A 229,866-nucleotide genomic window follows, 5' to 3' on the forward strand; every position below is an offset into this window, starting at 1 on the left:
GATGGCCGGCCTCTCTTCATCGCCGTCCCCTTCGCAACCTGATCGGCGGCGCGTCCCGAGCGCGTCAAGCGCCAGCCGGCCTCGATCGCGACCTTGCATCATCGTAAGGTCGCGATCGAACGACCGAGCGACACACGGCTTGATTGAGCCGATTCCGCGCTATCCTAATCTCTGCTGGCGGCTGGCGGCTGGCGGCTGGCGGCTGGCGGCTGGCGGCTGGCGGCTGGCGGCTGGCGGCTGGCGGCTGGTCGCCGAGCACCGGACCCCGACCACATCACCCACTCCTGTGCGAGCGACCCATGCGAGTCCTCCTGATCGAAGACGATCGCCAAACCGCCGACTATCTTCTGAAGGGCCTCGCCGAAACAGGCGCGGTCACCGACCATGTCGCCGACGGCCGCGCCGGTTTGCTGCAGGCCGCCGGCGGCGAGTACGACGCCCTGATCGTCGACCGTATGTTGCCCGGACTCGACGGCGTGGGCATCGTGCGGACACTGCGCGCCTCCGGCAACCGCACGCCCGTGCTCTTTCTCAGCGCCTTGGGCGAGGTCGACGACAGAGTGGAAGGTCTGCGCGCGGGCGGCGACGATTATCTTGTCAAACCCTTCGCCTTCTCCGAGCTGCACGCCCGTCTCGAGGCGCTGCTGCGTCGCGGCAAGTCCGATACACCGGAGACGTGCCTGCGGGTCGCCGATCTCGAGATGGATCTGCTCAAGCGCGAGGTGACCCGCGCCGGGCGCGAGATCCGGCTTCAGCCGCGCGAGTTTCGGCTGCTCGAGTATCTGGTGCGGCACGCCGGCCAGGTCGTCACGCGCACCATGCTGCTCGAGCAGGTCTGGGACTATCACTTCGACCCCCAAACGAACGTCATCGACGTCCACATCAGCCGCCTACGCGGCAAGATCGACAAGGACTTCGATCCGCCCCTGTTGCAGACGATGCGCGGTGTCGGCTACATGATTCGCGGCGCATGAGCGAGGCCTGGCATCCGCCGTCGGCCCTGCGTGTGCGCGCCGCCAATACTCTGCGCAGCTCGACCTTCCGCCTGGCCGTTCTCTACATGCTGCTGCTCGGCGTGTCGGTCGGCATCCTCATGGCCTTCCTCTACTGGTCGACCGCCGGCTACATGGATCGCCAGACCGCAGCGACCATCGAGGCGGAAATCCGCGGGTTGGCCGAGCAGTATCGGCGCCGCGGGCTTCCCGGTCTGTCCTCGGTGATCAGCGAGCGCGTTGCGCGCGATCCGGTCGGCTCGAACGTCTATCTCTTGGTCGACGACAACCTCGAGCGGCTTGCCGGCAACCTCGATCGCTGGCCCAACGAGTTTCCCGACTCGGAGGGCTGGATCCGTTTCCGCTTGCGCGAGCGTGGACCCGACCGCGCCGAAGAGCATGCGGCGCGCGGACAGGTCTTTCTGCTGCGCGGTGGTCTACGGCTCTTGGTCGGGCGAGACGTGCGTGATCTCGAGGCCACGCGTGCCCTGATCTTGGATGCACTCGCTTGGGGGCTGGCGATCACCGCGGCTTTGGCCTTGCTGGGCGGATGGCTCATGAGTGCCGGTGTGATGCGGCGCCTGGAGACCATCAACCAAACCGCCGGCGAGATCATGGCCGGGGACCTCTCCCGGCGCATCCCGCTCGACGGCAGCGGGGACGACTTCGACGAGCTGGCCGCGAATCTCAACCGGATGCTGGAGCGTATCGAGCAGTTGATGGTGGGCGTGCGTCAGGTCTCGGACAATATCGCCCATGATCTGCGCACGCCTCTGACCCGGGTGAGGACCAAGCTCGAGCTGCTCTGCACCGAGCTCGACGGCTGCGAGAGCGCCCGCTCGCTCGCCGCCGAGACGATCGCCGATGCCGAGGAGATGCTCGCCACCTTCAACGCCTTGTTGCGGATCGCTCGAATCGAGTCCGGCGCCCGACGGGCCGCCTTCGCCTGCGTGGATCTCCGGCCCTTGACGGAGGATCTGGCCGAGCTCTACGAGCCACTCGCGGCCGAGAAGGGCCAGAGCCTAACGCTTCGGGTCGAGGGGCCGGCCCGGGTGATGGGTGACCGCGACCTTCTCTTTCAGGCCCTGGCCAATCTGGTGGACAACGCCATCAAATACACGTCGCCGGGCGGAGCCATCGCGCTGGCCGTAGCCTCGCAGGAGGATGGCGTGATGGTGACGATTCGCGATTCCGGACCCGGTATCCCCCCGCACGCGCGCGAGCGGGTCCTCGATCGTTTCGTTCGGCTCGACGACAGTCGATCGACGCCGGGCAGCGGACTCGGATTGAGCCTCGTGAAGGCCGTGCTCGATCTGCATCAGGCATCGATCGCGCTCGGCGGCGAGGCGGACGGGCTTCTCGTGACGGTCCGCTTCCGCGACGCGCGTCAGCCCGCCGCGTAGCCCGGAATCGCTGCTCTCCGATCCCCGCTAATAGAGTCGCACCTCCGCCATCGACTCAGCCCACTGCGCTTCGTCCGTGCGCAGGCGCTGCTCGAGGTCGCCCGGGCGGGCCTCCGAATCGTCGACCCAGTCGCGCAGGAAGCTACCGCCCGTGAGCAGGTCGATGGCGAGCCGTTCGGTCTCGTATTCGTAGGGAAAATCACGCCAGATCGGATAGTCCGGGTATTCCGATCGAATCGCCTTCAACAGAAGCGCAACCAGTCGGTACGGCTTAAAGCGGTCGTGACGGTAGCCGTCATAGTCCGTGTGGAGCTGCAGGCCCGAGCAGAGCCGGCCGGCATGCTTGTGGAACGTCGGCTCGAACCAGCAGGGGCGGATCAAAGCGCCCTCCGTCCAATCCGCGCATTCGGCGCGCATGCGTGCGAGCACACGCTCGAAGTTCACATCCGGCGCACCGACCACCTCCAGCGATACCGTCGTGCCGCGACCCTCGGAGAGTGTTGTTCCTTCCAACAAGACGGTGCCGGGGAAGCACCGTGCCATGTTGAGACTCGCCGCGTTGGGGCTCGGATTGATCCAGGGGCGCTCCATGATCGGCCAGCCGAATCCCGGGCCGACCTCGGGGCGATAGCCGTCCATCGGGATCACCTCGAGATCGATCGCGTGACCCCGGTACGCGACAAACCAGCGCGCCAGCTCCCCGAGGGTCAGTCCGTGGCGCATGATGAGCGGACCCGCGCCGACGAAGCTCTCCCAGCCGGGCTCGAGGATGCTGCCTTCGATCGGGCGACCGGCGGGGTTGGGTCGATCCAGCACCCGGATCGCCTTCTCCGCAGCGGCGCAGGCGTCGATCAGATAGGCCAGCGTCGTGACGTAGGTATAGATACGAGTGCCGATGTCTTGTAGATCCACCAGCAGGACATCGAAGCGATCGAGCATCGCGTCCGTCGGATAGCGCACCTTACCGTAAAGGCTGAAGACCGGGATCCCGTGACGCGGGTCCAGCGCGTCTTCGGTCTCGATCATGTTGTCCTGCTTGTCGCCGCGCATCCCGTGCTGAGGGCCGAAGGCCGCCGTGACGCTCAGCGCGCCCTGCGAGATCAGCGCATCCAGGCTGTGTTGTCCTGTCGAGGTCAAAGATGCCGGGTGGCCGAGCAACGCCACTCGGCGACCTCGGAGCGGTCCATGGAGGGCGGGGTCTTCCAATAGTCGATCGATGCCGAGTCTCACGATATCCAGGCGGGTGTCATTGGGATCCAGCCGTGAAGGATAACCGAAGACGATCGGGCTTCGGGTGCTATGATGCCCGCCCGTTCGCCGACCGCCCGCTTCGAGACCTTCGTCGAAGACCGTTTGAAATCCGTTTTTTGTTTATTCGCGTCATGCGCCTTCGTGATTTTCACTACGACCTGCCCTCCGATTTGATCGCCCAGCGTCCGCTGCCCGATCGCGGCGCCTCGCGCTTGCTTGCGCTCGACCCCGCAGGCGACGGGCGTCGCGACCTCTGTTTTCGCGATTTGCCGAGCTTGCTCAGGCCGGGCGACCTATTGGTCTTCAACAACACGCGGGTGATGCGGGCCCGGCTGTTCGGATGCAAGGACACCGGGGGGCGAGTCGAGATCCTGATCGAGCGTGTCCTGGAGGCGGGCGAGGCTTTGGCCCAAATCCGGGCGAGCAAGTCCCTTAAGCCGGGGCGCTGGATCGATCTCGACGGGGGGAGTCGGCTTGTCGTGCGGCAGCGCGAAGGTGATCTGTATCGGCTTGGGCTGATCGAAGGCAGCTTTCCCGAGCTCATGTCGAAGCAGGGTCATATCCCCTTGCCGCCCTATATTCAGCGTCCGGACGACGCCTCCGACGATGCGCGCTATCAAACCGTTTACGCGCGTCACAGCGGGGCCGTCGCCGCTCCGACGGCCGGTCTGCACTTCGACGAGGCCATGTTGGTCCATCTGCGGGAAATGGGCGTCGGGTTCGCGGAGGTGACGCTGCATGTCGGCGCAGGGACGTTCCAGCCCGTTCGGGTCGATGACCTCGACCGACATGAAATGCACGCGGAATGGATCGACGTGAATGACGACGTCTGCCGTCGAGTCCATTCGGCGCGCGCGGCGGGCGGACGCATCGTAGCGGTCGGCACGACGAGCGTTCGAAGCCTCGAGAGTGCCGCAGCCGAAGGCGAGCTGGTCCCTTTTCGAGGCGATAGTCGTCTTTTTATTCGGCCCGGCTATCGGTTTCGGGTGGTGGACGCGTTGATCACCAACTTCCACTTGCCCGAATCGACACTGCTCATGCTGGTTTCAGCCTTCGCGGGGCATCGCCCCGTGATGGATGCCTACCGCCATGCCGTGGATGCTCGGTATCGGTTCTTCAGCTACGGCGATGCAATGTTTCTGAGTCGCAATGAGGATGGCTCGCCGGACGACTCATCGAGCCGATGAGCTTCGTGTTCCGGCGAATCGGGATCGACAGCGAATTGTTCAATCAGCGTGTGCGAGCGCGTCGAGCGTTGGCGTCAAATCGTGCGCACTGATCCTTCATTTAAGTTGTCGGATGGATCAAACCCGGCACCTCATCCGATCGCGATTTACTGTTTCTACTTGACATCCATTGCAAATCGCATAAATTATAGAGATCGAGCCGCAAGACGGCTCGTTTTGATTTTTAGGGCATCACATTTCACCCGTCTTGGAGGTATATCACGTGGAGTACGCTAACCTTAGCGTCGACGAAATTCAGCAGCAGCTTGCCGAAATCGAAAGCAGCAAGGCTGAGCTGAAGCGCGCGCTGGAAGTGCGCCGTCAAGAAGCGAAATCGGAAGTCGCTCAACAGATCAAGGGCTTGATCGCCCAATACGGCTACGAATTGGAAGAAATCCTGCCTCTGGTGGAATCCAAGCGTCGACGTGTGGGCGGATCGGCCAGGCGCTCCGTCGCCGGGGGGCGGCAGTATACGCGATACATCGATCCGGAGAATACCGACAACGTCTACGTGCGTGGTGTCCTTCCCGGCTGGATGAAGCAGAAGATGGCCGAGCAGGGTTACGACCCTTCGTCCAAGGTGGATCGCGAAGCCTTCAAAACGAACTATCTCCAGGCGGTCGACGCCTGAGCCGCGATTGATCCGGCGATTGGCCGGGTACCATCTCGGCATCCATTTCGGTATCGAGCGGTCATAGGTCGGCCGCAAGAGCCGTTTGCAGCGTTGGATGTCGAGATGGAATGTCGGGGCGATTGCAGATCCGGAAACCCGGACATTTCAGCGGACTCCTTAAGGTCCAGATGCGAAAAAGCGCTCGGAGCAAAGAGGTCGTCGACGGCGCTGGCTTTCATTGAGCGCATCGCGTAGACTGCGATTCTCGCATCATCCGGTCGATGCGTCGTCTCGCGGCTGACCCCACCTTTTTCCAAGGCTTCATCCTCGAACGCCTCTTTTCTGCCTAGGCCGGTCCCGTCTTCGCACGGTTTTAGGCCGGTTTCAGGAGTTTTCATGTCATTCGATTCACTCGGCCTTCAGGCCGACTTGCTGCGTGCCGTGGCAACGCAGCGTTATGCCCGCCCGACCCCCATTCAACTGCAGGCAATACCCGAGATTTTGGCCGGTCATGACCTGCTTGCCGGCGCTCAAACCGGGACGGGCAAGACCGCGGCCTTCGTGCTGCCGCTCTTGCAGCGTCTCTCCGAGAAGGGTCATCCGCAACGTCATCCGCGTGCACTGATCTTGACGCCGACGCGCGAGCTGGCGGCTCAGGTCGGCGAGCGCGTGCACGCCTACGGCCTGCACCTGCCTTTACGCTCGGCGATCGTCTTCGGCGGGGTCGGCATGCAGCCGCAGGTCAACCAGCTGCAGCGCGGTGTCGATGTTTTGATCGCGACCCCGGGGCGCCTGCTCGATCATGCCGGCCGACGCACCGTCGATCTGTCGCGCGTCGAGATCCTCGTCCTGGACGAGGCCGATCGTATGTTGGACATGGGTTTTATCCACGACATCCGGCGCATCATTCAGCTGCTTCCCGAGCGGCGCCAGAACCTCCTGTTCTCCGCAACCTACTCCGACGACATCCGCAGGCTGGCGGACGGGCTTCTGAAGCGCCCGAAGCTGATCGAGGTTGCGCGGCGCAATACGGCCGCCGAGACGGTCGTTCAGGCGGCGCATCCGGTGGACAAGGCCCGCAAGCGCGATCTGCTCGCCCACCTCTTCCGTCGCGAAGGTTGGCATCAGGTCTTGGTCTTTACGCGTACCAAGGCGGGTGCCAATCGGCTGGTGGAGCATCTCGGGCGAGAAGGTATCACGGCCGCCGCCATCCACGGCAACAAGAGTCAATCGGCCCGAACGCGCGCCTTGGACGATTTCAAACGCGGCAGCGTCCGCGCATTGGTGGCGACCGATATCGCCGCGCGGGGATTGGATATCGTCGATCTGCCCCAAGTGGTGAACTTCGAGCTGCCGAATGTCGCCGAGGACTATGTCCATCGTATCGGGCGCACCGGTCGAGCGGGCGCCGGCGGTAAGGCGCTGTCTCTTGTCAGCCATGACGAACGGGGTTTGCTGCAGGGAATTCAGCGCCTCCTGCGTCGAGAGATTGCGTTGGATCCCGTAGTCGGTTTCGAACCGTCATTGGTCCCTCCGGAATCCGAGCCCGATCGAAGCCTCGGCGGTCGCCGCGACTCGCGCGGACCGAGCCGACCGGCGCGCAAGCCGGCCGCCGCCGCTGCTTCGCCGGCGGGGAAGCGTCCCTGGCGTGGCGGCGACAGGCGCGGGCGCGGCGCGACGCCATAGTTTCCGATGACCATTGCGCGGCGGGGCTTGCGTATCCGGTCCCGCCATTGCTTCGTCTCCAACGGTTGGAGACAAAGACTGTCGAATCAGTTGCGTATTGATTTTTCGACCGTTCTCTCTTTCTCTTCAATGCGCTCTCACGGAACTCTTGAATAATGAATATTTACGTTGGCAACCTGGCCTACGGCGTGACCCAAGACGAGCTGAAGACCGCATTCTCCGCTTACGGCGAGATTTCGAGCGTGAACTTGATCACCGACAAGTTCACCGGTGAGTCCAAAGGCTTCGGCTTCGTCGAGATGCCGAACAACTCCGAGGCCGATGCCGCCATCAAGGGGCTGAACGAGACGCCGCTGAAGGGCCGTAACTTGAAGGTCAACCAAGCCAAGCCGCGCGGCGAGCGCCCCTCGCGCGGGCCCCGCTGGTAGGCGTACTTCGGCTTCGGGGCGTTGCCCCGAGGTCGTGTTCGAGCGCGGCCTCGAGCACCTCGATAGAATTGACCACTCTCCTTCACTGCTCCCCGCGTACCCCCGATGTCGCCCCACCTGGTCTATCGCGTTCGTCCCGCAGCACCGCAAGCACATCTGTTTCACGTCGAGATCGAAATCCCGGGCTCGGGCGCCGACCTCGTCGAGCTGTCTCTGCCCGCGTGGATTCCGGGCAGCTATATGATCAGGGACTTCGCGAGGAATATCCTGAAGCTCGTCGCCGAATCAACCGACGCGATGCCGCTCAAGTGCCGAAAGCGCGACAAACAGACCTGGGTCTGCCGGACGGGGGGCAGTGCGATCAGGGTGCGTTATCAGGTCTATGCGTGGGATCTCTCTGTTCGCGGGGCGCACCTCGATACGACGCACGCCTACTTCAACGGGGCAGCTCTCCTGATGCGGGTTCACGGCATGGATGGCCGACCCTGTTCGGTCGATCTAATTCCGCCCGATGGAGACGTCGATGCTGAATGGGCGGTCGCGACCAGCCTCGCGCCGGAGCAGATCGACGGGCGTGGTTTCGGATCTTATCGTGCCGAGAATTACGACGACCTGATCGATCATCCCGTCGAGATGGGGTGTTTCGAGCAGGTCGGTTTCGATCTCGCGGGTGTGCCGCATCGTCTGGCGATTACGGGCCGCCAGTATGCCGACAAGCCCCGACTCGAGAGCGATCTCTTGCGCATTTGCGGCGAGCACGCGGCCCTGTTCGGCGAATTGCCGATCGACCGCTACCTCTTTCTCGTGACGGCCGTGGGCGAGGGCTACGGCGGATTGGAGCATCGGTTCTCGACAAGCTTGCTCTGTTCACGCAACGATTTGCCTCATCCGACCGACGCGAAGCGCACCGATGCATACGTCCGCTTCTTGGGGCTTTGCAGCCACGAATACTTCCATCTCTGGCATGTGAAGCGCATTCGGCCATCTGCGCTGATGGATGGCAGGCTGGATCGGGAGCTGCACACGCGAACGCTGTGGGCCTTCGAAGGCATCACATCCTACTACGACGAGCTCGCCTTGGTGCGCAGCGGTTGTATCGATCCCCGGGCCTATCTCGGCCTGCTTGCCGCGACGATGACCCGCCTGGTACGAACCCCGGGACGCAGAGTGCAGACCTTGGCCGAGTCGAGCTTCGATGCCTGGACCAAGTTCTACAAACAAGACGAAAATGCACCCAATGCGATCGTGAGTTATTACGTCAAGGGCGCCCTGGTCGCCCTAGCGTTGGACTTGACCATTCGCGCGGGGACGCAGTGCAGGACCGCGCTCGATGACGTCATGCGAGCACTCTGGAGCCGCTATGGCTGCACCGGGGTTGGCGTTCCGGAGCGCGGGATCGAGGCCATCGCGTCCGAGGTGTCGGGGCTCGATCTCGACGCCTTCTTTGCGACCGCGCTGGACGGGACCACGGAGCTCGATCTCGAGCCCCTCTTGAGCACGGTCGGGGTCGGTATGCGGCTGCGTCCCTCGGATGGCCCGAAGGACCAGGGCGGGTGTCCGGAGTCTTTCGATCATCGAGAGGCGCGTCCGACGCTCGATCTGCGCCTGCGTCCGGGTGCCTCCGAGGCGATCGTCCAGAACGTGATCCGCGACGGGCCGGGCGAGCGCGCGGGCATCGCACCCGGAGATGTCGTGGTCGCGGTCGACGGCCTGCGTGCCACCGCGGAGAATTTGGAGTCCTTGGTCGCGCGCGCTGTGGCCCCGGTGAGGGTCCACCTGTTTCGGCGCGACGAGTTGATCGAGGTGCTCGCCGTTCCCGCGCCGGCCCGTCCCGACACCTGTGACTTGATGCTCTTGGATGCGGTGCCGCCGCAGGTGCTCGAGGCGCGCACGCGTTGGCTCGCCAGCGTCGCCGGCGATCGCCGGGATTGCGCTCCGTGATTCCCGGCTCAGGGGGTCATGGCTCGGGCGCGCCCCCCGATCCTCTGGACGCGGAACGAATCCTGGCGGCACTGTCCCCCGGTGCTCGCAAAGCAATCGCGCGTCTGGAGATCCACACCGAGATCGACTCGACCAACCGCGCCCTGATGCGCGATGCGGCGACGGGCGCGCCCTGCGGAACGCTGTATCTCGCCGAGAGCCAAAGCGCCGGACGGGGGCGTCTCGGGCGCCTCTGGGTATCGCCTTTCGGGGCCAATCTCTATCTCTCCATGCTCTGGCGATACAGCGCGCCGCCGGCGACGCTGGGCGGCTTCAGCTTGGTTGCGGGGGCCGTCGTTGCGGACGTGCTGCGCCGGATCGGTGCAGAGGGTCTCGCGCTGAAATGGCCGAACGATCTGCTCTGGGATCGGCGCAAGCTCGGCGGGATGCTCGTCGAGGTCGCCGGCGGGCTCCGAGGCCCCTCGGCCTTGGTGGCGGGGATCGGAATCAATGTGCGGATGACGCCCGATCACGGACGGGCCATCGACCAGCCTTGGGTCGATCTTGCGCAAGTGCTCGGAGAATCGGGGGTGGATCGCAACACCTTGGCGGCACTGGTCGTCGAAGCCCTGATCGATGCCTTCGAGCGCTTCGGTCGGGAGGGTCTGCCCCCGTTTCTTGCGCTCTGGAACGCATTCGATCTCTTTCGCGGCGAGCAGGTGCGCCTCCTGCTTGCGGACCATGAGATCCGGGGCCGGGTGCTCGGGATCGCGTCGGACGGCTCCTTGCGGCTCGAGACCGCCGACGGCGAGCGATGTTTCCATGCAGGAGAAGTCAGTTTGAGACACGAGGTCGAAGACGCGCAATGATGCTGCTGCTTGATATCGGAAATACCAACCTGCGCTGGGCACTCTCCGACGGCGGCCCTCCCGGCGAGGTTCGGGTCGTGCGCCACGGCGGGGCAGTGCCGATCGACCTTCTGGCCGACTGGGAGCTGCTGGATGCGCCCGAGCGTGTGGTTGCGAGCAACGTCGGCGGTGCATCGGTCGCCGCGGCGATCGGTCGTGCGACCCGGGCTTATTGGGGGCTGGACCTCGACCTCGTGCAGACCCGAGCCCGCTTCGGTGCGCTGAGCATCGCGTATCCCGAGCCGGGGCGTTTCGGTGTCGACCGCTGGCTCGCCTTGGTTGCCGCCCATCGCCTGGTTCCCGAAGCGGTGCTGGTCGTGGATGCCGGAACCGCGGCCACCTTCGATCTCCTGCTTGCCGACGGACGTCATCTCGGCGGCTTGATTCTCCCCGGGGTCGAGATGATGCGTGCGAGCCTTTTGGCCGGAACCCTGATCCCGCGGATCGCCTCCGAGCCGACCGACGAGCCTTGGGCGGCCGATACGGGACCGGCCGTCGCGGCCGGCAGCCTTCAGGCAATCGGGGCCCTGGCGACGCGGCTCTACGATCGGCTCGAGCGGGAGACGCAGACACCCCCCGCATTGATCCTGACCGGCGGCGACGCCGAACGCCTGATCCCGGCGATGGATCGGCCGGCTCGGGTCGTACCCGATCTGGTCTTGCGCGGACTCTTCGAGGTCGTCTCGGGCGAAGCCTCGGACATCGGTTGAGTGTCCGCTTTTTCGGGCGGCCCCGATCGAGCGCTTAGGCGTGCGGGCTGTACGGACGGTCGAAGGCAGGTCGGTATTTGGCGCCCTCGACAGGATTTGAACCTGTGACCTACCGCTTAGGAGGCGATCGCTCTATCCAACTGAGCTACGAGGGCGTGCTGTGGTATGTCGGGGACTTTAGTGTACCCCGGGGAATAACCGCAGGCACCGGTCAAGATCCCGATTCAGGCCGATATCGGTTGAAGTCCATCCGCAAAGCGGTGATTATTGAAGCGTCATCAAGTCGATACGTCCATCTCCATGACCAATCTGGCCCAGCCCGACGTCACCATCTTCCTCGATCACGCCGGCGTGATTCGGCGGGCGGCGCTGTCGCCTGCGTTCCGCGGCGAGGCGCTGGATGCCTGGGTCGGGCGTCCTTGGGCCGAGACGGTCGACTCTTTCGGAAGCGAGAGCCTGCGGAGCCTCGTCGACGACGCGCGGGACTCGGGTGTCTCGGCCTTCAGGCAGGTCAACCAGATCTTTCCATCCGGATTGCGTCTTCCGATCGAGTATACCGCGGTGCGTTTGGGAGGCGATGCCGGGCTGGTTGCTATCGGCCGCAGTCTCCAGGCCGTGACCGAGCTGCAGACGCGCCTTGTGGAGGCGCAGCAGACGATGGAGCGCGACTATTGGAAGCTGCGCGAGGTCGAGACCCGGTATCGGCTCTTGTTCGGATCCTCGAGCGATGCGGTGATTCTGTTGCGAGTCACGGGGCTGGCGATCCAGGACATCAACCCGGCCGCGTCGCGCGCCCTCGGCGGCTCCACCGTAGCGCGTCGGCCTCTGGTCGGCAAAGACTTTTCCGGCGAGTTGGTCGATGGCGAGCGTGACCTCTTTCACGCGATGCTCCGACGACTCGACGAGCAAGGCAGCGCCCCGGGGATACTGCTGCACCTCGGCGTGGAGCGAGCGGCTTGGATGGTGCGAGCGTCGCGGCTCGCGTCCGAGGCCGGTTCACTGTACCTTCTTCAATTGACCGCCACCGAGGCCGCATCGACGTCTCGGCAGTCTGCCGAAGGCGAGTTCGCCGACGTCCTGATCGAGCGCTTGCCCGACGGATTCGTCGTGACCGATCGAGACGGCTTGATCCACTGGGTCAACCCGGCCTTCCTCGACCTCGTTCAAATGCCGACCGCGGGCGGGGTGCTGCAACAAAGCCTGGGGCTTTGGCTCGATCGACCGGGCGCGGATATGAGCGTGTTGTTGACGACGATCGCCCGACTGGGCGTCGTTCGTCCGTTCTCGACCAGGCTCCGCGGCGAGCTCGGCGGCGAGACGGAGGTGGAGATCTCGGCGGCCGGCGATTTGGACACCGAGCCGTCGTCGATCGGAATCTTGTTCCGGGATGTCGGCAGGCGCCTGCCGCGACACGACAACGACCAGCGTCTCGGCGGACGCTTGAACGCCCTGAGCGGTCGGATCGGCAAAGGTCCCTTGCGTGCGCTGGTGGACGAGGCGATCAGCGTGATGGAGCAGCACTATATCGAGGAGGCGTTGGAACTCACGCGCGGTAATCGTACCGCAACCGCCGACCTGCTCGGGTTGAGTCGTCAGAGTCTCTACGTCAAGCTCAAGCGGTACGGTATGGATCAGGACACGGTTACGGATCCGGGAAGTCGAACCTAGACCGCGTCCACAGCGAAATGCTCGTTTTCGAGTGAGTTCGACGTTTGGTGCATCCACAACCCTTAGCGGGGATGCGGTTTAAGATCGTATAATTTTCAAACCGCGCCGACTCCAACGGTCGTCAAGTCTGCCGGGGCCGCCGACCCCATCCAAGAACATCGCATACCGCGCTGGGCGCGGTTTAAGCATCGGAGCGCAGCCCAATTGACCCTCGATCTTTCCTCCTCGCCGGCGTTCGGGCAAGCCGATCTTTCCAATTGCGAGCGCGAGCAGATTCAGCTCGCGGCATCCATCCAACCGCACGGCGCCATGATCGTTCTGTCGGAGCCGGATCTCATCGTGATCCAGGCCAGCGAAAATGCGCGCTCCCTGTTGCGGCTCGACCGGGATCCGATCGGGGCCCGTCTCGACGAGCTGGTACCGATCCTGGCAGCGAGGGTTCGTCCGAGACTCAAAGATGATCTGGCGCAGGTCCCGCTGGTGTTGCGAACGCCGGTGGGGGCGAACTCGGCGCGGGATTTCGATGCCATCGTGCATCGTCCACCGGCGGGTGGATTGGTCGTCGAGCTCGAGCCGTGGGGGGCCGCGGTCGACCTATCGGCTCGGATCAATGCCGCGCTGCAGACGATCATCGCATCGGCTTCGTTGCGGTCCTTGTGCGATGAGGCCGCGAGCATCTTCAAGTCGATTGTCGGCTACGATCGGGTCATGGTCTATCGGTTCGATGACGAGGGCCACGGCGAGATCTTTTCCGAGCAGCGCGAGCCCGAGCTCGAGGCCTACCTCGGAAACCGTTATCCGGATTCCGATATCCCTCAAATCGCGCGTCGGCTCTACGAGCGCAACCGGATACGCCTCTTGGTCGATGTCGACTACGAACCGGTACGCATCCATCCCCGGACCTCGCCCGTCACGGGGGAGGATCTGGACATGTCGCTGTGCAGCCTGCGCAGCATGTCGCCGATCCACATCCAATATTTGAAGAACATGGGCGTCGGGGCGACTCTGGTCGCTTCGCTCTTGGTCGGAGGCAGGCTGTGGGGGCTGATCGCGTGTCATCATTGCGGGCCGCGCTTCGTGCAGTACGAGATTCGCGCCGTCTGCGAGCTGCTGGCCGAGGCCGTAGCGACACGCATCGCTGCCTTGGAGAGCTTTGTCCAGGCTCAAGCGGAGTTGTCGGTTCGACGCCTCGAGCAGCGGATGGTGGAGGCGATCTCGCGCGAGGGTGACTGGACATCCGCCCTCTTCGACGACCCCCGAACCTTGCTTCAGACCGTCGATGCAGCGGGAGCGGCCTTGATCTGCGACGGCAGAATTCTGACCGCCGGAGAGGTTCCCGGAACCCGTGACCTGCGCGAGATCGGTGCCTGGCTCGATACGCAGCCGCGGCGCGCAGTGATGGCGACCGCCTCGCTGCGGCGCGACGAGCAGCGCCTCGCGGATCTGACCCCGGTGGCGAGCGGCATCCTCGCGGCGCCCGTGTCGAGCTGCACGGGCGAATACCTCATCTGGTGTCGTCCCGAGCGGGTACGGACAGTGACTTGGGGTGGCAATCCCTTCAAGCCAGTCTTCAGCGGAGACGATCCCTCGCAGCTTTCGCCGCGGCGTTCTTTCGCCCAATGGCATCAGGTCGTGGAGGGCACGTCCGACCCCTGGACCACCGCAAATCTGGCGACGGCCAGATTGATCGGCGAATCCGTGGCGGATGTCATCCAGCAGTTTCGCTCGGTCCGTGTGCTGATCGCCCAAGCGCAGCTCGCCCAGGTTCGCTCGCAGGTCGGAGCCTCCGAGCAGCCGATCCTCATCGCCGATGCGGACGGCGTTTTTTTGCTGACGACGCAGTCCTTCGAGCGACTCCTGCATCCGGACCAATCCCGTCCGCGATGCCTGGATGATCTACTGGACTTGTTCTCGGAGGCGACGCAGGCGGAGGCACGCCGCCGTCTTGATGAGTTGGTGACGCATCGTCGGGCTTGGCGCGGAGAAGTGGAGTTGAACGCCGGGGACATCGGCCTTCGTCCGTTTCTGGTACGCGCCGATCCAGTCTTTTCTTCGCCGGAGCTGGTCTTGGGCTTTGTCCTCTTGCTGACCGACCTGAGCGAGCGCAAACGGGCCGAGGATGCCCGGCATCGGGTTCAGGCCGGTCTGCTCGAGCAGCAGAAGGTCATGCGCCAGCAGTTGCAATGGAGTGCCAACCCCATGTACCGCGAGCTACTCTCGGCCATTGTCGCTAATGCGCAGCTTGCCGCGCTCGAGGTGACTGACAGCGTCGATTTGGGCCGGGTGCCCGCATTGGTGGACGCCGTTCAGTCATCGGTCCAGCGGACCACCCAGCTCCTCGAGCACCTCGCCTGGTATTCGGCGCAGTACACAAATTGCGATCCGCCTGCCGGTAACTGACTGACGCGGATGGGTCAAGGTCGCCAGCGCAGGGCTAGATCGGCGAGATGTGCGATCAGGGCCAAGGCCAGCCAGAGTCCGATCCAGACCCACTCGGCGCCGGTCAGGGCAAAACGTACCGCAACCAGCAGGAACGCGCCCGCGAGCAGTAGTCCGACCAGATCGCGCGGAGCGATACCTTTCCCCGTCACGCGGTGCATGACAGTCAGTGCGATCGCCTCCACCACGACCAAGCCGAGGATCAGATCGATCAAGCGCCCGTTTGCGAAGAGCTCGGCCACGATGTTGCCTCCCGGAGTGCTCGCGGCGCTCGCGTCCCGTCAGCGTGCCGAGACGAAGCCCAAGAGGTGCGCCATGTCCTTGAAGAAGACCCGCAGATGGGCCGCCGGCTTGGCGCGGACCAAGCGCTTGTTCATGTAGGCATCCCAGGTCAGGGATTGCACGTCCGGGTCTTTGCACATGCTCACGAAACGCTCGCGCCGCTTGTCGCTGGAGTACCAAAAGTACTGCATCATCCCCAGCACCCAGAAGACCTTGCCGTGGGCCTTCATGAAGTGTGCCCGTGCGCTCTTGAGTGCGCGTGCATCGCCGGTGGCGAGAAAGGTGTCGACCGCGTCCCCGGCCAGCCGTCCGCCGACCAAGGCGTAATAGATGCCCTCGCCCGAGGCGGGAGCCACCACCCCGGCCGCATCGCCGGCCAGCACCAGGTCGCGTCCGTTGTCCCAGCGCTTGAGGGGTTTTAACGGGATGGGAGCGCCCTCGCGACGCAGGGTCTCGGCATGCTCCAGCCCGGCGCGGCGACGCAGCTCGGTGGTCGCGCTCTTGAGCGAGAAGCCCTCGACCGCGGTGCCCACGCCGACGCTGGTCGTGTCCCCGTGCGGGAAGACCCAGCCGTAGAAGTCCGGCGAGATGTCGCCTTGGTAATAGACATCGCAGCGCGTGCCGTCGAAATCGGCCGGACCGCCGTTGTCCGGGGTGCGCACGATCTCGTGATAGGCGGCGACGTACTTGATCTTGTCGGCGCCCGGGACGCACTGCTTGCCGACTGCGGAGTGTGCCCCGTCGGCGCCGATCACGGCGCGGGCGCGGACCCGCTCGGATTCGTTGCCGCTGCGCCCGGCGCCCGGTCGATAGCGGATGAGCGCCGTACCGTCGGTATCGCGCTCGACCGCCTCGAAGGTGCCGGTGCGTCTCTCGGCCCCGGCCTGCGCGGCACGTTCGCGCAGCCACTCGTCGAAATGCTCGCGATCCACCATGCCGACATAGCCGCCGTTGATGGGCATGTCCACCCGCTGATCGGACGGTGAGACCATGCGCGCCGAGTTGACCTGGTTCGCCAGCATGGATTCGGGAATCTCGAACTCACGCATCGCTTGCGGCGGAATGGCGCCGCCGCACGGCTTGATGCGCCCGCCGCGGTCGAGCAGCAGGACACGACGGCCGCGCTTGGCCAGATCGGTCGCAGCGGTTGCACCGGCGGGCCCGCCGCCGACGATTACAACGTCGAATGTTTCAAGGTTTGTCATCGATTGCTGGCCCTGATGTTGGGGAAAACCGCGATATTCGGAAGACCGCCGCAGGTGTCGCGTCGACGCGATGAAGCGTCTTGCCGGTTTATGCGCGGTCGGGTTTGGATCAAGCGAGCAACCCGCGTAGAGCGAAAGCGCTGATCATCATGCCGGTGACGTAGACACTGACGCCGAGACCACTGAACCAGGTCGCCCGCTCGCGCGGACTCTGGAGGAAACGAACCATGAGCAGCAGCTGGATCAGCAGGACCACGCCGACGGCGATCCCGTGCGCCGGCTTGTCCCAGGCGAACAAGAGTGCGATCACGACCGCCTGAGGCACCGCCATCACGATGCTGGCCAGGCGCGCGGCCCCGTCGACACCGAGTTGAACGGGCAGCGAGCGCACGTTCATCTGCTTGTCGCCCTCGATTGCCTTGAAGTCGTTGAGCGTCATGATGCCGTGTGCGCCGATGCTGTAGAGCACGGCGAGTGCGAGGATCCGCCAGTCCGGCATGGCACCGCCGAGCATGACGGCGGCCCCGGTCACCCAGGCCAATCCCTCGTAAGAGAACCCGACGGCGAGGTTGCCCCACCAGCCGTTGCCCTTGAGTCGGAGCGGCGGTGCGCTGTAGGCCCACGCCAGAGTCATGCCGATCAGCGATGCCCCGAAGACCCACGGCCCGAGCGCCCAAGCCAGAAGCAGCGAGACCGTGGTCCAGATGAGCGCGAGATAAAGGCCCCAGCGCCCGGGGATCCGCCCCGAAGGGATCGGGCGGTTCGGCTCGTTGATGGCGTCCACATGACGGTCGTACCAGTCGTTGACGACCTGACTCGTTCCGCACATCAGGGGGCCGGCCAGCAGCACCCCGGCGAGCAGGAGCCACCACTGCTGCAGGACGGGCGCGCCGGAGGACACGACCCCGCACGCGAAGGCCCACATCGGCGGGAACCAGGTGATGGGGTGCGACACTTCCAGGATCGCGGGCATGGACGGATAGGCGGACGCTGCCACGGGTAACGCGCTTCGATTCATGCCGCTCACTTGTCGGATGGCGCCGAGGGCTCGGCTGCTTGGTCGGAAATGCCGTAGCGATCGATTTTGACGTATAGACTTTGGCGGCTCAAGCCCAGCAGCTCGGCGGCCGAGGCGCGGTTGTCGCCGGTCAGCTTCAGTGCCGCCTCGATGCAGAGCCGCTCGATGGTGTCGGTCGACTCGCGCACCAGCTCTTTAAGCGGGACCCGCCCGACCCGTTCGGTGAGCTGATCGAGCCAGCGGGGCTGCTCCGGACTCGTCGGTTGCTCGGCATGCAGCCGGCGACCGACATCTCGGATGAAGAATCCGAAATAGGGTCGCTCCCCGTTGCGCACCGCCGCGGCCGAGATCTCGATATCGGTCGTGGAGCCATACTCGCCGCGCAAGGTGGTCGCGAAGAGGCGGACCGTGTCGTGTTGGCGCAGGTTGGCCATCAGCACGTTCAGGTCGACCCCCGGGCGTCCGAGCCAACGGTCGAGCGATTCGCCTCGCGCCTGTTGCTCCGCGGCGATCTCGGTCAAGGCCAGGAAGGTGTTGTTGGCGCTCAAGACCCGTCCGTCCGCATCGGTGATGACGATACAGTCCGGTGCGTTTTCGAGGACGCGAAGATAGCGCGCCCGGTTTTCCGGCAGGGTGAAGGTGGCGCTCTCGACGATGATCGGCGACAGCCGCACGAGGAGGAAAGAGAGGTTTTCCTGGCGCAGCAGGGAGGCCGAGACCAAGAACTCCTGCATGCCGTCGGCGAGCTTGGCCCGCACGTCGTCAGCCCGCCCGGCGGCGCGGACGCCGGCCAGAAGGCCGTTGATCGACTGTGTGCCTTCGGTGTCGAACCCTTCCGGGAAGGGCCGTCCGATCACGCGGGTGGGCGATTCGCCGAGGAGCTGTCCGGCGGCCGGATTCGCCTCGACGACCCGTTGGGTCGGCGCATCGATGATGAGGATGGCCTCCGAAACCATACGGAACAGCAATCGATACCGGGTCTCGACCTGGCGGAAGCGCCAATAGTCGCGCTCGAGGGCTTGTTGGGCGTCGACGAGCTGTTGTTGCAGGGCGGCCATGCCCTGAAGATTGCGACCCAATGCCACGACGCTCGTCCCGAGACGCAAGGCTCGGTACTGGATCGGGATATCGGTCCCGCGCACGGAGGGGTGGTTGACCTGTCGCCAACGGGTGACGTGGGAGTTGGATGCCTCGCTGAGCAAGGCTTCCAGGTTTGCGCGGCTCTCCGGCAGCACGGTGGTCAGCCAGGGTTGCCCGATCCAATCCCTGCTGAGCTCGCTCGAAAGATCCTCGCTGCCGAACGAGATATCGCAGACGATGCCCGCCTGGTCGACCACGACCGCGATGTCGGTTGCGCCTTCGACCAATGCGGCAGCCGTGTCGGCATCGAGGGTGCCGAACGCTTCCTTCGGGGCTCTGAACGGACTCACGACGACCAGACCCTCCAATGCCTCGGGGTGCGCCCGCGCAACCCGTTTTCGGTGCCGATAGCGGCCGGCTCGCCGGAGCGCTCCTGATCGGGCGGGATGCCCATGGGCATCCGGCGCATGCGCCGTTGCACCCGGCGGACTCGAGCGCATCGCTCGAAGCGGCTTCCGGCTTCAGCCGGATCCTGTCTCGTATCGATGATCACAAGAGACCGCTTGCGCTGCTCGGGGACGTCAGTCGTCAACGAAAAAAACACGCCGAGGCGCGAGGTGCGTGCCGCTGCGTCGATCCATTCCGGATCGTCCGAGCGCCGCCGTTGTGCGGAGTCCGAGTCGGGGGCCTGTACCGCAGTCGGTCAGGTTTTACTGCGGGGCGCAGCTGCTGCCGATGGCAACGCAGGAACGCCGGATCACCACTGTCGGGCTCGCTACCCTATTGTGGTGCCTGGTGCGGGGTTGTCAAGTCAGGTTTACGTAAAGTTTGGTTGACGCATCCCTGAAAGCGGACTAGATTCGTCATATGTAGAACGCGACGACGGATCATACCCTAGTTCGCCAACTGATGAATCATTCTGGAATGCAACCGCAGCAACGCAGACCTCTCTATACCCCGGAGGAGCGCCTCCGCCGCGACGAGTCCCCGTGGACGCTGGTCCAGGGCATTCTTGCGCCCTTGCAGTTTCTGGTCTTTCTGGTCAGCCTCTATCTAGTGCTGCGTTATTTGGCGACTGGCGAGGGCGCGGTCGCCGCGACCGTCTCGATCGTCGTCAAGACGCTGGTGCTCTACGCCATCATGATCACGGGGGCCATCTGGGAGCGCGTCGTCTTCGGTCGCTATCTCTTCGCGCCGGCGTTCTTCTGGGAAGACGTCTTCAGCATGCTGGTGCTGGCCCTGCATACGGCTTACTTGGTCGCGCTGGCCACCGGTGCACTCGACACGCAAGGGCTCATGTGGCTGGCGCTGGCCGCCTATGCGACCTATGTCATCAACGCCGGGCAGTTCCTGATCAAGCTGCGTGCCGCCAGGCTCGACCAGGCCCGCGATCAGGCCAAGGATCGCGAGACCCTCGCCGAGGCGGTCGAATGAGCGGGCTGCAGACGCAGGATCGGGGGTCCGCCGTCGGCGATGGGCTCCCCGTCGTGACGCGCGAGCGCGGCCAGCGTCAGGTGTTCTGCGGTCTGGCCGGGATCGTCTGGCTGCACCGCAAGATCCAGGACGCCTTCTTTCTGGTGATCGGCTCGCGCACCTGCGCGCATCTGCTTCAGTCCGCTGCGGGTGTCATGATCTTTGCCGAGCCGCGCTTTGCGACGGCGATCCTGCACGAGCGCGACCTCGCCGGCTTGGCCGACTGCAACGCCGAGCTGGATCGCGTGGTTGCGGAGGTCCTGGAGCGGCGTCCGGACATCGGCACCCTGTTCCTGGTCGGCTCCTGCCCGTCGGAGGTCATCAAGCTCGATCTGGCGAAGGCCGCCGAGCGTTTGGCCGCTGTCTATCAGGGGCGGGTGCGGATCCTCGACTATTCGGCGAGCGGTCTGGAGACCACCTTCACGCAAGGCGAGGACGCCTGTCTGAAGGCGCTGGTGCCGGAGTTGCCGCAGCTGCCGAGCGGCGATCGCTCGCTCTTGGTCCTCGGGACCTTGCCCGACGTGGTCGAAGATCAATTCGCCCGGCTGTTTGCCGAGCTGGGGATCGGTCCCGTGCACTTCTTGCCGCCGCGTCGGACCACCGCGTTTCCTCCCCTGGGCAGCGGGACCAAGGTCTTGCTGGCCCAGCCCTTTTTGGGAGAGACAGCGCGGGCTTGCGAGGCGCGTGGGGCAGAGCTGCTGTCCGCGCCTTATCCTTTTGGGATCGAAGGCACGCTCGGTTGGCTGCGCGCTGCGACCGAGGCATGGGGCGTGACGGGCGAGGTGCTCGACGCCGTGACGGCGCCGGCGATCGCGCGGGCGCAACGTGGCCTTGCGCATCATCGCGAGTCCCTCGAAGGCAAGCGCATCAGCTTCCTCCCGGATTCGCAGCTCGAGATCCCGCTTGCGCGCTTCCTGCAGCGCGAATGCGGCATGGACCTGGTCGAGGTCGGTACGCCCTTTCTCGATCGTCGGCTCATGGCCGAGGAGATGGGCCTCTTGCCGGAAGGCGTGCGCCTGACCGAGGGGCAGGATCTCGAACGGCAGCTCGATCGGCTGCGCGAGGATCGCCCCGATCTCACGGTCTGCGGTCTGGGGCTTGCCAATCCGCTGGAGTCCGAGGGTCTTCGGACCAAGTGGTCGATCGAGCTGGTGTTCACGCCGGTTCACGGATTCGATCAGGCCGCCGATCTTGCCGAGCTCTTCGCGCGGCCGCTGCGCCGCGCAGCCTTGTTGCGGGTCTGACGCCATGCAGCTGACACTCTGGTCATACGAAGGACCACCCCACATCGGCGCGATGCGTGTCGTCGCATCCATGGACGGCGTGCATCTGGTTCTGCATGCGCCCCAGGGCGACACCTACGCCGATCTGCTCTTCACCATGATCGAGCGGCGCGGTACACGCCCGCCCGTGACTTACACGACCTTTCAGGCGCGCGAGCTCGGAGGGGATACCGCGGAGCTGGTCAAGACCAGTGTCGGCGAGGCCTTCGAGCGCTTCAAACCGCGTGTGCTCCTGGTGGGCGAGGCCTGCACCGCCGAGCTGATCCAGGACCAGCCCGGTGCCTTGGCCCGCGGGATGGGTCTGCCGGTACCGGTTCTGTCGCTCGAGCTGCCGGCCTATGCGCGTAAGGAATGCTGGGGCGCGAACGAGACCTTCTACCAACTCGTCCGCGGTCTGCTCAAGCCGCGCGTCCCGGAGGCTGGGCGTCATCCCGAGCCGAGACCGGCCGATCGGCGCCCGCGCGCCAATCTGCTCGGCCCGACGACGCTGGGTTTCCGCTGCCGCGACGACGTCGAAGAGGTCACGCGGCTCCTCGCCTCCGTCGGCGTCGATGTCCACGTCGTCGCGCCCTTGGGGGCCACCCCCGAGGACCTGCTCCGGATACCGGAGGCGGATTTCAACGTCTGCCTCTATCCCGAGACGGCCGATCAGACCTGTCTGTGGCTGGAGCGCATGTTCGGTCAGCCGACGGTGAAGACGGTGCCCATCGGGATCGGCGCGACCCGTGATTTTCTCGACGAGGTCGGGCGTATCGCCGGGATCGAGGTGGCGGATGCCAAGTCCCCGATTTCGTCTAGAATGCCCTGGTACTCGCGGTCCGTCGATTCGACCTACCTGACCGGCAAGCGTGTCTTCATCTTCGCCGACGCAACCCATGCGGTTGCCGCGGCGCGGATGTGCGCCGAAGAGTTGGGCTTCACGGTCGTCGGCATCGGGACCTATGCCCGCGAGTTTGCCCGCGACGTCCGCGAGTGTGCGAAGCGCTACGGCGTCGAGCCGCTGATCACGGACGACTATCTCGAGGTCGAGAAACGGGCCGCCGAGCTTCAGCCCGAGCTGATGTTGGGCACTCAGATGGAGCGCCACATCGCCAAGCGGTTGGGCATCCCCTGTGCGGTCATCTCGGCGCCCGTGCATGTGCAGGACTTTCCGGCGCGGTATGCGCCGCAGATGGGTTTCGAAGGTGCGAACGTGATCTTCGACACCTGGGTCCACCCTTTGATGATGGGGCTCGAAGAGCATCTCATCACCATGTTTCGGGAGGACTTCGAATTTCACGATGCGGCGACACCGTCGCATCTCGGATCGCGGGTCGGCACGCGTCGGCCGGCCGAGGCCGGGTCCCAAGCCGCGGTCGAATCGGCGGATTCGCCGATGCAGGCCGATGCTTCCACCATCACTTGGGCAGCGGAAGCCGAGCAGGAGCTGAAAAAGATCCCTTTCTTCGTGCGCGGCAAGGCGCGTCGGAATACCGAGCGATTCGCGGAGGAACAGGGCATCCAGACCATCACTGTGGAGACGCTCTACGATGCCAAAGCGCACTTCGGCCGCTGACAAGCGCGCCACGACCCCGGACATTACCCCCGTCCGTGTGGTCATCGTGAATCTCGACGGGCACCTCGCCGGTACGACCGAGCGGGCGCGTCCGTCATTGCAGCGTGAATTGCCCGGCCTGCAGTTGAGCCTGCACGCCGCGACCGAATGGGCCGATTCACCTGAGACGCTCGAGCGTTGTCTTGAGGACATCGCGCGGGGCGACATCATCATGATCACCATGTTGGTCATGGAAGAGCACTTCAAACCCATCCTGCCCGCGTTGGCGGCCCGCCGGGATGATTGCGACGCCATGATCGTGTGCATGTCGGCCGGCGAGCTGATGAAGATGACGCGGCTCGGCGGCTTCAAGATGGACGGATCCCCGGGCGGCCCCATGGCGCTGCTCAAGCGTCTGCGCGGCGGCAAGGAGAAGAAGCAGAGTGCGGGCGCCCAGCAGATGTCGATGCTGCGACGTATCCCCAAGCTGCTGCGTTTCATTCCGGGCACCGCCCAAGACGTGCGCGCCTACTTCCTGACGCTTCAGTATTGGCTGGCCGGCTCGGACGAGAATCTGGGCAACATGATCCGCTTCCTGGTCGATCGCTATGCCGACGGCCCGAGGCGCCATCTGCGCGGGACCATCAAGGCGGCACCGCCGGTCGAGTATCCGGACGTCGGTCTCTACCATCCGAAGATGAAGGGCCGGATCTCCGATCAGCTCGCGAGCCTGCCGCCCGTCAACGGCCGCTCCAACGGTCGCGTCGGTCTGCTGCTGATGCGCTCTTACGTGTTGGCGGGCAACGCCGCCCATTACAATGGCGTGATCGAGGCGCTGGAGTCGCGTGGTCTGCAGGTCATCCCGGCCTTCGCAAGCGGTCTGGATGCGCGCCCGGCGATCGAGCGGTTCTTCTTGAAGGACGGCAAGGCGACGGTGGATGCGGTCATCTCGCTGACCGGCTTTTCGCTGGTCGGCGGACCGGCCTACAACGACTCCAAGGCGGCAGAAGAGATCCTGACGAAGCTGGATGTCCCCTATCTGTCGACCCTGGCGGTCGAGTTCCAGCATGTGGACCAGTGGGAGGCGTCGAGCCAAGGCCTGCTCGCGGTCGAGGCAACCATGATGGTCGCCATCCCCGAGCTCGATGGTGCGACCGGCTCCATGGTTTACGGCGGTCGCAGCGGCGGCGGTTCGGGCGAAGGCGCGCGCGACATGCAGTCGCACGGCGAGCGGGCGCAGCGCCTGGCCTCGCGTGTCGAGCGTCTGGTGCGTCTGCGCCGCGCCAAGCGCGCCGAGCGCAAGGTCGCCATCGTCCTCTTCAACTTCCCGCCGAACGCAGGCAATACGGGCACGGCCGCTTATCTGTCCGTCTTCGCCTCGCTCTATCACACCCTGAAGACGATGCACGCGGAAGGCTACAAGGTCGATGTGCCCAAGGATGTCGACGCGCTGCGCGAGCAGATCGTCAACGGCAACTCGGGGCGTTTCGGCTCCCATGCGAACGTCCATGTCCGCATCCCGGTCGACGACCACGTCCGGCGCGAGCCTTACCTGGCCGAGATCGAGGCCCAGTGGGGCTCGGCCCCCGGCAAACAGCAGACCGACGGCGGCTCGCTGTTCGTACTCGGCGCCCAGTTCGGCAACGTCTTTGTCGGTATCCAGCCGGCCTTCGGATACGAGGGCGACCCCATGCGGTTGCTCTTCGAGAAGGGCTTCACTCCGACCCACGCCTTCTCGGCCTTCTATCGCTGGATCCGCGACGACTTCGGCGCCCATGCGGTGCTGCACTTCGGAACGCACGGGGCACTCGAGTTCATGCCCGGCAAGCAGGCCGGTCTCTCGGGCGCCTGCTGGCCCGATCGTCTCATCACGGATCTGCCCAACGTCTATCTCTACGCATCCAACAACCCGTCCGAGGGCACCATCGCCAAGCGGCGTGCCGCGGCGACCCTGATCAGCTACATCACGCCGCCGATCGCGCATGCCGGGCTCTATAAGGGGCTGATCGATCTGAAGGGTTCGATGGAGCGGCGGCGCGGTCTCCCGCCGGAGGAGCAGGACGAGCGCAAAGAGTTGGCCGAGCTGATTCAGGCCGAGGCCGCCGAGCTTGAGCTGGCCGAGCTGGAGCCGGCTTGGGGCGAGGACGTCGAGGAGCGGATCGCCGCGTTGCACGATAAGGTGCTGGAGCTCGAGTACACCTTGATCCCGCATGGACTGCATGTCGTCGGCGAGGCGCCGACCGAGGAGGAGCGGCTCGACCTGTTGCTCGCGGTTGCCGAGGCATCCAAGGACATGCACCCGACACGCGCGGCCGTCGAGGCGTTGGTCGCCGGCAAGACGCCGGAAAAGGCGCTCAAGGCCGGCGGCATGGCCGCCTCCCACGAGAACGTCGAGCTGTTCCGCGAGCTGGCCGAGACCGACCGGCTCTTGGTTCAGGACACCGAAACCCCTGCGATCCTGCATGCCCTCGACGGCGGCTTCATCCGCCCCGCGCCGGGTGGTGATCTATTGCGCACCCCGGCGATCCTCCCGACCGGGCGCAACCTGCACGGCTTCGATCCCTTCCGTCTGCCGAGCGCCTACGCAGTCAAGGACGGTGCGCGCCAGGCCCAGCGGCTGATCGAGCGTCATCTGTCGGAGGAGGGCAACAGCTTCCCCGAGACGATCGCGCTTGTGCTCTGGGGAACCGACAATCTCAAGACCGAGGGCGGGCCCATCGGGCAGGCCCTGTCGCTGATCGGTGCGCTGCCGCGTTTCGACAACTACGGCCGTCTGGCCGGCGCGACCCTGATCCCGCTCGAAGAGCTGGGGCGTCCGCGTGTCGACGTGGTCATGACGCTCTCCGGCATCTTCCGCGACCTGCTGCCCCTGCAGACCCGCCTGCTGGCCGAGGCCGCCTTCCTCGCCGCCCAAGCCGACGAGCCGCTCGAGCAGAACTTCGTGCGTAAGCATGCGCTGGCCTATCAAGAGGCGCAGGGCTGCGACCTGGAGACCGCCTCGCTGCGGGTCTTCAGCAACGCCGACGGGGCTTACGGCGCCAACGTCAACTACCTGGTCGACAGCAGCAGCTGGGACGCCGAGGACGAGCTGGCCGAGACCTACACGCGTCGTAAATGCTTCGCCTACGGGCGTTCCGGTCAGCCGGTCCGTCAGGCCGAGCTGCTCAAGAGCGTGCTCTCCACCGTACAGCTGGCTTACCAGAACCTCGACTCGGTCGAGCTGGGCGTGACCACGGTCGACCATTACTTCGACACCCTCGGCGGGATCACCCGTGCGGTCGGCCGTTTCAAGGGCGACGAGGTACCGGTCTATATCGGTGACCAGACCCGCGGCGACGGCGTGGTCCGCACCCTGGCCGAGCAGGTGGCGCTCGAGACGCGCACCCGCATGCTCAATCCCAAGTGGTACGAGGGCATGCTCAAGCACGGCTACGAAGGCGTGCGCCAGATCGAGGTGCACGTGACCAACACCATGGGCTGGTCGGCCACCACCGGACAGGTCGCGCCCTGGGTCTACCAGCAGCTCACCGAGACCTACGTGCTGGACGAGGAGATGCGCAATCGTCTCGCGCAGCTCAACCCGACGGCATCGGCAAAGGTCGCGAACCGGCTGATCGAGGCCCACGAGCGCAACTACTGGTCGCCCGATGCGGCAACCCTCGAAGCGCTGCGTCAAGCCGGCGAGGAGCTCGAGGACCGGCTTGAAGGGATTGTCGAGGAGGCCGCCGCGTGACGATCCAAGAGATCCCGGCCGGCATGATCGGCGACTTTTCCGGCCACCCGGACGGCGAGGGCAGTGTTCAGGTCCAGCTCGATCCGGATATCCGCATCGATACGGCCAAGGTCTTTGCCGTCTACGGCAAGGGCGGCATCGGCAAGAGCACGACCTCGTCGAACCTGTCGGTCGCCTTTTCCAAGCTCGGCAAGCGGGTGCTGCAGATCGGCTGCGACCCCAAGCACGACTCGACCTTTACCCTGACCAAGTGTCTGGTGCCGACGGTCATCGACATCCTCGAATCGGTGGATTTCCACGCCGAGGAGCTGCGCCCGAGCGACTACGTCTACGAGGGCTACAACGGCGTGATGTGCGTGGAGGCGGGCGGACCGCCGGCCGGCACCGGTTGCGGCGGCTACGTGGTCGGTCAGACCGTGAAGCTTCTGAAGCAGCATCACCTGCTCGAAGACACCGATGTCGTGGTCTTCGACGTGCTCGGCGATGTGGTCTGCGGCGGGTTTGCCGCGCCGCTGCAACACGCCGAGCGTGCGCTGATCGTCACGGCCAACGACTTCGACTCGATCTTCGCGATGAACCGCATCGCGGCTGCGATCCAAGCGAAGGCTAAACATTACGGCGTGCGTATCGGCGGCGTCATCGCCAACCGCAGTGTGAACACCGACGAGATCGACCGTTTCAACGACGCGGTGGGTCTGAAGCGGCTTGCGCATCTGCCGGACCTCGACGTGATTCGGCGCAGTCGCCTGAAGAAGTCGACCCTGTTCGAGATGGACGAGGCGCCCGGGCTCGAGCATGCCAGGTCCGAATATCTGCGTCTCGCCCAAATGCTTTGGGACGGGGTCGAGCCATTGGACGCGCAGCCCATGCGCGACCGCGATATCTTTGATTTTCTGGGGTTCGATTGATGGCCAACGGCTCGTATCAAGAGCGCCGCGAAGAGATCGAAACTTACTTCGATCGCACCGCTGCCGATGCCTGGCGCAAGCTGACATCCGATGTGAAGGTCAGCCGTATCCGGGCCACCGTGCGCGCGGGTCGCGACGACATGCGGGCGACCCTGTTGGACTGGCTGCCCGCCGATCTGACGGGCAAACGGCTGCTCGACGCAGGCTGCGGGACGGGGGCATTGGCCTTCGAGGCGGCGCGGCGCGGCGCGGATGTCGTTGCCATCGACGTCGCACCGACGCTGATTCAGATCGCGCAGGAGCGTACCCCGAAGGATCTCGGCCCCGGGTCGGTCCATTTCGAGGCCGGCGACATGCTGGATCCGGCGCACGGCCGATTCGATCACGTCGTCGCTATGGACTCGCTGATCCACTACGTGCCGGCGGACGTGGTGAAGGTGCTCGCGGGGCTGGCCGGCCGGACCTGCGGCTCGATCCTCTTCACCTTCGCGCCCAAGACGCCCGCGCTGGCCCTCATGCACGCCGTCGGGCAGCTCTTTCCGCGCGGCAACCGCTCGCCCGCGATCGTGCCGGTCGGGCCGGATCGCCTGCGCGCTCTCTTGACGGAAGAGCCCGCCCTTGCGGGCTGGCGTGCGCAGCGCACCAAGCGGATCGCCGTCGGGTTTTATACGTCGCAGGCACTGGAGTTGGTGCCTGCATGAGCAGTCGAGTGCGGTGTTTCGAGACTGCCGTTCGTGCGCCCATGCGCGTGGCTCCGCGGCCGGTTGCGGCGCGGCGCTCGGGCGTCGTCTCGGTCCGGCGTGCGCCGGTCCTTTCACTGGCTAGGGGGCGTCTATTACATCGAGATCCAGAGCATCGTTCGCCGCGTTGACCGCCATTGATCCGCTCGTCGCTCCCCCGAACGAACCCGGTCATCGGCATTCATCGCGCTTCGGCCTAACCGATTTCAGCGGTTAGTCTTTCGTCCTACGGAGGTCACATCATGTCAGCAGCCATCACCAGCTATATCGACGTCGCTCAGCTCGTCCTCTATGTCTTTTGGTTCTTCTTCGCCGGGCTTATCTTTTATTTGCATCGCGAGAACAAGCGCGAAGGCTACCCGCTCGAGTCCACGCGTGGCGGTAAGATCAAGATCGAAGGTTTCCCGTCCATGCCGGAGCCGAAGACCTATCTGCTTCCGCACAACGGCGGAACCGTCTCCGTGCCGCGTGTCGAGGCCGCAGAGAAGATCAATGCCACGCCGGCTCAGCCGTATCCGGGATCGCCGCTCATCCCGAACGGCGATCCGATGCTGTCCGGCTTCGGTCCGTCCGCATCCCCGGACCGCGCGAAGCACCCGGATCTGACCTTCGAGGGTGCGCCCAAGATCGTCCCGCTGCGCGTCGCCACCGATTTCTCGATCGCCGAGAAGGATCCGGATCCGCGCGGTATGACGGTTGTCGGATTCGACGGCGAAGTCGGCGGAACCGTTACAGACGTCTGGGTCGACCGCTCCGAGCCGCAGATCCGGTATCTGGAGGTCAAGGTCGCGAAGGGCGGCAAGCAAGTCCTGTTGCCGATCAATTTCACGCGCTTCGACAAGAAGAACCGCCAGGTCAACGTCAAGTCGATCGCCGGCAAGCACTTTGCGAACGTGCCGGGTCTGGCCAAGCCCGATCAGGTTACCCTCTACGAAGAGGACAAGGTCTGCGCCTACTATGCCGGTGGCCAATTCTACGCAACTGCGGATCGGTCTGAGCCTCTCCTGTGAGAGAGTATGAGTTCGAGCCCATTCGGGGCTTGCCCGAGCATCTTCCTCCAGGCGAGGAGATGCTTTGGCAGGGCGCGCCGCGCTGGAGCGCTCTGGCGCGGCGCGCCTTCCATGTTCGGAAGGTCGCCGTCTATTTCGCCGTCATCCTCGCCTGGCGGATCTTCGCGGATCTTGCCGCGGGGGAGACCTCGGTCGAGGTCATGGTCGGTGCGCTTTGGATCCTGGCCCTCGGCGTCGTCTCGATCGGGGGCCTTTTGCTGCTTGCCTGGGCGATGGCGAGGTCAACCGTCTACACCATCACGACGCGTCGTTTGGTGATGCGATTCGGTGTGGCGCTGCCGATGATCGTGAATTTCCCGTTTGCTCAGATCCATTCCGCGCAGATGAAGCGCTATCGCGACGATACGGGCGACATCCCCATCATTCTGGTCGCGTCGACGCGGACGTCTTACACGGTCTTGTGGCCGCATGTTCGGCCCTGGCATTTCTTCAAACCGCAGCCGATGCTCCGGGCAATTCCAGACGTGGCTCGGGTGGCCGAGATCCTTTCGGATGCACTCAACCGCTATCTGGCCCAAACCGAAAAGGGTGCCGAGCATGCCGAGGCCGACACCGACGACCGCGCGGGCCCCGATGCTGTTTCGACATCCTGAAGAAGAGGTTGCATCTTGACTGAATTGCATGATCGTCCGTTTCCGCGGGTCATGTTGATCGCGGTTGCCTCGCTGATCGGGTTTACGATCCTCGCCGTCGCTGTCGCAAGACTGACCGGCTTCGACCCAAGCCAGGCGCCCGTTTCGCCTGAGGTTGCGGTTCGCGATCTGAGTTTCGTGGAAGTCGGCCAAGGTGAGCTGGCGGTCTACGATTCCGACTCCGGGGTGTTGTTGGAGACGCTCCCGCAGGGTGAAGACGGATTCATCCGGGGGGTGCTTCGGACCTTGGAGCGCGAGCGTCGGATGCACAGCGTGGCCTTGGATGGACCCTATCGTCTAAGCCTTCGCGAGAACGGTCGTTTTACGCTGGAGGATCAGACGACCGACTTCTTCATCGACCTCAGGGCATTCGGCCCGACGAACGAAGCCGCCGTCGGACGATTCCTATCGGCGCAGCCGTCGGCTCAGTGAGGGCGTGGCCGGGTATCGGGGCGAGCGACGCCCTCTGCCCGGCCACCGTCGCGACGAAGCGGACCCTGCTCGCACGATGTCTCGCCTGGTATCATCAGGCTCCCCGACCTCGACATACCGCGTCTGCGAAATCGGTTTGAACCGAGCGCGACACGCCGGTCGATACTCGATCAGTGGCCGTCGAGGTCCGTCGCTGCAGGGCAGGGGTGATCCGGGACGCGGAGGCATTCCGATCGCCATCGGCCAGAGAATAGGGCGCATTTCATGCTCGAATATGGTTACCCCGTTCTTTTTGCGCTCGGGCTCTGGTGGTTCAGCACGGGTCTGGTGCTCTATCTGGATAATCTGCCGGGTCGCACCTTCGGGTGGACCATGCTCGGCGGGACCGCGGTGCTGGCGTTTGCCGTCTTTGCGCTCGTCGTCAGCAGCACTTCGACCTCTCTGAGCGCGGCCTACGTCGCCTTTACCTCCGGGGTGATCGTTTGGGGCGTCCTGGAAATGAGTTATTTCACCGGACTCTTGACCGGGCCGCGAAAGACCCCGTGCCCGCCGGGTTGTCCAGCCTGGAAGCGCTTCGGTCTCGCGATCTTGACCAGCCTCTATCATGAGTTTGCCGTTCTCTCGGCGGTGACCATCCTCGTCTTGATCTCGTGGGGGGAGCCCAATCAGGTCGGAACCTGGACCTTCGTCGTGCTCTGGCTGATGCGCTGGAGTGCGAAGCTCAATCTATTCTTGGGTGTTCCCAATCTGAACGACTGGCTGCCCGAGCATCTCGCCTATCTGAAATCCTACATGCCCAAGCGGAGCATGAACCTCTTGTTTCCGATCTCGGTGACGGTGCCCACCCTGATCGTGGTGTTGATGGTGTCCCGCGCGCTCGGTCCGGGGGCAAGCGAGTTTGAGATCGTCAGCCTGATCTTGGTGGCGAGCCTCTTGGCGCTGGGCATCCTCGAACACTGGTTCCTCGTGCTTCCCTTGCCGGACGAGGCGCTCTGGGCGTGGGCTCTGCCCTCTCGGGATGCCGACGGGAAACCGAGTGGTGAACCAAATATCCAACGCGGACGCGGCGAGACACGTGCCGATGGGCCGAAGCGTACAATGATGCCGTCCCGAAAGGTGTTGCCGCCGCAAGCGACCTCGCCGTCCCCCGACTGCTGCGCGGGAAACGGCTGAATGGCTCCGATCATCAAGTCTTCGTGAACCTAAACCGCGCCCGGCACGGTATGCGATCTTTTTGGACGGGAGCAGTCGCGGCAGACTGAACGGGCTTTGGGGCGGTGCGGTTTAGGCGTCGGGGGCAGGAACCCTCCGTATTGCGGGCTTTGATCCGAGCCGGAGACTCGGCTACGCTTGCTCGCATATCGCTCGAGGCCGTGTCGGGAAGACGATGTCGCGGCGCCCGGCGCGGTTGACGCGAATCATATCGAGCTGCTCGGGAATCAGCTAAGGTATGGAGCAATGCGCGCCCGGACGGCGCGAGACGAAACAACCCGATTCGGAAACGTTCGAGTTCTAGGCCAGCGCATCGCGGAGGCATCGCGTCCCGGTGTCCTCGCGTCTCGGTGTAACGCCGGTTTCGCTGGCTCGACGTGCTCGGCAATGTCCGAGATCGGACTGATGCGGTCAGGCTCGAATGGCCGTTTGCCGTTCGACCCGTTCCTGAGGAATTCTCATGCGTATATTGATGATCCAGCCGAACTATCACTGTGGTGGTGCGGAAATCGCAGGAAACTGGCCACCCGGTTGGGTCGCCTATATCGGGGGTGCGCTCAAGCACGCGGGCATGACGAACATCCGGTTCATCGATGCCATGACCTACGATATTCCGGACGAGAAACTGCGCGAGATCATCCGGGTCAATCAGCCCGACGTCGTTCTGGCGACCGCCATCACGCCGCAGATCTACAAGGCGCAGACCACGCTCCAGATCGCCAAAGAGGTGCTCCCGAACTGCGTCACCGTGCTCGGCGGTATCCATCCGACCTTCATGTATACCCAGGTCTTCAGCGAGGCGCCCTGGATCGACTACATCGTGCGCGGCGAGGGCGAGGAGATCGCGGTCGCGCTCCTGCAGTCGATCGAGGCGGGCACGCATCGAAAGGATCGCAAGCGTATCTGGGGCATTGCCTATATCGACGACGACGGTCAGGTCGTTGCGACCCCGGCACGTCCTGTCATCGAGGACCTGGATACCTTGACGCCGGACTGGTCCCTGCTCGACTGGGACAAGTACATCTATACCCCGCTCAACTGTCGAGTCGCCGTACCGAACTTTGCGCGCGGCTGCCCCTTTACCTGCCGTTTTTGCTCGCAGTGGAAGTTCTGGCGCAAGTATCGTCATCGCGATCCGAAGAAATTCGTCGACGAGATCGAGACCCTGGTTCGAGACTACAACGTCGGCTTCATGATCCTCGCCGACGAGGAGCCGACGATCTTCCAGAAGAAGTTCGTCGCACTCTGCGAGGAGCTGATCAAGCGCGACCTGCCGCTGCACTGGGGCATCAACACGCGCGTGACCGATATCATGCGCGATCGTGACCTGTTGCCCTTGTACCGCAAGGCCGGTTTGGTCCATGTCTCGCTCGGCACCGAGGCGGTCTCGCAGCTGAACCTCGACACCTTCCGCAAGCAGACCACGGTCGAGCAGAACAAGCTCGCGGTGAAGCTCCTGCAGCAGGCCGGAATCGTCGCGGAGGTCCAGTTCATCATGGGCCTCGAGAACGAGACGCCCGAGACCATCGAGGAGACCTACAAGCTCGCCCAGGATTGGAAGCCCGATATGGCGAACTGGAACATGTATACGCCGTGGCCGTTCGCGGAGCTGTTCGAGGAGTTGGGCGACCGGGTGGAGGTTCGCGACTACTCGAAGTACAATTTCGTCACTCCGATCATGAAGCCCGAGGCGATGACCCGCGAGCAGGTGCTCAAGGGCGTCCTGAAGAATTATGCGCGCTTCTATATGCGCAAGAGCTTCTTGGAGTATCCTTGGATCAAGGACAAGTTCCGCAGACGTTACATGCTCGGCTGCCTCAAGGCCTTCGCGAAGACCACGGCGTCGAAAAAGTTCTACGACCTCGAGCGCCTCAAGATGAAGGGGATGTCGACCGAGGTGGACCTGGGCTTCGATGCGTCCAAGGTTCTCACTGCAGACGAGATCGCTCAGTTGAAGCGGGATCGTCCCGAGCTGTCCGCGGACATGAACTTCAAAGGGACACCCGTCAAGGTCGTGGCATGCGGCGCTCCGGACGATCTGCAGGTTTCGGAATCGGACCTGCCGGTCAAGGCAGCCGTTTCCAAGCCGAAGATGACGGCAGTCCAACCTGACTAACCGGGTTCAAGACATGGCGCCTCCACTCCCTTCAGGCCTGCCGCTCGAGCTTCTCGAGCGGTTCGGACACTTGCCGCCGGGGTGTACCTTGGCGACATCGCAAATGGGCGGCGACGCGGCTTTCTCGGATTCGAACTACAAAGAGGCGCTCGCGGGGCTGCGTGACAGCCCCGATGAGCATGTGTCCGTGTACGTGCACGTCCCCTTCTGTCACGTGCGCTGTCTCTACTGTGCGTGCAACACGACCATCACGCACAGCGAGGAGAGGGTCGATCAATATCTCGATGCCCTCGACCTCGAGATGGGGCTCGTCACCGACATCATCGGCCGCGGTCGGGTCACCGATCAGCTTCACGTCGGAGGCGGCACGCCCAACCATCTCAACGAGCCCCAACTAGCGCGCTTGATGGAGATCGTCGAGCGCCACTTCCGCATTTCCGATCAAGCCTGTACCTCGATCGAATGCAATCCGCGCCGCACCTCGGCCGGGCAGCTCGACCTCCTCTACGGGCTTGGATTCAAGCGCATCAGCTTCGGTGTTCAGGACCTCAATTCCGACGTCCAGCGTGCCATCGGCCGTGTCCAGTCGCTCGATATGGTGCGCGATGTCTTTCTGACCGCGCGCGACACCGGGTTCGAGAGCATTAATCTCGACCTGATTTACGGCTTGCCCTTCCAGACGCGGGACGGGTTCCAAGCAACCCTCGACCAGATCGTCGCACTCGGTCCGGATCGGGTCGCCTGCTTCAGTTATGCTCACGATCCCGTCAGCAGGCCCCATCAACACGCCATCAGTGCGGATCAACTTCCGACGGTCGCCGAGAAGCTGGCCCTGTTTCATCAGGCCGTACAGTCCTTTTCTGCGGCTGGTTATCGCTGGGTCGGTCTGGATGTCTTCGCGCGCGAATCCGACGAGTTGACCAGTGCGCAAGATGAACGCCGACTCTATCGGAACGCGATCGGCTACACCCCGATGCCCGCCAAGCATGTGCTTGCCTTCGGTCCAAGCGGCATCGGCGAGGTCGGGGGTGCGCTTGTTCAAAACGCGCCCGACCTGAAAACCTGGCAGTCTTGCGTGTCTTCCGGTCTGCTTCCCGTGTCCTGGGGGCGCCATCTGAGCGACCAGGACCGGCGCCGCCGCGAGGCCATCCTCTATCTGATGTGTAACCTCGAGCTTCCCGCGGCATCCGCGAAGGGTTTGGAGCGCGAGTACGAGAGTCTTTGCCGCAATGGCGGGCGTGGCCTACTCGAGGTGACGGATGACGGGATTCGCGTCACCGAGGAGGGTCGGTACTTGCTGCATGGACTCTGCGTCGAACAGGACGCGTCTGTCGACTGGGGCAGCACCCAGTGGCGCGCGACGGCCGGGCCTTGAACGCGCCCGCTGAGCTCGGCGCGATAGCGAGGGTCGGACCCAACGCCGTCATCCGCGTCGCAGAGGCGTTGGAAGAGGCGCGCGGCCCGGATGCCGTCGCTCGGGTCTTCCGAACCGCCGGCCTAGAGCACTATCTGAAGACCCTCCCGAGCGAGATGGTCGACGAGCGCGAGGTCACTCGGCTCCAGGCGGCGCTGCGCGAGCAATTGGGTCTCGATGTCGCTCGACCCGTTTCGCACGATGCGGGATTGCGCACGGGCGATTATCTGCTCGCCAATCGCATCCCGCGTCCGGTCCAGCGCCTCCTCGTCATCCTGCCGGCCCGCCTCGCGAGCCGTGTGCTGATCTCGGCCATTCGTCGTAACGCCTGGACCTTCGTCGGCAGCGGCGTCTTCGACGGGAAGCCCGGTCGCCCGACCAGGCTGACCGTGACGGATGGTCCGATCTGTCGAGGCGCTTCGGCCGACGAACCTCTCTGCGATTTCTACGCCGGGAGCTTCGAGCGCCTGTTCTCCAGGCTCGTCCACCCGAACGCGCGTGTCACCGAGGTTGCCTGCCAGGCCAGCGGTGACGAATCCTGCGTGTTCGAGGTGCGATGGTAGCGCGTCTTTCGTGAGTGCCGGTCCAGATCCGATGGACATTCTCGATCTCCGGCTCCCATCCCAACCGGATTCGGCCTATCGCGCCGTTCTCGTCGGCGGCGAGCGATGGGACGGTTCGATGCTCGACGCGCGCATACGGCAACGGGCCTCGTTTCTCCAGGCTCGGGGTCTTGAGCCCGGCCACGTCGTCCTCTGTCCCGACGGCCCCGTCCTTGATGTGCTCTTGATGAGCAGCGCCGCAGCGCGGCTCGGTGTTGCCGTGTTTCCCTTTCGTGCCGGCCTCGGACGCGCGGAATTGGATGTACTGGCTGTCGCAACGGGGACCGAGTGGCGATGGCAGCCCGAGTCCGGTGACCTTGTGAGCACGGGTGTCCTTTCCGCGGCGATGATCCCGCAAGAAACGCCGGTTGCTCGATTGGTCAAAACGAGCGGCAGCAGCGGCCAACCTAAGGTCGTCATGCTGAGCGCGAAAAATCTCCAGGTCTCGGCCGCCGCCGTCAATCGACAGCTCGGGTTCGGCGTCGACGATGTCTGGCTCTGTTGTCTTCGATTGAGCCATGTCGGCGGGTCGGCGATTCTTGATCGCACTGCGCTTGCGGGGGCGAGTCTTGTTCTGCACGAACGCTTCGACGCGCAAACGCTGGCCGAGGATCTGCGCCGGCATGCCGTGACCCATATCTCCCTGGTGCCGCCGATGCTGGACCGTCTCTTGGATGTCGGCGCGACCCCGCCCAAGAGCCTTCGCGTCCTCTTGGTGGGCGGCCAGGTACTAAGCCCGGCGCTCGCCGAGCGCGCGCTGGCCGCGGGATGGCCGCTCTATCTCACCTATGGAATGACCGAGACTGCATCCCAGATCGCGACCTCGGCCCGTGCACTGGAGCGCGTTTGCGTTGATGGCAGCATCGGCCCGCTCCTTTCCGGCGTCGAGATCGCCTCCGGCCCGCCTGCGACCAGTCCGGCTCGCTTGAGAGTCCGCGGTCCGATGGTCATGATCGGCTATGCAAATCCGCAGCGCCTGCCGGGGCGGGGCCTCGATGACGGCTGGTTCGAGACCTCGGACCTCGGCGGCGTCGGCGTCGACGGTGAGCTGCGGGTTGGCGGGCGAGCCGACGAGGTTTTGGTCATCGGCGGCACCAATGTCTCGCTTTCCCGGGTCGAAGCCGTGCTGTGTCAGGCTCCGGGTGTTGCCGAGGTGGTGGTTGTCGCACTCGATGATCCGGTTTGGGGCCACCGCATGGTTGCGATCTATCGCGGCAAACCGGACGAGCCGGCTCTTTGTTCCTGGTGCGAGCAAGCCTTGTCGGGCGCCGAGCGCCCTCGCGAGTTTAGGCGAGTCGCCGAGCTTCCGCTCCTTGATTCCGGAAAATATGACCGGAGCCTGATCCGCGCCATGGCGCAAACCGCCTCGAAGGCTTGAATCCAGAAGACTTGTGTTATCCCCCGCCGCTCCTCGGCATCCCAATCACAGAGTCGGCTGACCACAAGAATTAGATGTAAATCAGCCTTGACACATGCGACTGTCAGGTTAAACTAACACTCGTGGATCGCACCTCGCATCCGGGTTTCCCGGACTCGACGGCAAGCAGGCAGCGCCTTCCACACGTCGGAGTGTCCTGTCCGGGATCGCCGGGCGGCACTCGCACCAATCCCTCAGCCGGAGGTTATTTCGATGGCCGAAATGAAGAACCTGTCGGGTCTCACCGACGAGCAAGCGAAGGAGTTCCACGAGCATTGGAAGCATGGCGTGTGGAGCTGGGTCATGATCGCGACTCTGGTCCACGTGATGACGTGGGTCTACCAACCCTGGTTCTGAGCTCTGAGCGACAAGGAGAATATTTATGCAAGTCCCGTATTTGATGGCCGACCCCTCCATTGCCAAACCCGATCATCCAGAAGAAGACTGGAAGATCTGGACCGTGATCAACCCGGCCACCTGGATGGTCCCGTTCTTCTTCATCCTGTTCATCCAGATGTGGTTGGTCCACTCCTACGCGTTGAGTCTGCCGGGCTACGGCTTCAAAGACAGCGTGCGCGTCGCCGAGCCCGCTGCGATTGCCGCCCCGGCTCCGGCCGCTCCGGCCGCTCCGGCTGCCCAGTAAGCGGCGCCATCGGCTGAGTCCTCAGCCGATTCCTCGCGGCCTGGGAGGCTGTCCGACTTCGGTGCGCAACGCGCTCGTACGCGAGTTTCCGCGGTTTCGAGCATGTCGAAGCCGCCGAAATTTGCGTAGTGCATCGGTTTTGATCATTACGTGACCGGTTTTCGGCGATGACCAGGCCGAGATCCGACAAGTCGGACAGACTCCTGGCGGCGGTCCTTCGGACCTGAGCCCAGGTCACCGGCGGCGCATCCCCGCCTGTGCACCGGCTGAAAAAGCCCGACGACGGCCGGAGTTGTCGCTCCGGCCGCGGGCGAGGGCGTCGTCTAAGCGCTGGTCTTCGCAATACCGGAATACAGCTAGACCAAGGCCGACGACGTGAAGCTCGCGCAGACGACTGCGGCAGCGCCGACACAAACAGCACAGTGAATCAGTGCTTGGTCGTTGACCTGGATGCTTAAGCGGCCGGGGCCGCGACGAACCACCGCCGGTCAGAATTGATCATGCACCTGCATCCCGCAACCGACCCCGTGACACCGCCCGACCAGGTCGTCGCCAAACCGCCGACCTTATCGGGCTTTGCGTCCCTGCCCCCCCTGTTCCGGCGGGATCTCCTGACCTTGTTTGCGCGGGCCTCGCAGACGCCGTTCGTTCGTCTCGACTATCTCGGCTTTCGGCTGTTTCAGCTCAACGATCCGGCACTGATTCGGGAGGTGTTGCTCGACAAGGAGCGTCGCTATCGTAAAGGCCGCCTGATGCGTCGGCTCAGCGCCGTGACTGGCGAGGGTTTGCTGATCAACGACGGCGAGCGCTGGAAGAAGCATCGCCGTCTCGCCAATCCGTCCATGTCCGGTCGTCGCCTCGACGGCTATGCGCCGGCGATGGCCGAATCAGCTCGACTCCTGGTCGAACGCTGGCGTGCCCTTCCGGCGGGACAGTCGGTGGATTTGATCGCGGAGATCTCCCGCACGACACTCATCGCCTTGCTGCGGACGCTCTTCGGCATCGACTACGACGCGCGCTACGCGGATGTCAGTGAGGTCATTCACCGCCTGCTTGATGCTCTCGTTCAACGCGGAAGCAGCCTCCTCGCACCGCCGCTGAGCTGGCCGACGCCTGCCAACCTACGTTTTCGGCGCAAGATCACCGAGGCGGAAGCGATCCTGGCGCGCATCATCGACACCCGTCGCCGCCATCTAAACGACGACCGGGACCCGAGCGATCTGCTCGGCCAATGGCTTCGCCAGCGCGAGCAAGACCCAGAGCATTTCACCCCGGACGAGATGCGCGACGAGCTCATGACCATGCTCATCGCCGGCCATCATTCGCTCGCGATCGCGCTGAGCTGGGCCCTCTGGGAGATCGCCGGCGACCCGGGCCTGCAGCAGCATCTGCGCGCCGAGGTGGACCCGCTGGAGAAGGCGCCAACCGATGCCGCCGCGGTGCAGGCCCTGCCGTTGACCCAGGGCGCCTTCCTGGAGGCGCTCCGTCTCTACCCGCAGCCGCCGATCCTGCTCCGCGATGCCGTCAGCGACCATGTTCTTGGCAATTACCGCATCCGTGCCGGCGATCAGCTCATCATCAACATCCTCGCCATCCACCACGACCCGCGGCTCTGGCCGGAGCCTTATCGCTTCCGGGCGGATCGCTACCCAAACATCAATCCGGACCATCTGATGCAGGCGCATCATCTGGGCTTCGGGGGTGGACCGCGCAGTTGTATCGGGCGTCGCTTCGCCCTGATCGAAGGCACCCTGCTGTTGGCCCATCTCGTGCGCGGACTGCAGCTTGATCGTGCTACCGCGGGTCCGATCGAGCCTCGCTTCGCCGGCATGATGGTGCCCTCGGCACCGCTGCTGCTGCATGTGACCCCGCGTTGAGCGAATCATCCAACGCCGATACTCCGAGCACTGGCGGCGCTGCGCCGGTCGCGCCGACGCTCGACGGCGTCAGCCGCACCCTACTGATCCCGTTGCTTGCCCGCGCCGAGGCCCAGTCGCTGTGGCCCGGGGTCGCATTCGACGATGCCGCAGCGCGCGACCTGGCGGCAAGGCTTGCTGTCGATCGCGCCGAGGTGGGAACGGACCCTTTCCCGATGCGGCTCTGCATCAGCCGCTCACTGGCGATCGAGGAAGCGCTCGGTACATTACTGAGCGAGCCGATTGAGCGCACCCTGGTGCTGCTCGCCTGCGGTCTCGATACCCTTCCTGTGCGGCTTGATGCAACCCTCGCACCCGCACGGCGGGCGCGCGTGCGCCGCTGGGTCTGCGCCGACCTGCCGCCGGTCGTGGCGCTACGCGACCAGCTCCTGCCGGCGTCGGAGCGGATTCGGCACGTCCGCGCCGCGCTGCCCGATCAGCTCGATGAGATCGCCGCAGCACTCGACGAGACGCGGCCGGTGTTTATCCTGGAAGGGGTTCTGCCCTACCTCGATGCTGCGCAGGTTGCAGACTGTCTCGCCGCCCTTGGCAGGCTGGCGCCCGCCGGGGCCGATCTCCTGGTCGATGGCTACCATCCGGCCTTGCTCGCCTTCTCGAGGCTTGGCAACACCTTTCGGCGGATGCGCACCCGCTTCCGCTTTGGCATCGCGGACCCGCGCGATTACGCCGGGATGGCCCCGCGCATCCACTTTCACGCGCAGCAGAATCTGTTGCGTCCCCTGCCCTGGCATCACCGCAAGCGTGCCTGGCTGCCGTCGCTCGCCGCTGGCGGCAAGCCGCTGGCCACGCTGGCGCAGCTCGAACTCACGCCGAGTGCCGAGGGCGTCAACTCGTTACGGAGCGTCCGCCATGACTGATACCGAGCCTTCGGCCCCGCCACAGTATCCGCTCCTCGACTTGATCGATGATCCAACCGATCTGCGTGCCCTCCCGAGCAGTGCCCTGAGGCCGCTGGCGAGCGAGCTGCGCGCCTTCTTGATCGACAGCGTCTCGCGCACCGGTGGCCATCTCGCCGCTGGACTCGGTGTGGTCGAGCTCACTATCGCCCTGCATCGCGTCTTTGACACGCCGCACGATCGCATCGTCTGGGATGTTGGCCATCAGGCCTATCCGCACAAGATCCTCACTGGACGCCGCCAACGCATGGGAGGCTTGCGCCAGAAAGGCGGGATCTCGGGCTTCCCGAAACGCTCCGAAAGCGTCTACGACACCTTCGGTGTCGGCCATTCGAGCACGTCGCTGAGCGCGGCACTCGGAATGTCCATCGCCGCGCGGCTCAAGGGCGAGTCGCGGCAGGTCGTCGCCGTGATCGGCGACGGCTCCTTGGGCGCCGGCATGGCCTTCGAGGCATTGAATCACGGCGGTCCACTCGACCCGGACCTGCTCGTGATCCTGAACGACAACGAGATGTCGATCAGCCCGCCGGTGGGCGCCCTCAGCAAGCACCTCGCCAGTCTTCTGAGCGGGCGCACCTATACCAACGTGCGCGAAGGCAGCAAACAGGCGCTTGCGAGTCTGCCCGAGCTGCGCCAGTTCGTCGGCCGTTGGGAAGAACATCTGAAGGGGATGTTCATGCCGAGCACCTTATTCGAGGAGCTCGGCTTCAACTACATCGGGCCGATCGATGGTCACGACCTCGACGCCGTCATCGCCACACTGACCAACATGAAGCAGATGCCGGGACCACGCCTGCTGCATCTGATCACCCAGAAAGGGCGCGGCTACGCCCCGGCTGAGCAGTCTCCTACCCGCTACCATGGGGTAACCCCGTTCGATCGCGCGACCGGCAGGATGCACAACAAGCGCGGCACCGGGCCGACCTATACAGAGGTCTTCGGTGAATGGATCAGCGACGCCGCGGCGCGTGATGCCCGGCTGATCGGAATCACACCAGCTATGCGCGAGGGCTCCGGGCTCGTGCAATTCTCCGAGCGTTTTCCGGATCGCTACTTCGATGTCGGCATCGCCGAGCAGCACGCCGTCACCCTTGCCGCGGGCATGGCCTGCGAGGGACTGAAGCCAGTGGTCGCGATCTATTCATCCTTCCTCCAGCGCGCCTATGATCAGCTCGTGCACGACGTCTGTCTGCAGGGTCTCGATGTCACCCTCGCGGTCGATCGCGCCGGGCTCGTTGGCGCCGATGGCGCGACCCATGCCGGCAGCTTCGACCTCAGCTTCGCTCGCACCCAGCCCAATCTCGTCATCGCCGCCCCGGCCGACGAGAACGAATGCTGGCAGCTGCTCGAAACCGCCTATCAGCATCCGGGTCCGGCCCTGGTGCGCTACCCGCGCGGCACCGGCCCCGGCGTCGCCCTCAAGCGCGGAGCCGAGACATTACCCATCGGTCGTGGAGAAATCAGGCGCATGGGACGCGATATCGCGCTGCTCGCCTTCGGTAGTCGCGTCCCCCCCGCCGAAGAAGCGGGGCGGATACTGGAGGCTACCGTCGCCAACATGCGCTTCGTCAAGCCCTTGGATGAGGCACTCATCCTCGAACTCGCCGATCGCCATCGGCTGCTGGTCACGGTCGAGGAGAATGCGATCGCAGGCGGTGCCGGCTCTGCCGTTTCCGAGGTGCTCGCCGCGCATGGCCTGAATGTCTACTGCCTGCACCTCGGGCTGCCCGATCTCTGCCTAGAGCAAGCCGGGCATGAGGAACAGCTACGCGTCTGCGGCCTCGATGCCGCCGGCATCGTGTATAGCGTCAGGATGGAGATGGAGCACATCGATCTCTGCGCCGAGGCCCCAAGGCTCGATCAGCGCGCAGCCTGAGGCGACGGATAACGGATAGTCAACACACCGCGCCCGGTGCGGTATGCGAAATTTGCCGAGTGGCTTGGCCGCGCCAGCTCCGACGACTGTCGGCGCTGGCCCGGTTTAAGGCGCCTGCCGACAACGCTCATCCAGAAATTGCCGCATCTGCTCCAGGAGCGAAGCATGGAAGCCTCGCAACGTCTCTAATCTTGCCACGTTCTCGAACTGATCGCCCTTGGCACGATTGTCCAGTAGCTCCCGAGCCGACTCATGCAGTTGCCGATGGATCCGCGCGATTGACTGAAAGATCGGTTGAGCGCCATAGCGTGCATTGCCATCCAGCGCGATCCATTGCGCGAGATGACAGTGGTTGAAATCCAACGGCGGTGTGTTCGGACCATCCTCCCGCCAGTGATTTTCGAACGCGTGCATCCAGGCGCGGTGCTCCACGATTGCGAACAAAAGAGGGATCTCCTCGCGGCGCAGCGGCGGCTGACGGGTCCAGCGTCGATCAGGCCGCCAGGCGCGCACCCACGGCGGGATAGACTCGCCCGGCATGGGTCTGGCGATGACATACCCTTGGGCCAGCTCACAGCCGAGTTGCAGCAGGATCTCGCCATGTTCCAGGCTCTCGACCCCTTCGGCGAGCACCTCGTGGTGAAAGGCGGCGGCCAGGCCCAGGACGCTCTCGACGATCGCCAGGTCTCCCGGATCGTCGAGCATGTCGCGCACGAAGCCCTGGTCGACCTTGAGCAGACTGACCGCCAGGCGTTTCAGGCAGGTCAGCGAGGAATACCCGGTGCCGAAATCATCCATGGCACAGTGGACGCCGATCTCCCGGCAGGCATCGATCACCTTGGAGACGCTGACCAGATCGTCCTGCGCGCTGGTCTCCAGCAATTCCAGCTCAAGGCCGTTCGGGGCGCGATCCGGATGGGCGAGCAGGCGCGCGTTCAGACACGCGGCAAAGTCGGCCTGCCGCAACTGGCGGGCGCCGATGTTGACGCTGATGGGGAGTTCCAGACCACCCGTGAGCCAGTCGTCCATCTGGGTGAGCGCCGTTTCGATGACCCATTCGCCGACCTCGACCGCCAGCGGGTGATTCTCGATCGCCGGAAGAAACAGCGCCGGGGCCAGTAGGCCGCGTTCCGGATGCTGCCAGCGAATCAGCGCCTCCACGCCGATGACCGCGCCGGTCCGCATGTTGACCTTCGGCTGGTAATGGAGGACAAATTCGTGTTCCGCCAACGCCTGACTGAGACGTTCCAGGTTGGCATGGTGGCCGCGGATACTCTGTTCCTCGGCGGCGTCGAAAACGGAATAGCGATTTTTACCGGATAGCTTCGCCCGATACATGGCCTGGTCGGCCTGGCGCAGCAGTTGGTCCGCGTCGACCTCGGCGGACTGCGGATAGAAGGTGACGCCGATGCTGGCCGAGACCTGTAGGGAAAGACCATCCACGGGCACGGGCTGGGACGCGGCCATGAGCAAGCGGGTGAGCATCGGCACGCTCCCCGCATCATCCCCCAGATCCACCAGCACGGCGACGAATTCGTCCCCGCCCAGACGGGCCAGGGTGTCGCCCTCGCGCAGACACTGCTTCATGCGCCCCGCCACGATCATCAGCAATTGGTCGCCGGTTTCGTGACCGTGGGTATCATTGATGGCCTTGAAACCGTCCAGATCGAGATAGGCCACCGCCAGGCGCTGTGCGCGCCGCTTGGTCTGCGCCATGGCCTGCAGCAGACGGAATGAGAGCAGCACGCGGTTGGGTAGCGAGGTCAGCGCATCATAATGGGCAATATGCTCGAGCTGACGTTGATGCTCCTTGAGCGCGGTAATGTCCGAGAATAGGGCGACGTAGTGCTGGGGGCTGCCCAGCGCATCGCGCACGGCGCTGATGGTTTGCATCTCGGCGTACACTTCGCCGTTCTTGCGACGATTCCAGATCTCGCCGCTCCAGCGGCCATTCTCGATCAGTGTCCGCCACATCGACGCGTAGAACTCGCGTCCCTGACGCCCCGAGCTGAGCAGGCGCGGATTGCGACCCAGCACGTCTTCGCGGGCGTAACTGGTGATGCGGGTAAAGGCGTCATTGACATCGATGATGGTGCCTTCGGCGGTAGTGATCATGATGCCTTCGCTGGCGTGGGTGAACACGCTGGCGGCCAATCGCAGGCGGGATTCAGCCTGTTTGCGATCGGTGATATCGACATTAAAGCCTTGAAAGTGAAAAAATTCTCCGTTGCGGTGAAAAATCGGGACCGCATGGCACCAAAAATCGCGGTACTCCCCCCTTGTGTTGCGGAGCCGAAAGTAGTTGTCGTGTTCGGCCTTGGCCGCGTAAGCGGCTTGCCAGACAGCACCCGCGCTGGCCAGGTCGTCGGGATGGACGTAGTTAGCCCAGGTTTCTAACGTCAGTTCTTGGCCCTTCCGGATGCCGGTGAAATCGTAGAAGGCCTTGTTGAGGTAACTGTACCGGATCCCGTTAAATGCCCAAATGTGAATACTGGCATTGTCGAGCACATCGGCAAGCGCCTGACGGCTTTCTTCCAACAACTGCTCGCGACGCTGGAGCCTGTCGGCCAGGTTGTGGGCGATGCGGATACTGGCGCGCGTGTTCACGACCGACAGCATCAGGCCGAACAGCAGGCCGCTGAGCACCAGTCCGCCGCTCAGGGTGGCCCAGACCCAGGCATCGCGAATCCCGGACGTTCGTGAGGTTTGCTCGAAGACCAGCAGCCAGCGATGACCGTTGAAATCGAGATGCCGTACCTGCTGGCGCCGCGCGGGAGAGGCGTGTGCCTCTCGCCCTCCCAGGCTGTCGAACAGCAGCGTCTCGGGGGTCGCCAGGGCACCGTCGTGAATACGCAGATTGATCGACTGACCTTCGTGATGCGTCCAATCGCCCAAAATCCCGATCATGAGATCGTTCATCCGGTAGGGGCTGTACGACCAGCCGAAGATGGCCGCCCGTCGCTGCTCGAGGTTCTCCAGGGGCCAGCCGTTGCGATAGACGGGGACATACATGAGGGTTCCCGCCTGCACCTCGGCGGCGGTCTCCTGCACCAGCTTGACCTTGCCGGACAAGGCCGCCTCGCCGGTATCGCGCGCCTGTTCCATGGCGGTCCGTCGCACCGGCTCGGAAAACATGTCATAGCCGAATGCGCGCAGATTGCGGTCGCGAAAGGGCTCCAAATAAATGATGGCGGTGTAGCTGGCGCGTTCGCCCGGTGGCGACAGGCGATAGTCGGGAAAGCCTTCCGCGCGGATGCGGGCGAGATGGCCGGCGAGCTGATCCGGCGCGATCACTTGCGCAAAACCGACCCCCTGCACGCCGGGCAGGCTGTCCTGCGCCCGCAGGGTTTCAACATAGAGCCGCCACTCTTGACGGTCGACCGTCCCCGATGCCGCAAACAGTGCCGCGCCGCCGCGCAGAATCAGCGCATAGGCGCCCAGACGCTCGCGGATCTTCAGGGTCACCTGGTCGCAGTCGAAGGCGAACTGACGCACGGCGTCCGCCTCGATCCCCTGCTTGACCTGAGCGCCGACAAAGAGCGTCGCCAAGAGTCCGCAACCAAGCACCACCCAGGCGAGCCAGAATTCTTTAGACGTGATCTGCATTAAACCGCGTCCAGAGCGAGAGACTGAATTTCGATCATGACATCACCTCGCTTGTCCGAGATGGCCGTATAAGTCGCTCAACCGCGCCTCACCGATCATCGCGGTCGACTGATCCCGTGCCCGCACCCACGCCTTCAGTCCATCCACCAAGCTGTCCATCAGGTCATGGAGCTCTCCCAGTCTGGCCAGCGCCTCCGGATGTCGACCGCGCGCCCGCAGCTCCAGCAGCTCGTCCACCACCCCATGCACCTGCCGGTGCAAGGCATCGATGCGCTGGAAATCGGGCTCCGCGCCATCACCCGACGCGACTTCGGCCCGTAACCAGGCCGCAAAACGGCATTGGCGTCGATCCAGCGGCGGGAGCGGCGGTACGCCCTGCTCGCTCCGAAGATGAGCTTCGATGGCGGCAACCCAGGCGCGGTGTTCGACGCTGGCATAGAGCAAGGGTAGATGCTCGCGGCGCGCGGCCGGCAGCTCGGCCCAACAGGCAGGGGTCTGCCAGGCGGCCAGCCAACCGGGCATCTCATGGGCCGGCATGGGACGCGCGATGCCGAAGCCCTGAGCCAGGTCGCAGCCGAAACGCAGCAGCATCTCCCCGTGCTCCAGGGTCTCGACCCCCTCGGCGATGACCTGACGATTGAAGGTACCCGCCAGGCTCAAGATGCTCTCGACGATCGCCAGATCCTCCGGGTCGTTCAGCATCCCGGACACAAAGCTTTTATCGATTTTGAGTTGGGTGACCGCCAGACGTTTCAGATAGGTCAGCGAGGAATACCCGGTGCCGAAATCATCCAGCGCGACACTCACCCCGAGCTCGCGGCAGGCATCGATCACCAGGGAGGTCCCGACCAGATCATCGATCGCGCTGGTTTCGAGGATCTCCAGACAGAGACAGGACGGCGCGACCCCTGGATGCTCCCCCAGCATGGCGCGCAGGCGTGCGACGAAATCCACCTGCTGTAACTGACGGGCGCCGACATTGACGCTCACCGGAAGCGCCAGGCCGAGCGCCCGCCAGACGTCGGTCTGGGCGAGGGCGGTCTTGATGACCCACTCGCCGATCTCGACCGCCAGCGGGTGGTTCTCGGTCGTCGGCAGGAAGAGCGCCGGGGCCAGCAGACCGCGTTGCGGGTGCCGCCAGCGGATCAGGGCCTCGGCGCCGATGACCGTCCCGGTGCGCAGATTGACCTTGGGCTGGTAATAGAGCACGAACTCGCGCGCGGCCAAGGCGTGGCGGGTCTGCTCCAGGTGTTCGTGATGGCTACGGATGCGCTGTTCCAGCTGCGTGTCGAAGAGGAAAAAGTGATTTTTGCCGGACTGCTTGGCCTGATACATGGCCTGATCGGCCTGACGCAGCAGGAGATCCCCATCGACCACGCCCGCCTGCGGATAGAAGGTGACGCCGAGGCTGGCCGAGACCAGCACCAGGAGATCACCGAACCGCACCGGCTCGGCGGCGGCGGCGAGCAGGCGCTCGAGCAGTGGCGCACTGACGTCGGGGTCGGCGAGATCGATCAGCACCATGGCGAACTCGTCTCCACCCAGCCGGGCGAGCGTGTCGCCCTCGCGCAGCACCGCCTGCATCCGCTCCGCCACGGCGACCAGCACCCCGTCACCTACCTCGTGTCCATGACGGTCGTTGATGGTCTTGAAGTCGTCGAGGTCGAGATAGCCCACTGCCAGCCGTTGTCCCCGCCGTTGGGTCTGCGCCATCGCCTGATTCAGGCGGTCGGCCAGCAGTCTGCGGTTGGGCAGCGCGGTCAGCGTGTCGAACAGGGCAAGATGTTCAAGCCGGCGTTCTTGCTCCTTGAGCGCGGTGATGTCGCTGATCACCACCCGGCAGACCGACGCGCCGTCGTCCGCCTGGGCGGCGGTCGCCGCCAGATGCACCCAGACGCGTGCGCCATCCGCCTTGACCTGCCGCAGGTCGCATTCCTGGGGTTCGCCCGTCTCGAAGAGACGTTTCCGATGCAGGTAGTACAGGTCCTGATCGTCCTTGACGATGAAGCGGGAGAGCGGCTGTTTGATCAACGCACTTTTCGGCGTCGCCAACAGAGACGCCGCGGTTAGGTTGGCCTCCAGGATCAGTCCCGTCTCGGAGAGCGTGCAATAGCCCACCGGCGCCAGGTCGTAGAGGTCGAAATAGCGCGCCCGCACGGCGTCGATCTCCGCCTGCACCCGACGCAGTTCCTCGTTCTGCATCGTCAGCTCGATTTGATGCACCTGCAGTTCGTGGAGCGTGCGCCGGATCGCCTCGGGCGTAAGCGCGGCGAGGTCCGTCGACGAGGGCGTTGCGTCGCTCCCGATGCGCGCCTCGGCCTCCTGGCGCAGCGCACGCGCCGCGTCCGACTCCGGGGGTTCGTGCTCCGGTCGATCATCCTGGCTCGTCATGTCTCGCTCCCGGATCGGTTCGCCCGTTCGGTGGTGGCGATGGCGTACATCTGCCCGCTCTCGTTCATCAAGGCGGTCGCGGTCAGCCAGACCTCCAGGAGCGCGCCGTCTTTCGTCATCCGTTGGGTCTGAAGGGGCTCCAGAATTTCCGCCTGACTCAGCCGATGGATCCTGGCCAGGGCGTCCTCGCGCAACCCCTCGGGGATGCGGTCGCGGACGTTCATCCGCAGCGCCTCGGCCTCGCTCCAGCCAAACAGCCGCTCCGCGCCGGGGTTCCAGGCCAGGATACGGCCGTCCAGATCCTGCATGGTGATGGCGTCGCGCGCGTCGCGCACCACCACGGCGAGGCGCCGCATGGCCTCGGATTGCCGCAGCGCCGTGCGCGCCTGCATGATCTCGGTGAGATCGACGAAGGTGAGCACCGCGCCCTCGATCACGTTGTCGAGCGTGCGGTAGGGGTGGATCCGCATCCGGTACCAGACGCCCGCCGTGGTCTGGACATCCAACTCCTTGGGGATCAGGGTATCCAGCACCGCCTGGGTGTCCGCCACCAGACGATCGTAGTCCACCAGGTTGGAGAGGATGTGGCCCACCGGCCGACCGACATCGCTCAGAATCAGGTTGATGATCTGGGTCGCGGCGGGGGTGAAGCGCAGGATGCGCAGTCGATGGTCGACAAAGACGGTGCCGATACCGGTGCCGGCCAGCAGGTTGTTCATGTCGTTGTTGGTCCGCGACAGGTCGGTCACCTTGGTTTGCAGCTCTGCGTTGACCGTGGCGAGTTCCTCGTTGACCGATTGCAGCTCCTCCTTGGAGGTCTCCAACTCCTCGTTGGTGGACTGCAATTCCTCGTTGACCGACTGCATTTCCTCGTTCGAGGATTTCAGCTCCTCGTTGATGGTCTCCAACTCCTCGTTGGAGCTCTGAAGGTATTCCTCCTTGGCGCGCAGCTCCTCCTTGAGTGCGGCAATGCGCGCGTCGGTGTCGGTGCCGGAAGCGGCCACCCCGTCGCCGTCTTCGGCGCGTGCCGGCCGAGTCGGTTCGCCCTCGCCGGGTCGCGATGGCTCCAGGATTACCAGATAAAGAGGCGCCTCGGACGTCGCGGCGGGGCCTGGCATCACCGGGCGGACCAGCAAGTCGACGCGGGTGAAGTCGCCGTTGGTTTTCACGCGCAGCCCCGGACGACGGACGCTTTCACGGGTCGCCGCCGCCCGGTGCAGGGCGGTGGTCAGGTCGGGCCGAAGCCCTTCGCGGGCCATCTTGAGGAGATTGCTGACGCCGGTCTCGCCGGGGGGCGGTTCCAGATAGAGACCGGTGCGACCGTGCAGGTAGAGAAGGTCGCCCCGCGCGGTGACCAGCGCGGCGGACGGGACGACTTCTTGCAGCAGGCTCTGTTCGGTCAGTTCGCGCAGCGGCAGTTTCATCGAGTAGACCGCGGTGCCAGCCGCCCGAGCGAGCGCCGGCTCGCTGGTGGTTAGGGGCGGCACAACGCGCTCCAGGGGCAGGCGCTTCGCGGCGTACCCGTCGTCCTTGCGGCGATAGAACTTCAGCTTGCGGTCCAGCACCTCGAACAGATCGGGAGACTCGCCCACCGTCTCGGAGGTGCCCAAAAACAGAAAACCGCCGGGATTCAGGGCGTAGTGAAAGAGTGGTATCAGCCTTTTCTGCATCTCCCCGCCGAGATAGATGAGCAGGTTGCGACAACTGATGAGGTCGAGCTTGGAGAACGGCGGGTCCTTGATCAGGCTGTGTTCGGAAAAGACCAGCAGGTCGCGGATACCCTTGTGGATGCGATAGGCGTCGCCGCCGGGCTCGGCGGTGAAAAAGCGCGCGAGGCGCTCTGCGGAGAAGTCGGCGGCGATGCTGGCCGGATAGAGCCCGGCGCGGGCGGTGGCAATCGCCCGGGGGTCGATGTCGGTGGCAAAGACCTGCACCTTGAAGCGCTGCCGCAGCGCCTCCTGACGTTCGGCCAGCAGGATCGCCAGCGAATAGGCCTCCTCGCCGGTGGAGCAACCCACCGACCAGACGCGGATCGCGACCTCCGCCGACTTGCCGGCGAAGAGCTTGGGGATCACCTCGTGCTCCAGCACTGCGAAGGCGTCGGGGTCACGGAAAAAACTGGTGACGCCGATCAGCAGATCGCGAAAGAGCGCGTCCGACTCGGCGGGCATCTGCCGCAGATACTGGACATAGTCATCGAGGGTGGCGATCTGATGGACGGCCATGCGCCGCTCGATGCGGCGCTGGATGGTGCTCGGTTTGTACTGGGAAAAGTCGTGGCCGGTCTGGTTGCGCAGCAGAACGAAGACCTTGCGAAGACCCGTGTCGCTCCGGGATGGCGGGACCGCGCCCGGCCGGGGCGGGCGACCGAAGGCGTGGACTGCGTAGGCGATGAGCTGGGCGGGCATCTCGGCCGGCGGTAGCTCATAGTCCACCAGTCCGGTCGCGATGGCGCTGCGCGGCATCCCGTCGTACTCGGTGGACTCGGGGGTTTGGGCCATGACCATGCCGCCTTCGCCCTTGATCGCCCGCACGCCCAGGGTGCCGTCGCTGCCTGTGCCCGAGAGGACGATCCCGATGGCGCGAGCGTGCTGGTCCTGGGCGAGCGAGCGAAAAAAGAAATCGATCGGCAGGCGCTGGCCCCGCGGGGCGGCGGGCTCCAGGAGTTGCAGCGCGCCGTTGAGAAAAGCCATATCGCGATTGGGCGGGATGATGTAGGCGCAGTTGGGCTGCACCTGCATCCCGTCCTCGACCTCGAACACCCGCATCCGGGTCGAACGCTGGATGAGATCGGTGAGGATGCTCTTATGGTCCGGTGCCAGATGCTGCACCAGCACGAAGGCCATGTCCGGATCGGTGTCGGCGGGCATCCCGGAGAAGAAGGCTTCAAAGGCCCCCAGCCCCCCGGCCGAGGCGCCGATGCCGACGATGGGGAAGCGCCCTGGGGGCGCTTCGGCCGTCTCCGACGCCACGCCAAGACCGCCCTCGCGCGGTGCGAGCGCGATCTCCTGATTGTTTGTCGCCATGGGTGCATTGCCCCCTCGTCGCCATCCACAGAGCTTGGCTCGTGGGTCGACCCCAGCCGCCGGTGTTTGCGAGCAGGAGCCGAGGCGTGCCAACCGCGAGGGCCTGAGCCGGTCAGTGACAATCCGTCGTCGCCTGTACGTACTTGATGCGGCTGTCTGCCGCAGACCCTCATAGAGAAGCAGAGTAGCAGCAAATAAGGCGGTTTGCGGTGCGTCCTGATGCCAGGACGCGCTGTGAAGGCGACCGAAGACGTGATGCCTCGCCGCCCGGCCCCGGCGACGCGGACCCAGACCGCTCCGCTTAGCGTCGGGGCATCCGATAGGGCAGCAGGTGCTGGACCCAAGCCGAGCGGAAGCGATCCAGCGATAGGCTTTCATGAACCGCCTCGATGGGACGGCCCTGCAGGTGTGAAGCAATCACCGAGCGTGAATAAAAGGGCGTGTCCTCCAAGGTCTTGACGACCCGTGGCGGATGCTTGGCATCGGCTTGGCTGGAGCGCGGCATGCGCCAAATCGGGGTGCGCGCGAGCCGATGATCCGGCGGCGCATCGAAGTGACTCAAGCCACCGTCGGCACCGAAGTGCAGCCCGAGCGACAGCCTTCCTCCCTCGCGCCGATCGGCATGATAGAGGATCAGACTCTCATCGCCACCAAGACTGGCACGCGACCAATCCCAATACCGGAACGCATCCTCCAGCGGCTCGTCGCCCCAGTTACGGTCAAAATAGGCATGCCCAGTCCAATTCAGCGCCGGCCGCTCGAAGCTCACCTCAACCTTGGCGCTCGGTGCAATCGGCCGCCAACGATGCCGACCGGCCTGATCGAGCGTGAAGACCTGCTCGTTGATAAAGGCCGGAGCGAGCTTGACCAGCCCTCGCACACGCTGCGGGATCGGGGTGCCGATCTCGTCCAGCTCCACCGTCAGGCCACCATCGGCATCCCACTGAAGCGCGCTTGGCCCGATCTGCAGGCGCGAAGCGGTTTGCGCGAGCGCGTGCCGACGCCGCTCGGTCATGGTCCAGCGCCGCTCTTTGCCGTAGAGACAGACGTTCAACGAGCAGTAATCGCTCGGCTCATCGCGTCCACGACGCCTGCCCTTGAAGTAGTATGGCGAGAAGACGCTGCCGATGAAGGCGATCAGGGTCAGCCCATGGCGGCCGTCATCACTGAGCGCGTCCACGTACCACCAGGCATACCCGCGCGGCGGGACCTGTACGCTCAGGTCAGGTCCTTGAGGATCGCCTCCGCCGCTAGGCGCCCGGAGATTGCCGCCATCGGGACCCCCGGCCCCGGATGCACGCTGCCCCCCGCCAGATACAGCCCCGCCAGACGCGAGCGAGCCGCCGAGCGGCTGAACGGCCCCCGCCATCCATGCGAGGTGCGGCCATAGAGCGCGCCCCCGGTGGCCGGAAACATGCGCTCGAACTCCGTCGGCGTGGTGATCACCCGACGCTCCGGACTGATGTCGGCCCTGAGGCCACAGCGGCGCAACAGGTTGAAGGTCTGCTCTTCGCATTGCTCGATCTCTTCGCTCGTGAATGGTTTGATGTCGCCCCGCGCGGGTGCGTTGACGAGGCACAACAGCCGTTCCGGCCCCTGGACCTCCGAGTCGTCATTGCGATCCTGTGCGCAGACATAGACCGTCGGCTCTCTTGGCAGCTCGCCACGCCCGAAGATGGCATTGAACTCCTCGGCATAGTCACGGCAGAAGAACACGTTGTGCCGCACCAGCGGGAAGCCATGGGTCTTGGCATTGACACAGAAGGTCACCGCCGATAATGAGCGCGCGGAGCGTGGATGCGCCGAGACCGCGCGGCGCGCTGCCGCCCCGAAGGACCCAGCGGACAGAGCCGCGACATCGGCGTTGCAAAGAACGGCATCCGCCTGGATATGCTCGCCGGTCTCAAGCTGCACGCCAACGACGCGCTTGCGCTCGACGAGGATCTCCCGGACGCCGGAGTGGTAGCACAGCTTGACGCCTCGTTCCTTTGCGAGCGCTGCACAGGCCTTAGGCAACTGATGGATACCGCCATCGACTGACCAGACCCCAGCCTGCTCCACATGCGCAACGATCCCGAGCGTTGGCGGCGCGCGGAACGGCGAGGAGCCGACATAGGTGGCATAGCGACCGAAGAGCTGGCGCAGCCGAGGATCCGGGAAGAAGCGGCCCAAGTCCTGCCAGAGCGTCGAGTAGGGCTTCAGGCGCGCAACCGGAATCAAGCCGGAATCGAGCACGAGCGAGAGGGGGGTCGGCTCCGCAAGCTGGATGAAGGCATGCTCCAAGGTGCGGTACATGTCGCTGGCGCGCGCGCAGAAGGCACGAAACAGACGCGCCTGCTCGGCACCGGCAAAGTCCCCGATTGCCTCTGCCGAGCGATCGATGTCGGTGTAGAGGTCGAGCCGCTCGTCCTCACTCCAGGCATGGCGCGCCAAGACCTCGACCGGACGCAAGCTGAGGTAATCATCCAGCCTGGCTCCAGCCGCGGCGAAGAGATCGTCGAACACCCAGCGCATGGTCACCACGGTCGGCCCGGAATCGATCTGCGCACCGGCGACTTGGACCTCACGCATCTTGCCGCCCGGATAGCCCGAGCGCTCCAACAACGTGACTCGGATCCCCTGGGCGGCAACCCTGATCGCGGCGGCCAGACCGCCGATCCCGGCGCCGATTACGACGACGTGCGGCTCAGCCATCGGCTAACCGCGACTTTGCGCGAGAGTGACCAAAAGTTGAGAGGAACGCGGCTTGGGCAGCGCAACGCAGAACGGAACAGCGGCTGGCGCGATTGCGGGAATGATTCAACAGTGTCTCGATCAAAGGCTTTTCAGGACCATATCGGCCGCCAGACGTCCGGAAATCGATGCCATCGGGATTCCCGGGCCTGGGTGCGCACTGCCGCCGGCGGTGAAGAGCCGCTCGATCTTGGTCACCGCGCCAGGACGATCGAACGAGCCCCACCAGCCATGATTGACGCGACCGAATACCGCCCCGCCAGAGGCAGGATAGGCACGCTCGAAATGCATTGGGGTTGTGACGGCAATGTCTTCACGCTCGGCGAGCGTCAACCCGCAGTGCCGGAGCAAGGCGGTCACCTGCTCACCGCAGCGGCGGATCTCCTCCTCGGGGATGACCTGGGAATCACCGCGCGACGGCGCATTGACCACGATCAGCATCCGCTCGCGCTCGGTTGGCTCCGGCGCCGAGGGATCGCCGCGATCCTGCGCACAGAGGTAGACGGTCGGATGCGCCGGGAGTCGTAGGTCGTCAAAGACCGCCTTGAACTCGTCCGCATAGTCACGCGGGAAGAAGACATTGTGATACTGCATCGGAAAACCGGCCGGGCGCGCGAGCAGATTCCAGGTTACCACCGAATGGGAGCGATTCTTGGGCGGAATCGGCGGCACCGCACGCTTGGCTTGCTCGCCGAACAGACCGGCACCGAGCGCGGCCGCATCCGCGTTGCAAATCACCGCATCGGCTTCGATCCGCTCGCCGTTTTCCAAGCGCACGCCGCGAGCGCGTCCACCTTCGATCAGGATCTCTGCCACGCCCGCGCCATAGGTCAGCTCCACGCCCTTCTCCGCGGCAAGATCCGCCAGTGCCTCGGGCAAGCGATGAATGCCTCCTTCCACCGCATGCACGCCGCGGCTTTCGACATCGGCAACCAGCATCAGGGTGGCCGGGGCATGATAAGGAGAGGCACCGACGTAAGTGGCGTAACGGCCAAAGAGTTGCCGCAGGCGCGGGTCCTTGAAATAACTGCCGAGCGCTTGCCACAGCGTGAACACGGCCTTGATCCGCATCAGCTCGCCGAGCCCGTTCCAGCCGAAGCGCGCGAAGATGGTCACCGGCGTGGGCTGTTGCGACTGGATGAAAGGGACATCCAAGGCCGCATAGACCCGCTTGGCGTGGGCTGCGAAGCGGCGAAAACCGTCCGCCTCTTTGGCTCCGGCAAACGCGGCGATGGCCTGCGCGGAACGCTCGTGATCACCGAACAGATCCAAGCGCTCGGTCTCGCTCCAGGCATGGCGGGCAAGCACATCTGCCTGATGCAGCTTAACCCGCTCGCCCAGGTTTGCACCGGCCTCGCGAAAGATCTCCTCGAAGACCCACGGCATCGTGAGCACCGTAGGTCCGGTGTAGAAGGATTGACCGTCAACCTGTTGCTCGCGCAGCTTGCCACCCGGGTGATGACCGCGCTCGAACACCCTGACATCGAGCCCGTTTAAAGCGAGTTTCAAAGCGGCGGTCAAGCCGCCCATCCCGGCTCCGATCACAATGACCTGTTTTCTGCGCGTCGGCATAGGCTGAGGTACGTCGAATTAGCGAAGTTGGTGCGGGCGTATGCTAAACTAGACACCCGCGGATGTCTAGGTTACTTGACAGATGGCAGATCGGGAAACGACGCCGTTAAGCTCGCGCAGCGAGTGCTGATCGGGCAACCGATGAAACCCAACCGGCCCCCCTCCAGCACCTCATTATCGTAACGAGGAGTCGCAGACAAAATGAAGTATACCGCTAGATGTACTTGGCCTGAAAAATCGAAATCATGGGAGTACCTGGGCGAGTCCGAAAGCCTTGAAGAGTTCGCCCTGGCCTTTGCAACCGACAAGGCGCTCGCGGTCGACACCGAGTTCGTCGTCATCGAAAAGGCCGGCGCGGAATCCGAGATCGAGTTCTTCAAGGTCACGCGAGCCTCGCCATATGGATTGGTGACGGCTGCCCCACGGGTCGAGAGCGAGAGTGGCCCGGGCAAGGCCGCGCCGCAGGACGCCCCAACCGCCGCGGTGGGCGGGGACGACAACTTCGGCGGGGTCGAGGCAATTGCCGGCGCCTGGCGCGGTGTCATCGCCAACGTCTTGATGTTTGTCAAGGCCGGCGCGGCCGCCTTGCTCTTCTTCTTGGCCGCGATCTTTCTCGCCAAATGGCTCTTCAACGCCTGGTAGTCCCCGCGCGGCCGACATGAGCCCTAGCCTCGGCCGCGGTTCGGAAAATTTTGTAATCCACACTTGACACGGCAAAGTGTCATGTTAAACTGACACTCAGTTAGAACGCAGTTGGCTCAGGGGAGATCTTCCAATCTTCCACGGCCCCTGTACCTGCTGCGGTTACCTGGAGGCGCTTGTCCAGCGACGAGTGCCGGAGCTCTTACCCCGATCAGAGGAAAATGGCAATGGCCGAAGCAGCAAAATCATCTAACCTGTCCGGACTGACCGACGCGCAAGCGAAAGAGTTTCATGAGCATTGGAAGCACGGCGTGTTTAGTTGGGTCGCAATCGCCACCGTCGTTCATGTGGTGACATGGGTCTATCAGCCCTGGTTCTAAGCCCGCGGTCGTTCATTGAAAGCATTTGCACTCCGCATCGTTGCACTGTCTAACGTCTAATTAGGAGAGATACCATGCAAGTTCCTTATCTGATGGCCGACCCATCCATTGCGAAGCCTGATCATCCAGAAGAAGACTGGAAAATTTGGACCGTGATCAACCCGGCCACCTGGATGGTCCCGTTCTTTTTCATCCTTTTCATTCAGATGTGGATGGTCCATTCCTATGCGCTGAGCCTGCCAGGCTACGGCTTCAAGGATTCCGCGCAAGCAGCGTTGGACGCTCGCACCGCTGTCGTGGTGGAGCAGGTCCAAGGTCAGCAGGTTGCACAGGTCCAGTAAGATCCTGCTTGATGCGGAGCGTTTCACGTCAAACTGAACCGCTCGCTGGACGAGATCTTGGCTCGTCTGCTTTGGCGCCAAGCCACGGATCATGACGCAGGGACGTGGTAAACAGCGCCCGTAACGGGCGCTGTTTTGTTTCGGGCAGGTTGCGGTGAGGCTATTGCTGCTTGGCGTCAGCGTGTCGCAATGCACCGAGGAGGCATCGCTGCTGTCGCCTGATGGTCCGGTGCGCAAGTGGCTGTACAATCTCTGCCATGTGATCATTCACCTGAATGTCTTCGGCGGCGGCGACCTGAGCCGGGACTAAGGCACGATCGACCGCCTGCTTGCGGAGCTGCGCCGAGGCCATCGGCAAGCAGGGCGAGCGCCGGCCTTCTTTCGCTTTCGTTAGGGTTATGTTAAAACCCCGCCGCTAACGGGGCGAGTCCAGCAGTGTCGCCCGTCCATCCCAGCCCTGTACGCTTCTTTTCTATCGCCAGGTTCAACTCGCGAAGGTATCCAGTTGCAACTTCCATTTATCGAGCGTTGGCGCGTTTGGCGCGATCGCAAGCTCGCTAGCCCGAGCTTTCAGCGCTGGGCAGCGGATTTCCCGTTGACCAGGCACGAGGCATCAAAGCGTGCCCGCGCACTGTTTGATATCACCGCCGGCTTCGTCTATTCCCAGATCCTCTCCGGATGTGTCGAGCTGGGGCTCTTTGACGAGCTGGCCGATGGTCCGCGGAGCGCCGATGATCTAGCCGGTAAGATGGGTATGACGCCTGCGGCTGCAGACCGCTTCTTGCGCTCGGCGGTCGCGATCGATCTCCTGGAGCGGCGCGGCAATGGCCGTTACGGGCTCGGCAAGCTGGGGATTGCAATGCCGGGCAATCCGGGGATCGCGGCCATGGTGCGTCATCATCGCATGCTGTATCACGATCTCGATGACCCGCTCGCGCTGTTTCGCGGCGAGCGCAGCGAGACCGAGCTTGGGCGCTACTGGTCTTACGCTGGCTCCGCAGACCCCGCAGCCGATGGTGACGAGCGGGTGGCTGAATACAGTTTGTTGATGTCGGCGTCGAGCGGCTTCGTCGCCGAGGACACGCTCGATGCATTCCCTCTGAGCGACTATCGTTGCTTGATGGATGTCGGTGGTGGCGAGGGTCGGTTCTTGTTGCAGGCGGCCCAGCGCTGGCCGCACCTGCAGTTGCGTCTGTTCGATCTGCCCGCGGTCGTCGAGCGGGCCCGTGAGCGCTTCCGCGATGCCGGAATTGAAGGCCGTGCCGAGGTCTTCGGCGGTAACGTCAAGGTCGATTCGCTACCGCGGGGGGCGGATATCATTTCTTTGGTGCGCGTGATCCTGGACCATAACGACGACGGTGCGATGGCTATTTTGCGTGCCGTGAGGGCCGCACTCGAGCCTGGTGGTACCCTGATCATTACCGAGCCGATGTCGGAGACGCCGGGGGCCGAGCCAGTCGGTGACGCCTATTTCGGCCTCTATCTGCTGGCGATGGGCAGCGGGCGCACACGTCCGCCGCGCGAGCATCGTGCCATGCTGCAAGCCGCAGGATTCGACCAGATTCGCTTCGTCCGCACGCGCCGGCCACTGCAAACTCGGCTCGTCGTCGCCAAGGCGGCTTGAGCGCAGGGCTGGCCATTGCGGGGATGTCGGCAAGGCGCTGGTCCGCCTTGTGCCCCATCCTCGCAGCCTTCCGTCTTCGGCAATCGGGCAGGTTTGTTGCCTGTGCCGGGCATCGATCATGCGGATGATGCACGCAATAAGCCTGCCTTGGAGTGAGCTATGAATCGCCTGACCAAGTATCTCGTGACCCTTCCCTTTGCCGATGCCGGGACGACCGAGCTGCCGCTGCGGCGTATCTTGCGTCTGTCGCTGTTTCAGATCTCGGTTGGCATGGCGATGGTGCTGCTGTTTGGCACCTTGAACCGCGTCATGGTGGTCGAGCTTGGGGTGTCGGTCTGGTTCGTCTCGCTGATGGTGGCCTTGCCGCTGGTCTTCGCGCCGTTGCGTGCGTTGATCGGGCATCGATCGGATTACCATCATTCGGCGTTCGGATGGCGTCGCGTGCCCTATATCGCGGTCGGCAGCATGCTGCAGTACGGCGGCTTCGCGATCATGCCGTACGCGATCCTCATCCTCTCCGATGAAACCAATAATCTGGTCTTCGTCGGACAGTTCTTTGCCGGAATCTCGTTCCTGATGGTCGGGGCAGGGCTGCACATCGTGCAGACCGCTGGACTGGCCTTGGCGACTGACCTGGCGCCGCGTGAGAAACGGCCGCGGGTGGTTGCGCTACTCTATTCGATGCTGTTGCTCGGGATGGTGGGTAGTGCGCTGCTGTTCGGTCATTTGCTCGAGGACTTCTCGCACGAGAAGCTGGTCAGGGTGGTCCATGCCGCGGCCTTGGCCACCATCATCATGAATCTGATCGCGGCTTGGAAGCAGGAATCGATCGATCTGAAACGGGCGGTGGCCAATATTCCGCGACCACCTTTCCGTGAGACCTGGAACGAGTTTCTGCGCGGTGGTTATGCGAGTCGACTTCTGATTGTTGTTGGCTTAGGCACCGCCGGTTTCAGCATGCAGGAGATCCTGCTCGAGCCTTACGGTGCGCAGGTGCTGGGGTTGACGGTTGCGCAAACCACCTCGCTGACCGCGATCCTTGCCGGTGGCGCCTTCATCGCCTTTGCCTTGTCGGGCTATGTCCTGAGCCGCGGTGGAAACGCTTATCAGCTGGCCAGCATAGGCGCCTTGGTTGGTGTCTTCGCCTTCCTCCTTGTGATCCTTGCGGCAACCGTGGAGTCGGCCTTGGTGTTCCGGGTCGGCACCGCGCTGATCGGCTTCGGGACCGGTTTGTTTGCGGTCGGCACCCTGACCGCGGCGATGGAGCTTGCCGAGCGCGGCCACGTTGGACTGGCGCTCGGTGCCTGGGGAGCGGTTCAGGCAACAGCGCAAGGTGTGGCGATTGCTCTGGGCGGCGCGCTGCGTGATCTGGTCTCGGCAATGGCTGTCGCTGGAACCTTTGGGCACGGCGGGGCAAGCTCGTCATTCGGCTATCGTGTCGTCTACGGTATCGAGATCCTATTGCTGCTTGCCGCGTTGGTCGTCTTGATTCCGCTGCTGTTGCGTCGACGTCGGGATGGAGCGAGCAGTGCCCCCTCGCAATTCGGCTTGGATCAGATGCCGTAGGTGATTTCCGGAACAGGATCTACCGGTAGAGCCGGAGCCAGGAAAAGTGGTCGAAGGCTCTATTCGTTGTCGTTGTCGTTGTCGTAATCGGATTCCGGCCAACCACGAACACGACAACGACAACGACAACGACAACGATAATTTCTGCGACGGTTTGCTCAAGACTGAGGGCTAAGGGGGCTCGATGCCATCCAGGTATGCGCAGTCGGGATGACTATTCTCGGCCTTTGACCTTCAACTGGGTGGAGCGCGGTGGTTTGGATCTGGTAAAGGAAGCGAGGGTCGATGTGAATCTGAGTGAATCGTAAGAGGGTTGCGAACGAGGAAGGCCGTGAGGGGCGGAAAAGTCAGGAGGGAGGTGCGATCGTTTAACCTAAACCCGGCATTTGGAAACGCAAAGACGCAGAGGACGCTAAGGATAACAAGAAATTGCAATGCGAACGACGCTCACCCTTTGGGTGTATGGCCTCATTGAAGCAAGGCACTGAACACCTTTGCGTTCTTTGCGCCTTTGCGTTTTAACTGCTCTTTTTAGGTTTAAAGCCACTAACCGCGGCGCCCTCGTTGCGAGGGCTGGACCGCGGTCAGCAATGCGTCTGGTGCTTATTCGGCCTGCGGTGCAGGCGCGACGACCGCGACTGGCGCAGCAACTCGCACGGAATCCTTGAAGCCGTAGCCCGGCAGGCTCAGCGCATAGGAGTGGACCATCCACATCTGAATGAACAGGATGAAGAAGAACGGGACCATCCAAACGGCCGGGTTGATTACGGTCCAGATCTTCCAGTCTTCTTCTGGATGATCAGGCTTCGCAATGGATGGGTCGGCCATCAAGTAAGGAACTTGCATGCAGTATCTCCTTGTCGAGTTTGGGCTAGCGAGTTAGAACCAGGGCTGATAGACCCAAGTCACCACATGAACGACGGTGGCGATAGAGACCCAACTCCATACGCCATGCTTCCAGTGCTCATGAAACTCTTTTGCTTGCTCGTCGCTCAGGCCCGAGAGATTCTTGGCTTCGGCCATCGGAAACGCTCCTGTATAAGGTCGTGGTTCAGGTGCTGTCCGGCACATCTCTGCGCCGTGTTTCATGTGTGGAAGAGTCGATGCCCGCCCCGATACAGTTGCTGGTGTTTCCTCAATCCACGGTTGTCATTCTAACCTGACATCTCTGTGTGTCAAGGTCGATTTACATAAGTTTTTAGTGGTTTTCGTCAACTCAACTTGACTGGAAGCGCCGGCCCGCGGTTTACGGCCGCGAGCCAGGCGATGACCTAGAGCGCGAGTGGTCCTTTGGGGTCGACGGTCGGGATCGGATTCTCGCGCAGCCCTTCGGCGACGAGAACCTGATTGGCTGCCATACGGCCGGTCATGGTCGCCGCCTCCATCAGGTTGGCCGGCACCTCGAGCCGCAGGTAGTCGCCGGCGAGGAACAGATTGTCGATGGGTGTCTGCACGCCTGGGCGCCCTGCATAGTCGCCAGGCGCCCAGCGCGGGAAGTTCTCCTGCATCGTGTAGATGTCGTAGACGATCTTGGCGTCCTTGAGGGCCGGGATCAGCTCGTCGAGCTCAGCGCGCATGATGCGCTTGATCTCGGCCTCGTCGATGACGTTCTCCGGCTCGACCGCATAGGCATGCAGCTCGATGATCGAACCCGTATGACGACGCGCCCAGTCTTCCGATTCGGGCTGCATTTGAGAGTAGATCGCGATCGAGTCGGTGTAGCGCCAGCCGCTGACGGTATAGAAGGGAACCGCCATCGGCGGGCATTCGCCGTCAAGCCAGAGTCGCCAGACGATGTAGGGATCGGCGACGCCGAGGCGCTCAACGCTGCTCACCAGCTCGGGGCTTGAGAGCTCGGACTGGGCGATGATGGCTTTGACACCGGGCACATCGCAGGCCAGCACCACATAGTCCGCCGCCAGCTCGATGTTCGATTGCTCGGGGCGAGCGCTGAGCTTGACCTGCCCGTCGGGCATGGGAGTGGCGTCGAGCTCGACCAGCGGGACGATGGTTGGCCCAGTGGTGGGAACGCCGTTGCTGTCGTACTTGGCGCCATGGCATGGGCAGGCGAAGCCGCCCGTGGCGGCATCGAGGCCGACCGGGCAGCCCATGTGGGTGCAACGCCCGGAGACCCCCTGGATCTCGCCCTGCGGGTCGCGCTTGGCATAGTAGAGATCGGGGCCGTTCCAGAACGGGGTCCATTCCGTGCCGATGGCGGCGGCATTGATGCTGTGCTCAGCGCCGAGGATGGCACCGGGACGCTTGAGGATGATCTTGCTGATGCGTCCATCATGCGCGACCAAGCGATCGACCTCCGCCCCGGTGGTGACGCGGACACCAAGCTCGGTGAGGGCGTTGGTCAATGGGGTGATCACCGAGGTCATGGCATCGTCGATGGTTTGGTCGTAGCCCATGCCATCGGGATTGCCGAGGAAGAAGAAATGGAAAAACTTGATGCCCTCGGCGGTCGAGTAGCGATGAAACTGGTTGAAGGAGGTGTGCGCGAAGGGCTCGATGATGGTGTCGACCATCGGCTTGTTGACGCGTTCGCAGAAGGTCTTGAAGTCGAGGTCATCGAGGCGCGCGAAGGTCTTCTCCGGATCGTAGCGCATCACCTCGTAGAGCCGGCCGGTTGGGTTATTGAAGTCGAGCAGTGAGACCGACTTGGCTTGATCGACGACGGCGAAGAGGTTGAATGGGAACAGGGTCGTCGTGTTGGTGAAGCTCTCGGTGCCTTTGGCCGGGTCTTTGAAAATCACCGGGTAATCCAAGACCGGCTTGAAGTTGTCGCGCAGGCCGTTCTCGGCGAGTAGCCCATTGAGGTTGTAGTACTGATTGAAGAAGCCATGAAAGCCGTGCTCCGTGGCCATGGTCTCGCCGTTCACGTCGACATCCCAGCCCGTGAGCCGCCCACCAAGGTTGCTGGAGCGCTCGACCAGGGTGACGTCGAAGCCGCGCTTGGCGAGCTCATAGCTCGCGGCAATGCCGGCGAGTCCGCCGCCGACCACCACCACCCGCTTGCGTGTGCTCGGGCTCAGTGGGAGCGCTGCATTATCGTCGGAGGCAAAGGGCAGGGTAGAGCGCCGCGGCTGGATGGCGTACAAGCCAGCGGTGCCGAGCGCGGTGCCGGCGACGGTGATGAGCCCTACATTTCGAATGAAGTGGCGACGGTGCATGGTGTTCTCCGGAACGATGAAGCGGTATGCGGGATAGGGTCTCGATGCCGCTGCCGCCATGCGCCGCAGGCAGGCATGATCCGAACCCGGCCAGGATGAGAGGGGTGTGAGGAGGATTGCATCGAAGGCTATCGAAAGCTCAAGCAGGGGTCGCAGACGGTCATCAAGCAACCATCGGCGCAGGCTTGCGGGCGCTACGAGTCTGTTGCGAAGGTGATAGTATACGCCCCCCTGAGCACTGAGCCCAGTACGGACTGAGCTAGCGACCTGTGTCCCCCGTTCCCTCCGCCCTAGAACCCTGAGATCATAGCCATGACCACCCAGGAACAACCGTGGGCCGACGCCGATTATCTGCTTGTCGGCGGTGGCCTTCAGAATGCACTCATCTTGATGGCTCTCGCCCGGCGGCGGCCAGATGCATCGATCATCTTGCTCGAGCGCGAAGCCGAAATCGGCGGCAACCATATCTGGTCCTTCCAAGCCCGCGATCTGCCGGAGTCGGCCTTCGATTGGGCCGCTCCCCTGATCGAGTATGAGTGGCCGGGCTATCAGCTTTTCTTCAAGGAGTCCTCGCGGTGGGTCAAGGGGGCTTATCGATCGCTGACCTCCGATCATCTCGATCGGGTCGTGCGTGCTGTCGCAGACACGTCATCGCGGATTGAGCTGCGGTTTGAAGTCGAGGTGCGCCGGGTGCAGGCCGAGGCGGTCGAGCTTGCCGATGGCTCGCGGTTACGCGGGCGAGTGGTGATCGATGCGCGTGGGCCGGAGCAAGGCGGTCACAGCCCGGGCGGGGGTTATCAGAAGTTCGTTGGTCTCGAATGTCGCCTCAGCCGTCCCGCGCCGACGGCGGTGCCGATCTTGATGGACTCGCGCTGTCGGCAGCGCGATGGCTTTCGCTTCTTCTATATCCTGCCCTTCGCTGCGGATCGGGTGCTGATCGAGGATACTTATTTCTCCAATTGCCCGGATCTGGATGTCGATGCCATCAAAGCGTCCATTTTGGCCGAAGCGCCTGATTTAGGCTTAGAGGTCGACGCGGTCTTGCGCACCGAGGTCGGCGTCTTGCCGATGCCGGCACTCAGCACCTTGCATCCTAAGTCCCGCGGGCCGATCGTGGCGGGCTATGCCGGGGGTTGGTATAATCCGAGCACGGGCTATTCATTGGCGGCGGCCTCGCGCTTAGCCGAGCATCTGTCGAAAACGCCCTTCGACGACCTCTTTGGTCGTGATTGGCGTCGCTTGACGCGCGACCTGCGCTTCCAGTCGATCTTCCTTGCCGCGCTGAATCTGCTGATGTTCCGCTGGTTCCATGACGATAAGCGGCGGCGCTTGATGGAGCGCTTCTATTTGCTGCCAGACGCGGTTATCCACCGGTTCTTCGCGATGGAAACGACCTTGGTCGATTGGTGGCGGATCATGTACGTCGGTGCCCCTTGGACACCGAAGGGCTGGGGGCGCCGTGCGCGGACCCCGGAACAGCCCTAATCATTCCTCTAAACCGCGCCAGCTCCGACAGTCGTCGGAGCTGGCGCGGCCGATCCACTCCAACAAATGACGCATACCGCACCGGGCGCGGTTTAGTAAGTGTTTACTGCACGACTGCGCGCAGCAGTTGTTGTGCGGTCCTACAACCATCACGAGAGAGTGTCTGTCATGCCAGAATCCGCGGCCGATTGTCGGCCCATTCCATTCGTCTTGGTCTTCGTCATTGCCGCACTGGCGATCTTGCTCGGCGTCTACGCGGTGCCCGAGTCCTTCAGCCTGGCCGTTTTTGACGCTCAAGCGATCACCAAGGCGGCCATCTATCTGGGCGCGACCATGCTGATGATGTGCTATGTCGATGCCTTTCGCTCGCGGTGTTTGCGTGGCTTCGTCACCATCGCCTTGGTTTTGCTTGCGCTTGGCTGCGCGATCCCTTTCTTCGGCAGCGAGCGCGCGCTATGGGGACCTCTCCAGCATGGGGCCATCAACAGCCTCTATCTACTTGTGGGGCTGCTGGCGTTCCTGCATTTTTCTCTGCATACCATGCCCCGTGCCTGGCGGCAGAGCCTGACGCCAAGGCGCTCCGACTGGATCGGCGCAGCGCTCGTGCTTGGTGTTGCCTTGTATCGCGATTATGACCCGAGCTTAAGGGTGGCAGAGAACCTCATCGGACTCGGGGCGACTGGGATCGCCATTTTGGTGGGGGCGTTGTTGTGTACCCTGTTGATGCGCCATCGTGCACGGGGGCTCGCGCTGGCCTAGTGCTGCAGAGTGGAAATCCGGCCTCGATCATCCCTTCGCCCACATCGGCCACCAAATGCGTCGTCAGGCCATCCTGGCCTGACAGAATCAGAGCTGGAAGCCCTGACTACGCAGGGACCGCAAGCAGTTGGACCGGACGATGATCAAGGCCGGAAATCCTGATACCGTTTATGCCGTTTGCGCGGTAACATGATGTCCATGCTCGCCATCCGTTGTGTCGGCCTGTTCGTCGTGGCCCACTGTGTTGCTGCGCCCATTGACCTGACCAACAAACCCCGCCGCCGTCTCGAAGCCATCGTGCGCCAGCACGCGCGCCGCAGAGCCTCGTGGCGCGGGCCCGGATCATTCTGCTCGGCGCTGCCGGCGCGGGTGTGCGGGAAACCGCCGAGCAGCTCGGCCTCGGGCGTGCCGCCGTCCAGCGTTGGCGGGCACGCTGGAGGGCCACCGCGTGGCTGATCCATCACAAGCTGATGCAGGCGACCATCCTTCGCGCCGGCGAAATCGCCAATCGCCTCGCTGATACGCTCCTCGTCGGCGTAGAGGTCGAAGCGCTCATGCTCGCTCCAAGCGTGGCGTGCTAAGATCTCGAACGGTTCGAGCGTCAGGATGATGGCCTCTATTCGGATTTGCATTTGACGCCGTTGGCGTCCGTGTCTATTGTACGTGACACTGCGAAGTGTCAACTAAAATTTACAGATCGGCGGCGACCGGGGGAGCGGCGATGGATCCAACCACGCGAATCGAGCAAGCATTGGCAGCGGCCTTGGAGTCGGTGACGACGTCGTCCTGTCCGCCCCGGCTTGCAGAGGCGGTTCGCCATGCCGTTTTCCCGGGCGGTGCGCGCGTGCGACCGAGGCTCTGCTTGGCCGTCGCTGCGGCGTGCGGCAGCCGCGATGTCGAGGCGGCGGATGCGGCGGGCGCCTCCATCGAGCTGCTGCACTGCGCGTCTCTGGTCCATGACGATCTGCCCTGTTTCGACGACTCCCCATTGCGCAGGGGTTTGCCCTCGGTCCATCGGGCCTACGGCGAGCCGCTGGCCGTGCTGGCCGGCGATGCGCTCATTGTCCTCGCCTTCGAAAATTTGGCCCGCGTCCTCGGCAACAACCCCGAGCGTTTGGCGCCCCTTCTGATGACCGTCAGCCGGGCCGTCGGGATGCCGACCGGCATCGTCGCCGGGCAGGCCTGGGAGTGCGAGCCCAAGGTGTCAGTTGCAGATTATCACCGGGCGAAGACAGGCGCGCTCTTTGCCGCTGCAACCGCCGCCGGCGCACAAGTGGCCGGCGCCGATGCCGATGCCTGGCGGGTGGTCGGCGACAAGATCGGCGAAGCCTATCAGGTCGCCGATGATCTGCGCGACGTTGCCGCCAGCGCGCAAGAGGTCGGCAAGCCGGTCGGGCGCGATGCAGTGCTGAATCGCCCGAGCGCTGCCGGCGAGCTCGGCGTGGACGGTGCGGTTGCGCTGCTTCGCGGTCTGGTCAAGGGCGCCATCGATGCGATCCCGCCATGTCCGGGGTCCGCGCAGCTTGCCGAGGTCCTGATGTCCGAGTCGCGCCACATCATGCCGAAGGGTCTTGCCGATCGCGCTTAAACCGCGCCCAGTGCGATATGCGTAGTGTGTTGGTTTGGCTTGGCCGCGCCGGCTTCGACGACTGCCGGAGCTGGCGCGGTTTAAACGAATCAAAAGATTATAATTGAAATCGCGTCTCACCGAGATCGAGGATATCCCCAAAGCCAAACACAAAGTGAAAATGACCCCATTTCGCTCGATTTGCCTGCTGCGCGCAGCGGTCAGTTTGCGTCTGGTCGCCATGGGCGGCGGGCGTCCGCGTACCCCCTTGGAGATCGAGAACATGCTGAGGCTCAACGTCTTCGATCCGGTGCGTATAGTGCCGACCGCGCGGCCGAGTCTGACGCGTCTGTTGGCCGCGACACGGATGGCGTGAGGTTCGTTCGATGGAAAAGTCCGGCAGCTTCTGCCTGACGCAGTTGAGTTGGGTTAAACTCGAACGCCTTTGATTGCCATTGTCAGGGTCGAACATTGAACCTCGATACCCTCGCCGTCGTTCTCGATCAGCCTGAATCCCTCGCGCTCAAACCGCTGACGCTCACCCCGCCTGGCGACGCGGATGTCATGGTCGCGATTGAATGGAGCGGAATCAGCACGGGCACCGAGCGTCTGCTCTGGTCCGGGCGCATGCCGAGCTTTCCCGGCATGGGCTATCCCTTGGTGCCCGGCTACGAGTCGGTCGGTCGCGTGACCTGGGCCGGCGATCGGTCGGGTCTCGAGGTCGGCCAGCGCGTCTTCGTGCCCGGCGCGCGTTGCTACAACGAGGCGCGCGGTCTGTTCGGCGGAGCGGCCTCTCGGATCGTGCTCCCCGGCGCGCGTGCCGTGCCGGTCAGCGATGCGCTCGGGGAGGAGGCCGTGCTGCTCGCGCTCGCGGCGACCGCCTACCACGCGATCGGTGGGCTCGGTGCAGGCCCCGTCGACCTCGTCATCGGCCATGGTGTGCTGGGGCGGCTGGTAGCGCGGATCGCTGCACTCATCGAAGGCGCTCGCCCCACGGTCTGGGAAACCAATCCGGAACGTGCGCGAGGCGCCGAAGGTCACGGCTACCAGGTCGTCGCGCCGGATCAAGACCACCGCACCGACTATCGGCGCATCTGCGACGTCAGCGGCGACTCGGGGATCCTCGACACCCTCATCGCTCGGATGGCCCCGGGAGGCGAGGTCATCCTGGCTGGGTTCTACAGTCAACCCCTGTCCTTCTCGTTCCCGCCGGCCTTCATGCGCGAGACGCGCATCCAGGTGGCCGCCGAATGGCGTCCGCCGGATATCGTCGCGGTCAAACAGCTCGTCGATTCGGGACGTCTGTCGCTCGACGGGCTGATCACCCATCGCGAGCCCGCAAGCCGAGCCGATGCGGCCTATCGCACCGCCTTCGGCGACCCCAACTGTCTGAAAATGATCCTGGATTGGAGATCGATCTCGTGAGTGTACCCGTTAACAGTCCCGCATTGGCGCCCGGGCGCCAATCGACCAAGGAACCGGTTGCCGCACCCTCGATCGCCACGCCCTCCATCAAGGAGACCCAGATCATCGCGATCTACGGCAAGGGCGGCATCGGCAAGAGCTTCACGCTGGCCAACCTCTCCTACATGATGGCGCAGCAGGGCAAGAAGGTTCTGCTGATCGGCTGCGACCCCAAAAGCGACACCACGACCCTGCTGTTCGGCGGGCGCGCCTGTCCCACCATCCTGGGGACCTCGGGCGAGAAGAAGCGGGCCGGCGACAAGGTCAGCATCGGCGATGTCTGCTTCAAGCGCGACGGTGTCTTTGCGATGGAGCTGGGCGGTCCGGACGTGGGCCGGGGCTGCGGCGGTCGCGGCATCATCCACGGCTTCGAGCTGCTCGAAGGCATGGGTTTCCATGAGTGGGACTTCGACTATGTCCTGCTCGACTTCCTCGGCGACGTGGTCTGCGGCGGCTTCGGTCTGCCGATCGCACGCGACCTCTGCCAGAAGGTGATCGTGGTCGGATCAAACGACCTGCAGTCGCTGTATGTCGCCAACAACGTCTGCTCGGCGGTCGAGTATTTCCGTGGGCTGGGCGGCAACGTCGGTGTGGCGGGCATGGTGATCAACAAGGACGACGGTACCGGCGAGGCACAGGCCTTTGCCAAGGCTGTCGAGATCCCGATCCTGGCCACCATTCCGGCGCACGACGAGATCCGGCGCAAGAGTGCCAATTACGAGATCATCGGACGCCCCGGCGATCGCTGGGGTCCGCTGTTCGAAGAGCTGGCGACCAATGTCGCGCTGGCCCCGCCGATCCACCCCAAGCCGCTCGATCAAGACGGGCTCCTGGGGCTCTTCACGGGCGACGTGGTCGGCCGGCATGTGGTGCTCGAGCCGGCGCGGCCCGAGGACATGTGCAGTGCCGAGACCTTCAAGAAACCTTCGCTCGAGGTGATCTACGACGATGTCTGAGCCATCCGAGCGCGAAGGGCCGATCGGGGATCGCTCGGCCGGAGCGGGGGAGGGCGGCGGCTGTCACGGCGGCGCCGAGACCTTGCACGCCGCCGCGGCCGCAGCGGGAAACCGCGAGCTCTTGGAGCGCTACGCGGCGGATTATCCGAAGGGTCCGCACGATCAACCCCAGACCATGTGCCCCGCGTTCGGTGCCCTGCGGGTCGGGCTGCGCATGCGGCGCACGGCCATGGTGCTCGCCGGCTCGGGCTGTTGTGTCTACGGTCTGACCTTTACCTCGCATTTCTACGGCGCGCGTCGCTCGGTCGGCTATGTGCCCTTCGACTCGGAGACCCTGGTCTCGGGCGCGCTTTTCGAGGACGTGCGCGAGGCGGTGCTCAAGCTCGCCGACCCGGATCACTACGACACCGTGGTGGTGATCAACCTCTGCGTGCCGACCGCCTCCGGCGTGCCGCTGCGCCTCTTGCCCAAAGAGCTCAACGGTGTGCGCATCCTCGGGATCGACGTGCCCGGGTTCGGGGTGCCGACCCATGCGGAGGCGAAGGATGTGCTCGCCGGTGCCATGCTGCAGTATGCGCGTACCGAGGCCGAGCAAGGCCCGGTGCAGGCACCGCGCGGCGGGCGCAGCGAGCGACCGACCGTCACCCTGCTCGGGGAGATGTTTCCGGCCGATCCGGTCGGGATCGGGATGATGCTCGAGCCCATGGGGCTGGCGCCCGGTCCGGTGGTGCCGACCCGCGAGTGGCGCGAGCTCTACGGGGCACTCGATTGTCGGGTCGCCGCGGCCATCCATCCGCAATATGCGGCGAGCGCGCGCGAGCTCGGTCTGGCGGGTCGTCCGGTCGTGGGCTCCGCGCCGGTCGGGTGCGAGGGGACTGCGAGCTGGCTCGATGCGATCGGAGCGGCCTGCGGAATCGCGCAGGACAAGGTCGATCTCGCCAAGAACAAGATCCTGCCGGCCATTGCCGGTGCCCTGTCGGGCAGCCCGATCAAGGGCCGGGTGACGGTCTCCGGTTACGAGGGCTCCGAGCTGCTGGTCGCGCGTCTGCTGATCGAATCCGGCGCGGACGTGCCCTATGTCGGTACGGCCTGCGGGCGCACGCCCTGGTCCGAAACGGATCTCGCCTGGCTGGAGTCGCGCGGTGTGCCGGTTCAGTTCCGAGCGTCTCTGGAGCAGGATCTCGCGGCGGTGAAGGCGCTGGAGCCGGATCTCGCGATCGGGACCACGCCGGTCGTGCAGGCGGCGAAGGAGATGAGTATCCCCGCGCTCTATTTCACGAATCTCATCTCGGCGCGTCCGCTGATGGGGCCCGCGGGTGCCGGCTCTCTGGCGCAGGTCATCAATACGGCGCTGGCCAATCGGCATCGTTTCACGGCCATGCGCGGTTTCTTCGAGGGCGTCGGCGCGGGCGAGACCTGCGGAATCTGGGATCAGCCGCCCGTGTCGGTCGCCGCGCCCACCCCATCCCCAGTCGTCAAGCCACTTTGAGTCCGGTTACGAGGACGTCTTACCCATGTTGATCAACGACCTCGATCGCGCCGGCGGTTACTGGGGCTCCGTCTACGTCTTCGCGGCCATCAAGGGTCTGCAGGTCATTATCGACGGGCCGGTCGGCTGCGAGAACCTTCCGGTGACCGCCGTGCTGCACTATACGGACGGATTGCCGCCGCATGAGCTTCCGGTCGTCGTGACCGGTCTGGGCGAGGAAGAGCTGGGCCAGAAGGGGACCGAGGAGGCGATGCGTCGCGCCTATGCCACCCTGGATCCGAAGCGTCCCGCCGTCGTGGTCACCGGCTCGATCGCCGAGATGATCGGCGGCGGCGTGACGCCCGAAGGGACCAATATCCATCGTTTCCTGCCGCGCACCATCGACGAAGATCAGTGGCAGAGTGCGAATCGCGCCATGTACTGGCTGTGGAGTCAGTACGGCCTGAAGAAGGGCGGGATGCCGAAGGCCAAGCCGCGCAAGCCCGGCGAGCCCCCGCGCGTCAACATCATCGGACCCATGTACGGGACCTTCAACACCCCGTCTGATCTCGCCGAGATCAGACGGTTGGTGGAAGGCATCGGGGCGACGGTCAATCAGGTCTTCCCGCTCGGGAGTCATCTGGATCGGGTGCCGGAGCTGGTGAATGCAGAGGTCAACATCTGCATGTATCGCGAGTTCGGGCGCAGCCTCTGCGAGGCGCTCGAGCGGCCCTTTCTCCAAGCCCCGATCGGCCTGCACAGCACGACCAAGTTCCTGCGGACCCTCGGCGAGCTGCTCGAGCTGGATCCCGAACCCTTCATCGAGCAGGAAAAACACACGACCATCAAGCCGATCTGGGATCTCTGGCGATCCGTGACACAGGATTTCTTCGGCACGGCCAGTTTCGGCGTCGTGGCCACGGACACCTATGCGCGCGGCCTGCGCCATTTCCTCGAAGACGAGCTTGGTCTGCCGTGTCATTTCACCTTCTCACGCAAGGCCGGCATCAAGCCGGACAATGACGCCGTGCGCGAGGCGGTGCATAAGAAGACGCCTCTGATCGTCTTCGGCAGCTACAACGAGCGGATGTATTTGTCCGAGATCGGTGCCCGCGCGACCTATATCCCGGCGTCGTTCCCGGGGACCGTGATTCGTCGGCACACGGGGACGCCCTTTATGGGCTACTCGGGGGCGACCTACATCGTCCAAGAGGTGTGCAACGCACTCTTCGATGCCCTCTTCAACATCATTCCGCTCGGAACCGATCTCGACAAGGTCGATGCCACGCCGGCCCGGCTGCATCGCGAGCTGCCTTGGGACGAGGACGCACTCGCCGCGTTCGACCGGATTGTCGAGGCCCAGCCAGTCTTGGTGCGGATTTCGGCCGCCAAACGCCTGCGCGATGCCGCCGAGCGGGCCTCGCGCAATGCGGCCGACGACCGCGTGGGTCTCGAGCGCGTGCTCGAGGCGCAGCGCTCGGTCTAGTCGCCGACCCTCCAAGTCGGCTCAAGCCGCCGTGCCCGCATTCGAGCGGGCAGGTAGCGGTGCGTTCACCCGATTCCCTTCACCGCTCGTGGGATCGGCAGGCGCCAGCCTGCCGACCTTTCCGCCTGGGTTCTCCACGCGGTTCCTACGTCGAACGTGCGACCAGGGGACCGGTCCTGTCCGGCGAGTTGTCCGCGCGCAGCTGGGATGAAAAGAGGTGTAAATGTAGATTGACATCTACGTCAGTCAAGCTAGACTGACACCTAAATCCAGCCACCCCGCAAGGCTTTCGTGCCGCACCCGTGAGACCCGACCTAAACAATCCGCGATTCGACGCATCGAACGTTACGCCGTTTGCGTCGCTCAGAACATCCTTTGAGGTCGAGGTCCACGGGCAAGGTGCGCTGCGGGGCGAAGCCGGGTCTTTTTCGTCGGTCGGGGGCTTCGCCTCGCTCGGCATAGGTTGTCCGTCCCCGATTGAGGGGCGGTGGAATCGAGAGCCTGCCCGGACAATCCGGTTGGCTTCTCCGTCGCGGTCCGTTGCTCCGCGACGAAACCCCCGCCGCACGGGGTCGGTGCGGCGTCACTTAGGTTCATCTCCTACTGGAGGATCGATCAATGGCTGAAAACACCAGCATGTCCGGCGTGACCGAAGAAGAAGCGAAAGAGTTCCACGGGATCTTCGTGCAGAGCATGACCACCTTCTTCGGAATCGTGATCGTTGCGCACATCCTGGCATGGCTGTGGCGCCCCTGGCTGTAACGGCAACCCATTCAGCGCTGGCGCCCGAGGGTGCCGGTCGCAAGATGATCTAACTCGTACTGATTCGAGGAGAAATGAATATGATCTCGACCGAAAGCTTGTGGAAAATCTGGCTGATCATGAATCCACGTCCCATCCTGATCGCCCTGTTTGGGTTCCTGCTCGTCTTGGCCCTAGGCATTCACCTGGTCCTGCTCAGCACTGCAGACTTCAATTGGCTCGAAGACGGCATCCCGGCCAAGTCGGCGGTCAGCCAGATGCAAGTGACGCCGGTTGTGCCGCAAAGGCAATAGCGTCCTTTTCGGGGGTGGCAGGGGAGGCGTGGCTCATTAGCCAGACCCCACCTACCGCCGACAGTGCTAAGAGGAGGCAGCCGGATCGGATGCCTCCCCAGCAGAGGATTTTACGATGGCCATGCTCAGTTTTGAGAAAAAATACCGCGTCCGTGGCGGGACGCTGATAGGGGGCGACCTATTCGACTTCTGGGTGGGGCCGTTTTACGTCGGCTTCTTCGGGGTCGCTACGCTCTTCTTCGCCATTTTAGGTACGCTCTTGATCGTCTGGGGCGCCACCCTGGGTCCAAATCCCGAGCTTCAGACATTCAACATCTGGCAGATCAACATCGCTCCGCCCGATCTCAGCTATGGGCTCGGAATGGCCCCGCTCGATCAAGGCGGGCTCTGGCAGTTCATTACAGTCTGCGCGATCGGGGCCTTTGTCTCTTGGGCGCTTCGCGAAGTGGAAATCGCTCGTAAGCTCGGTATCGGCTTCCACGTCCCCTTCGCATTCGCCTTCGCCATTGGTGCCTACATCACCTTGGTCGTGATTCGCCCGATCCTGATGGGCGCATGGGGTCATGGTTTCCCCTACGGGATTCTGAGCCATTTAGACTGGGTTTCGAATGTCGGGTACCAGTACCTGCACTTCCATTACAACCCAGCCCATATGCTCGCAATCACTTTCTTCTTCACCACGACTCTGGCGTTGGCGATGCACGGATCGCTCATCCTGTCGGTGACGAATCCCGCGAAAAGCGAGCCCGTCAAGACCGGCGAGCATGAGAACACCTTCTTTCGCGATCTGATCGGTTACTCCGTCGGCGCACTCGGCATCCATCGCTTGGGCCTCTTCTTGGCGCTCGCGGCGGTGTTTTTCAGCGCTGTTTGTATCGTGATCAGCGGACCCTTCTGGACGCGCGGCTGGCCGGAATGGTGGAGCTGGTGGCTTGAGCTTCCGCTCTGGTAGGGTCTAGGAGACAACAATGGCTGAATATCAGAACATTTTTACAAGCGTGCAGGTGCGCTCTCCGGCTTACCCCGGAACGCCCATGCCGAAAGGCAATCTGCCGCGTATCGGCACGCCGATCTTTTCCTACTGGGCGGGCAAGATCGGCGACGCTCAGATCGGTCCCATCTACCTCGGATTCACCGGTGTTGCATCCTTGCTCTTTGGCTTTATCGCCATTGAGATCATCGGCTTCAACATGGCAGCTTCCGTGAACTGGAGCCCGATCGAGTTCGTCAAGAACTTCTTCTGGTTGGCGCTCGAGCCGCCGCCACCCTCGTACGGCCTCAGTATCCCTCCTTTGGGTGATGGTGGCTGGTGGTTGATCGCCGGGTTCTTTCTGACCACGTCGATCATCCTTTGGTGGATCCGGACCTATAAGCGTGCTGCGGATCTGGGTTTGAGTCAGTGGCTGTCGTGGGCGTTTGCAGCGGCGATCTTCTTCTATCTGAGCTTGGGCTTCATTCGCCCGGTGTTGATGGGAAGCTGGGCCGAGGCGGTGCCTTTCGGTATCTTCCCTCACCTTGATTGGACGGCGGCCTTCTCGATTCGGTACGGGAACCTCTATTACAACCCGTTCCACATGCTCTCGATCGCCTTCCTGTATGGCTCGGCCCTGCTGTTTGCCATGCACGGTGCGACCATCCTCGCCGTCAGCCGGTTCGGTGGCGACCGCGAGATCGACCAGATCACCGATCGCGGTACGGCGGCGGAGCGCGCAGCACTCTTCTGGCGCTGGACGATGGGCTTCAACGCAACGATGGAATCCATTCATCGCTGGGCCTGGTGGTTCGCGGTCTTGACCGTCATTACAGCGGGCATCGGGATTCTCCTGACCGGCACCGTCGTCGACAACTGGTATCTGTGGGCAGTGAAGCATGGTGTCGCTCCAGTCTATCCGCTTGACGGCGCTGTGGATCCGACGTTGTTGCAGGGGGTTTCGCAATGAAGATGACTCATTACACGTCGATCCCGCTGGCTGCTGTTGTTGCTTCGGTTTTCGTGTCCGGCTGTGAAGCGCCGCCTCCCGAAACCGTGCAGCTGGGTTACCGCGGTCTTGCGATGGAGCATGTCCAAAACCCGGGCGATCTGGCACGCAACTATAAGGCGAACCAGCCTCCCGAGGTGATTCCGGCGGCACCGCCTGGCGGACCGAAGGTCTCCGAGGTCTATGAGAACGTCCAGGTCCTGAGTGACCTCACGGTTGCGGATTTCACGCGTTTGATGGTAGCCGTAACCACGTGGGTCGCTCCGGAGCAGGGTTGCAACTATTGCCATGTGCCCGGCAACTGGGCGTCGGACGACATCTATACGAAGGTCGTATCGCGTAAGATGTTCCAGATGACGCAGCAGGCCAATTCGGCATGGAAGGACCATGTCGCGGATACGGGCGTGACCTGCTACACCTGCCATCGCGGCAAGCCGGTCCCCGAGTATGTCTGGACGACCGATCCGGGTCCGGATCTGCCCTCCGGCGTGTCCCCGACGGGCCAGAACATCGCCTCGTCGACGGTCGCCTATGCGTCGTTGCCGTTCGATCCCTTCACCCCGTTCCTCGATCAGGCCAACGAGATCCGCGTGATCGGCGATTCTGCTCTGCCGAGCGGCAACTTGACTTCGATCAAGCAAGCGGAGTGGACCTATGGGTTGATGATGCAGATGTCCGACGCGCTCGGCGTGAACTGCACCTTCTGCCACAACAGTCGGTCCTTCTTTGCCTGGGACCAGAGCACCCCGCAGCGCACGACCGCTTGGTACGCGATCCGGCATGTGCGTGAGATCAACCAGGAATACATCTGGCCGTTGAACGAGGTATTGCCCGAGACGCGGAAGGGTCCGCTGGGCGACCCCTACCGGGTGAGCTGCGTGACCTGCCATCAGGGCGCGTACAAGCCGCTTTACGGTGCTCAGATGCTCAAGGACTACCCCGCACTTGCAGGTCCGACCCTGATTGCGGCACCCGAGGAAGCGGCTCCGGTCGAGCCCGCGGCAGAAGCAGCGCCCGCGGAGGGGCCGAAGCAGTTGTGAGCAAGTCGGCCGGCTCGGCTGGCCGGAAAGGCAAGGAGGCCAAGAGGCAGCGCCTGATTCCGGTCCGGCGCATAGCGGGTGAGATGATTCAGCAGGCCGCACCCTTATCCTGCCGCTCGCAACCGTCAGGTTGCTCAGGCTAGGGTATAACACCTGATAGGGAAAGGGTCCCGGTCACAAGGCGAGGAGCTATCGATGACCAACCGGAACGTCACGACATCGGGTCTGACAGAAAACGAGGCGAAAGAGTTTCATGGCATCTTCGTGTCGAGTTTTGTCACCTTCACATCGATCGTGGTCGTTGCGCACATCCTGGTTTGGTTGTGGCGTCCTTGGCTTTAACCGAGGCGGCGGGCGTCGAATGATGACCCACCGGGCGTTTGCTGATACAGCAAGTCCCATCTTTTAGACACTGGAGTTTGAAAATGCACAAAGTTTGGCAGATTTTCGATCCGCGTAGAGCACTCTCAGGCTTGCTTGGATTCCTGCTCGTCCTGGCGTTGTTGATCCACTTTATCCTGCTCAGCAGTCCTGCCTTTAACTGGCTCGGCGGCGTTTAGTCTGGTGTTCGCATCGGGATCGTCCGCATTGGCCTTCGAGACCTATGGGCGATCCGATCCAATGTGGTTCCCGCCGCGGGAAAGTCGCGGTAACGGCCAACTGGCCAAAACATGACAAGTGAGGGTAGTTCCATGGCTGAAGAGAAAAGCATGTCCGGGCTGACCGAAGAAGAGGCGAAGGAGTTTCACGGCATCTTCGTGCAGAGCATGTCCGGGTTCGTCGGGGTTGTTGTCTTTGCTCACATCCTTGCCTGGTTCTGGCGCCCCTGGCTGTAGTTGAGCGCCTTAGACTCGCGATGGATTCCGACGGGAGGAGCGCAGCGAACTGCGCCGTCCCGGTCTATGTCTTTAGGAGATTAACTCATGCATAAGATTTGGCAGATCTTCGATCCGCGCAGAACACTGGTTGCTTTGTTCGGTTTCCTGTTGGTGCTCGGGCTGTTGATCCACTTTATCCTGCTCAGCACGGCCGACTTCAACTGGCTGTCCGACGGCGCGCCGGCTGCGGGTAGCGCTGCCGCTGTGACGCCTGCGACACAGATGGCTCCCCTGCCTGCCGGCCGTTAGATCAGGCCGCGAGTTGCGATCTCGGGCGGCGGTGCGCAAGGCCGGCTCCGCCCGAGAACGCAACGCCCGAAGCACTCCGCCCGCAGCACTCCGCCCGCAGCACTCCGACCGAAGCGCTCTGCATGTTCCTCCCCTGCGAATCGATCGTCCTACGCACGGCCGCGCCGATCGAGATCATCGATATCACGGCACGCGTTCAGGAACGCTTCCAACGAATCGGAATTATTCAAGGTCAGGTGACCTTGTTCTCGCCCCATACGACCGCATTCGTGTGCTTGAATGAAAAAGAGCAGATGTTGCAGCGCGACATGCTCGACTTCCTTCACCGACTCGTTCCCGCCGATACGGATTTTCGTCACAACCGCAATCCGATCGACGGTCGTCTGAACGCACATTCCCACCTGCTCGGGCTTCTGATGACCGCATCGCAGACCATTCCCGTTGCCGACGGTGCTCTGCTTCTCGGCGGATGGCAATCGATCTTTTTCATCGAATTGGATGGCCCGCGCGACGAGCGTCATCTTCTGATGCAGGTCAACGGAGAGCGTTAGCGAATGACGGGTGCCGATCTCGAAGGGTTTTTTGCGGATGCGGATACGTTGGATCCGGACGCCTATCTGCGTCTCGACTATTACATGGAGTGTCGGGGGGATCCGCGGTTGGCCGTGGCGCACTTCTGCTCGGAGCAGTCGACCGCACAGTGGCACCGTGTGGGCTCGGGGGAGGACCTGCGCGGCGAGTTCGGCGCCAAGGTCGTTCACCTCGCCGTCGATGCGACACTCCCGGATTTCAGCTACGGTTTGACGGCGCCGGGCGAGGGTAAGATTCACGCCTGTCGCGTCCGCATCGCTCAACCGCATCGCAACTTCGGTCCCCGAATCCCGAATCTCCTGAGCGCGGTGTGCGGCGAAGGCACCTTCTTCTCGCCCGGCGCCCCGGTCGTGAAATTGCTCGACATTCATTTTCCCGATGCCTATCTGAGCAGATTCGACGGTCCGCGCTACGGGGTCGAGGGTTTCCGTGACCTCCTCGGGGTTTACGATCGCCCGATCTTTTTCGGCGTCATCAAGCCGAACATCGGACTGCCACCCGAGGATATGGCGGAGCTCGGCCTACAGGGCTGGCTCGGTGGGCTGGATGTCGCCAAAGACGACGAGATGCTTTGCGACACCGATTGGTGTAGCCTCGAGCGTCGTTCCGCGCTCTTGGGTTCGGCGCGTCGGCGGGCGGAAGCGGAGACGGGCAGCGCAAAGGTCTACTTGGCCAACGTCACCGACGAGGTGGATCGATTGACCGATCTGCACGATATGGCTGTCGCAAATGGAGCGAACGCCCTTCTCGTCAACGCCTTGCCGGTCGGATTGAGCGCTGTTCGAATGCTTGCTCGGCAGACCCGCGTGCCCTTGGTCGCGCATTTCCCGATGATTGCCGCCTTAAGTCGATTGGAGCGTTTCGGCATCGGCTCGGTGGTGATGACCAAGCTTCAGCGGCTTGCCGGATTCGACGTCATCATCATGCCCGGCTTCGGCGGTCGAATGTTCATGTCTGATACCGAGGTTCGTCGCAACGCCGCGGCATGCCTGGAGCCGATGGGGCATCTGCGCCCGAGCCTGCCGGTGCCCGGCGGAAGCGATTGGGCCGGGACGCTCGAGCGGGTCCACGATGCGCTCGGAACGCGCGATTTCGGCTTCGTTCCGGGGCGTGGTGTCTTCGGGCACCCGATGGGCCCTCGTGGCGGTGCCGCAAGCATCCGTCAAGCGTGGGATGCCATTGCTGGCGGGATCCCGATCGAGGATTACGCCATTCATCATGCGGAGTTGAGCGCCGCGATCGACGCCTTCGGTTGCCGTGCTGCCTGAGCCGCAATGTATCGACGTCGCTCCGAGACGTTTTGTTGGAGGTCATGATTGAGTGCTCGAATCGTACCGCCGCTTGTGGGCGACGCCTTGGAGCTTGCATCGCAACGTGACGCCCGCGAGCAAGTCATCCTGGTCGATGACCGCGATCTCGTCCTTGGCTGCGCCGGGAAGATCGACGCGCATCGCGACGGTCAACTGCACCGAGCCTTCTCGATCCTGGTCTTCGATGCGGACGACCGCCTTCTTCTGCAGCGGCGCGCCGATGTCAAATATCATTTCGCGACGCGTTGGTCCAACACCTGTTGCGGGCATCCCCGGCCCGATGAGGCGACGACGCAGGCCGCCGGCCGACGCCTGAAGGAAGAATTCGGAATCCGGGTACCGCTCACCGAGCGCACGCAGCTCGTCTATCGCGCCGAGGACCGGGCGTCGGGTCTGATCGAGCACGAGTATCTTCATGTCTTCTTCGGCGTTTACGCCGGCGATCCGCGCCCCGATCCGTCGGAGATCGGGGCCTGGCGATGGATGTCCGTCCCGGCCATCCATCGTGCACTCCGGCGACGGCCCGAGTGGTTTACGCCCTGGTTCGGTTTGCTGATGAATCGCCTGTTCCCGCGCTGAAACAGCCTCCGACGGGTGCGTTCGCGAAACGTGAAACCCGCACGCAAGGGGGCCCTGATCGAGGCCGGACTGGTGATCGGCCGAGCATGTCCCAAACCTCTCTAGACGAAACGCAGCGACTCTCGTAAAGCAGCACGGCAAATGTGCCGAGACGCTTCGTTGTCTTTGTCGTCATCGCGGTTTTGGTCGTATCGATGGCCGATGACGACAACGACAACGAGCATGATCTCGGACGGTCCAGAGATTTCCGGACTGCACCCCTCGGCGGGTCCGATTCCGATTGCTTACTCCCACCTTGCGCGATATCAGCCATGTCTTTTGAACAACCGCTTGACGCACCTTCTCGGACGACACCCGAAACCCATCAGCGCGGGCACGACAAGGTTTCGCGCATCCCCGTCAAGGTCGAGCCCACGACGGAGATCCTGCGCAAACCGGCATGGATTCGTGCCAAGGCGCCCGTAGGAGCGGGAGTCAGCCGGATCAAGAACCTGCTGCGCGAGGGCAAGCTGGCGACCGTCTGCGAGGAGGCGATGTGCCCGAACCTGGGCGAGTGCTTCAATCACGGGACCGCGACCTTCATGATCCTGGGCGACATCTGCACGCGTCGCTGCCCCTTCTGCGATGTGGCGCACGGGCGTCCGCAGCCCCTCGATCCGCTCGAGCCGCGACATCTGGCGGAGTCGATCGCAGCCATGGGCCTGCGGTATGTCGTGATCACATCGGTCGACCGCGACGATCTTCGCGACGGTGGAGCCGCGCATTTCGCGGCCTGTCTTGCCGCGGTTCGCGAACGCAGTCCGGCAATCAAGCTCGAGGTCTTGGTCCCGGATTTCCGCGGACGCGAGGCGGTTGCGCTCGAGCAGTTCGTCGGGGCCGGCGTGCCGGACGTCTTCAACCATAATCTCGAGACGGTTCCGCGACTCTACCGGGAGGCGCGCCCCGGTGCTGACTATGCGGGCTCGCTGCGGCTGCTCGCCGCGTTCAAGGCGGCGCACCCCGGCGTTCCGACCAAATCCGGTTTGATGCTCGGGCTCGGGGAGACGCGCGAGGAGGTCGACGAGACTCTGCGGGATCTGCGCGCGCATGGTTGCGACATGCTCACCTTGGGCCAATACCTCCAGCCCAGCCGCGATCACCTGCCCGTGAAGCGCTACTGGACACCCGACGAGTTCGACGATCTGCGGCTCTTCGCCGAGTCGATCGGCTTTTCCAACGTGGCGAGCGCGCCGATGGTGCGCTCGTCGTACCACGCCGATCGGCAGGCGAGCGAGGTGCTCGACGGCGGGACGTCGGCAGAGGTCTGAGGGATGAAAACGACGCGCTTCGCTCTCTGGACGCGGTTTAGCCTTCGTGCGGCAGATGGTCGCTGTAGCGTTCCATCAGATAACAGAGACAGTCCTGGCGAATGACGACCTGATTAGTCGTCAGCATCGAGGGCATCACGGGCTGACGCAGACGGAGCTCGTGATCCTCGACATGAAAATAACGCTCGCCGACATCCCTGCCGTGCTCGTCGCGGACGTCCAGACCGATTCCGAGACCCTGGCGGATGCGCGCGAAGGCCATGCCCCGCGGCAGCTCGCAGAAGTTGAGGTGCTCGATCGTCGGATTGAGCTGTAGGTCGGTCTCCTCCGGAGCGAAACCGAATGCTACGTCCTCGCGGACCTTCACCTGGGCAACCGTGTGGAACAGATCGATATCCTGCGACGCCACCGGATGGGGCGAGATGCGCGCGAGATGCAGCGCGGCATTGATGAAACCGCGGGCATGCTCGATCCCCTGCTGCTCGCCGACCCTGCCGCATTCCACCGTGACGGACGGGCACAGCTCGGCCATGGCGAGTGATTGTACGCCGGTCGGCCGGGTGAAATAGACGACGATGCGTCCGAACAGATTCGCAAGGTTCAGGAATCGATTGTCGAGCCGATTCACGCAGGCGTAGTGCGGATTGGAGCCGGTGTTGTTGTGCAGATCCAGGCTGGCGAACAGCCCGCGGTCGGCCATGATGCGCACGACCTCGGCCATGAGATCGTGCTCGGGGGTATGCGCTCGCTCGGTGCCGGGCCAGACACGATTGTAGTCCGGCTGTCCGGGCAGATGGCGCACCCCGGATGCCGCTGCACTGACGTTGCCGATGAACAGGCTCAGCGCGCGCGGCAGGCGCAGCTCGCCGAAGCGTTCGAGCCGTTCGCGCAGGACGGCGCGGATCGCCTCCCAACCGACGGTCTCGTTGCCGTGCATGAGCACCGACACGAAGAGCGCGGGCTCGCGGGCGCCGGACAGATGGATCAAGGTCGGCGCACCGAGCACCCGATTCAGCTCATGGCTTTCGGCCTCGAGGATGCCTTCCGGAAGGTGATCGAGCTCTTGAAGCATGGCGTCTTGGTCGTCGATTCGGGGGTGAGTTTAAACCGCGCCCGGCGCGGTATGCGATGTTTTCGAATGGGACGGCCCCGGCAGACTTGACGGCCGTTGGCGCCGGTGCGGTTTAGGTCTCCGGTCGAGCCCGTGGTGGTCGATGCGAGGGATCCGTAGCTTCGGCTCGATCCGATCAGCCGAGCAGGGTCCACGCGTGTACCGGCCGCCCCGTCCCTTGCTGTTCCAGATAGGCTGCGGTCAGGCCGGCCATGTCGGGGCCATGGCGCGCGACCCAGGCACGCTGCCAGCGGGCTCCCGTTCGGCCCGTCTCGAGCCGTCGCGCGATGATGCCGAGCCAATGCGCGATCTCCGGCGGGTCGATGCCTGCTGAGAGCAGCCCACGCCGTGCTCGGGGCAAGAGATCCTCCCGCAGGATCCGGGCGACGGGCGAGATCGCGCCGTCGAGCCACTGGATCTCGGCATCGAGTCCTTCGCGCGCGCAGGTATAAAAGGCTGCGCGGGTCTGCAGGAAGGGCATTCGCGACTCCGGCGGCTCGAGTTGTCCGGCTAGATCACGCACGGCACCTAGGTACAAAGCCGCATTCGCGAACATGTCCGCCACGGTCGGGCCGGCCGGAACGACACGGTGCTCGATGCGCAGATGCGGCCGCCCTGCCGCATCGAAGCCGAGCAGCGGGCGATTCCAACGCCAGATGGTACCATTGTGAAGACGCAGATGTGCCAGCGCCTGCGGCTCCTCGACCATGAGGTGCGGGAGCAGAACCGGATAGCGGTCGAGGTTTGCGCGAAAGGTCTCCATGATCGAACGCTCGGCATAGCGGAAACCGAAATTCACCCGTTCCTGCAGGATGGGGCCGCCGAGCGAGACTGCCTGCTCGAAGAGCGGGATCCGTGTCTCGTCCCAAAGATCGTGGCCGAAGAGATAGGGTGAGTTGGCCGAGATGGCGACCATGGGCCCGCTGATGAGCTTGGATGCGTTGTAGACGCGCGCCGCTTCCCTCGGGGTGACCTTAAGGTGGATCTGAAACGAGGTCGCGGCGGCCTCCAGCATCACGTCGTGCCACTCCAACGCGAGGCGGTCGCGACCCGCGATGTCGAGCTTCAAAGGCCGGTCGTGCCGCAGGGCGAAGATCTGGTCGTTGAGGGCCCGGTAACGCTGTCGCGGTGTCATGGCGCCGAGGCTGAGATGTTGCGGGCGCACGGTCGGCAGGATGCCGATCGTCAGGAGACGGGTCCCCAGTGTCTGCGCCACGCGGTCGCAGCGTTGCAGCGTCGCCGTGAGCTCGGTCGCGAGCCGGGACAGACAGTCGCCCGTCAACGGCCTCGGTGAACCGTTGATCTCCGCGTTGAAGGTTGCGAGCTCCGCGACCACCAAGGGGTCGTTCAGACCCGCAAGGAGCGACTCGACCTCGGGTGCCGGATCCAGCCGAGGATCCACGAGCCAAGCCTCCAGCTCGAATCCCGCGGTCGGATCGGATGTCTCGAAGCGATCGGAGTCCAGCCAGTGCTCCAGGAGCGTCGTCTCCTCGCGCAGCCGGTCGGCAAATTCGACGAAGTCCTGCTCGGTGAAATGCGCCTCTGCAATCTCCTGGCCCATCCCTTGTCCCCCGTCACGGTTGACTTAGGCTCCATTATGGTCGGATCTCGGGCCACTCGATAGGCGGCGCGCCGCGATTACTCCCGAAGGAGGCGATCCAGCTCGGAGAGACGCTCGGGCGTGCCGATGTCGAGCCAGTGTCCGCGGTGATGCCCTCCGCCGACCCGGCCCTGTGCCATTGCGTCTCGAAGCAGAGGTGCGAGCGCAAAGGCCCCCGGGCGACACCCCGCGAATAGGCCGGGGCTGTAGATGCCGACCCCGCTGAAGGTCAGACGCCTGCTGGCGTCGATGCGGCCGGCCTCGGCTTGGTCTCCGTCGGCTTGGACCCGGCCGTTCCGCAAGACGAAATCGCCGCTCGGATGGTGCGGCGGGTTGTCGACCAGCACCAGGTGGGCGAGGTCGTTTCCTGAGAGGTGCAGGCCGACAAGATCAATGTCGGACCAGATGTCGCCGTTGATCACGAGGAAGGGGTCCGGCCCGAGGAGCGGCAGGGCTTTGAAGATGCCGCCACCGGTCTCGAGGGCCGTTTGCTCGGGGGAATATCGGATGTGAACGCCGAAGTGATGGCCGTCACCGAGTGCCGCCTCGATCTGCTCGCCGAGATGGGCGTGGTTGATCACGATGTCGTGCATCCCGGCCGCAGCTAGACGCTCCAGATGGTATTGAATCAACGGGCGGCCGCCTACCTCGAGCAAGGGCTTGGGGACCCGATCGGTCAGGGGGCGCATTCGATTGCCGCGGCCGGCGGCGAGGATCATCGCCTTCATAAAAGCGGGTGAGGTCGTTTGAGGGTAGCCCAAGATACACCAACGCGCCGCGGCGGGGTTGCCGGCTCGATCCGCGTCGGGTCATCCGCGAGCTTGGGGCATGTCCACGGCGGGTTTGGACGCGTGTCGTTGCCGTGGTAGCCTTTTCGCCCATTGTCGGCCAACCAGGTGACCGAGCGTCGTCGTCGTGTTCAAGATCATATCCTTCAATATCAACGGGATTCGTGCGCGACCCCATCAGCTCGAAGCGATCAAGGCCGCCCATGATCCGGACGTCTTGGGTCTGCAGGAGTGCAAGGTTGCCGACGATGCCTTTCCGGTCGACCTGGTGCGGGGGCTTGGGTTTGCGACCCATTTCCACGGTCAGAAGTCGCACTACGGTGTCGCGCTCTTGAGCAAGGCCGAACCGCTCGCAGTTGCCAAAGGCTTTCCGGGGGATGCCGAGGACGCTCAGCGTCGCGCCATCATCGGGTGCTATCCCTTACCCGGCGGAGGCGAAATCACGGTCATCAACGGCTACTTTCCGCAGGGCGAGAGCCGTGACCATCCGATCAAGTTCCCGAACAAGCGCAAGTTCTATGCGGATCTCACCGCCTACCTGCGGGAATTCTGCACACCCGATCAGAACCTCGTCGTGTTGGGCGATATGAATGTGGCACCCCTTGACCTGGATATCGGCATCGGGGCCGACAACGCCAAGCGCTGGCTGCGCACGGGCAAATGCAGCTTCCTCCCGGAGGAGCGCGAATGGCTGAAAACCTTGACCGATTGGGGTCTGGTCGACGCCTATCGCGTGGTGCACCCGGAGGTCGACGACCGCTTCAGCTGGTTCGATTATCGCTCGCGCGGCTTCGAGCGTGATCCCAAGCACGGTCTGCGGATCGATCATCTGTTGGTGACCGCGCCCCTGCGCGAGCGTCTGCTGGATGCCGATATCGACTATGCCATTCGCGGAATGGAGAAGCCCTCGGATCATTGTCCCGTCTGGGCGCGGTTCGATCTGTGAGTCCCTCCGAGATCGAGCGCCGATTCGGATCCGGACTAAACCGCGTCCGGAGTGACATGCGTCCTTTTCATCAACACGGCGATCCTGATGCCTCATATCATGTCCCGAAAACAGACTTCGGCAAGAGCGCTCGATCGATGACGTCGCATCAGCCGATCGGCGTCTTCGACTCGGGTGTCGGCGGTCTCTCGGTCCTGCGCGAGATCCGGCGTGAGCTGCCGGACGAAGACCTGCTCTATGTCGCCGACTCGGCCTATGCGCCCTACGGCGATCAGTCTGCCGATGCGATCGAGTTGCGCGCGGTCGCCGTCACCGAGCTGCTGCTCGCACGCGGGGCGAAGGCGATTGTCGTGGCCTGCAATACGGCCACCGGTGCGGCGGCCCGGGTCCTTCGGAACCGGTATTCGGTGCCGGTGATCGCCATGGAGCCGGCGGTCAAGCCGGCCATCGAGCAGACCCGCTCGGGCGTGATCGGTGTTCTCGCGACGCGCCAGACCTTGGCCAGCGACACCTTCAAGCAGCTGCTTGCGCGCTTGGGCGAGGGGCCGGAGATTCTCCTCCAGGCCTGTCCGGGTCTGGTCGAGCGCGTCGAGGCCGGCGACCTGGAGGGCGAAGGCACGCGCGCCCTGTTGGCTGCCTACCTCGAGCCGCTCTTGGCCCGACGCGCGGATACCCTGGTTTTGGGCTGCACCCATTATCCGCATCTGGGCGGGCTGGTCGGCGAGATCGTCGGGCCGCGCGTCAGGGTGTTGGACTCGGGTGCTGCGGTTGCCCGGCAGGTTCACCGCCGTCTGGCCGAGGCCGGATTGCTGGCGCCGCCCGGCCGTGCGGGAACCGAGCGTTTCTGGACAAGCGGCGAGCCGATCAAGGTCGCTCCGGTGATGGAACGCCTCTGGGGCGCACCTTTGGAGCTCCATCCGCTGCCCCGGGAGGCCGCGACACCGCTTTTCGGCGAGGGTGCGGCCCTCGTCGTTCAAGGCGCCGGGTGCGGCCGATGATGCACCGTGACCTTCAACCGCGTTGCGGAGGCATCATGCGCGGGACAAGGGGGATCCGAATCGCCGCGATCTTCACCCTTCTCCTGGCGGCCTTCGCCTCGTCGGGTGCCTTCGCGAACGAGCCGTGCCTCAAGATGGTGTTCGGGCATTACTGCCTGGGCGGCGATGTCGGCCCGCTATTGCAGAGCGTTCCGCCCCCGCTTGTGCGCCAAGAACAGGACACGAGCTTGGCCCTGGTGTTCGTCGATGGCCCGGATCGCCTCTATGTGCTCGCCTTCAACGGCAAGATCTACAAGGTCGTGCGGGCCTTCGGCGTTTCGACGCAACTGCGCTACGAGGAGACCTATGCGGCCTTGCGCGACATCTACGGGCCCGGCGAAGACCGCAGCCGCTTCTCCCCCGATGCGACCACGCCCGGGCGCCGTCTGGTCGCGATTCGTCGCGGCGAGGGCGTTGCCATGCATGTCTGGACGCCGTCGCCGGCGTGGCGAATCGAGCTGTCCTGGACGCGCGAGATGGGCCTCGCGCTTGCGTATGTTGCCACGGAGCTCAGTGCCGCTCGCGCTGCGCAGATCGACCGGGGCCTCTGAGCCCGGTTCCGCGTGCCTCAGTCCCGGCTGTCCGCGCGCCGATCCTTTGGCTGCCCGACCAGCGCGAGTTTTCCTTCGTCCAAGCCGGACAGCACGACCCTGACGAGCTCATTGCCGTCGATCGCGGTCCCGTGCGCCGCGACCTGGACCGGCAGATAGTTGGGGGTGTACCCGAATCGGGTCTCCCGGCGCTCGCCGTCGGGGTTGCCCTCGCAGAGGATCTCGACGGCCTTGCCGATCTGCTCGCGCAAGACCGCCGTGCGCATGTGCGTCGCGAGGTCCTTCAGGGCGTTCAATCGCCGATGCTTGGTTTGGCGATCGACCTGGCTCGGCATCTCGGCCGCGCGGGTTCCTGCCCGCGGCGAGTAGGCAAAGGCATGGATGTATCCGAACCGCACGGACTCGGCGAAGGCGAGCGTGTCGTTCCAGTCCTCGTCGCTCTCGCCGGGGAAACCGACGATGATGTCGGTCGTGATGTTGAGGTCCGGTACATGCGCGCGACCTTGCTCGACCAGACCCGCGAACTCGGCCGTCTTGCAGCGTCGCGCCATGCGTCGCAGAACAGGGTCCGAGCCGCTTTGCAGCGGCAGGTGCAGATGCGGCATCAGGCGTGGATCCTCGAAGTTTCGCCAGAAGGCATCGCCGAGGTCCCAAGGCTCCAGCGAGCCGAGGCGCAGACGGGGAATCCCGGTCTCGCCGAGGATGCGCGCGATCAGGTCCGATAGCGTATCGCCCGAGTCGCTGCCGTATCCGCCGAGATGAACGCCGGTCAGCACCACCTCGCGGATGCCCTGTGCGACCAGTCGTTCGATCGCGGCGATGATCTCGGCTTGGGAGCGGCTGCGCTCCGCCCCCCGCGCGACGGTGGTGATGCAGAAGGTACAGCTGTAGCGACAGCCGTCTTGGATCTTGATGAAGGCACGCTGACGGCCGCGCGCGAAGAGTGCTCCGGCGGCATCGTTTGCAGCCGTCTCGGGCATGGCCGGAAGGTTCAGCGTTTCGAGCGCAATCTCCACCAAACGGTCTTTGTCCCGATTGGCGACGATCAGATCGACACCGGACTCCGCTGAAACCGCGCTGTCTCCGAGCGTGGCGAGACAGCCGCTGACGATCAGTCGCGCCTCCGGATTGGCGCGTTGGCTGCGCCGCAGGACTCCGCGCGATTTGCGCACAGCCTCCTGCGTGACGGCGCAGGTGTTGACGACGACCAGGTCAGCGGGGGCGCTCGCGTCGACCACGCGAAAACCCGCGTCCCGAAAGCGTTCGGCCCACTCTTCGGATTCGGCCTCGTTGAGCCGGCAGCCGAGCGTCGTGAGATGGACGCGACGACCGAGGCTTAAGGCGAGGCCATCTTGATCGGTTTCGATCTTAAGCCCCCGGCGCACTCGGCGCCTGCGGCGTCGGGGAGTTCTGATGGATCAGCAGGCGCCAGCCATCGGTCCCTTTCCTGAAGACGTTGGTGCCGTAGATCGCCGGACCCGGCTGGCCCGGCGCCCCGCCTTGCATCCGTTCTTCGATCAGATGGATCGCGGTCTCTCCGGCCTCGATCCAGGCAAGGTGACGCACCTGGATGTCGAAGGCGCCGGCCTGCTCGAAGATGGACCGCCAAAGTTGCATGACCTCCGGCCCCATCACCAGCGGCGTCATCGGCAGGAGACAGGCGATACTTTCCGAGTCCTCCCACACCTCTTTCATGGCGGCGGGGTCGCCCGCCTCCAGCGCATCGTAGAAGGCGTCCTCGGCGTCCTGAGGTGTGTCGAAGGGCATTGGCTTGGGTTCCTGGCTGATGGGCTGCTTTCCGGCTGTAGGCAACCGTTCGATAACAATTGATCGCTAAACCGCGTCCAGAGCGACATGCGTCATTTTCACTTGGTGTCGGGATTAGGGATTTTTCCGAACCTCGTGGAGACGCGGTTTAATCGATGACTGCTCACTCCGGTGCAGCTGCACTCCGGCCTGAGTCCGCGTTCCGCTCCGGCACCGGTGGATTCAACCAAGGCGCCGATCGGCGCAGATCTACACGCGGGATGCGCAGCTGGATCCCGTCCGAGGTCACCTCGCGCGACATGGCGGCTATGTCGGCGTCCGGCGGTAAGGCCAGACGCTGACTCGCCGACCCGCTCATGACGCTGTAGCTCCGACCGGAGTCCGCGCCGAACCTGTCTTCACGATACTCTTCGGCCCGTGTCCGGTACGCAATCCTCAATCCGTGCCCTCGTGAAATGACCTGAACCTGCTCGGGATCGATGTTCGCGAGCCGGATCTCGACAAGATAGGCATCGGGGGTCGCCCGCCGCGAGATCGACAGACGCCTCGCCTGCCGACTCGATGCCTCGGGCTGCGCGGACGGTGCGTCCGATTGTGCGGCGAACGGGTTGCTCGGCGGCACAGGTAATCCCGGCGGCTCCATGAGCGGCGGTGGTCCGAAAGATCGCGGCCCGTGCGGGTTGCCCGGATCCACGAAGAAACCGGGGTTGTTCCATCCGCCGGCCCATGGGGCTGCGGGAGGGTAAGGTCCGGGCGGTGGCGGTCCGTAAGGGCCCCACGCAAAGGTCGGGGCGGAAGCGACGATGATCAAAACCGCGACGGTCAGGTGAGCGATACGCATCGGTGACTCCTACTTCTGCGGGGATCCGATACCTCAAGTATAGGGCGGTCGAGGACATTGGCGTACCCGCCACGTCGGGCGATCCGCCGAATCGACGAGGCCATGCGCCAAGAGCCAGAGTCGAGCATCCTCGGCATCCTCCTCGAACCAACGCTTGGTCGAGCCCAGCCGGAAGCTATAGCCCCAGGCATCCATGTCGGCGAAGAGGCGCTCGCGCCCGAGACCCGGGACGGCGTCCGCCAGCAAGACCTGGAGATAACAGACCGCGTTCTCTTCCGGGTCGTCGCCGCCGGCATCCGTATGCAGTCGCGCGCGCCGATCCGGGTCCATGCAGATCCAATGCCCCGCCTCGTGCAGAACCGAGTGCAGAGGCGTCTCGGGTGTGGCATGCAGGACGTCGCCGACCAGGCCGGCTTCCGATTCACCCCAATAGGAGCCGGGAATCGGCTGACCTGCGTCGTGAAGGCTGAACCCCAGGCCGAAACGCCCGAGCAAGGACACGACCTGCGTGATCTGCGCACCCATGGCGCCGAGCGTCTGGACGGGTAGAGGGCTTGCGGGGGGCGCGTGATCGTCGAACATGCTGTCGCTGCGGGCTTTCAGGGATCGGTCGCAGGGTTTCGGTCTGCGGTGGGGTGATGCGCGAGAGCACAAGCGTACCGCGGGTTACGAATGCAAACGGGGCCTCGCTCGCAAGACCCAAGACCTGCCACCCAAAACATCATTCGCTCGTGACACCCGCTCTGCGGTGTCACGCATGCCCCCTGGCCCTCTGCGCCACGTTCCACGATGGTACCGGACTGACGAGCAAGGCCGGCATACGGCCCTCCATGCCGCGTTGATGAGCACCGTATCCGAAGCACACGTTCGCCGCAATGCGTGTGTCGGCAAGGGGCGCCTGCCCATCACCGCCTATCATGACACCGTCGATTCCCCGTTTCGGACGCGCATCCTCTCCAAAGCTCGGACAAGCATACGATCCTTGCCATCAAGCAGGAAGCGAACAGCGCACGTAAAATGAACAAGCACTGGGAGCCAGGGCGATCCCGGGACGGTTTGCTTGATTCGCTGGACGAAATGCGGCGGATCGATCGGAGCACGAAGTGACCTTTCCGTGACGAGGGATTGACCGACCGATGGCGAGATTTCCAAGAGTGGTTGCCCGGGGCCGTGGTCGAGCGCCTATGCCCATCCGTCGGAGCGGACGAGGAGCTTGTCGGCGAACGTCCGCTGTTGGAGCTGATATCCGATCGGCCACGGCTCACCGGCGGCGGACCGGAGCCTTTCCGGGGGATGCGGCCGAGACAAAGCACCAGCGCGGTCGCTGCCGACCCGTTGGCCACCCCATTGTCGGCATCATTGCAACACTGGAGTTCTGCATCATGAAACGCGCGTGTCGAATCCTGCTTCTGCTCTTGCCCATGTTGACCCTGTCAAGCGGTTGGGCGGCCGAACCGGCCACCACCGCGCCGGCTCAGTCCGTTCCCCCCGTCGCCGCTGCGGCGCAGATCAAGACCATCGGCGTCATCGGCGGTATCAGCTGGGTCTCGTCGGCGGAGTATTACCGGCAGCTCAACGAAGGGATCGCCGCACGCTTGGGTGGTCTGCACTCGGCGCCGGTGCTGATGTACTCCATCGCGTTCGGACCGTTCGCCGAACAGGAACGCCTCGCACTGGATGGCGACTGGGCGCCGTTGCGCGCGACGATGCTGGACGCCGGTCGGCGGCTGAAGCGCGGCGGCGCGGACTTCATCATCATCGCGTCCAACACCATGAACTCCACTGCGGATCTGATAACCCGCGAGGTGGATATCCCGGTGCTGCATATCGCCGACGCCGTCGGTGCCCGCGTCAAAGCCGCCGGTGTCCGCACCGTCGCGCTCCTCGGGACCAAGTACACGATGGAAGCGGATTTCTACCGCGATCACTTGCGCGAGGGGTTCGGGCTGAACGTCGTCGTGCCCAGCGCCGAGGAGCAGGACGAGATCAACAGCATCATCTTCGATGAGCTCTGTGCCAACCGCTTTACCGACGAGGCCCGGAAGCGTTTTGTCGCGATCATCGAACGGCTGGTGCGCGAGGAGGGGGCCGAGGGCGTGATCCTGGGGTGTACGGAGATCCCTCTCCTGATCGGCCAGCAGGACGTGAGCGTCCCAGTGTTCGACAGTATGGCGATCCATACCGAGGCAGCGGTTGAGTACGCACTCGGTGCGCCGGACGCTCGCTGAAGCCACTGTTCGTGTCGTGCTTTTCCGCGACTCCGATCCCGACACCGACGCGTTCGGACCACGACGAGGATGCCCATGCTCCACAGCCATTGCGTGACTCGCTCTACGCCGAGAGGATGCCGGCTGTCGATCCCGCTTCTGCTCGCCGGGCTGCTGTGCGGTCCTTGCGCCGCGATCCGGGCGGAGGTCCCTGCGCCCCCGCCCGTCGATGCCTGCGCGCTGCTGACCGAGGCGGATGTCGAGGCGGTGTATGGCTCGATTGTCGGCGAGCCCAACGGCAAGGAGCTCGGTAGCGGGCCGTTTTGGGTGTCGATGTGCAACTACGACAACGCCCATACCGACGCGCCGATGCTCAGCGTGGGGCTCTTGGTCAAGGCGCATGGTGCGGCCGATACCGCGCAAGCCTACGCCGATTATTTGGACGAGTTGCGTCGCGAGCTCGGCGACGTGGCTGTTCTCGTACCGGTCGACGGCCTTGCCGGACCCGCCGGCTGGGATGCGGATACCGGTCAGCTCACGGTGTTCGCGGGCCCGTACCAGATCATCCTGACATCCGCCGGCCGGTTTGCCGGAGATCGGCTGAGCTTCGGGAAGCTAATCGCGGAGCGCGTGTCGGGTCGCTTGCCCAAGCCGTAGCAGACGGACGCGTCGACATGTGAACCACATCCGATGCCCGTCACGATGCCCTCTGATCCTTGGGGTAAGGATCGCGCGCTTCGGCCCGGAGTCGTATCTCGCCATCGACGACTCTGATCTTGTAGTCGCAGATCAACCGGTCGTCCGCCGCGAAGCGGCGTGATCGCATGCGCTCGACCAACGCCTTGACGAGGATCACCGAGGCAAGGCTTGAGCGCGCCGGCTCCGACAGTCGTCGGAGCCGGCGCGGCCAAGCCACTCCAACGCATGACGCATACCGTACCGGGCGCGGTTTAGCATGCCTAATCGCCCCGCTGCTCTGTCGTGAGACGACCTGCCATCAGCCAAGATCGCGGAGGCGGTATGTGTTTGAGAGGAGGGTCGCCGAAGCGCCATCCCAGTGGTCAGGCGACGGTCGACGGGTCTGGGCAGGTGCGCCGTGCTTGTCCGTCTCCTAAGGCGTCAATGGCTTGCATCTCGTCGTTGTTGAGGGTGAAGTCATAGATGTCGCGGTTCTCGACCATCCGCACGGCCTTCGTGGTTTTTGGCAGCGCCGTGCGTCCGCTCTGCACATGCCAGCGCAGTACCACCTGGCCCGGGGTCTTTCCGTGGCGCTCGGCGATGGTGGCCAGCACGGGATCGCGCAGCATGCCGAACGCGCCGCTGGCGAAGGGCGCGTAGGCGGTGACGACGATGCCCTGGTCGCGGCAGAAAGACTCCAGCTCCGGGTCCCGGCAGTACGGATGCATCTCCAACTGGTTCACGGTGGGGCGGTACTCCGGTTCCGGTACGTCCTCCATCAGCTGGCGCAGGTGGGCGATGGTGAAATTGGACACTCCGATGGCGCGCGCCGCGCCCTTGTCCGCCAGCCCGCAGAAGGCGCGCCAGATGGCGGCGCGGGCCTTGCGCGGGAAGTCGGGGTCGCTGCTCGTGTGCTCTCCGAAGCCGCCGGGCCAGTGCATCAACAGCAGGTCGACGTAGCCGAGGCCCAGGTCGTCCAGGGTGTCGACCATATCGTCGCGGACCTTCTGCGCAATGTCGTCGACCTTGTCGGCATCCCAGGTGCGCCGGTGCGAGATATTGATGTGCGGCGGCGCCGCTGGGTGCGCGAGTTTGGTGGTGATGAACAGCTCCTCGCGGGTCAGCTCTCCGCTGGCGAAGCGCTGGCCGAGCAGCGTGCCGACGATGCGCTCGGTGCCGTAGGCGCGGGCACCGTCGAATGCACGGTAGCCGTTGTCGAGGGCCAGCGAGACGGCGCGCCACGCCTGTTCGGGCAGAAAACCCTGGAACTCGGTGGCACCCACCCAGTCGCCGAAGGCACAGCCAAAGGCGATGGTGGGCATGACCACCCCGTTGTGCAGGGTGACCTCCTGTGCGCTTGGGGCGTTGTCGGTCATGGCGTGCGATCCTGTTGGTGGTGATTGTGAAACAAAGGCGCTGGGTTTCGGAGGGCACGCGATTTGTCGCCAAAAAACGTGACGCATCCGAAACCATTTAGTGCCATCGGGCAATCGGTATGTCGGCACCGCTCGACTGCTCGGTCCGGATTGCGGCAGCTGCATTCGTTCGCCCACACTAGGCCGCGTCAGTCAGGTTCGGTTCTTCCCGCATCCCGGGCGCGCGTTGCACCCTGTTCGGCTGGATCGCGGTCCAATCCTTGCCCGCTAGGTCTCGGCAGCGGTCCCTGGTCGTCAACGGTGCGACCAGGATCGTGCGAGGGAGAGTGGGGTCTTGTAGTCATGCAATGGCTGACGATAAGAACGGATCTGACGCGGTAACGGGCGGATTAACGTGCTGGGGTCCAGCGACAGCGCGGGCACCTCGAACGCGTCATCTGTCGGGTCCGCCCCGATTTCCCATGCCGGATACCGATGCCATGTTCGTGACGCTCGTGCCCTTGCGCGCCGGCTCAAGACGCGCTCGGAATCCGCGGCAGAGGCGAACCCTCCGGGCAGTAGGTCACGGTATAGCCGCGCTGGCCGCCGCTCGAACAGGCGCATTGCTTCGGATCGAGGGGATATTGGTAAGCATCTTCGCAACTCACTGTTGTACAAATCAACTGACTGCGGTTTCCAAGGCTGTCGCATGCACAGTCTCCGCCGGCCATGTCCACGTGGATCGGCACGTTGAAGAAGATATTGGCGCTCGCAGTGACACAGTTGTTCGGGTCGACCCCGGGACCGCAAAGCAAGGGAGGCATGGCGTTGGTGCTGAGGTTCACGAAGTCCTGCCCCTGGAAGTCCGGCGTCAATTCCAAATGGGTTCCGAACGTCTTGTCGTAGTTCATGTTCGGACCGCAGCATGGCGTCTCGGCGGGATCGCTCGAGCATTGTGCGGCAGCTGCATTGGTCGGCTGACAGTAGGCCGCGTAAGTCAGGTTCGGGTCTTCCCACATCCCGGGCTCGCGTTGCACCCTGTTCGGCTGCACCGCGGTCCAATCCTCGCACGCCAGGTCTCCGCATTGGTCCCTGGTCGTCACCGGTGCGACCAAGATCGTGTTCGGGCTCCCCGCGTGAAGCTCGCCGATCGGGAAGGTCTCTTGCTCCCCCGCCTGCAGGACATTGCCGTCGATCGCGGCATTGGTGTCCGACATCAGCTTCAAGGGCAGGGCGCAGTTGTTGAATAGAATGACCTTTCCGGCGACCGGCGTGATCGATCGACCGGAGACAAGCAGTGCCACCTGATCGACCGCGCCCAAGGCGCCCTGGTGCAACTGCCGGAGGTGCTTGAAGAGGCCATCGAAGGATTCCTCGGCGCCGGGACAGGATGCGGGATCCTGCAGGACCGTCTCGACGTAACGTTGCAGATGCTCGCGATCGCAGTCCTCGAGACCGACTGCCATCCGTGCCGGGTCCTGTGCCTCCCCGTGCAGGTTATCGGCGTGGGCTTCCAACAAACACGCGATGTAATCGCCTGCGATGACGCCGACCTCGGCCTCGCATGATCCGCCGACCGCCGGATCGGCCGAAACCTGCGAGGCGAGCAGCAATGCGCCGCAGGCGCAGGCGCGAAACGGGCGCACGACGACAGAAGGGTTATTGTTCATCGATCGATCCTCGCGAATCCTCATGGATCGGGCCGGGGTTCGCCGTCAATGGGAGTTGGAGTTCCGAGAACAGTGTACTCAATTCCCTCGGCAAGATGCCTGATCGGGTGGAGCGCGAAGAGAGTCTTCAGCTCCGGTGACAATTCGCACAAGTACGGCGGGCCCGACGCTGATCCAAGTACGCCGACTCCGGAACCCGACTAGGCGGCTGAAGGCGGCTCGGCATGCCGAAATCCCAGACCCGGATTTGCCTACCGAAGCCCTGGCCAGCGCCTGTTTTCTCCGAGGGAGAGTCCGCCGTTGCGATCCCCATGTGCCTGGGCTAAGCTAAGTAAGTCCGGTTGATTGGAGAGACACGATGATGGCGGTGAACATGCACGACGCGAAGACCAACCTGTCCCGCCTGGTCGAGCAGGCTGCCCGCGGCGAGCCCTTCGTTATCGCCCGCGCCGGCAAACCGCTCGTCAAGGTGGTCCCGCTGGATACGCCGGAGCCGAAGCAATGCCGGAGGCTCGGCTTCCTGCGCGGGGAGATCGAGGTCCCCGACGACTTCGATCGGATGCGCGTTGACGAGATCGCAGCGCTGTTCAGCGGCGGCGACGCATGAAACTGCTGCTCGACACCCATCTGCTGCTCTGGGCCGCCGGTTGGCCTGAGCGCTTGCCCGACATCGCGCGCGCCATGCTCGACAACGACGAGCACACGCCGATGTTCAGCCCCGCGAGCCTATGGGAGGTTGCAATCAAGCGCGGTTTGGGACGGCCGGATTTCCGCGTCGATCCGGGACTGTTGCGCCGAGGGCTAGTGGACAATGGCTGGTTGGAGCTGCCGATCGACGGCCGGCACGCAGTTGCCGTCGCCGGACTGGAGCCGATCCATAAGGACCCCTTTGACCGGATCTTGGTGGCTCAGGCGTTGGTCGAGGGGATTTTGCTGTTGACGTCCGATCCCGTCGTCGGGCGCTATACGGGACCGATCCGAGTGGTCTGATCCGAAAGGAAAGCGATCAGGCTCAAGGACTTCTATTCTTTCCGACCGGCGCCGAGGTTCGCGCGAAGACCGAAAAATGGTCTAACACCGCCACGGTTGGGCACATTCAGGAGCATCGGGCAGCGCCCAAAAAATCTGAATTGTCACGGCCGGTTGAAAATCAATGTGGCGGAGAGGGTGGGATTCGAACCCACGGAAGGCTTGCGCCTTCTCTTGATTTCGAGTCAAGCCCGTTCGGCCACTCCGGCACCTCTCCGAGATTGTCTGTCGTGCGAATTGCTCGCTTTCGACAAGCTGGTAAGTGTAAGTCGCGGAACCTTACTTGTCTATCGTCGGGATCGTCTGTCGGCGGCGCCTGGCACGGAAGAAGCCACGTAGCGCCTCGCCGCACGCATCGGCGAGGATGCTGCCGCGACATCCGGTGCGATGATTGAAGCGTCCGTCCGACGGCAGGATGTCGAAGAGGCTCCCGCAGGCGCCCGCCTTCGGATCCGCCGCTCCGAAGACCACCTCGCCGACACGGGCGTGGATGATGGCGCCCGCGCACATGACGCAGGGCTCGAGGGTGACGTAGAGGGTCGTGCCGGGGAGGCGGTAGTTGCCTAGGCGTTGCCCGGCATCGCGCAGGGCCTGGATCTCGGCATGGGCGGTCGCGTCGTGGGTCCCGATCGGCCGGTTCCAGCCCTCGCCGATGACCGCGTCGTTCAGGACCAGGACCGCGCCGACCGGGACCTCGCCCTCCGCCGCGGCGCGGTCGGCGAGGGTCAGGGCCAATTGCATCCAGTGCTCGTCGGTGTCGTTTGAAGGGTCCATCAATAAGCTGAGTCGCGCGGTTTCCGGAGTATTCGGCCGCGCTCGCGTGCTCCGCCGGCAAGGCGCGCGCCTCGGCGGAGGCTTGCGCTTGATCCATGACATTGCGATCGCAGACCTGGTTTGGGAATGCGGCCGAATCGGCACGTGGCGCGGAGCGCCAAGGGCATGCGTGACACCGCGGAGCGGTTGTCACGAGTCCCCCACAAGTGGGTGGTTTAAGGTGCGACGCGCTAAGCGGGCCAATCTTGTTCGGCTACGGCCTTTCGCGCCGCGCGGTTACTCCCACTCGATCGTCCCCGGCGGTTTGCCGGTGATGTCGTAGACGACACGGGAGACGCCGGGCACCTCGTTGACGATACGCCGGCACACCAGATCCAGGAAATCGTAGGGGATGTGGGCCCAGCGCGCGGTCATGAAGTCGAGTGTCTCCACCGCACGCAACGCGATGACGTGCGCGTACTGGCGGTTGTCGCCGACGACGCCGACGGAGCGCACCGGCAGGAAGACGGCGAAGGCCTGTGAGACCTGATCGTAGAGGTCGGCGCGGCGCAGCTCTTCGATGAAGATTTGGTCGGCCTGGCGCAGTGTAACGGCGTCGTCCTTTTGGACCTCGCCCAGGATGCGTACGCCGAGGCCGGGCCCGGGGAAGGGGTGACGATAGACCATCTCGGAGGGCAGGCCGAGCTCGATGCCGATCTTGCGGACCTCGTCCTTGAAGAGCTCGCGCAGGGGCTCGACCAGCTTGAGGTTCATCTCCTCGGGCAGGCCACCCACGTTGTGGTGTGACTTGATGACGGTGGCCTTGCCCGACTTGGCCCCGGCGGATTCGATCACGTCCGGGTAGATGGTGCCCTGTGCGAGCCACTGGACGTTGTCGAGCTTGCTCGCTTCGTCGTCGAACACCTCGATGAAGGTGTTGCCGATGATCTTGCGCTTCTGCTCCGGATCGGTCACGCCCTTGAGACGACCGAGGAAACGGTCTTCGGCATCGACCCGGATCACCCGCACGCCCATGTGGCGCGCGAAGGTGCTCATGACCTGATCGCCCTCGCCGAGGCGCAGCAGTCCGTTGTCGACGAAGACGCAGGTCAGCTGGCTGCCGATCGCGCGATGCAGCAGTGCGGCGACGACGCTGGAGTCTACGCCGCCCGAGAGTCCGAGCAGGACGGCATCGCTGCCGACCTGATCGCGGACCTTGGCGATGCTGTCATCGATGATGTTGCCGGGGGTCCAGAGACGCCCGCAGCCGCAGATCTCGTGGATGAATCGCCCGATGATCCGTTGGCCTTGGCGGGTGTGTGTGACCTCCGGATGGAACTGCACGCCGTAGAAGCGGCGCTCCTCGTCGGCGATGCCGGCCAGCGGTGCATTGGCGGTTTCGGCGATGACCTGGAAGCCCGCCGGCAGGGCCTCGACCCGGTCGCCGTGGCTCATCCAGACATCCAGCAGGCCGTAACCTTCCGGGCTGGTGTGATCCTCGATATCGCGCAGCAGGCGCGAGTGCCCACGCGCGCGCACCTGCGCATAGCCGTACTCGCGATGTGCCGCCGGCGCGACGCTGCCCCCGAGCTGTGCGGCCATCGTCTGCATGCCGTAACAGATGCCCAGGACGGGCACGCCCAGATCGAACACCAGCGGATCCGCGCGAGGCGTCTCGTCCTCATGGACGGACTGGTGACCGCCGGACAGGATCACGCCGCTCGGTGCGAACTCCCGGATCGCCGACGCACCCATGTCATGCGGGTGCAGCTCGCAGTAAACCCCCGCCTCGCGCACCCGCCGCGCGATCAGTTGTGTGTACTGAGACCCGAAGTCGAGGATCAGGATGCGGTCGGCGTGGATATTGGTCATGGCGTGATGATGGTTCCGGGCGACGAGCGGGGGAAGAAGGCGGGAAAAACAGCGATCCGCGCAACGGCAGAACGCCAGGAAAGCAGAAAAACTTTAATTAACTAAGCATCTTGATTTCTTGCGCCGGATTGTGCCCCAAGCACAATCCGGCGCAAGACATCAATTGTCGATCCGGTAGTTCGGCGCTTCTTTCGTAATCTGCACATCATGGACATGCGACTCGCGCATTCCGGCTGCGCTCACGCGCACGAACTGCGGCTTGGTGCGCATCTCCTCGATCGTCGCGCAGCCGGTGTAGCCCATGCTCGACCCCAAGCCGCCGACCAACTGATGGATGACGTTCAGCACACTGCCCTTGTAGGGCACGCGGCCCTCGATGCCCTCCGGGACCAGCTTTTCCTTCTCGGTGTCTTCCTGGAAATAGCGATCGCTCGAGCCTTCCGACGAGCCCATGGCACCGAGCGAGCCCATCCCGCGGTAGGACTTGTAGGAGCGTCCCTGGTAGATCTCGACATCTCCCGGTGCCTCGTCGGTGCCGGCGAAAAGTCCGCCGATCATGACGCTGTTGGCGCCGGCGGCGATGACCTTGGCGACGTCTCCGGAGAAGCGCAGACCGCCGTCGGCGATGAGCGGGACACCCGTTCCCTCCAGTGCCTCGGTGACGTTCGCGACCGCCGTGATCTGGGGGACGCCGACGCCGGCCACGATGCGGGTGGTGCAGATGGAGCCGGGCCCGATCCCGACCTTCACCGCATCGGCGCCTGCGTCGACCAGCGCGCGGGCTGCATCCGCGGTGGCGATGTTGCCGCCGATGACCTGGACCTCGGGGTAGCGGACCTTGACCCACTCGACGCGATCCAGCACGCCTTGCGAGTGCCCGTGTGCCGTATCGACCACGATCACGTCCACCCCGGCCTCGACCAGGGCAGCGACGCGCTCGTCCGTTCCCTTGCCGACGCTGACGGCCGCACCGCAGCGCAACCGCTCCTGGGCGTCGCGCGAGGCCTTCGGGAAGTCCTTCGCCTTCTGAATGTCCTTGACCGTGATGAGGCCGCGCAGCTCGAACCGATCGTTGATCACCAGCACCTTCTCGATGCGGTGCTCGTGAAGGAGTCGCACGACATCCTCGCGGCTTGCCCCTTCGCGCACCGTCACCAGGCGTTCCTGCGGGGTCATGATGGTCGAGACCGGCTCGGACATGCGGGTCTCGAAACGCAGATCCCGTCCGGTGACGATGCCGACGAGCAGGCCGTTCTCCGTCACCGGCACGCCCGAGATCTTGTGCGAGTGGGTGAGCTGCAGCACCTCGCCGATGCTGGTCTGCGGCCCGACCGTAATCGGATTGCGGATGATGCCGCTCTCGTAGCGCTTGACCGCCATGACCTCGCGGGCCTGGCGCTCGGCGTTCATGTTCTTGTGGATGATGCCGATGCCGCCTTCCAGCGCCATCGCGATCGCCAGACGGGCCTCCGTGACCGTGTCCATCGCGGCCGAGACAAGGGGAATCTTCAACGCGATGCCGCGGGTCAGCCGGGTCTGAAAATCGACCTCGTTCGGGAGCACCCGCGAGTGCGCCGGGACAAGCAGGACGTCGTCGAAGGTGAGTGCTTCCTGGATCAGGCGCATGGGAGACTCCGCAATCAGTGACCAGAACAGGAAAGTAACCCGAAAGTATAGAATTTCAACGGGCGCAGGTAAACTCCGTGTCCGTCCTCGGTCTCTTGAAGCCTTTGCTTGCGAATCTTGCCCATGCCGCTCGAACGACCTGTCCGTGCCCTCGACGACGACCGCGACATCTACAGCGTGTCCCGACTGGCGAGCGAGGTGCGCGCCGTGCTCGACGGGAGCTTCCCGGTGCTCTGGGTACAGGGCGAGATCTCGAATTTGGCCCAGCCGGCATCCGGGCACATCTATTTCACGCTCAAGGACGCGGGGGCGCAGGTTCGATGTGCCATGTTTCGGCCCAAGCGGGTGCTCTTGAATTTTCGCCCGACCAACGGTCAAGAGGTGCTGGTCCGCGGTCGCGCGACGCTCTTCGAGCCGCGCGGCGACTTCCAGTTGATCATCGACCACATGGAGCCTGGCGGCGAGGGTGCGCTCCGGCTCGAGTTCGAGCGCCTGAAGCGCAAGCTGGCCGCTGAAGGTCTCTTCGACGAGGCCGCCAAGCGGCCGATTCCGGGCTTTCCGCGACAGGTCGGTCTGATCACCTCGCCCAGCGGTGCTGCCGTGCGTGATCTGTTGGCCGTCCTGAAACGGCGGTTCGCGGCCTTGCCGGTGGTGATCTATCCGGCTCAGGTTCAAGGCGAGGCAGCCCCGGCGTCGCTCCGCGCCGCGTTGGCGGCGGCCAACGCCCGTGCCGAGTGCGATGTGCTCATCCTGGCTCGTGGCGGGGGCTCGCTCGAAGACCTGCATGCCTTCAACGACGAGGGCCTGGCGCGGGCGATTCGCGCCTCGGCCATCCCGGTCGTCACCGGGGTCGGGCACGAGAGCGACGTCAGCATCGCCGATCTGGTCGCCGACCGACGCGGGGCGACCCCCTCGGCGGCAGCCGAGCTTGTGGCGCCCTCGGGCGATCATCTGCGCCATCGTCTCGTCGCCTTGAGCCGGCGGCTGGACGCGGCCCACGCGCGTCATCGCCTCGCCGCCCGCCAGCGACTGAACGCCGTGGCGCGTCACCTGGCGTTGCTCCATCCCTCCGCGCGACTGCAACAGCGCGCTCAGCGGCTCGACCAGCTCGAGCAGCGTCTGGTCTCGCTGCTGTCGAATCGGTTGGCGCAGGCGCAGTCGCGGCTGCGTCCGGCGGCGGCGCGCCTGATTTTCGCATCGCCGGGGCGACAATTGGCGGGGCTCGGAGTCAGGGTCGCTGCGCTCGCCGAGCGCCTCGCTCGCGCCCGCGTCCGGCTCGCCGAGACCCGGCGCGAGCGGTTGATGCGCGCGGTCGCCGGCCTGGAGGCCCGCAGCCCCTTGGCCACGCTCGCCCGCGGCTACGCCATCGTGACGCGCCTGCCCGATGGCGCGATCGTTCGCACGCCGGAGCAGGCGCCGGAGGGCACGCGGATCGAGGCACGGCTCGCGCGGGGACGCTTGATCGCGGTCGTCGAGTCCGACAGCAGCACTTGATCGAGGCGCCCGACTGCGTTGCAACGCGTTGTCGTAGAACCACTACGACGCCTCGTCGCGCCTTGCCGGACACCACGCGGGACGCACTCCAGGGGCCGTTCAACTGCCGGATCTAGGCTAAGGGATTCGAAGAGCCTAAACCGCGCCCGGCGCGGTGTGCGATGTTTTTGGATGGAAACCTCGGAGCGCCGTTCGCTTCCTCGCCAACGAACCCCTTCAGGCCGTACTCTTGTCGGTGGAGACGATTGGACTTCCTACTCGTCGGACGTGCCGATAGCGAGAGAAGGGCCGCGATGACCATTCAGAGCACCCACGAGCATCCCCCCGGCAATCGAATGCGTGCTCGGACACCCCGAACCCCCGAGCCTCAAGCCGAGTCGATAAACCAAGCAGAGAGGATAGGTCGTCAGCTCGTTCAACTCCTGTCTCTTTCGACCGTCGGCTTGGGCCTGGTCGCCGGGGTGTCATGGTGGTTCGATGGTTGGCACGTCCTGGCGTTCGGCGCAAGCAATGTCCCGATGGCGCCGTCGACGGCATTTCTGTTCGTCCTGTTGGGGATGTTGCTCTTCACCTCCAGTCGCTGGCCGTTTTCACGGGTCGTTCGCCTTTTCAACATCGGCGGTCTGGCGATCGTCGCTGTTCTCAGCTTGCTCTCGGCCTCGCAGATCATCGGCGGCCATACCCTCTTCGAGCAGTGGATCGTCGGAGACATCTCGACGTCCACCGGGATCCCGGTCGGGCGGATGTCCCCCCTGACGGCTGTGGCGTTTCTGTTTGCGAGCGTCGCACTCTTCTGCCGGTGGTCGACGTTCAACCGCCATCCGGTTTGCCTCTTCACCTCGGCGGTACTGTCCTGGGGCATTTTCGTGATCAGCGAGGTGACGCTCACCGGATACGTCTCGGGTCTGCCACCGGTCTTGGGCAATTCGACGATTCCCCCGGCGGCGTTGACGGCGTTGGCCTTCATGCTGGCGAGCGTGGCCATTTTGCTGCCGTCCTTGACGCAGATGAGGCTGTTCCAACCGCCTGCCGATACGCAGGCCCGCGAGACGGTCCGGCGGGTCGTCTTGATTGCGGTGATCGGCGTTGTGTTTGCCGCCGCTCTGCGTCTGGCCATCGTCGGCGAAGATGGGGGAGACGTCCTTCCATACGTCACCTTTTACCCGGCGGTCCTGATCATCGCGCTGTCCACCGGGCTCTCGGGTGGTTTGCTGGCAACCCTGCTCGCAGGCATCTATGTCCAGGCCTGGCTGCACGGCGGCGAGCTGACTGCAACCGAATGGCTCGCCCTGACGGTCTTTTTGATCGGCAGCACACTGACGAGCTTGATCTGCGAAGCGATGCGCCAGAGTCGGGCGGGCGCGAGACGAGCCGGAATCGAGCTCGAACGTGCGCTCCTCGCGTCGCAGCAGGCCGCAAACGCATTACAGGAGAGCGAGCGGAGGTTTCGATCTGTTTTCGAGCAAGCGGCCGTGGGGATGGCTCGACTTGCACCGGACGGGACCTGGCTGGACGTCAATGACAAGCTCTGCAGCATCGTTGGTTATACACGAGAGGAGCTCTTGTCGAAATCGTTCCAAGACACCACTCATCCGGATGACCTGCAGGCCGATCTAGACTACGTCGATCAGCTGCTTCAGGGTAGGATCCGCGCCTATGCAATGGAAAAGCGCTATTACAAAAAGAGTGGCGATGTCGTCTGGATCAATCTTGCCGTCAGTCTCGAGCGAGACCATAACGGGAACCCCGCCTATTTGATCTCGGTTATCGAAGATATCACCGAGCGCGTGGAGCTGCATAACCGCATCGAGAAGATCGCGGCGCATGTCCCCGGCATGATCTATCAGTTTCAACAGTGGCCGGACGGGCACGCTGTCTTCCCCTATGCCAGCATCGGTATCAGAGACATCTATGGCGTGGAGCCGGACGAGGCCGCGGCTGACGCGACCCCCGTCTTCGACGTGCTGCATCCCGACGACCGGCCAAGGGTCGAGGCCAAGGTTGCCGAGTCGATGCGTGAGTTGACCACCTGGCGTGACAGCTACCGGATCACCCGTCCCGACGGACGCCTGATCTGGGTCGAGGGCGAAGCATCGCCCGAGCCGCAGCCGGACGGCAGTGTCTTGTGGCACGGCTCGATTCGGGATGTCACCGACCGCAAGCAGGCTGAAGAGAAATTGCGCCTCGCCGCCAGCGTCTTTCAGCACAGCTTCGAGGCGATTCTGATCACGGATGCCGAAAACCGGATCGTCGACACCAATCCGGCGTTCAGCGCCATCACGGGCTACGAACAGAGCAGTGTTCTTGGCCAGGATCCCAAGATCCTCGCCTCCGGACGGCACGATGAGGCGTTCTTCCGTCAGATGTGGGATGCGATCACACAGAAGGGGTCTTGGCAGGGCGAGATCTGGAATCGACGCAAGGATGGTGAGCTCTACGCCGAGCTCTTGTCGATCTCGGCGGTCCGCCGTGCCGACCGCTCGGTCGCAAACTACATTGGGATGTTTTCCGATATCAGCGAGCTCAAGGCCCATGAGGCGGAATTGGATCGTATCGCCAATTACGACCAACTCACCGGGCTGCCGAACCGGCGGCTCTTGTTCGATCGAATCGAGCAGGCGAGCGCTCGAGCCCAACGTTCAGGCAGACTCATGGCCGTCTGCTATCTCGACCTCGATGACTTCAAGCCCATCAACGATCAGTATGGACACGGCGTCGGCGATCAGGTGTTGATCGGCATTGCAGGTCAGCTGCGCAAGGTGCTGCGGGCGCAGGACACGGTGGCCCGACTCGGCGGTGACGAGTTCGTGATGCTCCTGAATGACCTGACGCGTCTGGAAGACATGCTTGTTCTGCTGGAACGGGTGTTGGCTGCATGCGGCAGGCCCATCGTCTTGGATGGAGTCACCCACCGTGTCTCCGCCAGCATCGGGGTGACGCTGAGTCCGCCTGATGGTTTGCCCGATGTCGACAGCGCCGACATCTTGCTGCGCCATGCCGATCAGGCCATGTACCGCGCCAAAGAAGCGGGCAGGAATCGCTATCACTTGTACGACGCCAAACAGGACCGGCAGCTCCAGGATCGTCGGCTGAAGCTGCAACGTATCAAAGAGGCGCTGGCCGGCGATGAGCTCGTACTCTTCTACCAGCCCAAGGTCGACATGGTCAGCCGCGAGGTCATCGGCGTCGAGGCGCTGATCCGTTGGCGGCATCCGCAAGAGGGTCTGCTGTTGCCGGGCGCCTTCCTGCCCGTGATCGAAGGCAGCGACCTGGAGATCGCCATCGGCGAGTGGGTCATCGCGGCGGCACTGAACCAAGTCGCCATCTGGAAGCGCGGCGGCCTCGATTTGCCGATCAGCGTCAATATCAGCGCGGGGCATTTGTCGGCGCCGAGCTTCGCTCGGCGTTTGGGGGAGTTGCTTGCCGCGCATCCCGAGTGTGATCCCGGCTGCCTTGAAATGGAGATCCTGGAGACGTCGGCCTTGAGCGATATCGTGCAAGCCGGCCAAACCCTGAAGACTTGCCGTGCACTGGGGGTGCGTTTCGCGCTGGATGACTTCGGCACGGGCTACTCATCGCTCGCCTATTTCCGCCGATTGCCGATCGACGTGCTGAAGGTCGACCAGAGTTTCGTGCGCGATATGCTCGACGATCCGGAGGATATGGATATCGTCGAGAGTGTCGTCAGACTGGCGCGCGCCTTCAAGCGGGTGGTCATTGCCGAGGGCGTCGAGACACCCGAGCATGGGGCCTTGTTGATCCTGCTTGGTTGCCCCCTGGGCCAGGGCTTCGGCATTGCCCGTCCGATGCCCGCGGATGCGGTTCCCGCGTGGGTCTCGACTTGGCCCGAGCAGGGCGAGGGCATGGTCGTCGAGCAGGGCATCGGCAAGGATGACATTCCGCTGATGATGGCCATGCAGAACCACCGACGTTGGGTCGAGACCTTTGTCGAGGCGCTCGAGGACGCGGACATCTCGAGACTCGCCGAGATCGAGAGAGAGCCTTGTCGGTTCGGACGCTGGTACCAAGGCAGCGGATCAGCCCACTACGGGACACTCGAGCAGTTCGATGCGGTCGGTCGCAGTCACGTCGCGGCGCATGAGGTGGCGAGCGCCATCATGGCGATCGCCGAACAGGGCGAGATGGATGCGGCGCGGGCGCAGTTGCCGAGTCTCTTCAAGGCTCGCGACGAACTGATCGGTCATCTCGAGGGATTCATCGGGAGGCTGAAGACGGCGGGCGACTGACCGCTGGCGAGACGACGCGCAGGGCGAGCCTTGTTGTCGGTCACTGTGTTCCACGAGAATGCCTCAGGGCCATCCGCGCTGACCCTACCGGATCGTCCACCGCTTTTGCGGCTGCCTGCGGTCCAGCTGGTTTTGGTGGGTTCAGGCGACCCTAGCGGCAGCAACCGACCCATTGCAGCTCCTGGGTATCCGACGGCATGAGTCCGCATTGGAATCGACACCGGACACTCGCAACGTCCACGAGTTACAGATACTGTCTCCAGGGCTCCGCACCCTCAACATCGACGCCGTCCGCTGCGCTTACCAAACCCGATCATGGGGTAGTCGCTCTGAGTCAATCACGGCGTCGGCTCGTGAGACGCGGCCCCGGAACCGCGTTGCGTCCCGACAGTGACGAGCAGGTCGGTCACCACGTCCACCGTTCTTGCGCTCGGGTCGGGTTCTGCGAAATCACTCTCTGTCTGGAAGATCCTCAATCCGAATATGGGAATCAGCGACAGCAAGTGGTCGAAGATCGTCGCCTGGATGCCCTCGTAAAACGCCCATCGGGTGTCGGTGGTGAAGCAATACAGCTCCAACGGGATGCCGGTCTCGGTCGGCTGCAGCTGCCGCACGAGGAGGGTCATTGCGTCATGGTGGATCTTCGGATGTTGTTGCAGGTAGACAAGGCAGTACTGGCGGAAGAGGCCGCTGTTGGTGACGAGCAGGCCGTTGGCGCATTCAGGATTATCAGCCACGGCCTCCCTTTCCAATGCCAGCGCCTGATCCACGAGAGGAAGCTTGGCAAGTTGATCCAGCTCTTTCTCAGACAACGTCCTGAACGTCCGCTGATCCAGAAACAGCGAGCGCTTGATGCGCCTTCCCCCAGCGTCAAACATTCCCCGCCAGTTGGTGAACGAATTCTGGACCAAGGTGTAGGTCGGAAGGCTGGTCACGGTCTTGTCGAAGTTCTGCACCTTGAGCACGTTCAAAGAGAGTTCCGTCACATAGCCGTTTGCATCGGTGCCGCTCACTGCGATCCAGTCTCCCACACGGACCAGGTCTCCAGTGGTGACGATGACGTTGGCAAACATGGACAAGAGCGTGTCCCGAAAGACGATGAGGAGAACCGCGGACATTGCACCCAGGCCGGTGAGGAAGTAGGCCGGAGATTTACCCATCAATGTGGCAAGGATTAGGATCACCGCCACGCCGTATACAAGGAAAGACCCCACCGTGACGTACCCGCGAAAGGCTCCTTCCCGGTTGACCGAGGACAGGCTTGAGTAGTACGCGTCGACAAACCGAAAAGCCCGCACGATCACCTGGACAATGACAAGGATTAGCAAGGCCGTAATGACCCGGTCGGTCAGATCTTGGAACTGCTGGTTGAGGTTGGGTAGCAGGTCGAGCACGATATCGATCACGATGAGTCCGACAGCCGTGGCTAGACTACCCAGTACACGGCTCTTCAGGACCTGGTTGAACCTCGCGCTTTTTGCAGCAAAGGTGCTCCTCGCAATCGGCTTGAAGATGAGGAACTTGAAGATCAGGTAGGTCAGCCAAAACAGGAAGATCAGGCCGGCAACGACAATGACTGGATACAGGATTCTGTCCGATGTCAGGCCGCCGAGGGTGTCACCCAGCCATTGCGTGATCGAATTCGCCTTGACAAAATCCGGTAGAGCAATGAGCCCTTTGTCCTCTGACACGTTGTCTCCTTCTTGCATATAGCTGCGACGGGATTGGGGTCTGGTCTTTCCTTTTGCCCGCCAGAAGCGATGAGAGCCACAACGTAGGCTGATCTAGACATCATGTCTAGCTGCAAGGGCCGCTCGCTTGTGCAGGAGCACCGACAACTCCAGGCCGAAGGCCGCCTCTGACCCTTAAGCGGGGCCGTGTCCGCCGTCTGCCACGCAAAGATTCCGGGCGCGGCAAGTTAGTGGCGGATAGGAGCGTTTACTGGACGCTCCCCGCGGACAACCAAGTGAGGGGAATTTGCCGGCAACGACCTTTCGGCGCCGCAAGTCTGAGCGACCGCGACTGACTGCTCCTGGGGCGGAACGACAAGTCCGTGCCCCAAGTCGGGCGACTGAACGACGCACATTGCCGACACTGACAGACGGCCGAGAACGGTGATAAGGTTTTTGCCGTCATCAACGTTGTCAACGCCCAAGGTTGTTGTCATGGTTACAACATGCCAGCTGCCCTGCTCCTGAGATCGCGCGTCAAGCTGAGCGACAACCGCGTTGCAGGTATTGTGATCCGGCAGCTCCCCGAACCCGCGCCAGGCAGTCGACATTCCTTCAAGTACCGTTTGGCCTGAGTGATCGATGAGGTCTGCGTACTGCGCTACGACAACGAGAGCGGCAAGGGAGACCACAAGCACATGGGCGCTCGTGATGTCTCGTATGCCTTCACGACACTCGATCAATTGGTCGATGATTTCTGGGCCGATGTCGCCCGACTGTGAGGCACCCCATGACCACTGTGACGATCGAAGTCGCCGACATCGAAGCCACCAAGCGGCGCACCAAAGGTGCTTTTCACGGCGAGGCGCAAGGCTGTTTCATCACGTTTCCGAGCTACGAGGATCTCTGGGCGACGTTGACAGGCAACCGTTGGGGGATTCTCAAAGTGATGACGGGGGCCGGACCGCTCGGGGTGCGCGAGCTCGCGCGGCGCGTCGGGCGCGATGTCAAAGGCGTGCATACCGATGCTCAGGCACTGGTGGCCTGTGGTGTGCTCGACAAGACCGATGACGGCAAACTGGTGTTTCCTTATTACGAGGTGCGCATGGAGATCGTGCTGAAAGCGGCGTAGGACGCGCCGGCTGGTTGCAACGGTTGCTGCGGCAGAGGCCTCAGCGGTGCCCTGCTTTGAACTGGAATCCCGCATGCCGAAGAAACCCAGCAAGACCAAGCCCGGACGACCACAACCCGAAGCCGCCCAACGGAAGGCGATCGAGCGCCTGATCGAAGCAGGCGAGTACACCAAAGCGGTCCAGCAGCTCAAACCGCCGGTTCACCGATGTCCTGATCATGGCGGACTCAGACGCCTTCTGGTCGAGGCATTGGAGCGCAGCAAGGGGATCCGTGCGGCCGGGCTTGCCGCGTTCGAATGGGCCGAGCGTCGACCCAACAGTGTCCAGGCCCAGGGGCGCAGGGACTGACGATTCCCTTGGCGGGGGCAACCGCTAGGCGTCTGGACGACGCCCTGCTCCAGCGCGATGCCGGTCGGGGCCCGATTGCTGCGCCGTTCGGGATCAAAGGCTGTCCGGCCGTTGCGCATACCCCGTCATCTCCAGATAGCCGCGTCCGACCTCCCGATCCGCCTCGTAAACCCTGACGGCACCCTCCCAGTAGACGATGCCGGTGGAGCGGCGGCCGTCGAGCTCCTGATCGTCCATCAAGGGCTCGAGGCGCAATGTCCTGCCCGCGACCTCCAAGGTCCACTCGACCGGATACCGGGTCCCGGTGCGGGGCGACTGCCAGAGGCGACCGGGCTGGAAGCGCACCTCGTCCGGGACGAGTGTTCGAGCGGGCGCGGCGCCGTCTCGGAGCGTTCCGGAGGTCCAGAGGGCCGAGCCGTCGCGCCCGCGCATCCGGAACGCCATCAGCGAGCCGCCGTCGTGCAGGTTGATGCCGATCCAATCCCAGCCTTGGGCCTCCTCGGGCATGATCTCGCTGGACCATTCGTGGTCGAGCCAGGCATGGCCCGTCACGTGACGATCCGTGCCGTCGAGCCGAATGCGGCCCTCGACGGCGAGTTGGGGTCGGCTGTAGTAGTAGCTGGCGTTGCTCGGGTCGGGGGTCTTTTGGCTGAATCCGCCGCGGCCGTTCGGCAGGGGCGGACCGGTCGTGACCAGCTCGAGATCAAGCGCGAAGTCGTCCGCCTCGATTCGAGTCCGATATCGCTCGGGCCCGTCCGTGGCATCCGACGCGAGCTCCCAGTCCGCGATCCATGCTCGGGTTTGCCCCATGGCCGCACCGGCCAGGGGCTCGAGTGCGCGCTCGATCCGCTCGGCATGGATCAGCGACCCGACCGACGGATCGGCGATCGCCGCATGGGCCAGGATGAGCTGGCGCGGTGCGAAGCGGCTTGGGTTGTCCGCGCCGATGCCGGTGCCGACCCGGAAGAAGGTGACCTGAAAGCCCCGCTCGATACCTGTCTCGTCGGTCAGCCAGCCGGTGATGTACCACCACTCGGTGCGGTAGTCCGGATGCGCGCCCGTGTCCGCGGGAAAGGCCAGGGGGCGGCCTTCGATCACCGGCGCAAAGTCGCTCGCCGCGGCAAACGCGATCGGCCAGCAGAGTGCGAGTGTCAGTGCGAGCCAAACCGGCATCACCAATCCTCCCGCACCGCAAGCACCGCATCCTGGCGCATCGCCTGCCGACCCGCGAGTCGGGCGGCGAGCGCGGCGAGGAGGATCATCGCCGAGCCGAAAACGAGCAGCGTGGCGAGCGGAAGCTGCATGTCCATGCTCCAATGAAAACTCTGGGGATTGATGACCCGGATCAGCACCAGCGCGATCGCCGCGCCTGCGGCCAGTCCGACGCCCACGCCGACCGCGGCGGTCAGCGCCGCCTCCAGGGCCAGAAGTGTCCCGATCCGGCGTCTCGGCAGCCCCAGATGACGCAGGATCCCGAACTCCTTTTGGCGGCTGCTCGCGAGCGCGGCGAAGGTGGTCCCGATGCCGAACAGGCCGATCGTCACCGCGACAGCCAGCATGAGATAGGTTGCCAGGAAGGTGCGGTCGAAGACCTGCAGGATCATGCTGCGCAGCTCCCCGGGCAGGATCATCTCGCTGACCCGATCGCCGAGAGTGGCGCGGATAGCGCTCATCACCTCGACGGGATCCGTTCCGGGCGCAAGGCTGAGGCCCAAATCATTAGTGCGGCGATCGCCCGTCAGTGCGCGGAAGGTCTCCAGCTCGATGACCGCCGCGCCCTGTTGGCGTGCATAGTCGCGCCAGATCCCGACGATGCGAAAGGTCTGAATTTGCTCGCCGAGGGGCAGGGCGAGCGGATCATCGACCCCGAGATCCAGCCGATCGGCCAGGGCCTCCGAGATCCAGGTCGGCGGATCCGTTCCCGGCCCGGCGGGCGGGTCGAGCGTGCCGGCGACGAGCGGAAGCCCGGAGGTGTCCTGCACCGGTCGGGCGATGAGTGCGATCGCCTCGCGGACCTCGCCGATGCGCAGGTTCTCGAAGCGCACCGGTCGCACGCCCGCCACGCCCGGCAGCGCGGCGACGCGCGCCACGGCATCCGGATCCAGATAGCCGCTTGCGCCCGAGTCGGATGCGCGCAGATAGAGATCCGCCGGGAGCATCCGGGTCAGCCAGGCGTCGAGCGAATCGCGGAACGAGTCGACCATGATGGCCATGGAGACCGCCAAGGCGACGCTGGCCACGACCCCGACACCGGCCACGACCGCCTGCCCCGGGGCGGCGGCCAGTCGTGCCCGCGCCAATCGGGTCACGAGCGAGCCCCGCACCGGCAAGAGACGCATGGCGCCGACCGTGGCGCCCGGGATGGCGAGAACGGCGGCGACCAGGATGAGCGCGACGGCCAGATAACCGGACACAGGCACCCCGCCGATCGGCGGGAGCAGACAGAGCAGTGCGGCGACGGACAGCGCGATCAGTGCCGCACCCCGGCGCGGACGCGCCTGATAGACCTCGGCCTCGTCGCCCGCCCGCAGACCGCGAGCGGGCACCATCCGTGCGGCCTCGCGTGCCGGCAGCCAGGCGCCGGCCACACCCGCGAGCACGCCGAGCCCGAGATAGGCCAGCGTCAGGACCGGCTCGACGCGCAGCTGCGGGGCGACGCCTCGAAAAAAGCCGGCGCCCAGATCGCCGCCGATCAGACGAAAGGCGAGTGCCGTCAGCAGATAGGCCAGGAGCACGCCGGCGATGCCGCCGATCAGGCCGAGCAGGGCGCCCTCCGTGAGCAACCCGCGCTCGAGGCTGTTGCGGTCCAGGCCGAGCGCGCGCAGGAAGGCGAATTCGCGGCGTCGGCGCACGACCGCAAGCCACTGCGTCGAGAAGACCAGGAAGCCGCCGGTCAGCAGCGCGATCGCCGCCAGCATGGTCAGATTGACCCGATAGGCACGCGACACGCCCGTGACCTCGGAGGCCGTCTCCTCCGGGGTCAGAAGCGTGACGCCCGGCGGCAACAGGTCGCGCAGCAGCTCCTGCGCCGGCCCGCGCTCGATCCCCGGGGCGAGCCGCAGATCGATCCGGGTCAGACGACCGATCCGATCGAAGGTCTGCTGAGCACCGGCAATGTCCATCACTGCCAGTACCTGCCCGACGCCGGCGCTCGGCACGGAGCCCGCAACCCGCAAACGCGCCTCGCCGATCCCGACCTGGACCACGACCGCATCCCCGGCATCGAGCTCGAGTCGCGTGCTCGCGGCAGGGCTCAGGAAGAGGGCGTCGGGCTGGAGTGCAGCCAGTCGATCGGGGCGATCCGCGTCGGAGCCTTCGGGGTCCTCGCCGTCCGCCGCCGCCGTCTCGACGATGGGCAACAACGAGGGCGTCACCTGCGCAACGCGGAAGAGATCGATCCCGAACACCCGCAAGGTTTCGTCGCGACCCGGCAGCCGGGCTTGAATCTCCAGGAGCGGGCTCGCCGCGGCCACCGTCGGATGCAGGGCGATCCGCGCATAGACCGCGTCGTCGAAGCCGCTGCGCGGGCCGACCACCTGAAGATCGGCTTCCCCGCTCAGCAGGCGCATCCCGCGATCGAGCTCGTCGAGCGCGGCGGTATGGATGAGCTGCACCGCCAGCCCGAGCGCCACGCCGAGCGCGATCGCGAGCAGAGACAGCGCGGTGGCGAGGCGCCGCCGCCGAAGACTGGCGAGAAAGACATGCCGCAGTGCAGCGCTGTTGCCGGATCCGAGGATGCCCATCGTCCTATCCCACATCCGCGACCAGGCCGCTCGCGGTTAGGCGCAGGATGCGGTCGGCATGGGCGGCGGCCGCGCGCGAATGCGTGACCAGGATCCCGATTGCACCGGCGTTGTGGATGCCCTCGAACAGTAGCTCGAGCACACCCTGCGCGCGTTCTGGGTCGAGGTTCCCGGTTGGCTCGTCGCAGAGCACGACCGCCGGCGCATGCACCAGCGCGCGGGCGATGGCGACGCGTTGCAGCTCGCCGCCGGAGAGATGACGCGGCCAGTCGTCGCCGCGCCGACCCAGTCCCACGCGCTCGAGCATGGCGCGGGCGCGCCGGTCGGCGACGGCCTCCTGCTCGTCGAGCAGCCACAGCGGCAGGGCGACGTTCTGAGCCAAGGTCAGGTGCGGCAGGACATGGAACGCCTGGAATACGAACCCCAGCTCGCGCCGACGCATCCGGGAGCAGGCGTCCTCGTCGAGCGAGGTCACCTCGGTGTCGCGCAACCGGATACGGCCGCCGTCGACCGGCTCCAGACCCGCGATGCAGTTCAGAAAGGTCGACTTGCCCACGCCGGACTCGCCCATCACGGCGACCGACTCGCCCGGCGAGAGGTGCAAGGACACCTGCTCGAAGAGTGGATGATCGAGGGAGGTGTCGAAACGCTTCGAGAGGTTTTCGATAGACAGCATCGGTGACCGATAGTGGTGAGTGGTGAGTGGCTGGAAACGAAAGCGTGAACAGTGGCTTAGTAACCGGAAAGCCGAGAGGCCGGCGCCTGTCGGGTCTACATCCGGCCATGGGCCCGGACCATTCTATATCGAGGCGGCCCCCGAAAACCCTTTGCGTCCTTCGCGCCTTTGCGGTTCAAATTAACCGACCTCGGCCGGCTGCCGACATCCAGGCGGGCCTCGACCGACATGACCATCTGCCGAAGAGGCCATCCATGAGGGTTCAGGTCCTGCAGCACGTCCCGTTCGAGGACATCGGCTCGATGGCGTCGTGGTTGGCGGAGCGCGGCATCACCCCGAGCTACACGCGCTTTTACGACGATGGTGGGCTTCCGCCGATCGATGGCCTCGACCTCGTCATCGTCATGGGCGGTCCGATGAGCGTCAACGACGAGGCGCAGCTGCCATGGCTGCGCGCCGAGAAGCGGTTCTTGCGCGAGGCGATCGCGCACGGGGTTCGGGTGCTCGGGGTCTGTCTGGGCGCACAACTGATTGCCGACGCACTCGGTGCCCATGTCTATCCCAATGCGGAGAAGGAGATCGGCTGGTTCCCGATTCACGGGATCCGCGAGGGCGCCGATACGGCTGAAGACTGTTGCCGCTTTCCGGTCGACAGCCTGGTCTTCCACTGGCACGGCGAGACCTTCGAGCTTCCGTCCGGCGCCGTGCGTTTGGCGCGCAGCATGGCCTGCGAGAACCAGGCGTTCCGGATCGGCCGGCAGGTGGTCGGACTCCAGTTTCACCTGGAGACCACGGCGCAGAGTGCGGCGGCGATCCTCGATCACTGCCGGGACGAGCTGGTACCGGGGCCCTGGATCCAGACCGAGGCGGCGATTCGCGCGGTCGACGCGGGGGTTTACGCCGAGGCCAATCGGCTCATGAGTCGAATCCTGGACGATCTCGTCGGACCAGCGAGGCCCTGATTCGGCCAAACGACGGATCAAAACGTAGCTACGGCGCCGCGTCTTAGGCGGCGGTGGGTGGTCTGGGTGGGCGAGCGGGAGCGAAGTCCACCGGACCCCGTGCCGACGCTGGTGGGCTGCGCTGCGCTTTGCCCAACCCGTTCATCTTTGATCTTGCATCGTTTCGAAGTTGCCTCGAGCCCCGGCGAATCCCACGAATCGAGGCCGCATCCCGAGTTTCAACCAGACCAGCAAAGGTGATAGACCGATGGAGATCCCGAGCGTCCTCGTCCAGTGGCCGTTGCAGGCCGTTCTTGCGATCGTTGCGGGCCTGATCATCCTGATGGTTCCACGGGTTCTCAACTATGCCGTGGCAACCTATCTGCTCGGGGTCGGTGCACTCGGTCTTCTTCTGGTCTACCAGGGGCAGGCCGTGAAGGCGCAAACGATCATCGCCCTGGTGGCCGGTGTGCTGATCCTGGTCAAGCCCAACATCCTCAACTACGTCATCGGGATTTACCTGATTCTCGTGGGCCTGCTCGAGTCCGGCGTCATCCGCATCTAAACCGCGTCCGGAGCGGCATGCGTCGTTCTTGGATGGGAGCTGCCACCGTCGGATCCTTGAACGTCCCAGCTGACGCGGTTTAGGATTCTGAAAAACAGAAACTTTAACCTGCGTGCCGGCCGAGTTTCAGGCGTGCGCTCACCGTAGGACTCACCCGGAGTTCAGCAACTCGCTCCGGACTCGGCTTAAGCGCTCATCCGGTGCGGATCGATCGCCAGGGTGCGCGCATCCTCAGCCTTGCGCGCTGATGCGCCGCGTGCCGGCAACCCAAAGATCCTCGACGGCGGCTTGAACTCGCGGGACGGCAATGCCAGACTCCCGCAGCTTCCAACGAGGATCCTGTGGTTATGGACCTGAACTTTCTCGACTTCGAACAGCCCATCGCAGAGCTCGAGGCCAAGATCGAAGAGCTGCGTCTTGTCGGCTTCGACAACGAGCTGAACATCCAAGAAGAGATCGAGCGGCTTCATACCAAGTGTGTCGCGCTCACCGAATCCATCTTCTCCGCGCTCACCCCTTGGCAGATCTCGCAGCTCTCGCGGCATCCGCAGCGGCCTTACCTGCTTGACTACGTGCGGCGGATCTTCGACGAGTTCCACGAGCTGCACGGCGACCGTGCCTTTGCGGACGACCGCGCCATCGTGGGCGGGATGGCGCGCATCGAGGGTCGGCCGGTCATGGTGATCGGCCATCAGAAGGGCCGCGACACCAAGGAGAAGATCCTGCGCAACTTCGGGATGCCGCGTCCCGAAGGCTATCGCAAGGCGCTGCGTTTGATGGAGATGGCGGAGCGCTTCAGTCTGCCGATCCTGACCTTCATCGACACACCCGGGGCCTATCCGGGCGTGGGTGCCGAGGAGCGCGGCCAGAGCGAGGCGATCGCGCGCAATCTGCGCGAGATGTCCAGGCTCCGCACCCCGATCCTTTGTACGGTCGTCGGCGAGGGTGGCTCCGGCGGTGCACTCGCGATCGGCGTCGGCGACTGGCTGGGCATGCTGCAGTTCAGCACCTACTCGGTGATCTCGCCCGAGGGCTGCGCCTCGATCCTCTGGAAGAGCGCGGATAAGGCCCAGCTCGCCGCCGAGGCGATGGCCATCACCTCGGACAAGCTCCTCGAGCAGGGCCTGATCGATCAGATCATCAAAGAGCCGCTCGGCGGCGCGCACCGCAACCCGGAGGCGACCGCGGCGTCGATCAAGGCCGCTCTCGTGAGCCGTCTCGACGAGCTGTGCGGGACCGATCCGGATGTGCTGATCGCCGGGCGCTACAAGCGCTTGATGGGCTACGGCAAGTTCAAGGACGAACGCTCCGCGCCGCGGTGAGTCCGTGACCGGGTACGTCCCCGAGCACCTGGCCGAGGCGCTCCGCCGACTCGGCCCGTTCGGTGACTGCTGGATCGCCTTCAGCGGCGGCACGGATTCGACGGCTCTGCTTCACGCGGCCGCCGCCGGAGCCGATCAAAGGCTCGGCGTGCTGCGTGCCATCCACATCGACCACGGTCTCCACCCGGACTCGCCGCTCTGGGCCGATCACTGTCGCCGCATCTGCGACAGCCTCGGCGTGCCCCTCGTGGTGCGCTGTCTGAATCTCGCACCCATCCCCGGAGAGAGCCTCGAGGCGACGGCGCGCGAGGCGCGCTACCGCACGCTCGCCGAGGTGCTGCGCCCCCGCGATCTCATGCTGACGGCGCACAATCAGGACGATCAGGCCGAGACGCTGTTGCTCGCGCTCTTGCGCGGGAGCGGGGTTCACGGGTTGGCGGCGATGCCGTGCGAGGCCGTGCTCGGGCGTGGCCGCCTGGTGCGGCCGCTGCTCGATGTTCCGAGGGCGATGCTCGAGCAGTACGTCCGTGATCTCGGGCTATCGTGGATCGAGGACCCGAGCAACGCGTCGGTCCGGATGGACCGCAACTATCTGCGCAGCAGCGTCGTCCCGTTGCTGCGCTCGCGTTGGCCGGCACTCTCCTCGACCATCTCTCGCAGTGCGGGGCATTGTGCAGAGGCGGCCCGACTGGTCGACGGCCTGGCCGATGAGCGGATGGAGGCGTGCACCGGCGCGCATCCCGGTACGCTTGCCATCCCGGCGCTCGCAGGTTTGGAGCGCGCGCGTCGCAAGGCCGTGCTGCGATTGTGGCTGCGCCGCCGCGGCTTCGCGCTACCCGACGTGCGTCATCTCGAGCGCATCCTCGACGAGGTCTTGACTGCTCGCTCCGAAGCCGACCCGTTGGTCGCCTGGTCGGGTTGCGAGGTGCGCCGCTATCGGGACGACCTTTTTGCACTGGATCCCTTGCCGCCGTCGCCCGGCCCATTGACGATCCGTCGAGCGCCGAGCGGGATGCCGCCGGTGCTCGAGCTTCCGGCCGGACTCGGGTGGCTGCAATGGGAGGATACGAGCGACGGCTCGGAGCTGGCTCCGACGGTGCGCTTCGGCTCGACCGGGCTGACCTGTCGGCCGAGCCCGACGTCCCGCCGGCGCACCCTCAAGAACCTCTTTCAGGAAGCAGGCATCCCGCGCTGGCTGCGTCCCTACGTCCCCTTGGTGTTTTCGGGCGACATCCTGATTGCCGTTGCCGGTGTGTGCGGATGCCGCGGCGCGTCCCGGGACCCGGCCACGCATGAGGTACCGCAATGGCTCGGCCATCCCTGGGAAGAGCTCGGCCTCTTTTGCGATCAGGCCGACTGATCCCCCGCACCCGCCGCCATTGCAGGCGATTTCCGTGAAGAGGCATCCTGAATGCATATGCACGGGAGACCTGTAGGGCATGTCAGGACGAATGAATTCGCCCCTACATGCAGGCCGATCTTTATCCCTGAAACGACCAAAACCGGAGTCTAGCGTTGTTCATGAAGCTCGGCCGGTAGGGTGGATGAGCGAGAGCGACGTCCACCGAGCCCCGCACCGACGCAGGTGGACTGCGCTACACTTGTCCACCCTACGGCACTTGTCCACCCGGCCGCTGTGATCGGCGACGTGGCCGGGTTTGCGGGCGGGGCTGGGGTTTAAGGCGATCGCTCGGTAGGCGACTCAAGACTCAGTAGAGTGCATTCATCATCTTGGCGCGATACCCGGCGACCAGGTCGCCGCCGCCGAGCAGATCGAAGATCGCCAGCATCCCTTTGCGCGCTGCGTCCTCTTGAAATGTGCGGTCGCGTTTCATGAGGGTCAGAAGATTCTCAAGCGCGGACGCATAATCACCGCGCACGACCTGGTGTGCGGCGAGCTGGTAGCGGGCCAGGCTGTCCTTGGGATCTTCGGAGAGCCGCGCGATCAGATCCGACTCCGGCGGCGCGTCTTCGAGTGCCGTCGCGAACCGCAGCTGTCCGCGCAGCGCCAAGACCTCGGGTTCGCCTGCAAGCTCGATCGGGAGCTTGTCGATCGCCTCCTGAGCCTCGGCGATCTCGCCACGAGCCGCCATCAGCTGCAACTCGGCGAGCGCCAGGCGGGCGTTCTCCGGATCGGCCTCCCGCGCCTTGTCGATCAGGGCTCGGGCACCGGCGAGATCACCTCCGGCCAACAGGCCCTGCGCCTGGGCCAGGAGTCCGTCGGAGGCGCGCGGGATGTGCCGGTCGAGAAACTCGCGGATCTGGCCCTCGGGAAGGGCGCCCATGAACTGATCCACGGGTTGCCCGGACTTGAACAGCTGCACCGTGGGGAGGCTGCGGATACCGAACTCGGCGGCCAACGCCTGTTGCTCTTCGGTATTGACCTTCGCCAGAATGAATCGCCCGCGGTACTCGGCGGCCAGATTGGCGAGAATGGGCATCAGCATGCGACAGGGCGCGCACCAGTCGGCCCAGAAGTCGACCAGGATGGGACGGTCGAACGAGCCTTCCAGGACAACCGCCTGAAAATTCTCCGTCGTAACGGTCACAATATTCGGTGAATCGGCCATGATCGGGACACTCCTGCAGACGGGTCGGATAGGGTGGATCTAAATCGCGTCCAGAGCGACATGCGTCGTTGTCGTGTTCCGTCGGGCTCGGGGGTATGTCCGACCTTTCTGGAGGCGCGGTTTGAAAGTTAACATTTTTGAGTACCTTAAGCGGCGCCAGCCCCGGCAGTCGTCGGAGCCGGCACGGTCGAGCCCATCCAGCAAACGACGCATACCGCATCGGGCGCGGTTTAACGGTCGAACATAACTGTCGGATCAGGTCGATTCAAGCCGATCGAGCCGGGTATCCGGATACAACCGCAAGGAGTCATCGCCATGTCCGAATCGCTTCACGTTGTCTGCCCCGCCTGCGACGCGGTCAACCGGGTCCCTCGGGAGCGTCTCGGTGCCGCAGCGAAATGCGGCAAGTGTCACGGTCCGCTGTTTCTCGGCCGGCCGCTGGCGCTGGATGAGTCCCGCTTTGCGCGTCATCTCTCGCGCAGCGACCTGCCGCTCTTGGTGGATTTTTGGGCGCCTTGGTGCGGGCCTTGCCGGATGATGGCCCCGGCCTTCGAGGCCGCCGCAGGCCGGCTCGAGCCGAACCTGCGTCTCGTGAAGGTCAACACCGAAGAGGCGCAAGCCCTGGGTGCGCGTTTCGGTATTCGGAGCATCCCGACTTTGGCGCTGTTTCGCGGGGGAGCCGAGGTTGCGCGCACGGCCGGGGCGATGGACACGAACGGAATCGTCGCTTGGGCGCGGCAGGCGCTCTAAACCGCGTCTGAAGCGAGATGCTGATTTTCGAGTGAACTCGACGTTTGGTGCATCCACAACCCTTAGCGGGACGCGCTTTAGAATAATATATTTTTTAATATCTTAAGCCGCGCCGGCTCAAACGGTCGTCAATTCTGCCGGGATCGGTTGCTCTTAGCCGAAAACATCTCATACCGCGCCGGGCGCGGTTTAATACTGAATCCGGTACCGCGTCCGAGACGCAGGCCTCGTTTCGGGTGTTGCGCACGGCATAACTTGAGGGTTTCGCCGCGCCCTGTGGTGTCGCACCCCTGCGCTCGGAGACGTTCGGCCTCGCGGTGCACATGGACACCCGCGCGCGGCTTCTTTAGAATTCCCGCGGGTCAGGGCGTCGCCCGTGAGCCCGCCCAGGCGTCCATGCGCCGCCACCTGCGTTTGCGTCGCGGCCGCTGCACGCCCCCGCCCGGATCGGAGAAACCCTTGAGCAAACCCGCGGTACTCGTGCTGGAGGACGGCTCCGTCTTCCGGGGAATGTCGATCGGCGCCGATGGATCGAGCGTCGGCGAGGTGGTGTTCAACACCGCCATGTCTGGATATCAAGAGATCCTGACCGATCCCTCGTATCTGCGACAGCTCGTCACCCTAACCTATCCGCATATCGGCAACGTCGGCACCAACCCGGAGGACGAGGAGTCCGACCGCGTTCAGGCCGCCGGCCTCATCATCCGCGACCTGCCGCTCCTGCCCAGCAACTTTCGCATGACCGAGCGTCTCGACGCCTATCTGCGGCGACAGGGCATCGTCGGCATCGCCGATATCGACACTCGGCGTCTGACCCGCCTGCTGCGCGAGAAGGGCGCGCAGAACGGCTGTCTTCAGGCCGGCGACGGGATCGACGAGGCGGCGGCACTGCGCGCCGCACAGGGCTTTCCGGGCCTCAAGGGCATGGATCTGGCGCAAGAGGCATCGACGTCGGAAACCTATTCCTGGACCCAAGGCGTTTGGGTCTTGGGCGAAGGCCATCCCGAGTCCATCCATCCGGTCGGCGATCGACTGCCCTTCCACGTGGTCGCCTACGACTACGGTATCAAGCGCAACATCCTGCGGATGTTGGCCTCGCGCGGCTGTCATGTCACGGTCGTGCCCGCGCACATGCCGGCGACGACGGTGCTGGGCCTGAAGCCGGACGGGGTGTTTCTCTCCAACGGTCCGGGCGATCCGGAGCCCTGCGATTACGCCATCGCGGCGATCCGCGAGCTGCTCGACACCGACATGCCGCTCTTCGGCATCTGTCTCGGGCACCAGCTGCTGGGTCTTGCCAGCGGAGCGCGCACGCTGAAGATGAAGTTCGGCCATCACGGCGCGAATCATCCGGTGCAGGATCTCGCCACGGGCGAGGTCATGATCAGCAGCCAAAACCACGGCTTCGCGGTCGACGAGGAGACTCTGCCCCCGACGGTCGAGGCCACGCATCGCTCCTTGTTCGACGGCAGCTTGCAAGGCATCCGGCATCGGGATCGCCCGGCGTTCGGATTCCAGGGTCACCCCGAGGCGAGTCCGGGCCCCCATGATCTCGCGCCGCTCTTCGATCGTTTCATCGAGCTCATGCGCGCGCGCAAGGCCTAAAGCGCTCGTCGAGTCTTCCGGAGCCGATCCCATTCAAAAACATCGCATACCGCGCTGGGCGCGGCTTAACCGGCGAATGAACCCCCATGCCTAAGCGTACCGACATCTCCAGCATCCTGATCATCGGCTCCGGGCCGATCGTGATCGGCCAGGCGTGCGAGTTCGATTACTCCGGCGCGCAAGCCTGCAAGGCGCTGCGCGAGGAGGGTTACCGGGTCATCCTGGTGAACTCGAACCCCGCCACCATCATGACCGACCCGGAGATGGCGGACGCGACCTACATCGAGCCGGTCACCTGGCGCGCGGTCTCGGCCATCATCGAGCGCGAGCGCCCGGATGCACTCTTGCCCACCATGGGCGGGCAGACCGCGCTCAACTGTGCGCTCGATCTGGTGCGCGAGGGTGTCCTCGAGCGCTTTGGCGTGGAGCTGATCGGTGCCTCGCGCGAGGCGATCGACAAGGCCGAGGATCGGGATCTGTTTCGCAAGGCCATGCGCAAGATCGGGCTGGACATGCCCCGCTCCGCGATCGCCCATAGCCTGGAGGAGGCGATCCAGGTCCAGGCATCGATCGGCTTTCCGACCATCATTCGCCCCTCCTTCACGATGGGCGGAAGCGGCGGCGGCATCGCCTACAACCAGGAGGAGTTCGAGGAGATCTGCCGGCGCGGGCTGGACCTTTCTCCCACCAAGGAGCTCTTGATCGAGGAGTCGGCGCTGGGCTGGAAGGAGTTCGAGATGGAGGTGGTCCGCGACCGTGCGGACAACTGCATCATCATCTGCTCGATCGAGAACTTCGACCCGATGGGCGTGCACACGGGCGACTCCATCACGGTTGCGCCGGCGCAGACCCTGACGGACAAGGAATACCAGATCATGCGCAACGCCTCGATTGCGGTGTTGCGCGAGATCGGGGTCGATACCGGTGGATCGAACGTACAGTTCGCGATCAATCCGGCCGACGGTCGCATGATCATCATCGAGATGAACCCGCGGGTGTCGCGCTCCTCGGCGCTGGCCTCCAAGGCGACCGGGTTTCCGATCGCCAAGGTCGCGGCCAAGCTGGCGGTGGGCTACACGCTCGACGAGCTGCGCAACGAGATCACGGGCGGGGCGACCCCTGCGTCATTCGAGCCCAGCATCGACTATGTCGTCACCAAGATCCCGCGCTTCGCCTTCGAGAAGTTCCCGCAGGCCGACGCGCGTCTCACGACCCAGATGAAGTCGGTCGGGGAGGTGATGGCGATCGGCCGCACCTTCCAAGAGTCGCTTCAGAAGGCGGTTCGCGGGTTGGAGATCGATCGCGACGGTCTGGAGCCCCGGGTCGATCCGGACGATCCCGAGGCGCTGCGCACGATTCGTCATGAGCTGCGCCAGACCGGCGCCGAGCGAATCTTCTATCTGGCCGATGCCTTCCGATTCGGCATGAGCCTTGAAGAGGTTCATGAGCTGTCCCGGATCGACCCCTGGTTCCTGGCTCAGATCCACGATCTGGTGCGCGCCGCGCGCGAGGTTGCGGCCGGCGGTTTGAACGGGCTGAGCCCGACAATACTGCGCGCGCTCAAGCGCCAGGGGTTCTCCGACCGCCGGCTGGCCCGCCTGACCGGCACCACCGAGAAGGCGATCCGCGAGCTGCGATGGTCCCGAGGCATCCGGCCGGTTTATAAGCGGGTCGATACCTGTGCTGCCGAGTTCGCCTCCAGCACCGCCTACATGTATTCCACGTACGAGGAAGAGTGCGAGGCCGACCCCACCGATCGGAAAAAAATCATGGTCCTCGGCGGCGGCCCGAACCGCATCGGCCAAGGCATCGAGTTCGACTATTGCTGTGTCCACGCCGCCTTCGCACTGCGCGACGACGGTTACGAGACAATCATGGTCAACTGCAATCCCGAGACCGTCTCGACCGACTACGACACCTCCGACCGCCTCTATTTCGAGCCGCTGACACTGGAGGACGTGCTCGAGATCGTCGCCAAGGAGAAGCCGCTCGGCGTCATCGTGCAGTATGGCGGTCAGACGCCGCTGAAGCTCGCGCGCGATCTGGAGGCCGCCGGCGTGCCCATCATCGGCACCAGCCCGGACAGCATCGACTTGGCCGAGGATCGCGAGCGTTTCCAGCAGATGATCCAGGAGCTGGGGATTCGTCAACCGCCGAACGCGACCGCCCGCAGCGAGGCGGAGGCGGTCGAGCGGGCGGCCCGGATCGGCTATCCACTGGTGGTGCGGCCGTCTTATGTTCTGGGTGGCCGAGCGATGGAGATCGTCTATGACGAGTCCGAGCTGAATCGTTACATGCGCGAGGCGGTGCGGGTGTCCAACGAATCCCCGGTCTTGCTCGATCGCTTTCTCGACGATGCGATCGAGGTCGATATCGACGCCATCTGCGACGGTAAGGACGTGCTGATCGGCGGCATCATGGAGCACATCGAGCAGGCCGGCGTGCACTCGGGCGACTCGGCCTGCTCTCTGCCGCCCTACACCCTGTCGCCGTCGATCCAAGACCGCATGCGCGAGCAGATGGTCCAGATGGCGCATGCCCTCAAGGTCGTCGGTCTGATGAACGCGCAGTTCGCCGTCAAGGGCGAGGACGTCTACATCCTCGAGGTCAATCCGCGCGCCTCGCGGACCGTCCCCTTCGTCTCCAAGGCGATCGGTCTGCCGCTCGCGAAGGTCGCCGCGCGCTGCATGGCCGGTACGACACTCGCCGAGCAGGGCATTCGCCGCGAGCGGATGCCCAAGCACTATTTCGTCAAGGAGGCGGTCTTCCCCTTCATCAAGTTCCCGGGTGTGGACACCCAGCTCGGTCCCGAGATGAAGTCCACCGGCGAGGTGATGGGGGTCGGCGAGTCGTTCGGGGAGGCCTATGCCAAGGCGCAAGAAGGGGCGGGGACACTCCTGCCGCGACTCGGCGGCACGGCGCTGTTGAGCGTTCGCTTGGCTGATCGGGCGCGCCTCATTCGCGTCGCTCGCGACCTGGTCGGCTTCGGCTTCACCCTCTACGGCACCCACGGCACGGCACAATCGCTGCGCGACGCCGGTCTCGACTGTATCGGCGTCAACAAGGTTGCCGAGGGGCGCCCGCACGTCGTCGACATGATCAAGAACAACGACGTCGATTTCATCGTCAACACGACCGAAGGCTCTCAGGCCATTGCCGATTCGGCGGCGATCCGCCGTTCCGCGCTCCAGCATAAGGTCAGCTATACCACGACCATCTCGGGCGCCGAGGCAACCTGTCTGGCACTGAAACAACTGGACATTCTGAGCGTCAATCGGTTACAAGATCTGTCCTGATCGATCTCGCGGGCGCCTTTTGGCGCCCGCGATCTTTTCTATTCGACACCCCGAGTATCCGAACCGCCGCGCGCCATGCGCTCGACCCGCGGACCGGATGAAGGCGGTGCATCCGAGCGAGGAAGTCACCCATGAACCAGGTCCCTCTGACCGTCAGAGGCGCTGAGCAATTGCGCGAAGAGCTCGAGCGTCTCAAGCGCATCGAGCGTCCACGAATCATCGAGGCGATCGCCGAGGCGCGGGCGCACGGCGATCTCAAGGAGAACGCCGAGTACCATGCCGCGCGCGAGCAGCAGGGTTTCGTCGAAGGGCGCATCCAGGAAATCGAGGGCAAACTCGCGAACGCCCAGATCATCGACGTGACGCAGCTCGCCGCCAACGGTCGGGTTGTCTTCGGCGCGACCGTGCAGGTCTTGGAGCTGGATAAGGATGTCGAGCACAGCTTCCAGATCGTCGGCGAGGACGAGGCCGATCTCAAGCAGGGAAAGATCTCGGTCGGTTCACCCATCGCACGCTGCCTGATCGGCAAGAGCGAGGGCGATGTCACCTCGGTGCAGGTGCCGGGGGGGGTGCGGGAGTTCGAGATTCTGGAAGTGCGTTACGTTTAAACCGCGTCCGGCTGTATCTGCGACGGCAGTTGGTGGGGCTTGCCTTGGCTGATCTCCGATGCGTCGGCTGGACGCGGTTTAAACGGATGTTTTTTGTTTACGGGTTCGATGGAACCGAGAAACCTGGTCGTAGACCCCGTTCGTTGTCGTTGTCGTTGTCGTTGTCGTTGTCGTTGTCGTTGTCGTAATCGTAATCGTAATCGGATTTCCGACGACAACGACAACGAAACATTCTTCGGCGTTTGCGTATGTTATCCGGCACCGCCGCGCGAGATGCGCGCGATGACCCAATCCAGCGCGCTGTCGGGCAGGATCCGGGTGAGCACGCCGAAGAGGTGAGTGGGGAAGGTGACCGCATAGCGAATGCGCGGGCGTGGACTTTCCAGGGCATGGATAAGCGTCTTCAGCACCGCCTCGGGCGGGAGCGTGAAGGGCTGTGCGGCGCCGGTCTTGGTGAGTCGCTGCTGCGCACGCGCGTAGGCCGCGTGGTGGACACTGTGCTCGGTGTCGATGTTCGCCTTCAAGGCGGCGTAGGCGTTCTCGCGAAAGCGACTCAGGATCGGGCCCGGCTCGATCAGGGAGACCGAGATCCCGCTGCCGCGCAACTCCAGACGCAGGGTATCCGTGAGCCCTTCCAGCGCGTATTTGCTCGCGACATAGGCGCCGCGAAAGGGGAGCGGGATGAAGCCGAGGATGGAGCTGTTCTGCACGATGCGCCCATGGCCTTGCTTGCGCATGATGGGGATCACCCGGCAGGTCAGATCGTGCCAGCCCAGCAGATTGGTCTCCAGTTGGGCGCGCAGCACGTCTCGGCCCAGATCCTCGACTGCACCCGGCTGTCCGTAGGCGCCGTTGTTGAAAAGTGCGTCGAGTCTGCCGCCCGTGATATCGAGGGTTTGCGCGAGTGCGTTCGCGATACTCTCGGGGTCGTCCAGGTCGAGCTGAACCGCCGTGAGGCCCTGCTCCTTCAGGCGGGATACGTCGTCCGCCTTGCGCGCGGATGCGATAACCAGCCAGTCGCGTTGAGCCAGCCCCAGCGCGCAGGCAAGTCCGATGCCGCTCGAGCAGCCGGTGACAAGGATGGTTCGTTTGATCGAGGATGTCATCGGTGTTTTGAATCGGCGCTCAACATGGTCGGGGATTGTCGTTCTCGGAGGTCTTGAAGGGATTCCACACCCGCATGGATCCGATCTTCCATCCGTCCTGAAGGTCTTCCGTGATCAGCAGGTGGGCCTTTTCGGCCAGTGCGGTCTCCACGATCAGGCCGTCCCAAAAGGAGATCCGCGAGTCAATGCTGCGGCTGATGCCCCGAGTGACCAGGTCCGGGGTGATCACCGCGACAGGATAGGTCTTGAGGTGTTGCACGGCGGCCAAGCCTTGTCGGGGCGACATCGGACGCCCCAGTTTGCGGGTGACCGTGACAAAAAATTCCGCAAGCACCTGGGTGCTGAGCCGAATCCCGGAATCGTCGCGTAAGATCCGCTCGGCAATGGCCTGTTTCGTCGGCGCATCGTCATCGAAGAGATAGACGAGTACGTTGGTGTCGAGAAAGCGGATCTCACCGCTCATGCAGATCCTCTCGCGTCCAGGTTTGTCCGGCGCGGCCGCAACCGCACTGCTGCGCCAACGCAAGGAGGGCGTCGAGTGCTTCTTGGCGGCGCTGTCGCGCCTCGTCGGCGCGCGCGTAGTCTTGCAGGTAGCGCCCGAGTATGGCGTTGACTGAGCTGTTCTCTTCCAGTGCACGCATTCGCGCCTGCTTGAGAACCTCGTCGTCGACTGTGATTGTCAGATTGGCCATGAAGGTCTCCGCACGAGTACACTGGATCAGTGTAGCACGAGGCCGGCTAAGGGGCTGTTCTCGCTGCCCCGGCCGGTTGCGTCCTGCGGTATCCATTCTCTCTGAAACGCCTGATAATTGGCGCCAGCTTGCTTTTGTTTGAGGAACGAACGATGCCGATCTACGAGTACCGCTGCGAGGCCTGCGGTCATGCGCTTGAGCAGATTCAGAAGATCAGCGACCCGCCGCTGGTCGACTGCCCCGCGTGCGGTCAGCCGACGCTGCGCAAGCAGATCTCCGCTGCCGCCTTCAGGTTGAAGGGCGGCGGTTGGTACGAGACCGACTTCAAGAAGTCGAATCAGAAGAACTTGCACGACAGCGGCAAGAAGAAAGAGACCAAGTCGGGCGACAGCGCGGCTTCCGGGTCCAAGTCCGGCTCCGGCTCGGGCGACAAAGGCAGCAGCGCGACGGCGAAGCCAGATGCGAGCGCCGCCCCGAAGCCGAAGCCGGTCGAAAAAAAGCCCGCGGCTTGAGCCGGACGCGGCGACCGACCTTTCCCCACCCCCATCACGCAATACACCTCATCGAGCGACGCGCTGTTGCGTCGCTCGATGCGAAGACACGAGGCGAGACGACGATGCGCACGCATTACTGTGGAGAATTGAACAGCAGCCATGAGGGCCAGGAGGTCGTGTTGTGCGGCTGGGTGCATCGGCGTCGGGATCATGGCGGGGTGATCTTCATCGATCTGCGCGACCGCGACGGGCTGGTCCAAGTCGTGCTCGATCCGGATCGCGCCGAGGTCTTCGCGCGTGCCGAGCAGGCGCGCAGCGAATACGTCCTCAAGATCACCGGTCGGGTGCGCCCGCGCCCGGCAGGCACCGTCAACCCGGATCTGCCGACCGGCGAGATCGAGGTGTTGGGCCTGGATCTGGAGATCCTCAACGCCTCCGAGACCCCGCCGATCCAGCTCGACGAGCACGGCGCCGACGCCTCCGAGGAGCTGCGTCTGCGCTATCGCTATCTGGACCTGCGTCGTCCCGAGATGCAGTCGCGTCTGCGCACGCGCAGCCGCGTGACACAGGCGATGCGCTCCTTCCTCGACGCACAGGGCTTTCTCGACATCGAGACCCCGATCCTGACCAAATCCACGCCCGAGGGCGCACGCGACTATCTGGTGCCCAGTCGCACCCATCCGGGCGAGTTCTTTGCGCTGCCCCAGTCGCCGCAGCTCTTCAAGCAGCTGCTGATGATGTCCGGCATGGATCGCTATTATCAGATCGCCCGCTGCTTCCGAGACGAGGATCTGCGCGCTGACCGCCAGCCCGAGTTCACTCAGCTCGACATCGAGGTCTCCTTCATGACCGAGGACGAGCTGATGGCGATCATGGAGACCATGATCCGCACGCTCTTCCGCGATGTGCAGGGTGTCGAGCTGCCCGATCCCTTTCCGCGCCTGACCTATGCCGAGTCGATGCGCCGCTTCGGCTCGGATCGTCCGGATCTGCGCGTGCCCTTGGAGCTGATCGACGTCGGCGATCTCATGGCCGGGGTCGACTTCAAGGTCTTCGCCGAGCCGGCGCAAGACCCGGAGGGTCGCGTCGTGGCCCTGCGTCTGCCGCGCGGCGGCGAGCTCTCGCGCAAGGAGATCGACGGCTACACCCAGTTCGTCGGCATCTATGGCGCGAAGGGCCTGGCCTACATCAAGGTCAACGCCTGGGCGGAGAAGGGGCGCGAGGGCCTGCAGTCGCCGATCCTCAAGTTCCTGCCCGACAGTGCGGTGGACGCCATCATGACCCGCACCGAGGCCGTCGACGGCGATCTCATCTTCTTCGGCGCCGACAAGACGACGGTGGTCAACGAGTCGATGGGCGCGCTGCGGGTGCGGCTCGGTCAGGATCGCGGGCTGCTCGCCGAGGGCTGGCACCCGGTGTGGGTGGTGGACTTCCCGATGTTCGAGCGCGATGCGGTCAATCAGCGTTGGGTGGCCCTGCATCATCCCTTTACCGCGCCGAAGGAAGAGCAGCTGGACCTGCTCGAGAGCGATCCGGGTGCCTGTCTCTCGCGTGCCTACGACATGGTGCTGAACGGCACCGAGATCGGCGGCGGCTCCATCCGTATCCATCGCGATGCGGTTCAGCGGCAGGTCTTCAAGCTCTTGGCCATCAGCGACGAGCAGGCCGAGGATCGCTTCGGCTTCCTGCTCAAGGCGCTGCGCTTCGGTTGTCCGCCGCACGGCGGCATCGCGTTCGGTCTGGATCGTCTGGTGATGCTGATGACCGGTGCGAGCTCGATCCGCGACGTCATGGCCTTCCCCAAGACCCAGAGCGCGGCCTGCCTGCTGACCGACGCGCCCTCGGCCGTGGACGAGAACCAGCTCAAGGAGCTCGCCCTGCGCATCAGGCTAAGGGCCTGAGCCGGGGATGCCTGTCGATGGGGCGGGGATGATGCCGGGGCCGGCCGTCGATGATTCCGCGCGGCCGGTTCGACCGCGCGAGGAGACGCCGAGCATTGCGCTCGGCGTTCAAGCCGATGACCAGACCTTGGAGCCGGCACCCATGTCGGACGAGACCCGCAAGCGCGCTCAATCGGTGCTGGTCGTCATCTGCACCCGCGGAGGCGAGTTTCTGCTGCTGAAACGGACCCGCCCTGCCGGCTTCTGGCAGTCGGTCACCGGCAGCCTGGCGCTCGGCGAGTCGCCGCGACACGCGGCGGCACGCGAGGTCTTCGAAGAGACCGGCTTGCGGGTCGGCGGCGCCCTGATCGATCTGCGGCACTCCAACCTCTTTCCCATCATCCAAGCCTGGCGGAAACGCTACGCCCCCAACGTCTGCTTCAATCGCGAATATTGGTTCGCCCTGGTGTTGGAGACGCGACGCTTCATCCGGCTCGATCCACGCGAGCACACCGAGTACCGATGGCTGTCGGCCCACCCGGCGTTGGCCTTGGCGACGTCCCGCACCAATCGGGATGCCATTCGCGGGCTGGCCGGTATTCCTTGGTAGAGGCATCGCTCGGGTGTACCCGTCGGAATGTCGCGGCACGAGCTGCCCCGCCGTACCGGCGAGGCCCACCTCTACCGTCTCAATCACCCGCTTGCCGAGGCCCTCGGCGCCAGGGCCAAGGGCCGCGACCTTCCACCCGCCGAGATCCGTTTCGACTACGCCAAACATCCCGGTAAGATCAGCCGTGTCGAGCCGCTGATCGGTCGTTCCGGCGGGCTCACACTCTGTACCTTCAGCGTGGAATCCTTGGGCCAATCAGAGGATCATCTGATCTTCGCTGCCGCGACGGATGAGGGCGAGCCGCTTGATCCTGAGACTGCCGCCCGCTTGATGACCTTACCCGGCGAGGTCTCGCGCCTCGCACCCGACGATGAGCCGGACGCGCGCCAAGGCCAGCTTGCCGTGCAGATTTCCGAGCAACGTGACACTATTGAACACGGCATTTCCGAGCGCAACGCGCGGATCGATGGACGACACGAATGAGATATGAGCCTGTCACCGGCGTGCAGCCGGAGATTTTTCGTTGGGCGAGGGTCTCGGTCGGCCTGAGCGTGACCGACGTGGCGGCCATGCTCAAACGCGACCCCGAAGACGTTGCGGCGTGGGAGGCCGGCACCAAGGCACCGACCTACCCGCAACTGGAGACGTTGGCGTATCAGGTTTACAAACGTCCGCTGGCGGTCTTCTTTCTTCCGAGCCCGCCGGAGGAGCAGCTACCACAGCGCGAATTCCGAACCCTCCCGGACGCGGACATGCAGACCCTCGCGCGGGATACTGACCTCCATATCCGGCGCGCTCATACCTATCAGCTTGCCTTTAGGGATCTTTCAAAATCGACTTTCGATGACCTAATCGCAGACCAAAGGATTTGGTGGGGAAAGACAGGCCGAACCTTCCCGTTCCGGAAGCGGTTCCGTTCGGAACTTGGAGAACTCGTACCAACGACAGTCTGGATTGCACCCAATCCCGGGGACCTGGTTCTGGACTCCTTCGCCGGCTCCGGCACCACCGGCGCAGTCGCCCACAAGATGGGCCGTCGCTGGATCATCGTGGAGCTGGGCGAGCAGTGTCACACCCATATCATCCCGCGTCTGAGGAAAGTTATCGACGGCAAGGATCCCGGCGGCATCACCAAGGCGGTCGACTGGAAAGGCGGCGGCGGTTTCCGCTACTACCGCCTCGCGCCCTCGCTGCTGGAGAAGGACACCTGGGGCAACTGGGTGATCAACCGCGACTACAACGCCGCCATGCTCGCCGAGGCACTGTGCAAGCTGGAGGGCTTCATCTACGCTCCGTCGGACACCCTCTACTGGCAGCACGGCTACTCCACCGAGAGCGACTTCATCTATATCACCACCGCCAACCTGAGCCATGAGCAGCTTGAGCAACTGAACGACGAGGTCGGACCCGAGCGTAGCCTCCTGGTGCTCTGCACCGCCTTTCGTGCCCGAGCCGACCTCTACTCCAATCTCACGATCAAAAAGATTCCCCGACAGATCCTCTCGCGCTGCGAGTGGGGCCGCGACGATTACTCGCTTCGGGTGGAGAATCTTCCGAGCGCGCCGCCACAGCCGGGGCAGCATGGGTTTGATTTCGGTCAAGAGGATTCCTGATGAACAGAGAACAGGCCTTATCGGTTCTGAACGGGCATCGCGATGAGATTCGGCAACGGTTCGGCGTGAAGCATCTTGCTCTGTTCGGATCCGCTGCCCGCGATGAACTTCGGGACGGCAGTGATATCGATCTCCTGGTGGAATTCGAAGGCCCGCCGACCTTCGACGGCTATATGGATCTTAAGGATTACCTGGAGGCACTGTTCGGCACCAAGGTCGACCTTGCAACGGATGCGATGATCAAACCCCGGTTGCGCAGACATATCGAAAAGGATCTGCTCCGTGTCGCGTGACTGGACGCTACTGCTCGAAGACATCCTGGACGCCTGCCGCTTGGTAGAGCAATTCACGGCCGGGATCTCGAAAAAGGCGTTTGGACGTGACGTCCTGGTTTTTCACGCAAACGTTCGCAATCTGGACATCATCGGAGAGGCGACGAAGCAGCCCCCGGATGACGTCAAGACGAGGATGCCGGAGGTCGACTGGAGAGGCGCGGCCCGGTTTCGGGACGTCATCGCGCATCGCTACTTTGCACTCGATCCCGAAGTCGTTTGGGATATCGTCAAGACGAAGATTCCGGGGCTTAAGCAGGCAACGGCACGGCTACTGGCCGAAATGGATCAAAACGACTTTCAAGGAGGTGGTTCGTGACTGTCCGCCATGTGAACGCCATCGCCGGCCGCCTGAGCCTGCGCCCGCCCCAGCGCCGATCGCTGGAGATCCTGCATCGGATCATGGACATCACGCCGCCCGGCAAGGCGCCCGACGTCGCCGCTGTGCTGGACATCATCCGCGGGGAGTTCCCTTCGGTCTCGGATTTCGAGCGGGACTTCCCTTCGCTGTGTTTCGCGCTCGCGACCGGCGTGGGCAAGATCCGACTCATGGGCGCCTTCATCAGCTATCTGCATCAGGCCCACGGCATCGACAACTTCTTCGTGCTGGCGCCCAACCTGACCATCTACAACAAGCTGATCACGGACTTCACGCCGAACACGACAAAGTATGTCTTCCGGGGTATCGCCGAATTCGCGACCAACCCGCCCATGGTCATCACGGGCGACACCTATCGAACAACAGAATGTCACCGGGGGCGGCCTGTTCGGGATGGTGCGGATCAACATCTTCAACATCTCCAAGATCAACTCGGAGGTGCGCGGCGGCAAGGCCCCACGCATCAAGCGGCTGTCCGAGTACATCGGCACCAGCTACTTCGACGATCTGGCCGGACTGCCGGATCTGGTGCTCCTGATGGACGAGTCGCACCGCTACCGCGCGAGTGCGGGGATTCGGGCGATCAACGAGCTTCGTCCGATCCTCGGGCTCGAGCTGACGGCCACGCCCTATGTCGAGACCAGCCGGGGCGCCGTCGCCTTCAAGAACGTGATCCACGTGAACATGCTCAAGGAGGGCTGGGACGTCACCAACCTCTACACCATCGTGCCCCTGCGCGCGGCCAATGCGCGCGTCCTGATCGAGCAATCCATCGGGCGGGGTTTGCGCCTGCCTTACGGCGTTCGAACCGGTGTGACTACCGTGGACCGCCTGAACATCGTCGCACATGACTGGCGACCTTGCGATACGCGCCGGTCTCCGACGAGTTATGGGTCCAGCACCTGCGCACCGGGCAACGCGACGGCGCCGACCATCGCGAATACCAGCCCGACTTCGTCGCGGAAACGGACGCAGCCGTCTACATGCTGGAGCCGAAGATGCGTAAAGAGATGGCGGATACGGTGGTTCTCGCCAAGAAAGCCGCACCGCTGCGCTGGTGTGCCAACGCCACCGTTCATGCACTCGCCCACGGCGGCAAACCCTGGCAGTACCTGCTGATCCCTCACGACGCGATTGCGGAGAACATGACCCTGAGCGGCCTTGCCAGCCAGTTCGGAGACTAGGGTTACCGGTTCAATCGCCGCTTCGACCCCGCGGCCATGCTGCCGCGCCTCGGCGTTGCGGCCGCGCGGACCCCGCCCATGCCCTAGCGCATGCTCATATTGGCCGAGGCTCATTGGTAGTCAGGTAAGAGAATGCCCGCGCACCTGTTGGTTGCGAGCTGTGCCGGGACGCCCGTCGTGGCTGCGGGTTGCGCAAGGGGCGCCTGTTACAGCGCCGTCTTGTTCTTCTCGCGCACCCGTAGATACAGCTCCTCCATCAGTCCGACAAACGAGGCATCCTTGTCCCAGAACGGGGGATAGTCGCCGCCTTTTCGGATCAGGATGGCAGGCACCTCGGCCGGGCGCAGGGCCGGCAGCTCGCGCGGCAGGCGCTTGGTGCCGTGCCAGAACGCGTGGTAGTCGGGCGATGCGCTCGCGGGCTCGGGCCGCGTGAAGTAGCTCTCGGTGGCGACCGGCTCCGGTTTGGTGGTGTCGGTGAGGCCGTGCAGCGCGTGGCCGAGCGGGGTTTTGCTCAGGGCCGCGCGCAGCTGCTCGCGGCCGAGACCGCGCAGCTCGAACAGCAGGAAAGGATCCTGGTCGAGTTGGTTGGCCAGGCGGTAATAGACTCCGGCGATGTGCTTGCAGGGGTTGGCGTAGTCGGGGCAGGAGCAGTCGGTGAGCTTGAAATCCTGGCGATTGCGTGGCAGCAGGGAGTGGGATTGACCCTGTCCGGTGCCGGCAAAGGCGGACTCGATATTGTCCGGCATCTCGCTCATCAAGAGGCGCGCGACGAGGTCGGCGCGGCTGCCGATCCGGGCGATGGCGCGGGCCCAGTCGGCCTTCGCCAGCGGGGTCATTTGGATGCGGGTCTTGTACTTTGGTTCCTTGTAGACGCCGTAGTAGGGGTTGACGTTGCCGCGCACGGTGGCGGTGACGATGCCGTCGACGATGGCGAACTCAAGGATGCGATTGTCGCTGCTGTAGGCGCGTCCGCGCTGCAGGCGGCCGCTGTCGGTGAAGCCTTCCAGTGCCGCGAGGAAGCGGTTCCCCCACCAGGTTCTGCCCGGGTTGCTCATGGTTGTCGTCGCCTATCGCCGCGTCAGCCCATCACCGCCTGGCGATTGAGGCGGATCAAGTCCTTGAAGCGGTCGTTGTCGAGTTGCGTCAGCCAGGACTCGTCGCTGCCGACGATGGCCCCGGCCAGCGCCTTTTTGTCCTGGATCATGGCGTCGATGCGCTCTTCCAGCGTGCCGATCGTGACGAACTTGTGCACGAACACGGTCTTTTGCTGGCCGATGCGGTAGGCGCGATCGCTCGCTTGGTCCTCCACCGCCGGGTTCCACCAGCGGTCGAAGTGGAATACATGGTTGGCGCGGGTCAAGGTGATGCCGACGCCGCCGGCCTTCAGCGAGAGCACGAACACCGACGGCTCGCCGTCCGGGTCTTGGAAGGCGTCGATCATCTGCTCGCGCCGGGCGCGCGAGGTGCCGCCGTGCAGATAGTAGGTGTTGTAATGGCTGTCGCGCCGCAGCGTGCGTTCGAGCTGCTCGCCGATCTCGGTGAACTGCGAGAAGATCAGCACGCTGTCGCCCTCGGCCATGGCCTCTTCGAGCATCGCGTGCAGGCGTTCGAGCTTGTGCGAGCGCGCGGCGGTGAAGGCGCTGCCGTCTTGCAGGAACTGTGCAGGATGGTTGCAGATCTGCTTCAGGCGCGTCAGCGTGGAGAGCATCAGGCCCTGACGTTCGATGCCGGTCTTCTCTTCGAGCTGCTGCTCGACGTCGCGCACCACCGATTCGTACAGCGCCGCTTGCTCGCGGCTGAGATTGCAGTAGGCGATGGCCTCGAGCTTGTCCGGTAGGTCGGCGATGATGGACTTGTCTGTCTTCACGCGGCGCAGGATGAAAGGCTCCACCAGGCGCTTGAGGGTCGCGGTCTGCACCGGATCGTTGTCGCGCTGCACGGGCAGCTCGAAGCGTTTGCGAAAGCGTGGCTGGGTGTCGAGATAGCCGGGATTGACGAAGTTGAAGATCGACCAGAGGTCGGTGAGCCGGTTCTCGACCGGGGTGCCGGTCAGGGCGAGCCGATGCCGGGCTTGGAGCTTGCACACGGCGCGGGTCTGGTCGGCCTTCGGGTTTTTGATGTTCTGCGCCTCGTCGAGCACCAGGCGGTGCCAGTCCACACCGGCGAGCAGCTTTTGGTCGCGCCTCACCAGGGCGTAAGAGGTGATGATGAGGTCGTGCTTAGCGGCCTGGGCTTGGAACGCCTTGGTGTCCTGCTCGCGTTTCGCGCCGTGATGAATCCAGGTGCTTAAGCCCGGCGCGAAGCGCTCGACCTCTTTCTGCCAGTTGCCGATGACCGAGGTCGGCGCGACCAACAGGGTCGGCGCGATCCGGTCCGCTCCGGCCCGTTCCTGCACCAGTCGTGCGATGACCTGCATGGTCTTGCCCAGACCCATGTCGTCGGCCAGGCAGCCGTTCAGCCCCAGCTCCTCCAGGAACCCGATCCAGGCCAGGCCGCGTTTTTGGTAGTCGCGCAGGTCGGCGTGCAGACCCGCCGGGTTATCGACCGGCTGCAGCCGACTCTGGTCGCGCAATCGCTCCAGCATCGCGGCCAGGGCGTGCTCCGGGTCGACCTCGAAGGCGTCGTCCTCGGCGGTGCGTTGCAGGATCTCCTGCAGGCTCATGCTCGGCATCTCGCCGCCGTGCTCGCGCCAGAAGGCGAGCATCTCCTGCATCTTCTCGCGGTCCAGCTCGACCCATTGGCCGCGGAAGCGCACCAGCGGTGTTTTGGCCTCGACCAGTTGTTGCCATTCCTCGGAGGTCAGGGTCTGATCACCGATGGCCAGCTCGTAGCGGTACTGGATCAGGTTGGACAGGTTGACGTGGCCCGCGCCGGGGCTGCTGCCTGTGCTTGCGCCTGCCTTGCCTGTGGACGGGCGCAGCCGCAGCTTGACGCGCTGGCGGCCTTTGGGTGTCCACCAGGCCGGCACGATGATGCTGTAGCCGGCGTCTTCCAGCACCCAGGCGGCCTCCTTCAGGAAGCTGAAGGCGCTGTCCAGGTCCAACGCCACGGACTGCGGCTCGGCGTTGTCGAGCCCGCCCCAAAGCATCGGCACCATCCGCGCGGCAAGGCCGAGATTCAGCAGCAGGACCTGCTCGAAGTCGGCGCCGAAGCGGGATCGGTGCGCGGCCCGTTGTGATGGCGATGCGGCCCAGTAGTCCGCCAGCGCCAAACGGTGCGACGGATCGTCTGTGGCGATGGCGACGAAGTGCAGGTGCCACGTGTCTTCATCGCCGCTCTGATGGCCGATGTGGTCGCTGTCTCGGTCGCCGGCATCGTCCGTCGACGGTTCCGCGAGCTGAAAGCCCAAGCGGAAGGCCGCGTTGCGTTCGCTGCCGAGGATGCGCTCTCGCCACGCCAGCCACTGGCGCAGCATCTCCGGTCCGGCCGCCGGGTTCTGCGCGGACGGTGTCCAGCGGGCAGCGGCCGGCGTGGGCGCCAGGCAGGGCGCGATGAGGGTCTCATCGACGCGCTTGTGGAACGCAGCGGGCCACTTGGTCTGTCGAATCAGTTGGTCGAGGAGGACGTCGGCGCAGTGCCGTAGAAGACTGGTGGATTCGAACCACTGTTGGCCGTGCCCATGCGGACCCGTATCCCGGCCGGAGCCGAGCCGGGCATCGAGGCCGGCGCCGCAGGCCGCGGGCATGCGCTGGGCCGCCGACGCGATCAGCGGGTCCTCATGGCCCGCTGCCCACTGCCAAGCACCGAAGAGCTCGGGCGCAGGCGCTTTGCGTTTGCCTTTCGGCGTCGGCGGTTGACGATAACGCAACGCCGGCAGGTATTGATCGCGCAGCAGCCGTTGCTTCAATTCCTGCGTGAACCAGTACCAGAAGAGGACGTCGCTGCCGGGCTCCAGGTCGTCGAACCCGAAGGCGGCCAGGTAGTGAATGTCGCCGAGCTGCTTGATGGGCCGCTCGAGCGGGATCGTATCCACCTCCCAGGTCCGCAGCGTCGCGCCGGCAACGTCCACCGGTTCCGGTAGGGCTCTGGCGAGCTCGGGGCAAGGCAATGGCCTCGCGCCTTGGCTCGGCAAACGCACCAAGCTCGGGGTCGGGTTGAGGACCGTCGTTCCGCTCGCGAGCCCGAGACCCTCGAGCAGTGCCGGCCAGTCCGATCGCGGCAATTGGCTGGGGTGCCGGACCGATGTCGGTTCCGGGTCGTCCGGATCGGCCGGGTCGGTTTCGCACCACAGGCGCAAGGTTCCCGACTGAACAAAGTCGGGGTTTGTCTCCGGAAGCCAGAACGCGTGCAGGATCCTCATGCCCGCTATTGCAGCTTTCGCCGTCCTTCAAGTCAATCGACGCGAGCGTCCCGATCGAGGACACTGTCCAAGCCAATGACAGCGGCGAGGAGAAGGGTTCGGCGTCGGCCACTTGGACGCGGGCCAGCGGCGACAACCCGACCGGCTTGCCGAACCGGCGCGCGCATCGATTCGGCCGCGGGTTTCGAGGTCCGGATATCAGCCGCTGCTGATATAGTGCTCGAGCTGCTCGATGATGAATTTGTGCTCCGATACGATGGACTTGATCAGATCGCCGATCGAGATGAGGCCGATGACCTTGCCGTCGGCGATGACCGGGAGATGGCGTACACGCTTCTCCGTCATCAGGGCCATCGCCTCTTCAAGGGTCTGCTCCGGTTGGGTGCAGACCACGCGCTCGGTCATGACGTCGCTTACCAGCGTCTCTTTGGACGTCCGTCCCCTCAAGATCACGCTGCGCGCGTAGTCGCGCTCCGAGATCAGACCGATCATTGCGCCGTCGTCCATGACCAAAAGTGCGCCGATCTGCTTCTCGGCCATGAGCACGAGTGCGTCGTAGACGCTTGCATCGGGGCCGATCGACCAAACCTGCGAGCCTTTGTCGCCGAGCAGTTGTTGGATCGTCTTCATCGTCTCTTCGAGCTCCCTTGGTGGTGGGGAATCGACTCCTGCTGTGTTGTCGGCGTTCCCTGCCCGGGCCCGATCACGGTCGCCGACCGCGACTCGGTTCCCCCGAGGTTAGCAGAGGGTTAACCGATGGTCCTAGTCGGAATCGGAGGGCGGGGCCGAGCCGAGCGTTCCGGTCGGGCCCGTCGGGGCGCCGAATCCTTTGACATCGAGCGGAGAACCCCGCTGTCGTCCCAACGAGATCAGACCTATGCGAGAGCAAGCCGTCACCCCCAACGATCGTCCCGGTACCCGTAACCTTGGAGCCTTGCGGCGGCTCCTTGGTTTCACCCGGCCCTATGGCTGGCAGCTCGCGGGGGCGCTTGTGGCACTCTTCGTCGGTGCCGGTTCGGTGCTCGCCTTCGGACAGGTGATTCGCACCCTGGTGGATTCGGGCCTGACCAGCGGCTCGACGCAGGCGTTGAATCAGGCGTTGATGCTGTTTCTCACCGTCGTTCTCGCGACCGGCATCGCCGTGGGTCTGCGCAGCTATCTGCTTAATTGGATCGGCGAGCGGGTGGTCGCGGATATCCGCAAGAGTGTCTTCGATCGGGTGTTGTCGCTCGATGTCGGCTTCTTCGAGACGACGCGGGTCGGCGAGGTGATCTCGCGTCTGACCAGCGACACGGCCTTGCTGCAGGTCGTGGTCGGCTCGACCCTGGCGATGGTGCTGCGCACCGGCCTGTTGATGATCGGCGGCATCGTCATGCTCGCGATCACCAGCCCGGCCCTGACCGGTTTGGTCCTGCTCGGGGTGCCCTTCGTGATCCTCCCGGCCTGGCTCTTGGGGTATCGGGTGCGACGTCTCTCGCGCGCCAGCCAGGACCGGATCGCCGACGTCGGGGCCTATGTCGACGAGGTGATCCACGGGATTCGCACGGTGCAGGCCTGCTGTCACGAGCCGATCGATCGCGAGCGCTACGGCACGCAGGTGGAATCCGCCTTCGAGGTCGCGGCGCGGCGCTCCCAAACCAGCGCCTTGCTGGCCGCGGTGTCGACCCTGCTGACCTTCGGCGCCATCGGAGTGGTGCTCTGGGTCGGCGGCCGGCAGGTCTTGGCCGGCGCCATCAGCGGGGGGGAGCTCTCGGCCTTTCTCTTCTACGCCGTGGTGGTCGCCGGGTCCGTCGGCTCCTTGAGCGAGCTGATGGGTCAGTTGCTGCGCGGCGCGGGTGCGAGCGAGCGCCTGATGGAGTTGTTGGAGTCCGAGCCGAGTATTCGCACACCGCCCGATCCGCAGGCGTTGCCGGAGCCGGCACGCGGGCGCGTCGAGTTCGATGCGGTCCGCTTTGTTTATCCGGCCCGCCCGGATACCCCGGCACTCGATCGTCTCGATCTGGTCATCGAGCCCGGCGAGCGGGTGGCGCTGGTCGGTCCCTCCGGCGCCGGTAAATCCACGCTCTTTCAACTGCTGCTGCGCTTCTACGATCCGGTCGCCGGCGCGGTGCGGTTCGACGGGGTGGATCTGCGCGATCTCGCGCCCGCCGAGCTGCGTCGCCACATGTCGCTCGTCCCGCAGGATCCGGTCATCTTCGGGGCGAATGCGTGGGAGAACATCCGTTACGGTCTTGTCGATGCGAGCGACGCGGATGTCCGCCGTGCCGCCGAGGCCGCCCACGCGGCCGAGTTTCTAGACCGGTTACCGCAGGGTTTCGACACCTTCCTGGGCGAGCGCGGGGTCAGGCTCTCGGGCGGCGAGCGTCAGCGCATCGCCATTGCACGCACGGTGCTGCGCAATCCGGTCCTGCTGTTGCTCGACGAGGCGACCAGTGCCCTGGATGCCGAGAGCGAGCGGCTGGTGCAGGAGGCGTTGGAGCATCTCATGCAGGGTCGCACCAGTATCGTCATCGCCCATCGGCTGGCGACCGTACGCACGGCCGACCGCATCCTGGTCCTGGATCAGGGTCGCATCGTTGCGAGCGGGCGCCACGAGGAGTTGATGGCCGAGGATGGGCTCTATGCGCGGCTGGCGTCGTTGCAGTTCCAGGATGCGGGGGCTGTTCCGGCCCAGGCACCGCCTGCATTGCGTCTTGCGCTGCCTTGACGGGGCGGTCGCGCGTTTGGGATCCGTAATCAGGCGAGACGCAACCGCTCGCGTCAAGAGACATTCTCATCCTCGTCGGTCTCGACCGTCTTGGCCATCCGTTTGGCGAAGTAGTAGATCCGCTTGAGCTTCTCGATGATGTCGATCTCGATCGTGTAGGCGGGGATGCGATTCGGCTCTTCAGCGACGAGGCGTTGTGCTTGGTGGATGGCCGCGGAGTCGGCGATATGTTGGATCTCCTGTTTCATGGAGGTCACGGTGCGTGCGGCCATCTCGTTGTTCTGCGCGACGGCCTGGACCGCGGCGGCGACCGAGCGTGTCACGATGCGGTGAAAGCCCATGAGGATCTGGCGGGTCGGCGCGCTGATGGAGACACCCGCATCGATGCGCTCGCGTCCGAGCACGATCAGGTTGGTTTCCACGACGTCGCCGATGTTCTCCAGGTCGTTGACCGCAGCCATCAACCGCATCAGGGTTCCGGTTTGCTTCTCGGTGAGCGACAGACGGCTGATCTTGCCCAAATAGGTGATGATCTGGGCGTGCAGGGTGTCGACGTCGTTGTCCATCAGCTCGATCTCGCGCAGCGTACGGCGATTGCCGCTGAGGATCGCCGGCATGATGCGCGCCATCATCTTGTCCACGCACTCGCCCATGTGCAGGACCTCCAGGCGCACGCGGTCGAGCGCCAATGATGGCGTGGAGATCAACTCGTCGTCCAAGTACTTTGCGCGCACCGCAAGAGGTTCCGCGCTCGGGGGCTTATCCGGAACCAGCCACTGCACGAGGCGCGCAAACTGCGTGGTCAGGCCGATGAAGAGAAGTGTATTGGCGACATTGAACAAGGTATGCGCATTGGCGATCTGCCGGGGGACCTCGGCGGCGAGTCGCGCGGTTCCCGACAAACCGGAATGGGACGGCGAGATCAGCTGAGTGAAGGCCGACAGCTGCCCGATGAAGCCGACCCAAATCAAGACGCCGCAGACGTTGAAGATGACGTGCACCAAGGCGGCGCGCAGCGCGTCGCGCGGTTTCCCGATGGCCGCCAGCAGCGCGGTGACGCAGGTGCCGATATTGGCCCCGAGGGCGAGCGCGATCCCGGTGGGGAGATTGATCAGCCCCTGGCTCGCCATGACGATCGCGATGCCCATGGTGGCGGCGGAGGATTGGATCACCCCGGTGAAGACGGCGGCGACGAGGATGCCGATCGCCGGATTCTCGAGCCGCCGGACAAAGTCCAGGAAGGGCTCGTAGGTCCGCAACGGCCCCATCGCGTCGCTCATGATGCTCATGCCGAAGAAGACCAGGCCCAAGCCCATGAGGATGCCGCCGTATTGGCGAATCGCCTCCTGCGCGGAGATGAATTGCATCATGAAGCCGATGCCGATCATCAGGAGCGCCGCCTCCGTGATCTGAAAGGCGATCAGCTGTGCAGTCACCGTGGAGCCGATGTTGGCGCCCATGATGACGCCGACGGATTGACTCAGGGTCATGAGTCCGGCACTGATGAAACCCACCACCAGGACCGTCGTGACCGAAGAGGAGTTAATCACGGCCGTCACGAAGGCGCCGGTGATGGCGCCCATGAAGCGGTTGGCGGTCAGCTTGGCCAGGATGTCCTTCATCCGCTCTCCGGCGACCGCCTTGAGCGCCTCGGCCATCTGGTCCATGCCGTAGAGAAAGAGTGCGAGACCGCCGAAGAGGCTCATCGCCATCGCCCACCAGTGGATCGCCGGGGTCATCGCCTGGGCGACCTCGGGGGTCATCGCGGCACCTCGTGCGGAGCGTCTTTCGGCTGAGTCGGGGTCGGGTCAACGGGGCTCGTGAGCTGTCGATTCGGTGGCAATCCGTCACCTGCCGTGCGGGCCAGCCGGTTGTAGACCTCCAAAAGGGGCTCGGCCGGGTAGCGAAGCGGGAGCAACCGCTTATGGGCGCGCGTGAGGGTGCCGACCCAGTGCGGATCGGCACTGAATACCCGCCGAAGCTGCTCGATCTCCTCGCTGTCCCGCGCGCGATGCTCGGCCGAATGCGGCGGGCGACCCCCGAGCACGCACACGGCGTTTTCTCCCAGGCCGAGGCGTCGGAGCATGCGGTTCAGATCGCGCCGTCCGTAGGTGCCGCTCGGGGTGGGCTCCGAGGGATGCCGGACCCGAGCGAGGCGATCGGCCAGCTCCGGATGGCGGTCGATATCCACGAGCGTCTGCCATCCCTCCGCATCGATCGGCGGTGCCGCGTGCGCGGCGAGATAACGCGAGGTGACGGCCACCAAGGGCAGGCGGGCATAGAATCGCTGCATGGCATCCCGATAGCCCGGTCCCCGTGTTTGGTGCAGTGCATCCTCCCAAAGCGACCCTTGCGGCAATCCGGCATGGCTGATTGCCTCGGAAAAGCTGTCGTGATGGCCCCGCAGATAGAAGACCCGCTCGGGAAATCGCAGCTTGAGCCGAAAGATCAGATCCATCATCAGGACGGAGCTGTCCATCTCGGCCGCGTGCTCGGGTCGATCCGGATGTACGGCACTTCCCAGGATGATCAGGATGGCGCTGCCCTCTTCGAGTGCCTGAAGAAAGGCGTTCTGAGTCAAGATGACGAGCAGGTTGTCGATGCGCGCGCGCAGATCGCCGACGAAGACGGGGGTCGCGCGATCGGGCAGGATCAAAAGGCCGCCGGGCTGACCGAGATGATTGAGCGCGCGGTAGGGCTCCTGATCCATCACCGCGATCACCTGCTCGATCAGGTCCAGGGCGGGCGCGCGTGCCAAAGGCTCGATCGGTCCGCCGAGCACCCGGACCAGACGGGCAAGGTTGAGGCTGCGCCAACGCGACATGCGTTCAATGAGATCGGTCGCGGTCAGCGGGGCGATGCAGACACCGGCCGACGTGGATTTGTTCTTGATGGCCAGTGCGTCGCTCGAGAGCTTGAGCCGAAGATGCCGCGGCTCGACCGCGCGCGGGTAGCGCAGCAGCAGTCGTTGCGTCGGGTCGTCGCGTCCCAGGGTCAGGGTATCGCCCTCGCTCAGTCGGATGAATCCGCTGATGTCGGAAAAATAGGTCATGGGGTCGATCAGGAGATAACTGCCGCGGTGCTCGAAGCGGCCTTCGGCATCGAGCACCGGTTCAGGATACAGGTGGAGCCGATAACCCTGCTCGCCGCCGAGGAGGATCTGCAGGGGCAGCGCAGGAGGCGGGAGCTTGAGCGTCGACCTGCCCAAACGCAGCGAGCCTCGCAGGTCGAGGTCGGCGCACGGATCGGCCCGGTGGACCAGACCGCGAAAGTGTCTGAGAAAGCCTTTACGCTTGGCGTGGCCGGGATCCGACATGGGCTGTTTCGTTGATCCTCCGGGCTTGATTGAGGGCGGCGGTTCGCTCGATGCCGCAAGCGTCGCATTCCGGCCGATGGGCTTCAACCTCGATCCGGCAGCGTGCTCGATGGTCGGCAGGTGTGGCCGATTACGGTAAGCTGGCGGTCTCTCGGTTGAGAGACGAGTGGATCGGCCGGCCGTATCAGGCACGGGAGGCAGGGTGAGCAGGCTCGCGAGCAGATTGCGTATCGGTGAGAAGATCGGGCTGGGATTCGGGCTGGTGATCCTGATCTTTCTCGGGGTCATCGTCCATGAACAGCTGGAATTGGCGCGCCTGAGCGCGGACTACGAGCGTCTCCACGCGCTCTACGGCGCGCGTCAGTCTTACGCTTTCGGCATCGAGCGACGCCTCGGCGCCATGCGCGCAGCTCAGTCCGAGTTTCTCGTGACCCGAAATCTCGATGCGGTTGCGCAAGTGGCGCGCGCAGCGGTTGCCTTGGATGCCGAAGCCGCCGGGCTCGCGCGTCTCGACGCGCCCTCGCAGCATGCCGCGACCGAGATCCGCACGCTGATTGCTGATTATCTCGGGAGCTTCGAAGCGGTCGTCGAGGCCTGGCGGATCAACGGACTCGACGAGAAAAGCGGACTGCAGGGCGCGTTTCGCCGGACCGCACACGAGCTGGAGGCGTTGGCCGGATCCTCGGCGGGATCGGGCGAGGAGGTGACGGGCCTCGAGATCGCAATTCTCCAGCTGCGGCGGCGCGAGAAGGATTATCTGCTGCGCGGCGATGCGAGCTATGTCGCGATCGTGAACGACATCCTGACCGAGACCGCCGAGCGCGTTGCAAGGGCTCCGATCGGCGAACCCGAGCGCGAGGCGTTGACCGAGCGCCTCGCGGCATACCGGCGCGATTTTAATGCCCTGGTCGAGCAGGATCGCCGCATCGAGGGGCTCGAAGAGGCCATGGGCATTGCCGCCGGGCGGATCACGCCGCTGGTCGAGGAGAACCTTGAGGAAGCCAGTCGGCTGATGACGTCGATGACCGATGCGATCGCGGAGCAGGCGGCTGCGCGGGCGCGGATCAACCTGTTGATCGCGTTCGGGGCAACCCTGCTCGGCGCGGCCTTTGCCGTCATGATCACCTCGAGGATCGTCCGCCCGGTGCGCAAGATCGCCGGGCTGCTCGACCGCATGATCACCGAAACGCCGCGCGAGCGCATCCCGACGGTGCCCGGTGCGCGCGACGAGATCGACGCCATGGCTGCTTCGCTCAATGTGTTGGCCGATCACAAATCGACCTTCGTGAACTGGTGGCGCAGTGCGATGCGCGAGGCGGTGGCCCTGCGAGATCTGCATGCCGCCGGCGAGACGAGCGATCGGTCACCCGCGTTGGCGGAGCTGCGCATGGCAGTCGACGCGCGACTCGAGTGCATCCTGGCCGTTTGCGCCGGGCTCGAGCGCAACAGCGCCATCGTCCAAGACCTTGTCGCGTCCCTTCCGCAATCCGGAGCCACCCTGTCCTCGGGTGACGTGAAGCGGCTCAAGGAGGCTGCGGCCGGCGTGTCGGTCGTTTCGCAGATCCTTCAAGCCGAGTCCGGCCATTCGGCGGATCGCCGAGAGGATGCCGCACCGGGCGCGGTGTAGATCCGGCGGTCGCGGCCGTCACCCGCGAGTGCGGTGCCGGATGACCGAGATCGTCAACCGAGTCAGACCCTTGCCGGCGGCACGAAGCGGTCGACCGCCGGCTTTGGGTTCGAGGGTCGCCGCGAGCCGGATGCGGCGCGGCGCCTCACGGAAGTGCTTCGATGGCCTGCATCTTTTCGTCGTAGAGTGCCCGAAGCTCTGCGGGGAGCTCCGAGTCCTTCACACCGGCACACCCGCCGTTGGCGTTGAGCACCGCCAAGAATTCACGCTGGAGTCGTTCTTGGACCTTTCGATAATTGCGCTCCGGAAACACGTCGTCCTGGACCCTGAGCACGGTCATGCGCATGCGGCTCGCGAGCAGCTTGTTGAGGTTCTCGGTGCGACGGTTGGAGCCGTCACGACGGCAGCGGGCGTGATAGAGATCCAATGCGTAGGCGGCCTCGACCGCTTCGATCAACAGTGTCTCGGTCGCTTCGTCCAATTCCGCGGCGACGGCGCTTTGGATGCCGAGGCCCGTCACGAGGCATATCGTCAATGCCCAGCGGCGCAGCGGGCGCCTTCGGCCATTCGGTCCTCTCGCTCCGTTGCCCGGTCGGCCGTGGCGGATCCTGCTTTGTCCTGTCGGTTGAAGAGACACGGCTTGTCTTAACTCCGACCGTAGACGGGTACCGCTGCACCGGTTACGCAGCGTGCCGCATCCGAGGCCAAAAAGAGGATGACGTCGGCGAGAGCATCCAAAGGAACCCATGCGTCGTGCTCCGCGTCGGGCATCGCCGAGCGGTTTTCCGGGGTGTCGAGGGTTCCGGGCAGAATACAGTTGACGGTGATCCCGCGATCTTTGAGCTCCTCGGAGAGGCTCTCGGTCAGGGTGATAACGGCGGCCTTGGAGGCGCAGTAGGGGGCCATGTGCCCGGCACCCCGAACGGCCGCTCTGGCTGAAATGTTCACGATGCGACCGCCGGCCCTGTCCGGGATCTCGGGTATCGCCGCCCGGCAGCAGTTGAAGACCGTGCGTAGGTTCAAGTCCATCAGAGAGTTCCACTGCTCGTCGGTCGTCTCGTGCAGGGCCGGACCCATGGCGAAGCCGCCGGCGATATTGGCAAGGACATGAATGGCGCCGAAGCGCTTCTTGACGGCGGCGATCGTGTCCGCCACCGCGGCGGGATCCAAGAGGTCGGCTGCGAAGACGGCGGAATCGCAGCCCTCGGGCAGCGCATTGCGCGCCGACTGCAGGGCGTCGGGGTTCAGGTCGATCAGGGCGAGTCGTGCGCCTCGGCGGGCGAAGGCGCGTGCCGTTGCGCGGCCCAGATTCCCCGCGGCGCCGGTGACGACAACGGTTTTCCCGGTGAATTCCTGCACGCTCGTGACTCCTGGTGGTTGTGCCGACTGTTCGGGGCGCCCGCCGGCTTCGCGCTCCTACCCGGAGGTTGGGGCCGGCAACGGGATGCCCAACCCGGGTGCGCTTGACCGATCGCCCGTCGGCTCGGCGCGGGGAAGCTCGGCTTCCTCATGCGGGGCGGGCGGGTTGCCTGTATCATCCCGGGTGTGAGCAGTCTACCCGAACCAGCATATCAAAGCGGTCGCCGTTGCGTCCTCGGCGGCAAGCTGCCTGTCCTGCCGCGTTGTCGGTGGCGCCGGTGATCGAGCTGTTGTTTCTACTTCTGCCCGTGGCTGCGGCCTCCGGGTGGTGGGTCGCGCGCCGCGGCATGCCGGCACGACGCATTCGGCGGTCGCCACCCCACCCCGCGTTTCTGCGGGGCCTGAATTATCTCGTCGAAGAGCAGCCGGATAAGGCCATCGACATGTTCCTCGAGCTTGTCGAGGTCGACGGGGAGACTGTCGAGACCCATCTCGCGCTCGGCAGTCTCTTCCGGCGTCGCGGCGAGGTCGACCGGGCGATTCGCATTCACCAGAATCTGATCGCGCGCAAGAATCTCGCGGCCGAGCAACGCGGGGATGCCCTCTTCGAGCTCGGTCAGGACTACATGCGCGCAGGCTTGTTGGACCGCGCCGAATGTCTCTTTCAGGAGCTGGTCGGGCTTGGTCTGCACCGCCGGCGCGCGCTCCAGAGTCTGCGCGAGCTCTACGAGCAGGAGCGCGACTGGGCGCGCTGCCTGGAGGTCGCCGAGATGCTCGAGCCGGCGAGCGACCCGTCCATCAAGGTTGCGATCGGCCAGTACCACTGCGAGCTTGCCGAGGATGCCCGGCGCTGCGGCGACGCGGCGCGTGCGACGGTCCAGCTGAGCCTGGCTCGCGAGGCCGATCCGGAGTGTGTCCGAGCCACGATACTGGAGGGTCGGGCCGCATTGGAGGACGGCGCACCGCAGCGCGCCCTTGCGCACTTCATGCATGTGGCGGAGCAGCGCGCATCCTATGCCCCGGAGATCCTGCCCGAGCTGATCGACGCCTTGCGCCGGCTCGGGCGCGATGATGTGCCGGCGGTTCTCGAGGATCTGGCGCAGCGGCATTCCAGCTCGGCACTGACGCTCGGCCTCTGCGATGTCGTCGCCCAAAGCCGCGGGACGGAGGCCGCCATGGATCTACTGACCCATTATCTCTCCCGGCATGCGGATTTGGCGGCGCTGGAGCGTCTCTTCGAGCTTCAGGTCGCGGAGCCGTCGCAGGGGCAGGGTTTGAGCGTCGAGCGGATGCGTGTCGCCTTGGATGTGACGCGGCATTTGCTCGCGCGGCAGGCGGCCTATCGCTGCGAGCACTGCGGGTTCGAGGCGCGCTCGCTGCATTGGCAGTGTCCGAGCTGCCGATCCTGGGGGAGTGTCGTTCCCGTTCAGCCCGAGCCGATCGTCGGAGAGGAGGTCTTGCATGAACGACGACTCGCCTGACCCCGTCGTGGTCGGGCACGCATCCAAACCGGCCATCCTGGTCTCGGCGCGCGCGCTCTGCGCCTCTCGCGTCGGCCGCGGCTGTTTGAACGACGCGCTGCCGTCGGCTCGGGGAAACAACCGCGGCCGAAACATTGACGATGCACACGAGGACCGGGCGTGATACCAGCCAAACGCATTATCGTCGCGCTCGATTTCGCGACCGAGTCCCAAGCCCTTGCGTTGGTCGAGCGCCTCGATCCGACGCGCTGCCGGCTGAAGGTCGGCAAGGAGCTGTTCACGCGATGCGGCCCGGCCTTCGTCGAGGTGTTGCAGTCTCGGGGATTCGAGGTCTTTCTCGATTTGAAATTTCACGATATTCCCAATACGGTTGCCGGGGCGTGTGCCGCGGCGGCGGATCTCGGGGTCTGGATGGTGAACCTGCACATCTCGGGCGGGGCCCGGATGATCGAGGCTGCGCGCACGCGACTGGATGCCGTGTCGACTCCGCCCTTGCTGATCGGCGTGACCCTGCTCACCAGCCTGAGCCGGGAGGATCTGGGCGCGGTCGGGTGTCCAGGCGAGCCGAGCGAGCGGGTGCTCGCACTCGCCGCGCTCGGGCACGCGGCGGGTCTCGACGGCGTGGTCTGCTCGCCCTTGGAGGCGGCCGCGGTCCGCGCGGCGCAGGGCCCTGATTTTCGTCTGGTCACGCCGGGTGTTAGGCCGGCCGGCGCCGCGCTCGGTGATCAGGTGCGTGTCATGACGCCGCGGGATGCCCTCGCAGCCGGTGCCGATGACCTGGTCATCGGGCGTCCGATCACCGCGGCGAGCGATCCCTTGGCTGCCTTGCGGGCCATCGAGGATTCGCTTATGGCCTGATGTGCTCCCGATCCCGGCATGACCTTTCTCAACCGCGCATCTCGGCGCTCGTCCGAGGTGCTCGCTTACATTGATCGATCCCGAAGGAGAAGATGCGATGGCGAAGATTCGAAAGGCAGTGTTTCCCGTTGCCGGACTCGGGACCCGGTTCCTTCCGGCCACCAAGGCGAGCCCCAAGGAGATGATGTCGATCGTCGACAAGCCGCTGATCCAGTATGCGGCGGAGGAAGCGGAGGACGCCGGTGCCACTCAACTGGTCTTTATTACCGGGCGCAACAAGCGCTCGATCGAAGATCATTTCGACAAGGCCTACGAGCTCGAGGCCGAGCTCAAGAGCGCGGGCAAGCTGCAACTCCTGGACATCGTTCAGAACGTCATGCCGCCGAGCGTGACCTGTATCTACGTGCGCCAAGCCGAGGCGCTCGGTCTCGGGCACGCCGTCCTTTGCGCCAAGTCCGTCGTGGGGGATGAGCCCTTTGCCGTCTTGCTGGCCGACGACCTGATCCGCTCGCAAGGCAAGGGTGTGGTCGAGCAGATGGCCGAGGTTTACGAGCGTTTCGGTTGCAGCGTGCTGAGTGTTCAGGAGGTCCCGCGCGAGGAGACCAACAAATACGGCATCGTGAAGGTCGAGCCCGGCCCGGACGGAGAGCTGCGGGTCGTGGGGATCGTGGAGAAGCCGGCACCGGCCGATGCGCCATCGAATCTCGCGGTCGTCGGGCGCTATTTGCTGACGCCCAAGATCTTCGAGAAGCTCGAGCAGACCCGGGAAGGTGCGGGCGGGGAGATCCAGTTGACCGACGCCATCGCCGCCCTCCTCGAGGACGAGCCGGTGATCGCCTACCCCTTCCAGGGCAAGCGTTACGATTGCGGCAGCAAGCTCGGCTATCTCCAGGCCAACGTCGAGTTCGGTTTGGCGCACCCGGAGGTCGGGGAGCGCTTCTCGGCCTATCTGCGGGCCTTCGGGCAAGAGTAGGATCGCGACGGGCCGGCAGCCGGGCTGTCGGCTCCGAGCTGCCGAGGCCGATCCCATCCGAAAACACCGTATAGCGCGCCGGGCGCGGTTTCGTTCAGACCTGGCGCAGACGCGGAATCAGGCCGACCGTCTCCCGCCCATTGCCGATCCAAACCTCGCCCCCGTCGATGGTGCACTGCAGATCCATCGAGCGCTCCGCCAAGCGGCTTAGGGCCTGGCTCTCGTCGCTGCTCAAATCGATAATTCGAAGGTTGCGAAGGCGCTCCAGCGCGGCGCTGTTGTGCTGCCACCAAAGATCCGCCGCGCGTCCGGCGTAGGTGATCACCGTCACTTCGCGCGCGCGACCGCTCGCTTTGCGCAGACGCCGCTCGTCGGGTTGGCCCACCTCGATCCAGCGCTCGATCTCCCCGCCGAGGCTGCGTTGCCACAGGTCCGGCTCGTCGTCCGCGCTCAGCCCCTTGGTGAAGGTCAGCTGCGGGTCGGCATGCAGGGCGAAGGCGAGTAGCCTCACCATCATCCGCTCATCGGTTTCCGAGGGATGCCGGGCCAGCGTCAGGGTATGGCTCTCGTAATAATGCCGGTCCATGTCGCTGATCTGGACCTGCGCTCTGAAGACGGTCGCTTTGAGGGCCATTGGAGGGTCTCGGGGTGAAGGTGTGCGCCGAGGGCTCGCGAGCCCGCGGCGATGAGCCGTTCGGGCATACGACCGCAGTCTTGGACGGGACGCGCGCGATCCGCCATTCGGGGATGGCCCACGACCAGAAGGCATCGAGGTGGAGATCCGCGGGCGCCGGGATTTGTCCCAACAAGGCCCAAGCCGCGCGCAAGGCCGGCAGCGGGTCGCGTGCGTCGACCGGTGCGGCCGCCAGTGATTTGCTGAGCTTCCGGCCGTTCGCGTCCAAGACCAGGGGGACATGCGCGTAGCCGGGTCGGCTGAATCCCAACGCGCGTTGCAGCAGGATCTGGCGGGGCGTCGAGAGCAGCAGGTCCGCGCCGCGGACCACCCGAGTGATGCCTTGAAGGGCATCGTCGACAACAACGGCGAGTTGGTAGGCGTGGATGCCGTCGGCGCGCCGCAAAACGAAGTCTCCGACCGCGTCGTCGACCCTTTGCTCCTGTTGCCCCTGGATTCCGTCTTCGAAGACGATCGCGCCTGCAGGGGTGCGGAAGCGCTCGGTACGTGCGCTCCGACCGAGCGCGAGACCGGCGCGGCAGGTGCCGGGGTAAACCGGTCCCTCGAGTCCGGATCGGCCGGCTCGGGCAACCTCGGCGCGGCTGCACCCGCACGGATAGGTCAGACCCCGAGCCTGAAGGGTGTCGAGAGCATCTCGGTAGGCATCTGTTCGGCGGCTTTGGTAGGCCACGCCTTCGTCCCACTCGAACCCGAGCGCGCTCAGGGTGCGAAGGATCAGGTCTGCCGCCCCGGGGACCTCGCGCGTGCGGTCGAGGTCTTCCATGCGGAGCAGCCAGATGCCTCGGTTGGCGCGGGCGTCCGCATAGCTGGCCATGGCCGCGAGGAGCGAGCCGAAATGGAGCGGACCCGTCGGGGACGGCGCGAAACGGCCTCGATAAGCAGAGTGCCCGGGAACGCCGTTCGGACCCGGGTCAGAGCGGTCGCGCATCGCTCTCACGCGCGAGGGTCGGGTCCCGTGCAATCGCTCATCCGCGCTGCCGTTCGCGGATCTCGTCAAGCGTCTTGCAGTCGATGCAGAGCGTGGCGGTCGGCCGCGCCTCGAGACGGCGGATGCCGATCTCCACCCCGCATGCCTCGCAGAAGCCGTATTCGTGATCGTCGATCCGACCGAGCGCCTCGTCGATCTTCTTGATCAGCTTGCGCTCGCGATCGCGGGTGCGCAGCTCCAGGCTGAACTCGGACTCCTGCGTAGCACGATCGTTGGGGTCGGGGAAGTTGGTGGCCTCGTCCTGCATGTGGTGTACGGTACGGTCGACCTCTTCCATGAGCGACGTCCTCCAGGCGAGGAGGATCTCGCGAAAATGCGCCTCCTGCTCCGGACTCATGTAGTCCTCGTCCTTGCCCTGGTGGTAGGGCTCGAATTCGGCGGTGCTGGCTTGAGTGGCGTTCGCTTCGGCCATGAATGTACTCCCGAAGGCTCTTGTCGTGGATGGCATGCGCCCGATACGGTCGGCCGGGCCTGCCGCGAAAAACACGCTTAAGTACCAGAACATCGGTCGCCGGGCAACTCAATCGGCGGCGGCGGGCGTGACTTCGCGCGTCCAACCGCGTTACCACGTCGGGATGCTGCCGGGTGGAGGAGGCGGCGGAGGCGGCGGAAGCAGCCCGCCGTCGGCGATCCACACCGCGGCGAAGGCAATGGCCAAGGCCGCGAGGAAGGCGATCCAGCCGCCTCCGGTCGCCGGTTGCGCCGCCGTGTTCGAGACGCGCTTGCGGCCATGGATCATGGGACGGATGAGATCGTCCTTGCGCAGCAGCGTGTAAAAGAGAACCGCACAGACGTGGAGTGCGACGAGCCCGCCGATCAACCAGATGTTCTGGCGATGCAGCCCGGTCAGCCAGTTGCTGGTCGCTTTGGAGACCAGGTCGTAGAGGGGGCCCGTGAAGGCGATATCGTCGTTGGTCATGAGGCCGCTGATCGACTGAAACAGCAGCAGGCCGATCAATGCGAGCACGGAAAGGGCCGCCAAAGGGCTGTGCCCGAGCCCTTGCCAGCGACCGCGCAGATAGTCGATGACCTCGCCCGGTCCACGCACGAAGTGCCCGAATCGCGCATAGGTCGATCCCAGGACGCCCCAGGCGAGGCGAAAAGCCAGCAGGCCCAGGATCACAAGCCCGATACGCCCGTGCCAAACCATCAGATTCCCGCCTTGCAGGCCGGTCACGAACGCCGCCGTGACGAGCAACACAAGGAACCAATGAAAGAGGCGGGTCGGTAGGTCCCAGATCAGGATCGCTCGCTCGTTCAAGGTCAGGTCTCCTTTCTCTTCGAGTCGATTTGGTGTCGGCCGAGTATCTTGAGGCCCGCGATGGTTCAGGGCAACTCGATCGGCATCGGCATCGACGCCTCGCTCGGTTTGCCGGGCACGACGCGACCCGGTTCGAGGGAGGAGTCGATCACGGAGCAAACAACAGCTTGACGCTGAGCCGTCTTTCGATTAAAGAGCGGCGAAGATTCCTTTGCGATTGTGTGACCCGAGGTAGCGGAGATGATGGACAACGAAAGCAGTTACGGCGAGGAGGCCAACGAGCGTGTGCCGTCGATGACCGGCCCGGATTCACGCGCCCCTGCGGCGAATCTGGCGGTGCGTCGTCGCATCGAGCACATGCGTGAGATCAAACGGCTTCGCGAGCTTCTCGACGACCCCGAGTTCGACGAGCTGGGCTGAGCCGGTGGCCCGCCGCGAGGCGGGCTGATCAGGCCTAAACCGCGTCCAGAGCGACATGCGTCATGTTCACGTTGTGTCGGGACTAGGGATTTTTCCGAACCTCGTGGAGACGCGGTTTAATCGCCTTGGGAAACCTGCTCCGCGGCCCGAAACGCGTCGCGAACCGCGGGATCCAAACGAATATCCAAGGGCGCGCGCATCGACAGATGGACATCGCGTTGCGGAAAGGCCATCCCGATTCCTGCCTCTTTGAAGCGATCGTAAATCGCTTGGTGCAGCTCGGTGGCGACGCCGATCCGACCGTCGAGCGAGTTGAGATAACATCGCAGGACGATGGTCAGGGCGTTGTCGCCGAATCCCTCGAAGCTGATCAAGGGGGCGGGGTCGTCGAGGACCCGCTCATGCTGTTCGGCAATCTTCGCCAGGATGCCGAGTGCCTTGCGCGTATCGCTTCCGTATTCGATGCCGATCGGGATCGTGATGCGGTTCTGTTGATCGGTCAGACTCCAGTTCAGTAGCCGTCCGGTGATGAACTCCTTGTTCGGCACCAGGAGCTCCTGCCTGTCCCAGTTACGGATGGTGGTTGCGCGGATCTGGATGTTGGTGACCACGCCGGTCGTATCGCCGATGGTGACGATGTCGCCGACCCTCACCGGGCGTTCGAACAGGATGATGATGCCGCTGATGAAGTTCGCAACGATCTCCTGAAGGCCGAAGCCGATACCGACGCCGAGCGCGGCGACGAGCCATTGCACCTGTCCCCAGTTCAACCCGAGCGTGCTGAAGGCGAGCAGGAAGGCGGCGACCGTGATGCCGTAGCTCACCAGGGTCTTGATCGCATAACGCCCGCCCGCCGAGACGGATTCGGTCTGAAGCAGCAGGATCTCGAGCAGGGCCGGGAGATTCTTGGCGGCAGCGGTCGCAACGAAGAGGATCACCAGCACCAGGCCGAGGTCGGCCGCCGTCACCGGGATCGGCTGGGCGACGCCGTCGACCATCCCCTCGTAGTGCCACAGCGGGATGCGCTCGAGCATGGACAGGGCCGGCAAGACATCCGACCAGGTCAGCCACACCCCGAGCACTGCGGTGAAGAACACCGCGGCGTTGATGAGGCGGCGGGTCTGCTCGTCGAGCGCGGCGAGATCCGGCTCGGGCTCATCGACCTGCAGCTCCGAGGCGGCCGGGGCGGTCACTTTGCGTTCGGCCTCGCTTTGCGCACGGCGCGCGCTGGCACGCTCTACGGCCGCCGTCAGGGCCAAACGTCGCCGGGTGACGATCAACCAACGTACGATCAGCTGGTGCAGCAGGATCAGGGCGAGGGCGAGCCAGGTCTGCTGCACCAGCGACTCGAACAGGACTCCGGCCGTGTAGACATAGCCCAGCAGCGCAAGCACAGCCAGCCCCAGCGGCGCGCCGACGATCACCGGAAACCAGACGTGACGCAAGCGGTTGAGCCAACCGTTCGGGGACGCCGCGAGGGCTTCTCTCAGGACGCCCGTCGCGGGGCTCAACAGGCGCGCGAAGAAGACGGAGAACGCCACCATGGTCGCGATCATCGCCAGGCGTCCGAGGCTGCCGCTGAAGGCGGGGTCGCTGTCGTTGAAGAGCACCATCGCCGTCAAGGCGATCGGGACGATCACGATGCTGAACCAATCAAACTCGCGTCTGATCCGCTGAAGGGTGTCTTGCCTCCAGCGAAAGTGTCGGTCGGCGACCCCGCCCGTGATGCAGAGTGTTCGGAACGCACGCAGATAGTAGAGGCCGACGGAGGTGGCGATCAGGGCCGACCCCAGCGCACGCGTGAAGCCGGTGGCCTCGGTGGATGTCGACAGTTGCAGTCCGATCAGCCAGAGCAGGAGTGGTACGGGGAGTGCCGCCAAAAGGCTAAGGCCGATGGCCTTGCCGGTATGGCGCAGGCGATCCGTCCGGATCCTGCGCAGCGGCTCGGCCGTGGCGCGGATCGCGCGTCGGAGAGCAGAGAGCTTCCAGAACAGGGCAGCGACAACGAGCGATAGGCCCCAGAGCAGCGGCGAGTGCACTCCCGCGTGCGTCAGTACCTTTGCGACCTCGACCCAATGCTCCTGCGCGACGAGCCAGCCGATGGCCGAGGGAAGCGTGACGAGGGTCTCGATGCCGACCGGGAGGGTGCTGCGAACCCACAGCAACCGCTCGGCGAGATAGTCGTCGAAACGCTCGGCGGTTTGAATGAGCTGGTCGGCGGCATAGTTCAGCTCGCCGAGCTGGCGGATGTAGTCATCCTCGACGCTTAGCGCCTGTGTGATCAACCGGCGTCTTTGCTCGAGTGTCGCCTCGAGTTGCTCGCGGACCTCCGGGGGCTGCGTGGTCGGATCACGCGCGGTGAGCTCGTCGAGATAGGCGTCGAGATCGCGCAGCTGACGTTGCTCCTCGCGATAGAGGATCTGTCTCAGCGTGGCCTCGGCGATTTCGTCGTCGCGATCGTCGATCTCCCCGCGCAGCCGCCGCAGATCGGGAATCTCGTCGCGCCGCTCGACTAGAACCTGACCGAGCGCCTTGCTGAGCCCGGCGGCCTCGATGCGTTCCTGCGCCGCCCTGAAATTCTGCTCCACCCGTTTACGTTCCGCCTCGAGGTTCTCGATCTCGAGGGCGACGGCATCGAGATCGCCAGCCAGATCGCCCATGGACGTCGTGATCTCGGTGTTCTCCCGGGTAGCCTCCTGCACCAAGGCATGTTTGTCCGCGGCCGCGATCCGAGCGCGTTCGGATTCACGCTGCGCCGCCTCCGCCTCGTCGCGACGTCGCTGGTTCTGCAGCTCCTCGAGCTGGCGCTGCCGGGCTCGGAGGGTCTCCCACTCCAAGACGGCTTCCTCGCGCTTCGCGCGGTGCAATGCTTCGCGCGCCGACTGACTCAGCAAGTCCTGCTCGAGCATGCGCGTCTCGGCCCAGAGCGACGCTCGGCGGGTCTCGAGCGCCCATCGACGCGCTTCGAGCGACGCGGGGTCCGCGTCGGCGCTGGTGGGTTGGTTCAGCTCGGTATCGATCTCGCCGAGCGCCGTCTTCACATCCGTCAGGCGTGCGCGGATGGCGGCGGGGCGGCCCGTGCTGCGTTCGATCGCCTTGTCGAGCTCGCCGATACGCGTCTCCTGTGCGGTCGCGTCGGCCAGTACGATGCTCAGGCGCCGCGCGATCTCTTCCTTCGGGAGATCTTTCGGAATCTCGTCGGGCTCGCTCGCCCCCTGGTCGCGTTGCGCCAGTTGTTCCCGGATCGCCGTGGTTTCCGCGGGTGCCGTTGTCAGCGCCGCGGCAAAATCGTTGGCCTGTTTCTCGAAGGTCCGAGTTGCCTCGAGGTTTGCCAGTGTCCGCCGATACTGCTCAGTCAAGGCCGCCTTGCCGGCCTCGTCGAGTGCGGTATCGGCCGCCACCTCGGCGATCATGGCCTCGACTTGGTCGACCGACGGGAGGCGGTTACCGCTGCTCGCCGGTGCGGCCGGGATCGACCCGGCAGGCGTCGGATCGGTCGCGCGCGCGTCGCCCGCGAGCAGCACCGAGAAGACCAGGAGGAACGCAAGCAAGCCAAAGGGCTGCAAAAACCACCGTTTGTCCGAGTGGCCGGGGATTCTTGCTGGTGTGGGCATCATCGGGATCGGGATCGACATCGTCATGATCGGGTCAGAAAAGAACGGCTCGGCCATCGCCTGATCAGGTGACGGCTCCGCGGATGAAGTCGGGAAAATTCAATATCCATCGCATTCGCTCGAGCGCATCGAGACGCGCTCGACGCCGAGCCGATACCGAGCCCGTGCGCGTGCTGGTGGATGCGATCTAAAGCGCCTTGATGTAGACCTGCGAGCTGCGCTGGAAGTTGTACAGGGCTTGCCGCTCCATCGGCAAGGCGCCGAGCGAGCCAGGTTCGAACCCGCGTTCTCGGAACCAATGTGCGGTTTGTGTCGTGAGGACGAACAGGCGCGCGATGCCGCCGGCGCGCGCGAGGTCTTCCATGTGGGCAAGCAGCCGATCGCCGCGTCCGCTCGCGCGATAATCCGGATGCACGGCGACGCAGGCCAACTCCGCCATCCCCGCGCTCGGGTAAGGGTAGAGTGCCGCGCAGGCTGTAATCAAGCCATCGCGCTCGGTCAGGAAGAACCGGTCGATCTCGGTCTCCAAGCGCTCCCGCGAGCGCCGGACCAGCACGCCGCGCTCTTCCAGCGGACGGAGCAGCTCGAGGATCCCCGTCACGTCGTCGATCCGTGCCGGTCGAAGCTCCTCGTAGGGTTCCGCGGAGATCAAGGTGCCGCTCCCGTCCGGCGTGAAGAGCTCGCGCAGCAGTGCTCCACCGTGCCTGCGCCTCACCAAGTGCACGCGCCGGATACCGTTGCGACAGGCCTCGGCACCGGCGCGCAGGCACTGGGCGACGTCCTCGGGGATCGCGCTCGAGGCGGCGAGCAGGCCGTCGATATCGCGGGCGAGGAGGTTGGATCCCAGCAGATCCGCGGATGGATCCCGAGCGTCGTGGTCCGCCGACGCATCCCGGGGAGGGTCTTCGGTGAGAAAGATCAGCTTGTCGGCACCGAGCGCGACCGCCGCGCCGCGCGCCACGTCGGCCGAGCTGAGATTGAAGACCTCGCCGGTCGGCGAATACCCGAGCGGCGGCATCAAGGCGACCGCGCCCTGATCGAGGACCGCCCGCAACGTCTGGCGGTCGATCCGCCTGACCGCCCCGGTGTGGGCATAGTCGACCCCGTCGATGACGCCCAAAGGGCGCGCCGTGACGAAGTTGCCCGAAACGACGGGGATGCGCACGCCCGCCATCGGCGAGTTGGCGAGCCCGAGCGAGAGCAGTGCCTCGATCTCCACGCGGACCACTCCGGCGGCCTCCTTCACGCAGGCCAGCGCGGTCTGATCCGTGATCCGCAGCCCGTTGACGTAGCGCAGCTGTGCACCCCGACCGGCGAGTCGTGCCTCGATCTGGGGTCGCGCGCCGTGGACCAGGACAACACGGATACCGAGCCCGTGCAGCAGGGCGATATCGTGAACCAGATCGGGGAAACGGGGATCCGCGACCGCCTCGCCGCCGAAGACCACCACGAAGGTGCGCCCGCGGTGCGCGTGGATATAGGGTGTGGCCTGGCGCACCCAGTCGACGAACGGATCGCGGGGTGGATGGGGGTCGTTCGGGTCGGAAGTCGATGGTGTCATGTTCGGTGCGCGCGCGGCATGCGATCGGCTACTCGATGCCGAGTTTGGCGAGACGATAACGCAGCGATCTCAGGGTCATCCCCAGTTTTTTCGCCGCGGCGGTGCGGTTCCAGCGTGTTTCGTCGAGGGCATCGAGGATCGCCTTCTTCTCGATCTCGCCGAGATAGTCCTCGAGCGGAACGCTCTCGTCGAGCTGGACCGGTGCGGCGAGCGCCGGGCCGTCGGCCTGAGGCAGGTAGAGATCCCCGACCGCGATGACCGACCCTTCGCAGAGTGCCGTGGCGCGCTCGAGGATGTTCTCGAGCTCGCGCACGTTGCCCGGAAAGCCGTAGTCCATCAAGGCACTCAAGGCGTCGGGCGACAGGGTCATGGCGGGCTGACCCTTATGATGCCGGGCGATACGCAGCAGCATCCGTTCCGCCAAGGCGGGGATGTCGCGGGGACGCTCGCGCAGCGCCGGCATGCGCAGCTCGATGACGTTGATGCGATAAAAGAGGTCCTGCCTGAAGTGTCCCTTGTCGACCTCCAGGTTGAGATCGCGATGGCTGGCGCTGATGATTCGCGCATCCACGGCGACCTCCTGTTGGGCGCCGACCGGACGCACGCTCTTTTCCTGCACGGCCCGCAAGAGCTTCACCTGCGCCGGTAGCGGGAGATCCGCGACCTCGTCGAGAAACAGGGTGCCGCCCGAGGCGGCTTGAAAGAGCCCCTCCTTGTCGCTGACGGCGCCGGTGAAGCTGCCTTTCTTGTGGCCGAACAACTCGCTTTCGACCAGATCCTGCGGAATTGCGCCGCAGTTGACGGCGACGAAGGGTCCCGCGGCACGAGGACCTTGGCCGTGGATGAGTCGAGCCGCGAGCTCTTTGCCCGTGCCGCTCTCGCCGGTGATGAAGACCGGGGCTTGATTGCGCGCGAGCTTGGCGATCATTTGGCGGATCTGCTCCATCGCGCGCGAGTCCCCGATCAGGTTGGCGCCGCCGGCGCTGCGGGCGTCCCCCCCGGCCGCAGCGGTCTCGCGCAGCCGCAGCGCCGAGCCGACCAACCGGCGCAGAAGCTGAAGATCCACCGGTTTGGGGACAAAGTCGAAGGCCCCGGCCTTCATGGCGGCGACGGCGGATTCCATGTTGCCGTGGGCCGTGATCATGGCGACCGGGAGGTCGGGATAGTGCTCGGAGATATGACGGATCAGGTCGATGCCGTTCCCGTCCGGGAGGCTCATGTCCGTCAAGCACAGGTCGAAATGGTTGCGTTCGAGCTGGTGCTTGGCGTCGATGACCGTCATGGCGGTCAATGCCCGAATATCCATTCGCCCGAGGGTGATCTTCAAGAGATCCAGGATATCGGACTCGTCGTCGACGACCAGCGCTTGAGCCTTCGTCATTCGGCCAGCTCCCTCGGTGTGGTCTAGGATGATTGGGTTCGGGGCGTGCTGCCGCGAGGCGTTCCATGCGTGCTTAAACCGCGCCCGGTGCGGTATGCGTCGTGTGTTGAATCGGTTTGGCCGCGCCAGCTCCGACGATTGTCGGAGCTGGCGTGGTTTAAGACAGCGTTATCTCGGTTTTTCGCGCACCGCGTCTGCTCCCCAAGCATAGCGCGTGGCCGCGTCCGACAGAAGCCGTGTGCCCCGGCGGTCGGGGCTGCCCGCTACCGGGCGAAATGGAGTCTGAATCGGCTGCCGTGCGGCTCGGCGGCCTCGTAGGTGAGATGGATGCCGTTGGTCTCGGCCAATTCTCGGGCGATGTAGAGGCCGAGCCCCGTACCGCTGGTCTTCGTGGTGAAGAACGGGTTGAAGATGTCTCGCGCGGTCTTGGCGTCGATTCCGGGCCCCTCGTCGGCAATCTCGATCACGGGGCGATCGGCGGCCTCGCCGCCGGGCAGGAGGCGGATCTCGATGTGCGCCGGCTTGTCCCCGTAGCCGCCGTGGATCAGGGCGTTTTCGCACAGGTTGGAGACGATCTGATGCAGATGGCGCGGATCCACCTCGACCGGATCGGGCGAAAAGGTGATCTCGAGCGTGAGGCGTTCCGGCGCGAGTCGGTGGGTCTCGCGAAACTCCTCGGCGAAATCCTCGATCCAGAGTGCCGCATCGAGCGACACCGGATCCATCCGGTCGCGACGCGAAAGCTGGAGCACGCTGCGCACCGTCTCGTCGATACGCGCACTGTTGCGCTGGATGATGTCGAGCAGGTGGCGATCGTCCTCCGGCAGGTCCTTGCCATCGGAGAAGAGTTGGCTCGCATGGGTGATCGCGCTCAAGGGGTTGCGGATGTTGTGGGCGATGCTGGCGGTGAGGGTGCCGAGTGCGGCGAGCTTGAGTTGTTGGGCCTCGCGGGTGAGCTCTTGGTTGTCGCGCAGATAGATCAAGGCGCCGGAGGCCCGATAATCGCCGAGCAGCTTCAGGGTCGCACGCAGCTCGCGCTCGCCGACGCGCATGATGGTGCCCTCGGGCGCCGGGTCTTGGACCTGAGTCTCGAGCCACTGCGCGACCTCCGGCGAGAACTCGCCGAGGGCGCTGCCGGGCTTGACTGCATCGACGTCGAGAAGCTCCAGCGCGGCCCTGTTCGTCAGGCGTAGATGACGCTCGCCGTCGACGGCGAGGACGCCGGTCTCGAGGTTGGCGATGATAAAGGCGTTGAGCTTGGTCAGATTGGCGATATCGACCGTGCGTCGCGCAGCCATCGCCTCGGCCTCGCGCACCCTGCGATAGAGCACATGCGCCAGCAATGCGACCGTGAAGAAGATGCTGCCGAGGAGGCCGGCCTGGGTGTAGCTCGTGGTCGCGATGCTCCCGGAAAGGTCCGAATAGACCTGTTCGGTGAGCACGGCCAGGGCGGCCAAGGACGCGAAGAGAAGCGCGAGGCGTCCCTCCATCAGAAGTGCTCCGGCCGCCACGGCGACGCCGATCAAGATCCCGATACCGCTTGCCGCGCCGCCGGCGGCATGCATCAAGAAGGTGAAGGCGATGATGTCGATATAGGTGGCGAGGTGGACCTGGCTCCCGCGGCTCGGGCGACGCGCGTAGAGGGCCAGGCCGCTCAGCAGGACCAGGATGGCGTAAAAGATCAGGACGTTCCAAGCCAGCACGGCGTTGGCGGGCGTGATGAGCGGATCCATCGCGGTAGGCGAGAACAACAGGATGAGTCCGATCAGCACCACGAGCCGAAACAGAAACAGCCAGCGCAGCGCAAGCCAGGTCGGATGCGGATGGCCGGGCTGCCCGGGTTGGCTCTTGCCCTCGCGGTGCGTTGCAGGGCTCGGTGGGCCCGCTGCGATGTCGGGGTGATTCGTCATTGCTGGTCTCGTGCTCGGACACGCCGTCGGGCGGTGCCGAGCGTGCGGAGGATGAAAGCGCCTTTGCCAATCTGCCGCGGATTAGACCAGAATGGAGATAGCGCGGCCACGCGGCCGCAGCGCTTCGGGATTCGGCACACCGCGACGGCGACCACACCATGAATTTACACGAATACCAGGCGAAACGGCTGTTCAACGAGCACCGGATCCGCATCCCGGACGGCGTGACGGCGACTTCCGTCGACGAGGCCCTTGGGGCCTGCACTGCGCTCGGCGGCGAGCGCTGGGTCGTGAAGGCGCAGGTCCATGCGGGCGGGCGCGGCAAGGCCGGGGGCGTGGTCATGGCCGAGAGTCCGTCCGCCGTCGAGAGTGCCGCACGGCGTCTGCTCGGATCGCGTCTGGTGACGGGGCAGAGTGCACCGGACGGCTTGCCGGTCGATACGCTCCTGATCGAGCGGCCGATGGCGATCGCCCGCGAGCTCTATCTCGGGCTGCTGCTCGAGCGCGAGTCCGAGCGCGTCCTCTTCGTCGCCTCGGAGGCCGGCGGAATGGACATCGAGCGCGTCGCGGCCGAGACGCCGGAGCGCTTGCTGCGGGTGCGGGTGCATCCGGCGGTCGGCCTGCAACCCTATCAGGTGCGCCGCTTGGGATTCGGGCTGGGGCTGGAGGCGAGTCAGATCAAGTCGCTCGGGCAGCTGATGGACGGGCTCTATCGCCTCTTCGTCGAGAAGGACGCGAGTCTGGTCGAGGTCAATCCGCTGGTGGTGGACGATCAAGGGGAGCTGATCGCGTTGGACGCCAAGATCAACCTCGACGACAACGCACTCTATCGACATCCGGATCTGGAGGCGCTTCGCGACCCGGGCCAAGAGGACCCGCGCGAGCTGGCCGCGAAGCGCCATGAGCTGAGCTATATCAGCCTCAGCGGCAACATCGGCTGCATGGTCAACGGGGCCGGGCTCGCCATGGCAACCATGGACCTGGTGCAGCTGCACGGCGGCGCGCCGGCCAATTTTCTCGATGTCGGGGGCGGCGCCACCGCGGCGCGCGTGGCCGAGGCGTTCAAGCTGATCCTCTCCGACGCCAACGTCCGCGCGGTGCTGGTGAACATCTTCGGCGGCATCGTGCGCTGCGACCTGATCGCCGAGGGCATCATCGCGGCGGTGCGGGAGGTTGCGGTCTCGGTCCCGGTGGTGGTGCGTTTGGAGGGCACCAACGCGGCGCAGGGTCTCGAGATGCTCGCACGCAGCGGGCTGGCGGTCGAGACGATGGCCGGTCTCGGCGAGGCGGCCCGGCGGGTCGTGGATGCGGCCGCCGGTCGTCCGGCGGTCTCCGGAGGGGTCTGAGATGAGCGTTCTCGTCGACAACAATACACGTGTCATCTGTCAGGGCTTCACGGGGAAGCAGGGCACCTTTCACAGCGAGCAGGCGATTGCCTACGGCACCAACCTCGTCGGCGGCGTGACCCCCGGCAAGGGCGGGCAGCGCCATCTCGATCGGCCGGTCTTCGATACCGTGCATCAAGCGGTTCGCGACACGGGCGCGGATGCAACCATGATCTACGTGCCCGCCGCCTATGCCGCGGATGCGATCCTGGAGGCCGCGGATGCGGGGATTCGCGTGATCGTCTGTATCACCGAGGGGATTCCGGTTTTGGACATGGTGCGGGTGAAGGCCGCACTTGCGGGTAGCCCGGCCGTCCTGATCGGTCCCAACTGTCCCGGCATCATCACGCCGGGTGCCTGCAAGATCGGCATCATGCCGGGCAATATCCATGCGGCCGGTCGGGTCGGTATCGTGTCGCGCTCGGGCACCTTGACCTACGAGGCGGTGTGGCAGACGACCCAAGCGGGTTTGGGGCAGAGTACCTGCATCGGGATCGGCGGGGATCCGATCCAGGGTCTCGATTTTGTCGCCTGTCTGGATCTGTTCGAGCACGACCCGCAGACCGAGGCGATCATCATGGTCGGCGAGATCGGCGGCAGCGGCGAGGAGGAGGCCGCCGAGGTGATCCGCGAGCGGATCTCAAAGCCGCTGGTCGCCTACATCGCCGGTGTGACGGCGCCTGCCGGCAAGCGCATGGGGCATGCGGGTGCAATCGTGACCGGCGGGCGCGGGACGGCCGAAGGCAAGTACGCGGCCCTCGAGCAGGCCGGCGCCGTCACCGTGCGCTCGCCCGCGGAGATGGGGAGTCGCCTGGCGGAGCTTCTCGGCGGGTGACGAGGTGGCGATGGTAGCCGCCAGCGATCAGCCTTTGCCCCTTCATCTTGCACCTTTCACCTTTCGCCTTTCGACTTTCGCGTAGAGGCGGCGGCCGGCGATAGCCGTCTCAAACAAGCTGCCTATCACATCAAGAGGATCCCGCAGTGGGGTGTCGTATCCGGATTGCGCAGTTGAATCTCGTCGTCGGGGATGTCCTCGGCAACGCCGATCGGGTGATCGCCGAGGGGCTCTCAGCGCGCGCCGACGGGGTCGATCTGTTAGTCTTTCCCGAGTTGACCCTCACGGGTTATCCGCCGGAGGATCTCTTGTTGCGTCCCGAGCTCCTGCAGCGCGTCGAGTCGGCCTTGGATCGGATCCGCGAAGAGTGTCGAGGGATCACCCTGGTGTTGGGCTATCCGCTTCGGACCGTCGGGGGTCTGTTCAATGTGGCGGGCGTGGTGCGCGATGGCGAGGTGATCGGCGAGTACGCGAAACAGCATTTGCCCAACTACAGTGTCTTCGACGAGAAGCGTTACTTCCAGGCAGGCTCGACCCCTTTGGTGCTCGAGCATTTGGGCTTGAGGATCGGCTTGAGCGTTTGCGAGGACATCTGGCAGGAAGATCCGACACGGCAGGCGGTCGAGGCCGGGGCGCAGATCCTGATCAACATCAACGCCTCGCCCTTTCATGTCGGCAAGCGTGCGGAGCGCGAGGCGCTGGTCGCGCGTCGGTCAGGCGAGCACGCCATCCCGATCGTCTATGCAAACCTGGTCGGCGGGCAGGATGAATTGGTCTTCGACGGTGCCTCGTTTGTCGCGGATGGCGCGGGTCGGATCCTGCATCGCGCGGCGGTCTTCGAGGAGGACCGGCCGACGTTCGAGCTCGACGACGAGGGCCGCCCTCTCGTCGGCTCGACATCCGGGCGCAGCGCCTCCGTGTTCGACGGCGATGCGATGGAGGAGGAGGCGAGCGTCTACGGCGCCTTGGTGCTGGGTGTGCGCGACTATGTCCGCAAGAACGGTTTCAGCGGTGCGGTGCTGGGTCTCTCGGGCGGTGTCGATTCGGCGTTGACGCTCGCCGTGGCGGTGGATGCGCTCGGCGCCGACGCGGTCGAGGGCGTCTTGATGCCGTCGCGTTATACCTCGCAGATGAGCAATGCGGATGCCTTCGAGGAGGCCGAGTCACTTGGCGTGAAGGCTCAGCTGATCTCGATCGAGCCGGCCTTCCGGTCGTTCCTGTCGATGCTCGAGCCGGCCTTCGAGGGGCTGGCGCCGGACGTGACCGAAGAGAACATCCAGGCGCGCTGCCGCGGTATCATCCTGATGGCGATCAGCAACAAGACCGGGCGGATCCTGCTCACCACCGGAAACAAGAGCGAGATGGCGGTGGGCTACGCCACCCTCTACGGCGACATGGCCGGAGGGTTTGCACCCATCAAGGACGTGCCCAAGCTCTTGGTCTACCGGCTGGCGCGTTATCGCAACCTCTGCTCGCCGGTGATTCCGGAGCGGGTGCTGACGAGGGCTCCCTCCGCGGAGCTGAGACCCGATCAGACCGATCAGGATAGTCTTCCTCCTTACGAGGTTTTGGATCCGATCCTGCGTCTCTATATCGAAGAGGACGAAGGTGTCGATGCAATCGTGGCGCGCGGTTATCCGGCCGAGATCGTGCGTCGGATCACCCGACTCGTCGATCGCAATGAATACAAGCGACGCCAAGCACCGCCTGGCGTGCGAATATCCACCCGGGCGTTCGGTCGGGACCGCCGCTATCCGATCACGAGCGGCTTTTGAACCCTGTTGCGGGGCGAGGACGTGTGTCGGGACCAGGGCCGGGACATCCGGTCGATCGCCGTCTCGGCCGCCGCTCGACCCGTTCGCTGTTCAACGGCATGCACGGAACTTATACTTACCGGCTTCGGTAGCCGGATCCCACAACGGAGTGCGTCATGAAGAAGGTTGAAGCCATCATTAAGCCATTCAAGCTGGATGACGTCCGCGAGGCGCTCTCCGCCGCGGGCATCACCGGGATGACCGCCATCGAGGTGAAGGGTTTCGGGCGACAAAAGGGCCATACCGAGCTGTATCGGGGCGCCGAGTACGTGGTGGATTTCTTGCCGAAGGTGAAGATCGAGCTGGTGCTGACCGATGATCTGGTGGACACTTGTATCAGCGCCATCACGACCGCTGCCCGGACCGGCAAGATCGGCGACGGTAAGATCTTCGTCTCGGATGTGACGCATGTGGTGCGTATCCGCACCGGGGAAGAGAACGAAGCCGCAGTCTGAGCCACTGCTTCTCGGTCGGGGTTCTATGCCGAGCACACGCGAAGTTTTCGCCGCATTGCACGCCCCGCGCACGCCGGGGCGTGCATCGGGTCGGTTCGCCATCGTGACCGCCGGTCTTCCTCGTCGCGCCGCGTAACGGGGCTTGCGTGACGCGGATCCGCTCCGAAACAGCCGGGATCGCCCGGTTGCGCCTTAAACCGCGTCGAGCGCCGTATGCGATGTTTCCGCACGGGATCGCACCCGGCGGATTTTACGGCTGCTGGAGGCGCCGCGGTTGAGGCGATTCGACTCCCGCTATCCGACAGAAGGCCAGTCAACCCGGCAGAGTGTCCTGTCTCGGTGCCGGGTTGACGCGCCGGGGTGTCAATTCTCGTCCAGGCTGAGATAGTCCCAGACCTTGCGCGCGAGACTGACCTCGCCGGGCTCGGGCTCGTCGGAGATGAAACGGCCCGCCTCCCGATTCAAGTCGAGCACACGCTTTGCGTCGGCCGCCAGCTCAGTCTTCCCGAGTGCCGTGTAGGCGTCGATCAACACCTCGAGGGCGCTCTCCACGGCACTGGTTCGTTGAAACCGCTCGATCACGTAGTTCGCTCGGTTCGCCGCGGCGAGATAAGCCCCGCGGCGCATGTAGTAGCGTGCGACATTGACCTCGTGCTTTGCCAGATTGTTGCGCAGATAGAGCATGCGCTGACGGGCATCCTCGGCGTAGCGACTGTCGGGAAAACGTTCGACCAGGACCGAAAAGTCCACGAAGGCATCGAGCGCAGATCCGGGATCGCGCTGCGAGGCATCGACCGGAACATACCGATCCAGAAACCCGACGCTGCGGTTGTAGTTGACCAGACCTTTCAGATAGTAGGCATAGTCAACGTAAGGGTTTTGAGGATACAGCTTGATGAATCGATCCGCCGCGGCGATCGCGGCCTCGGGCTCGTCCGCCCGATAGTGCGTGTAGGCAATGTCGAGCTGCGACTGCATCGCATAACGCCCGAACGGGTACCGAGCCTCCAGCTTTTCGTAGTACTCGATCGCCTTGGCATAGTTGTTCGAGTCCAGCTCGGAGGATGCCTCGGCATAGAGCTTCGCCGCGCTCCAGTTTTCGGTCATATCGATCTCTTTGCCGAAGACGCCGCATCCGGCGAGCGCGACGGCGAGCACGAGCGCCGGAAGTCGTGTTAACGTTCTTCGCATGAATCAGAGATACCTGTTGATTTCCCTGTGCAGTATACCCGAAGGCAAAACTCCTCGCGCGCGAGGATATGCCTGTAGCGGATTGGTGAATCGGTCATGACGCAAGCCACGCCGGACGTCCCGCGGCCCGCCGCGTCGGGTCCGATACGCATCCAACGCCGAATCCGGGTCGAGCCGCAGCTCGCGGCGCGCCGGCTCGATCAGGTGTTGGCGGCCTTGATCCCGGAGCTCTCGCGCAGCCGGCTGCAGCTTTGGATCGAATCCGGCCAGGTTCGCGTCGACGGGGTGGCGCGGCGCTCGCGCGACAAGGTCTGGGGTGGCGAGCTGATCGAGCTCGACGCGCCGATCGAGCCGGTCGGCGATTGTCTCCCGGAGGCGATCCCGCTGAATCCGGTCTTCGAGGACGAGCAGATCCTCGTGCTCGATAAACCGGCCGGCTTGGTGGTGCATCCGGCGGCCGGGCATCGCGACGGGACCTTGCAGAACGCGTTGCTCAATCATGCGCCGGAGCTGGCGCGCGTGCCGCGGGCCGGCATCGTGCACCGCTTGGACAAGGACACGACCGGACTTCTCGTGGTGGCCAAGACGCTCGAGGCGCATCGCTCCTTGGTCGAGCAGCTCCAGGCTCGGCAGGTCCACCGCGAATATCGTGCCCTGGTCATCGGCGAGGTGGTCGCCGGCGGGCGGATCGAGGCACCGGTCGGACGTCATCCGACACAGCGTACCCGCATGGCGGTGGTCGCAGGCGGGCGGCCGGCGATCACCCGCTACCGGGTCTTGGAGCGATTCGTCGGCCACAGCCTGCTGGCCGTCGAGCTCGAAACCGGCCGGACGCACCAGATTCGCGTGCACATGGCCCATACGCAGCATCCGCTCGTCGGCGATCGTGCCTATGGCGGTCGCCCGCGGCCGCCCAAGGGTGCATCCGCCGGTCTTGTCGAGGCGCTCCAGGGTTTCCCGCGTCAGGCGCTGCACGCCTTGCGCCTGGGCTTGGAGCATCCGACGCTCGGGACGGCGATGAGCTGGGAGATCCCGTTGCCGGCCGATCTCGCCGAGTTGCTGGAGCGGTTTCGGGGCGAGGCGCGCGCGTGAACCCGCTCTCGCCCGAGCCGCTCGAACCCGAGAGGATCTTGCCCGAACGGGGTATGCCGGAGATGATCGAGCCTGACTGGCCCGCGCCGGACCGCGTCAAGGCCTATTCAACGACGCGCGAGGGCGGTGTCGGAACCGGTGACTATGCGAGCTTCAACCTGGCGGATCATGTCGGGGACGCGCCCGAACGGGTTGCCCGGAATCGCGCCATCCTGCGAGACCACCTAGGGCTTCCGAGCGAGCCGTTGTGGCTCCGACAGGTGCATGGTTGCCGGCTCGCGGGCGCGGATGCGGCCGTCGCGAGCGATGCGCGCGATCTCGGAGGCTGCGAGGCCGACGGGGCCGTGACCGGCGAGGCCGGTGCGGTCTGCGTCGTCATGACGGCCGATTGTCTGCCGGTCCTCATGTGCGACGACCAGGGAACCCGCGTGGCGGCCGTGCACGCCGGCTGGCGCGGTCTGGCCGACGGCATCCTGGAGCGGGCGATCGCGGCGATGGTGTCTTCGTCCGTGCGGAGTGCGTCGGAGCGCATCCCGCCGGAGCGACTCCTGGTCTGGCTCGGTCCGGCGATCGGTCCGGATGCCTTCGAGGTCGGTCCCGAGGTGCGCGAGCGATTTCTGGAAGCGGATCCGGGGGCGATCGGTGCGTTCCGCGCGTCGCGCGACGGGCGGTTTCTGGCCGACCTTGCCGGTCTGGCGCGGCGTCGGCTTGCAAGGCTCGGGGTGACAGGGGTCTATGGAGGCGGTTACTGTACCCATTCGGATCCACGACATTTTTTTTCGTATCGGCGCGACGGCGTCACCGGGCGGATGGCGAGCCTGATCTGGCTCGACGGCGACGGCGCAGCCGCTGCGGGAGACACACAAGATGCCTGATTGGAACATGCTGACATTGGTCGGAGCCGACCGCCCGGGGATCGTCTCGCGTGTGACGCGCGCACTCTATACCTGCGGGTGCAACCTCGGCGAGGCGTCCATGATCCGCCTCGGCGGCAACTTCACCATCATGCTGATGGTGAGCGGCGAGCGCCCCTGCGAGGAGCTCATGGCTGCCGTGCGCCCGGTGGCCGAGGAGCTCGGTCTGCGCGTTCACCTGGATCCGGTGCCGGGCGGTCTGCATCGGCACCTGGTTCCGAATCTCCAAGTTCGGGTTTTCGGGGCCGATCGTGCGGGCATCGTTGCCGATGTGACGGAGATTCTCGCCGATCACGGGTTCAATATCCTGGAGCTGGAGTCCGATGTCGCCGGCGATGCGCAACATCCCGTCTACATCATGAATATCCAAGGTTACTGCGAACGCACCATCGAAGAGGTGGAGGCTGCGCTGTCGGCATTGAGCACCCGAGGCGTTTCCGTCGATGTAGCCCCCGTCGACGTGCTGATCGGCTGAGCCATGGCGATCCTCGATATCCTCAGACTACCCGATCCGCGTCTGAAGCAGGTCTCCGAGCCGGTCGAGCACTTCGACGACAACCTGCGCGCTTTCGTGGCGGACCTCGAAGAAACCCGTCTGGCCGGTCCGGCCGCCGTCGGCATTGCCGCCCCGCAAGTCGGACGCTTTCAGCGCATCGTCATCGTCGATGTCTCGGGTCGTCCGAAGACCCCCAATCACGGCCATCTGATCCTGGTGAACCCCGAGATCGTCCATTGGGAGGGTTACGCGATCGGTCGCGAAGGTTGCCTCTCGGTCCCGGACTACACCGGCAACGTCATCCGTGCCACCGGCATCCGCTTGAAGGCGCAGGATCCCGACGGTCGGGAGCACGAATACGCGATGGAGGGATACGAGGCGCGCGCGGTTCAGCACGAGATGGACCACCTCGACGGCCTGCTGTTCGTCGATCGGGTCGTGAGTCGGCGCACCGATCTGTATCGGCGCAAGGTGTACCAGACCTAAACCGCGTCCAGAGCGATATGGGGCGTTTTCATTGTGCGCTTGGCCTCGGAGATATCCTGGATCCCAGTGAGACGCGGTTTAGAATTTAGTATTTTTGAATATGTTAAACCGCGCAGCCTCAGACAGTCGCCGGAGCCGGCGCGGCCAAGCGACTCTGACATCTTACGATTACCCTAATGGGCGCGGTTTAAGCGCACATGAAGAGAGGCGGTCGCGGACCCATATCTCCTGTTCGGGCAGTTGTCCGTTCCGCGTTGGATGCAGGTGTTCGCGGTACGGACCAGAAACCCCGTCCGACCAACGTTGTCTCTCTTCCAAGAGATGGATTACGAGAAATGCCTATGAGATCGCGCCTGTCCCGCCTTGCCTTCTTCGTCGCGGCCGTCCTGGCGGCGACGCTTGTCGTTGCCGCTCCGCGTCAGGTTCCTTTATCGGAGCTGTTTCCGAGCCCCGCCCAGACCAAGTCGGCGGTCGTGATCAACAAGGTCTTGGAGCGCTTTCACTACAGGAAGGTCGATCTCGACCCGGCGTTTGCGCAAGACGTGCTCGACAACTACCTCGAGGCACTGGATCCGAGCCGTTCGTTCTTTCTGGCCCGCGACGTCGATCGCTTCAAAGGCGGTGCCAAACGCCTGGATGAAGGGCTGCGTCGCGGCGAGCTCGACCTCGCCTTCGACGTCTTTCGGGTGTATCGGATGCGGGTCGACGAGCGGGTCATCTACGCCGAGAGTCTTCTGAAGGGGCCGTTCGATTTCGATCGCGACGAGACCTACAGACTCGACTCGCCGGATGCGGCGTGGGCCAAGGACAGCGCCGAGTTGGACGAGATCTGGCGCAGGCGCGTGAAGAACGACTTTCTGACCCTGCGTCTGGCTGACAAGACGGACGATGAGATTCGAGAACGGTTGAGCGAGCGGTATCAAGGGTTGGTTCGTCGCACCCATCAGTTCGACGGGAACGACGTCTTCCAGACGTTCATGAATGCCTACACCCAGACGCTCGAGCCGCATACGAGCTACATGTCGCCCAGCACATCCGAGAACTTCGACATCAGCATGAAGCTCTCGCTCGAAGGGATCGGCGCGGTCCTGCGAGCGGACAACGAGTACACGGTGATCCAGAGCACGGTCCCCGGCGGTCCGGCCCGGGAGTCCGGTCAGGTCCAGACGGGCGATCGGATCGTCGGGGTTGCGCAAGGGCTCGACGGCGCGATCGAGGACGTCGTGGGCTGGCGGCTCCAAGACGTCGTGGACAAGATCCGCGGACCCAAAGGATCGGTCGTCAGGCTGCAGCTGCTGCCGAAATCCGCCGCAACCAACGGCGGCGTCCGCGAGGTCGCGATCGTCCGCAACGAGATCAAGCTCGAGGATCAGGCTGCGAAGGCCCAGGTCCTGGACCAGCTCGACAACGCACCGGGGATGCGGATCGGCGTGATCGAGATCCCGGCTTTTTACCGGGACTTCCAGGCCGAGGGCTCGGGCGATCGCGATTTCCGCAGTACGACGCGCGACGTGCGCCAGCTCCTCGACGAGCTGGTGCTGAAAGGCGTCGACGGTATCGTGATCGACCTGCGCGGCAACGGCGGCGGCTCGTTGGCCGAGGCGACCTCGCTGACCGGTCTCTTCATCGATACAGGCCCGGTCGTTCAGGTGAAGGATGCCTTCGGCAAGATCGAGGTCGAGACCGATCCCGAGCCGGGCCTTGCCTACCGCGGGCCTCTGGCCGTGCTGGTCGACCGCGACAGCGCCTCTGCCTCCGAGATCTTCGCCGGAGCTATTCAGGACTACGGGCGCGGTCTGGTGATCGGCGAGCCCACCTTCGGCAAGGGCACCGTGCAGACCCTGATCGATCTGAATCGCTACGTCCCGGGCGAGCAGAACAACCTCGGGCGCCTGCGTCTGACGATGGCCGAGTTCTTCCGCATCAGCGGCGGGAGCACACAGCTGCGCGGCGTCGAGCCGGATATTCGCTTCCCGACCGCGGAGCTCATGGCCGAGCACGGCGAGCGATCCCTCGACAACGCCTTGCCTTGGACCCGAATTCGGCCGGCCGAGTACAAAAAGGCGGGTTCCGTCAGCGTCGATCTCCTCGCCCTGCAGTCGGCCGAGCGCGTGTCCAAAGATCCCGGTTTCACGATGCTGGTCGAGCGCAGCAAGCTGCTGCGCGATGTCGAGGCCCAAACCCATGTCTCGCTCCAAGAGAAGGCGCGTCGCGAGGAGGACAAGCGGCGCGGGAGCGTCTTCAAGGAGCAGCAGGACTCGTATCTGCGCGCGCGCGGGATCGCTCCGGTCGACGAGGACGACGAACAGGTCGACGAGGATCTACTCGACGCCCAACGCGAGGCCATTGCGCGCATCCAGGTGGAAGAGGCCGCCCGTATCCTCGCCGATGCCGTGTTGCTCGACCGCACGGAACGGCCGCGTGCCGTGATGCGTGACTGAATCGCGTCACTCGACGACATGCCCTGGTTTCGCGCTGAATCGACGTTGTATGGATTCATGCGCGGTGCAGCGGACGCGATTCAGGTGTTCGGATCTCGAAGATTTTCGCCCGGATGGCGCACGGGAGCGCTTCCGCATCCCGCGGCGGTGGATGAGCCGGTTGTCGGCTATCGCCCGGGCGGGGCGCAGCGTACTGCCGATCTTAAACCGCGCCCGGTCCGGTATGCGTCGTCTGTTCTGTTGGATTGGCTTGGCCGCGTCGGCTTCGATAACTGTCGGAGCCGGCGCAGTCTAAGGTATTCAATACTATTGATTTTAAACAGCGTCTCCGCAAAGGTCGGGAGAATCCTTGAGCCCGATACAACATGAAAACGGCGCATTTCACTCTGGACGCGGTTTAAGGACCAGTCATTGAATCAGTCTCGAAAGGATCTTCAAACGCGGATCGAGCGTCTGCGTTCCGCCGGCGCATCCGAGCGGCTCCGCGGCAATCGCATCGGCCTGGAAAAGGAGGGACTACGCGCCTCGGCGGCGGGCCATCTAGCTCTCTCGCCGCACCCGCGAGCGCTCGGCTCGGCCTTGACCCATCCCTACATCACGACCGATTTCTCCGAGGCACTGCTTGAGCTCATCACGCCTCCGGCCTCCAGCGTCGAGGAGGTGCTGGGATTCCTCGCCGACCTCCATGCCTACGTCTACCGCTATCTCGGTGACGAGCTGATCTGGGCGACCAGTATGCCCTGCGTCCTCGAGGGCGGTGCGGGTATCCCGCTGGCGCAATACGGGACGTCGAACGCCGCGACCATGAAGACGGTCTATCGGCGTGGGCTGGGCAACCGATACGGTCGCACCATGCAGGTGATCGCGGGTCTGCATTTCAACTTTTCGTTTTCCGACGATTTCTTCGATCTGTACCAGGCGACTCAGGGTGTGAAGGGCGATGACGTGGCCTTTCGCTCGGAGGTCCAGATGGGAATGGTCCGGAACCTGCAGCGCGTCGGCTGGATCGTGCCCTACCTCTTCGGAGCATCGCCTGCGGTCTGTGCCAGCTTCGTCCAGGGGCGCGAGACCGATCTGCAGATCTTCGATCCCCACACGCTCTATTACCCTTATGCGACCTCGCTGCGCATGGGCGACATCGGGTATCAGAATCAACAGGAACAAGGCACCGGGATGAAGGCAAGCTACGACAGCCTCGATTCCTATGTGCGCAGCCTGACCTGGGCGATCGAGACCCCTTGTCCGCAGTACGAGAAGATCGGCGTGAAGGTCGGCGATCGTTACGAGCAGCTCAATGCCAACGTCCTGCAGATCGAGAATGAGTATTACAGCACGGTGCGTCCCAAGCAGGTCACGGAGTGGATGGAGCGCCCGACGCTGGCGCTGCGCCGTCGCGGCATTCGCTATGTGGAGCTGCGCTCTCCCGACATCAGCATCTTCGAGCCGGCCGGGATCACGGCCGAGCAGATTCGTGTGCTCGAAACCCTGATGCTCTATTGCCTGGTCCTGGACAGCCCGCGTATCGGGGCGCGGGAGCGCCGCGAGATCGACGAGAATCAGGTCCTCGTTGCCCATCGGGGACGTGAGCCCGGGCTTGGACTCTCGCGTCAACGCACGGCGGTGTCCTTGCGGGTCTGGGCGAGCGAGATCCTGGACGATATGGTCGCTGTCGCGGAGCTCCTCGACGGGGCGTCGAATGGTCCACATGTGCAGAGCGTCGAGCAGCAGCGCGAAAAGGTCATCGATCCTCACGCGACCCCGTCGGCCCGTATCCTCGAGACGATGCGCGAGCGTGGTGAAAGCTTCTTCGCTTTCGCTCGGCGACTCACGCAGGACCATCGAGAGACATTCAGGCACCACAGTCTTGATCCGGAGCGCGAAGCACTCTTCGAGCGGCTTTCACGCGAGTCGATCGCGCAGCAGCAGGCGATCGAGGCCGCCGACGATTGCGGGTTCGACGCGTTTCTTGCGGACTATTTCAACCAGGGCCGAGCGACCGATATCGGTCTGGATTTGGCTGTCGATCGCGCCGAGATTCGGGCGCAGGTCTAAACCGCGTCGGCTCTGGACCGTCGTCGGAGCTGGCGCGGCCTAGCCAATCCAGTTGGGATGTCGATTCCCGGAAATCGCCTAACATCGATCGAGCCAGAGCCAGAGTGCGTTGCGCTCCGCTCGTGAGCGCGTTCATCGAAACGACAAAGACCCCGTTGCCGGGGTCTTTGTATCGTGCGAAACCGGTGTCCCGGAGGCGATCGCCTCCGGGACCTGGCCTTTACTGTGCAGGTGCGGCGGCTTGCTGCTCGGTGCCTTGGGTCTGCGTCGGCGCGCAGTCCTGGCTCCCCATATTGCTCGGGCGCATGTGCGGCGCATAGGCTGCCATATGGGTGCGTTCCATGGCGCGCGGGTGCTCGGCTCGACGCTGCTCGCTCTCCGCCTTGAAGGCGGCACGGCGCTCCTGAATCTCCTGCTGAACCTTGGCGCGGTGAGCATCCATCTCATCCATGCGTGTCTTCACGAATTCAGGCATGGCCGGAATCTGGCCGAACTCAGGCATGGCCGGCATCTCAGGCATGGCCGGAATCTGGCCGAACTCAGGCATGGCCGGCATCTCGGGCATGGCCGGGATCTGACCGAACTCAGGCATGGCCGGCATCTCGGGCATCGCGGGGTACTGGGCGAATTCCGGTACCGGCGGCATCTGCGGGAAGCCGGCTTCGATGCCGGAAGGCATCCGAGCGAAATCGGCTGCGCGCTGCTCCATCATCTGCCGATGGGCCTCCATCGCCTGCTCGATGGCCTTGTTCTGCTGCTCGACCATCGCCTCATGCCGAGCGGATATGGCCTGCATCTGCTGCTCGGCCATCTCGGGCGTCATGATCGGCGCGACGGGAGCGTTGCACCAGGCACCGGCTGAGGATGCGGCGGCGGCAAGGGCGATGAGCGAGGCTGCTTGGACGAGCTTGGACATGGAACACACCTTTTTTATTGGAATCCGATGGGTTTTGAATATCTTGCGAGTCTTTCCCGCCTCTCGGGGAGCCGTTTGGGCTCGAAGCAACGGTGGAGCGAGACTCACGGGCCTTGATCAAGGACAGTCGAGGCAACAGCGTCGGGATCGCACCCCGTCCATGGGCGTCATGGCATCCGGATCCCGTGCCATGAAGCGGGTGTCGGCAGCAAACTGATTATTGTCGTTGCTCTTCGACCGCCGTCTTGATTAGGGCATCAGTATATAAGAATTCGCTAACATATCAACCCAAAGTTGCACCCGCGACGAACGGCTGCCGTCACCGCAACTTAACCCGATGATTTTATTATTTTCCTGAACCGCGTCTACTGCGAGGCCCGTTGATCGACAGGGGGACTCATCGATATGAGAGGCTGCATATCATTCCGGACGCGGTTCAGTTAGAAGAGCCGATTCAAGCCGTTGAGCGCCGCGACCCGATAGGCTTCCGCCATCGTGGGGTAGTTGAAGGTGGTCTCGGTGAAGTACCGGATGCTGTTCGCCTCGCCGCGCTGGGACATGATTGCTTGGCCGATATGGACGATCTCGGCGGCCTGCTCGCCGAAACAGTGGATCCCCAGGATCTCCAGGGTCTCGCGGTGGAAGAGGAGCTTGAGCATGCCGACCGTGTGTCCGGTGATCTGGGCACGGGCAATGCTCTTGAAGTCCGCTTGGGCCACTTCGTAGGGGATCTGTCGAGCGGTGAGCTCGCGCTCGGTCCGGCCCACGGAGCTGATCTCGGGTACCGTATAGATTCCGGTCGGGAATTCCTCGATCAGCGACCAGTCGCAGGCACCGTCGGCGATGTGTGCACCGACAAACCGCCCTTGATCGTAGCTGGCGCTGGCCAGCGCGGGTTGCCCCACCACGTCGCCGACGGCATAGATGTGCGGCAAGGTGGTCTGGTAGCTCTTGTTGACCTCGAGTTGGCCGCGCTGATTGGGGGCCAATCCGATGGTCTCGAGTCCAAGGTCGTGGGTGTTGCCGGTCCGTCCGTTGGCCCAGAGCAGGATGTCCGTCTTGAATTTCTTGCCTGACTTGCAGTGCAGCACCACACCGCCCTCATCGGCTTCGACACGCTCGTAGGTCTCGTTGTGCCGGATCACCACGCCTTGCTGGCGCAGGTGGTACCCGAGGGCGTCGGTGATCTCGTCGTCGAGGAAGGACAGGAGTCGGTCGCGCGTATCGACCAGGTTCACCTTCACGTCGAGCGCGCCCATGATCGAGGCGTACTCGCAACCGATGACCCCTGCACCATAGATGGTCATGGATCGCGGCGTATGCCTCAGTCCGAGAACCGAGTCGCTGTCGCGGATGCGCGGGTGCGTGAAATCGACATCCGGCGGATGGTAGGGACGCGAGCCGGTGGCGATGACGATATGGTCTGCGCGCAGCTCTTCGGTGACGCTGCCCGGGCGTTGGACCTCGATGCGATCGTCGCCCAGAAAACGCGCCCGCCCGAACACGACCTCGACCCGATTGCGCTGATAGTACCGATACCGGGTGCGAACCTGTTCGTTGATCACGCCGTCCGCGGCGCGCAGAAGGTCCGGAAACTCGGCTTCGATCTGATGCTGGGTGTGCTGGAACAGCGGGTTGCGCCGATAGTCCGCAAGCATCTGGATCGAGTGGCGCAGCGCCTTGCTCGGGATGGTGCCCCAGTGGGTACAGCCTCCACCCACCGCATTGTGGGCCTCGATCACGGCGACCCGTTGCCCGGCCTTGGCGAGCTTCATCGCCGCGCCTTCCCCGGCGGGTCCGGTCCCGATGACGATACTGTCGAATTCTCTGGTGGTCATCGCGACGGACTCCGGTTGGGGTTCAAAAGGCTACCTTACAACGGTAAGCACGGAACGGGCCATCTTGATGCGCGGATGGCCGCGCCCTGGCCGATGGCCGCTGCCGGATGGACAAGCACCGTAGGGTGGACAAGCGCAGCGCAGTCCACCAACACCACCAACCCAACCAACGCCGGCACGGGGTTCGGTGGACTTCGCTCTCGCTCGTCCATCCTACACGGAGCGTCCATCTTCACGGCTTATGGATAACGCCTTCCGGCAACGAGGCGTTTAGGTTCCTCGCCACGGCCTATCGATCCCGGTCGAGACGGTTTTCCAGTGCACCGGAGAGGACCAGACCGGCAAGGACGAAGCCGAGAAAGAGATAAAACCCGGGCTCCAACGAGGTGCCGTTGGTGGTCAAGACGGCGACCGCATCGCTCGCGCCCGCCAGGCTGCCGAGCTGGTTGCCGACCAGGGCATCGAAGCCGATGTAGGCCATGAAGATGGCGACGACCATGACGTCGGCCATCGACCATTTACCTGACTTCAACGCGAAGAACCGGACGATCCACGCCCCGCGTGACCCGTTCCAATCGGAGTAGAAGGCGTAGGTCGCCAACAACTTGAGCGCAGGGAAGACCACGCTGAAGAGGGTCAGGAGCACGGCGACCAACAGCATGTCGGCTTGGCCGGACTCGAACAGGATTCGCATCACGTCGAAGATGCTTTTGGTCTGGAAATAGAGCACCTGATCGGTGAAGACGACCGGCTCGCCGAGGAGCTGAAAGGCCAGCTCGGCGATGCGTGCATCGACCTCGATCATGGGTGTGCTCAGTCCGCCGGCGAGCAGCAGGAAGGTTGCACCCACGAGTGCGAAGAGCAGCATCGGCGGGAGCCGATCGGGCGTCCCGACTGTCGGTTCACCGCGCGGCATACCGCCGATGAGCGAGATGATGAACACCAAGGCCACCAGCCCGATCACGGCCCCGAGCTGTTGTTGGATCCGCGGCTGGAGCGCGCCGACCTCGGTCTCGATCAGACCCGAGCAGCCATCGACATCCGCACAGCCATAGCGCACCAAGACGGCCTCCAACGGCCGGCGATCGGTCCCGGCGCCGCTCGAGGCCACGGCATCGGTCAGCAACACCCGCAGCCTCGCCTTGATCTGCTCCTTCACGCCGGGCACGGAGAGTTGCTCGACGAAGGCATCGGCATACTCGGGCACTCGGTCGCGCAGACGCGCCACATCCAGCACCAGATCCTGCAAACCCTGCTGCAGTGCGCCCTGGAGCTGGTCCAGCCAGCTTGCGCCCGGGTCGGGCCGCCGCTGCGCGAGATTGCGCTCGATCTCGCGGATCAGGGTATCCAGCAACTGGGTCACAGCCTCCGTCACTTGCTCCCGACTGGCCTGCGTGAGATCCAGCTCGTCGACGCGTTTCTCCAGGATCTCGCCGATCCGCGTGACCCACACGTCGGCATCCAGCATCCCGTAACGGACATGGTGGATCTCCGCGAGATCCGTCTTCAGGATCTTCACGCGGTTCAGATCGCCGACCAGACCGATCAGCAACCAGCCTGCCCCGATCAGCAGGGCGAGGGCGAGAACCTGTCGAACGAGGCGCCCGGTCTGCATCAGCCCACCGCCGCCAGACGCGGGGCTTGCGTCTCGGTCTGCGCGAGGGGCAGGGGCGAGCGCTCGTAGACGACGCTCACCGCGTCGCTTCCCAGGAGCTGTCGTAGACGTTTCAACAGGGCATCGGTCGGCTCGACACGCCAGGTGTCTCCGAGCACCAGCTCGCCGGCGGCCCCGGGACGGCGATAGCGCAGACGGACCGGGAGATCGCCGTCGCGAAAGGCCGCGAGTGCCGCGCGCAAGGCCTCGAGCCGTGCGAGGCCCTCGGCATGGGCGGCGGGGTCGGAGAGATCCAGGATCAGCCGCAGATGATCGGCCATGGCCGCACGCGCCTGCTCGAAGGTCCGCACGTCGTCGGCACGCAAGGACCAGCTGTCTCGATACTCGTCGAAATTCAGTGCCCCGGAGACCTGAAGGATCTGATCCGGCACCAACAGATGACGCAGCTGCTCGTAGAGCTCGGAGAAGACCGTGATCTCGATGCGTCCCGTGCGATCGTCGAGCACCACCGAGCCCATGCGCCCGCGCTGGGTCTTGCCGTGACGCACCGAGACCACGAGACCGGCGACGCTGCGCTTTTCGCGATCGCGCCGGTCGCGCCGCCCAAGCTCGCGATCCGTCTCCAAGAGCTTGGCGATGCGGCTGACCGCCATCGCCTGGAGCTCCGACTCGTAGCGATCGATCGGATGTCCGGTCAGATAGAGCCCGAGCGTCTCCTTCTCGCCCGCCAGGCGCAGCTCGTCCTCCCAGTCGGCGCGAACCTCGCTTGCCAATTGGGGGTCGGGCTCGGGCGATGCGACAGGCTCAAATGCACCGAAGAGATCGGTTTGACCCGCCGCCTGGGTTGCATGGTGCTGCTCGGCCAGCTTGAGCGCCAAGGGCAGCTCGGCCATCAGGGTTGCACGGTTCGGCCCGAGCTCATCGAGTGCACCGGCGCGCACCAGGGCCTCGAGGACGCGTCGGTTGGCCTTGTGCAGATCGATCCGTCGACAGAAGTCCCACAGATCGCGGAAGGGACCCTCGGCCGTACGTGTCGCGATGATCGCCTCGATTGCGCCCTCGCCGACCCCCTTGATGGCGCCCATACCGTAGATGACGGTGCGCGGATCGGCGACGGTGAAGCGGTAGGCGGAGCGATTCACCGCCGGCGGCTCGACCCGTAGACGCAATGCACGGCACTCCTCGATCAGGGTCACCACCTTGTCGGTGTTGTCCATGTCCGCACTCAGCACCGCCGCCATGAAGGCCGCCGTGTAGTGCGTTTTCAGCCAGAGCGTCTGATAGCTGACCAGGGCGTAGGCGGCCGAATGCGAGTTATGGACGATGATGTCGTTGGCGACGAAATTGTGGGTATCCGCGACCTCGAGATCATAGGTCATGGCCGCGCCATCCGGCTCGATGGAGACAACACGCTCCCAATAGATCTCCGCGGCGGCGGGCTGTCTGAGCGCATCGGCATCGAAAAACTCGGCGAGCTTGCGGATGGTCGCTCGGCGAAATCCCCTCTTGTGCGGCGTGTCCTTGCCGTAGAACTCTCTCACGCAAACGCCGCTGCGAGCCTCGATCTGACGCCACGTCAGGCCACTGCGATCCTTCTCCAAACCGACGGCTTGCTTGATCTCGGGTGGCAGAGTGTCGACGGATTCCAGATCGCTCGGGATTTCAGCGAGCGACCTGCGCAGCGCTTCCAGCTGATTGCCTTTCCCGACCAAATGTGGCCCGATCAACTCGACAAATGCGGTAATGCTCCTCCGCCCAACCAGGTGCAAGGTATAGCCGATTCGCCCGTCCTTATACGGAAAGTGCTTTTCCGTCAGTCGGCTGACAATACCGAAACGCAACAAGAGATGCTGCGTCTCGCTGATCAGACGCAGGGAGGCGCTAGCCAGATAGGGGATCTTATTGGTCGCGTTTTCGCCGGCGACATATCCGTCTCCCGACCAGATGCGCCCGAGAATCACCGCCAAGCATGGATTGTCGAGACGAAAGACGGATGGCGGAAAGTGTTTTTCCGGCGCCTTTTGGCCGATCATCTCCAGCCGCTCCAGCCACAATCGAGCACCGGAGCGTGGCATGAAACTGTGCCCGTTTCCGCAGCTGATCCGGGTATCACGACCGGTCCCGACGTAAACGCACCAGGTCTCGGCACGTTCCGGCCTCAGCCGCACCGTCGGCACGGTATCGGGAAAGCGGCTTGCGGCGGACACGAAATCATCCCTGGCCTCGACATCCTTGTTGTAAAAATAGAAGCCACTGGGATGACAGGTATTCCCTTCCGAGAGAACCCATCCCAAGGTCACCAACTCATGCTCGGGCCACTGCTCCGGGCCCTCGATCGGCAATCGCGCGGGCGATGCAATGCGCTCGCCGACACGCAATTCATCCAGCCGCTTCCAGCCCGTTGCGGTCAGCAAGGGATGATTGCCGGTCGCACGCAGGGCCTTTCCGAGCGAGGTGGTCAGTCTAAGAACCGGCTGGATGCCGTTCTCCATCACCTGAACAACGGGGCTCACGCCCATTTGGTGATCCGACAACAGACTCGCGACGCTGTTGATCCCCGACCGATAGATATCCTTGACGCAGCGCCGCTCACCGCTTGATGGATCCGTCACCAGCGTGTCCCCAACGACACACTTATTGAAGCCGTAACCGGCAAACTTATCCATTAAGTCAAAGATATAGGTCGCGACGTTGCCGTCCACCCCGCGCGCGACCGCCCCTTCCTCGAAGATGGCGCGCTGCTTGTCCATCTCCGACTGCTTCTTCTTGCCCATCGCACGGCGCAGCAGGTCGGCACCGCCGAGCGAGTAGCCGGCGAGCACCTGGGCAATCTGCATCACCTGCTCTTGATAGAGGATGATGCCGTAGGTCGGTTTGAGAACCGGCTCCAGATCCGGGTGCGGATAGGCCACGTCGGCGCGCCCGTGCTTGCGGTTGATGAAGTCGTCGACCATGCCCGACTGCAAGGGGCCGGGGCGAAAGAGCGCCACCAGCGCGGTGATGTCGCCGAAGCTGTCGGGCTGGAGCTTCTTGATCAGCTCCTTCATGCCGCGGGACTCCAACTGGAAGACCGCCGTGGTCTCGCAGCGCTTCAGGAGTGCGAAGGCCTCGGCATCCTGCGGCTCGATCCGCTCGATGTCGATCGGCGGCTCGCCGGCCTCGCGACGCAGCGCGTTCACGGTCTTCAGCGCCCAATCGATGATGGTCAGGGTACGCAGACCCAAGAAGTCGAATTTGACCAGTCCGACCTGCTCCACGTCGTCCTTGTCGAACTGGGTGACCAGGTTCTCCCCGCCCTGCTCGCAGTAGAGCGGGGCGAAGTCGGTGAGCTTGGTCGGCGCGATGACCACGCCGCCGGCATGCTTGCCCGCGTTGCGGGTCAGACCTTCGAGCTTGCGGGCCATGTCGATCAGGGCCCGAATCTCTTCGTCGTCCTCGTAGGCGGCCTTCAGATCGTCGCTCTCGGCGAGCGCCTTCTCCAGGGTCATCCCCAGCTCGAAGGGCACCATCTTGGCGACCCGGTCGACGAACCCGTAGGGATGGCCCATGACGCGTCCGACATCGCGCACCACCGCCTTCGCCGCCATGGTGCCGAAGGTGATGATCTGGGAGACGGCCTCGCGCCCGTACTTGCCGGCGACATAGTCGATGACCCGGTCACGGCCTTCCATGCAGAAGTCGACGTCGAAGTCGGGCATGGAGACGCGCTCGGGATTCAGGAAGCGCTCGAACAGCAGATCGTGCTCGATCGGGTCCAGATCCGTGATCTTGAGCGCATAGGCGACCAGCGAGCCCGCGCCCGAGCCGCGGCCCGGCCCGACCGGAATGCCCTGCGCCTTGGCCCACTGGATGAAGTCCGCGACGATCAGGAAGTAACCGGGGAATCCCATCTGGGTAATGACGGACAGCTCCAGATCGAGTCGATCCCGATAGAGTCGACGTTGATCGGCAAGGTCGGCGGCCTCCGGGTCGAGGATCCGCTGCAGGCGCTCCTCCAGCCCGACCCGCGATGCCTCGGCGAAATAGCTGTCCACCGTCATCCCGGCCGGCACCGGAAAATCCGGGAGGAAGTTCTCGCCGAGGGTCAGCTCGAGGTTGCAGCGCTTGGCGATCTCCACCGAGTTCTCCAGCGCCTCGGGCAGGTCGGCGAAGAGTTCGGCCATCTCCGCTGGGCTGCGCAGCGACTGCTCGGCGCTGTAGCGACGCGGGCGGCGCGGATCGTCCAGGGTGCGACCCTCGTGGATACAGACCCGGACCTCATGGGCCTCGAAGTCATCGGGATGGAGAAAGCGCACGTCGTTGGTCGCCACCACCGGCACGCCCGAACGGAGGGCGAGCTCCACGCTCGCCTCCACCAGCGCCTCCTCCTGCTCGCGCCCGGTCCGCACCAGCTCCAGATAATAGCGGTCGCCGAAGATGCCGATCCACTCCGCGAGACGATGCTCGGCGGCCTCGCGATGCCCGTTCAGGAGCAGTTGGGCGACATCGCCCTGCGGCCCGCCCGAGAGCGCGATCAGACCCTCCGCGGCGGACGCGATCCAGTCACGCTCCACGTAGGGCACACCGAGATGCTGGCCCTCGACATAGGCCCGCGAGATGAGCCGCGTGAGATTGCGGTAGCCGATCGCATCCTGGACGAGCAGCACCAGGCGGTGTGGCTTATTGACGTCCTCCGGGTTGCGCACGAGGAGGTCGGCCCCCGCGATCGGCTTGAGCCCGGCCGCGACCGCGGCCTTATAGAAGCGCACCAAGGCGAAGAAGTTGCACTGATCCGTGATGGCGACCGCCGGCATCCCGAGCGCGGCGACACGCTTGACCAACGGCTTGATCCGCACCAGCCCGTCGACCAGCGAATACTCGGAATGCAGATGCAGATGGACGAAGCTGGGATCCACGGGTGGTCCTGGTCGGGTTCGACGATGGCGGCGAGGGATGCCGGCCGGATAGTCTACCGGTCCGCCCGCGTCACGCCGATTCGGAAAAACAGATCGGATCCGGGATCCGGGTCGGGATCCTCGACCGGGGCGATCGCCGGCGGGGGTGTTGTTCGCGTCCTTGTCGGTGGAACGACCGCGACGACGGGCTTGGAGCCTGCGGGATCTCGAGGACTTTTCCGGCTTAGCCTGGCTCGGTCAAGGGGCATGCGCCCTATTCGACCGATTGGCGCTCGTCCGAGACCGATCAGTCGGTCGAGCGACTCTTCGCCCGCGAAGACGATGCGCCTGCTGCTTGATACCTGCATCCTTTACGACTGGATGATGGATTCCCTGGCCGATCCCGAGACGGTCGCGCTGATCTAGCAGACAGGGGCCTTTGTCAGCGCCGTTGCGGTCCGGGAGATGTCGATCAAGCACGCCTTGGGCAAGATGGCACTCCTTCGCGCCGAATCGTCGAGGACCTCGGAGCACAGGGATTCGGCTGGCTCAGTATCACGCCGAGCCATGCTCAGGCCGTCCTCGACCTCCCCGCGCATCACAAAGACCCCTTCGACCGTCTCCTGATCGCGCAGGCCCGATGCGAGGGGATGCAAATCCTCACCTATGATCGGCTCTTCCGCGACTATCTGCCGGAGACGCGGCTGCGCTTGGCCCGGCCTACGGTGCTGGATACCGATAGGCTCGCGGGCATCGACAACTCTCCAATCAAGGGACGGTCTTGAGCGCCCGCACCTGATCCAGCAGCGCGGGATCGTCCCATTCACGCTCGCCGGTGGCGCTGTACACCAGGCGGCCTTCCGGGTCGATGACGAAAGTCGTCGGCAGCCCCTTGACCGGGTAGCTCTGCACGACCTCGGAGTCCAGGTCCATCGGGATCGAGAAGTCGATATCGGTCTCGCTCAGAAATCGTACGATGGTCTCTGCGTCTTCGCCGACGTTGACGGCGATCACCGAGACGCCCTCGTCGTTTAGGGTTTCGTGGGCGCGCTGCATCGAGGGCATCTCGGCGCGGCAGGGCGGGCACCAGGTCGCCCAGAAGTTGAGGATGACAGGCTTGCCGCGATGATCGGCGAGACGTTGCGGCTCGCCGGCGGGCCCTTGGAGGTCGAACTCGGGTGCCTGGATGTCATCCGACATCGGCGTTAGGGTTTGCGGCTCGTCCGCCGTCAAGGCGGCAGACGAGAATAAGAGGGCCGAAGCCCCGACGAAGTTGCAGAGAGAACGCATGGGGTTGCTCTTCAATGAGGTGATATATGTCGATCACCCGCGAACACGATTCCTGCCGACTTGGCAAGGCAGGGGATCATCGCGCCCTCGGGATTACGGAGATGGAGAGGGCGCAAGCAGGCTTCAAGTCGGCGCGGCACCCTGGGTAGATCACGGCGACAAGGCTCACCGACCCGATATAATGAACCGACGGCAAGCGGCCGGAAGCGCCGTCCGACTCCTCTCCGAGAGAGCGCACATGAACCACGCCATGCCCGTGTCAGAGCGCATCGACGCGCTGCTCTGGAGTCGTCGGCTCGACGAGATGCCGCCTTGGCAAGCCCTTTCGATCTGGCTCGGGCGTTTGATCTATGCGCTCGTGCGCGACCTGACGCAAGGCTATCTGTCACTACAGGCCATGAGTTTGGTCTACACGACCATCTTGGCGCTCGTGCCCTTGCTGGCGGTGACCTTCTCGGTGTTGAAGGGGTTCGGTGTCCACAATCAATTGGAGCCTCTGCTGCTGAAGGTGTTCGGCCCGCTCGGCGAGGGCGGCGTGGAGATCACCACCCAGATCATCGGCTTTGTCGACAACATGCGAGTGGGCGTTTTGGGGTCGGTCGGACTCGCACTGCTGATCTATACCGTCATCTCGCTGGTCCAGAAGATCGAGCAGGTCTTCAACTTTACCTGGCGCGTCTCCACGCAGCGCTCCTTCGCGCAACGGTTCAGCAAGTATTTGAGCGTCATCCTCGTGGGTCCGGTGCTCTTTTTCTCGGCCGTCGGACTCTCGGCCTCGCTCGGCGGGAACGCCTTCGTACAAGCGATCATCGAGGCGAAGCCATTCGGACATGTCTGGCATGCGTTGGGTCAGCTCGGGCCCTACATGATGATTTCGTTGACATTCGCCTTCTTTTACCTCTTCGTTCCCAACACGCGGGTACATATCCTCTCCGCGCTCGTCGGGGCGCTCATCGCCGGGCTGCTTTGGGAGTTCATCGGGGGGATGTTCTCTTATTTCATGGCCAGCTCGACGCGCTTGATGGCGGTCTATTCGAGTCTGGCAATCCTGATCCTCTTCATGATCTGGATCTACATCGCATGGTTGATCCTGCTGATCGGCGCAAGCATCGCCTTCTACCACCAACACCCCGAGTATCTGAGGATCCGCTCGCGTGATCTGCAGTTGAGCAATCGACAGCGCGAGCGTCTGGCTCTGCTCCTTGCAGGGCAGGTGGCGCGCCGTTACGAGTCGGGCGAGCCGCCTTGGAGCAGCGAGGCGCTCGCGCAGACGTTCGGGGTTCCCAAGAGCAACGCCGAGCGGATGTTGGGTGTGCTCGAGGAGGCGGGTTTTCTGATTCGCACGGCCGGTGATTCGCTGACCTTCGTCCCGGCGCGTGCAACGGACGGTATCTCGGTGAAGGCGATGCTCGATGCGGTGCGCTGTTTCGAAGAACGCGAGAGCGGTTGTCGCGGCACCGCTCCGGAGGGAGAGATCGGACGGATCGAGACGAGCATCGATCAGGCGATGGACGCGGCGCTCGGCGGCATGACGCTGCGTGACCTTGCGCGTGCACTCGACAGGTCCGTGTCTGCGGCTCCGTTCGTCGATTCCGGGCAGGGTTGATCGATCATGCCGTACCGAGGCAACGGGCTGCCGAAAAACCCCGCGACGGATGCACTGATCGAGGCGGACCTCACACGTTTGCTGTTCGAGCAGCTCCCCGCCAGTCTCCTCATCACCGCGGCGAACGCCCTGCTGGTGGCCGCCGCGATGAGTTTCGTCTCCTCACCGGCCGGGGCCTGGATCTGGTTCGCCGCGCTCGTGGTGATTCTGCTTGCCCGCGGGCTCCTGATGTTGCGCTATCGGCGCGCCGGCGAGGCGCGTTTTTCGGCCGATTGGACCCGTCGCTTCGCGTTGGGTGCCGCGGCAACGGGTCTTGCCTGGGGCCTCTCGGTCTTCCTGCTCCCCAGCCATGTCTTGACCTACCAGGTCTTTCTCGGCTTTGTCATCTCCGGGATGGTCGCGGGAGCCATCCCGAGCTTGAGCGCCTGCCCGGCGGCCTATCTCTACTACATGCTCGGTGCGCTGGTGCCCTTCGCGCTGCGGATGATCGTGATCGGTGACGAGCTTGCATATACCTTTCTGGCGCTGATCCTCCTGTTCGCCGTCTTTATGTGGCTGAATGCGCGTCGCTATCACCGCACCCTGCGCCATTCGCTCGAGCTGGGGCACGTCAATCTCGATCTGATCGCGAGTTTGACGCAGGACAAGGAGCGGATCGCCGCGTTGAATCGGGATCTCGAGCGCGAGGTCGAGGAGCGACGCGCGACCGAGGCGGCTTTGGTGATCGCCAAGGAGCAGGCCGAATCTGCGAGCATCGCCAAGGGTCAGTTCGTTGCCAACATGAGCCACGAGATCCGCACGCCGATGAACGGCGTGCTCGGTCTGCTGGAGATGCTCTCGCACGAGCGCTTGAGCGCGGAGCAGAGAGGGCTGGTCGACGTGGCGCACACCTCCGCGGAAAGCCTGCTCAACGTCATCAACGACGTCCTGGATTTCTCCAAAATCGAGTCCGGGCGACTCGATTTCGAACGTATCCCGTTCGATTTGCGCCGCCTGGTCGAGGATGTTGCAGGTCTCTTCACAGCGAGCGCGCGCAGCAAACAGCTTGAGCTGGTCTGTTTCGTACCACCGGGGCTGCCGGCCCGCGTGATGGGCGATCCTCACCGCCTGAGGCAGATCTTGACCAATGTCTTGGGCAATGCGGTGAAGTTTTCGCTCTCGGGCGAGGTTGCGCTGCGTGTCGATGTCTGTGCCGAGGAGGCCGGACGCAGTCGGTTCTCCTTCGAGATCTCGGACACCGGGATCGGTATGACGCCCGAGCAGCTCGCGCGTCTCTTCAAACCCTTTGTCCAGGCCGACGGCTCCACGACACGGCGTTTCGGCGGGTCCGGCCTCGGTCTCGCCATCAGCAAGGATCTGATCGAGCTGATGGGCGGCGACATCCAGGTCGAGAGCACCTTCGGTCGGGGTTCTCGGTTTCTCGTTCGACTGCCGTTCGATCATCAATCCGAGACGGCCGAGCCGACGGACGGCGCGGGGTTGGAGGGTCGGCGGATCCTCTGTGTCGACGACAACGCGACCAATCTGGAGATCCTCGGGCACTATTTGCAGGAATGGGGTGTGGCCTACGAGGCTGTGACCGACGGACCGACAGCGCTCGAGCGGCTGGTCCGCGCGCAGGCGCGGGATCGGCCTTTCGAGGCCGCGGTGCTGGATCTGCAGATGCCCGAGATGGATGGCCTTGCACTCGCGCGGGCGATTCGCGCGACACCCGGCATCGCTGCCGTCCGATTGATCCTGCTGAGCTCGGGCGGGTGCCCGGAGCCCGTCGGCGAGGCTGCCGAGACGGTCGATCTTGTCTTGAGCAAGCCGGTGCGGCAGGGTCTGCTTCGTGACGCACTCGCGCAGGTGCTCGTCACCGGCAGGCCGATCCCGGACCCGGGCGCGACGCCGATCCTCGATCGACCCATGACGGGGCGTGTGTTGTTGGCCGAAGACAATCCGGTCAATCAACAGGTGGCGCGCGGCATGCTCATGCGGTTGGGCATCGAGGCGGACCTCGTCGAGAATGGTGCCGAGGCAATCGAGCGACTTGCGAGCGGGCGCTATGACGCCGTGCTGATGGACATGCAGATGCCGGTGCTCGACGGTCTCGGGGCGACGCGGCATTGGCGAGAGCGGGAACATCGCGAAGGCCGTTCGCACATCCCCATCATTGCGATGACCGCCAACGCGATGGCCGCGGATCGCGATGCCTGCCTGGAGGCGGGGATGGACGACTATCTCGCGAAGCCGGTCAAGATCGGTGCGCTGCGCGAGACCTTACGTCGGTGGTTGCCGGTTGCGAAACGAGGTTGAATTACGGGCTAGCCTCGTCGTTCGGAAAGAGCTCGCGATATGCCGAGGCGTCGAAGACCGCCTCGATCCTTTGGATCCGGCCCTCGTGCACGCGCGACCACTGCGCGGCCTCGACGGAGAGCTTCTCGGAGATCTGGATCCGATAGGTCAGGAAATGGCAGATGTCCTCGCCGTCCACAAAGACCTTTCGGATCTCTCTGTCGAGCATGATGCCGCTCGACACGGCGGCGTACTGGACGAATTCATCCGCCCGATCGAACGCCGCGATCGGACTGCGGTAGCAGAAACCCTGGTCGGCGAGCAAACCACGCATCGCATCGAAATCCCGCGCCAACTGGGCGGCGAGATAGGCATCCACAATCGACAGAGGGTCTGGGGTCACCGTCGGCTTCCGATTCTGCGAGAAGGAGCGCTCATGGTGCAGGGTTTTCCCCGATGCGTCCAATCGATGGCCGATGAGGGCCGCGATCCAAACCGATGCAGCCCATCGTCCTCTCGCCGCCGATGGGTTTATGTCGGCATCCTGTTTCTCGCTGTCTGAATCGCCTCGCACCAAACCCGGTCGTTTGGTTCAAGACCGAACCGATACACCGACCGGGCATATCGTTGCGAACGCGATTCAGCTTCAGTCCTGTGTCTGAGATTGCGACTGCGACTCCGGAGGCGGCGGAAACCACGTCCGCGCCAGTTCCTCATGCAGATCGCCGATCCCGACCTGAAGGTCGTCGATGAAGGCGTGCAGCTGTTGCTGATTGAGTCGGCGCGGCTCGGTCCCTTCGAGATTACGCTTGAGCCGTCCCGCGACGCGCAAGGCGGATTCATTGCGCGGCAGCTTCGAAAGACTGGTCCGCAGGGCGTCGATGCAATGCACGACCGAGCGCGGGAATGTCTCGTTCTGAAACAGAAAGCGCAACACAGGCCCACGCAACACGCGAATCTGCTCGCTGCGCCGATAGGCCTGATAGGCCGTCATGGATTTCAGCACGCTGACCCATTGAATCGTCTCGAAGGGCCGCAGCTCGGTTGCCTCCTCGGGCAGCAGATTGGCCGAACGCACGTCGATGATGCGGGTGGTCATGTCCGCGCGTTCGAGAAAGCGTCCCAGGTGCAGGAAGTCGTAACCCTGGTCATGCAGCATGGTGCCGGAAAGCAGCCCGTTGATGTTCTGGGCGCCTTGGATCACTCGCTTGAGATAGGCGTGTCGACCGCCCTTCGTCATTCCCTTCGGGAGATCCTCGCGGGCGAAGAGATAGATCTCGTTGAGCAGCTCCCAGACCTCGCGCGGGACGAAGTCGCGAATGGTGCGACAGTTCTCGCGTGCCGCCATCAGCGCCGCCAGGATCGATCCCGAGTTGCGCTCGTCGGCGAGTAAGAAGCGCACGACGTTGCGCTCGCTGTAGTCCTTGTAGTGCTCTTCGAAGAGCGGGTTTGCGCCCGTGATGTCCACCAACGGCCTCCAACCCGGCGCAATGCCTTTCGGCAGGTCGAGCAGGAGATTGGCGTTGACCGTCACGATACGGGCGGTGTTTTCGGCCCGCTCGACATAGCGGGCCATCCAGTAAATGTTTTCTGCAACGCGCGAGAGCATGCGTTCCGACCCCTATGCTCGATTGGATTCGCTACGGTCCCTGCCGAAGGCTCGGCCGGTCATTCCTCGGCCTGCGGCGGCTCGGGTACAATCCAGGTGTCTTTGCTGCCGCCGCCCTGGGAGGAGTTCACCACCAGAGAGCCTTTGCGCATCGCCACCCGTGTCAGCCCGCCCATCGTGACCTGTTGGCGATCAGCCGAGAGGATAAAGGGGCGCAGATCCACATGACGCGGCTCGAGCTTCTTGCCGATGATCGTCGGCACGGTCGAGAGCTTCAGAGCCGGCTGGGCAATGTAATTGCGCGGATCCTTTTTGATCAGCTCCGCGAAGTGCTCGCGTTCGGCCTTGGTCGATGCGGGACCCACCAGCATCCCGTAGCCGCCGGACTCGTTGGCCGGTTTCACGACCATCCGTTCCATGTTCTCGAGCGTATAGGCCAGGGCATCCGCCTCCATGCAGCGATAGGTCGGGACGTTCGGGATGATGGGGTCGGCGTCGAGATAATAGCGGATCAGCTCGGGCACGAAGGCATAAACGACCTTGTCGTCGGCAACCCCGGCGCCGGGCGCATTGGCCAGGGCGACGTTGCCGGCCTTCCAGGCGCGCATGAGTCCGGGCACGCCGAGCGCGGAGTCCGGAAGGAATGCCTCGGGATCGAGAAAGAGGTCGTCGATGCGGCGATAGACGACGTCGACACGGGCGAGCCCGTCGACGGTACGCATGTAGACGCAGTCGTCCTTGTCGACGAACAGATCGCGTCCCTCGACCAGCTCGCAACCCATCTGTTGTGCCAGATAGGAATGCTCGAAATAGGCCGAATTGTAGATGCCCGGGGTGAGCACGACCACGGCGGGATAGTCCGCCGGACGCGGCGAGAGTGCCGCGAGGGTGTCGAAGAGCTCCGAGGGGTAATCATCGACCGGCAGCGGTGCATAGTGCTCGAACAGCTCGGGCAGCACCCGTTTGGTCACCAGCCGGTTCTCTAGCATGTAGGAGACGCCGGAGGGGACACGTAGGTTGTCCTCCAGCACGTAGAGGGTTCCGTCGGCGTCGCGCACCAGATCCGAGCCGCAGATATGCGCCCAGATCCCCAAGGGCGGGTCGACACCGATGCACTGCGGGCGGAAGTTCACCGATTTGGCGAGAACCTCGGCCGGAAAGACGCCGTCTTTGATGACCTTCTGGTCGTGGTAGAGGTCGTCGATGAAGAGGTTCAGGGCCTGCACGCGCTGGCGCAGTCCGGCTTCCACGCGCTCCCACTCCGACTGGGCAATGATCCGGGGGATGATGTCGAAGGGCCAGGTTCGATCGATGGCCCCGCCTTCCTCGGAATACACCGTGAAGGTGATCCCCATCTCCTTGATCGACACATCGGCGGCCTCCTGGCGGGCCACCAGCTCCTCGGGGCCGAGTGCTTCGAGATCGGCAAGCAGACCGGCGATTGCCCGATGCCCGTTGCCGGCGACCAGCTCGTCGTAGAAACCCTCGGAGGGGTAGGCATTCCAATCGATACTCATGGCTCTTACTCGCAGACCAGGTGTCGGGGATGGTTCGGGCGGAATGATTTGCGACGCCGACCCATCGAAGACCGACCTCCAAACCTCCTCCACGGAGTATGCTGGAGATGGGGCTACGGCGTCCATCCGCCGAGGCGGTGAGGAGGCGGTCGTCCCGAAAGCAGGTCGCGGGAGTCTCGCGCAGACTCATCGCCTACATCGGCCCGACACGCGAGCGATCGCTCGAACGCCATCACCCGAGCATGACCGCCCGCGCATTGTCACACAGACGCAACCACCATGACCTACTGCCTCGGACTCGCCCTCGACGAGGGCCTCGTAATGGCCGCCGACTCCCGGACCAACGCCGGCGTCGACTATGTCACCACCTTCAGCAAGCTCCATGTCTTCCAACCTGCCGCGGATCGCATCTTCGTCCTCATGTCCGCGGGCAATCTCGCGACCACGCAGGAGGTGCTGAATCGCATCCGACGTGACCTCGACCTGCCGCGCGACAGGGGGCCCATCACGGATCCAACAGGCGAGCGGTCGCGGATCGACCTGCTGAACGCGCGTTATCTCTTCGAGGCGGCGGATTATGTCGGGCGGGTCAGCGTCGGCGTGCAGCGCGACCACGCCCCCGCACTCCATCAAAGCGGCGTGAGCGCGGAGACCACGCTTATCCTGGGGGGCCAGATCGCCGATCAGCCGCATGGCCTCTATCTGATCTATCCGCAGGGCAATTATTTCGCCGCATCGCCTCAGACGCCCTACCTGCAGATCGGCGAGACCAAATACGGCAAGCCTGCGCTGGACCGCATCGCCGAGCCGAGCCTGTCGCTGGAGAACGGGGCACGCTTGTGCGTGGTCTCGCTGGATGCGACCTCGCGCTCGAATGTGACGGTCGGCCCGCCCTTCGAGGTCGCCATCTATGCCAAGGACAGCCTGACTCTAACCCACCGCCTCAAGCTGACCGCCGACTCGCCTGCACTGCGGGCGCTCTCGTCGAGCTGGAACGCGGGCATCCGAGGTGTCTTCGAGGAGTTGCCCCGTTTCGATTGGGAGGCGATGGGCGAGGCGCCGGCACAACGGCGTCAGGCGTAGTGCTCCAGGGGTCGCGCCACCCGCCCGGTCAGAAAGGAGCGCGCCGGATCGACTCGAGCGCGACCGGCGAGTGCCGTGCGACCGAGCAGCATGCGAAACAGCATGGTTTCGCGATTGGTCAGGGTCATCTCGATCGGCCAATCCCGCCCGGCCAGGGCGAGCCGGGTACGGATGACGTAACGGTCCTCGCGATGACCACCTGAGTCGGTGACCCGCCGTTGGTCGAGCACCGACGCCTCCGCGTGGATCACCACGTCGGTGCGCTTCTGCAGCGGATGGACGCCGAAGCGGACATAGTGCTGCCCGCCTCGGCGGAAGCCGTCGACATAGAAGGCATGCAGGGTGGAGGTGCGTGCCCCGGTGTCGATCTTGGCTTTGACGAGGCCCAGCCCCAACTCCGGCATGGTGACCCATTCGCGCCAGCCCAGCAGCAGGGCCTCCGAGCACTCGCCGGGGGTCACGGCTTCGCCCCGACATCTGCTTGCGACAGTACACTCTTCATCTGGATTCCCCGCATCGATCGCCCTGAATCATCGATGCTGGATGTTAACAGAGCCACGCTTCGGCGGGGGCTGTTAGACTCGGCAGCCATTCGGACGAGCTCCCACACCGCATTTCGGAGGCACCCATGCGCAAACCGATCCAGTCGACCCTCCTGCTCCTCCTGGCGATGCCGTTGGTCCCGGTCGCCGTCGCCGACGAGGGCACGGCCAAGATCCTCGCGCCCTGGGAGGCGAACGGTCAGCTCTTCCAGATCGCCGTGGACAAACTCCAGTTTATCGGCACCTTCGAAGGTGTCATGTACATCGAGCACGGGGACGGACTGCTGGATGCCGCGCTCTTTACGTGTCCGTCGACCCAGATCATCCATGTCCTGAGCAACGAGCTCGACGGCCAGGGCTATTGCACCATCGAAAGTCCAACCGGCGATTACGTGTATGCGGAATTTACCTGCGACGGCGAGCCCGGATCCTGCTCGGGAACCTTCACGCTGACGGGCGGAACGGGTCGTCTTGCCGGGATCACCGGGCAAAGCGATATGATCGTGCGCACCGCGCTCAGCGGAACGGCTATGAACGAGTCGACCGGCGGGACGGTCTCGGCGGCGAAGGGGCTGGCGATCTGGCCGGAGATGCGGTTCGAGTTCCCCGGCAAGAGCGCGAAGGCGGGGATGCTCGGGACCGGGTCCATCGCGAATGGAAACGATGTCGTTCCGGAGTCCGCGTCGGAAATCGAAACCGACGGCGGGGGCGCGGAAGGGGCAGCGAACATCGAGGCGGATGTCGTCGCCGAACCGACTCCGGCAGACGCCGGGCGCAGCGAGCCCTAGCCGAGTGACAGCGGGGATGTCGTCGCTGCTTTCTTCGCGCATGCCACCCTTTTCGAGGCGAGGGCTCCCGGGTGTGCTCGCGCTTCTGCTCGTTGTTGCGGCGGACGTTGCCGCCGGGTCCCGGGAGATCGTCGGGCTCGCGATCGTTCAGGACGACGGATCGCTTTTGATCAAGGGCCAGTCGATTGCGCTCTTCGGGGTCTATCTCCCCGACGCAGGTCGGCAATGCACCAGGCGACAGCAGCCGGTGCGGTGTGCTCCCAGGGCCGTGCTTGCGCTCGATTTTCGCGTCAGGGGCTTCGTGACCTGCGAGCCGCGCGGGCGCTCCGCCGAGGGAAGGATCCAGGCCGTCTGTTATGCCGATCGCACCGGGTTGAGCCCGGGCGAGGACTTAGGCGCTTATCTGATCAAGCGCGGCTGGGCACTCGCGCTCCCGACGGCCCCGTTCGAGTACCACGCCATGGAGCGCATCGCGCGGGCGAACGCGCTCGGCGTTTGGGGAACCGCCGTGGATTCGGTGAGCCCTCCCTAGCGCGCACCCGGCATCGCCGGCTGCGGCGGGGTCAGTCCTTCGGCTCGAAGGCCAGAGCGACCGAATTGATGCAGTAACGTAGTCCGGTCGGTCTCGGACCGTCCGGAAACACATGTCCGAGATGGGCGCCGCAGCTGTTGCAGTGCACCTCGGTGCGACGCATGCCGTAACTGACGTCGTCTTCGGTTGCCACGGCCTGTGCAGCGGCAGGCTGCCAAAAGCTCGGCCACCCCGAGCCCGAATCGAATTTCTCGCTCGCGTCGAACAGGGACTCGCCGCAGCAGACACAGCGGTAGAGACCCGGCTCCTTGGAGGCGTGATACTGCCCCGTGAAGGCCGGCTCGGTGCCTTTCTCTCGGCACACGCGGTATTGCTCCGGTGTCAGGGTTTCGCGCCATTCGCGATCGGTCTTCTCGATCTTGTGCCCCATAATGACCTCGTGTGAGTGGGTTTCGACGATCGGATTGTTCATGGGCGGCATTGGCTTGAGCCCCGAGCGAGGCGGCCCTTATACTGGCTGTATCCTCGGGTCCGAATCGTGATGATCGACGACCCCGACCGCGACTCGGTTTTGATCCCATTGCTATCATGATGTTGCTCGTGACGCCCCGCCTTGATGCCTCGCCGACACGAGCGGCCGGTCGGGTGGGCGCGCGAGGGCGAGGTACACCGAGACGGGCACCGGTGCTGGTGGACTGCGCTTCGCTTGTCCACCCTACACCGCAGTCAGCGGAAAGAGTGGGGCCGTATCCACGCGATCTCCACTCGACGCCTTCACGGTCTGCACGATGCGACGCGGGCTGTTCCCCGACAGGCGCCGAACCCGTCTCGACGACCGCTGATCCGGCGTGTGCACCCGAGGCGTGTGCCTGAGATGTTCTTGCGGAACCGACACCCGCTCTGGATGCGCTTGGTCCTGATCCTCGGTGCCATCTCGCTGTTCGTCCTGGCCTATCAATGGGGTAATCAATACCAGCGCCGCAGCGCCGCGCCTCCGGTGATCGGCGGCTTGCTGATCCGCCCGCCCGCGAGCCTGCCGGATTTCGAGCTCCGGGAGGCGCTCGGCCGCCCGTTCGGCCAAAAGGATCTCGCGCAAGGCTGGACCCTGCTCGCGTTCGGCGACCTCTCGCGCGCTTCGGGACAACTTGCCGTCCAGCGCCTGATCGATGTCTACAACCGGGTGGCCGACGAGCGTGCCTTGCGCAAGCAGCTGCGCCTCGTGCTCGTGACCGCGGGCAATGATTCAAGCCTTCACCGGGATTTCGCCGGTCTCTTGCCTGCGCTGAAGATCCTCGGCGGCGACCCGGAGCAGATCGACCGTCTCCGCGCCGACATCGGTCTCGGTGCGACGGACACGGCGGCGATCTTCGTCGTTGCGCCGGGGGGATTCGTGCTCGCCTTTCTTCCCGAGAGCGAAGGAGGCGCACAGCTCGCCGAGGATCTGAAAGCCATCTACGCCGGCTCGGATCTTTTATTGCCGGAGACACCATGACGGAACCCGTTCGGGGCATGGGGGCGCGGCTCTTCGTCGCCCTTCAGCATGTCCTGCCGCAGCACCTGTTGTCGGCCCTCATGTATCGGCTGGCGCGCGTGCGGTGGCGTCCACTGAAGGACCTGTTGATCGCGATCTTCCTGCGCCTCTACCGGATCGATATGAATGAGGCGGTGGAGCCGAACGCGAAGGCCTATGCGCACTTCAATGCCTTTTTTACCCGCGCGCTGAGACCCGAGGCCCGGCCTCTTGATCCGGACACGCTGGCGGTCGTGTGCCCCGTCGACGGCACGATCAGTCAGAGCGGTCGGATTACGGCGGGTCGCTTGATCCAAGCGAAAGGTCGGGTTTACACCGTCGAGGAGCTTCTCGGGGGCGACCCGGAGCGGGCAGGGGCCTTCGACGGCGGGACCTTTGCGACCATCTATTTGGCGCCGAGCGATTACCACCGCATCCACATGCCGCTCGGGGGCAATCTTGTCTGGATGCACCACATCCCGGGACGGCTGTTCAGCGTGAACAACGTCACCGCCGACCTGGTGCCGCGTCTGTTCGCCCGCAACGAGCGGGTCGCGTGCCGATTCGAGACCGATGTCGGCGCAATGGCGATGGTTCTGGTCGGGGCCATCTTCGTCGGCGGGATCGAGACCGTCTGGGCCGGCGAGGTCACGCCTGCACGAGACCGAAGTCAGGGCTCGAATGCGGGCAGCACCGGGGCCGGATCGGTCCGGCTCGAGCGCGGCGCCGAGATGGGCCGCTTCAATCTGGGCTCGACCGTGATCCTGCTCTTCGAGCCGGGTCGGGTGCAGTTGGACGAGACGCTCGTGCCGGGGAGCAAGGTTCGACTCGGGCAGCGGCTCGGCCGTCCCGCCGCGGCGTCCGAGCGCGTCGAGTCCTGACGCGAGCCCGAAGCGAACCGGAGGCGCTGTCATGTCCCACCTTTTCCTTGCCGTAACCGCCCACGGGTACGGGCATCTGGCGCAGGCGGCTCCGGTGGTCCATGAGCTGGCGCGGCGTTTTCCCGGTCTGCGGATCACCCTGCAGAGCGACATTAATCCGGGCTTGGCGCGCAGCCGACTGCCGCCCGGGTTTACGCAGATCCAGGAGGGGACGGATATCGGTCTGCTCATGGACGGTCCTCTCGGCACCCGCTGGTCGGAAAGCCTGATCCGATATGCGGATTTCGAGGCCGACTACGAACGGCGACTCGAGCGCGAGACCTCACTGTTGCGCCGTGCGGCGCCTGACCTGGTCTTGGCCGATGTGCCCTGGCTGCCGCTCGATGCGGCGCGGCGGGCGGGCATCCCGGCCGTGGCGCTGTGCTCGCTCAACTGGTACGACATCCTGCGCGAGAGTCCGGTGGCCGATCAGGTCCCCGCACCTGTGATGGCGCGGATGCGGGCGGTCTATGCCGCGGCCGAGCTCTTCATCCGACCGGCCCCCTCGATGGCTATGTCCTGGCTGCCGAATGCGATCGATGTCGGCCCCATCGCGAGCCGTTATCCGGATCGTCGGGATGCGTTGCGCGCACGCTGCGGCGTGCCCCCCGATCGCCCCTTCGCCCTGATTCAATTCGGTGGATTCCAGGGGTTCGATCCGCTCGCGATGTGGCCCGAGCAGGACCAAGTCCATTGGTTGGCTCAAGATCTTCCCGGCGGTCAGAGGCGCGATGCGACCGGGATTTCTTCGCTTGGACTGCGGGTGCCGGACGACGTCATGTCCTCCTGCGATCTCATGCTGTGCAAGCCCGGCTACGGCAGCTATGCCGAGGCCGCCGTCAATCGGATCCCCGTGCTCTACGTCAAGCGCGGCGATTGGCCGGAGGAAGCCGCCTTGATACCCTGGCTGGCAGAGCGGATGCCGACGCGCGAGATCACGCGGGAGGATCTTCTGGCGGGACACCTCGCCGAGGCCATCCAGGCGTTGTGCACCGCCGATCGACCGCCTGCCGTGGAGCCGACCGGCATTGCGGAGGTGGCGGATCTTCTGGAGCCCTTTCTGGTACACCGGCTCCGTCCTGCGGGTCATGCGTCCCGGGTTGCTCACTCCGGTTCGACGGGCGCCGCCTTGCCAACCTCAGTGGTGGAGGGGTCATGACATCCTTCGGTGCCGATCCAAAGCGGGTCCGACGCCTGGCGTTTCTGGCGCTGGCCTTTATGCCGCTCGTCTCTTGGGGCAGCGTGGCGGGTCAATCGACCTCGACGGAGGGCGCCGAGACGCCGCAGTCCGGGACGCAATCAACCAAGATCGATGCCGACGCACTCAAGTCCGCCAAGGCTGCTCCCGCCAAGCCGGCATTGCCGGCGGCGCCGAACGGGCCGCGTCCGAGCCGCGCGGAGGTCATCGCCATGATTCCGGCGGTCGCCCGGCGACACGGTGTCGAGGATGAATTGGTGCGCGCGGTCGTCGCGGCGGAGTCGAACTACAACGCCCACGCCGTGTCCCGCGCGGGCGCGGTCGGGCTGATGCAGTTGATGCCCCCGACGGCAGCGGACTACGGGGTGACCTCGGTCGCCGATCTCTTCGACCCCAAGATCAACCTCGATACCGGCACACGTCACCTCAAGCGCCTCCTGCGCAAATACAACAACGACTACGGTCGGGTCATCATGGCCTACAACGCGGGCGAGGGCGTGGTCGATCGCACCAACAGTCAGGTGACCTATCTCGAGACGCTCAACTACACCGAGGCGGTGATCACCTATTACCGCCGCAACGGCGGCACTGCGCCGACTCAGGTGGCCTTGAACCAGGTGCGCGCGTTGCGCGGGACACGCGATCTCGGCAAGGCACGGCGCCTCATGAAGAAATACTTGGATCCGTCGTTGTTGTCGCTTAAGGTCAAGCCGACGCTCGACCTGAAGCGCCTCAACCCGGCCCTTCACGAGGTCGGTCCCGAGAGCAAGCCGATGTTCGAGCTGGGCGCGAGCGGTCGGCCGTGATTCTTGTCACGGAAGGAACATCGTCGGCATCGCTCGGAAGGGGACTCGGTACATGGTTTACGGGTTTGCGGCGCTCCTCCTGATCCCGCTGGGTTGGGGTATTTGGGTCTTCAATCGCCTGGTGCGCCTGCGCAATCGCGTGCGCGCGGCCTGGAGCGATATCGATGTTCAGCTCACTCGGCGGCACGACCTGATCCCCATGTTGGTCGAGGCGGTGCGCGGCTATGCGACGCATGAGAAGACACTCTTCGAGGCCGTCGCGGCGCTGCGCTCCCGTGCCCTCGAGACGCGAAGTCCCGCCGAGCTGGCGACCCTCGAGGCGGCCCTCGAGCAGTCGGTCGGTCGGCTGATGCTGCTCGAGGAGGCCTATCCGGATCTGAAGGCGAGCGAGAATTTCCTGCGCCTTCAACGCGATCTCGTCGATGTCGAGGAGCATCTCCAATACGCCCGCCGCTTCTACAACGGTGCGGTGCGCGAGTTGAACGACGGGGTTCAGAAGGTGCCGGATCTGCTGCTCGCCCGGCTGTTCGGATTCGCGTCGGCCGAATACTATCTGGCACGCGAGTCCGAGCGTGCGGCACCCCGACTCGAGGCCGAAGCATGAGCAGGATCGACCGCCGCCCCGACCCGTCTGCCGGGTGCATCTCCTTCACGATCCGGCATCGATGCGCGGGTTCCGGGGGTGGATGGCTCCTCGGCCTCGTGTTTCTGCTCCTCCTCGGCGTCGGCGCTCAGGCAGGTGCAGCCGAGGAGATCCTCTCCTTCCACAGCGATCTTGCGATCCAGTCCGACGGCAGCCTCGAGGTGACCGAGACGATCGCGATTCGCGCCGAGGGCAGCGAGATCCGCCGCGGCATCGTGCGCGAGTTTCCGACTCGTTATCGCGACCGGCTCGGCAACCAGGTCCGCGTCGGATTCGAGCTTCTCGGTGTGGAGCGCGACGGTGAGCCGGAGCCCAATTTCATCGAGCGCGTCTCAAACGGCGTGGAGATCAACACCGGCAACGATGATTTTCTCGCTGTTCCGGCGACCTACACCTATCGCATCCGCTACCGCACGACCCGTCAGCTCGGTTTCTTCGAGGGGCACGACGAGCTCTACTGGAACGTCACCGGCACCGGTTGGATCTTTCCGATCCTCGCGGCGAGCGCCACGGTTCGGCTTCCCGCCGAGGTTCCGATCGAGAAGATCACGGCCGAGGGCTATACGGGTCCTCAGGGTGCCGTCGGTCGAGATCTGGTGGCCGAGGTGGTCGGGCCCGACGAGATCCGTTTCGCGACGACACGCCCTCTCGGTGTCGGCGAGGGTCTGACGATCGTTGCAGGCTTCCCGAAAGGTCTGGTCGCGGAGCCGACCAATGCCCGGCGTCTCGGCTGGCTCCTGTACGACAATCGCGGCGTGCTGGTCGCCCTGGTCGGGCTGATCCTGCTGCTTGCCTATTACGGGACCACCTGGTGGCGCGTGGGGCGGGATCCGCAGGCCGGCCCGATCTTTCCGCACTACCGTCCCCCGGATGGACATTCACCCGCGGGTCTGCGGTATCTGAGCCGGATGGGCTACGACCACCGTTGCTTTGCCGCCGATCTGGTCGAGACGGCGGTGAAGGGCCATGTGGTGATCCATCAGGAAAAGGCCGGTTGGCGCGAGGCATGGCGGCTCGAGCGTTTGCACGGCGCCGACCCGGCCGCACTCACGGCGAGTCAAGCGACCTTGCTTCGGCTGCTCTTCGCCAAGGGCGATCAGCTGGTACTGACCAACAAGCAGGCGGATCGGGTCGGGCCGGCGCAGAAGGGCCACACGCAGAGCCTCGCGCAGCTCTATAGCCCGCGTTTTTTTCTCGTCAACGACGGCAAGCTCGGCTTGGGGATCGCCTTCTCCGTGCTCTACGGCGGTTTGGCCTGGATGGTCGCGGGCGGAGACGGAATCCCGGCCATGCTCGTCTTGTTCGGGCTTGCCATCGGTGCGCATGTCCTCTTTGCTTGGCTGCTGAAGGCCCCGACCACCGAGGGCAGAGCGCTGCTCGACCGAATCGAGGGCCTCAAGCTCTACCTGAGTGTCGCCGAGCGCGATGAGTTGAAGGCGCTCCCCGGACCGAGCAGCGAGGCTTCGCCCGTGCTGGATGCCGAACGCTACGAGGCGCTGTTGCCTTATGCCCTGGCGCTGGATGTCGAAGAGGCCTGGACCCGCAAGTTCACGCTTGCCGTCGGCGCCGCCGCCGCGGCGGCCGCCGCAGGCGGCATATCCTGGTATCGAGGCCGCGGTACCGCGGGGGATCTCTCTCGCGTGAGTCGGTCGCTCGGCCAAACCCTCAGTCGTCAGATCGCCTCATCCGCGACGCCGCCCGGCAGCAGCTCGGGCGGAGGTGGCGGCGGCTCCTCCGGAGGCGGCGGCGGGGGCGGCGGAGGGCGCGGGCGCTAGGACAAGCGCCGTAGGGTGGACGAGCGAGGCCCGTAGGGTGGACGAGCGCAGCGCAGTCCACCGAACCCAGCGCCGCCGCTGGTGGACTGCGCTGCGCTCGTCCACCCTACCGTTGTGCTCTTCCGGCTCGGGAGACCGACGCGCCGCGCTTGAGGTTAAAATGATATGGTTTTTAATCCATTAGATCGACCTCGATCCCAAACGCGGCGAGCGCCTCGCGGCGCGCGGCAAGGTAGCGTTGGAAGCTCGGCTCCCACAGGTAGGCACCCGTTGCGACGTAGTCCAAGGCGCCGTGGATATGGAATGCCTTGAAGTAGCCCTCGGTGCGGAAGACCTCGCGCCCGGCGGCATCGAAGAAGACCAGGCTGGGCGTGTACTTGATGCCGAGCTCCGCGGCCCAGTCGCGGATCGGGATCTCGCGCCCGTCGACCGTCTGCACGGGGTCGCGCGAATAGGTATCCAGGATGGCCCCGTCGAAGCCGCTCAGCGAGTAGGCGAGCGGCTCGCGCTCGAGGATGTCCTCGTGCAGCTCGTCGCAGTCTCGGCAGGTCGGCTGCTCGAACATCACCACCAAAGGACGCATGGATGTATCGCGGTTGTCGGCGAGCCTGAACGGGGCCTGCAAGAAGCCGCCTTGTTTATGCAAGGTGCCCTTGGCCTCGGTCGACTCGAGTCCGGCGGCATAATCGGCGAAAGACTCGCCGACCTGCTCGCGCCGCTCGGCGACATAGTCGAGCGCGGCCTTGAAGCGATGGGGCGGGAAATAGCCGTTGATCCGAAGAACGACCTGCCCGGCCTCGTCGAGCAGCAGCATCGTCGGCGTGAACTGGACCTTGAGGTCCGAGCCGAGTTGTTTCTCGGTGGTGAGCTCGCCGGACAGGCCGGTGACCTCCCGGTCACCCCAGAGATTGATGGCGACGACGTCGAAACTGCCCTGCATCAGACGGGCGATCGACTGATCGCCGAGGTTCTCCTGCAACAGCTTGGCGCAATAGGGGCAGCCGTCCTGGTAAAAGTACAGCACTAGGCGCTTGTCCCGGGCGGTGGCCTCGGCGACATCCTCGCGAAGATCCAGAAAGGACGCCTTGAACCAGTCGGGTTGCTCGTGATAGCCGGGGTTCTGCATTCCGGGGGCCAGCTCTGCGGGTCCGTCGACGGCGGCCGAGGCGAGCGTGCCGAACAGCAGCAGGCTCCAGATTATGCGATGGATCCCAAGGGGAGGTGTCTTCATCGTTCCAGTCTCCTGTGCTGTGCATCGAGGCTGCCGAGCGCAGGTGCGCGCAACGGTTCCCCTTGTTTTAATGCGGCTCGGGCGCCGGAGGCGCCTTCGCTCGAGATGGTCGGCGATTGCCGATGTTTCTAACTGTCGTGATCGGATGCGACCGGATCGGCGCGATCGAAACGACGCTCCTCTGCGTAGGGGAAGACATCTTCCAGATGCCCCGCCCGGATGTGCTCCTGACGGGCCTGCCACCAGGCGGGGTCGAACAGCTCGCTGTGCAGCTCGCGAAAGACCTTGCGGATTCGCGGGTCGGTCAGGAGGAAGGTCTCGAACTCCTCGGGGAAGACGTCGTTCGGCCCTGCGCTGTACCAGACCTCCTCGGCCATCTCCATCTCGGGGTAGGGTGCGGGCGGGATCTCCCGAAAACGGCACTCCGTCAGGTAACACAGCTCGTCGTAGTCGTAGAAGACGACGCGACCCTGACGCGTGACCCCGAAGTTCTTGAACAGGAAATCACCCGGGAAGATGTTGGCTGCCGCGAGCTGCTTGATCGCATCGCCGTATTCGCCGATCGCGTGGCGGATGTCGTCGTCGTCGGCGGTATGCAGATAGAGATTCAACGGCGACATGCGCCGCTCGATATAGAGATGTTTGATGATGAGCTGATCGCCGTCGGACTCGAGACTCTTTGCGCAGTCGCTCTCCAACATCTCGATGAGGGCAGCCGAGAAGCGGTGGCGCGGAAAGGCGACGTGCGAGTACTCCCAGGAGTCGGCCATCCGCCCGACGCGATCATGCAGCTTCACCAGCTGGTATTTCTCCTTGACGGTCTCCCGCGTCATCTCCTTCGGTGGCGGGAAACGGTCCTTGATGACCTTGAAGACGAAGGGAAACGACGGGAGCGTGAAGACGCACATCACCATCCCGCGGATGCCGGGGGCGATCACGAAATCGTCGGCCGAATACCTCAGATGTTTGAGGAAGTCGCGGTAGAACTCGGCCTTGCCGAACTTCTGTAGGCCGATGGCCGTATAGAGCTCGGCCTTGCCCTTGTGCGGCATCAAGGGTCGCAGGAAATCGACGACCGCAGCCGGCACCTCGGTATCGACCATGAAGTAGGCGCGCGAGAAGCTGAAGACATCCGAGATCTCGTCCCCGCCCGAGAGCAGCGTGTCGACATAGAGTCCGCCGGGCGAGCCATCGTGTCCCTCGTCGTTGAGGATCGGGATCGCGAACGGGATCTGGTCCGCCCCGTTAATGGCCTTGCCGATGATGTAGGCGGCCTTGTTGCGGTAGAAGGGCTCGGAGAGGACGGCGAGCTGAAAATTCTGGTGCAGCGCGCGCCTGCGCGGGAAGCGGTCCCGCACGGCGCGCATCAGGCAGCGGATGTCGTGCCGGCGGTTTCGGAAGGGGCGCTGAAAACCCATGTCGCCGAGGATGCGGGCGATCACCCGCGCGAAACCGTCGCGCGCAGGGTAGTAGGGTCGAAAGATCGGGATCTCGGCCTCGAGGTGTTCGGTCGAGATCATCGGCCAGACGAAGATATAGCTGTTGTTGTAGTAGCGCCGATCGAAGAGCCTGCAGAACACCGAGTTGTAATAGGTCTCGGCGAGCTCGGGTTGGTGGTGCAGCGGCAGGAGGCGCATGTACTCGATCTTGACGCGTCGCCACAGGATGTCTGTGGGGTCGCGCAGATGAAACTCGCGGCGCAGCAGGGCGACCGTCTCGCCGACCCGCTCGTCGTAATAGCTGATCCGCTCGCGCGCCGCGGCCTGAACAGCCGGCCAATCCGCCGACTCGAAGCGTTCCCGCGCCCGGCCGGTGATCTCGCGAAAGAGCCGGTAGTGACGCCCGAATCCGTCGAGGATCGCCTCGGCAATCTGTTTCGCCTCGGTCCACGCCATGGTCTTGCCTCGCTGTACCTTGCCGGATCGATCGCCGCCGGGTGGTTTAGTGACTTAAACCGCGCCTGGAGCGGCATCCGTAGTGATTGGATTGGATCCGCCACGGTTGAAACCACGAGAGCCGGAGCTGGCGCGGTCCATGATGATGAAAAATGAAAATCTTAAACCGCGTCCCCGCTCAGGCTTCGGGAGTGCACGTACCGGCGGACTCACTCGGAGCTCGGCCTCTCGCTCTGGACGCGGTTTAATCGAGATCCAACGGCACGTCGGCCACCAGGATGCCGTCTTCGTCGCAGTACACCTCATCGCCCGGGGTGAAGCGCAGACCGGCGAAGGTGACCGGGATATCCCGTTGACCTTCACCGCGCCTGTGGCTCTTGCGTGGATGTGTCCCCAATGCCTTGACGCCCAGCGGCATGGCGGCGATGTCGCGACTGTCCCGGATGCACCCGTAGAGGATGACGCCGGCCCAGCCTTGCTCGACCGCGCCCGCCGCAATCAGGTCTCCGAGCATGGCGCAGCGCATCGAGCCGCCGGCATCGACCACCAGGACGCGGCCGTGGCCGGGTTCGGCGAGGGTCGACTTTACCGGAGAGTTGTCTTCGAAACACTTGACGGTCACGACCGGGCCGCAGAATCGGACCTGACCGCCGAAATCTCGAAAGATCGGGTCGCAGATGCGGACGCGTTCGTCGTATCGATCGGAGAGGTCAGCGGTTTTGAAGTCGGGCTTGTGGGGCGCGGACGGGGTTTGAGTCGGCATCGGCGGTCGTGGGCGGGTCTGTCGGCGGAGCCACGAGTATATACCGAGCGCGCCCGGTTTTTTCGCTGCATCGCGCGCCCTGCGCCGGCGTTGCGCCTCTGCGCCGCAGGGCTCGTCGGCGCACCTAGTCTCGGCACGCGCGACGCAGCCGACCCTGCCTTAAGCGGGGAGGCTTTCGGGGGATCGCACGAGCGCCTTGACCCAGCCTTCCATTGCCGAGTTCGCCAAGGGCATGGGGGCCTCGAGGAAGGTAATGACGAACCGATCGGCCTTCTCGACCACACCGATCGAGCGAGGCCGTACCGCCATCACATGGGCGTCCTTCAGGTGGGTTCCGAAGCAGAAGATGACGTGCTTCGCGGCGAGGATGTCGTCGGCGATCTCGCCTTCTTCAAGCGCTCGGGTGTGCGCATAGTGATCGAAGGTGGAGATCAATTCGGCGATCTTATGCCGCGCAATGCAGCCCTTCAGGTACTCGATAATGGCCTCGGCATCCTTCATCGTCGTTTCCGGTTTGGGGAGCTCAAGGCTGTACACGGGGTATTTCTCTTGCAGAAGGGATTGTTTCATTGGCGTCGCTCCGGAGTCTTGGGAGGTGATGATGCCGCGGTGCGGGAATGTTGCGAGGCCCGACCGCGGCGAAGTCCGACCGCGAGACTATGGATTGATGCACGGCTTCGCATTGAAGATTCACAATCGGCGACGGGGCCGCCGTGGGACGCGGGCCACCGGATAAACCCGAGCTGGCTAGTCTGAGATTTGTCAATGCATCCCACCGCAGCGATGCCTAGACTGCGCATCAACCTCATTCTCCGAGCAGAGGTCGGGTGCCCCGGTCGGGAAGACCGAAGCGCTCGACGACCCTGCTCGACATACCATCGGAGCCAGACCATGACCCAGCAATCCCGGATCGTTACGCGCTCGACACGCACCGCAACAGCGGCGACGCCTTACTGGTTGTGGGCGCCGGTGCTAGCGACCACGACGATGCTCGCTGTTCTCTTGTTCGCGCCCATGCCGTCGGTTCTTTGAGGGAGGGTGCCTGTACATCATGGAGACTTCCACCAAGACGCCCGGGCGGCTCGAGCACTTCCCGATCTCCTTCTTCGCGATGGTGATGGGCCTTTCGGGCCTCACCATCGGCTGGGAGAAGGCCCAGGCGGTCCTCGCCCTCGACTTGGGCATCACCCCCTGGCTGATCGGCGTGACGAGCACGCTCTTCATTGTCTTGATGCTGCTCTATATGGCCAAGCTTGCCATGTACCGGCAGGCTGTCATTCAAGAGTTGCGACATCCGGTAAAGCTCAATTTCTTTCCGACCATCTCGATTAGCTTGCTCTTGCTCTCTATCGCCTTTCTGCCGGTGATGAGTGACGTGAGTCGTGCGCTCTGGATGGCGGGTACGGCGCTTCATCTCGTTTTCACGCTCTATGTCGTGAATGTTTGGATCCATCATGAGCACTTTCAGGTGCATCATATGAATCCGGCCTGGTTCATTCCGGCGGTCGGCAACGTCTTGGTTCCGGTGGCCGGAGTCCCCTTGGGTTATCAGGACATTTCCTGGTTCTTCTTCAGTACCGGAATGCTGTTCTGGCTGATCCTGATGACGATCATCTTTTACCGGGTGCTGTTTCATCATCCGATCGAAGAGCGCTTGATGCCGACGCTCTTCATTCTAATCGCTCCGCCTGCTGTCGGCTTCATTGCCTATTCGCGACTGATCGGAGAGCTCGATGCCTTTGCGCGCGTGCTCTACTTCATCGGTCTCTTTTTGACCTTGCTTCTGTTCACCCAGGCAAACCGATTCCTGAAGCTCGGATTCTTCCTTTCATGGTGGGCCTACTCCTTCCCGCTGGCGGCGATCGGCATCGCGAGTCTCTTGATGTTCGAGCGCACCGGGCAGGATATCTACCGCTATCTCGGGCTCGGTCTGCTGACCCTGCTGACCGGAATCGTCACCTTGTTGCTCGCACGCACCGCCATCGCGGTCCGGCGCAACGGGATCTGTGTTTCCGGTCACTGACGCCGTCGGCAGATGCGGGACGACGCGTTTGCGAATCCGTCGTCTCGATGCCACGACCCTTTCCCGAGTCGGCAGACCCCTCTCTCGGTCGCCGAGCCGCTGAACCGATTCTGTACTCGAGGAGCCACCATGTCCGACGTCACCTCCACGGTGAAATCCAAATCCATCTATCCCTTTGTTTTTCTAGTTCTATCGTTCTCGGCAGGACTTCTGTTGGCCTATTCGCGCGGGCCGCAGACCCTGCCGGCCGAGCCGCCTCCGACCCAGCCGTTGGTGACCGAGCCGTTGGTGACCGAAACACGTGTAAACCCTGACGTCGGGGCGTCGGAGAGCGCCATCGCGACGCCCGTCGGGATGGATGCTCGAGCGGAGACGGATGCACTGGATACGCGTTTGAGCGATGCGGAAGCCAAGATTCAGCATCTCGAGCGGGAGCTGGTCGCGGTGGCTGAGCAGCAGACGGCGGTCGCGCTCGTGGTCGAGGCGCAGCAAGACCGCCTGGCCGAGATGCTCGCCGACACCGATACCGGGGTCGCAGCCGCAAGCGACTCGGCCGCCGCAGACGCCATATCCTCCGCGAGTCCGTTGCAGGATGACCTTGTGCGTCTCGGCGCGCGACCGACCGAGCGCGGCTATTTAGTAACACTGACCGAGTCGGAGCTGCGCTTTCCGGTCGGCGGGAGTGCGCTTTCATCGAAGCGTCCCGAGAGCCTCGGTGCCATTGCCGAGGTTCTCGCGCGACATGAACAACTGAGCGCGCGGGTCGAGGGTCATACCGATCGTTCCGGCAGCGCAGCGAAGAACCTCGCGCTCTCCCGGGAACGTGCGCAGTCGGTCAAGGATGCCTTGGCTGCGATGGGCATCGACGCTGAACGCATCGAGATCTTCGGGATAGGGGAGGCTCAACCGATCGATGAGAGTGGAACCGCCGAGGCGCGGCAGCGCAATCGCCGTGTCGAGGTTTATCTGATCGAGAACTGAACGTCGAGAAACGCAATGCTTAAGGCGGGGATCTGCGATTCCTCAATGTCTTAAATATTAGTATTCGTTAATGTTCTGACATATCGAATCGACTCGGGAAATGCAGATGAATCATCCACGATCGACCCCGCGACATGAGCCCGGCACGCCATTGCCGAGCACCGCCTCCGGACCAGTACGGCGCCGGTTCCCTTGGCGTACGACCTTAGGGGTGGTCGGCCTCGCCGGTCTCGTCATGGTCTCGCTGGGTGTTTACTGGTCCATTCATCCAACACCATTGGACGGTGCCGCGGTGGCGGCGGCCGAGCTCGGGGAGCGGGCCGGGGATGGGACTCCCGGCACCCGTTCGGTTGAGGTTGCGGTCGGGATCGGCGAGTCGCTCCTGAGGAAGCCCGGCGGCTTTCTGTACAACGATCGCTTGCCGCCCGGCGTCTTTCTCGACAACACCCAAAGCTGGGAATGCGGAAACCTGATGGCGCTCCGCGATTTCGTGCGCGCGCTGCGGAATGATTTCAGTCGCTCTCAGAGTCAATCGTTCGAAAATGCCGACGTCAAGGAAGCCGATTTGCGCTTCGCGATCGACCCGAAATCCTGGATGCTTCCGTCGGCCGAGACGGAATATGAACTTGGGATCGAAGCCCTCGAGCGCTTCTTGGCGGATCTGAGCGGGGGCGATCAACCTCGTGCGCAATTCTTCGCCCGTGCAGACAACCTCGCGGCCTATCTCGCGGTCGTGGAGAAACGCTTGGGTCATTTCGGCGTTCGTCTGAGCTCCAGTGTCCCGGACAGCGACCTGGCCGCCGCGATCGGCATCCCGCGGGCCGGCGACGAGGGTGCGCTCCTCGACGAGGAGCCGGTTCCGATTCAGACGCCCTGGCATCAGGTCGACAACGTTTATTACTGCGCCCGCGGCTACAGTTGGGCGCTCTATCACCTCATGCAGGCGATCGCGAGCGACTTCGAGGGTGTCTTGGCGGCCAAACGCGCAGAGGTCTCGCTGCAGCAGATCATCCGGGATTTGAAGGGTGCAACCAAGCCCATGGGTAGTCCGATCGTGCTCAACGGCGATGGCTACGGCATCCTGGCCAATCACTCGCTCGTGTTGGCCTCTTACATTGCGAAGGCGAATGCCGCGCTCATGGACCTGCGCACGCTCATGCAGCAAGGCTAACGCTTCGGCTCAGACGTTCGCATCCTGCGACGGGTGCTCGAGGACTTCAGCCTGAAGCGATCGGATGCCCGCGACCAGGTCGTCGCGCTCCGCCAGCAGCTTCGTGATCGGATCGGTCAGCGCCTCGCGATCGAGGCGGTCGAGCGCGAGCAGCTGCCCGGCGTGCAAATGAATCTGCCGGTGCAGGGCGTCGAGCGATCGGAAGCTGGGCATCTCGCCGTAACGCGTTGTGCCGGTTCCCAGGTACCAGCGCCCGAAGTCGCACAATTCGGGTTGAAGCTCGGGCAGCCTTGCCGCGGTATCGGTCGAGACATGGCGCACGAGACGATTGACCCAGTCGCGATGGATCGCCTCCAGGCTCAAGAGCGATAGGTCCTCGGTGGTCCAGTCCACGTCGGGGCGATCGGTCCAGAGTTGCGGCGGGCGAAAGCCCTTGATCCAGGAGGCGAGCTGCTCGGGAGCCATCGGGTCTGCAATGCCGTAGCCCTGCGCCAGGGTGCAGCCCAGATCCATCAGCAGCAGGCCGTGCGCGGCGGATTCCACGCCCTCGGCGATCACCTCGCGTTGGAAGGCGTTGGCGATCCCGATGACGCCCTTCACCAGGTTGCGACCGTCGCGCGAGCGCAGGATGTCGCGCACCACGGTTTGATCGATCTTCACCACCTGGGCCGGAAGACAGCGAAAATCGGTCAAAGACGCATAGCCGTTGCCGAAGCCGTCCAACGCAAACTGGACGCCGAGCACGGCGCATGCTCGGATGACCGAGGCGGTGGTTTCGATGTCGCGTAACGCCTCGGATTCGATGATCTCGAACAGCAGATGCGCAGGGTCGATGCTCGGATGCTGCGCGAGCATCTCCTGCAAGGCCGCGACGAATCCGGTGTCCTGCAGCGAGCAGGCCGAGAGATTGAGACTCATCGTGAGATCCAGCCCGGCGCTGCGCCAGTCTTCCAGCAATCGCAGCGCCCGATCCATCACCCACCAGTCCAGGTCGTGAAGGAGCTCGTCGCCCTCCATCAAGGGTAGGAACTCGCCCGGCGGCAAGAGTCCACGCTCCGGGTGCTCCCAGCGTACGAGTGCTTCGACGCCCACGACGCGGCCCGAGCGCATATCGACCCTCGGCTGCACATGCAGCCGCAGCTCGTCGCCTTCGATGGCCTCTCGGATGCGCACGAGCTCGCGCTTGTGTGCCTGATCGGGCTGATCCTTGACGGGCTGGAAGAACTGAAAGCGATTGCGGCCCTGTTGTTTGGCCTGGTACATGGCGTGGTCGGCATGGCGCAGGAGGGTGTCCGCATCGCCTGCGTCCTGCGGGAAGAGGGTCACGCCCGCGCTGCCGGTGACGGCGAGCGAATGACCGTCGATCAAAATCGGCTGGGCGAGCGAGGCGAGTACGCGCTCGAGCAGCGCGGCGCAGTCCGAGAGCGACTCCATTTGATTCATCAGCAGGACGAACTCGTCTCCGCCGAGACGGGCCACCGTGTCGTCCTCGCGCACGCAGCCGCGCAATCGGCTCGCCACCGTCACCAGCACTCGGTCGCCCATCTTGTGCCCGTGGGTGTCGTTGATGGGTTTGAACCCGTCGAGATCCAGATAACAGACCCCGAGCAAAAGACCCTGCTCGCGGGCCCGCACGACCGCCTCGTCCATACGCTCGGCCAAGAGCCGCCGGTTCGGCAGACGCGTCAAAGGATCGTAGAGGGCGATCTCTTCGAGCCGGCGTCTGCTGTCGAGCAGCTTCTGCTCGTTGCGCCGCCGCTCGAAGGCACCGCCGATCAGATCGCCGAGAAACCCGAGTGCACGAATCTCCGAGTCGCGCCAGCTGTGCGTGTCGCTCAACATCTCCATCGCGACGAAACCGCCCATCCGACCGGCCACCCGAATGGCGACGGCTGCCACCGATCGCACCTCGAGCTGCTCGAGCTGCTCGCGGTCGACACGCCAGGTCTCGGGGAGCTTGGTGACGTCGTCGATACGGATGTCGTCGCCGTGCTGCAGGGTCTCCATCCAGCGCGGGATCAGCGACGTGGGCATCGGCGGCGCACCTGCTCCCGCAAGGCCGAGACCGCTTGCGCTCCATTCCTGCATGTTGCGCATGCTTGTGCCGTCACGGCTCAGCACGAAGACATACGCCCGCTCCGCACCCATGCGCCGTGCGACGGTCCCCAGGGCATTCTCGACCAAGGGGCCGACCGCGTCGGCAGGCGCAGCCACCAAGGACCGCGAGGTCTCGACCAAGACGGTCTCGAGCGTGACCAGATACGACAGCGCACGCTCGGCCTGCTTGCGTTCGGTGATGTCGGTGCCCGAGCCGAGTCCGCCGATCAGCTGTCCCGCGCTGTCGCGGATCCGGCTGTTGTTCCATTCGATCAGGCGTTCCGAGCCATCCGCGCAGATGACCGAACCCTCGACAGCGATCAAGGGCTCGTCGTTTTCCAAGGTCACACGCGCAAGGATTCGGCGGGCCTGCTCGCGCTCGCGCTCGGGTACGAAGGACTCCGCCCAATCACGCCCGACGATCTGCTCGCGGTCGAGGCCCAGAACCTCGCAGCCTTTGCGGTTGATGAGCCGGACACGGCCATCGAGATCCAAACCGACCAGGATCACGGCGGCGATGTCGAGGATGTGCTCGACCTCGGCGAGGCGCGGTTCGACAGACTCGGCGCGAATCTCTGAGTCCGCTTCGGGGTTCGCACCGCCCGCAAGGATCCCCGAGCCGGATCGCGGCAATGTCCTCGTGGCTGCGTAACGGCTCGTCGACAGGGCCAGAAGGAGGGCGAGCCCGATTGCGAGGACCCAAGGCCACACGCCCGCCCAGGACAGGAGTCGGTGGCGCTCGGCATCCTCTGCCGCAGCCAGATCCATCACCACATAGATCACGGGCTCCGGAGCGAGAGCGGCGGGATCGACGCGCCCTCCATCCTCGTTGCTCGTCCTGCCGATACTCATCGCGCCGAACAGGCGGCCCGATTCAGGTGCAACCGCGAAGCGCGGCTGCATCGGCAAAGCGGCGGCTGCGCGCGCGATGTCGGCCGGTATCGCGTCGATCGTCATCGCCGTTGAAGGGTCTGCGGGCTGCTCCGCGCCGGCACCCTGAGTCGATCGACCCTGATCGAGTCGGCCGAGTGCGAGGAGACCCGGATGTGCGCTGGATGCGCCGAGGACGAACGCCGCGGCCGGCTCGTTGCCGCGCGATGGGTCCTGCAAGATGGCGGAGGCGATCTGTTGCAGCAGCCGCTGCGCGACCGCTTCCTGCTCGATTCGGACGCGTGCGGGGATGCCGAGGGAAAGCTGATAGGCAAGGTGCAGGGCCAGCACCAGTGCCAGAACGAGCGCCACCAGTCCTATCGGCGATCTTTGCGCCTTTGTGCGAATCATTCGGCAGAGGTTGAGGTATTGACCCTAGCTTCGCAGGAGAGCACACGAAAAGTGTCATCGTTTCCTGCTGCTCACTCTATCACGGGGCTCCTCAGGGCGACAGTGATCCGAGAACAAGCGAGCACCGCGACAACAAAAAAACCGGCGGCGCCGATGCACCGCCGGTTCTCGGAACGCGGCCGGCCGGAGACCCGGCCGATGGGCGATCGCGCTTCGCGTCGGCGCGAAGCGCGATCAGCGGATTTTCAGAACTGGGCCTCTTCGGTCGAACCGGACAAGGCCGTCACCGAGGAGGCGCCGCCTTGGATGGTCGTGGTCACGTCGTCGAAGTAGCCGGCGCCGACCTCCTGTTGATGCGACACGAAGGTATAGCCCTTCTCGCGCGCAGCGAACTCCGGCGCCTGCACCTTTTCGACATAGTGGCGCATGCCTTCGCCTCGGGCGTAATCGTAGGCGAGGTCGTACATGTTGAACCACATGCTATGGATGCCGGCCAGCGTGATGAACTGGTACTTGTAGCCCATATCCGCGAGCTCGTCCTGGAACTTGGCGATGGTGGCATCGTCGAGGTTCTTCTTCCAATTGAAGGACGGCGAGCAGTTGTAGGCCAGCAGTTTGTTGGGGTTCTGTGCGAGGACGGCTTGAGCGAACTCGCGAGCGAAGCCCAGATCCGGCGTGCCTGTCTCACACCAGACCAGGTCGGCATAAGGCGCATAGGCCAGGCCGCGGCTGATCGCCTGCTCCAAGCCGTTGCGCACGCGATAGAAGCCGTCGTCCGTGCGATCGCCGCTTACGAACGGACGATCATTGTCGTCGACATCGGAGGTCAGCAGGTTCGCGGCCTCGGCATCGGTGCGGGCCAAGAGCAGGGTCGGGACACCCATGACGTCGGCGGCGAGCCGCGCGGCAACCAGCTTCTGCACTGCTTCGCGGGTCGGCACCAGCACCTTGCCGCCCATGTGGCCGCACTTCTTGACCGCGGCGAGCTGGTCTTCGAAATGGACGCCCGAGGCGCCCGCGGCGATCATGTTCTTCATCAGCTCGAAGGCGTTGAGCACGCCGCCGAAACCGGCCTCGGCGTCCGCGACGACCGGCAGGAAGTAGTCGATGTAGCCCGGGTCACCCGGCTCGATGCCCTTCGACCATTGGATTTCGTCGGCGCGCTTGAAGGCGTTGTTGATACGCCGCACCATGGTGGGGACAGAGTCATAGGCGTAGAGTGACTGGTCCGGATACATGGTCTCGGAGGTGTTGCCGTCGGCGGCGACCTGCCAGCCCGACAGGTAGATTGCCTCGATCCCGGCCTTTGCCTGCTGCATCGCCTGACCGCCCGTGAGCGCGCCCATGCAGTTGACGTAGCCCTTCTTTGCCTCGCCGTGCACCAGTTTCCACAACTTTTCGGCACCGCGTTTAGCATAGGTCTGCTCGGGCTGGACCGAGCCGCGCAGACGCACGACGTCCTCGGCGGAGTAGCCGCGGGTCACGTCGGTCCAGCGGGGGTTTTCGGCCCAATCTTGCTTCAGGGCTTGGATCTGTTCTTGGCGGGTCATGGTGGTGCTCCAATGAAGTCTTTTTACCGATCCGCTCGGGCTGCCCGGGGCAGGCCGTCTTGTCGGGTATCAGTGGTGTACCCCTTCAGGATCGCGGATGTTTGACCGTCCTACTCGGTCTTGAAAGAGGAAACTACCGGGGCTTCGACCATTTGGCGAGGCAATTATCCTAATTTTGTTTATTGTTTTTGATAATTTTCAATGAGCGCTGATGCATTTAGGATCCGGGCGATGGAGGAGGGGCTTTCGCGGGGAAGCCTCGATCCGGATCCGATCCGACTGTTCGAACACTGGTATACCGCCGCCATCGAGACGGCCCTGCCGGAACCCAACGCGATGAGCCTCTGTACGGTGGATGACGAGGGTCAACCCTATGTCCGCACCGTGTTGCTCAAGCTCTTCGACCGCGAGGGGTTCGTTTTTTTCACCAACTTCGAGAGCCGTAAGGCTCGGCAGATCGACCGCAACCCAAGGGTTGCGGCGCTCTTTCCTTGGGTGGCGCTGGCGCGGCAGGTCCAGATCACGGGGCGAGCCGAGCGCATTCCGACAGCGGAATCGCTGCGTTATTTCGCCACGCGGCCGCGCGGCAGCCAGATCGGCGCTTGGTCCTCTCCTCAGAGTCAGGTGATCAGCTCGAGGTCGTTGCTCGAGGCCAAGGTCGCCGAGATGAAGCAACGGTTTGCACAGGGCGAGATCCCGCTCCCGGACTTTTGGGGCGGCTATCGTATCGTTCCGAGCAAGATCGAGTTTTGGCAGGGGCGCGAAAGCCGACTCCACGACCGCTTTCTCTACACCCGCGAGGGCGACGGATCCTGGCGGATCGAGCGACTCGCGCCTTAAGCCGCGCCCAGTGCGGTATGTGATGTTTTTAGATGGCATCGGATTCTGCTGACTCGATGATCGTCGGAGCTGGCGCCGTTTAAGAATTTGACTCAAAGCGCTCCGGCGTCAGTCAAGAGTCGGTGCATCGCTTCGGCGACCTGGCGGTAACCGGCGGCGTTCGGATGGATTTGATCGGCCTTCAGCTCGCGATCGGCGAGGACATCGGCCAGCACCGCGTCTTCGAGCGGCAGTGCAAGCTCGTCCGCCAGCTCCCGATAGAGCGGGTGGGTACCGAGGAACAGCCCGGGCTTCGGGATGCCGAGCAATACGACCGATGCGCCCCGCTCTCGCGCGAGCATCACCATCTGCCGAAGATTGGACTTGGTCTGCTCCAGGTCGCGCCGGCGCAGCATGTCGTTGCCGCCATGACCGAGGATGACCAGGTCCGGTTGCACGGTGTCGAGCACCCCTGGCAGCCGAGCGAGACCGGCGTCGCTTTCCTCCCCCGGCACGCCGGCGTTCACCACGTCGCGGCCGCTCGATACCGCCAAGATCTCCGCAAAACCCTCCCCGTCGCCTGCGCCGGTGCCGCGCGTGAGGCTGTCGCCGAAGGCCAGGATCACCGCGTCGCTCGATAACCGCGGAATCTCGGGTGGGCGGCTGCAGCCGACGAGCAGGACGACGGCAAGCAACAGGGTGAGCAGGCGATGGATCATATCCGCCATGCGTTTCGCATCAACGACAGGGCACGGGATCCGTGCGCGTTGCATTACCCTACGACCCGACGCCAATAGCTCATGCGCCAGTAATAGAGCACGGTGGTGTCCGGCCAGGGATAAGAGTCGCCATAGGCTGTGCCGCGGACCGGCTGCTCGATATTGTCACGCGCGGGGTCCAGGGGGCGCCAGCCTTCGTCGATGGTCTCGCCCTCGACAGGGTCGCGCGTGTTGCCGATGCTGCGGCGCTCGGACGCGCCATAGTCGCGAAAATTCTGTTGGGCCTCTTCCAGGCTTACGGTGTTGCTGCTGCCGGGCATCCGGGCAAAACGTAATTGGGTTAGATCGTCCTCCCAGCCGCAGATGGGGCAGACCTGGTGAAAGCCGGGTTCGCGATCATGGACACGGTAACCGCAACAGGGGCAGGGGAATTTGATGTCGTCGGTCAATGCGGTCTCCGTGTGGGTGGGCTGGCGCCGGCGAATAGCGATCAGCTATCCGCTTTCAGCCACCAATACACTGGCGTGGCGACGGTGCGATGCCTAATGAAAAAAAGGGGCGCACCGGGCGCCCCTTCGTCTTCTTCCATGCCTTCGGATCGGCGCCTAAGACCTGTCCGGTGTGCCATGCGGTTTCATCGATGAAATCCCGCAGGTAGGGTGGACGAGCGCTAGCGAAGTCCACCGAATCCCTGCGCCGGCGCAGGTGGACTGCGCTTACGCTTGTCCACCCTACGGCCTCATCCTAAACCGCGTCAGCTCCGACGCTTGTCGATGCCCGGAGACCGGGCATCAAGCGAAAACAGCGCATATCACACGAAGACGCGGTTTAGTTGACCTTAGGCTCGAGCTCGCCCTTGGCGTACCGGTCGGTCATCGCCTCGAGCGACATGGGCGTGATCTTGCTTGCGTTGCCGGCGGTGCCGAAGGCCTCGTAGCGCGCCTTGCAAATGCCTTTCATGGCCTTGGTGGCGGCGATGAAGTATTTGCGCGGATCGAATTCCTTGGGGTTTTCGGCCAGGAACTTGCGGATGGCGCCGGTGGAGGACATGCGCAGGTCGGTATCGATGTTGACCTTGCGAACGCCGTTCTTGATGCCCTCGACGATCTCTTCGACCGGCACGCCGTAGGTCTCGCCCATGTCGCCGCCGTACTGGTTGATGATGGCCAACCAATCCTGCGGGACGGAGGAGGAGCCGTGCATCACCAGATGGGTGTTGGGGATGCGCTTATGGATCTCCTTGATGCGCTCGATGGCCAGGATGTCGCCGGTGGGCGGACGGGTGAACTTGTAGGCGCCGTGCGAGGTGCCGATGGCGATGGCGAGTGCGTCGACGCTGGTCTTCTTGACGAAGTCGGCGGCCTCTTCCGGATCGGTCAGGAGCTGGCTGTGGTCCAGGATACCTTCGGCACCGATACCGTCTTCCTCGCCGGCTTGCCCGGTCTCGAGCGAACCCAAGCAACCCAGCTCACCCTCGACCGAGACGCCGCAGGCATGGGCCATTTCGACGACTCGACGCGTCACCTCGACATTGTACTCGTAGGAGGTCGGGGTCTTGCCGTCCTCGCCGAGCGAGCCGTCCATCATCACGGACGAGAAGCCGAGCTGGATGGAACGCTGGCAGACGGCCGCGGAGGTGCCATGGTCCTGGTGCATGCACACCGGGATGTGCGGCCATTCCTCGATGGCGGCCAGGATCAGGTGGCGCAGGAAGGGGGCGCCGGCATACTTACGCGCACCGGCGGATGCCTGCACGATCACGGGGGAGTCCGTCTCGTCGGCGGCCTCCATGATGGCGCGCATCTGCTCGAGGTTGTTGACGTTGTAGGCGGGGACGCCGTACTGGTGCTCGGCGGCATGGTCGAGCAATTGACGCAGCGAAATCAGGGCCATGTGGATTCTCCTCGTATCGGACTGACAGCTAAAAACGGGCGAGCAAGCAGCAAGAATCGCTGGCTCAGTCTTTCGTCAGGAGCTTGTGCTCGCCGACCCGCATGATTTTCAAGATATTCGTTTGGCCTTCGACCCCCGAGCGATCGCCCTTGGTGATGATCACCAGGTCGCCGTCGCGGACCGTCCCGCGTCGCATCAGCTCCTCGATGACCTCGCGATTCACCTCGTGGATGTCCGTGCTGGACACGTCGAAGCTTACCGGATAGACGCCGCGAAAAACCCGGACTTTTCTTCGGGTTGGGGCGGATCGCGTAATGGCGTAGATCGGGATCCCGGAGCGTATGCGCGACATCCATTTCACGGTCGAGCCGGTTTCGGTCAAGGCAGCGATCGCCTTCACGCCAAGGTGATTGGCCGTGTACATGGCAGCCATGGCGATCGCCTCGTCGACGCGACCGAAGACCGAATCGATGCGGTGTCCCGAGCGCGTGACATGCTTTTCCGCTTCCAGACAGATGCGGTCCAGCGCCTCCACCACCTTGGCCGGGTTCTTCCCGATCGAGCTCTCGGCCGAGAGCATGACCGCATCCGTGCCGTCGAGCACCGCATTGGCGACATCGAAGACCTCCGCCCGGGTCGGGATCGGGTTTTCGATCATGGACTGCATCATCTGCGTCGCGGTGATGACGACGCTGTTGAGCTCGCGGGCGCGGCTGATCAGATTCTTCTGAGCCGCCGGAAGCTCCGCGTCGCCGATCTCCACGCCCAGATCACCGCGCGCGACCATGATGACATCGGCGGCATTGATGATGTCGTCGATGGCGCGCAGCGACTCGGCGCGCTCGATCTTGGCGACGATGCCGCCGTGACCGCCGGCCTCGTGGAAGAGCTCGCGCGCAAGCCGGACATCGTCGCCGTTGCGCACGAAGGACACCGCGAGATAGTCCGCGTCGATCTCGGCCGCGAAACGGATGTCTTCCTGGTCCTTCTCGGTCAAGGCGGGTGCCGATAGACCGCCGCCCTTCTTGTTGATGCCCTTGTTGTTGGACAGGGCGCCGCCGACGACGACCTTGCAGTTGATCCGTCCTCCGTCGACGGCTTCCACCCAGAGCTCGATCGCTCCGTCGTCGAGCAGGAGCGTGTCGCCGTGGCGGACATCGTCGACCAGCTCGGGGTAGGTGGTCCCGACCCGATTGCGGTCACCGGCGTGCAGAGGACAGTCGGCGTCGATAGCAAAGTGCTCGCCGCGCTCGAGCCGAATCGGCCCGTCGGCGAACTTGCCGATGCGGATCTTTGGCCCCTGCAGATCCATGAGGATCGCGATCTCGCGCCCGGCAGCGGCCGCGCGCTCGCGGATCGCCTCCGCACGCTCGCGATGACGGTCGTGGGTGTCATGGGACAGGTTGAGGCGAACCACGTCCACCCCGGCGGCGATGATCTCGTCCATCACCGATACGGGGTCGGTCGCGGGGCCGAGCGTGGCGACGATCTTGGTGCGTCTTGGCATGTTGAGCCTCCGGCCTCCAGCCTCCGGCCTCCAGTCCCGCCCGCCGAGCGAATCGCCGGCGGCTGGTGGCTGGAGGCCGGAGGCCGGTAGCGCTGATCAGTCCTTCGCCCGAGCCTCGAGCATGGCCACTGCCGGCAGCGTCTTACCCTCCAGGTATTCCAGGAAGGCGCCTCCCGCGGTGGAGATATAGGAGACCTTGTCGTAGATGTCGTACTTCTGGATCGCCGCGATGGTGTCGCCGCCGCCCGCCAGGCTGAAGCCCGGTGCCTCGGCGATGGCCATCGAGACCGTCTTGGTGCCGCCGCCGAACTGATCGAACTCGAACACCCCGACCGGGCCGTTCCAGACGATGGTCCCCGCCTTGGCGATGACCTCGGCGAGCTCTTGGGCCGACTTGGGTCCGATGTCGAAGATCATGTCGTCTTCGGCGACGTCGGCGACGCCCTTGGTGACGGCCGGCTCGTTCTCGTCGAACTTCTTGCCGCAGACCACGTCGACCGCGATCGGTATGCTCGCGCCGCGCGCCGTCATCTTCTCCATCAGCGCCTTGGCCGTCGGAATCAGGTCATGCTCGCACAGCGACTTGCCGACCGGGTACCCGGCGGCGGCGAGGAAGGTGTTGGCGATCCCGCCGCCGACGACAAGCTGATCAACCTTCTCCGACAAGGCCTCGAGGACGGTCAGCTTGGTCGAGACCTTGGAGCCGCCGACGATCGCGACCATCGGGCGGGCCGGAGCGGCGAGCGCCTTCTGGAGGGCGTCGAGCTCCTCGGCGAGCAGCAGTCCGGCGCAGGCGACCGGTGCCTGTTGGCCGACGCCGTGCGTGGAGGCTTGGGCGCGATGGGCGGTGCCGAAGGCGTCCATGACGAAGACATCGCAGAGCGCGGCATACTGCTTGGCGAGGTCTGCGTTGTCCTTGCCTTCGCCCTTGTTGAAGCGGACGTTCTCCAGCAGCACCAGCTCGCCGTCGGCGAGCTCGGGGGCCTGCTCGAGATAGTCACGCACGACCCGAACCTCGCGGCCCAGCTTGGCGCCGAGTGTCTCGGCGACGGGCTTGAGCGAGTCGGCCTCGGAGAAGACGCCTTCCTCGGGTCGGCCCAGGTGCGACATCACCATCACCTTGGCGCCGGCCTTCATGCAGTGCTCGAAGGTCGGCATGGAGGCCGTGATGCGCGCATCGGAGGTGACCTTGCCGTTCTTGACCGGCACGTTGAGGTCGGAGCGGATCAGCACCCGCTTTCCGGCGAGATCCAGATCGGTGAGCTTGATGAAGGACATAGCGAAGCCTCTGTCTTGAATGAGATGGAAAGCGTTCAGGCCCAAGGTGTGCCTTGCCTGAAAACTCTCGTCGACCGTACGGCCGGTGCCGGATCTCCGGCAACCAGCCGTTCAGGCTGGAGGCAGGAGGCCGGCAGCTGGAGGCTTACTTCGAGACGTGCTCCACCATGCGCAGCATGTTGCAGGTGTAGCCGTACTCGTTGTCGTACCAGGAGACCACCTTCACGAAGGTCGGATCCAGCGCGATGCCGGCCTCGGAATCGAAGACCGACGGCGTGGGGCAGCCGCGGAAATCGGTGGAGACGACCTTCTCGTCGGTGTAGCCGAGCACGCCGGCCAGATCGCCGGACTCGGACGCCTTCTTCATGGCGGCGCAGATGTCGGCATAGCTGGCCTCCTTGCTCAGCTCGACGGTCAGGTCAACCACCGAGACGTCGGAGGTGGGCACGCGGAAGGCCATGCCGGTCAGCTTGCCGTTGAGCTCGGGCAGGACCTTGCCGACCGCTTTCGCCGCGCCGGTGGAGGAGGGGATAATGTTTTCCAGGATGCCGCGGCCGCCGCGCCAGTCCTTCATGGAGGGGCCGTCGACGGTCTTCTGGGTTGCGGTGGCGGCATGCACGGTGGTCATGAGGCCGCGCTTGATGCCCCAGTTGTCGTGCAGCACCTTGGCGACCGGCGCCAAGCAGTTGGTGGTGCAGGAGGCGGCGGAGATGATCTCTTGCCCGGCATAGGTCTTGTGATTGACGCCGTAGACGAACATCGGGGTGGCGTCCTTGGAGGGCGCGCTCTGCACGACCTTCTTGGCGCCCGCCTCGAGGTGCTTGCGGCAAGAGGCGTCGTCGAGGAAGAAGCCGGTGCACTCGATGACCAGCTCTGCGCCGACGTCGCCCCACTTGAGGTTGGCCGGATCGCGCTCGGCGGTCAGACGAATGTTCTTGCCGTTGACGATCATGGTGTTGCCGTCGACGGCGATGTCGCCTTTGAAGTTACCGTGGACCGAGTCGTACTTCAGCATGTAGGCCAGGTACTCGGGGTCGAGCAGGTCGTTGATGGCAACGACCTCGATGCCGGGGAAATCCTTCGCGATCGCGCGAAATGCCATCCGACCGATACGACCGAAACCATTGATGCCGACTTTGATTGTCATCGAGAGATACTCCTCTAAAGGGAACAAAAACCTGCATTGCACGAATCAGGCATCCGGGATGCCGAAGGGTCGGGTAACCCCCGATTCGAGCCGAGACCAACATGTGATGGGTTTGCGCTCGGCACTGCTCTCGCATGTCTCGGAGGCCGGGCGGGTGAGGCCCGGCGTTCCGTCCGCGCAGTGGTCGCAAAGATCAGAGCACGCCGCGAACCTTGGCGACCAGATTCTCGACCGTGAACCCGAACTCCTTGAAGAGCGGGCCGGCAGGCGCCGACTCGCCGAAGCGGTCGACACCGAGGATCGCGCCCTGGTGACCGACATACTTCCACCAGCCGTCCGTGACCGCGGCCTCGACCGCAACGCGGGCGGTCACGGTCTTGGGCAGAACCGATTCGCGATAGGCGGCATCCTGCGCGTCGAAGGTGTCGGTCGAGGGCATGGACACGACGCGGATCGCCTTGTCCGACATCGCCTCGGCCGCCTTCATGGCCAGCTCGACCTCGGAGCCCGTAGCGATGATGATCGCATCCGGGGTGCCGGCACAGTCGCGCAGGATGTAGCCGCCGCGTGCGACGGCAGCGAGCTGCTCGGACGTGCGGTTCATGTGCGCGAGGTTCTGACGCGAGAAGATGAGACAGCTCGGGCCGTCGCGCCGCTCGATGGCGAGCTTCCAGGACACGGCGGATTCGACTGCATCGCACGGACGCCAAACACTCATGTTCGGGATCATGCGCAGGGTCGGGATCTGCTCGACCGGCTGATGGGTCGGGCCGTCCTCGCCCAGGCCGATGGAGTCGTGGGTGTAGACGAAGATCGACTGGATCTTCATGAGTGCGGCCATGCGCAGTGCGTTGCGCGCATACTCGGAGAACATCAGGAAGGTGGCGCCGTAAGGCACGAAACCGCCGTGCAGTGCGATGCCGTTCATGATGGCCGACATGCCGAACTCGCGCACGCCGTAATAGACATAGTTGCCGGGCGCGTCACCCTTGCCGATACCCTTGCAGCCCTTCCACAGGGTTAGGTTGGAGCCGGCGAGGTCTGCCGAGCCGCCGAGCAGCTCGGGCAACAGCGGGCCGAAGCCGTTGAGCGCGTTCTGCGAGGCCTTGCGCGAGGCGATGGTCTCGCCTTTTTCAACCACGGCGGCGATAAAGGCGTCCGACTGCGCGGCCCAGTCGCTCGGCAGATCGCCGGCCATGCGACGCTTGAATTCGGCGGCCTCGGTCGGGAATTGCGAGGCGTAGGCGGCAAAGCGGTCGTTCCAAGCGGACTCGGCCGCGGCGCCGCGCTCCTTGGCGTCCCAACCCTGATAGACCGCGTCCGGGATGACGAAGGGCGGATGGTTCCAGCCCAGCGCCTCGCGGGTCAAGGCGATCTCGTCCTCGCCGAGCGCGGCACCATGACACTCTTCCTTGCCCTGCTTGTTCGGCGATCCGTAACCGATGATGGTCTGGCAGCAGATCAGGCTCGGACGGTCGGTGATCTCGCGGGCGGTCTCGATGGCGGCCTTCACGGCCTCCGGGTCATGGCCATCGACCTTGGGGATGACGTGCCAGCCGTAGGCCTCGAACCGCTTCGGCGTGTTGTCGAGGAACCATGCCGGCGTGTCGCCGTGGCCGCGAACCTCGCCGTCGATGGAAATGTTGTTGTCGTCGTAGACCGCGATCAGCTTGCCCAGACCCAAGGCGCCGGCCAGCGAGCAGGCCTCGTGCGAGATCCCTTCCATCAGACAGCCGTCGCCGAGGAAGACATAGGTGAAGTGGTCGACGATGTCGTGGCCCGGCTTATTGAATTGTGCGGCGAGTGCCTTCTCGGCCAGCGCCATCCCGACCGCGTTGGTGATGCCTTGTCCGAGCGGACCCGTCGTGGTTTCCACGCCCGGGGCGTAACCGTACTCGGGATGCCCGGGTGTCTTGGAGTGGAGTTGACGGAACTGCTTGAGGTCCTCGATCCCGAGCTCATATCCGGTGAGATGAAGCAGGGCGTAGATCAACATCGAGCCGTGGCCGTTCGACAACACGAAGCGGTCCCGGTCGGGCCAGCTCGGGTTTGTCGGGTTGTGCGTCATGAAGTCGTTCCAGAGCACCTCGGCGATATCGGCCATGCCCATCGGCGCGCCCGGGTGACCCGAATTGGCTTTCTGGACCGCATCCATCGCGAGCGCTCGTACGGCATTGGCAAGATCTTTACGTGAGGACATCAGTCCCTCCTAAGTTCAAAAGCAATGGTCAGTCGGTCAAGCGTGCCGCGAGTCGCGACCGCCGACCGGGTAGGGGGCGCGCGCATATCGGGAGGTGGCACGACGTCGGTATGCAGTGTGCAGGGCTAGCGGCCGAAGCGATCACGGCTAGGCTCGGCGAGATCTCGCTTGCGCGAACGAGTTGGCCGGATCGAAACCCTTGTTCGTAGGCCCGTTATTGTGGACGAAGAGTGTCGACCCGAAAATCAAAACAAACTTATACCGTCAAAAAGGAAGTTATTAGTTCCTAATATTAAGAATTGCGCGCGGAAATGGCCAGTATTTTCGTAAGGATCGACGATTTCGCGCTCGTCTCGACGGTCACGCTGTCTTCCATTTGATCGAGCAGCCGATGCTGGGGATCTGCCGGTCGGGACCGGTTCCGGTCCGAGCAACCTCTTGCATCGCCTCGAAAAGATCACGTCTTGCATCCTCCGGAGCCGTCTCCTTGCGGCTCGCATCGAGGCGGCCTCGGTACTGCAGTTCGAGCGCGGCGTTGTATCCGAAGAAGTCCGGCGTGCAGATCGCCCCGTAGGCCTTGGCGACGGCTTGGGTCTCGTCGAGCAGGTAGGGAAACGGGAAGCGGAGCTCGTCTGCGACCTGTCGCATCGTCTCGAAGGAGTCTTCCGGGTAGTCGTGCGGATCGTTTGACATGACGGCAACGCAGCCGATTCCGATGTCGGTGAGCTCGCGGGTATCTCTGACGATGCGCTCCCGAATCGCTTTGACGTAGGGGCAATGGTTGCAGATAAACATCACGAGCAAACCGCGCTCGCCCGCGCAGTCGTCGCGCGTCCAGATCTTGCCGTCGGTGCCGGGGAGGGCGAAATCCGGCGCAGGACGCCCGAAGTCGCAAACGGGGGGTTGGAGCGAAGCCATCGAGGATCTCCGAGTAAACGCCCGGGTCGAATCGGACGTAACCGCATGTTACCGGAAGGCCGTCGGTTTCAAAATCCCTCGCGGCGATGCGATTGCGCCGAAAGGGCATCCGCAGACCGGTGGGCCGGTTTTGCGGTTTCCTCTCGAATCGCTATCATATCCTATCCAGACACGCACCCCTTGGCGCAAAAGGCAGGCCAACGTACCTATGAGCAAGGACTACATCTTCACCTCCGAATCCGTTTCCGAGGGCCATCCGGACAAGATGGCGGATCAGATTTCCGATGCCGTACTCGACGAGATCTATCGCCTCGATCCGAACCACGCCAAGGCGCGCGTCGCCTGCGAGACGCTGGTCAAGACCGGTTTCGTAATGCTGGCGGGCGAGATCACGGTCACCGACGCCGATCTGAAGATCGACTACGAAAAGGTCGTGCGCAGGGTCGTCAAGGAAATCGGCTACGACAATTCGGGCGTGGGCTTCGACGGGAACAACTGCGGCGTGCTGATCGCGCTCGGCGAGCAGTCCAAGGACATCAATCAGGGCGTGGACCGCGAGACCGAGGAGGCTCAGGGCGCCGGCGATCAGGGCCTGATGTTCGGCTACGCCACCAACGAGACCGATATGCTCATGCCGGCCTCGATCGACTATGCCCACCGCCTGGTCAAGCGCCAAGCCGAGGTGCGTAAGAACGGCACCCTGCCGTGGCTGCGTCCGGACGCCAAGTCCCAGATCACCATCCGCTATGCCGACGGCAAACCGGTTGCTGTCGATGCGGTAGTGCTCTCCACCCAGCATAGCGACGATGTCAGCGAAGGCGTGCTGCACGAAGCCGTGATGGAGGAGATCATCAAGCCCGTGCTCGGCTCTACCGGCTGGCTGAACGGTACGACCAAGTACCACATCAACCCGACCGGCAAGTTCGTCATCGGCGGCCCCGTGGGCGATTGCGGTCTGACCGGGCGCAAGATCATCGTCGACACCTACGGCGGCATGGCCCGTCACGGCGGCGGTGCCTTCTCCGGCAAGGATCCGTCCAAGGTCGACCGCTCGGCCGCCTATGCCGGTCGTTACGTCGCCAAGAACATCGTCGCCGCCGGTCTGGCCGAGAAGTGCGAAATCCAGGTCTCCTACGCCATCGGTGTCGCCGAGCCGACCTCGGTCTCGATCGAAACCTTCGGCACCGGCGCGATCAGCGAGCACCGGATCATCGAGCTGATCCGCGCCCATTTCGACCTGCGTCCCTACGGCATCATGCGGATGCTGGATCTCACCAACCGCGAGCTGATCAAGTATCAGGATACCGCCGCTTACGGCCATTTCGGGCGCTCCGAGCCTGGATTTACCTGGGAAAGGACCGACAAGGCCGAGATGCTGCGCGAAGCTGCCGGTATTTAAGCTCAAAGGCAAAAGGACAAAGGTTAACAAGGCTAAAGGAGAAAGGTTAAAGGGGGGTGAAGGGCGGATGGGGGTTTGCGGCCGATTGATGTCGGTCGAGTCCCGCGTCCTTCCGGCCGAATCGAGCGGTGCCCTTGCCCTAGCGCCGATCGTCCCTGATCTACCGCCCCACGACCGACACCCGGCGAATCGAATTTTCACCCTTAACCCTTAACCCTTCACCTCAATACCTTTCACCTCAACACCTCGCCACCGAGGAGCGTTGCGACCCGGACCATCGGAGTCCGGGCCAGGCTCGGCGGCGGGGTCGACACGACAACGGCGCTCACTCACGTTTCATCAGGAGCTGATAACCATGAGTGAGTTTACCGATTACAAGGTTGCCGACATCTCCCTGGCCGATTTCGGTCGCAAAGAGATGGTGATTGCCGAGACCGAGATGCCGGGTCTGATGGCCCTGCGCGAGCAGTACGGCAAAAGCAAGCCGCTGGCCGGCGCGCGCATCACCGGCAGTCTGCATATGACCATTCAGACCGCCGTGCTGATCGAGACCCTGGTCGCGCTCGGTGCCGAGATCCGCTGGTGCTCGTGCAACATCTTCTCGACCCAGGATCATGCCGCCGCAGCCATTGCCGCGGCCGGCATCCCGGTCTATGCCTGGAAGGGCGAGACCCTGGACGAGTACTGGTGGTGCACCGAGCAGGTCCTGAACTGGCCAGACGGCGGCGGCCCGAACATGATCCTCGACGACGGCGGCGACGCGACCCTGATCGTCCACAAGGGCGTGGAGTACGAAAAGGCCGGTGCCATCCCCGCCCCCAAGGCCGACGACAGCGAGGAATGGCTGTCCATCCTGGGACTTCTCTCGCGGACCTTCGCGCGCGATCCCAAGCATTGGCACGGCATCGCCGAGGGCATCCGCGGCGTGACCGAAGAGACGACCACCGGCGTTCATCGGCTCTACCAGATGTTCCGTGA

197 protein-coding genes, 2 tRNA genes, 2 pseudogenes and 1 riboswitch (2 of these 202 running past the window's edge) are annotated in these 229,866 nt (G+C 64.3%); of the genes and pseudogenes, 124 read left to right on the forward strand and 77 right to left on the reverse strand.

Features of this window, described 5'->3' with window-relative positions; all coding sequences use genetic code 11:
* From THIMADRAFT_RS05195 to THIMADRAFT_RS05205, 3 genes are all read left to right on the forward strand, one after another.
* On the forward strand, nt 1-42 hold the end of the coding sequence (locus THIMADRAFT_RS05195; protein WP_007191929.1) for a Do family serine endopeptidase. Its footprint begins 1,497 nt before the window's first position; the window shows 42 of its 1,539 coding nt (coding positions 1,498-1,539); its start codon lies beyond the left edge, outside the window; the stop codon is at nt 40-42.
* A gap of 257 nt (nt 43-299) precedes the next feature.
* Nucleotides 300-974 (forward strand): winged helix-turn-helix domain-containing protein, encoded by a 675-nt coding sequence (locus THIMADRAFT_RS05200; protein WP_007191930.1) that lies wholly within the window; start codon nt 300-302, stop codon nt 972-974.
* On the forward strand, nt 971-2,395 hold the full coding sequence (locus tag THIMADRAFT_RS05205; RefSeq protein WP_007191931.1) for a sensor histidine kinase: 1,425 nt from the start codon (nt 971-973) through the stop codon (nt 2,393-2,395). The genes THIMADRAFT_RS05200 and THIMADRAFT_RS05205 overlap by 4 nt, the downstream gene beginning before the upstream one ends.
* A gap of 27 nt (nt 2,396-2,422) precedes the next feature.
* On the opposite strand, the gene THIMADRAFT_RS05210 is transcribed toward THIMADRAFT_RS05205, so the two are convergent.
* Nucleotides 2,423-3,628, reverse strand: a complete 1,206-nt coding sequence (locus tag THIMADRAFT_RS05210) for an exo-beta-N-acetylmuramidase NamZ family protein (protein ID WP_199484216.1) — start codon at nt 3,626-3,628, stop codon at nt 2,423-2,425.
* A 149-nt stretch (nt 3,629-3,777) separates the two neighbouring features.
* Here THIMADRAFT_RS05210 and queA point away from each other — a divergent pair, with 149 nt between their 5' ends.
* The 7 genes from queA to THIMADRAFT_RS05245 all read left to right on the forward strand — a co-directional run bounded on the left by queA (nt 3,778) and on the right by THIMADRAFT_RS05245 (nt 11,137).
* Entirely contained in the window at nt 3,778-4,833 is a 1,056-nt protein-coding gene (queA, locus tag THIMADRAFT_RS05215) for a tRNA preQ1(34) S-adenosylmethionine ribosyltransferase-isomerase QueA (protein ID WP_007191933.1), read from the forward strand.
* A gap of 262 nt (nt 4,834-5,095) precedes the next feature.
* Nucleotides 5,096-5,503: an H-NS histone family protein gene (locus tag THIMADRAFT_RS05220; RefSeq protein ID WP_007191934.1), complete on the forward strand. Its 408-nt coding sequence runs from the start codon at nt 5,096-5,098 to the stop codon at nt 5,501-5,503.
* Between the two features lie 378 nt (nt 5,504-5,881).
* The gene (locus tag THIMADRAFT_RS05225; protein WP_007191935.1) at nt 5,882-7,171 is read left to right on the forward strand and encodes a DEAD/DEAH box helicase; all 1,290 of its coding nucleotides are present in this window, start codon (nt 5,882-5,884) and stop codon (nt 7,169-7,171) included.
* 155 nt (nt 7,172-7,326) lie between these two features.
* A complete protein-coding gene (locus THIMADRAFT_RS05230) occupies nt 7,327-7,599 on the forward strand; it encodes an RNA recognition motif domain-containing protein (RefSeq protein ID WP_007191936.1) in 273 nt (90 codons plus the stop codon).
* 105 nt (nt 7,600-7,704) lie between these two features.
* Nucleotides 7,705-9,540, forward strand: a complete 1,836-nt coding sequence (locus tag THIMADRAFT_RS05235) for a M61 family metallopeptidase (RefSeq protein ID WP_007191937.1) — start codon at nt 7,705-7,707, stop codon at nt 9,538-9,540.
* Nucleotides 9,537-10,388 carry a biotin--[acetyl-CoA-carboxylase] ligase gene (locus tag THIMADRAFT_RS05240; RefSeq protein ID WP_007191938.1) on the forward strand — a complete coding sequence of 284 codons (852 nt, stop codon included), beginning with the start codon at nt 9,537-9,539 and terminating at the stop codon, nt 10,386-10,388. Before THIMADRAFT_RS05235 ends, THIMADRAFT_RS05240 begins: the two co-directional genes overlap by 4 nt.
* Nucleotides 10,385-11,137 carry a type III pantothenate kinase gene (locus THIMADRAFT_RS05245; RefSeq protein WP_007191939.1) on the forward strand — a complete coding sequence of 251 codons (753 nt, stop codon included), beginning with the start codon at nt 10,385-10,387 and terminating at the stop codon, nt 11,135-11,137. The genes THIMADRAFT_RS05240 and THIMADRAFT_RS05245 overlap by 4 nt, the downstream gene beginning before the upstream one ends.
* A gap of 78 nt (nt 11,138-11,215) precedes the next feature.
* Here THIMADRAFT_RS05245 and THIMADRAFT_RS05250 read toward each other — a convergent pair.
* Nucleotides 11,216-11,292, reverse strand: a tRNA-Arg gene (locus THIMADRAFT_RS05250).
* A gap of 145 nt (nt 11,293-11,437) precedes the next feature.
* Between THIMADRAFT_RS05250 and ppsR (THIMADRAFT_RS05255) the strand changes: the two genes are divergently transcribed.
* Together ppsR (THIMADRAFT_RS05255) and THIMADRAFT_RS05260 are read left to right on the forward strand one after the other, a co-directional pair.
* Entirely contained in the window at nt 11,438-12,805 is a 1,368-nt protein-coding gene (gene ppsR, locus THIMADRAFT_RS05255; protein WP_007191940.1) for a transcriptional regulator PpsR, read from the forward strand.
* Between the two features lie 204 nt (nt 12,806-13,009).
* On the forward strand, nt 13,010-15,205 hold the full coding sequence (locus tag THIMADRAFT_RS05260; protein ID WP_007191941.1) for a PAS domain-containing sensor histidine kinase: 2,196 nt from the start codon (nt 13,010-13,012) through the stop codon (nt 15,203-15,205).
* 14 nt (nt 15,206-15,219) lie between these two features.
* Here THIMADRAFT_RS05260 and THIMADRAFT_RS05265 read toward each other — a convergent pair whose 3' ends face one another.
* From THIMADRAFT_RS05265 to ppsR (THIMADRAFT_RS05280), 4 genes are all read right to left on the reverse strand, one after another.
* On the reverse strand, nt 15,220-15,486 hold the full coding sequence (locus THIMADRAFT_RS05265; protein ID WP_007191942.1) for a hypothetical protein: 267 nt from the start codon (nt 15,484-15,486) through the stop codon (nt 15,220-15,222).
* A gap of 39 nt (nt 15,487-15,525) precedes the next feature.
* A complete protein-coding gene (locus THIMADRAFT_RS05270; protein ID WP_007191943.1) occupies nt 15,526-16,731 on the reverse strand; it encodes a geranylgeranyl diphosphate reductase in 1,206 nt (401 codons plus the stop codon).
* A 109-nt stretch (nt 16,732-16,840) separates the two neighbouring features.
* Nucleotides 16,841-17,749, reverse strand: coding sequence for a chlorophyll synthase ChlG (gene chlG, locus THIMADRAFT_RS05275; protein WP_007191944.1), 909 nt, complete (start codon nt 17,747-17,749; stop codon nt 16,841-16,843).
* 5 nt (nt 17,750-17,754) lie between these two features.
* Complete coding sequence (gene ppsR, locus THIMADRAFT_RS05280; protein ID WP_040729977.1) at nt 17,755-19,179, reverse strand: transcriptional regulator PpsR; 1,425 nt, start codon at nt 19,177-19,179, stop codon at nt 17,755-17,757.
* A 574-nt stretch (nt 19,180-19,753) separates the two neighbouring features.
* Here ppsR (THIMADRAFT_RS05280) and bchF point away from each other — a divergent pair.
* The 19 genes from bchF to dxs all read left to right on the forward strand — a co-directional run bounded on the left by bchF (nt 19,754) and on the right by dxs (nt 42,747).
* Nucleotides 19,754-20,263, forward strand: a complete 510-nt coding sequence (gene bchF, locus THIMADRAFT_RS05290) for a 2-vinyl bacteriochlorophyllide hydratase (protein ID WP_007191946.1) — start codon at nt 19,754-19,756, stop codon at nt 20,261-20,263.
* Entirely contained in the window at nt 20,260-21,546 is a 1,287-nt protein-coding gene (locus THIMADRAFT_RS05295; RefSeq protein ID WP_007191947.1) for a ferredoxin:protochlorophyllide reductase (ATP-dependent) subunit N, read from the forward strand. Before bchF ends, THIMADRAFT_RS05295 begins: the two co-directional genes overlap by 4 nt.
* Nucleotides 21,547-21,550: 4 nt before the next feature.
* Complete coding sequence (gene bchB, locus THIMADRAFT_RS05300; protein ID WP_007191948.1) at nt 21,551-23,140, forward strand: ferredoxin:protochlorophyllide reductase (ATP-dependent) subunit B; 1,590 nt, start codon at nt 21,551-21,553, stop codon at nt 23,138-23,140.
* Nucleotides 23,115-26,852, forward strand: a complete 3,738-nt coding sequence (locus tag THIMADRAFT_RS05305; RefSeq protein WP_007191949.1) for a magnesium chelatase subunit H — start codon at nt 23,115-23,117, stop codon at nt 26,850-26,852. The genes bchB and THIMADRAFT_RS05305 overlap by 26 nt, the downstream gene beginning before the upstream one ends.
* The gene (gene bchL / locus THIMADRAFT_RS05310; RefSeq protein ID WP_007191950.1) at nt 26,849-27,760 is read left to right on the forward strand and encodes a ferredoxin:protochlorophyllide reductase (ATP-dependent) iron-sulfur ATP-binding protein; all 912 of its coding nucleotides are present in this window, start codon (nt 26,849-26,851) and stop codon (nt 27,758-27,760) included. Before THIMADRAFT_RS05305 ends, bchL begins: the two co-directional genes overlap by 4 nt.
* Nucleotides 27,760-28,461, forward strand: coding sequence for a magnesium protoporphyrin IX methyltransferase (gene bchM, locus THIMADRAFT_RS05315; RefSeq protein WP_007191951.1), 702 nt, complete (start codon nt 27,760-27,762; stop codon nt 28,459-28,461). The genes bchL and bchM overlap by 1 nt, the downstream gene beginning before the upstream one ends.
* A 281-nt stretch (nt 28,462-28,742) precedes the next feature.
* Nucleotides 28,743-29,510 carry a photosynthetic reaction center subunit H gene (gene puhA, locus THIMADRAFT_RS05320; protein ID WP_007191952.1) on the forward strand — a complete coding sequence of 256 codons (768 nt, stop codon included), beginning with the start codon at nt 28,743-28,745 and terminating at the stop codon, nt 29,508-29,510.
* Complete coding sequence (gene puhB / locus THIMADRAFT_RS05325) at nt 29,507-30,163, forward strand: photosynthetic complex putative assembly protein PuhB (protein ID WP_007191953.1); 657 nt, start codon at nt 29,507-29,509, stop codon at nt 30,161-30,163. Before puhA ends, puhB begins: the two co-directional genes overlap by 4 nt.
* A 15-nt stretch (nt 30,164-30,178) precedes the next feature.
* Nucleotides 30,179-30,634 carry a photosynthetic complex assembly protein PuhC gene (gene puhC, locus THIMADRAFT_RS05330; RefSeq protein ID WP_007191954.1) on the forward strand — a complete coding sequence of 152 codons (456 nt, stop codon included), beginning with the start codon at nt 30,179-30,181 and terminating at the stop codon, nt 30,632-30,634.
* Nucleotides 30,635-30,898: 264 nt separating this feature from the next.
* Complete coding sequence (gene puhE, locus THIMADRAFT_RS05335) at nt 30,899-31,807, forward strand: putative photosynthetic complex assembly protein PuhE (protein WP_007191955.1); 909 nt, start codon at nt 30,899-30,901, stop codon at nt 31,805-31,807.
* 499 nt (nt 31,808-32,306) lie between these two features.
* Nucleotides 32,307-33,962 carry a magnesium-protoporphyrin IX monomethyl ester anaerobic oxidative cyclase gene (gene bchE, locus THIMADRAFT_RS05340; protein ID WP_007191956.1) on the forward strand — a complete coding sequence of 552 codons (1,656 nt, stop codon included), beginning with the start codon at nt 32,307-32,309 and terminating at the stop codon, nt 33,960-33,962.
* Nucleotides 33,963-33,975: 13 nt separating this feature from the next.
* Entirely contained in the window at nt 33,976-35,337 is a 1,362-nt protein-coding gene (hemN, locus tag THIMADRAFT_RS05345) for an oxygen-independent coproporphyrinogen III oxidase (RefSeq protein WP_007191957.1), read from the forward strand.
* A complete protein-coding gene (bchJ, locus tag THIMADRAFT_RS05350) occupies nt 35,334-35,939 on the forward strand; it encodes a bacteriochlorophyll 4-vinyl reductase (RefSeq protein ID WP_040729984.1) in 606 nt (201 codons plus the stop codon). Before hemN ends, bchJ begins: the two co-directional genes overlap by 4 nt.
* 31 nt (nt 35,940-35,970) lie before the next feature.
* Complete coding sequence (locus THIMADRAFT_RS05355; RefSeq protein WP_007191959.1) at nt 35,971-37,356, forward strand: AMP-binding protein; 1,386 nt, start codon at nt 35,971-35,973, stop codon at nt 37,354-37,356.
* Nucleotides 37,357-37,608: 252 nt separating this feature from the next.
* A complete protein-coding gene (pufB, locus tag THIMADRAFT_RS05360; protein ID WP_007191960.1) occupies nt 37,609-37,752 on the forward strand; it encodes a light-harvesting antenna LH1, beta subunit in 144 nt (47 codons plus the stop codon).
* Nucleotides 37,753-37,777: 25 nt separating this feature from the next.
* On the forward strand, nt 37,778-38,038 hold the full coding sequence (gene pufA / locus THIMADRAFT_RS05365) for a light-harvesting antenna LH1, alpha subunit (RefSeq protein WP_007191961.1): 261 nt from the start codon (nt 37,778-37,780) through the stop codon (nt 38,036-38,038).
* Between the two features lie 500 nt (nt 38,039-38,538).
* On the forward strand, nt 38,539-39,915 hold the full coding sequence (locus THIMADRAFT_RS05370; RefSeq protein ID WP_007191962.1) for a cytochrome P450: 1,377 nt from the start codon (nt 38,539-38,541) through the stop codon (nt 39,913-39,915).
* Nucleotides 39,912-40,832 carry a class I SAM-dependent methyltransferase gene (locus THIMADRAFT_RS24435; protein WP_007191963.1) on the forward strand — a complete coding sequence of 307 codons (921 nt, stop codon included), beginning with the start codon at nt 39,912-39,914 and terminating at the stop codon, nt 40,830-40,832. The genes THIMADRAFT_RS05370 and THIMADRAFT_RS24435 overlap by 4 nt, the downstream gene beginning before the upstream one ends.
* Nucleotides 40,825-42,747 (forward strand): 1-deoxy-D-xylulose-5-phosphate synthase, encoded by a 1,923-nt coding sequence (gene dxs, locus THIMADRAFT_RS05380; protein ID WP_007191964.1) that lies wholly within the window; start codon nt 40,825-40,827, stop codon nt 42,745-42,747. Before THIMADRAFT_RS24435 ends, dxs begins: the two co-directional genes overlap by 8 nt.
* A gap of 105 nt (nt 42,748-42,852) precedes the next feature.
* On the opposite strand, the gene THIMADRAFT_RS05385 is transcribed toward dxs, so the two are convergent.
* From THIMADRAFT_RS05385 to crtD (THIMADRAFT_RS05410), 6 genes are all read right to left on the reverse strand, one after another.
* Entirely contained in the window at nt 42,853-46,212 is a 3,360-nt protein-coding gene (locus THIMADRAFT_RS05385) for a CHASE domain-containing protein (protein ID WP_233490189.1), read from the reverse strand.
* A 183-nt stretch (nt 46,213-46,395) separates the two neighbouring features.
* Nucleotides 46,396-48,744 (reverse strand): EAL domain-containing protein, encoded by a 2,349-nt coding sequence (locus THIMADRAFT_RS05390; RefSeq protein WP_007191966.1) that lies wholly within the window; start codon nt 48,742-48,744, stop codon nt 46,396-46,398.
* The gene (locus THIMADRAFT_RS05395; RefSeq protein WP_007191967.1) at nt 48,741-51,770 is read right to left on the reverse strand and encodes a chemotaxis protein CheB; all 3,030 of its coding nucleotides are present in this window, start codon (nt 51,768-51,770) and stop codon (nt 48,741-48,743) included. Before THIMADRAFT_RS05395 ends, THIMADRAFT_RS05390 begins: the two co-directional genes overlap by 4 nt.
* Nucleotides 51,771-52,071: 301 nt before the next feature.
* Nucleotides 52,072-52,950 carry a carotenoid 1,2-hydratase gene (locus THIMADRAFT_RS05400; protein WP_007191968.1) on the reverse strand — a complete coding sequence of 293 codons (879 nt, stop codon included), beginning with the start codon at nt 52,948-52,950 and terminating at the stop codon, nt 52,072-52,074.
* Between the two features lie 38 nt (nt 52,951-52,988).
* Nucleotides 52,989-54,464, reverse strand: coding sequence for a 1-hydroxycarotenoid 3,4-desaturase CrtD (gene crtD / locus THIMADRAFT_RS05405; protein ID WP_007191969.1), 1,476 nt, complete (start codon nt 54,462-54,464; stop codon nt 52,989-52,991).
* 120 nt (nt 54,465-54,584) lie between these two features.
* Nucleotides 54,585-56,075: a 1-hydroxycarotenoid 3,4-desaturase CrtD gene (crtD, locus tag THIMADRAFT_RS05410; protein ID WP_040729848.1), complete on the reverse strand. Its 1,491-nt coding sequence runs from the start codon at nt 56,073-56,075 to the stop codon at nt 54,585-54,587.
* Between the two features lie 201 nt (nt 56,076-56,276).
* Here crtD (THIMADRAFT_RS05410) and THIMADRAFT_RS05415 point away from each other — a divergent pair, with 201 nt between their 5' ends.
* The 6 genes from THIMADRAFT_RS05415 to THIMADRAFT_RS05435 all read left to right on the forward strand — a co-directional run bounded on the left by THIMADRAFT_RS05415 (nt 56,277) and on the right by THIMADRAFT_RS05435 (nt 60,628).
* Nucleotides 56,277-56,717, forward strand: a complete 441-nt coding sequence (locus tag THIMADRAFT_RS05415; protein ID WP_007191971.1) for a hypothetical protein — start codon at nt 56,277-56,279, stop codon at nt 56,715-56,717.
* 227 nt (nt 56,718-56,944) lie between these two features.
* Nucleotides 56,945-57,097, forward strand: coding sequence for a light-harvesting antenna LH1, beta subunit (gene pufB / locus THIMADRAFT_RS05420; RefSeq protein ID WP_007191972.1), 153 nt, complete (start codon nt 56,945-56,947; stop codon nt 57,095-57,097).
* A 74-nt stretch (nt 57,098-57,171) separates the two neighbouring features.
* The gene (gene pufA / locus THIMADRAFT_RS05425; protein ID WP_007191973.1) at nt 57,172-57,438 is read left to right on the forward strand and encodes a light-harvesting antenna LH1, alpha subunit; all 267 of its coding nucleotides are present in this window, start codon (nt 57,172-57,174) and stop codon (nt 57,436-57,438) included.
* 163 nt (nt 57,439-57,601) lie between these two features.
* Complete coding sequence (locus tag THIMADRAFT_RS26460) at nt 57,602-57,748, forward strand: fructosamine kinase family protein (RefSeq protein ID WP_139052700.1); 147 nt, start codon at nt 57,602-57,604, stop codon at nt 57,746-57,748.
* Nucleotides 57,749-57,943: 195 nt separating this feature from the next.
* On the forward strand, nt 57,944-59,062 hold the full coding sequence (locus THIMADRAFT_RS05430) for a methyltransferase (protein ID WP_007191975.1): 1,119 nt from the start codon (nt 57,944-57,946) through the stop codon (nt 59,060-59,062).
* A 159-nt stretch (nt 59,063-59,221) separates the two neighbouring features.
* Nucleotides 59,222-60,628, forward strand: a complete 1,407-nt coding sequence (locus tag THIMADRAFT_RS05435) for a BCD family MFS transporter (RefSeq protein ID WP_007191976.1) — start codon at nt 59,222-59,224, stop codon at nt 60,626-60,628.
* Between the two features lie 603 nt (nt 60,629-61,231).
* On the opposite strand, the gene pufA (THIMADRAFT_RS05440) is transcribed toward THIMADRAFT_RS05435, so the two are convergent.
* From pufA (THIMADRAFT_RS05440) to THIMADRAFT_RS05450, 3 genes are all read right to left on the reverse strand, one after another.
* Nucleotides 61,232-61,474, reverse strand: a complete 243-nt coding sequence (pufA, locus tag THIMADRAFT_RS05440; RefSeq protein WP_007191977.1) for a light-harvesting antenna LH1, alpha subunit — start codon at nt 61,472-61,474, stop codon at nt 61,232-61,234.
* A 33-nt stretch (nt 61,475-61,507) separates the two neighbouring features.
* On the reverse strand, nt 61,508-61,651 hold the full coding sequence (gene pufB / locus THIMADRAFT_RS05445; protein ID WP_007191978.1) for a light-harvesting antenna LH1, beta subunit: 144 nt from the start codon (nt 61,649-61,651) through the stop codon (nt 61,508-61,510).
* A gap of 248 nt (nt 61,652-61,899) precedes the next feature.
* Nucleotides 61,900-63,804, reverse strand: a complete 1,905-nt coding sequence (locus THIMADRAFT_RS05450; RefSeq protein ID WP_007191979.1) for an FAD-dependent oxidoreductase — start codon at nt 63,802-63,804, stop codon at nt 61,900-61,902.
* Nucleotides 63,805-64,116: 312 nt separating this feature from the next.
* Here THIMADRAFT_RS05450 and crtY point away from each other — a divergent pair, with 312 nt between their 5' ends.
* A complete protein-coding gene (gene crtY / locus THIMADRAFT_RS05455) occupies nt 64,117-65,289 on the forward strand; it encodes a lycopene beta-cyclase CrtY (protein WP_007191980.1) in 1,173 nt (390 codons plus the stop codon).
* A gap of 168 nt (nt 65,290-65,457) precedes the next feature.
* Nucleotides 65,458-66,048, forward strand: coding sequence for a hypothetical protein (locus THIMADRAFT_RS05460; RefSeq protein ID WP_007191981.1), 591 nt, complete (start codon nt 65,458-65,460; stop codon nt 66,046-66,048).
* Nucleotides 66,049-66,191: 143 nt separating this feature from the next.
* Here THIMADRAFT_RS05460 and THIMADRAFT_RS28715 read toward each other — a convergent pair whose 3' ends face one another.
* On the reverse strand, nt 66,192-66,680 hold the full coding sequence (locus tag THIMADRAFT_RS28715; protein ID WP_007191982.1) for a hypothetical protein: 489 nt from the start codon (nt 66,678-66,680) through the stop codon (nt 66,192-66,194).
* Nucleotides 66,681-66,769: 89 nt separating this feature from the next.
* On the opposite strand from THIMADRAFT_RS28715, the gene THIMADRAFT_RS05470 reads away from it, so the two are divergent.
* From THIMADRAFT_RS05470 to lipA, 19 genes are all read left to right on the forward strand, one after another.
* On the forward strand, nt 66,770-67,636 hold the full coding sequence (locus tag THIMADRAFT_RS05470; protein WP_007191983.1) for a polyprenyl synthetase family protein: 867 nt from the start codon (nt 66,770-66,772) through the stop codon (nt 67,634-67,636).
* A gap of 160 nt (nt 67,637-67,796) precedes the next feature.
* A complete protein-coding gene (locus THIMADRAFT_RS05475) occupies nt 67,797-67,991 on the forward strand; it encodes a hypothetical protein (protein WP_139052701.1) in 195 nt (64 codons plus the stop codon).
* Nucleotides 67,992-68,086: 95 nt separating this feature from the next.
* Entirely contained in the window at nt 68,087-69,040 is a 954-nt protein-coding gene (bchC, locus tag THIMADRAFT_RS05480) for a chlorophyll synthesis pathway protein BchC (RefSeq protein ID WP_007191985.1), read from the forward strand.
* Entirely contained in the window at nt 69,037-70,035 is a 999-nt protein-coding gene (locus THIMADRAFT_RS05485) for a chlorophyllide a reductase iron protein subunit X (RefSeq protein ID WP_007191986.1), read from the forward strand. The genes bchC and THIMADRAFT_RS05485 overlap by 4 nt, the downstream gene beginning before the upstream one ends.
* Entirely contained in the window at nt 70,028-71,524 is a 1,497-nt protein-coding gene (bchY, locus tag THIMADRAFT_RS05490; protein ID WP_007191987.1) for a chlorophyllide a reductase subunit Y, read from the forward strand. Before THIMADRAFT_RS05485 ends, bchY begins: the two co-directional genes overlap by 8 nt.
* Before the next feature lie 25 nt (nt 71,525-71,549).
* Nucleotides 71,550-72,989 (forward strand): chlorophyllide a reductase subunit Z, encoded by a 1,440-nt coding sequence (gene bchZ, locus THIMADRAFT_RS05495; RefSeq protein ID WP_007191988.1) that lies wholly within the window; start codon nt 71,550-71,552, stop codon nt 72,987-72,989.
* 618 nt (nt 72,990-73,607) lie between these two features.
* Nucleotides 73,608-73,751, forward strand: a complete 144-nt coding sequence (gene pufB / locus THIMADRAFT_RS05500; RefSeq protein WP_007191989.1) for a light-harvesting antenna LH1, beta subunit — start codon at nt 73,608-73,610, stop codon at nt 73,749-73,751.
* A gap of 80 nt (nt 73,752-73,831) precedes the next feature.
* Nucleotides 73,832-74,044 (forward strand): light-harvesting antenna LH1, alpha subunit, encoded by a 213-nt coding sequence (gene pufA / locus THIMADRAFT_RS05505; RefSeq protein ID WP_007191990.1) that lies wholly within the window; start codon nt 73,832-73,834, stop codon nt 74,042-74,044.
* A gap of 115 nt (nt 74,045-74,159) precedes the next feature.
* A complete protein-coding gene (pufL, locus tag THIMADRAFT_RS05510) occupies nt 74,160-74,996 on the forward strand; it encodes a photosynthetic reaction center subunit L (RefSeq protein WP_007191991.1) in 837 nt (278 codons plus the stop codon).
* A 16-nt stretch (nt 74,997-75,012) separates the two neighbouring features.
* Nucleotides 75,013-75,984 (forward strand): photosynthetic reaction center subunit M, encoded by a 972-nt coding sequence (pufM, locus tag THIMADRAFT_RS05515; protein WP_007191992.1) that lies wholly within the window; start codon nt 75,013-75,015, stop codon nt 75,982-75,984.
* On the forward strand, nt 75,981-77,063 hold the full coding sequence (gene pufC, locus THIMADRAFT_RS05520; protein ID WP_007191993.1) for a photosynthetic reaction center cytochrome PufC: 1,083 nt from the start codon (nt 75,981-75,983) through the stop codon (nt 77,061-77,063). The genes pufM and pufC overlap by 4 nt, the downstream gene beginning before the upstream one ends.
* 195 nt (nt 77,064-77,258) lie before the next feature.
* Nucleotides 77,259-77,405: a light-harvesting antenna LH1, beta subunit gene (gene pufB, locus THIMADRAFT_RS05525; RefSeq protein WP_007191994.1), complete on the forward strand. Its 147-nt coding sequence runs from the start codon at nt 77,259-77,261 to the stop codon at nt 77,403-77,405.
* A gap of 83 nt (nt 77,406-77,488) precedes the next feature.
* Complete coding sequence (gene pufA, locus THIMADRAFT_RS25445; RefSeq protein WP_007191995.1) at nt 77,489-77,623, forward strand: light-harvesting antenna LH1, alpha subunit; 135 nt, start codon at nt 77,489-77,491, stop codon at nt 77,621-77,623.
* Between the two features lie 132 nt (nt 77,624-77,755).
* Nucleotides 77,756-77,899 carry a light-harvesting antenna LH1, beta subunit gene (pufB, locus tag THIMADRAFT_RS05530; RefSeq protein WP_007191996.1) on the forward strand — a complete coding sequence of 48 codons (144 nt, stop codon included), beginning with the start codon at nt 77,756-77,758 and terminating at the stop codon, nt 77,897-77,899.
* Between the two features lie 87 nt (nt 77,900-77,986).
* A complete protein-coding gene (gene pufA / locus THIMADRAFT_RS05535) occupies nt 77,987-78,190 on the forward strand; it encodes a light-harvesting antenna LH1, alpha subunit (protein ID WP_007191997.1) in 204 nt (67 codons plus the stop codon).
* Between the two features lie 122 nt (nt 78,191-78,312).
* Nucleotides 78,313-78,741 (forward strand): secondary thiamine-phosphate synthase enzyme YjbQ, encoded by a 429-nt coding sequence (locus THIMADRAFT_RS05540; protein ID WP_007191998.1) that lies wholly within the window; start codon nt 78,313-78,315, stop codon nt 78,739-78,741.
* Between the two features lie 3 nt (nt 78,742-78,744).
* Nucleotides 78,745-80,049 carry a RuBisCO large subunit C-terminal-like domain-containing protein gene (locus tag THIMADRAFT_RS05545; RefSeq protein WP_007191999.1) on the forward strand — a complete coding sequence of 435 codons (1,305 nt, stop codon included), beginning with the start codon at nt 78,745-78,747 and terminating at the stop codon, nt 80,047-80,049.
* Between the two features lie 48 nt (nt 80,050-80,097).
* Nucleotides 80,098-80,670, forward strand: coding sequence for an isopentenyl-diphosphate Delta-isomerase (gene idi, locus THIMADRAFT_RS05550; RefSeq protein ID WP_007192000.1), 573 nt, complete (start codon nt 80,098-80,100; stop codon nt 80,668-80,670).
* Between the two features lie 311 nt (nt 80,671-80,981).
* Nucleotides 80,982-81,977 carry a lipoyl synthase gene (gene lipA, locus THIMADRAFT_RS05555; RefSeq protein ID WP_007192001.1) on the forward strand — a complete coding sequence of 332 codons (996 nt, stop codon included), beginning with the start codon at nt 80,982-80,984 and terminating at the stop codon, nt 81,975-81,977.
* 37 nt (nt 81,978-82,014) lie between these two features.
* Here the strand turns inward: lipA and THIMADRAFT_RS05560 are convergent, their stop codons facing one another.
* The 3 genes from THIMADRAFT_RS05560 to murU form a co-directional block, all read right to left on the reverse strand.
* Nucleotides 82,015-83,049 carry a M14 family metallopeptidase gene (locus THIMADRAFT_RS05560; protein ID WP_007192002.1) on the reverse strand — a complete coding sequence of 345 codons (1,035 nt, stop codon included), beginning with the start codon at nt 83,047-83,049 and terminating at the stop codon, nt 82,015-82,017.
* Between the two features lie 175 nt (nt 83,050-83,224).
* On the reverse strand, nt 83,225-84,649 hold the full coding sequence (locus tag THIMADRAFT_RS05565; RefSeq protein ID WP_007192003.1) for a glutamate--cysteine ligase family protein: 1,425 nt from the start codon (nt 84,647-84,649) through the stop codon (nt 83,225-83,227).
* A gap of 77 nt (nt 84,650-84,726) precedes the next feature.
* A complete protein-coding gene (murU, locus tag THIMADRAFT_RS05570; protein ID WP_007192004.1) occupies nt 84,727-85,416 on the reverse strand; it encodes an N-acetylmuramate alpha-1-phosphate uridylyltransferase MurU in 690 nt (229 codons plus the stop codon).
* A gap of 187 nt (nt 85,417-85,603) precedes the next feature.
* On the opposite strand from murU, the gene xthA reads away from it, so the two are divergent.
* From xthA to THIMADRAFT_RS05585, 3 genes are all read left to right on the forward strand, one after another.
* Complete coding sequence (gene xthA, locus THIMADRAFT_RS05575; RefSeq protein WP_007192005.1) at nt 85,604-86,422, forward strand: exodeoxyribonuclease III; 819 nt, start codon at nt 85,604-85,606, stop codon at nt 86,420-86,422.
* A gap of 137 nt (nt 86,423-86,559) precedes the next feature.
* Nucleotides 86,560-87,420 (forward strand): glutamate racemase, encoded by an 861-nt coding sequence (gene murI / locus THIMADRAFT_RS05580; RefSeq protein ID WP_007192006.1) that lies wholly within the window; start codon nt 86,560-86,562, stop codon nt 87,418-87,420.
* 35 nt (nt 87,421-87,455) lie between these two features.
* Complete coding sequence (locus THIMADRAFT_RS05585) at nt 87,456-88,010, forward strand: hypothetical protein (RefSeq protein ID WP_007192007.1); 555 nt, start codon at nt 87,456-87,458, stop codon at nt 88,008-88,010.
* Nucleotides 88,011-88,027: 17 nt separating this feature from the next.
* Here THIMADRAFT_RS05585 and mtaB read toward each other — a convergent pair whose 3' ends face one another.
* From mtaB to THIMADRAFT_RS05605, 4 genes are all read right to left on the reverse strand, one after another.
* Entirely contained in the window at nt 88,028-89,395 is a 1,368-nt protein-coding gene (gene mtaB / locus THIMADRAFT_RS05590) for a tRNA (N(6)-L-threonylcarbamoyladenosine(37)-C(2))-methylthiotransferase MtaB (RefSeq protein WP_007192008.1), read from the reverse strand.
* Nucleotides 89,379-89,777: a YybH family protein gene (locus tag THIMADRAFT_RS05595; protein WP_007192009.1), complete on the reverse strand. Its 399-nt coding sequence runs from the start codon at nt 89,775-89,777 to the stop codon at nt 89,379-89,381. The genes mtaB and THIMADRAFT_RS05595 overlap by 17 nt, the downstream gene beginning before the upstream one ends.
* A 163-nt stretch (nt 89,778-89,940) precedes the next feature.
* Entirely contained in the window at nt 89,941-90,618 is a 678-nt protein-coding gene (locus tag THIMADRAFT_RS24440) for an Hsp20/alpha crystallin family protein (protein WP_007192010.1), read from the reverse strand.
* Nucleotides 90,619-90,651: 33 nt separating this feature from the next.
* Entirely contained in the window at nt 90,652-91,200 is a 549-nt protein-coding gene (locus THIMADRAFT_RS05605; RefSeq protein WP_007192011.1) for a hypothetical protein, read from the reverse strand.
* An 800-nt stretch (nt 91,201-92,000) separates the two neighbouring features.
* Here THIMADRAFT_RS05605 and THIMADRAFT_RS05610 point away from each other — a divergent pair.
* Both THIMADRAFT_RS05610 and THIMADRAFT_RS05615 read left to right on the forward strand, forming a co-directional pair.
* Nucleotides 92,001-92,846, forward strand: a complete 846-nt coding sequence (locus THIMADRAFT_RS05610; protein WP_007192012.1) for an aspartate/glutamate racemase family protein — start codon at nt 92,001-92,003, stop codon at nt 92,844-92,846.
* A gap of 75 nt (nt 92,847-92,921) precedes the next feature.
* On the forward strand, nt 92,922-93,482 hold the full coding sequence (locus tag THIMADRAFT_RS05615; RefSeq protein WP_007192013.1) for a hypothetical protein: 561 nt from the start codon (nt 92,922-92,924) through the stop codon (nt 93,480-93,482).
* A 404-nt stretch (nt 93,483-93,886) separates the two neighbouring features.
* Here the strand turns inward: THIMADRAFT_RS05615 and THIMADRAFT_RS05620 are convergent, their stop codons facing one another.
* Both THIMADRAFT_RS05620 and THIMADRAFT_RS05625 read right to left on the reverse strand, forming a co-directional pair.
* Nucleotides 93,887-94,879 (reverse strand): aldo/keto reductase family protein, encoded by a 993-nt coding sequence (locus tag THIMADRAFT_RS05620; RefSeq protein ID WP_007192014.1) that lies wholly within the window; start codon nt 94,877-94,879, stop codon nt 93,887-93,889.
* Nucleotides 94,880-95,391: 512 nt separating this feature from the next.
* Nucleotides 95,392-96,528 carry a glycoside hydrolase 64/thaumatin family protein gene (locus THIMADRAFT_RS05625; protein WP_007192015.1) on the reverse strand — a complete coding sequence of 379 codons (1,137 nt, stop codon included), beginning with the start codon at nt 96,526-96,528 and terminating at the stop codon, nt 95,392-95,394.
* Between the two features lie 358 nt (nt 96,529-96,886).
* Here THIMADRAFT_RS05625 and THIMADRAFT_RS05630 point away from each other — a divergent pair, with 358 nt between their 5' ends.
* Both THIMADRAFT_RS05630 and THIMADRAFT_RS05635 read left to right on the forward strand, forming a co-directional pair.
* Nucleotides 96,887-97,135: a type II toxin-antitoxin system Phd/YefM family antitoxin gene (locus tag THIMADRAFT_RS05630; protein WP_007192016.1), complete on the forward strand. Its 249-nt coding sequence runs from the start codon at nt 96,887-96,889 to the stop codon at nt 97,133-97,135.
* Nucleotides 97,132-97,518 (forward strand): type II toxin-antitoxin system VapC family toxin, encoded by a 387-nt coding sequence (locus THIMADRAFT_RS05635; RefSeq protein ID WP_007192017.1) that lies wholly within the window; start codon nt 97,132-97,134, stop codon nt 97,516-97,518. The genes THIMADRAFT_RS05630 and THIMADRAFT_RS05635 overlap by 4 nt, the downstream gene beginning before the upstream one ends.
* Nucleotides 97,519-97,684: 166 nt before the next feature.
* On the opposite strand, the gene THIMADRAFT_RS05640 is transcribed toward THIMADRAFT_RS05635, so the two are convergent.
* From THIMADRAFT_RS05640 to guaB, 4 genes are all read right to left on the reverse strand, one after another.
* Nucleotides 97,685-97,774 (reverse strand) — tRNA-Ser (locus THIMADRAFT_RS05640).
* Nucleotides 97,775-97,836: 62 nt separating this feature from the next.
* Nucleotides 97,837-98,331 (reverse strand): tRNA adenosine(34) deaminase TadA, encoded by a 495-nt coding sequence (gene tadA, locus THIMADRAFT_RS05645; protein ID WP_040729862.1) that lies wholly within the window; start codon nt 98,329-98,331, stop codon nt 97,837-97,839.
* A gap of 276 nt (nt 98,332-98,607) precedes the next feature.
* The gene (gene guaA / locus THIMADRAFT_RS05650; protein WP_007192019.1) at nt 98,608-100,182 is read right to left on the reverse strand and encodes a glutamine-hydrolyzing GMP synthase; all 1,575 of its coding nucleotides are present in this window, start codon (nt 100,180-100,182) and stop codon (nt 98,608-98,610) included.
* Between the two features lie 159 nt (nt 100,183-100,341).
* Nucleotides 100,342-101,808, reverse strand: a complete 1,467-nt coding sequence (guaB, locus tag THIMADRAFT_RS05655) for an IMP dehydrogenase (RefSeq protein WP_007192020.1) — start codon at nt 101,806-101,808, stop codon at nt 100,342-100,344.
* Nucleotides 101,809-101,931: 123 nt separating this feature from the next.
* Between guaB and xseA the strand changes: the two genes are divergently transcribed.
* Both xseA and THIMADRAFT_RS05665 read left to right on the forward strand, forming a co-directional pair.
* Nucleotides 101,932-103,302: an exodeoxyribonuclease VII large subunit gene (gene xseA / locus THIMADRAFT_RS05660; protein WP_007192021.1), complete on the forward strand. Its 1,371-nt coding sequence runs from the start codon at nt 101,932-101,934 to the stop codon at nt 103,300-103,302.
* A 443-nt stretch (nt 103,303-103,745) separates the two neighbouring features.
* Nucleotides 103,746-107,549: an EAL domain-containing protein gene (locus THIMADRAFT_RS05665; protein WP_050799485.1), complete on the forward strand. Its 3,804-nt coding sequence runs from the start codon at nt 103,746-103,748 to the stop codon at nt 107,547-107,549.
* Between the two features lie 338 nt (nt 107,550-107,887).
* Here THIMADRAFT_RS05665 and THIMADRAFT_RS05670 read toward each other — a convergent pair whose 3' ends face one another.
* On the reverse strand, nt 107,888-109,240 hold the full coding sequence (locus THIMADRAFT_RS05670) for a mechanosensitive ion channel family protein (RefSeq protein WP_007192024.1): 1,353 nt from the start codon (nt 109,238-109,240) through the stop codon (nt 107,888-107,890).
* A gap of 614 nt (nt 109,241-109,854) precedes the next feature.
* On the opposite strand from THIMADRAFT_RS05670, the gene THIMADRAFT_RS27805 reads away from it, so the two are divergent.
* The 3 genes from THIMADRAFT_RS27805 (at nt 109,855) to THIMADRAFT_RS05685 (ending at nt 110,700) form a co-directional block, all read left to right on the forward strand.
* Complete coding sequence (locus THIMADRAFT_RS27805; protein ID WP_233490191.1) at nt 109,855-110,001, forward strand: toxin-antitoxin system TumE family protein; 147 nt, start codon at nt 109,855-109,857, stop codon at nt 109,999-110,001.
* An 8-nt stretch (nt 110,002-110,009) separates the two neighbouring features.
* Nucleotides 110,010-110,351: an HVO_A0114 family putative DNA-binding protein gene (locus THIMADRAFT_RS05680; protein WP_007192025.1), complete on the forward strand. Its 342-nt coding sequence runs from the start codon at nt 110,010-110,012 to the stop codon at nt 110,349-110,351.
* Nucleotides 110,352-110,424: 73 nt separating this feature from the next.
* Nucleotides 110,425-110,700 carry a hypothetical protein gene (locus tag THIMADRAFT_RS05685; protein ID WP_007192026.1) on the forward strand — a complete coding sequence of 92 codons (276 nt, stop codon included), beginning with the start codon at nt 110,425-110,427 and terminating at the stop codon, nt 110,698-110,700.
* A gap of 93 nt (nt 110,701-110,793) precedes the next feature.
* Here THIMADRAFT_RS05685 and THIMADRAFT_RS05690 read toward each other — a convergent pair whose 3' ends face one another.
* Genes THIMADRAFT_RS05690 through THIMADRAFT_RS05700 form a run of 3 tightly spaced genes read right to left on the reverse strand, consistent with a single transcriptional unit; the run spans nt 110,794 to nt 115,119 of the window.
* Complete coding sequence (locus THIMADRAFT_RS05690) at nt 110,794-111,873, reverse strand: lipocalin-like domain-containing protein (RefSeq protein WP_007192027.1); 1,080 nt, start codon at nt 111,871-111,873, stop codon at nt 110,794-110,796.
* On the reverse strand, nt 111,873-114,443 hold the full coding sequence (locus tag THIMADRAFT_RS05695; protein ID WP_007192028.1) for an ABC transporter permease: 2,571 nt from the start codon (nt 114,441-114,443) through the stop codon (nt 111,873-111,875). Before THIMADRAFT_RS05695 ends, THIMADRAFT_RS05690 begins: the two co-directional genes overlap by 1 nt.
* A 4-nt stretch (nt 114,444-114,447) precedes the next feature.
* Complete coding sequence (locus THIMADRAFT_RS05700) at nt 114,448-115,119, reverse strand: ABC transporter ATP-binding protein (RefSeq protein WP_007192029.1); 672 nt, start codon at nt 115,117-115,119, stop codon at nt 114,448-114,450.
* 254 nt (nt 115,120-115,373) lie between these two features.
* Between THIMADRAFT_RS05700 and THIMADRAFT_RS05705 the strand changes: the two genes are divergently transcribed.
* From THIMADRAFT_RS05705 to tilS, 5 genes and pseudogenes are all read left to right on the forward strand, one after another.
* Nucleotides 115,374-116,081, forward strand: coding sequence for a type 1 glutamine amidotransferase (locus tag THIMADRAFT_RS05705; protein ID WP_007192030.1), 708 nt, complete (start codon nt 115,374-115,376; stop codon nt 116,079-116,081).
* 247 nt (nt 116,082-116,328) lie between these two features.
* A pseudogene (locus THIMADRAFT_RS28210) lies at nt 116,329-116,460 on the forward strand (DUF3096 domain-containing protein); the annotation flags it as partial.
* Nucleotides 116,461-116,472: 12 nt separating this feature from the next.
* Entirely contained in the window at nt 116,473-116,625 is a 153-nt protein-coding gene (locus THIMADRAFT_RS27815) for a DUF3096 domain-containing protein (protein WP_233490197.1), read from the forward strand.
* A 347-nt stretch (nt 116,626-116,972) separates the two neighbouring features.
* Nucleotides 116,973-117,947, forward strand: coding sequence for an acetyl-CoA carboxylase carboxyl transferase subunit alpha (accA, locus tag THIMADRAFT_RS05715; protein ID WP_007192032.1), 975 nt, complete (start codon nt 116,973-116,975; stop codon nt 117,945-117,947).
* A 4-nt stretch (nt 117,948-117,951) separates the two neighbouring features.
* Nucleotides 117,952-119,307 carry a tRNA lysidine(34) synthetase TilS gene (tilS, locus tag THIMADRAFT_RS05720; protein ID WP_007192033.1) on the forward strand — a complete coding sequence of 452 codons (1,356 nt, stop codon included), beginning with the start codon at nt 117,952-117,954 and terminating at the stop codon, nt 119,305-119,307.
* 349 nt (nt 119,308-119,656) lie between these two features.
* Here the strand turns inward: tilS and trxA are convergent, their stop codons facing one another.
* Nucleotides 119,657-120,517 carry a thioredoxin gene (gene trxA / locus THIMADRAFT_RS05725; RefSeq protein ID WP_007192034.1) on the reverse strand — a complete coding sequence of 287 codons (861 nt, stop codon included), beginning with the start codon at nt 120,515-120,517 and terminating at the stop codon, nt 119,657-119,659.
* A 315-nt stretch (nt 120,518-120,832) separates the two neighbouring features.
* Here trxA and trxC point away from each other — a divergent pair, with 315 nt between their 5' ends.
* From trxC to greA, 4 genes are all read left to right on the forward strand, one after another.
* Nucleotides 120,833-121,267, forward strand: a complete 435-nt coding sequence (gene trxC / locus THIMADRAFT_RS05730) for a thioredoxin TrxC (RefSeq protein WP_007192035.1) — start codon at nt 120,833-120,835, stop codon at nt 121,265-121,267.
* 459 nt (nt 121,268-121,726) lie between these two features.
* Complete coding sequence (gene carA / locus THIMADRAFT_RS05735; RefSeq protein ID WP_040729866.1) at nt 121,727-122,872, forward strand: glutamine-hydrolyzing carbamoyl-phosphate synthase small subunit; 1,146 nt, start codon at nt 121,727-121,729, stop codon at nt 122,870-122,872.
* Nucleotides 122,873-122,958: 86 nt separating this feature from the next.
* Complete coding sequence (gene carB / locus THIMADRAFT_RS05740; RefSeq protein ID WP_007192037.1) at nt 122,959-126,168, forward strand: carbamoyl-phosphate synthase large subunit; 3,210 nt, start codon at nt 122,959-122,961, stop codon at nt 126,166-126,168.
* Nucleotides 126,169-126,299: 131 nt separating this feature from the next.
* Entirely contained in the window at nt 126,300-126,776 is a 477-nt protein-coding gene (gene greA / locus THIMADRAFT_RS05745) for a transcription elongation factor GreA (protein ID WP_007192038.1), read from the forward strand.
* A gap of 251 nt (nt 126,777-127,027) precedes the next feature.
* Here the strand turns inward: greA and THIMADRAFT_RS05750 are convergent, their stop codons facing one another.
* The 3 genes from THIMADRAFT_RS05750 to THIMADRAFT_RS05760 are packed head-to-tail and all read right to left on the reverse strand — an operon-like array spanning nt 127,028 to nt 128,574.
* On the reverse strand, nt 127,028-127,882 hold the full coding sequence (locus THIMADRAFT_RS05750; RefSeq protein ID WP_007192039.1) for an SDR family oxidoreductase: 855 nt from the start codon (nt 127,880-127,882) through the stop codon (nt 127,028-127,030).
* 19 nt (nt 127,883-127,901) lie between these two features.
* Nucleotides 127,902-128,345 (reverse strand): PIN domain-containing protein, encoded by a 444-nt coding sequence (locus THIMADRAFT_RS05755; RefSeq protein ID WP_007192040.1) that lies wholly within the window; start codon nt 128,343-128,345, stop codon nt 127,902-127,904.
* On the reverse strand, nt 128,335-128,574 hold the full coding sequence (locus THIMADRAFT_RS05760) for a hypothetical protein (protein WP_007192041.1): 240 nt from the start codon (nt 128,572-128,574) through the stop codon (nt 128,335-128,337). The genes THIMADRAFT_RS05755 and THIMADRAFT_RS05760 overlap by 11 nt, the downstream gene beginning before the upstream one ends.
* A 152-nt stretch (nt 128,575-128,726) precedes the next feature.
* On the opposite strand from THIMADRAFT_RS05760, the gene THIMADRAFT_RS05765 reads away from it, so the two are divergent.
* From THIMADRAFT_RS05765 to THIMADRAFT_RS25455, 9 genes and pseudogenes are all read left to right on the forward strand, one after another.
* Nucleotides 128,727-129,086 carry an FmdB family zinc ribbon protein gene (locus THIMADRAFT_RS05765; RefSeq protein ID WP_007192042.1) on the forward strand — a complete coding sequence of 120 codons (360 nt, stop codon included), beginning with the start codon at nt 128,727-128,729 and terminating at the stop codon, nt 129,084-129,086.
* 104 nt (nt 129,087-129,190) lie between these two features.
* Nucleotides 129,191-130,969 (forward strand): aspartate--tRNA ligase, encoded by a 1,779-nt coding sequence (gene aspS, locus THIMADRAFT_RS05775; RefSeq protein ID WP_007192043.1) that lies wholly within the window; start codon nt 129,191-129,193, stop codon nt 130,967-130,969.
* A 7-nt stretch (nt 130,970-130,976) separates the two neighbouring features.
* Nucleotides 130,977-131,558 (forward strand): dihydroneopterin triphosphate diphosphatase, encoded by a 582-nt coding sequence (gene nudB / locus THIMADRAFT_RS05780; protein ID WP_007192044.1) that lies wholly within the window; start codon nt 130,977-130,979, stop codon nt 131,556-131,558.
* A gap of 27 nt (nt 131,559-131,585) precedes the next feature.
* Nucleotides 131,586-132,041 (forward strand): hypothetical protein, encoded by a 456-nt coding sequence (locus tag THIMADRAFT_RS05785; protein WP_007192045.1) that lies wholly within the window; start codon nt 131,586-131,588, stop codon nt 132,039-132,041.
* Entirely contained in the window at nt 132,038-133,171 is a 1,134-nt protein-coding gene (locus tag THIMADRAFT_RS28505) for a DNA methyltransferase (RefSeq protein WP_007192046.1), read from the forward strand. The genes THIMADRAFT_RS05785 and THIMADRAFT_RS28505 overlap by 4 nt, the downstream gene beginning before the upstream one ends.
* Complete coding sequence (locus THIMADRAFT_RS05795) at nt 133,171-133,464, forward strand: nucleotidyltransferase family protein (protein WP_007192047.1); 294 nt, start codon at nt 133,171-133,173, stop codon at nt 133,462-133,464. The genes THIMADRAFT_RS28505 and THIMADRAFT_RS05795 overlap by 1 nt, the downstream gene beginning before the upstream one ends.
* Nucleotides 133,454-133,822 (forward strand): HepT-like ribonuclease domain-containing protein, encoded by a 369-nt coding sequence (locus THIMADRAFT_RS05800; protein ID WP_007192048.1) that lies wholly within the window; start codon nt 133,454-133,456, stop codon nt 133,820-133,822. Before THIMADRAFT_RS05795 ends, THIMADRAFT_RS05800 begins: the two co-directional genes overlap by 11 nt.
* An 83-nt stretch (nt 133,823-133,905) precedes the next feature.
* A pseudogene (locus THIMADRAFT_RS28215) lies at nt 133,906-134,121 on the forward strand (DEAD/DEAH box helicase family protein); the annotation flags it as partial.
* 154 nt (nt 134,122-134,275) lie between these two features.
* On the forward strand, nt 134,276-135,001 hold the full coding sequence (locus tag THIMADRAFT_RS25455) for a DEAD/DEAH box helicase family protein (RefSeq protein ID WP_267878397.1): 726 nt from the start codon (nt 134,276-134,278) through the stop codon (nt 134,999-135,001).
* Nucleotides 135,002-135,272: 271 nt separating this feature from the next.
* Here THIMADRAFT_RS25455 and THIMADRAFT_RS05810 read toward each other — a convergent pair whose 3' ends face one another.
* The 3 genes from THIMADRAFT_RS05810 to THIMADRAFT_RS05825 all read right to left on the reverse strand — a co-directional run bounded on the left by THIMADRAFT_RS05810 (nt 135,273) and on the right by THIMADRAFT_RS05825 (nt 139,996).
* On the reverse strand, nt 135,273-136,121 hold the full coding sequence (locus THIMADRAFT_RS05810; protein ID WP_007192051.1) for an SWIM zinc finger family protein: 849 nt from the start codon (nt 136,119-136,121) through the stop codon (nt 135,273-135,275).
* 23 nt (nt 136,122-136,144) lie between these two features.
* The gene (locus THIMADRAFT_RS05815; protein WP_007192052.1) at nt 136,145-139,366 is read right to left on the reverse strand and encodes a DEAD/DEAH box helicase; all 3,222 of its coding nucleotides are present in this window, start codon (nt 139,364-139,366) and stop codon (nt 136,145-136,147) included.
* Nucleotides 139,367-139,564: 198 nt separating this feature from the next.
* Nucleotides 139,565-139,996 carry a CBS domain-containing protein gene (locus THIMADRAFT_RS05825; RefSeq protein ID WP_007192053.1) on the reverse strand — a complete coding sequence of 144 codons (432 nt, stop codon included), beginning with the start codon at nt 139,994-139,996 and terminating at the stop codon, nt 139,565-139,567.
* Nucleotides 139,997-140,243: 247 nt separating this feature from the next.
* On the opposite strand from THIMADRAFT_RS05825, the gene THIMADRAFT_RS05830 reads away from it, so the two are divergent.
* On the forward strand, nt 140,244-142,073 hold the full coding sequence (locus tag THIMADRAFT_RS05830; protein WP_007192054.1) for an ABC transporter transmembrane domain-containing protein: 1,830 nt from the start codon (nt 140,244-140,246) through the stop codon (nt 142,071-142,073).
* A 53-nt stretch (nt 142,074-142,126) separates the two neighbouring features.
* On the opposite strand, the gene THIMADRAFT_RS05835 is transcribed toward THIMADRAFT_RS05830, so the two are convergent.
* A complete protein-coding gene (locus THIMADRAFT_RS05835; RefSeq protein WP_007192055.1) occupies nt 142,127-143,836 on the reverse strand; it encodes a Na/Pi cotransporter family protein in 1,710 nt (569 codons plus the stop codon).
* Nucleotides 143,833-145,389: a metallophosphoesterase family protein gene (locus THIMADRAFT_RS05840; protein ID WP_007192056.1), complete on the reverse strand. Its 1,557-nt coding sequence runs from the start codon at nt 145,387-145,389 to the stop codon at nt 143,833-143,835. Before THIMADRAFT_RS05840 ends, THIMADRAFT_RS05835 begins: the two co-directional genes overlap by 4 nt.
* Before the next feature lie 202 nt (nt 145,390-145,591).
* Between THIMADRAFT_RS05840 and THIMADRAFT_RS05845 the strand changes: the two genes are divergently transcribed.
* Nucleotides 145,592-147,016 carry a methyl-accepting chemotaxis protein gene (locus tag THIMADRAFT_RS05845; RefSeq protein WP_007192057.1) on the forward strand — a complete coding sequence of 475 codons (1,425 nt, stop codon included), beginning with the start codon at nt 145,592-145,594 and terminating at the stop codon, nt 147,014-147,016.
* A gap of 145 nt (nt 147,017-147,161) precedes the next feature.
* On the opposite strand, the gene THIMADRAFT_RS05850 is transcribed toward THIMADRAFT_RS05845, so the two are convergent.
* Nucleotides 147,162-147,536: a hypothetical protein gene (locus THIMADRAFT_RS05850; protein WP_007192058.1), complete on the reverse strand. Its 375-nt coding sequence runs from the start codon at nt 147,534-147,536 to the stop codon at nt 147,162-147,164.
* 125 nt (nt 147,537-147,661) lie between these two features.
* On the reverse strand, nt 147,662-148,375 hold the full coding sequence (locus THIMADRAFT_RS05855) for an SDR family oxidoreductase (protein WP_007192059.1): 714 nt from the start codon (nt 148,373-148,375) through the stop codon (nt 147,662-147,664).
* Nucleotides 148,376-148,653: 278 nt separating this feature from the next.
* On the opposite strand from THIMADRAFT_RS05855, the gene lapB reads away from it, so the two are divergent.
* The 4 genes from lapB to galU all read left to right on the forward strand — a co-directional run bounded on the left by lapB (nt 148,654) and on the right by galU (nt 151,687).
* Nucleotides 148,654-149,856 carry a lipopolysaccharide assembly protein LapB gene (lapB, locus tag THIMADRAFT_RS05860; RefSeq protein WP_007192060.1) on the forward strand — a complete coding sequence of 401 codons (1,203 nt, stop codon included), beginning with the start codon at nt 148,654-148,656 and terminating at the stop codon, nt 149,854-149,856.
* The gene (locus THIMADRAFT_RS05865) at nt 149,837-150,019 is read left to right on the forward strand and encodes a hypothetical protein (protein ID WP_007192061.1); all 183 of its coding nucleotides are present in this window, start codon (nt 149,837-149,839) and stop codon (nt 150,017-150,019) included. Before lapB ends, THIMADRAFT_RS05865 begins: the two co-directional genes overlap by 20 nt.
* On the forward strand, nt 150,016-150,714 hold the full coding sequence (gene pyrF, locus THIMADRAFT_RS05870; RefSeq protein ID WP_007192062.1) for an orotidine-5'-phosphate decarboxylase: 699 nt from the start codon (nt 150,016-150,018) through the stop codon (nt 150,712-150,714). The genes THIMADRAFT_RS05865 and pyrF overlap by 4 nt, the downstream gene beginning before the upstream one ends.
* A gap of 97 nt (nt 150,715-150,811) precedes the next feature.
* A complete protein-coding gene (gene galU / locus THIMADRAFT_RS05875) occupies nt 150,812-151,687 on the forward strand; it encodes a UTP--glucose-1-phosphate uridylyltransferase GalU (RefSeq protein ID WP_007192063.1) in 876 nt (291 codons plus the stop codon).
* A 94-nt stretch (nt 151,688-151,781) separates the two neighbouring features.
* Here galU and THIMADRAFT_RS05880 read toward each other — a convergent pair whose 3' ends face one another.
* The 4 genes from THIMADRAFT_RS05880 to THIMADRAFT_RS05895 all read right to left on the reverse strand — a co-directional run bounded on the left by THIMADRAFT_RS05880 (nt 151,782) and on the right by THIMADRAFT_RS05895 (nt 154,630).
* A complete protein-coding gene (locus THIMADRAFT_RS05880; RefSeq protein ID WP_040729876.1) occupies nt 151,782-152,321 on the reverse strand; it encodes a YaeQ family protein in 540 nt (179 codons plus the stop codon).
* Nucleotides 152,209-153,309: a tRNA glutamyl-Q(34) synthetase GluQRS gene (gluQRS, locus tag THIMADRAFT_RS05885; RefSeq protein WP_007192065.1), complete on the reverse strand. Its 1,101-nt coding sequence runs from the start codon at nt 153,307-153,309 to the stop codon at nt 152,209-152,211. The genes THIMADRAFT_RS05880 and gluQRS overlap by 113 nt, the downstream gene beginning before the upstream one ends.
* Nucleotides 153,310-153,346: 37 nt before the next feature.
* Nucleotides 153,347-153,781: an RNA polymerase-binding protein DksA gene (gene dksA, locus THIMADRAFT_RS05890; RefSeq protein WP_007192066.1), complete on the reverse strand. Its 435-nt coding sequence runs from the start codon at nt 153,779-153,781 to the stop codon at nt 153,347-153,349.
* Nucleotides 153,782-153,931: 150 nt separating this feature from the next.
* Nucleotides 153,932-154,630, reverse strand: coding sequence for a cytochrome b/b6 domain-containing protein (locus THIMADRAFT_RS05895; protein WP_007192067.1), 699 nt, complete (start codon nt 154,628-154,630; stop codon nt 153,932-153,934).
* A 240-nt stretch (nt 154,631-154,870) separates the two neighbouring features.
* Between THIMADRAFT_RS05895 and THIMADRAFT_RS05900 the strand changes: the two genes are divergently transcribed.
* Nucleotides 154,871-155,050, forward strand: coding sequence for a PA3496 family putative envelope integrity protein (locus THIMADRAFT_RS05900; protein WP_007192069.1), 180 nt, complete (start codon nt 154,871-154,873; stop codon nt 155,048-155,050).
* Between the two features lie 116 nt (nt 155,051-155,166).
* Here THIMADRAFT_RS05900 and THIMADRAFT_RS05905 read toward each other — a convergent pair whose 3' ends face one another.
* From THIMADRAFT_RS05905 to THIMADRAFT_RS05920, 4 genes are all read right to left on the reverse strand, one after another.
* On the reverse strand, nt 155,167-158,601 hold the full coding sequence (locus THIMADRAFT_RS05905; RefSeq protein ID WP_233490192.1) for a mechanosensitive ion channel domain-containing protein: 3,435 nt from the start codon (nt 158,599-158,601) through the stop codon (nt 155,167-155,169).
* A 250-nt stretch (nt 158,602-158,851) separates the two neighbouring features.
* Nucleotides 158,852-160,225 (reverse strand): amino-acid N-acetyltransferase, encoded by a 1,374-nt coding sequence (gene argA, locus THIMADRAFT_RS05910; RefSeq protein WP_007192071.1) that lies wholly within the window; start codon nt 160,223-160,225, stop codon nt 158,852-158,854.
* A 28-nt stretch (nt 160,226-160,253) separates the two neighbouring features.
* Complete coding sequence (locus THIMADRAFT_RS05915; RefSeq protein WP_007192072.1) at nt 160,254-161,606, reverse strand: sigma-54-dependent transcriptional regulator; 1,353 nt, start codon at nt 161,604-161,606, stop codon at nt 160,254-160,256.
* A 263-nt stretch (nt 161,607-161,869) separates the two neighbouring features.
* Nucleotides 161,870-163,516 carry a sensor histidine kinase gene (locus THIMADRAFT_RS05920; protein ID WP_007192073.1) on the reverse strand — a complete coding sequence of 549 codons (1,647 nt, stop codon included), beginning with the start codon at nt 163,514-163,516 and terminating at the stop codon, nt 161,870-161,872.
* A 158-nt stretch (nt 163,517-163,674) separates the two neighbouring features.
* Here THIMADRAFT_RS05920 and sucC point away from each other — a divergent pair, with 158 nt between their 5' ends.
* From sucC to THIMADRAFT_RS05940, 4 genes are all read left to right on the forward strand, one after another.
* The gene (gene sucC, locus THIMADRAFT_RS05925; protein WP_007192074.1) at nt 163,675-164,862 is read left to right on the forward strand and encodes an ADP-forming succinate--CoA ligase subunit beta; all 1,188 of its coding nucleotides are present in this window, start codon (nt 163,675-163,677) and stop codon (nt 164,860-164,862) included.
* Between the two features lies 1 nt (nt 164,863).
* Nucleotides 164,864-165,736: a succinate--CoA ligase subunit alpha gene (gene sucD / locus THIMADRAFT_RS05930; protein ID WP_007192075.1), complete on the forward strand. Its 873-nt coding sequence runs from the start codon at nt 164,864-164,866 to the stop codon at nt 165,734-165,736.
* A 146-nt stretch (nt 165,737-165,882) separates the two neighbouring features.
* Entirely contained in the window at nt 165,883-167,511 is a 1,629-nt protein-coding gene (locus THIMADRAFT_RS05935; RefSeq protein ID WP_007192076.1) for an NAD+ synthase, read from the forward strand.
* Between the two features lie 155 nt (nt 167,512-167,666).
* Entirely contained in the window at nt 167,667-168,005 is a 339-nt protein-coding gene (locus THIMADRAFT_RS05940; protein WP_007192077.1) for a P-II family nitrogen regulator, read from the forward strand.
* A 363-nt stretch (nt 168,006-168,368) separates the two neighbouring features.
* Here the strand turns inward: THIMADRAFT_RS05940 and THIMADRAFT_RS05945 are convergent, their stop codons facing one another.
* Complete coding sequence (locus tag THIMADRAFT_RS05945; protein ID WP_007192078.1) at nt 168,369-169,196, reverse strand: outer membrane protein assembly factor BamD; 828 nt, start codon at nt 169,194-169,196, stop codon at nt 168,369-168,371.
* Between the two features lie 96 nt (nt 169,197-169,292).
* Here THIMADRAFT_RS05945 and rluD point away from each other — a divergent pair, with 96 nt between their 5' ends.
* From rluD to gshA, 6 genes are all read left to right on the forward strand, one after another.
* Nucleotides 169,293-170,288: a 23S rRNA pseudouridine(1911/1915/1917) synthase RluD gene (rluD, locus tag THIMADRAFT_RS05950; RefSeq protein ID WP_007192079.1), complete on the forward strand. Its 996-nt coding sequence runs from the start codon at nt 169,293-169,295 to the stop codon at nt 170,286-170,288.
* 53 nt (nt 170,289-170,341) lie between these two features.
* Nucleotides 170,342-171,163, forward strand: a complete 822-nt coding sequence (pgeF, locus tag THIMADRAFT_RS05955) for a peptidoglycan editing factor PgeF (RefSeq protein ID WP_040730037.1) — start codon at nt 170,342-170,344, stop codon at nt 171,161-171,163.
* The gene (locus THIMADRAFT_RS05960; RefSeq protein ID WP_007192081.1) at nt 171,156-171,677 is read left to right on the forward strand and encodes a glycine cleavage system protein R; all 522 of its coding nucleotides are present in this window, start codon (nt 171,156-171,158) and stop codon (nt 171,675-171,677) included. The genes pgeF and THIMADRAFT_RS05960 overlap by 8 nt, the downstream gene beginning before the upstream one ends.
* A 3-nt stretch (nt 171,678-171,680) precedes the next feature.
* The gene (def, locus tag THIMADRAFT_RS05965) at nt 171,681-172,184 is read left to right on the forward strand and encodes a peptide deformylase (protein ID WP_007192082.1); all 504 of its coding nucleotides are present in this window, start codon (nt 171,681-171,683) and stop codon (nt 172,182-172,184) included.
* Nucleotides 172,185-172,525: 341 nt separating this feature from the next.
* On the forward strand, nt 172,526-174,625 hold the full coding sequence (locus THIMADRAFT_RS05970) for a carboxy terminal-processing peptidase (RefSeq protein WP_007192083.1): 2,100 nt from the start codon (nt 172,526-172,528) through the stop codon (nt 174,623-174,625).
* Nucleotides 174,626-175,036: 411 nt separating this feature from the next.
* Nucleotides 175,037-176,677 carry a glutamate--cysteine ligase gene (gshA, locus tag THIMADRAFT_RS05975; RefSeq protein ID WP_007192084.1) on the forward strand — a complete coding sequence of 547 codons (1,641 nt, stop codon included), beginning with the start codon at nt 175,037-175,039 and terminating at the stop codon, nt 176,675-176,677.
* A gap of 220 nt (nt 176,678-176,897) precedes the next feature.
* Here gshA and THIMADRAFT_RS24460 read toward each other — a convergent pair whose 3' ends face one another.
* The 4 genes from THIMADRAFT_RS24460 to dnaE form a co-directional block, all read right to left on the reverse strand.
* Nucleotides 176,898-177,593, reverse strand: a complete 696-nt coding sequence (locus THIMADRAFT_RS24460) for a hypothetical protein (protein WP_007192085.1) — start codon at nt 177,591-177,593, stop codon at nt 176,898-176,900.
* Nucleotides 177,594-178,033: 440 nt separating this feature from the next.
* A complete protein-coding gene (gene sthA, locus THIMADRAFT_RS05985) occupies nt 178,034-179,431 on the reverse strand; it encodes a Si-specific NAD(P)(+) transhydrogenase (RefSeq protein ID WP_007192086.1) in 1,398 nt (465 codons plus the stop codon).
* A 289-nt stretch (nt 179,432-179,720) separates the two neighbouring features.
* Complete coding sequence (locus THIMADRAFT_RS05990) at nt 179,721-181,046, reverse strand: paraquat-inducible protein A (protein WP_007192087.1); 1,326 nt, start codon at nt 181,044-181,046, stop codon at nt 179,721-179,723.
* On the reverse strand, nt 181,046-185,941 hold the full coding sequence (gene dnaE / locus THIMADRAFT_RS05995) for a DNA polymerase III subunit alpha (protein WP_007192088.1): 4,896 nt from the start codon (nt 185,939-185,941) through the stop codon (nt 181,046-181,048). Before dnaE ends, THIMADRAFT_RS05990 begins: the two co-directional genes overlap by 1 nt.
* A 491-nt stretch (nt 185,942-186,432) precedes the next feature.
* Here dnaE and THIMADRAFT_RS28360 point away from each other — a divergent pair, with 491 nt between their 5' ends.
* Nucleotides 186,433-186,705 (forward strand): type II toxin-antitoxin system VapC family toxin, encoded by a 273-nt coding sequence (locus THIMADRAFT_RS28360; RefSeq protein WP_324603128.1) that lies wholly within the window; start codon nt 186,433-186,435, stop codon nt 186,703-186,705.
* On the opposite strand, the gene THIMADRAFT_RS06005 is transcribed toward THIMADRAFT_RS28360, so the two are convergent.
* Nucleotides 186,689-187,210 carry a TlpA family protein disulfide reductase gene (locus tag THIMADRAFT_RS06005; RefSeq protein WP_007192090.1) on the reverse strand — a complete coding sequence of 174 codons (522 nt, stop codon included), beginning with the start codon at nt 187,208-187,210 and terminating at the stop codon, nt 186,689-186,691. The genes THIMADRAFT_RS28360 and THIMADRAFT_RS06005 overlap by 17 nt on opposite strands.
* A 238-nt stretch (nt 187,211-187,448) precedes the next feature.
* Between THIMADRAFT_RS06005 and THIMADRAFT_RS06010 the strand changes: the two genes are divergently transcribed.
* Together THIMADRAFT_RS06010 and THIMADRAFT_RS06015 are read left to right on the forward strand one after the other, a co-directional pair.
* Nucleotides 187,449-188,816 (forward strand): YhjD/YihY/BrkB family envelope integrity protein, encoded by a 1,368-nt coding sequence (locus THIMADRAFT_RS06010; protein ID WP_007192091.1) that lies wholly within the window; start codon nt 187,449-187,451, stop codon nt 188,814-188,816.
* A 6-nt stretch (nt 188,817-188,822) separates the two neighbouring features.
* Complete coding sequence (locus THIMADRAFT_RS06015) at nt 188,823-191,114, forward strand: response regulator (protein WP_007192092.1); 2,292 nt, start codon at nt 188,823-188,825, stop codon at nt 191,112-191,114.
* 1 nt (nt 191,115) lies between these two features.
* Here the strand turns inward: THIMADRAFT_RS06015 and THIMADRAFT_RS06020 are convergent, their stop codons facing one another.
* The 3 genes from THIMADRAFT_RS06020 to THIMADRAFT_RS06030 all read right to left on the reverse strand — a co-directional run bounded on the left by THIMADRAFT_RS06020 (nt 191,116) and on the right by THIMADRAFT_RS06030 (nt 194,219).
* A complete protein-coding gene (locus tag THIMADRAFT_RS06020; RefSeq protein WP_007192093.1) occupies nt 191,116-191,496 on the reverse strand; it encodes a nuclear transport factor 2-like protein in 381 nt (126 codons plus the stop codon).
* Nucleotides 191,497-191,739: 243 nt separating this feature from the next.
* Nucleotides 191,740-192,702: an alpha-E domain-containing protein gene (locus tag THIMADRAFT_RS06025; RefSeq protein WP_007192094.1), complete on the reverse strand. Its 963-nt coding sequence runs from the start codon at nt 192,700-192,702 to the stop codon at nt 191,740-191,742.
* A 59-nt stretch (nt 192,703-192,761) separates the two neighbouring features.
* Nucleotides 192,762-194,219 carry a circularly permuted type 2 ATP-grasp protein gene (locus tag THIMADRAFT_RS06030; protein ID WP_007192095.1) on the reverse strand — a complete coding sequence of 486 codons (1,458 nt, stop codon included), beginning with the start codon at nt 194,217-194,219 and terminating at the stop codon, nt 192,762-192,764.
* 279 nt (nt 194,220-194,498) lie between these two features.
* On the opposite strand from THIMADRAFT_RS06030, the gene THIMADRAFT_RS06035 reads away from it, so the two are divergent.
* On the forward strand, nt 194,499-195,302 hold the full coding sequence (locus tag THIMADRAFT_RS06035; RefSeq protein ID WP_007192096.1) for a hypothetical protein: 804 nt from the start codon (nt 194,499-194,501) through the stop codon (nt 195,300-195,302).
* On the opposite strand, the gene THIMADRAFT_RS06040 is transcribed toward THIMADRAFT_RS06035, so the two are convergent.
* Complete coding sequence (locus THIMADRAFT_RS06040) at nt 195,293-195,763, reverse strand: ATP-dependent zinc protease family protein (RefSeq protein ID WP_007192097.1); 471 nt, start codon at nt 195,761-195,763, stop codon at nt 195,293-195,295. The two genes, THIMADRAFT_RS06035 and THIMADRAFT_RS06040, sit on opposite strands and share 10 nt — an antisense overlap.
* A 167-nt stretch (nt 195,764-195,930) precedes the next feature.
* On the opposite strand from THIMADRAFT_RS06040, the gene THIMADRAFT_RS06045 reads away from it, so the two are divergent.
* Nucleotides 195,931-196,632 (forward strand): hypothetical protein, encoded by a 702-nt coding sequence (locus tag THIMADRAFT_RS06045; RefSeq protein WP_007192098.1) that lies wholly within the window; start codon nt 195,931-195,933, stop codon nt 196,630-196,632.
* Nucleotides 196,633-196,705: 73 nt separating this feature from the next.
* Nucleotides 196,706-197,164 carry a thermonuclease family protein gene (locus tag THIMADRAFT_RS06050; protein WP_007192099.1) on the forward strand — a complete coding sequence of 153 codons (459 nt, stop codon included), beginning with the start codon at nt 196,706-196,708 and terminating at the stop codon, nt 197,162-197,164.
* A gap of 31 nt (nt 197,165-197,195) precedes the next feature.
* Here THIMADRAFT_RS06050 and msrB read toward each other — a convergent pair whose 3' ends face one another.
* Nucleotides 197,196-197,594, reverse strand: a complete 399-nt coding sequence (msrB, locus tag THIMADRAFT_RS06055) for a peptide-methionine (R)-S-oxide reductase MsrB (protein ID WP_007192100.1) — start codon at nt 197,592-197,594, stop codon at nt 197,196-197,198.
* Between the two features lie 444 nt (nt 197,595-198,038).
* Here msrB and THIMADRAFT_RS06060 point away from each other — a divergent pair, with 444 nt between their 5' ends.
* From THIMADRAFT_RS06060 to THIMADRAFT_RS06085, 6 genes are read left to right on the forward strand one after another with little or no spacing between them, the layout of a single operon-like run.
* Entirely contained in the window at nt 198,039-198,656 is a 618-nt protein-coding gene (locus THIMADRAFT_RS06060) for a hypothetical protein (RefSeq protein WP_007192101.1), read from the forward strand.
* Nucleotides 198,653-199,555 (forward strand): archaetidylserine decarboxylase, encoded by a 903-nt coding sequence (gene asd / locus THIMADRAFT_RS06065; RefSeq protein WP_007192102.1) that lies wholly within the window; start codon nt 198,653-198,655, stop codon nt 199,553-199,555. Before THIMADRAFT_RS06060 ends, asd begins: the two co-directional genes overlap by 4 nt.
* A 31-nt stretch (nt 199,556-199,586) precedes the next feature.
* On the forward strand, nt 199,587-200,753 hold the full coding sequence (locus THIMADRAFT_RS06070) for a glycosyltransferase family protein (RefSeq protein ID WP_007192103.1): 1,167 nt from the start codon (nt 199,587-199,589) through the stop codon (nt 200,751-200,753).
* Complete coding sequence (locus THIMADRAFT_RS06075; RefSeq protein ID WP_007192104.1) at nt 200,750-201,598, forward strand: lytic transglycosylase domain-containing protein; 849 nt, start codon at nt 200,750-200,752, stop codon at nt 201,596-201,598. The genes THIMADRAFT_RS06070 and THIMADRAFT_RS06075 overlap by 4 nt, the downstream gene beginning before the upstream one ends.
* A 52-nt stretch (nt 201,599-201,650) precedes the next feature.
* On the forward strand, nt 201,651-202,202 hold the full coding sequence (locus tag THIMADRAFT_RS06080) for a LemA family protein (RefSeq protein WP_007192105.1): 552 nt from the start codon (nt 201,651-201,653) through the stop codon (nt 202,200-202,202).
* Complete coding sequence (locus THIMADRAFT_RS06085; RefSeq protein ID WP_007192106.1) at nt 202,199-204,016, forward strand: DUF2207 domain-containing protein; 1,818 nt, start codon at nt 202,199-202,201, stop codon at nt 204,014-204,016. The genes THIMADRAFT_RS06080 and THIMADRAFT_RS06085 overlap by 4 nt, the downstream gene beginning before the upstream one ends.
* 172 nt (nt 204,017-204,188) lie before the next feature.
* Here THIMADRAFT_RS06085 and THIMADRAFT_RS06090 read toward each other — a convergent pair whose 3' ends face one another.
* The 4 genes from THIMADRAFT_RS06090 to THIMADRAFT_RS06105 form a co-directional block, all read right to left on the reverse strand.
* Nucleotides 204,189-205,247 carry a thioredoxin family protein gene (locus THIMADRAFT_RS06090; protein ID WP_007192107.1) on the reverse strand — a complete coding sequence of 353 codons (1,059 nt, stop codon included), beginning with the start codon at nt 205,245-205,247 and terminating at the stop codon, nt 204,189-204,191.
* A 128-nt stretch (nt 205,248-205,375) separates the two neighbouring features.
* On the reverse strand, nt 205,376-207,142 hold the full coding sequence (gene aceK / locus THIMADRAFT_RS06095) for a bifunctional isocitrate dehydrogenase kinase/phosphatase (protein WP_007192108.1): 1,767 nt from the start codon (nt 207,140-207,142) through the stop codon (nt 205,376-205,378).
* A gap of 244 nt (nt 207,143-207,386) precedes the next feature.
* Complete coding sequence (gene rraA / locus THIMADRAFT_RS06100) at nt 207,387-207,905, reverse strand: ribonuclease E activity regulator RraA (protein WP_007192109.1); 519 nt, start codon at nt 207,903-207,905, stop codon at nt 207,387-207,389.
* 159 nt (nt 207,906-208,064) lie between these two features.
* Nucleotides 208,065-208,475, reverse strand: coding sequence for a DUF6858 family protein (locus tag THIMADRAFT_RS06105; protein WP_007192110.1), 411 nt, complete (start codon nt 208,473-208,475; stop codon nt 208,065-208,067).
* Between the two features lie 321 nt (nt 208,476-208,796).
* Between THIMADRAFT_RS06105 and THIMADRAFT_RS26995 the strand changes: the two genes are divergently transcribed.
* From THIMADRAFT_RS26995 to THIMADRAFT_RS06120, 4 genes are all read left to right on the forward strand, one after another.
* On the forward strand, nt 208,797-208,937 hold the full coding sequence (locus THIMADRAFT_RS26995) for a hypothetical protein (RefSeq protein WP_007192111.1): 141 nt from the start codon (nt 208,797-208,799) through the stop codon (nt 208,935-208,937).
* Between the two features lie 19 nt (nt 208,938-208,956).
* Complete coding sequence (locus tag THIMADRAFT_RS06110) at nt 208,957-209,928, forward strand: SLAC1 anion channel family protein (protein WP_007192112.1); 972 nt, start codon at nt 208,957-208,959, stop codon at nt 209,926-209,928.
* A 129-nt stretch (nt 209,929-210,057) separates the two neighbouring features.
* Nucleotides 210,058-210,909: an OmpA family protein gene (locus THIMADRAFT_RS24465; RefSeq protein WP_007192113.1), complete on the forward strand. Its 852-nt coding sequence runs from the start codon at nt 210,058-210,060 to the stop codon at nt 210,907-210,909.
* A 106-nt stretch (nt 210,910-211,015) separates the two neighbouring features.
* On the forward strand, nt 211,016-212,080 hold the full coding sequence (locus tag THIMADRAFT_RS06120) for a DUF2333 family protein (protein ID WP_007192114.1): 1,065 nt from the start codon (nt 211,016-211,018) through the stop codon (nt 212,078-212,080).
* 9 nt (nt 212,081-212,089) lie between these two features.
* On the opposite strand, the gene THIMADRAFT_RS24470 is transcribed toward THIMADRAFT_RS06120, so the two are convergent.
* Nucleotides 212,090-215,419 (reverse strand): EAL domain-containing protein, encoded by a 3,330-nt coding sequence (locus tag THIMADRAFT_RS24470; protein ID WP_050799489.1) that lies wholly within the window; start codon nt 215,417-215,419, stop codon nt 212,090-212,092.
* 284 nt (nt 215,420-215,703) lie between these two features.
* Nucleotides 215,704-217,008, reverse strand: a complete 1,305-nt coding sequence (gene aceA / locus THIMADRAFT_RS06130) for an isocitrate lyase (protein ID WP_007192116.1) — start codon at nt 217,006-217,008, stop codon at nt 215,704-215,706.
* A gap of 201 nt (nt 217,009-217,209) precedes the next feature.
* Here aceA and pdxH point away from each other — a divergent pair, with 201 nt between their 5' ends.
* Nucleotides 217,210-217,848, forward strand: coding sequence for a pyridoxamine 5'-phosphate oxidase (pdxH, locus tag THIMADRAFT_RS06135; RefSeq protein WP_050799490.1), 639 nt, complete (start codon nt 217,210-217,212; stop codon nt 217,846-217,848).
* 92 nt (nt 217,849-217,940) lie between these two features.
* On the opposite strand, the gene THIMADRAFT_RS06140 is transcribed toward pdxH, so the two are convergent.
* From THIMADRAFT_RS06140 to THIMADRAFT_RS06175, 8 genes are all read right to left on the reverse strand, one after another.
* Nucleotides 217,941-218,555: an arylesterase gene (locus THIMADRAFT_RS06140; RefSeq protein WP_233490193.1), complete on the reverse strand. Its 615-nt coding sequence runs from the start codon at nt 218,553-218,555 to the stop codon at nt 217,941-217,943.
* A gap of 44 nt (nt 218,556-218,599) precedes the next feature.
* Nucleotides 218,600-218,995 carry a CPCC family cysteine-rich protein gene (locus THIMADRAFT_RS06145; RefSeq protein ID WP_007192119.1) on the reverse strand — a complete coding sequence of 132 codons (396 nt, stop codon included), beginning with the start codon at nt 218,993-218,995 and terminating at the stop codon, nt 218,600-218,602.
* 379 nt (nt 218,996-219,374) lie between these two features.
* The gene (gene fba / locus THIMADRAFT_RS06150; protein WP_007192120.1) at nt 219,375-220,439 is read right to left on the reverse strand and encodes a class II fructose-bisphosphate aldolase; all 1,065 of its coding nucleotides are present in this window, start codon (nt 220,437-220,439) and stop codon (nt 219,375-219,377) included.
* Between the two features lie 64 nt (nt 220,440-220,503).
* Complete coding sequence (pyk, locus tag THIMADRAFT_RS06155) at nt 220,504-221,946, reverse strand: pyruvate kinase (protein WP_007192121.1); 1,443 nt, start codon at nt 221,944-221,946, stop codon at nt 220,504-220,506.
* A gap of 96 nt (nt 221,947-222,042) precedes the next feature.
* On the reverse strand, nt 222,043-223,224 hold the full coding sequence (locus THIMADRAFT_RS06160) for a phosphoglycerate kinase (RefSeq protein ID WP_007192122.1): 1,182 nt from the start codon (nt 223,222-223,224) through the stop codon (nt 222,043-222,045).
* A 145-nt stretch (nt 223,225-223,369) separates the two neighbouring features.
* Nucleotides 223,370-224,371 (reverse strand): type I glyceraldehyde-3-phosphate dehydrogenase, encoded by a 1,002-nt coding sequence (gene gap, locus THIMADRAFT_RS06165; RefSeq protein ID WP_007192123.1) that lies wholly within the window; start codon nt 224,369-224,371, stop codon nt 223,370-223,372.
* Between the two features lie 193 nt (nt 224,372-224,564).
* Complete coding sequence (tkt, locus tag THIMADRAFT_RS06170) at nt 224,565-226,571, reverse strand: transketolase (RefSeq protein WP_007192124.1); 2,007 nt, start codon at nt 226,569-226,571, stop codon at nt 224,565-224,567.
* 360 nt (nt 226,572-226,931) lie between these two features.
* On the reverse strand, nt 226,932-227,489 hold the full coding sequence (locus THIMADRAFT_RS06175) for a thioredoxin family protein (protein ID WP_007192125.1): 558 nt from the start codon (nt 227,487-227,489) through the stop codon (nt 226,932-226,934).
* Nucleotides 227,490-227,697: 208 nt separating this feature from the next.
* Here THIMADRAFT_RS06175 and metK point away from each other — a divergent pair, with 208 nt between their 5' ends.
* A complete protein-coding gene (gene metK, locus THIMADRAFT_RS06180) occupies nt 227,698-228,888 on the forward strand; it encodes a methionine adenosyltransferase (protein WP_007192126.1) in 1,191 nt (396 codons plus the stop codon).
* 248 nt (nt 228,889-229,136) lie between these two features.
* Nucleotides 229,137-229,222: riboswitch (S-adenosyl-L-homocysteine riboswitch) on the forward strand.
* A gap of 21 nt (nt 229,223-229,243) precedes the next feature.
* A protein-coding gene (gene ahcY / locus THIMADRAFT_RS06185; protein ID WP_007192127.1) for an adenosylhomocysteinase crosses the window boundary here: on the forward strand, nt 229,244-229,866 show its start. It continues 784 nt past the right edge of the window; only the first 623 of its 1,407 coding nucleotides appear in the window; its start codon is at nt 229,244-229,246; its stop codon lies beyond the right edge, outside the window.

The sequence above is a fragment of the Thiocapsa marina 5811 genome (assembly GCF_000223985.1).
In the GTDB taxonomy this organism is placed as follows: Bacteria; Pseudomonadota; Gammaproteobacteria; order Chromatiales; family Chromatiaceae; genus Thiocapsa; species Thiocapsa marina.

Excerpts from the sequence above, each read along its gene's own strand:
- bchZ (WP_007191988.1), top strand. The coding sequence starts at position 71,550 with ATGTTGATCAACGACCTCGATCGCGCCGGCGGTTACTGGGGCTCCGTC.
- THIMADRAFT_RS05900 (WP_007192069.1), top strand. The coding sequence starts at position 154,871 with ATGATGGACAACGAAAGCAGTTACGGCGAGGAGGCCAACGAGCGTGTG.
- chlG (WP_007191944.1), bottom strand. The coding sequence starts at position 17,749 with ATGAATCGAAGCGCGTTACCCGTGGCAGCGTCCGCCTATCCGTCCATG.
- THIMADRAFT_RS05920 (WP_007192073.1), bottom strand. The coding sequence starts at position 163,516 with ATGACGAATCACCCCGACATCGCAGCGGGCCCACCGAGCCCTGCAACG.
- THIMADRAFT_RS06160 (WP_007192122.1), bottom strand. The coding sequence starts at position 223,224 with ATGTCCTTCATCAAGCTCACCGATCTGGATCTCGCCGGAAAGCGGGTG.
- THIMADRAFT_RS05880 (WP_040729876.1), bottom strand. The coding sequence starts at position 152,321 with ATGGCCCTCAAAGCGACCGTCTTCAGAGCGCAGGTCCAGATCAGCGAC.
- THIMADRAFT_RS05700 (WP_007192029.1), bottom strand. The coding sequence starts at position 115,119 with ATGCTGTCTATCGAAAACCTCTCGAAGCGTTTCGACACCTCCCTCGAT.
- THIMADRAFT_RS05810 (WP_007192051.1), bottom strand. The coding sequence starts at position 136,121 with ATGAGCAACCCGGGCAGAACCTGGTGGGGGAACCGCTTCCTCGCGGCA.
- sucD (WP_007192075.1), top strand. The coding sequence starts at position 164,864 with ATGAGCGTTCTCGTCGACAACAATACACGTGTCATCTGTCAGGGCTTC.
- THIMADRAFT_RS05960 (WP_007192081.1), top strand. The coding sequence starts at position 171,156 with ATGCCTGATTGGAACATGCTGACATTGGTCGGAGCCGACCGCCCGGGG.
- THIMADRAFT_RS05355 (WP_007191959.1), top strand. The coding sequence starts at position 35,971 with ATGGACATTCTCGATCTCCGGCTCCCATCCCAACCGGATTCGGCCTAT.
- THIMADRAFT_RS05830 (WP_007192054.1), top strand. The coding sequence starts at position 140,244 with ATGCGAGAGCAAGCCGTCACCCCCAACGATCGTCCCGGTACCCGTAAC.
- argA (WP_007192071.1), bottom strand. The coding sequence starts at position 160,225 with ATGACACCATCGACTTCCGACCCGAACGACCCCCATCCACCCCGCGAT.
- THIMADRAFT_RS05245 (WP_007191939.1), top strand. The coding sequence starts at position 10,385 with ATGATGCTGCTGCTTGATATCGGAAATACCAACCTGCGCTGGGCACTC.
- THIMADRAFT_RS05205 (WP_007191931.1), top strand. The coding sequence starts at position 971 with ATGAGCGAGGCCTGGCATCCGCCGTCGGCCCTGCGTGTGCGCGCCGCC.
- hemN (WP_007191957.1), top strand. The coding sequence starts at position 33,976 with ATGGCGCCTCCACTCCCTTCAGGCCTGCCGCTCGAGCTTCTCGAGCGG.
- pufA (WP_007191995.1), top strand. The coding sequence starts at position 77,489 with ATGCACAAAGTTTGGCAGATTTTCGATCCGCGTAGAGCACTCTCAGGC.
- THIMADRAFT_RS06075 (WP_007192104.1), top strand. The coding sequence starts at position 200,750 with ATGACATCCTTCGGTGCCGATCCAAAGCGGGTCCGACGCCTGGCGTTT.
- THIMADRAFT_RS05825 (WP_007192053.1), bottom strand. The coding sequence starts at position 139,996 with ATGAAGACGATCCAACAACTGCTCGGCGACAAAGGCTCGCAGGTTTGG.
- THIMADRAFT_RS06140 (WP_233490193.1), bottom strand. The coding sequence starts at position 218,555 with ATGGCGGATATGATCCATCGCCTGCTCACCCTGTTGCTTGCCGTCGTC.
- pyk (WP_007192121.1), bottom strand. The coding sequence starts at position 221,946 with ATGCCAAGACGCACCAAGATCGTCGCCACGCTCGGCCCCGCGACCGAC.
- THIMADRAFT_RS06175 (WP_007192125.1), bottom strand. The coding sequence starts at position 227,489 with ATGGCTTCGCTCCAACCCCCCGTTTGCGACTTCGGGCGTCCTGCGCCG.
- ppsR (WP_007191940.1), top strand. The coding sequence starts at position 11,438 with ATGACCAATCTGGCCCAGCCCGACGTCACCATCTTCCTCGATCACGCC.
- THIMADRAFT_RS05460 (WP_007191981.1), top strand. The coding sequence starts at position 65,458 with ATGCCAGAATCCGCGGCCGATTGTCGGCCCATTCCATTCGTCTTGGTC.
- pdxH (WP_050799490.1), top strand. The coding sequence starts at position 217,210 with ATGAGCGCTGATGCATTTAGGATCCGGGCGATGGAGGAGGGGCTTTCG.
- THIMADRAFT_RS25455 (WP_267878397.1), top strand. The coding sequence starts at position 134,276 with ATGGTGCGGATCAACATCTTCAACATCTCCAAGATCAACTCGGAGGTG.
- THIMADRAFT_RS05940 (WP_007192077.1), top strand. The coding sequence starts at position 167,667 with ATGAAGAAGGTTGAAGCCATCATTAAGCCATTCAAGCTGGATGACGTC.
- crtD (WP_040729848.1), bottom strand. The coding sequence starts at position 56,075 with ATGCCGACGCGCAGAAAACAGGTCATTGTGATCGGAGCCGGGATGGGC.
- pufB (WP_007191978.1), bottom strand. The coding sequence starts at position 61,651 with ATGGCCGAAGCCAAGAATCTCTCGGGCCTGAGCGACGAGCAAGCAAAA.
- THIMADRAFT_RS05435 (WP_007191976.1), top strand. The coding sequence starts at position 59,222 with ATGAATCGCCTGACCAAGTATCTCGTGACCCTTCCCTTTGCCGATGCC.
- lipA (WP_007192001.1), top strand. The coding sequence starts at position 80,982 with ATGTCTTTTGAACAACCGCTTGACGCACCTTCTCGGACGACACCCGAA.
- THIMADRAFT_RS05685 (WP_007192026.1), top strand. The coding sequence starts at position 110,425 with ATGCCGAAGAAACCCAGCAAGACCAAGCCCGGACGACCACAACCCGAA.
- puhA (WP_007191952.1), top strand. The coding sequence starts at position 28,743 with ATGTCAGCAGCCATCACCAGCTATATCGACGTCGCTCAGCTCGTCCTC.
- THIMADRAFT_RS06080 (WP_007192105.1), top strand. The coding sequence starts at position 201,651 with ATGGTTTACGGGTTTGCGGCGCTCCTCCTGATCCCGCTGGGTTGGGGT.
- THIMADRAFT_RS05200 (WP_007191930.1), top strand. The coding sequence starts at position 300 with ATGCGAGTCCTCCTGATCGAAGACGATCGCCAAACCGCCGACTATCTT.
- def (WP_007192082.1), top strand. The coding sequence starts at position 171,681 with ATGGCGATCCTCGATATCCTCAGACTACCCGATCCGCGTCTGAAGCAG.
- asd (WP_007192102.1), top strand. The coding sequence starts at position 198,653 with ATGACGGAACCCGTTCGGGGCATGGGGGCGCGGCTCTTCGTCGCCCTT.
- THIMADRAFT_RS05545 (WP_007191999.1), top strand. The coding sequence starts at position 78,745 with ATGACGGGTGCCGATCTCGAAGGGTTTTTTGCGGATGCGGATACGTTG.
- THIMADRAFT_RS26995 (WP_007192111.1), top strand. The coding sequence starts at position 208,797 with ATGACCCAGCAATCCCGGATCGTTACGCGCTCGACACGCACCGCAACA.
- pufA (WP_007191990.1), top strand. The coding sequence starts at position 73,832 with ATGATCTCGACCGAAAGCTTGTGGAAAATCTGGCTGATCATGAATCCA.
- pgeF (WP_040730037.1), top strand. The coding sequence starts at position 170,342 with ATGCCGGAGATGATCGAGCCTGACTGGCCCGCGCCGGACCGCGTCAAG.
- THIMADRAFT_RS06005 (WP_007192090.1), bottom strand. The coding sequence starts at position 187,210 with ATGCGTTCTCTCTGCAACTTCGTCGGGGCTTCGGCCCTCTTATTCTCG.
- THIMADRAFT_RS05295 (WP_007191947.1), top strand. The coding sequence starts at position 20,260 with ATGAGCGGGCTGCAGACGCAGGATCGGGGGTCCGCCGTCGGCGATGGG.
- murU (WP_007192004.1), bottom strand. The coding sequence starts at position 85,416 with ATGAAGGCGATGATCCTCGCCGCCGGCCGCGGCAATCGAATGCGCCCC.
- aceA (WP_007192116.1), bottom strand. The coding sequence starts at position 217,008 with ATGACCCGCCAAGAACAGATCCAAGCCCTGAAGCAAGATTGGGCCGAA.
- pufL (WP_007191991.1), top strand. The coding sequence starts at position 74,160 with ATGGCCATGCTCAGTTTTGAGAAAAAATACCGCGTCCGTGGCGGGACG.
- sthA (WP_007192086.1), bottom strand. The coding sequence starts at position 179,431 with ATGACCACCAGAGAATTCGACAGTATCGTCATCGGGACCGGACCCGCC.
- THIMADRAFT_RS05450 (WP_007191979.1), bottom strand. The coding sequence starts at position 63,804 with ATGCACCGTCGCCACTTCATTCGAAATGTAGGGCTCATCACCGTCGCC.
- THIMADRAFT_RS06105 (WP_007192110.1), bottom strand. The coding sequence starts at position 208,475 with ATGAAACAATCCCTTCTGCAAGAGAAATACCCCGTGTACAGCCTTGAG.
- dxs (WP_007191964.1), top strand. The coding sequence starts at position 40,825 with ATGACTGATACCGAGCCTTCGGCCCCGCCACAGTATCCGCTCCTCGAC.
- gap (WP_007192123.1), bottom strand. The coding sequence starts at position 224,371 with ATGACAATCAAAGTCGGCATCAATGGTTTCGGTCGTATCGGTCGGATG.
- THIMADRAFT_RS05840 (WP_007192056.1), bottom strand. The coding sequence starts at position 145,389 with ATGTCGGATCCCGGCCACGCCAAGCGTAAAGGCTTTCTCAGACACTTT.
- guaB (WP_007192020.1), bottom strand. The coding sequence starts at position 101,808 with ATGCGCCTGATCCAGGAAGCACTCACCTTCGACGACGTCCTGCTTGTC.
- tadA (WP_040729862.1), bottom strand. The coding sequence starts at position 98,331 with ATGGACCCTTCAAACGACACCGACGAGCACTGGATGCAATTGGCCCTG.
- THIMADRAFT_RS06025 (WP_007192094.1), bottom strand. The coding sequence starts at position 192,702 with ATGCTCTCGCGCGTTGCAGAAAACATTTACTGGATGGCCCGCTATGTC.
- pufB (WP_007191972.1), top strand. The coding sequence starts at position 56,945 with ATGGCCGAAGCAGCAAAATCATCTAACCTGTCCGGACTGACCGACGCG.
- THIMADRAFT_RS06015 (WP_007192092.1), top strand. The coding sequence starts at position 188,823 with ATGCCGTACCGAGGCAACGGGCTGCCGAAAAACCCCGCGACGGATGCA.
- pufA (WP_007191961.1), top strand. The coding sequence starts at position 37,778 with ATGCAAGTCCCGTATTTGATGGCCGACCCCTCCATTGCCAAACCCGAT.
- carB (WP_007192037.1), top strand. The coding sequence starts at position 122,959 with ATGCCTAAGCGTACCGACATCTCCAGCATCCTGATCATCGGCTCCGGG.
- THIMADRAFT_RS24440 (WP_007192010.1), bottom strand. The coding sequence starts at position 90,618 with ATGCGTATCGCTCACCTGACCGTCGCGGTTTTGATCATCGTCGCTTCC.
- galU (WP_007192063.1), top strand. The coding sequence starts at position 150,812 with ATGGCGAAGATTCGAAAGGCAGTGTTTCCCGTTGCCGGACTCGGGACC.
- THIMADRAFT_RS06085 (WP_007192106.1), top strand. The coding sequence starts at position 202,199 with ATGAGCAGGATCGACCGCCGCCCCGACCCGTCTGCCGGGTGCATCTCC.
- sucC (WP_007192074.1), top strand. The coding sequence starts at position 163,675 with ATGAATTTACACGAATACCAGGCGAAACGGCTGTTCAACGAGCACCGG.
- trxA (WP_007192034.1), bottom strand. The coding sequence starts at position 120,517 with ATGGCCGATTCACCGAATATTGTGACCGTTACGACGGAGAATTTTCAG.
- bchM (WP_007191951.1), top strand. The coding sequence starts at position 27,760 with ATGGCCAACGGCTCGTATCAAGAGCGCCGCGAAGAGATCGAAACTTAC.
- THIMADRAFT_RS06110 (WP_007192112.1), top strand. The coding sequence starts at position 208,957 with ATGGAGACTTCCACCAAGACGCCCGGGCGGCTCGAGCACTTCCCGATC.
- rluD (WP_007192079.1), top strand. The coding sequence starts at position 169,293 with ATGACGCAAGCCACGCCGGACGTCCCGCGGCCCGCCGCGTCGGGTCCG.
- crtY (WP_007191980.1), top strand. The coding sequence starts at position 64,117 with ATGACCACCCAGGAACAACCGTGGGCCGACGCCGATTATCTGCTTGTC.
- THIMADRAFT_RS05605 (WP_007192011.1), bottom strand. The coding sequence starts at position 91,200 with ATGTTCGACGATCACGCGCCCCCCGCAAGCCCTCTACCCGTCCAGACG.
- bchF (WP_007191946.1), top strand. The coding sequence starts at position 19,754 with ATGCAACCGCAGCAACGCAGACCTCTCTATACCCCGGAGGAGCGCCTC.
- pufB (WP_007191994.1), top strand. The coding sequence starts at position 77,259 with ATGACCAACCGGAACGTCACGACATCGGGTCTGACAGAAAACGAGGCG.
- THIMADRAFT_RS05760 (WP_007192041.1), bottom strand. The coding sequence starts at position 128,574 with ATGGCCAATCTGACAATCACAGTCGACGACGAGGTTCTCAAGCAGGCG.
- THIMADRAFT_RS06035 (WP_007192096.1), top strand. The coding sequence starts at position 194,499 with ATGACCTACTGCCTCGGACTCGCCCTCGACGAGGGCCTCGTAATGGCC.
- THIMADRAFT_RS05415 (WP_007191971.1), top strand. The coding sequence starts at position 56,277 with ATGAAGTATACCGCTAGATGTACTTGGCCTGAAAAATCGAAATCATGG.
- THIMADRAFT_RS05595 (WP_007192009.1), bottom strand. The coding sequence starts at position 89,777 with ATGCCCTTCGACACACCTCAGGACGCCGAGGACGCCTTCTACGATGCG.
- THIMADRAFT_RS05390 (WP_007191966.1), bottom strand. The coding sequence starts at position 48,744 with ATGACGAGCCAGGATGATCGACCGGAGCACGAACCCCCGGAGTCGGAC.
- THIMADRAFT_RS24460 (WP_007192085.1), bottom strand. The coding sequence starts at position 177,593 with ATGTCCAAGCTCGTCCAAGCAGCCTCGCTCATCGCCCTTGCCGCCGCC.
- THIMADRAFT_RS05630 (WP_007192016.1), top strand. The coding sequence starts at position 96,887 with ATGATGGCGGTGAACATGCACGACGCGAAGACCAACCTGTCCCGCCTG.
- pufB (WP_007191960.1), top strand. The coding sequence starts at position 37,609 with ATGGCCGAAATGAAGAACCTGTCGGGTCTCACCGACGAGCAAGCGAAG.
- THIMADRAFT_RS06070 (WP_007192103.1), top strand. The coding sequence starts at position 199,587 with ATGTCCCACCTTTTCCTTGCCGTAACCGCCCACGGGTACGGGCATCTG.
- pufM (WP_007191992.1), top strand. The coding sequence starts at position 75,013 with ATGGCTGAATATCAGAACATTTTTACAAGCGTGCAGGTGCGCTCTCCG.
- THIMADRAFT_RS05230 (WP_007191936.1), top strand. The coding sequence starts at position 7,327 with ATGAATATTTACGTTGGCAACCTGGCCTACGGCGTGACCCAAGACGAG.
- pufC (WP_007191993.1), top strand. The coding sequence starts at position 75,981 with ATGAAGATGACTCATTACACGTCGATCCCGCTGGCTGCTGTTGTTGCT.
- THIMADRAFT_RS05705 (WP_007192030.1), top strand. The coding sequence starts at position 115,374 with ATGAGGGTTCAGGTCCTGCAGCACGTCCCGTTCGAGGACATCGGCTCG.
- guaA (WP_007192019.1), bottom strand. The coding sequence starts at position 100,182 with ATGACCAATATCCACGCCGACCGCATCCTGATCCTCGACTTCGGGTCT.
- THIMADRAFT_RS05610 (WP_007192012.1), top strand. The coding sequence starts at position 92,001 with ATGAAACGCGCGTGTCGAATCCTGCTTCTGCTCTTGCCCATGTTGACC.
- THIMADRAFT_RS05565 (WP_007192003.1), bottom strand. The coding sequence starts at position 84,649 with ATGGGCCAGGAGATTGCAGAGGCGCATTTCACCGAGCAGGACTTCGTC.
- aspS (WP_007192043.1), top strand. The coding sequence starts at position 129,191 with ATGCGCACGCATTACTGTGGAGAATTGAACAGCAGCCATGAGGGCCAG.
- fba (WP_007192120.1), bottom strand. The coding sequence starts at position 220,439 with ATGGCCCTGATTTCGCTGCGTCAATTGCTCGACCATGCCGCCGAGCAC.
- THIMADRAFT_RS06045 (WP_007192098.1), top strand. The coding sequence starts at position 195,931 with ATGCGCAAACCGATCCAGTCGACCCTCCTGCTCCTCCTGGCGATGCCG.
- pufB (WP_007191996.1), top strand. The coding sequence starts at position 77,756 with ATGGCTGAAGAGAAAAGCATGTCCGGGCTGACCGAAGAAGAGGCGAAG.
- THIMADRAFT_RS05915 (WP_007192072.1), bottom strand. The coding sequence starts at position 161,606 with ATGACGAAGGCTCAAGCGCTGGTCGTCGACGACGAGTCCGATATCCTG.
- queA (WP_007191933.1), top strand. The coding sequence starts at position 3,778 with ATGCGCCTTCGTGATTTTCACTACGACCTGCCCTCCGATTTGATCGCC.
- THIMADRAFT_RS05370 (WP_007191962.1), top strand. The coding sequence starts at position 38,539 with ATGCACCTGCATCCCGCAACCGACCCCGTGACACCGCCCGACCAGGTC.
- THIMADRAFT_RS05990 (WP_007192087.1), bottom strand. The coding sequence starts at position 181,046 with ATGCAGACCGGGCGCCTCGTTCGACAGGTTCTCGCCCTCGCCCTGCTG.
- THIMADRAFT_RS05585 (WP_007192007.1), top strand. The coding sequence starts at position 87,456 with ATGCGCGGGACAAGGGGGATCCGAATCGCCGCGATCTTCACCCTTCTC.
- THIMADRAFT_RS05625 (WP_007192015.1), bottom strand. The coding sequence starts at position 96,528 with ATGAACAATAACCCTTCTGTCGTCGTGCGCCCGTTTCGCGCCTGCGCC.
- THIMADRAFT_RS05680 (WP_007192025.1), top strand. The coding sequence starts at position 110,010 with ATGACCACTGTGACGATCGAAGTCGCCGACATCGAAGCCACCAAGCGG.
- accA (WP_007192032.1), top strand. The coding sequence starts at position 116,973 with ATGGACCTGAACTTTCTCGACTTCGAACAGCCCATCGCAGAGCTCGAG.
- pufA (WP_007191997.1), top strand. The coding sequence starts at position 77,987 with ATGCATAAGATTTGGCAGATCTTCGATCCGCGCAGAACACTGGTTGCT.
- THIMADRAFT_RS05750 (WP_007192039.1), bottom strand. The coding sequence starts at position 127,882 with ATGACATCCTCGATCAAACGAACCATCCTTGTCACCGGCTGCTCGAGC.
- pufB (WP_007191989.1), top strand. The coding sequence starts at position 73,608 with ATGGCTGAAAACACCAGCATGTCCGGCGTGACCGAAGAAGAAGCGAAA.
- msrB (WP_007192100.1), bottom strand. The coding sequence starts at position 197,594 with ATGGGGCACAAGATCGAGAAGACCGATCGCGAATGGCGCGAAACCCTG.
- rraA (WP_007192109.1), bottom strand. The coding sequence starts at position 207,905 with ATGCCGACTCAAACCCCGTCCGCGCCCCACAAGCCCGACTTCAAAACC.
- THIMADRAFT_RS05235 (WP_007191937.1), top strand. The coding sequence starts at position 7,705 with ATGTCGCCCCACCTGGTCTATCGCGTTCGTCCCGCAGCACCGCAAGCA.
- metK (WP_007192126.1), top strand. The coding sequence starts at position 227,698 with ATGAGCAAGGACTACATCTTCACCTCCGAATCCGTTTCCGAGGGCCAT.
- THIMADRAFT_RS06090 (WP_007192107.1), bottom strand. The coding sequence starts at position 205,247 with ATGAAGACACCTCCCCTTGGGATCCATCGCATAATCTGGAGCCTGCTG.
- THIMADRAFT_RS06060 (WP_007192101.1), top strand. The coding sequence starts at position 198,039 with ATGTTCTTGCGGAACCGACACCCGCTCTGGATGCGCTTGGTCCTGATC.
- THIMADRAFT_RS28505 (WP_007192046.1), top strand. The coding sequence starts at position 132,038 with ATGAGATATGAGCCTGTCACCGGCGTGCAGCCGGAGATTTTTCGTTGG.
- THIMADRAFT_RS05835 (WP_007192055.1), bottom strand. The coding sequence starts at position 143,836 with ATGACCCCCGAGGTCGCCCAGGCGATGACCCCGGCGATCCACTGGTGG.
- crtD (WP_007191969.1), bottom strand. The coding sequence starts at position 54,464 with ATGGCTGAGCCGCACGTCGTCGTAATCGGCGCCGGGATCGGCGGTCTG.
- pufA (WP_007191977.1), bottom strand. The coding sequence starts at position 61,474 with ATGCAAGTTCCTTACTTGATGGCCGACCCATCCATTGCGAAGCCTGAT.
- gluQRS (WP_007192065.1), bottom strand. The coding sequence starts at position 153,309 with ATGCGCGACCGCTCTGACCCGGGTCCGAACGGCGTTCCCGGGCACTCT.
- THIMADRAFT_RS05765 (WP_007192042.1), top strand. The coding sequence starts at position 128,727 with ATGCCGATCTACGAGTACCGCTGCGAGGCCTGCGGTCATGCGCTTGAG.
- nudB (WP_007192044.1), top strand. The coding sequence starts at position 130,977 with ATGCCTGTCGATGGGGCGGGGATGATGCCGGGGCCGGCCGTCGATGAT.
- THIMADRAFT_RS24465 (WP_007192113.1), top strand. The coding sequence starts at position 210,058 with ATGTCCGACGTCACCTCCACGGTGAAATCCAAATCCATCTATCCCTTT.
- THIMADRAFT_RS05620 (WP_007192014.1), bottom strand. The coding sequence starts at position 94,879 with ATGACCGACAACGCCCCAAGCGCACAGGAGGTCACCCTGCACAACGGG.
- THIMADRAFT_RS05755 (WP_007192040.1), bottom strand. The coding sequence starts at position 128,345 with ATGAGCGGTGAGATCCGCTTTCTCGACACCAACGTACTCGTCTATCTC.
- trxC (WP_007192035.1), top strand. The coding sequence starts at position 120,833 with ATGTCCGAATCGCTTCACGTTGTCTGCCCCGCCTGCGACGCGGTCAAC.
- THIMADRAFT_RS05560 (WP_007192002.1), bottom strand. The coding sequence starts at position 83,049 with ATGCTTCAAGAGCTCGATCACCTTCCGGAAGGCATCCTCGAGGCCGAA.
- THIMADRAFT_RS05795 (WP_007192047.1), top strand. The coding sequence starts at position 133,171 with ATGAACAGAGAACAGGCCTTATCGGTTCTGAACGGGCATCGCGATGAG.
- THIMADRAFT_RS05695 (WP_007192028.1), bottom strand. The coding sequence starts at position 114,443 with ATGGGCATCCTCGGATCCGGCAACAGCGCTGCACTGCGGCATGTCTTT.
- THIMADRAFT_RS06030 (WP_007192095.1), bottom strand. The coding sequence starts at position 194,219 with ATGAGTATCGATTGGAATGCCTACCCCTCCGAGGGTTTCTACGACGAG.
- THIMADRAFT_RS05475 (WP_139052701.1), top strand. The coding sequence starts at position 67,797 with ATGACCCCATTTCGCTCGATTTGCCTGCTGCGCGCAGCGGTCAGTTTG.
- bchY (WP_007191987.1), top strand. The coding sequence starts at position 70,028 with ATGTCTGAGCCATCCGAGCGCGAAGGGCCGATCGGGGATCGCTCGGCC.
- THIMADRAFT_RS05395 (WP_007191967.1), bottom strand. The coding sequence starts at position 51,770 with ATGGCGACAAACAATCAGGAGATCGCGCTCGCACCGCGCGAGGGCGGT.
- THIMADRAFT_RS05815 (WP_007192052.1), bottom strand. The coding sequence starts at position 139,366 with ATGAGGATCCTGCACGCGTTCTGGCTTCCGGAGACAAACCCCGACTTT.
- dksA (WP_007192066.1), bottom strand. The coding sequence starts at position 153,781 with ATGGCCGAAGCGAACGCCACTCAAGCCAGCACCGCCGAATTCGAGCCC.
- THIMADRAFT_RS05945 (WP_007192078.1), bottom strand. The coding sequence starts at position 169,196 with ATGCGAAGAACGTTAACACGACTTCCGGCGCTCGTGCTCGCCGTCGCG.
- THIMADRAFT_RS05785 (WP_007192045.1), top strand. The coding sequence starts at position 131,586 with ATGTCGCGGCACGAGCTGCCCCGCCGTACCGGCGAGGCCCACCTCTAC.
- THIMADRAFT_RS05270 (WP_007191943.1), bottom strand. The coding sequence starts at position 16,731 with ATGACAAACCTTGAAACATTCGACGTTGTAATCGTCGGCGGCGGGCCC.
- THIMADRAFT_RS05615 (WP_007192013.1), top strand. The coding sequence starts at position 92,922 with ATGCTCCACAGCCATTGCGTGACTCGCTCTACGCCGAGAGGATGCCGG.
- tkt (WP_007192124.1), bottom strand. The coding sequence starts at position 226,571 with ATGTCCTCACGTAAAGATCTTGCCAATGCCGTACGAGCGCTCGCGATG.
- THIMADRAFT_RS05970 (WP_007192083.1), top strand. The coding sequence starts at position 172,526 with ATGAGATCGCGCCTGTCCCGCCTTGCCTTCTTCGTCGCGGCCGTCCTG.
- murI (WP_007192006.1), top strand. The coding sequence starts at position 86,560 with ATGACGTCGCATCAGCCGATCGGCGTCTTCGACTCGGGTGTCGGCGGT.
- THIMADRAFT_RS06120 (WP_007192114.1), top strand. The coding sequence starts at position 211,016 with ATGAATCATCCACGATCGACCCCGCGACATGAGCCCGGCACGCCATTG.
- pufA (WP_007191973.1), top strand. The coding sequence starts at position 57,172 with ATGCAAGTTCCTTATCTGATGGCCGACCCATCCATTGCGAAGCCTGAT.
- xseA (WP_007192021.1), top strand. The coding sequence starts at position 101,932 with ATGCCGCTCGAACGACCTGTCCGTGCCCTCGACGACGACCGCGACATC.
- THIMADRAFT_RS05635 (WP_007192017.1), top strand. The coding sequence starts at position 97,132 with ATGAAACTGCTGCTCGACACCCATCTGCTGCTCTGGGCCGCCGGTTGG.
- bchE (WP_007191956.1), top strand. The coding sequence starts at position 32,307 with ATGCGTATATTGATGATCCAGCCGAACTATCACTGTGGTGGTGCGGAA.
- THIMADRAFT_RS06010 (WP_007192091.1), top strand. The coding sequence starts at position 187,449 with ATGAACCACGCCATGCCCGTGTCAGAGCGCATCGACGCGCTGCTCTGG.
- THIMADRAFT_RS05540 (WP_007191998.1), top strand. The coding sequence starts at position 78,313 with ATGTTCCTCCCCTGCGAATCGATCGTCCTACGCACGGCCGCGCCGATC.
- THIMADRAFT_RS05470 (WP_007191983.1), top strand. The coding sequence starts at position 66,770 with ATGGATCCAACCACGCGAATCGAGCAAGCATTGGCAGCGGCCTTGGAG.
- greA (WP_007192038.1), top strand. The coding sequence starts at position 126,300 with ATGAACCAGGTCCCTCTGACCGTCAGAGGCGCTGAGCAATTGCGCGAA.
- aceK (WP_007192108.1), bottom strand. The coding sequence starts at position 207,142 with ATGGCGTGGACCGAGGCGAAACAGATTGCCGAGGCGATCCTCGACGGA.
- THIMADRAFT_RS05690 (WP_007192027.1), bottom strand. The coding sequence starts at position 111,873 with ATGCCGGTTTGGCTCGCACTGACACTCGCACTCTGCTGGCCGATCGCG.
- THIMADRAFT_RS05865 (WP_007192061.1), top strand. The coding sequence starts at position 149,837 with ATGAACGACGACTCGCCTGACCCCGTCGTGGTCGGGCACGCATCCAAA.
- puhE (WP_007191955.1), top strand. The coding sequence starts at position 30,899 with ATGCTCGAATATGGTTACCCCGTTCTTTTTGCGCTCGGGCTCTGGTGG.
- THIMADRAFT_RS05305 (WP_007191949.1), top strand. The coding sequence starts at position 23,115 with ATGCCAAAGCGCACTTCGGCCGCTGACAAGCGCGCCACGACCCCGGAC.
- THIMADRAFT_RS05225 (WP_007191935.1), top strand. The coding sequence starts at position 5,882 with ATGTCATTCGATTCACTCGGCCTTCAGGCCGACTTGCTGCGTGCCGTG.
- THIMADRAFT_RS28715 (WP_007191982.1), bottom strand. The coding sequence starts at position 66,680 with ATGCAAATCCGAATAGAGGCCATCATCCTGACGCTCGAACCGTTCGAG.
- bchB (WP_007191948.1), top strand. The coding sequence starts at position 21,551 with ATGCAGCTGACACTCTGGTCATACGAAGGACCACCCCACATCGGCGCG.